This window comes from Alloscardovia macacae (assembly GCF_002259705.1).
Lineage (GTDB): Bacteria > Actinomycetota > Actinomycetes > Actinomycetales > Bifidobacteriaceae > Alloscardovia > Alloscardovia macacae.
In genome coordinates this window covers 229,935-460,620 of record NZ_MWWT01000005.1, presented here as the reverse complement: position 1 = coordinate 460,620, position 230,686 = coordinate 229,935, and the positions used below count along the sequence as shown (strand labels likewise).

Annotated in this window: 188 protein-coding genes, 4 tRNA genes, 1 other RNA gene, 1 pseudogene and 1 riboswitch (1 of these 195 running past the window's edge); of the genes and pseudogenes, 52 read left to right on the top strand and 142 right to left on the bottom strand. The window is 55.9% G+C overall.

Annotated elements, in window-relative coordinates; genetic code table 11:
• The 5 genes from sucC to ALMA_RS04680 form a co-directional block, all read left to right on the top strand.
• Positions 1–851 carry the 3' portion of an ADP-forming succinate--CoA ligase subunit beta gene (sucC, locus tag ALMA_RS04700; RefSeq protein ID WP_094726564.1) on the top strand. It extends 364 nt beyond the left edge of the window, so 851 of the gene's 1,215 nt are visible here — the last part of the coding sequence; the start codon falls outside the window, past its left edge; it ends in the stop codon at positions 849–851.
• Positions 852–952: 101 nt separating this feature from the next.
• Positions 953–1,873, top strand: a complete 921-nt coding sequence (gene sucD, locus ALMA_RS04695; RefSeq protein WP_094726563.1) for a succinate--CoA ligase subunit alpha — start codon at positions 953–955, stop codon at positions 1,871–1,873.
• Positions 1,874–1,876: 3 nt separating this feature from the next.
• On the top strand, positions 1,877–3,499 hold the full coding sequence (locus ALMA_RS04690; protein WP_094726562.1) for a cell division protein PerM: 1,623 nt from the start codon (positions 1,877–1,879) through the stop codon (positions 3,497–3,499).
• On the top strand, positions 3,489–5,087 hold the full coding sequence (gene purH / locus ALMA_RS04685; RefSeq protein WP_094726561.1) for a bifunctional phosphoribosylaminoimidazolecarboxamide formyltransferase/IMP cyclohydrolase: 1,599 nt from the start codon (positions 3,489–3,491) through the stop codon (positions 5,085–5,087). The genes ALMA_RS04690 and purH overlap by 11 nt, the downstream gene beginning before the upstream one ends.
• A 40-nt stretch (positions 5,088–5,127) precedes the next feature.
• A complete protein-coding gene (locus tag ALMA_RS04680) occupies positions 5,128–5,400 on the top strand; it encodes a DUF3017 domain-containing protein (RefSeq protein WP_244568865.1) in 273 nt (90 codons plus the stop codon).
• Positions 5,401–5,465: 65 nt separating this feature from the next.
• Here ALMA_RS04680 and ALMA_RS04675 read toward each other — a convergent pair whose 3' ends face one another.
• On the bottom strand, positions 5,466–6,443 hold the full coding sequence (locus ALMA_RS04675) for an MIP/aquaporin family protein (protein ID WP_094726560.1): 978 nt from the start codon (positions 6,441–6,443) through the stop codon (positions 5,466–5,468).
• Positions 6,444–6,572: 129 nt separating this feature from the next.
• Between ALMA_RS04675 and ALMA_RS04670 the strand changes: the two genes are divergently transcribed.
• From ALMA_RS04670 to ALMA_RS04630, 9 genes are all read left to right on the top strand, one after another.
• Positions 6,573–7,349, top strand: a complete 777-nt coding sequence (locus ALMA_RS04670; RefSeq protein ID WP_086105817.1) for a pseudouridine synthase — start codon at positions 6,573–6,575, stop codon at positions 7,347–7,349.
• Positions 7,346–9,577, top strand: a complete 2,232-nt coding sequence (gene der, locus ALMA_RS04665) for a bifunctional cytidylate kinase/GTPase Der (protein ID WP_094726559.1) — start codon at positions 7,346–7,348, stop codon at positions 9,575–9,577. The genes ALMA_RS04670 and der overlap by 4 nt, the downstream gene beginning before the upstream one ends.
• Before the next feature lie 580 nt (positions 9,578–10,157).
• Positions 10,158–12,110: a helix-turn-helix transcriptional regulator gene (locus ALMA_RS04660; RefSeq protein ID WP_094726558.1), complete on the top strand. Its 1,953-nt coding sequence runs from the start codon at positions 10,158–10,160 to the stop codon at positions 12,108–12,110.
• 58 nt (positions 12,111–12,168) lie between these two features.
• Positions 12,169–12,576, top strand: coding sequence for a hypothetical protein (locus ALMA_RS04655; RefSeq protein ID WP_094726557.1), 408 nt, complete (start codon positions 12,169–12,171; stop codon positions 12,574–12,576).
• Positions 12,530–15,379 (top strand): DEAD/DEAH box helicase, encoded by a 2,850-nt coding sequence (locus tag ALMA_RS04650; RefSeq protein ID WP_169712307.1) that lies wholly within the window; start codon positions 12,530–12,532, stop codon positions 15,377–15,379. Before ALMA_RS04655 ends, ALMA_RS04650 begins: the two co-directional genes overlap by 47 nt.
• 122 nt (positions 15,380–15,501) lie before the next feature.
• Positions 15,502–15,849, top strand: a complete 348-nt coding sequence (locus ALMA_RS04645; RefSeq protein ID WP_086105821.1) for an RNA polymerase-binding protein RbpA — start codon at positions 15,502–15,504, stop codon at positions 15,847–15,849.
• Positions 15,842–16,561 (top strand): HAD hydrolase-like protein, encoded by a 720-nt coding sequence (locus ALMA_RS04640; protein WP_086105822.1) that lies wholly within the window; start codon positions 15,842–15,844, stop codon positions 16,559–16,561. Before ALMA_RS04645 ends, ALMA_RS04640 begins: the two co-directional genes overlap by 8 nt.
• Positions 16,562–16,670: 109 nt before the next feature.
• The gene (locus ALMA_RS04635; RefSeq protein WP_148140257.1) at positions 16,671–17,645 is read left to right on the top strand and encodes a hypothetical protein; all 975 of its coding nucleotides are present in this window, start codon (positions 16,671–16,673) and stop codon (positions 17,643–17,645) included.
• Between the two features lie 124 nt (positions 17,646–17,769).
• Entirely contained in the window at positions 17,770–18,381 is a 612-nt protein-coding gene (locus ALMA_RS04630; protein ID WP_148140256.1) for a hypothetical protein, read from the top strand.
• Between the two features lie 447 nt (positions 18,382–18,828).
• On the opposite strand, the gene ALMA_RS04625 is transcribed toward ALMA_RS04630, so the two are convergent.
• The 28 genes from ALMA_RS04625 to mraZ all read right to left on the bottom strand — a co-directional run bounded on the left by ALMA_RS04625 (position 18,829) and on the right by mraZ (position 45,645).
• A complete protein-coding gene (locus ALMA_RS04625; RefSeq protein ID WP_094726554.1) occupies positions 18,829–19,584 on the bottom strand; it encodes a MerR family transcriptional regulator in 756 nt (251 codons plus the stop codon).
• An 18-nt stretch (positions 19,585–19,602) separates the two neighbouring features.
• Entirely contained in the window at positions 19,603–20,040 is a 438-nt protein-coding gene (locus tag ALMA_RS04620) for an FHA domain-containing protein (protein WP_086105826.1), read from the bottom strand.
• A 5-nt stretch (positions 20,041–20,045) separates the two neighbouring features.
• Complete coding sequence (locus ALMA_RS04615; protein WP_094726553.1) at positions 20,046–20,870, bottom strand: DUF881 domain-containing protein; 825 nt, start codon at positions 20,868–20,870, stop codon at positions 20,046–20,048.
• 12 nt (positions 20,871–20,882) lie between these two features.
• Complete coding sequence (locus ALMA_RS04610; protein ID WP_086105828.1) at positions 20,883–21,215, bottom strand: small basic family protein; 333 nt, start codon at positions 21,213–21,215, stop codon at positions 20,883–20,885.
• Positions 21,215–22,216: a DUF881 domain-containing protein gene (locus tag ALMA_RS04605; RefSeq protein WP_094726552.1), complete on the bottom strand. Its 1,002-nt coding sequence runs from the start codon at positions 22,214–22,216 to the stop codon at positions 21,215–21,217. Before ALMA_RS04605 ends, ALMA_RS04610 begins: the two co-directional genes overlap by 1 nt.
• Complete coding sequence (locus tag ALMA_RS04600; protein ID WP_377867002.1) at positions 22,209–22,847, bottom strand: CDP-alcohol phosphatidyltransferase family protein; 639 nt, start codon at positions 22,845–22,847, stop codon at positions 22,209–22,211. Before ALMA_RS04600 ends, ALMA_RS04605 begins: the two co-directional genes overlap by 8 nt.
• A gap of 235 nt (positions 22,848–23,082) precedes the next feature.
• Complete coding sequence (gene hisG, locus ALMA_RS04595) at positions 23,083–23,934, bottom strand: ATP phosphoribosyltransferase (RefSeq protein ID WP_094726551.1); 852 nt, start codon at positions 23,932–23,934, stop codon at positions 23,083–23,085.
• 144 nt (positions 23,935–24,078) lie between these two features.
• Positions 24,079–24,342, bottom strand: coding sequence for a phosphoribosyl-ATP diphosphatase (locus ALMA_RS04590; RefSeq protein WP_094726550.1), 264 nt, complete (start codon positions 24,340–24,342; stop codon positions 24,079–24,081).
• Complete coding sequence (gene rpe / locus ALMA_RS04585) at positions 24,339–25,004, bottom strand: ribulose-phosphate 3-epimerase (RefSeq protein WP_094726549.1); 666 nt, start codon at positions 25,002–25,004, stop codon at positions 24,339–24,341. The genes ALMA_RS04590 and rpe overlap by 4 nt, the downstream gene beginning before the upstream one ends.
• A gap of 37 nt (positions 25,005–25,041) precedes the next feature.
• A complete protein-coding gene (gene lgt / locus ALMA_RS04580) occupies positions 25,042–26,136 on the bottom strand; it encodes a prolipoprotein diacylglyceryl transferase (RefSeq protein ID WP_094726548.1) in 1,095 nt (364 codons plus the stop codon).
• Positions 26,137–26,171: 35 nt separating this feature from the next.
• Positions 26,172–26,555 carry a phosphoribosyl-AMP cyclohydrolase gene (hisI, locus tag ALMA_RS04575; protein ID WP_094726547.1) on the bottom strand — a complete coding sequence of 128 codons (384 nt, stop codon included), beginning with the start codon at positions 26,553–26,555 and terminating at the stop codon, positions 26,172–26,174.
• Between the two features lie 3 nt (positions 26,556–26,558).
• Positions 26,559–27,335 carry an imidazole glycerol phosphate synthase subunit HisF gene (hisF, locus tag ALMA_RS04570; RefSeq protein ID WP_094726546.1) on the bottom strand — a complete coding sequence of 259 codons (777 nt, stop codon included), beginning with the start codon at positions 27,333–27,335 and terminating at the stop codon, positions 26,559–26,561.
• A 30-nt stretch (positions 27,336–27,365) separates the two neighbouring features.
• Positions 27,366–28,583 carry a dual-specificity RNA methyltransferase RlmN gene (gene rlmN, locus ALMA_RS04565; RefSeq protein ID WP_094726545.1) on the bottom strand — a complete coding sequence of 406 codons (1,218 nt, stop codon included), beginning with the start codon at positions 28,581–28,583 and terminating at the stop codon, positions 27,366–27,368.
• Between the two features lie 51 nt (positions 28,584–28,634).
• Positions 28,635–29,618 (bottom strand): phosphatidate cytidylyltransferase, encoded by a 984-nt coding sequence (locus tag ALMA_RS04560; protein WP_244568864.1) that lies wholly within the window; start codon positions 29,616–29,618, stop codon positions 28,635–28,637.
• Between the two features lie 105 nt (positions 29,619–29,723).
• Complete coding sequence (gene frr / locus ALMA_RS04555; RefSeq protein WP_086105837.1) at positions 29,724–30,278, bottom strand: ribosome recycling factor; 555 nt, start codon at positions 30,276–30,278, stop codon at positions 29,724–29,726.
• 56 nt (positions 30,279–30,334) lie between these two features.
• Positions 30,335–31,051 (bottom strand): UMP kinase, encoded by a 717-nt coding sequence (gene pyrH / locus ALMA_RS04550; protein ID WP_169712306.1) that lies wholly within the window; start codon positions 31,049–31,051, stop codon positions 30,335–30,337.
• A gap of 118 nt (positions 31,052–31,169) precedes the next feature.
• Entirely contained in the window at positions 31,170–32,120 is a 951-nt protein-coding gene (locus ALMA_RS04545) for a cell division protein FtsQ/DivIB (RefSeq protein ID WP_094726543.1), read from the bottom strand.
• A 5-nt stretch (positions 32,121–32,125) separates the two neighbouring features.
• Positions 32,126–33,667 carry a UDP-N-acetylmuramate--L-alanine ligase gene (murC, locus tag ALMA_RS04540; protein WP_094726542.1) on the bottom strand — a complete coding sequence of 514 codons (1,542 nt, stop codon included), beginning with the start codon at positions 33,665–33,667 and terminating at the stop codon, positions 32,126–32,128.
• Between the two features lie 9 nt (positions 33,668–33,676).
• Entirely contained in the window at positions 33,677–34,858 is a 1,182-nt protein-coding gene (gene murG, locus ALMA_RS04535; RefSeq protein WP_094726541.1) for an undecaprenyldiphospho-muramoylpentapeptide beta-N-acetylglucosaminyltransferase, read from the bottom strand.
• A gap of 26 nt (positions 34,859–34,884) precedes the next feature.
• The gene (locus ALMA_RS04530; RefSeq protein ID WP_148140255.1) at positions 34,885–36,354 is read right to left on the bottom strand and encodes an FtsW/RodA/SpoVE family cell cycle protein; all 1,470 of its coding nucleotides are present in this window, start codon (positions 36,352–36,354) and stop codon (positions 34,885–34,887) included.
• Positions 36,344–37,801: a UDP-N-acetylmuramoyl-L-alanine--D-glutamate ligase gene (gene murD, locus ALMA_RS04525; RefSeq protein WP_244568863.1), complete on the bottom strand. Its 1,458-nt coding sequence runs from the start codon at positions 37,799–37,801 to the stop codon at positions 36,344–36,346. Before murD ends, ALMA_RS04530 begins: the two co-directional genes overlap by 11 nt.
• A gap of 66 nt (positions 37,802–37,867) precedes the next feature.
• Entirely contained in the window at positions 37,868–38,962 is a 1,095-nt protein-coding gene (gene mraY / locus ALMA_RS04520) for a phospho-N-acetylmuramoyl-pentapeptide-transferase (RefSeq protein ID WP_094726538.1), read from the bottom strand.
• A gap of 19 nt (positions 38,963–38,981) precedes the next feature.
• Entirely contained in the window at positions 38,982–40,481 is a 1,500-nt protein-coding gene (locus tag ALMA_RS04515) for a UDP-N-acetylmuramoyl-tripeptide--D-alanyl-D-alanine ligase (RefSeq protein WP_094726537.1), read from the bottom strand.
• Between the two features lie 3 nt (positions 40,482–40,484).
• A complete protein-coding gene (locus ALMA_RS04510; RefSeq protein WP_148140254.1) occupies positions 40,485–41,522 on the bottom strand; it encodes a hypothetical protein in 1,038 nt (345 codons plus the stop codon).
• A 21-nt stretch (positions 41,523–41,543) separates the two neighbouring features.
• Complete coding sequence (locus tag ALMA_RS04505; RefSeq protein ID WP_244568862.1) at positions 41,544–43,439, bottom strand: peptidoglycan D,D-transpeptidase FtsI family protein; 1,896 nt, start codon at positions 43,437–43,439, stop codon at positions 41,544–41,546.
• A gap of 142 nt (positions 43,440–43,581) precedes the next feature.
• Positions 43,582–44,070 (bottom strand): hypothetical protein, encoded by a 489-nt coding sequence (locus tag ALMA_RS04500; protein WP_086105848.1) that lies wholly within the window; start codon positions 44,068–44,070, stop codon positions 43,582–43,584.
• Positions 44,057–45,130 carry a 16S rRNA (cytosine(1402)-N(4))-methyltransferase RsmH gene (rsmH, locus tag ALMA_RS04495; protein WP_086105849.1) on the bottom strand — a complete coding sequence of 358 codons (1,074 nt, stop codon included), beginning with the start codon at positions 45,128–45,130 and terminating at the stop codon, positions 44,057–44,059. The genes ALMA_RS04500 and rsmH overlap by 14 nt, the downstream gene beginning before the upstream one ends.
• Entirely contained in the window at positions 45,124–45,645 is a 522-nt protein-coding gene (gene mraZ, locus ALMA_RS04490) for a division/cell wall cluster transcriptional repressor MraZ (RefSeq protein ID WP_094726534.1), read from the bottom strand. Before mraZ ends, rsmH begins: the two co-directional genes overlap by 7 nt.
• Before the next feature lie 244 nt (positions 45,646–45,889).
• On the opposite strand from mraZ, the gene ALMA_RS04485 reads away from it, so the two are divergent.
• The 3 genes from ALMA_RS04485 to ALMA_RS04475 all read left to right on the top strand — a co-directional run bounded on the left by ALMA_RS04485 (position 45,890) and on the right by ALMA_RS04475 (position 50,990).
• Positions 45,890–48,136: a HelD family protein gene (locus ALMA_RS04485; protein WP_094726653.1), complete on the top strand. Its 2,247-nt coding sequence runs from the start codon at positions 45,890–45,892 to the stop codon at positions 48,134–48,136.
• A 66-nt stretch (positions 48,137–48,202) separates the two neighbouring features.
• Positions 48,203–49,504, top strand: a complete 1,302-nt coding sequence (gene serA / locus ALMA_RS04480; RefSeq protein WP_094726533.1) for a phosphoglycerate dehydrogenase — start codon at positions 48,203–48,205, stop codon at positions 49,502–49,504.
• 331 nt (positions 49,505–49,835) lie between these two features.
• Positions 49,836–50,990, top strand: coding sequence for a hypothetical protein (locus ALMA_RS04475; protein WP_148140253.1), 1,155 nt, complete (start codon positions 49,836–49,838; stop codon positions 50,988–50,990).
• A gap of 95 nt (positions 50,991–51,085) precedes the next feature.
• Here the strand turns inward: ALMA_RS04475 and ALMA_RS04470 are convergent, their stop codons facing one another.
• From ALMA_RS04470 to trpB, 11 genes are all read right to left on the bottom strand, one after another.
• Positions 51,086–51,370: a DUF1653 domain-containing protein gene (locus ALMA_RS04470; RefSeq protein WP_244568861.1), complete on the bottom strand. Its 285-nt coding sequence runs from the start codon at positions 51,368–51,370 to the stop codon at positions 51,086–51,088.
• A complete protein-coding gene (locus tag ALMA_RS04465; protein WP_094726531.1) occupies positions 51,367–52,677 on the bottom strand; it encodes an MFS transporter in 1,311 nt (436 codons plus the stop codon). Before ALMA_RS04465 ends, ALMA_RS04470 begins: the two co-directional genes overlap by 4 nt.
• Positions 52,678–52,765: 88 nt before the next feature.
• The gene (locus ALMA_RS04460) at positions 52,766–53,197 is read right to left on the bottom strand and encodes an RDD family protein (protein WP_158520657.1); all 432 of its coding nucleotides are present in this window, start codon (positions 53,195–53,197) and stop codon (positions 52,766–52,768) included.
• Between the two features lie 3 nt (positions 53,198–53,200).
• Positions 53,201–53,893, bottom strand: a complete 693-nt coding sequence (locus ALMA_RS04455; protein WP_094726529.1) for a VanZ family protein — start codon at positions 53,891–53,893, stop codon at positions 53,201–53,203.
• 20 nt (positions 53,894–53,913) lie between these two features.
• Positions 53,914–54,552, bottom strand: a complete 639-nt coding sequence (locus ALMA_RS04450; protein WP_094726528.1) for an NAD(P)H-binding protein — start codon at positions 54,550–54,552, stop codon at positions 53,914–53,916.
• 49 nt (positions 54,553–54,601) lie between these two features.
• Positions 54,602–55,081, bottom strand: coding sequence for a 23S rRNA (pseudouridine(1915)-N(3))-methyltransferase RlmH (rlmH, locus tag ALMA_RS04445; RefSeq protein ID WP_094726527.1), 480 nt, complete (start codon positions 55,079–55,081; stop codon positions 54,602–54,604).
• A 52-nt stretch (positions 55,082–55,133) separates the two neighbouring features.
• Positions 55,134–55,598 (bottom strand): DUF1294 domain-containing protein, encoded by a 465-nt coding sequence (locus tag ALMA_RS04440; protein ID WP_094726526.1) that lies wholly within the window; start codon positions 55,596–55,598, stop codon positions 55,134–55,136.
• 178 nt (positions 55,599–55,776) lie between these two features.
• Positions 55,777–57,399 (bottom strand): Na+/H+ antiporter NhaC family protein, encoded by a 1,623-nt coding sequence (locus ALMA_RS04435; RefSeq protein WP_094726525.1) that lies wholly within the window; start codon positions 57,397–57,399, stop codon positions 55,777–55,779.
• A 3-nt stretch (positions 57,400–57,402) separates the two neighbouring features.
• Positions 57,403–58,635, bottom strand: a complete 1,233-nt coding sequence (locus ALMA_RS04430) for an aldo/keto reductase (protein ID WP_094726524.1) — start codon at positions 58,633–58,635, stop codon at positions 57,403–57,405.
• Positions 58,636–58,641: 6 nt separating this feature from the next.
• Positions 58,642–59,004 (bottom strand): TIGR04076 family protein, encoded by a 363-nt coding sequence (locus ALMA_RS04425; RefSeq protein ID WP_094726523.1) that lies wholly within the window; start codon positions 59,002–59,004, stop codon positions 58,642–58,644.
• Between the two features lie 126 nt (positions 59,005–59,130).
• On the bottom strand, positions 59,131–60,360 hold the full coding sequence (gene trpB / locus ALMA_RS04420; RefSeq protein ID WP_094726522.1) for a tryptophan synthase subunit beta: 1,230 nt from the start codon (positions 60,358–60,360) through the stop codon (positions 59,131–59,133).
• Between the two features lie 490 nt (positions 60,361–60,850).
• On the opposite strand from trpB, the gene ALMA_RS04415 reads away from it, so the two are divergent.
• Entirely contained in the window at positions 60,851–63,211 is a 2,361-nt protein-coding gene (locus ALMA_RS04415; protein WP_094726521.1) for a glycoside hydrolase family 3 N-terminal domain-containing protein, read from the top strand.
• A 168-nt stretch (positions 63,212–63,379) separates the two neighbouring features.
• On the opposite strand, the gene ALMA_RS04410 is transcribed toward ALMA_RS04415, so the two are convergent.
• Both ALMA_RS04410 and recQ read right to left on the bottom strand, forming a co-directional pair.
• Positions 63,380–64,762, bottom strand: a complete 1,383-nt coding sequence (locus ALMA_RS04410; protein WP_244568860.1) for an Nramp family divalent metal transporter — start codon at positions 64,760–64,762, stop codon at positions 63,380–63,382.
• Positions 64,749–66,620 (bottom strand): DNA helicase RecQ, encoded by a 1,872-nt coding sequence (recQ, locus tag ALMA_RS04405; protein WP_158520656.1) that lies wholly within the window; start codon positions 66,618–66,620, stop codon positions 64,749–64,751. Before recQ ends, ALMA_RS04410 begins: the two co-directional genes overlap by 14 nt.
• Positions 66,621–66,701: 81 nt before the next feature.
• Here recQ and ALMA_RS04400 point away from each other — a divergent pair, with 81 nt between their 5' ends.
• On the top strand, positions 66,702–67,238 hold the full coding sequence (locus ALMA_RS04400; protein ID WP_094726519.1) for a 5-formyltetrahydrofolate cyclo-ligase: 537 nt from the start codon (positions 66,702–66,704) through the stop codon (positions 67,236–67,238).
• Here the strand turns inward: ALMA_RS04400 and ALMA_RS04395 are convergent.
• From ALMA_RS04395 to ALMA_RS04380, 4 genes are all read right to left on the bottom strand, one after another.
• Positions 67,175–68,035 (bottom strand): hypothetical protein, encoded by an 861-nt coding sequence (locus ALMA_RS04395; RefSeq protein WP_094726518.1) that lies wholly within the window; start codon positions 68,033–68,035, stop codon positions 67,175–67,177. The two genes, ALMA_RS04400 and ALMA_RS04395, sit on opposite strands and share 64 nt — an antisense overlap.
• An 88-nt stretch (positions 68,036–68,123) precedes the next feature.
• Entirely contained in the window at positions 68,124–68,882 is a 759-nt protein-coding gene (locus ALMA_RS04390; protein ID WP_211278335.1) for a YdcF family protein, read from the bottom strand.
• A gap of 345 nt (positions 68,883–69,227) precedes the next feature.
• Positions 69,228–69,557: a putative quinol monooxygenase gene (locus tag ALMA_RS04385; RefSeq protein ID WP_094726517.1), complete on the bottom strand. Its 330-nt coding sequence runs from the start codon at positions 69,555–69,557 to the stop codon at positions 69,228–69,230.
• A gap of 69 nt (positions 69,558–69,626) precedes the next feature.
• The gene (locus tag ALMA_RS04380) at positions 69,627–70,319 is read right to left on the bottom strand and encodes a DUF421 domain-containing protein (protein ID WP_094726650.1); all 693 of its coding nucleotides are present in this window, start codon (positions 70,317–70,319) and stop codon (positions 69,627–69,629) included.
• A gap of 152 nt (positions 70,320–70,471) precedes the next feature.
• Positions 70,472–70,573: riboswitch (TPP riboswitch) on the top strand.
• Between ALMA_RS04380 and thiM the strand changes: the two genes are divergently transcribed.
• The 5 genes from thiM (at position 70,570) to ALMA_RS04355 (ending at position 74,186) form a co-directional block, all read left to right on the top strand.
• Positions 70,570–71,391, top strand: coding sequence for a hydroxyethylthiazole kinase (thiM, locus tag ALMA_RS04375; protein ID WP_094726516.1), 822 nt, complete (start codon positions 70,570–70,572; stop codon positions 71,389–71,391). Its footprint overlaps the riboswitch before it by 4 nt.
• On the top strand, positions 71,378–72,004 hold the full coding sequence (gene thiE, locus ALMA_RS04370) for a thiamine phosphate synthase (protein ID WP_094726515.1): 627 nt from the start codon (positions 71,378–71,380) through the stop codon (positions 72,002–72,004). Before thiM ends, thiE begins: the two co-directional genes overlap by 14 nt.
• On the top strand, positions 72,001–72,654 hold the full coding sequence (locus ALMA_RS04365; RefSeq protein WP_094726514.1) for an HAD family hydrolase: 654 nt from the start codon (positions 72,001–72,003) through the stop codon (positions 72,652–72,654). The genes thiE and ALMA_RS04365 overlap by 4 nt, the downstream gene beginning before the upstream one ends.
• A complete protein-coding gene (gene thiD / locus ALMA_RS04360; protein WP_094726513.1) occupies positions 72,626–73,432 on the top strand; it encodes a bifunctional hydroxymethylpyrimidine kinase/phosphomethylpyrimidine kinase in 807 nt (268 codons plus the stop codon). Before ALMA_RS04365 ends, thiD begins: the two co-directional genes overlap by 29 nt.
• Before the next feature lie 25 nt (positions 73,433–73,457).
• Positions 73,458–74,186 (top strand): thiaminase II/PqqC family protein, encoded by a 729-nt coding sequence (locus tag ALMA_RS04355; RefSeq protein WP_094726512.1) that lies wholly within the window; start codon positions 73,458–73,460, stop codon positions 74,184–74,186.
• A 93-nt stretch (positions 74,187–74,279) separates the two neighbouring features.
• Here the strand turns inward: ALMA_RS04355 and ALMA_RS08195 are convergent, their stop codons facing one another.
• Genes ALMA_RS08195 through ALMA_RS04335 form a run of 4 tightly spaced genes read right to left on the bottom strand, consistent with a single transcriptional unit; the run spans position 74,280 to position 77,863 of the window.
• A complete protein-coding gene (locus ALMA_RS08195; protein ID WP_211278334.1) occupies positions 74,280–75,083 on the bottom strand; it encodes an IS1096 element passenger TnpR family protein in 804 nt (267 codons plus the stop codon).
• A gap of 31 nt (positions 75,084–75,114) precedes the next feature.
• Positions 75,115–76,236 (bottom strand): IS1096 element passenger TnpR family protein, encoded by a 1,122-nt coding sequence (locus ALMA_RS04345; protein WP_094726511.1) that lies wholly within the window; start codon positions 76,234–76,236, stop codon positions 75,115–75,117.
• Positions 76,237–76,247: 11 nt separating this feature from the next.
• A complete protein-coding gene (locus ALMA_RS04340; RefSeq protein WP_094726510.1) occupies positions 76,248–77,195 on the bottom strand; it encodes a hypothetical protein in 948 nt (315 codons plus the stop codon).
• A gap of 38 nt (positions 77,196–77,233) precedes the next feature.
• A complete protein-coding gene (locus ALMA_RS04335; protein WP_244568859.1) occupies positions 77,234–77,863 on the bottom strand; it encodes a TetR/AcrR family transcriptional regulator in 630 nt (209 codons plus the stop codon).
• A gap of 200 nt (positions 77,864–78,063) precedes the next feature.
• Between ALMA_RS04335 and ALMA_RS04330 the strand changes: the two genes are divergently transcribed.
• The 4 genes from ALMA_RS04330 to ALMA_RS04315 all read left to right on the top strand — a co-directional run bounded on the left by ALMA_RS04330 (position 78,064) and on the right by ALMA_RS04315 (position 83,512).
• Positions 78,064–79,362, top strand: a complete 1,299-nt coding sequence (locus tag ALMA_RS04330; protein ID WP_094726509.1) for an MFS transporter — start codon at positions 78,064–78,066, stop codon at positions 79,360–79,362.
• On the top strand, positions 79,363–81,024 hold the full coding sequence (locus ALMA_RS04325; protein WP_094726508.1) for a CocE/NonD family hydrolase: 1,662 nt from the start codon (positions 79,363–79,365) through the stop codon (positions 81,022–81,024).
• A gap of 18 nt (positions 81,025–81,042) precedes the next feature.
• Positions 81,043–82,047, top strand: coding sequence for an alpha/beta hydrolase (locus ALMA_RS04320; RefSeq protein ID WP_094726507.1), 1,005 nt, complete (start codon positions 81,043–81,045; stop codon positions 82,045–82,047).
• A 232-nt stretch (positions 82,048–82,279) separates the two neighbouring features.
• Positions 82,280–83,512 carry an ATP-binding protein gene (locus ALMA_RS04315; RefSeq protein WP_094726506.1) on the top strand — a complete coding sequence of 411 codons (1,233 nt, stop codon included), beginning with the start codon at positions 82,280–82,282 and terminating at the stop codon, positions 83,510–83,512.
• Positions 83,513–83,834: 322 nt separating this feature from the next.
• Here the strand turns inward: ALMA_RS04315 and ALMA_RS04310 are convergent, their stop codons facing one another.
• From ALMA_RS04310 to ALMA_RS04275, 8 genes are all read right to left on the bottom strand, one after another.
• A complete protein-coding gene (locus ALMA_RS04310; RefSeq protein ID WP_148140252.1) occupies positions 83,835–84,371 on the bottom strand; it encodes a hypothetical protein in 537 nt (178 codons plus the stop codon).
• A gap of 16 nt (positions 84,372–84,387) precedes the next feature.
• Positions 84,388–88,263 (bottom strand): CshA/CshB family fibrillar adhesin-related protein, encoded by a 3,876-nt coding sequence (locus tag ALMA_RS04305; protein WP_094726504.1) that lies wholly within the window; start codon positions 88,261–88,263, stop codon positions 84,388–84,390.
• A gap of 300 nt (positions 88,264–88,563) precedes the next feature.
• Positions 88,564–89,418: a translation elongation factor Ts gene (tsf, locus tag ALMA_RS04300; RefSeq protein ID WP_086105893.1), complete on the bottom strand. Its 855-nt coding sequence runs from the start codon at positions 89,416–89,418 to the stop codon at positions 88,564–88,566.
• A gap of 46 nt (positions 89,419–89,464) precedes the next feature.
• Positions 89,465–90,286: a 30S ribosomal protein S2 gene (rpsB, locus tag ALMA_RS04295; protein WP_086105894.1), complete on the bottom strand. Its 822-nt coding sequence runs from the start codon at positions 90,284–90,286 to the stop codon at positions 89,465–89,467.
• A gap of 263 nt (positions 90,287–90,549) precedes the next feature.
• Entirely contained in the window at positions 90,550–91,032 is a 483-nt protein-coding gene (gene def / locus ALMA_RS04290; protein ID WP_094726503.1) for a peptide deformylase, read from the bottom strand.
• A gap of 3 nt (positions 91,033–91,035) precedes the next feature.
• Positions 91,036–93,051, bottom strand: coding sequence for an AMP-dependent synthetase/ligase (locus tag ALMA_RS04285; protein WP_094726647.1), 2,016 nt, complete (start codon positions 93,049–93,051; stop codon positions 91,036–91,038).
• A 285-nt stretch (positions 93,052–93,336) separates the two neighbouring features.
• Positions 93,337–93,810, bottom strand: a complete 474-nt coding sequence (locus tag ALMA_RS04280; RefSeq protein ID WP_094726502.1) for a hypothetical protein — start codon at positions 93,808–93,810, stop codon at positions 93,337–93,339.
• A gap of 175 nt (positions 93,811–93,985) precedes the next feature.
• Positions 93,986–95,110 (bottom strand): GuaB3 family IMP dehydrogenase-related protein, encoded by a 1,125-nt coding sequence (locus tag ALMA_RS04275; RefSeq protein WP_086105898.1) that lies wholly within the window; start codon positions 95,108–95,110, stop codon positions 93,986–93,988.
• An 86-nt stretch (positions 95,111–95,196) separates the two neighbouring features.
• Here ALMA_RS04275 and ALMA_RS04270 point away from each other — a divergent pair, with 86 nt between their 5' ends.
• On the top strand, positions 95,197–96,810 hold the full coding sequence (locus ALMA_RS04270) for a type 1 periplasmic-binding domain-containing protein (protein WP_094726501.1): 1,614 nt from the start codon (positions 95,197–95,199) through the stop codon (positions 96,808–96,810).
• Between the two features lie 8 nt (positions 96,811–96,818).
• On the opposite strand, the gene ALMA_RS04265 is transcribed toward ALMA_RS04270, so the two are convergent.
• From ALMA_RS04265 to hisS, 19 genes and pseudogenes are all read right to left on the bottom strand, one after another.
• Positions 96,819–97,259, bottom strand: coding sequence for a M23 family metallopeptidase (locus ALMA_RS04265; RefSeq protein WP_169712313.1), 441 nt, complete (start codon positions 97,257–97,259; stop codon positions 96,819–96,821).
• A 337-nt stretch (positions 97,260–97,596) separates the two neighbouring features.
• Positions 97,597–97,669 (bottom strand) — tRNA-Asn (locus ALMA_RS04260).
• A 126-nt stretch (positions 97,670–97,795) separates the two neighbouring features.
• Positions 97,796–97,868: transfer RNA gene (locus ALMA_RS04255), tRNA-Asn, on the bottom strand.
• Positions 97,869–97,970: 102 nt separating this feature from the next.
• The gene (locus ALMA_RS04250) at positions 97,971–98,618 is read right to left on the bottom strand and encodes a nitroreductase (RefSeq protein WP_094726500.1); all 648 of its coding nucleotides are present in this window, start codon (positions 98,616–98,618) and stop codon (positions 97,971–97,973) included.
• Positions 98,619–99,073: 455 nt separating this feature from the next.
• Positions 99,074–100,465 (bottom strand): annotated as a pseudogene (gene clpX / locus ALMA_RS04245) (ATP-dependent Clp protease ATP-binding subunit ClpX); the annotation flags it as partial.
• A 161-nt stretch (positions 100,466–100,626) separates the two neighbouring features.
• A complete protein-coding gene (locus ALMA_RS04240) occupies positions 100,627–101,292 on the bottom strand; it encodes an ATP-dependent Clp protease proteolytic subunit (RefSeq protein WP_094726498.1) in 666 nt (221 codons plus the stop codon).
• Between the two features lie 9 nt (positions 101,293–101,301).
• Positions 101,302–101,877 (bottom strand): ATP-dependent Clp protease proteolytic subunit, encoded by a 576-nt coding sequence (locus ALMA_RS04235; protein WP_377867148.1) that lies wholly within the window; start codon positions 101,875–101,877, stop codon positions 101,302–101,304.
• Between the two features lie 39 nt (positions 101,878–101,916).
• Positions 101,917–103,191, bottom strand: coding sequence for a chloride channel protein (locus tag ALMA_RS04230; protein ID WP_094726497.1), 1,275 nt, complete (start codon positions 103,189–103,191; stop codon positions 101,917–101,919).
• 171 nt (positions 103,192–103,362) lie between these two features.
• On the bottom strand, positions 103,363–104,739 hold the full coding sequence (gene tig, locus ALMA_RS04225) for a trigger factor (protein WP_086105904.1): 1,377 nt from the start codon (positions 104,737–104,739) through the stop codon (positions 103,363–103,365).
• A 90-nt stretch (positions 104,740–104,829) separates the two neighbouring features.
• Entirely contained in the window at positions 104,830–106,128 is a 1,299-nt protein-coding gene (locus ALMA_RS04220) for an HRDC domain-containing protein (RefSeq protein ID WP_446681705.1), read from the bottom strand.
• Positions 106,129–106,340: 212 nt separating this feature from the next.
• A complete protein-coding gene (locus ALMA_RS04215) occupies positions 106,341–106,667 on the bottom strand; it encodes a helix-turn-helix domain-containing protein (RefSeq protein ID WP_094726495.1) in 327 nt (108 codons plus the stop codon).
• A complete protein-coding gene (locus ALMA_RS04210) occupies positions 106,657–106,986 on the bottom strand; it encodes a type II toxin-antitoxin system RelE/ParE family toxin (protein ID WP_275542025.1) in 330 nt (109 codons plus the stop codon). Before ALMA_RS04210 ends, ALMA_RS04215 begins: the two co-directional genes overlap by 11 nt.
• Positions 106,987–107,040: 54 nt before the next feature.
• Positions 107,041–107,913 carry a pyruvate formate-lyase-activating protein gene (pflA, locus tag ALMA_RS04205; RefSeq protein ID WP_094726493.1) on the bottom strand — a complete coding sequence of 291 codons (873 nt, stop codon included), beginning with the start codon at positions 107,911–107,913 and terminating at the stop codon, positions 107,041–107,043.
• Between the two features lie 431 nt (positions 107,914–108,344).
• Complete coding sequence (gene pflB / locus ALMA_RS04200; protein ID WP_094726492.1) at positions 108,345–110,702, bottom strand: formate C-acetyltransferase; 2,358 nt, start codon at positions 110,700–110,702, stop codon at positions 108,345–108,347.
• Between the two features lie 166 nt (positions 110,703–110,868).
• Entirely contained in the window at positions 110,869–112,647 is a 1,779-nt protein-coding gene (locus ALMA_RS04195) for an NAD+ synthase (RefSeq protein ID WP_094726491.1), read from the bottom strand.
• 3 nt (positions 112,648–112,650) lie between these two features.
• Entirely contained in the window at positions 112,651–114,099 is a 1,449-nt protein-coding gene (locus tag ALMA_RS04190) for a replication-associated recombination protein A (protein ID WP_094726490.1), read from the bottom strand.
• Complete coding sequence (locus tag ALMA_RS04185) at positions 114,089–116,659, bottom strand: DEAD/DEAH box helicase (protein ID WP_094726645.1); 2,571 nt, start codon at positions 116,657–116,659, stop codon at positions 114,089–114,091. Before ALMA_RS04185 ends, ALMA_RS04190 begins: the two co-directional genes overlap by 11 nt.
• Positions 116,660–116,904: 245 nt before the next feature.
• Positions 116,905–118,701 (bottom strand): aspartate--tRNA ligase, encoded by a 1,797-nt coding sequence (aspS, locus tag ALMA_RS04180; RefSeq protein WP_094726489.1) that lies wholly within the window; start codon positions 118,699–118,701, stop codon positions 116,905–116,907.
• 132 nt (positions 118,702–118,833) lie between these two features.
• The gene (gene hisS / locus ALMA_RS04175) at positions 118,834–120,231 is read right to left on the bottom strand and encodes a histidine--tRNA ligase (RefSeq protein WP_094726488.1); all 1,398 of its coding nucleotides are present in this window, start codon (positions 120,229–120,231) and stop codon (positions 118,834–118,836) included.
• Between the two features lie 50 nt (positions 120,232–120,281).
• Here hisS and ALMA_RS04170 point away from each other — a divergent pair, with 50 nt between their 5' ends.
• Positions 120,282–121,610, top strand: coding sequence for a DUF349 domain-containing protein (locus ALMA_RS04170; protein ID WP_094726487.1), 1,329 nt, complete (start codon positions 120,282–120,284; stop codon positions 121,608–121,610).
• 217 nt (positions 121,611–121,827) lie between these two features.
• On the opposite strand, the gene ALMA_RS04165 is transcribed toward ALMA_RS04170, so the two are convergent.
• Genes ALMA_RS04165 through ALMA_RS04155 form a run of 3 tightly spaced genes read right to left on the bottom strand, consistent with a single transcriptional unit; the run spans position 121,828 to position 125,095 of the window.
• Positions 121,828–124,287, bottom strand: coding sequence for a RelA/SpoT family protein (locus ALMA_RS04165; protein ID WP_094726486.1), 2,460 nt, complete (start codon positions 124,285–124,287; stop codon positions 121,828–121,830).
• A 35-nt stretch (positions 124,288–124,322) separates the two neighbouring features.
• Positions 124,323–124,802 carry a dUTP diphosphatase gene (gene dut / locus ALMA_RS04160; RefSeq protein ID WP_094726485.1) on the bottom strand — a complete coding sequence of 160 codons (480 nt, stop codon included), beginning with the start codon at positions 124,800–124,802 and terminating at the stop codon, positions 124,323–124,325.
• Entirely contained in the window at positions 124,802–125,095 is a 294-nt protein-coding gene (locus ALMA_RS04155; RefSeq protein WP_086105915.1) for a DUF4193 domain-containing protein, read from the bottom strand. The genes dut and ALMA_RS04155 overlap by 1 nt, the downstream gene beginning before the upstream one ends.
• Before the next feature lie 288 nt (positions 125,096–125,383).
• Between ALMA_RS04155 and sepH the strand changes: the two genes are divergently transcribed.
• The gene (sepH, locus tag ALMA_RS04150) at positions 125,384–126,499 is read left to right on the top strand and encodes a septation protein SepH (RefSeq protein WP_094726484.1); all 1,116 of its coding nucleotides are present in this window, start codon (positions 125,384–125,386) and stop codon (positions 126,497–126,499) included.
• Positions 126,500–126,551: 52 nt separating this feature from the next.
• On the opposite strand, the gene ALMA_RS04145 is transcribed toward sepH, so the two are convergent.
• The 3 genes from ALMA_RS04145 to ALMA_RS04135 all read right to left on the bottom strand — a co-directional run bounded on the left by ALMA_RS04145 (position 126,552) and on the right by ALMA_RS04135 (position 128,435).
• Positions 126,552–126,833: a type II toxin-antitoxin system YafQ family toxin gene (locus ALMA_RS04145; protein ID WP_094726483.1), complete on the bottom strand. Its 282-nt coding sequence runs from the start codon at positions 126,831–126,833 to the stop codon at positions 126,552–126,554.
• A gap of 11 nt (positions 126,834–126,844) precedes the next feature.
• Positions 126,845–127,117: a type II toxin-antitoxin system RelB/DinJ family antitoxin gene (locus tag ALMA_RS04140; protein ID WP_094726482.1), complete on the bottom strand. Its 273-nt coding sequence runs from the start codon at positions 127,115–127,117 to the stop codon at positions 126,845–126,847.
• An 85-nt stretch (positions 127,118–127,202) separates the two neighbouring features.
• The gene (locus ALMA_RS04135; protein WP_169712305.1) at positions 127,203–128,435 is read right to left on the bottom strand and encodes an alkaline phosphatase family protein; all 1,233 of its coding nucleotides are present in this window, start codon (positions 128,433–128,435) and stop codon (positions 127,203–127,205) included.
• A gap of 59 nt (positions 128,436–128,494) precedes the next feature.
• Here ALMA_RS04135 and ALMA_RS04130 point away from each other — a divergent pair, with 59 nt between their 5' ends.
• Positions 128,495–131,278 carry a DNA gyrase/topoisomerase IV subunit A gene (locus ALMA_RS04130; RefSeq protein WP_094726480.1) on the top strand — a complete coding sequence of 928 codons (2,784 nt, stop codon included), beginning with the start codon at positions 128,495–128,497 and terminating at the stop codon, positions 131,276–131,278.
• Between the two features lie 91 nt (positions 131,279–131,369).
• Here ALMA_RS04130 and ALMA_RS04125 read toward each other — a convergent pair whose 3' ends face one another.
• The 13 genes from ALMA_RS04125 to ALMA_RS04065 all read right to left on the bottom strand — a co-directional run bounded on the left by ALMA_RS04125 (position 131,370) and on the right by ALMA_RS04065 (position 146,358).
• Complete coding sequence (locus tag ALMA_RS04125; RefSeq protein WP_148140250.1) at positions 131,370–133,808, bottom strand: right-handed parallel beta-helix repeat-containing protein; 2,439 nt, start codon at positions 133,806–133,808, stop codon at positions 131,370–131,372.
• Positions 133,805–134,419 carry a hypothetical protein gene (locus ALMA_RS04120; protein WP_094726478.1) on the bottom strand — a complete coding sequence of 205 codons (615 nt, stop codon included), beginning with the start codon at positions 134,417–134,419 and terminating at the stop codon, positions 133,805–133,807. The genes ALMA_RS04125 and ALMA_RS04120 overlap by 4 nt, the downstream gene beginning before the upstream one ends.
• A gap of 167 nt (positions 134,420–134,586) precedes the next feature.
• Positions 134,587–135,900: an alpha-L-fucosidase gene (locus tag ALMA_RS04115; protein WP_094726477.1), complete on the bottom strand. Its 1,314-nt coding sequence runs from the start codon at positions 135,898–135,900 to the stop codon at positions 134,587–134,589.
• On the bottom strand, positions 135,900–136,079 hold the full coding sequence (locus tag ALMA_RS04110) for a DUF6903 family protein (RefSeq protein WP_094726476.1): 180 nt from the start codon (positions 136,077–136,079) through the stop codon (positions 135,900–135,902). Before ALMA_RS04110 ends, ALMA_RS04115 begins: the two co-directional genes overlap by 1 nt.
• Positions 136,076–136,996, bottom strand: a complete 921-nt coding sequence (locus ALMA_RS04105; RefSeq protein ID WP_094726475.1) for a carbohydrate ABC transporter permease — start codon at positions 136,994–136,996, stop codon at positions 136,076–136,078. Before ALMA_RS04105 ends, ALMA_RS04110 begins: the two co-directional genes overlap by 4 nt.
• A 14-nt stretch (positions 136,997–137,010) precedes the next feature.
• The gene (locus ALMA_RS04100) at positions 137,011–137,979 is read right to left on the bottom strand and encodes a carbohydrate ABC transporter permease (RefSeq protein WP_094726474.1); all 969 of its coding nucleotides are present in this window, start codon (positions 137,977–137,979) and stop codon (positions 137,011–137,013) included.
• A gap of 114 nt (positions 137,980–138,093) precedes the next feature.
• Positions 138,094–139,437: a carbohydrate ABC transporter substrate-binding protein gene (locus ALMA_RS04095; RefSeq protein ID WP_094726473.1), complete on the bottom strand. Its 1,344-nt coding sequence runs from the start codon at positions 139,435–139,437 to the stop codon at positions 138,094–138,096.
• Positions 139,438–139,583: 146 nt separating this feature from the next.
• The gene (locus ALMA_RS04090) at positions 139,584–142,034 is read right to left on the bottom strand and encodes a glycosyl hydrolase family 95 catalytic domain-containing protein (protein ID WP_094726472.1); all 2,451 of its coding nucleotides are present in this window, start codon (positions 142,032–142,034) and stop codon (positions 139,584–139,586) included.
• Positions 142,031–142,465, bottom strand: coding sequence for an RbsD/FucU family protein (locus ALMA_RS04085; protein ID WP_094726471.1), 435 nt, complete (start codon positions 142,463–142,465; stop codon positions 142,031–142,033). Before ALMA_RS04085 ends, ALMA_RS04090 begins: the two co-directional genes overlap by 4 nt.
• Before the next feature lie 37 nt (positions 142,466–142,502).
• Positions 142,503–143,435 (bottom strand): dihydrodipicolinate synthase family protein, encoded by a 933-nt coding sequence (locus ALMA_RS04080; RefSeq protein ID WP_244568857.1) that lies wholly within the window; start codon positions 143,433–143,435, stop codon positions 142,503–142,505.
• Complete coding sequence (locus ALMA_RS04075) at positions 143,362–144,231, bottom strand: amidohydrolase family protein (protein ID WP_094726469.1); 870 nt, start codon at positions 144,229–144,231, stop codon at positions 143,362–143,364. The genes ALMA_RS04080 and ALMA_RS04075 overlap by 74 nt, the downstream gene beginning before the upstream one ends.
• Entirely contained in the window at positions 144,228–145,019 is a 792-nt protein-coding gene (locus ALMA_RS04070; RefSeq protein WP_094726468.1) for an L-fucose dehydrogenase, read from the bottom strand. The genes ALMA_RS04075 and ALMA_RS04070 overlap by 4 nt, the downstream gene beginning before the upstream one ends.
• A 31-nt stretch (positions 145,020–145,050) precedes the next feature.
• The gene (locus tag ALMA_RS04065; protein WP_094726467.1) at positions 145,051–146,358 is read right to left on the bottom strand and encodes an enolase C-terminal domain-like protein; all 1,308 of its coding nucleotides are present in this window, start codon (positions 146,356–146,358) and stop codon (positions 145,051–145,053) included.
• 158 nt (positions 146,359–146,516) lie between these two features.
• Between ALMA_RS04065 and ALMA_RS04060 the strand changes: the two genes are divergently transcribed.
• Complete coding sequence (locus ALMA_RS04060; protein ID WP_094726466.1) at positions 146,517–147,542, top strand: LacI family DNA-binding transcriptional regulator; 1,026 nt, start codon at positions 146,517–146,519, stop codon at positions 147,540–147,542.
• Between the two features lie 49 nt (positions 147,543–147,591).
• Here ALMA_RS04060 and ALMA_RS04055 read toward each other — a convergent pair whose 3' ends face one another.
• The 4 genes from ALMA_RS04055 to ALMA_RS04040 all read right to left on the bottom strand — a co-directional run bounded on the left by ALMA_RS04055 (position 147,592) and on the right by ALMA_RS04040 (position 153,714).
• Positions 147,592–148,761 carry an MFS transporter gene (locus tag ALMA_RS04055; RefSeq protein WP_094726465.1) on the bottom strand — a complete coding sequence of 390 codons (1,170 nt, stop codon included), beginning with the start codon at positions 148,759–148,761 and terminating at the stop codon, positions 147,592–147,594.
• Positions 148,762–149,039: 278 nt separating this feature from the next.
• Complete coding sequence (locus tag ALMA_RS04050) at positions 149,040–151,355, bottom strand: DNA gyrase/topoisomerase IV subunit B (RefSeq protein ID WP_094726464.1); 2,316 nt, start codon at positions 151,353–151,355, stop codon at positions 149,040–149,042.
• 121 nt (positions 151,356–151,476) lie between these two features.
• Positions 151,477–152,901: an RNA polymerase sigma factor gene (locus ALMA_RS04045; protein WP_094726463.1), complete on the bottom strand. Its 1,425-nt coding sequence runs from the start codon at positions 152,899–152,901 to the stop codon at positions 151,477–151,479.
• Positions 152,902–153,054: 153 nt separating this feature from the next.
• Complete coding sequence (locus ALMA_RS04040; protein ID WP_148140248.1) at positions 153,055–153,714, bottom strand: hypothetical protein; 660 nt, start codon at positions 153,712–153,714, stop codon at positions 153,055–153,057.
• 103 nt (positions 153,715–153,817) lie between these two features.
• Here ALMA_RS04040 and ALMA_RS04035 point away from each other — a divergent pair, with 103 nt between their 5' ends.
• Together ALMA_RS04035 and ALMA_RS04030 are read left to right on the top strand one after the other, a co-directional pair.
• The gene (locus ALMA_RS04035; RefSeq protein WP_158520655.1) at positions 153,818–154,951 is read left to right on the top strand and encodes a polyprenyl synthetase family protein; all 1,134 of its coding nucleotides are present in this window, start codon (positions 153,818–153,820) and stop codon (positions 154,949–154,951) included.
• A gap of 16 nt (positions 154,952–154,967) precedes the next feature.
• Positions 154,968–156,938 (top strand): Stk1 family PASTA domain-containing Ser/Thr kinase, encoded by a 1,971-nt coding sequence (locus ALMA_RS04030; RefSeq protein ID WP_158520654.1) that lies wholly within the window; start codon positions 154,968–154,970, stop codon positions 156,936–156,938.
• 2 nt (positions 156,939–156,940) lie between these two features.
• On the opposite strand, the gene ALMA_RS04025 is transcribed toward ALMA_RS04030, so the two are convergent.
• Complete coding sequence (locus tag ALMA_RS04025) at positions 156,941–157,630, bottom strand: lysophospholipid acyltransferase family protein (protein ID WP_094726459.1); 690 nt, start codon at positions 157,628–157,630, stop codon at positions 156,941–156,943.
• A 49-nt stretch (positions 157,631–157,679) separates the two neighbouring features.
• Between ALMA_RS04025 and ALMA_RS04020 the strand changes: the two genes are divergently transcribed.
• Positions 157,680–158,153, top strand: a complete 474-nt coding sequence (locus ALMA_RS04020) for a MerC domain-containing protein (RefSeq protein ID WP_094726458.1) — start codon at positions 157,680–157,682, stop codon at positions 158,151–158,153.
• Between the two features lie 62 nt (positions 158,154–158,215).
• Here ALMA_RS04020 and ALMA_RS04015 read toward each other — a convergent pair whose 3' ends face one another.
• The 3 genes from ALMA_RS04015 to hpf all read right to left on the bottom strand — a co-directional run bounded on the left by ALMA_RS04015 (position 158,216) and on the right by hpf (position 163,582).
• Positions 158,216–159,187 (bottom strand): ROK family glucokinase, encoded by a 972-nt coding sequence (locus ALMA_RS04015; protein ID WP_086114610.1) that lies wholly within the window; start codon positions 159,185–159,187, stop codon positions 158,216–158,218.
• 476 nt (positions 159,188–159,663) lie between these two features.
• Positions 159,664–162,576: a preprotein translocase subunit SecA gene (secA, locus tag ALMA_RS04010; protein WP_244568878.1), complete on the bottom strand. Its 2,913-nt coding sequence runs from the start codon at positions 162,574–162,576 to the stop codon at positions 159,664–159,666.
• A 349-nt stretch (positions 162,577–162,925) separates the two neighbouring features.
• Entirely contained in the window at positions 162,926–163,582 is a 657-nt protein-coding gene (hpf, locus tag ALMA_RS04005; RefSeq protein WP_086107019.1) for a ribosome hibernation-promoting factor, HPF/YfiA family, read from the bottom strand.
• Between the two features lie 135 nt (positions 163,583–163,717).
• Here hpf and rnpB point away from each other — a divergent pair.
• Positions 163,718–164,126: RNase P RNA component class A (gene rnpB / locus ALMA_RS04000), an RNA gene on the top strand.
• Here the strand turns inward: rnpB and ALMA_RS03995 are convergent.
• From ALMA_RS03995 to miaB, 9 genes are all read right to left on the bottom strand, one after another.
• The gene (locus ALMA_RS03995; RefSeq protein ID WP_094726456.1) at positions 164,120–164,794 is read right to left on the bottom strand and encodes a regulatory protein RecX; all 675 of its coding nucleotides are present in this window, start codon (positions 164,792–164,794) and stop codon (positions 164,120–164,122) included. The two genes, rnpB and ALMA_RS03995, sit on opposite strands and share 7 nt — an antisense overlap.
• Before the next feature lie 20 nt (positions 164,795–164,814).
• Positions 164,815–165,921: a recombinase RecA gene (recA, locus tag ALMA_RS03990; RefSeq protein WP_094726455.1), complete on the bottom strand. Its 1,107-nt coding sequence runs from the start codon at positions 165,919–165,921 to the stop codon at positions 164,815–164,817.
• A gap of 250 nt (positions 165,922–166,171) precedes the next feature.
• Positions 166,172–166,405, bottom strand: coding sequence for a DUF3046 domain-containing protein (locus ALMA_RS03985; protein WP_086107023.1), 234 nt, complete (start codon positions 166,403–166,405; stop codon positions 166,172–166,174).
• A 118-nt stretch (positions 166,406–166,523) separates the two neighbouring features.
• Positions 166,524–167,057 carry a helix-turn-helix domain-containing protein gene (locus tag ALMA_RS03980; RefSeq protein WP_094726454.1) on the bottom strand — a complete coding sequence of 178 codons (534 nt, stop codon included), beginning with the start codon at positions 167,055–167,057 and terminating at the stop codon, positions 166,524–166,526.
• A gap of 85 nt (positions 167,058–167,142) precedes the next feature.
• Positions 167,143–167,652 (bottom strand): CinA family protein, encoded by a 510-nt coding sequence (locus ALMA_RS03975; RefSeq protein ID WP_094726453.1) that lies wholly within the window; start codon positions 167,650–167,652, stop codon positions 167,143–167,145.
• Positions 167,649–168,350, bottom strand: coding sequence for a CDP-diacylglycerol--glycerol-3-phosphate 3-phosphatidyltransferase (gene pgsA, locus ALMA_RS03970; RefSeq protein WP_094726452.1), 702 nt, complete (start codon positions 168,348–168,350; stop codon positions 167,649–167,651). The genes ALMA_RS03975 and pgsA overlap by 4 nt, the downstream gene beginning before the upstream one ends.
• Positions 168,351–168,632: 282 nt before the next feature.
• Complete coding sequence (locus ALMA_RS03965; RefSeq protein ID WP_244568856.1) at positions 168,633–171,653, bottom strand: DNA translocase FtsK; 3,021 nt, start codon at positions 171,651–171,653, stop codon at positions 168,633–168,635.
• Between the two features lie 60 nt (positions 171,654–171,713).
• The gene (miaA, locus tag ALMA_RS03960) at positions 171,714–172,751 is read right to left on the bottom strand and encodes a tRNA (adenosine(37)-N6)-dimethylallyltransferase MiaA (RefSeq protein ID WP_094726451.1); all 1,038 of its coding nucleotides are present in this window, start codon (positions 172,749–172,751) and stop codon (positions 171,714–171,716) included.
• A complete protein-coding gene (gene miaB / locus ALMA_RS03955; protein ID WP_094726643.1) occupies positions 172,735–174,171 on the bottom strand; it encodes a tRNA (N6-isopentenyl adenosine(37)-C2)-methylthiotransferase MiaB in 1,437 nt (478 codons plus the stop codon). Before miaB ends, miaA begins: the two co-directional genes overlap by 17 nt.
• 141 nt (positions 174,172–174,312) lie before the next feature.
• Here miaB and ALMA_RS03950 point away from each other — a divergent pair, with 141 nt between their 5' ends.
• Together ALMA_RS03950 and ALMA_RS03945 are read left to right on the top strand one after the other, a co-directional pair.
• Positions 174,313–175,056: a GTP pyrophosphokinase gene (locus tag ALMA_RS03950; RefSeq protein ID WP_086107013.1), complete on the top strand. Its 744-nt coding sequence runs from the start codon at positions 174,313–174,315 to the stop codon at positions 175,054–175,056.
• A 62-nt stretch (positions 175,057–175,118) separates the two neighbouring features.
• Positions 175,119–175,871 carry a Bax inhibitor-1/YccA family protein gene (locus tag ALMA_RS03945; protein ID WP_244568855.1) on the top strand — a complete coding sequence of 251 codons (753 nt, stop codon included), beginning with the start codon at positions 175,119–175,121 and terminating at the stop codon, positions 175,869–175,871.
• 197 nt (positions 175,872–176,068) lie between these two features.
• Here ALMA_RS03945 and ALMA_RS03940 read toward each other — a convergent pair whose 3' ends face one another.
• From ALMA_RS03940 to guaA, 10 genes are all read right to left on the bottom strand, one after another.
• Positions 176,069–178,591: an HAD-IC family P-type ATPase gene (locus ALMA_RS03940; RefSeq protein WP_094726449.1), complete on the bottom strand. Its 2,523-nt coding sequence runs from the start codon at positions 178,589–178,591 to the stop codon at positions 176,069–176,071.
• A 4-nt stretch (positions 178,592–178,595) separates the two neighbouring features.
• On the bottom strand, positions 178,596–179,216 hold the full coding sequence (locus tag ALMA_RS03935) for a hypothetical protein (RefSeq protein WP_148140247.1): 621 nt from the start codon (positions 179,214–179,216) through the stop codon (positions 178,596–178,598).
• A 19-nt stretch (positions 179,217–179,235) separates the two neighbouring features.
• Positions 179,236–180,771 carry an ABC transporter permease/substrate-binding protein gene (locus ALMA_RS03930; RefSeq protein WP_094726447.1) on the bottom strand — a complete coding sequence of 512 codons (1,536 nt, stop codon included), beginning with the start codon at positions 180,769–180,771 and terminating at the stop codon, positions 179,236–179,238.
• A 3-nt stretch (positions 180,772–180,774) separates the two neighbouring features.
• On the bottom strand, positions 180,775–181,494 hold the full coding sequence (locus ALMA_RS03925) for an ATP-binding cassette domain-containing protein (protein ID WP_094726446.1): 720 nt from the start codon (positions 181,492–181,494) through the stop codon (positions 180,775–180,777).
• Positions 181,491–181,949, bottom strand: a complete 459-nt coding sequence (locus ALMA_RS03920; RefSeq protein ID WP_094726445.1) for a MarR family winged helix-turn-helix transcriptional regulator — start codon at positions 181,947–181,949, stop codon at positions 181,491–181,493. Before ALMA_RS03920 ends, ALMA_RS03925 begins: the two co-directional genes overlap by 4 nt.
• A gap of 295 nt (positions 181,950–182,244) precedes the next feature.
• Positions 182,245–182,871 carry a sugar O-acetyltransferase gene (locus ALMA_RS03915; protein ID WP_094726444.1) on the bottom strand — a complete coding sequence of 209 codons (627 nt, stop codon included), beginning with the start codon at positions 182,869–182,871 and terminating at the stop codon, positions 182,245–182,247.
• Positions 182,868–184,271 (bottom strand): branched-chain amino acid transport system II carrier protein, encoded by a 1,404-nt coding sequence (gene brnQ / locus ALMA_RS03910; protein WP_094726443.1) that lies wholly within the window; start codon positions 184,269–184,271, stop codon positions 182,868–182,870. The genes ALMA_RS03915 and brnQ overlap by 4 nt, the downstream gene beginning before the upstream one ends.
• 87 nt (positions 184,272–184,358) lie before the next feature.
• Complete coding sequence (locus tag ALMA_RS03905) at positions 184,359–184,994, bottom strand: DUF1349 domain-containing protein (protein ID WP_094726442.1); 636 nt, start codon at positions 184,992–184,994, stop codon at positions 184,359–184,361.
• 219 nt (positions 184,995–185,213) lie between these two features.
• Positions 185,214–185,477, bottom strand: coding sequence for a hypothetical protein (locus ALMA_RS03900; RefSeq protein ID WP_094726441.1), 264 nt, complete (start codon positions 185,475–185,477; stop codon positions 185,214–185,216).
• 291 nt (positions 185,478–185,768) lie between these two features.
• Positions 185,769–187,331, bottom strand: coding sequence for a glutamine-hydrolyzing GMP synthase (guaA, locus tag ALMA_RS03895; protein WP_094726440.1), 1,563 nt, complete (start codon positions 187,329–187,331; stop codon positions 185,769–185,771).
• Positions 187,332–187,756: 425 nt separating this feature from the next.
• On the opposite strand from guaA, the gene ALMA_RS03890 reads away from it, so the two are divergent.
• From ALMA_RS03890 to ALMA_RS03875, 4 genes are all read left to right on the top strand, one after another.
• Positions 187,757–190,231: a phosphoketolase gene (locus tag ALMA_RS03890; RefSeq protein WP_094726439.1), complete on the top strand. Its 2,475-nt coding sequence runs from the start codon at positions 187,757–187,759 to the stop codon at positions 190,229–190,231.
• A gap of 254 nt (positions 190,232–190,485) precedes the next feature.
• On the top strand, positions 190,486–192,168 hold the full coding sequence (gene pta / locus ALMA_RS03885) for a phosphate acetyltransferase (protein ID WP_094726438.1): 1,683 nt from the start codon (positions 190,486–190,488) through the stop codon (positions 192,166–192,168).
• Positions 192,169–192,286: 118 nt separating this feature from the next.
• The gene (locus ALMA_RS03880) at positions 192,287–193,516 is read left to right on the top strand and encodes an acetate/propionate family kinase (RefSeq protein WP_086107000.1); all 1,230 of its coding nucleotides are present in this window, start codon (positions 192,287–192,289) and stop codon (positions 193,514–193,516) included.
• Between the two features lie 220 nt (positions 193,517–193,736).
• Positions 193,737–197,840, top strand: a complete 4,104-nt coding sequence (locus ALMA_RS03875) for a DEAD/DEAH box helicase family protein (RefSeq protein WP_094726437.1) — start codon at positions 193,737–193,739, stop codon at positions 197,838–197,840.
• Here ALMA_RS03875 and hisN read toward each other — a convergent pair.
• The 3 genes from hisN to ALMA_RS03860 are packed head-to-tail and all read right to left on the bottom strand — an operon-like array spanning position 197,837 to position 201,222.
• Complete coding sequence (gene hisN, locus ALMA_RS03870; RefSeq protein ID WP_094726436.1) at positions 197,837–198,631, bottom strand: histidinol-phosphatase; 795 nt, start codon at positions 198,629–198,631, stop codon at positions 197,837–197,839. The genes ALMA_RS03875 and hisN overlap by 4 nt on opposite strands.
• A complete protein-coding gene (gene aroA, locus ALMA_RS03865) occupies positions 198,628–199,998 on the bottom strand; it encodes a 3-phosphoshikimate 1-carboxyvinyltransferase (protein ID WP_094726435.1) in 1,371 nt (456 codons plus the stop codon). Before aroA ends, hisN begins: the two co-directional genes overlap by 4 nt.
• 24 nt (positions 199,999–200,022) lie before the next feature.
• The gene (locus ALMA_RS03860) at positions 200,023–201,222 is read right to left on the bottom strand and encodes a hypothetical protein (protein WP_094726434.1); all 1,200 of its coding nucleotides are present in this window, start codon (positions 201,220–201,222) and stop codon (positions 200,023–200,025) included.
• A 189-nt stretch (positions 201,223–201,411) separates the two neighbouring features.
• Between ALMA_RS03860 and ALMA_RS03855 the strand changes: the two genes are divergently transcribed.
• A tRNA-Pro gene (locus tag ALMA_RS03855) sits at positions 201,412–201,485 on the top strand.
• 270 nt (positions 201,486–201,755) lie between these two features.
• Here ALMA_RS03855 and ALMA_RS08340 read toward each other — a convergent pair.
• The 11 genes from ALMA_RS08340 to ALMA_RS03800 all read right to left on the bottom strand — a co-directional run bounded on the left by ALMA_RS08340 (position 201,756) and on the right by ALMA_RS03800 (position 215,130).
• Positions 201,756–201,935, bottom strand: a complete 180-nt coding sequence (locus ALMA_RS08340; protein ID WP_094726433.1) for a hypothetical protein — start codon at positions 201,933–201,935, stop codon at positions 201,756–201,758.
• Positions 201,936–202,113: 178 nt separating this feature from the next.
• Positions 202,114–202,974: a Nif3-like dinuclear metal center hexameric protein gene (locus ALMA_RS03845; RefSeq protein ID WP_094726432.1), complete on the bottom strand. Its 861-nt coding sequence runs from the start codon at positions 202,972–202,974 to the stop codon at positions 202,114–202,116.
• Positions 202,975–203,017: 43 nt separating this feature from the next.
• Positions 203,018–205,786, bottom strand: a complete 2,769-nt coding sequence (gene polA / locus ALMA_RS03840) for a DNA polymerase I (RefSeq protein ID WP_094726431.1) — start codon at positions 205,784–205,786, stop codon at positions 203,018–203,020.
• 122 nt (positions 205,787–205,908) lie between these two features.
• A complete protein-coding gene (locus ALMA_RS03835) occupies positions 205,909–206,571 on the bottom strand; it encodes an ANTAR domain-containing response regulator (RefSeq protein WP_094726430.1) in 663 nt (220 codons plus the stop codon).
• A 128-nt stretch (positions 206,572–206,699) separates the two neighbouring features.
• A tRNA-Leu gene (locus ALMA_RS03830) sits at positions 206,700–206,773 on the bottom strand.
• Positions 206,774–206,917: 144 nt separating this feature from the next.
• Positions 206,918–208,360: a pyruvate kinase gene (pyk, locus tag ALMA_RS03825; RefSeq protein WP_094726429.1), complete on the bottom strand. Its 1,443-nt coding sequence runs from the start codon at positions 208,358–208,360 to the stop codon at positions 206,918–206,920.
• 102 nt (positions 208,361–208,462) lie between these two features.
• Positions 208,463–209,449, bottom strand: a complete 987-nt coding sequence (locus ALMA_RS03820; RefSeq protein WP_094726428.1) for a TerC family protein — start codon at positions 209,447–209,449, stop codon at positions 208,463–208,465.
• A gap of 34 nt (positions 209,450–209,483) precedes the next feature.
• Complete coding sequence (uvrB, locus tag ALMA_RS03815) at positions 209,484–211,664, bottom strand: excinuclease ABC subunit UvrB (protein ID WP_094726427.1); 2,181 nt, start codon at positions 211,662–211,664, stop codon at positions 209,484–209,486.
• A gap of 88 nt (positions 211,665–211,752) precedes the next feature.
• Positions 211,753–212,418: a dephospho-CoA kinase gene (gene coaE / locus ALMA_RS03810; RefSeq protein ID WP_094726426.1), complete on the bottom strand. Its 666-nt coding sequence runs from the start codon at positions 212,416–212,418 to the stop codon at positions 211,753–211,755.
• A 135-nt stretch (positions 212,419–212,553) separates the two neighbouring features.
• Positions 212,554–214,035 carry a 30S ribosomal protein S1 gene (gene rpsA, locus ALMA_RS03805; RefSeq protein ID WP_086106270.1) on the bottom strand — a complete coding sequence of 494 codons (1,482 nt, stop codon included), beginning with the start codon at positions 214,033–214,035 and terminating at the stop codon, positions 212,554–212,556.
• 219 nt (positions 214,036–214,254) lie between these two features.
• Entirely contained in the window at positions 214,255–215,130 is an 876-nt protein-coding gene (locus ALMA_RS03800; protein WP_094726642.1) for a bifunctional methylenetetrahydrofolate dehydrogenase/methenyltetrahydrofolate cyclohydrolase, read from the bottom strand.
• A gap of 225 nt (positions 215,131–215,355) precedes the next feature.
• On the opposite strand from ALMA_RS03800, the gene ALMA_RS03795 reads away from it, so the two are divergent.
• The 3 genes from ALMA_RS03795 (at position 215,356) to ALMA_RS03785 (ending at position 218,148) form a co-directional block, all read left to right on the top strand.
• Positions 215,356–216,342, top strand: a complete 987-nt coding sequence (locus tag ALMA_RS03795; protein WP_094726425.1) for a metal ABC transporter solute-binding protein, Zn/Mn family — start codon at positions 215,356–215,358, stop codon at positions 216,340–216,342.
• A gap of 88 nt (positions 216,343–216,430) precedes the next feature.
• Entirely contained in the window at positions 216,431–217,324 is an 894-nt protein-coding gene (locus ALMA_RS03790) for a metal ABC transporter ATP-binding protein (RefSeq protein ID WP_086106269.1), read from the top strand.
• A gap of 5 nt (positions 217,325–217,329) precedes the next feature.
• The gene (locus ALMA_RS03785) at positions 217,330–218,148 is read left to right on the top strand and encodes a metal ABC transporter permease (RefSeq protein ID WP_094726424.1); all 819 of its coding nucleotides are present in this window, start codon (positions 217,330–217,332) and stop codon (positions 218,146–218,148) included.
• Between the two features lie 316 nt (positions 218,149–218,464).
• Here ALMA_RS03785 and ALMA_RS03780 read toward each other — a convergent pair whose 3' ends face one another.
• Positions 218,465–219,067: a CarD family transcriptional regulator gene (locus ALMA_RS03780; protein ID WP_094726423.1), complete on the bottom strand. Its 603-nt coding sequence runs from the start codon at positions 219,065–219,067 to the stop codon at positions 218,465–218,467.
• A gap of 214 nt (positions 219,068–219,281) precedes the next feature.
• On the opposite strand from ALMA_RS03780, the gene ALMA_RS03775 reads away from it, so the two are divergent.
• The 4 genes from ALMA_RS03775 (at position 219,282) to ALMA_RS03760 (ending at position 223,396) form a co-directional block, all read left to right on the top strand.
• Positions 219,282–220,028: a response regulator transcription factor gene (locus ALMA_RS03775; RefSeq protein ID WP_086106288.1), complete on the top strand. Its 747-nt coding sequence runs from the start codon at positions 219,282–219,284 to the stop codon at positions 220,026–220,028.
• Positions 220,029–220,214: 186 nt separating this feature from the next.
• Positions 220,215–221,540, top strand: coding sequence for a sensor histidine kinase (locus ALMA_RS03770; protein ID WP_338023176.1), 1,326 nt, complete (start codon positions 220,215–220,217; stop codon positions 221,538–221,540).
• A gap of 115 nt (positions 221,541–221,655) precedes the next feature.
• Positions 221,656–222,060 carry a LexA family protein gene (locus ALMA_RS03765; RefSeq protein ID WP_086106266.1) on the top strand — a complete coding sequence of 135 codons (405 nt, stop codon included), beginning with the start codon at positions 221,656–221,658 and terminating at the stop codon, positions 222,058–222,060.
• Between the two features lie 16 nt (positions 222,061–222,076).
• Positions 222,077–223,396, top strand: coding sequence for a Y-family DNA polymerase (locus tag ALMA_RS03760; RefSeq protein WP_094726640.1), 1,320 nt, complete (start codon positions 222,077–222,079; stop codon positions 223,394–223,396).
• Here ALMA_RS03760 and ALMA_RS03755 read toward each other — a convergent pair.
• Both ALMA_RS03755 and ALMA_RS03750 read right to left on the bottom strand, forming a co-directional pair.
• The gene (locus tag ALMA_RS03755) at positions 223,387–224,112 is read right to left on the bottom strand and encodes a ComF family protein (protein WP_148140246.1); all 726 of its coding nucleotides are present in this window, start codon (positions 224,110–224,112) and stop codon (positions 223,387–223,389) included. The two genes, ALMA_RS03760 and ALMA_RS03755, sit on opposite strands and share 10 nt — an antisense overlap.
• 101 nt (positions 224,113–224,213) lie before the next feature.
• Positions 224,214–225,323 (bottom strand): HAD-IIB family hydrolase, encoded by a 1,110-nt coding sequence (locus ALMA_RS03750; protein ID WP_158520653.1) that lies wholly within the window; start codon positions 225,321–225,323, stop codon positions 224,214–224,216.
• 72 nt (positions 225,324–225,395) lie between these two features.
• Here ALMA_RS03750 and ALMA_RS03745 point away from each other — a divergent pair, with 72 nt between their 5' ends.
• Entirely contained in the window at positions 225,396–225,821 is a 426-nt protein-coding gene (locus tag ALMA_RS03745) for a metallopeptidase family protein (protein WP_244568854.1), read from the top strand.
• 35 nt (positions 225,822–225,856) lie between these two features.
• Here the strand turns inward: ALMA_RS03745 and ALMA_RS03740 are convergent, their stop codons facing one another.
• Positions 225,857–227,377, bottom strand: coding sequence for a DUF5719 family protein (locus ALMA_RS03740; RefSeq protein WP_094726420.1), 1,521 nt, complete (start codon positions 227,375–227,377; stop codon positions 225,857–225,859).
• Positions 227,378–230,683 carry a glycosyltransferase family 2 protein gene (locus ALMA_RS03735; RefSeq protein WP_094726419.1) on the bottom strand — a complete coding sequence of 1,102 codons (3,306 nt, stop codon included), beginning with the start codon at positions 230,681–230,683 and terminating at the stop codon, positions 227,378–227,380. It abuts the gene before it with no gap.
• Positions 230,684–230,686: the final 3 nt, after the last annotated feature.

Below are 230,686 nucleotides of genomic sequence, written 5' to 3'. Positions count from 1 at the left end.
GTACTGAGGTCGAAGAGATAGCACGCGAGCATCCAGAATTCGTCAAGCGCCTGCACATAGGGCCGCTGGATAACTTTGATTTTTCTGCTGCGCGAAAGATGGCGCAGAACATAGGATTCCATCACGCAGATAACGACCAGGCTGCTCGGATTCTCCTCGACATGTGGCATGTCTTCCAGAACACAGATGCTACTCTCGTGGAGATAAACCCACTTGCGAAGGTGGGGAACCCGGATGATGAGTCCACGAAGCATCTCGTAGCACTGGATGCAAAGATATCTCTCGATTCGAATGCTGCATTCCGCCATGATAACTGGTCGCGTTTTGATACGCATTTCGAGCAGGATCAGCTCGAATCTCGCGCTCAAGAACATGGCCTCCATTATGTCCATCTCGACGGTCAGGTAGGTGTCATCGGTAACGGTGCAGGACTGGTCATGAGTTCCATCGATGCTGTGGCAGATGCAGGCTCGCTCTACGACACGCCATTGAAGCCTGCGAACTTCCTCGACATCGGCGGAGGCGCGTCCGCAGAGCTTATGGCAGAAAGTCTCAGTGTGGTTATGTCTGACCCACAGGTGGAATCTGTCTTCGTGAACGTATACGGAGGCATTACCTCCTGCCGCCTCGTCGCAGAAGGCATCCTCGAAGCCGTCCACTCCTTAGAATCCGCGAACGAATCCGTCAAGGACATCGTTATCCGCTTCGACGGGTATGAAGCAGAAGAAGGTCTGGCACTCATTTCCCGCGCAGGACATCCACGCATCCATGTGGCTCGCACTATGCAGGAGACTGCAGATAAGGCTGTGGCCATAGCAGCAGAAAATCTCCACATAAAGCACAAAGCATAAAGCATAGGGCGCGACGCACACGCGCGCACAAGCACACGCGCACGCTGCGCACCACAAAAACGCTGACCCAGACACAGACTTAAGCAAGAGGCAGGCATATTATGAGTTTCATCCGACCAAACGCTCCCGTTATAGTCCAGGGCATGACTGGACATCAGGGGATGACCCACACAGCGCGCATGCTGAAAGCTGGCACGAACATCGTCGCTGGCGTAAATCCACGTAAGGGTGGACAGTCTCTTAGCTTTGAAGACCGCGAGGGACAGCGCGATGTGGCCATCTATGCTACGTGTGAAGAAGCACGCACAGCCACGGGAGCAGAAGCATCCGTTATCTTCGTGCCTCCACGTTTCGCGAAAGCAGCCATGGTCGAGGCCATCGAAGCTGAGATTCCCCTCATCGTCGTTATCACAGAAGGCATCCCTGTAGCAGATACCGCATACTGCGTGGCACTGGCTCAGAAGCACGGCGTGCGTATCGTGGGGCCGAACTGCCCAGGTCTGGCCACCTACACGTCCGACGAGGATATGGCCTCTGGCTCCTTCGGTGTAAACCTCGGCATTATCCCAGACACCATAGTGAAGCATGGCCCGCTTGGCCTCGTCTCGAAGTCTGGCACTCTGACCTACCAGATGATGTCTGAATTAGCCGATTACGGATTCGGCGCAGCCATCGGCGTCGGGGGAGACCCTATCGTGGGGACGACCCAGCAGGAAGCCCTCGAGATTTTGAATGAAGATCCAGACATTAAAGCATGTGTTCTCATCGGGGAGATAGGTGGATCCGCCGAGCAGGAGCTTGCACTGTGGGCTAAGGATCACATGACGAAGCCTCTGGTCGCGTACATAGCAGGGTATAGCGCTCCAGAAGGCAAGCAGATGGGTCACGCCGGCGCCATCGTCTCTGGAGGAAGTGGCACTGCTCAGGGTAAGAAAGAAGCTCTCGAATCGTGCGGTATTAAGGTGGGCCGTAACCCGAGCGAGACTGCACAGTTCATGCGTGAGATTATGGAGAACCTCTAAATTATGGCAGAAGGACGCACCGTTTCGTCGACCATCGACTCGAGCTCACAGTCGGCTTCTCACTCTGATTTACGCGAGCGCTTCAGCTCTGAAAAGCGTTCGCGCACGAGTGAGAACTCCACCGCGAGTGAGAACTCCACCGCGAGTTCTCAGAGCTCTGGCATGTCCGGCAGAAGCGCGCGTTCTGTGTCTAGCACCTCGTCTAGTACTTCGTCTAGCACCTCGTCTACCACATCGTCCAGCACACCATCCCAGCACTCCGCCACAGACTCTGGGGAGTACGCCGGCTCGCACTTCCCCCAGCTCAAGCCGAGCCGAGCTATCTGGCGCGGAGTCCTGACGAGTGTCATCGCATTCGGACTGTTCGCCCTCGCCATCTTCCTGTTCGTCTCCCTCTTCCTGCTCATCGCATCCATGGAAGCCGGCACTGATCTCGGGAATGTCACCTCCTCATTCACCGGAGGACTCATCATCCTGTCTCAAGGTCTCGCCATTCATACGACCGAGCTGAAACTCTCCATCATTCCACTCGGCCTGACGTGGCTGAGCATGTCACTTCTGCGCGCTACATTCCAGCGCCGCAGGAACACTCTCCTCGGAGATTTCGCGTCTGTCCTCACCTGGACAGCGCTCACAGCCGGCACGGCATACTTCACCAGAGACATACTTGCTGCCCAGATGTGGCAGGTGGCAGCATATCCCGCACTTATCGCAGCACTCAGCTGGATATGGTCGTGCGCTAGCGACCAGACGTCGCCAGTCTATGCATTCCTCGAACACCGCGTCCTAAAGCGCTATGCGTCAGCCACTCTGCGTACGAATCTCGCTCGCGGGCTGCGCCTTGCTCGCCGTATCCTCATCACGTACCTGCTGCTCGCCTTCGCCACACTTCTGGTCTGGATTATCCTCGGCTGGTCGTCCATGGCGAATGTCTTTACCCTCACACATATGGGCATCGGTTCGCGCATCACCACCACCGTCCTGAGCATCGGCTGGCTCCCGAACTTCCTCATCTGGGCTCTGGCCTGGCTGTTCGGCGCCACCATCAGCATCGGCACGCTCGGAACGTTTAGCCTGTGGCTGGACCAGTCCACGGCTCTTCCTCCGATTCCTGTCCTCGGCATACTTCCGCAGTCCATTCCGTCTGACGGCACGCGTACAGCTCTACTCTTCACCCCGGTCCTGCTCGTCACGCTCCTCGGCATCTGGACGCTCGTAGCACGTCGCGAGTATAAACTTCTCAAGCTGAGGCCCACGCTGCGCGACTTGCTCGACTATCTGTATCCGCTCGGCGCATTCATCGTCAGCATTCTCGTGACCATAACGACGAGTTTCGCGCTCATCCGCGTATCGTCTGGCTCACTGGGAGAGAAGAACCTCGCTTTCCTCGGCATCGACGTTTCGGAAAGTCTAGCCACGTTCGGCAGGCCTATTCAGTGGGGTCTGATGACCGCGTGGCTACTCGTCATCGTTATCGTTCTCGTCCAGCTCGGCGTCATCTACGGTCGCGCTTACCTCGCTTCTCGCTCTGAGGATGTCAATTCTTCCGCTTCTTCCCCTCATCACGAGGCCACGGATTTCCCCCATAACCCGACCCACACCACGGAGGATACCCATGAACACTAGTAGTACCGCGCGCCCAGTGCGTCGCGTTCTCGTCTCCGTCTTCCATAAGGAAGGCCTCGAGACTCTCGCCCAGGCATTCGTCGAATCGGGCACCGAAGTCGTCTCCACAGGATCGACTGCCGCATTCCTGAAGAATTTGGGCGTGAATGTCACTCCTGCGGAAGATGTCACAGGCTTCCCAGAATGTCTAGAAGGCCGTGTGAAGACACTTCATCCTCATATTCATGCGGGCATCCTCGCAGACATGACGAACCCAGATCATGCCGCCCAGCTCGACAAGCTCGAGATTAAGCCTTTTGACGCCGTCGTAGTGAACCTGTATCCCTTCGCAGATACTGTCCGCTCCGGGGCGAGTGAAGCAGACATCATCGAAAAGATAGACATCGGCGGACCATCTATGGTCCGTGGGGCTGCGAAGAATGCTGCCACTGTGGCCGTCATCACCGACCCGCAGGATTACGCACTCCTGGCTGAGCGTATCACGAATGGCTCTGGCTTCACCCTTCCAGAACGCCGCTACCTTGCAGCAAAGGCTTTCGCACATACGAGTGCCTATGATGCCACTATCATCGAATGGGCATCGAAGCACTGGACGAAGCCGGAAACCCTCGATAAGGCTGGCGAGATCACCACGTATACGCGCACATGGGATAAGGAATCCGTTCTGCGCTACGGCGAGAACTCGCACCAGAGCGCGAGCCTGTATGTGGATCCTCTAACCGCCGCTGACTTCGCTCATGCTGAGCAGCTCGGCGGAAAAGCCATGAGCTATAATAACTACGTCGATGCAGATGCCGCATGGCGCAGTGTCTGGGACTTCCCAGAAGACATCGCTGTGGCAGTGGTCAAGCATAATAATCCATGCGGCCTCGCCATAGGCGAAACCGTGGCTGAAGCGCACAGGAAGGCACACGCCTGCGATCCGATGAGTGCCTACGGCGGTGTCATCGCAGCGAATACCACCGTCACTCTCGAGATGGCCCAGAATGTGAAGCCTATCTTCACCGAAGTCATCGTGGCTCCAGACTTCGAGCCAGACGCGCTTGAGCTCCTCCAGACGAAGAAGAACCTGCGCATTCTGAAGGTGCCAGCTCGTCCAGCCGCACACGCCCAGATTCGCCAGATAGATGGAGGACTACTCGTTCAGGATATGGATGTCTTCCAGTCTGAGGGGGATAATCCAGAGAATTGGACTCTCGTGGCTGGCGAAGCCGCAGACGACACGACCTTGAAAGATCTCGCCTTCGCGTGGCGCGCTGTGCGTTCTGTGAAGTCGAATGCTATCCTCATCGCACATGATGGCGCTACCGTGGGCATCGGCATGGGGCAGGTGAATCGTGTGGATTCCTCGCATCTGGCAGTAGACCGCGCGAATACGCTCGCTGATGGCCAGAATCGTACCCAGGGTGCTGTGGCAGCCTCGGATGCGTTCTTCCCGTTTGCTGATGGCATGAAGATTCTCACCGATGCTGGCGTGAAGGCCATCGTTCATCCGGGCGGTTCCATCCGCGATGAGGAGGTCTTCGCCGCTGCTGAGGAAGCGGGCATTACCATGTATGTGACGGGTACACGTCACTTCTTCCACTAAACCGTAGAGACGAGAGACGACGCGAGAAAGGATACGTAGGGTGAAGACGAACACTCCCGATCACATCGAGCCATTATGGCCGAGCCTGACCACCGTAGCAGTGGTGATAGCGGCCGCACTCCTAGGCTGGTGGAATCACGTGGACATCGCCGCGTATCTTTTCTCACTGTATTCGCTCGTTCTCGGCACGTGTCGCCTCGTTCTTCGCGACCGCGCGCCGTGGAAGGTGCGTTCCGTCGGTTTTGACGTCTTCATTAGTTACGCGCTGGCCATCGGACTTGCGGTGACCTGTTTCAGCATAAGTTTGCTCTAAATACAATTTTCCCTCTCCCACAGTGATCACCACGGGAGAGGGAAAATTGTATATACGTAGAAAAACTACTCTTCGGTCGTCTCTACGGTCACCTCAGGAACGTCCGTCTCAGCAGCCTCAGCTTCAGTCTCAGCCTCAGCTTCCGCTTCCTTCTCGGCACGCAGAGCTTCTACAGCAGCAGCCGTCTCCGCACGCTGAGCACGCACGGAATCGCGGATGATGAAGCCGAATGCGACCACAGCAGCAGCCACGAGCGGTGCGACCCAGAAGACCCACAGCTGAGTCAGCGGATTCGTCGCCATGCCGTTCATCGCACCGAAGACCGCGATACCCGTGGCACGAGCTGGATTCAAACCAGCGCCGTCCACGAGGTAGCTGACCATAGCGCCCACACCATACGCAGCAGCGATAGCCATCACGTGATTCTTATGAGGAGCACCATTCGAACGGACAGTGGAGAAGAAGGCAGCCACGACCACGATGGTGAAGATGAGCTCCACCGCGATGGCCGCCTGAATGCCGAAGCTCAAGCCCGCATTCTGACCGAGCAGGGTAGCAGCAGGGTTATTCGAGTCGAAACCGTTCACGACGATGCCGAACCACGTCCTATGCGTGATGGACTGGGACGTAGGAGTCACCAAAAACCATACGCCAGCAGCTGCCAGAGCACCGAGAACCTGCGCGATGATGTACAGCACACCATCCAGCCACTGCGTCACACCCGTAAGGATGCCAGCAAACGTGACTGCAGGATTAAAATGACCGCCAGATGCGCGACCGAAGATAAGGCTCGCAGCAGCGTAGGCGAGTGCTGTGCCGAGTCCCACCAGTGCCAGCACAGAGGTCGAATTAATAATAGTACCCCAGGTGCTCAGCGCATAAATGGCGAACATCACAGCAGCCGAACCAGCAAATTCCGCACCTACGCGGACTACGCGGCTCGGGCTGAGCTCATGATGCGAGCACTTGTGATGATGAGCCTTCGCAGAAGTCTGTGCAGAAGGCTCTGGGGTCTGTGTCGTATATATTAAATTATCTGTCATAATACCTCGCTTTGAGTGAACGTAGTCATTCTATCAAGGCCATGGTCTATAATCAAAAGGAAACACATATTCTTAAGGTATCTCTCATGTTATGCAGGGATATCTTCTCTAGGTCACGTTGGGAGAACGATGCCACATCCATATTCTCGCGCGAAGAAAGCGCATGAAGAAAAAACAGATTCCGGGATACGCCTTCAGAAGGTCCTCGCCCAGGCAGGATTCGGCTCACGCCGCAAGTGCGAAATCCTCATTACGGACGGTCGCGTAGAAGTAGACGGAGAACTCGTCACCGAGCTCGGAACGCGCGTAGACCCTGCCAAGCAGGAGATACGCGTGGACGGTTCACGCGTACGCCTCACGAATAAGCACATCACTCTCGCCTTAAATAAGCCGAAGAAAGTGCTGTCTGCTATGGAAGACAAGCGCGGGCGCTGGACTCTGCGCGACATCATCGGAGACCGCTACGAGCGCGTCTTCCACATGGGGCGCCTCGACTATGATTCTGAAGGCCTCATCCTTATGACGGATGATGGCGAGCTCTCGCAGCACGTCATGCATCCGAAGTACGAAGTAGCGAAGACGTACATCGTCACCGTAGAAGGCCGCGTGGGCGGGGGAGTCGCGCGCCGACTCGTCACCACAGGCGTGCAGCTGGACGACGGCTGGATAAAGCTCGACCAGTGCACCATCCTCGACCAGACGCGCGACTTCACTATGCTGCGCGTGGTCCTGCATTCAGGCCGAAACCGCATCGTGCGCCGTATCTTCGGCTCGCTCGGCTTCGAAGTGGTGCGCCTCGTGCGCACACAGATAGGACCTATCAAGCTCGGCGAGATTAAGCCAGGCTCGTACCGTGTCCTCTCGCAGGCAGAAGTGGACTCTCTGGCGAAGGCGGTGGGACTGTGATCACAGTAGCTATAGACGGACCATCTGGAGTAGGAAAGTCCAGCACTGCACGTGCGCTCGCGAAGCACTTCGGCTACGCGTACCTCGACACGGGGGCGATGTACCGCGCGGCAGCGTGGTGGTGCCTGCAGCATGGGGAGACGCTGGAGGGCGTCGCGAGTGGAGACGCTAGTGCTGAAGAACGCCTGACCCAGCTCGTCGCAGATTTCTTCACGGAAGATCACTTCGAGATTTCTCTCGACCCGGAGCATCCAGGAGTCAGCAGCGATGGGGTAGACCTCAGTGAGGCTATTCGCTCGACTGAAGTCGCCTCGCATGTTTCTGCAGTATCCTCCATTATGTCAGTGCGCCACCTGCTCATCGCCGCTCAGCGCGCTTATATCGCTGGAGAGGAGAATCCTCAGGGCTTCTCGAATGGTGCGGGCATCGTGGTCGAAGGCCGTGATATCACTACAGTCGTGGCTCCAGAAGCTGAAGTGCGCGTGCTGCTAACTGCTCGCGAAGAGGTGCGTCAGGCGCGCCGCGATGCGCAGAACGCTCAGAACGCTCAGAACGCTCAGAACGGGGTGAGTGTGACGACTGAAGCGACTGCGGCAGCTATAAACGCTGCAGCAGCTGCGAGCACTCCACAGCCATCGACCGATGACGTAGCCGCTCGCGACGCTAAGGACGCTCAGGTCACATCGTTCCTCGAAGCAGCCGAAGGCGTCACGACCATCGATAACTCGGACATGAGCTTCGAGGTCACGCTTCAGTGTCTCATCGACATGGTGGATACCGCCATCGACGAGCAGCTCTTCGGAAATTATGTGGACCAGCTCAGCGAGTATGAGCTTGAAGAGGGAGACGAAGCCTACCTCACAGGTGATGATCTTACTGAAGATGACACCGAAGATGAGGTAGATGACACCGTCGGCGTCCTCGCCATCGTGGGTCGCCCGAATGTGGGTAAGTCCACGCTCGTGAACCGCATCCTCGGCCGCCGTGCTGCCATCGTGGAAGACACTCCTGGCGTGACTCGCGACCGGGTCACGTACGAAGCCGAATGGACGGGTACGCGCTTCCAGCTCGTAGATACGGGCGGATGGGAAGCAGACGTAGAGGGCATCGACTCCGCCATCGCATCCCAGGCGCAGATAGCTGTCCAGCTGGCCGACGCAGTCGTGCTCGTCGTGGATGGCTCCGTAGGCCTCACAGCCAGTGACGAGCGTATCGTCTCCATGCTGCGCGCCTCCGGTAAGCCAGTAACTGTCGCAGTGAATAAACTCGACACGCAGATGCTTGAGTATCAGGCTGCAGAATTCTGGAGTCTCGGCCTCGGCGAGCCTTATCCTATCTCGGCTATGCACGGCCGCGGTGTAGGTGACCTGCTCGACGTGGCCCTCGAGATGCTTGTGAAGGCAGAGCGTACCTCCGGTCTGCTCACTCCATCACACCTGCGTCGTGTAGCTCTCGTGGGCCGCCCGAACGTGGGCAAGTCCTCGCTGCTGAACCAGCTGTCTGGCGAGAACCGTGCTGTGGTGAGCGACATCGCAGGAACGACACGTGACCCTGTGGATGAAGTGGTCAGCGTGGGCGGTGAAGACTGGCTCTTCATCGACACCGCAGGCATTAAGCGCCGCCTGCATAAGCAGTCCGGTGCGGATTATTACTCGAGTCTGCGCACGCAGGCTGCCATCGAGCGCTCGGAGCTGGCTCTCGTCCTCTTCGATGTTTCTGTGCCTATCTCGGATCAGGATCTGAAGGTCATGAGCCAGGCTGTAGATGCGGGACGCGCGGTCGTACTCATCTTTAACAAGTGGGATTTGCTGGATGATTTCGGCCGTCAGCGCATCGAGCGCCTGTGGGAGACCGAGTTTAACCGCGTCACCTGGGCGCAGCGCATTAACCTGTCCGCAAAGACCGGCTGGCATACGAACCGCTTGAAGCTGGCCATGGATACGGCTCTCGAGAACTGGGATAAGCGCGTGTCCACGGGCCGCCTGAACTCCTTCCTCGGCCAGATTCAGGCTGCGCACCCGCACCCGCTTCGTGGTGGTAAGCAGCCGCGCATCCTCTTCGCCACGCAGGCATCCACGCGTCCGCCACGTTTCGTCATCTTTACGACAGGCTTCCTGGATCACAGTTACCGCCGCTTCATCGAGCATTCTCTGCGCGATGAGTTCGGCTTCGAAGGCACGCCTATCCAGATTTCCGTGAACGTGCGCGAGAAGAAGAATCGTAAGTAAGCGCTCACTTACTTTTGAAGGCGCCTTCCTTCTGCATGAGGGAGGCGCCTTTCCTATGCCAATTTTCCCTCTATCTGCCTCGCCCCTCCCGTCTCGAGGCCCTCCTGCGAGGTTTTGGGCGGGAATGACTGTCTCAGCAGTCATATACGCCCAAAATCAGCTACTCTCAGGCCGCACATGGTCATTCTCGCCCAAAACAGGCTTAGCGGGTATTCATAGACACAGTTTTGGGCGGAAGTGACCACTACCGTAGTCATTCTCGCCCAAAACCCCACCTCCTCACAGCCCTCATGGTCAGATATGCTCAAAATAGGGCAGGAGCTGGCCGTAAAGAAGACTTTTGGGCACATCTGACCATAAAGGTCAGGATTACCAGCGTCTTTTGAGCACATATGACCACGCCCATGATCACATCCGCCCAAAACCCCCACCCAGCGAGAAAAAAGCCCCGCTCACATCCCACTGTGGCACAGCTCACGGTGTCCACGGGGAGAGGAAATGTCCACACGAAGTGCATTTTTTAAAAAAATAATCTATACTAGTAAAAGGTTAATACGAATTCACATAAACGCGAGGACTGATGGCTGAAGGATCTTCTCACGGAAGGCGACGTTTTTCGGACAAATGGGGAAAGCATGAACTGGACGTACTGGCAGTACTGTCTTCTGCATTTCCACAGTGGCTCACTTCGAGGCAAATAGCGCAGCGCGTGAAGGCATACGCAGATTCATACGGCGAGCTAGCGGATCAGGCTGCGAAGGCAGCCTTTGCGAAGCAGTTCCAGAGGGATCGCGCGAAGCTCACTGCTATGGGCATCGCCATCGAATCTCGCCAGCCTGAGTATTCTTCGAAGTCGGAAGGGCAGGACTTTGCGTCGTACCGTCTTCAGCTCGGGGACGAGCCGAGGACGAGGATGCATTTCGAGGCGGAAGAATTGCCTATACTGGCAGCGGCAAACTATCTCGCACGCTCTCTGGCCATGTCTGCGAAGCCGGCGGAAAAGAAGAACGAGGATAAGCGCGCGCATAAGTCGTCGCGTACTCAGCCGCATGTCGCACAAGCGCCGACACCGGGTCTCGGCCTTGACTCGATAGCGCCGGGCCTGGGCACACAGTCCATCCCGGAGAATCTCATCCGCGTAGTGGATTCGCGCCGCTTTACGGCTACCGTTATGTTCGAGGGCGAGAGCATTAATGTGGCATACACAGACTCGGATGATTTAGCCACCTACGTGCTCGAGCATCCTGGCGCGACCATCGTCAGCCCGCAGGAAGCTGTGGACGCATTCGTGCGCCGTCTGAACGCTGCAGTGTCCTTCCGAGAGGCGGACGTGGCCCCGCAGGATACCACTCAGCTCATAGCTATCTCCGAGCTTGAAGAGCAGCTGGATTCCATTCCGGAAGATCCGGATGCTCCAGAGGCGAAGACAGATCGCAAGGCATCGCCTATCCAGACGGGGTCTGAGGTGGACCGCCGCCTGCGCCTCATGCTGTTCCTTTCTGCGCATCTGGGTGAAGAGTATCTGCTGAGCGAACTGGCAGAGCGCTTTATCGCCGTGCCGAAGACTCCTGAAGAGGAAAAGAAGAATGTGCAGACTATCCGTAAGGACATCGGCACGCTGACCACTGTATCGGATGATGGCGAGCTGGCAGGAAGTCAGTTCTTCGACATCGACTGGTCACTTCTGGAAGCTGAAGGCATCGTTTCTGCTACAAATTCGCTGGGTCTAGAGCGTCTAGCGGGCGTGTCGCCACAGTATCTGAGTTTGCTCACTGCGTCGATAAGCTACCTCGCTCATTCTCCGCTCATGTCCGACGCAGACCGCAAGAGCGCCGACGACCTCTACGACCGTCTCTTGGAGGAAACCTCAGCTCCGAGCGACGCTCCATGGCTGAGCCTGACCGGATATGAGCTAGAGCCTGCGAGCTACCAGGTGGTCAGCGATGCTATATCGCGTGGGAACCTCCTGGATATGGACTACACGGATGGAGCAGGACGCACGCGCCATAAGCTCGTAGCTCCTGCGAAGATATACGTGGACGAGGGCGTGTACTATGCGGCCGTCTGGACGGGAGTGAGCGAAGAGGACCGCAAGGTCCCGAGCTCTCGCGCATATGATGCAGATGTGCCGCGCCACACTCCAGTTCGTAATGCTGAATCTGCCAAGTGGCAGACGCTACGTCTCGCCCGCATAGGCCGCGTGGAAAGCGTGGAGCCGAAGCATGACATAGCTGTGCCGGATGTACCACTGGCAGAGCTTCGCGAATGGAACTTCGAGAATGGGACCCCAGCCGTCTTCGTCACAGATACGAAGAACCTGCCATTCATTTTCTCTCTTCCAGATGCGAAGGTGGAAGACTTCGGTGAGGGACAGAAGATTCACCTCACTGTATCCTCCGACTCTTGGTTTGTAGCCTTCTGCATCGCGCACGCTCGCCATATCAGCGCTGTGGGACCAGCCACTCTGCAGACCATGTGCGTAGCGCGCGCAGAGCATGAGCTGAGTATGAACACACCGACGGCTGAAGACTAGAAACGACGCCGAGTAAGCAAGTAGGTAAGTAAGCGGCTAAGCGATAAGAGTAACGGATATGGTTCCAGTATGGGTATGGGTGCTCCTGTGGATATTCCTCTTCGGAAACTTCGCGTATGGAGTGTATTACGTCTTTCGACACGGTCTGGACGCTGTGGCGAAGGCAGGGCAGACCGGATCTCAGATAGCCGAAGTCCTCGGTCAGCTGAGCGACTCTGAACTCGACACTGCCCGAAAGGCAGCTGACGAAGACCCCACTCCTTTCTTCGCACGCCCACTAACGGATGCTACCGACCGTTACACTCGCACGCGTGAAGCTGTAGAAAAAAGCCACCTGCGTAAGGCAAGTCGTCATGATGATGCGCTGAAAAGGTGGGATGGGTACTCTCAGGAAGAACTTGAAAGCATAGCAGGAAGAATTGAACACACAGCAGAATCCAGCGACGAACGGGCGCACTACGAGTAACCAGACGAGTAACCGAACGAGTAACCAGGCATCCACAGACGAGGAAAACTTGAGCCCAGCCGCGCGCTATGCGGTATTTCGAGCACGTCAGAAAGCGAGCCGAACGCTGACCGCGCAGTTCGCGCAGTCGCTGAGCTTCGAGCTCGACGCATTTCAGAAGGACGCGTGCGAGGCTCTCGAAAACGATCATAACGTACTCGTCGCGGCGCCGACGGGGGCCGGAAAGACCGTCGTCGCGGACTTCGCCATCTTCCTCGCGCAGCACCATAACGTGAAGGCGTTCTACACGACGCCTATCAAAGCGCTGAGTAACCAGAAGTACCACGAGCTGGCGGATGTGTACGGCGCAGAGCGCGTGGGCCTGCTCACGGGGGATATGTCACTGAATGCGGACGCGGACATCCTCGTCATGACCACAGAAGTGCTCAGAAACATGATTTACGAGCGCTCTACGAAGCTGGAAGCACTGCATTACGTCATCCTCGATGAGGTTCATTACCTGGCTGACCGTATGCGCGGGCAGGTCTGGGAGGAAGTAATCATTCACTTACCTCAGTCTGTGCGCATCATCGGACTTTCAGCCACCGTCTCGAACGTGGAGGACTTTACGGCCTGGATTCGCTCTATCCGCGGAGACACGACGCTCGTGATGTCCGAAACGCGCCCGGTTCCACTTCTTCAGCATGTGCTGCTGCAGTCCGAGCCGAGTAAAGAGCCGCAGGTGTTCGACCTGTATGCATCTTCTGAGGGCAATTCTTCTGATACTTCCACTGATCCTTCTTCACGGGACACTTCACGGGAACGGTCACTCCTGAACCCTTCGCTTATTCAAGCTCTCCAGAACCTCGACCAGGCTGCACGCCAGAAAGCGGAGGAAAAAAGACCGTCGTTCAGCGCAAGGAATGGCAGCTCGCGCGGTGGGTATCGCGGTGGGTATAAGGGGCGCAAAGGTCGTCCCGGCCGAGCCGGCCGCATGCCCGGCCCTATCCGCCACTACACCCCGAAGCGCTGGGCTGTGGTGGATGAGCTGGACTTCCTCGGCATGCTGCCAGCCATATATTTTATCTTCTCTCGAACTGGATGTGACCAGGCTCTCGCACAGTGCCTGCAGGCAGACCTCGACCTGACCACGGAAGCAGAGGTACGCGAGATCCGCCGCATAGTAAACGAGATGGTAGATGGCCAGCTCACTCCTGACGAGAAGAAGGCACTGCACTTCCATCAGTTCGTCGCCTCACTCGAGCTCGGCTTCGCGAGTCACCATGCGGGGATGATTACACTCTTCCGCCACATCGTCGAAGCACTCTTCGAGCGCGGTCTCATTAAGATAGTCTTCGCTACGGGTACTCTCGCTCTGGGCATTAACATGCCAGCGCGCAGCGTGGTGGTGGAAAAGCTCGAGAAGTTTAATGGCATGGGACATGTGATGCTCACTCCCGGTGAGTTCACGCAGCTCACTGGCCGTGCTGGGCGCCGTGGTATCGATACCATAGGACACGCAGTAGTGGTGGATCATGCAGACTTTTCGCCGCAAGCCGTAGCGAATCTCGCTTCGAAGCGCGTGTATCCGCTTCATTCGAGTTTTACGCCGACTTTTAATATGGCGGTAAACCTCCTGAACACGCATACGCTCGCTCAGACGCGCAGTACGCTGAATAAGTCCTTCGCACAGTGGGAAGCAAATGAGTCTGCAGATGGCCTGTCCTCTCAGATAGAAGCGGCATATACCACTACACGCCAGTATGAGAAGGCTATGGCATGTGAGATGGGAGACTTCGCGGAGTTTATGCGCATCCGCATGGACCTTTCCGAGCTCGAAAAGCGCGACCGTCGCATACTGAAGGCCACTATTTTCCCTTCGGAAAAAGCTCGAAAGAAAGCATTCGCAGCACTCGATAAGAAGATATCCATCCTGCGTTCGCGTGAAATGCGCCACCCATGCAAAGCCTGCCCAGACTTCGAGCAGCATATCCGCTGGGGACACCGCTGGGCTCGCCAGACGCGCGAACTCGAGCGTCTCGAAGATCGCCTAGAGTGGCGCACACAGTCAGTTTCTCGTCGTTTCGATAAAATCTGTGACATCCTCCATACGCTCAATTACATCGAAGAAGTGGGAGAGAGCAGTAGCGTAGACTGGGATGCTACTGGGCAGGAGCACGAGCTCGATACGATGAACGCCCTCCACGTCAACGAGTCCGACGGGCAAACCACCATATCCGCCACCTCCGCCACATCCTACACGCTTACCGCACGCGGCGAGCTCCTACGTCAGCTTTACAGCGAAAATGACCTTCTGCTCGCACAATGCATACTCGATGGCATCTTCTCCGACATATCTGCAGAAGAATGCGCTGCCTTAGTGAGCGGATTCGTCTACGAGGCGCGCCGCGATGCTGGGTCTGAACCAGCTCACTATCCAGGAGGCGCGCAGGGGACACTCGCCACAAAAGTAGCGCAGATAAAAAGCGAGGATACATCACTGCGATTTGTGTGTGAGTCTTTCGACTACGAGCCGACCGCACAGCTGGACTTCGGCCTCGTAGAGATTATGTTTAACTGGGTTACGGATAAGCCGCTGAGCGAGGTTCTCCGTACGAGTGGCATAGGCAGCGACTCGGAACGCCACAGCCGAGCCGCCCTGACGGCCGGGGACTTCGTCCGCGCATGCAAGCGAGTGTGTGACGTTCTCCAGCAGCTCGCTCACGTGGCGCGAAGCCGCGAAGATACGAGGCTGGCTGAAGTGGCCAGTAGAGCGTATGACCTCGTTAACCATGGCATCGTGGCGCTGAACCCGCTGGACTAACCCGCTGGACTAACCCGCTGGACTTTTAATACACAGGAATACCACCAGACTGAGAAAGTGGGAATATTTCCCTCGTCGGTGAGATTGTGTACGGTAGATACTAACGATATGAAGGAGACATCATGGCAGAACGCAGCCTCAGAGGCATGAGTATAGGCGCGAAGTCGCTCGAATCAGACAGTAATGTCGAGTTCGCTGAGCGTAACGAAGTGGCATACATCTGCCCGCGTGGCCATAAGACCATTCTGCCTTTATCTTCGGAGGCGGAACCACCGAAAGAGTGGGAGTGCCGCTGCGGTCAGACGGCGAAGCTCGCCACCGCTGAAGATGAAGAGCCAGATGAGATAACTAAGCCTACCCGTACGCACTGGGATATGCTCCTGGAGCGTCGTACGGAAGAAGAGCTAAAAGAACTGTTAGATAAGCGCCTGCAGATGAAGCGCGAAGGGTGGTTCCCAGATTATGAGTAATCGTCGCATTATTTTACTCGACCTCGACGGCACGACTGTCGAGTCCGACACCGGCATCCTCGCCTCGGTGCGCCTCACATATGAACACTTCGGTAAGGAGCTTCCGTCCGAGTCTGAGCTGAATAAGTTCATAGGTCCACCGCTGCTGGATTCCTTCTCTGAGCATGGTTTCGAAGAAAATGCGCAGGAGGCTGTGGACTTCTTCCGCGAGTCGTACACGAAGCCATACTTCGATGACCCGCAGAGCCCTGGTCAGATGATTCCTGGCCTGTACCTCAGCCGTATGTACTTCGGCTATCTCGGTCAGCTGCAGAAGCTGCGCGAGGCAGGCTACGTACTTGCTGTAGCTACAGCGAAACCTCAGCGTGAAGCTATCCGCCTCTGTGAGCACATAGGCCTCGAGTACCTCGTGACGGGCATTTATGGCGCTTCTGAGGGGTCGGACACGAGCCGTCTGCATAAGTCTGAGGTCATCACGTATGCGTTTGAAAAGCTGCATTACGATGAGTCTGCTGGAGACCGCGCTGTGATGGTGGGAGACCGCTGGACCGACATCGACGGCGCGCACGAGAACGGCATTCCTGCCATCGGCGCTGGCTGGGGATATGCAGCGGACGGCGAGTTCGAAGAACATAACTGTGATGCTGTGGCTGAGACTGTGGATGATCTGTTCGACACTGTAAACGACGTTTTCGAGAACATCATTCGTTAGTTTTTCGCTCGTTTCGAAACGGCTGAGCAGGGGGAGACCTTCTGTTCAGCCTTTTTGCTACTCTAGTACCGTTTGCGTTTCCTGCGAGAGTATAAAAGAGTATCATATTATGTCCAATTCTTCCGCATCTTTCAGTCATCCTCGCCGTCGAACGATGATTATCACTTCCAGTATATGTGGCATAGCGCTTGTGCTTGCTGGAGGAACTTTTTCTGTTCGTCAGTCGCGTGTGTCGGCGTGTGTGTCGGTGAATGGTGGGTATGAGTCGGCTGTTTCTACGTGGCAGGCGAGTGTGAAGCAGGCTGAAACTATAGGCGAGAAGGTGACGAGCGCGGATAGTGTGGCTGATGTGAGCGTGTTTACGGATTTTAGTAAAGCACGTTCGGTGAAGGTTGCCGAGCAGAAGGCGCTTAATTGTGGTTTGGGTCTCGTGTCTATGTGGGGGTTTGACCCGTCTAGCCGTCAGGTGGAGACTGAGCGTATCGTGAAGGCTACGAGCGCGTTGAAGACGGCTATAGGGCGTGTGGAGAAGTCGTATGAGGTGAAGCAGGTAGAGGTTGCGCGCGCTCAAGCACAGCAGGTTCTCGACACTGCTAACCAAGTCTACCAGTCTACGGATGGTCAGGTAGCGGATAATGCTACACGCGACTCTCTGAAGACACTCATCGACACGTTGCAGAACACGCTGAACGACAAGCAGGCGACCGTAGAAGCCCTCCAGAAAGCAAGCCAGCCTATCCAGTCCGCGAGCGATACGGTCAACCAGAGTGTCGAAGCCAAACGCGTAGCAGACCAGAAAGCACGAGAGCAAGCAGAACAGCAGGCACGCGCACAACAGGCTCAGGCGAACGCTCAGCGCGCACAGCGCAACACCACACGCAATATGGGGCGAAGTGCAAACAGCGCTCCCCGTAATAGTGGCGGTGGAGCAGGCTCAGCACGCGCAAATACTGGGACAAACACACCAACACCAAGCACACAGAAGTATAGCCAATTTGATGGGATGTCACTGGAAGACTTTGAAAAAGCACAAGGCGTGAGTCCGTGTGTTGCGGCTGGGAATTGTAATCTCGCTGTGGGTTAACACGTTTTAGTCTTGCCCCTCATAGTTCTTTAACACTGTGAGGGGCGTATCCATAACAAAAATCTAGTTCAGGAAAGGGAAACAGAAAGGGAAAAGTATGTCTTTATTTGCTCGACATAAACCCGTGAGCACGCGCATACGTCAAAGCCTTCTCAAGGTGGGCGTGGGCGTTCTCACGGTATCGTTAGCACTAGGCGGTCTCGCTTATGCAGACACCACTCCGTCAACCCCGAATAATAATACGGGTGGTGGCGGTTCTACGAACGGTAACCAAGGCTCAGGAAACTACACATCAACCGTTGTGTGGGCAACAAATGATAACTTCGGTCCAGCTAATGACGCTACGGTTCTGAACGTTCTTACGGGCACGCTTGGCGGTAAAGCGTGGAACGATACGAATACGCATATTCATACCGCTACCGAGAACGCGCTTAATGAGTGTGTAAATAACTACGCGACTCGTCATAACGGGGATAGGAACGCGAACTGTCGAGTGTTTGGCGTGGGAGCTGTCAAGAGTAGCGATAACACTATCGCTAATGCTACAGGCGGACACACAGAGCAAACATGGAGAAATGCATGGAATGCAGAAGTAGGAACTAAGACATACGCGCATAACGGGGCTGTTTATAAAACTAATGTTCCGTTGAATGGCGGTGTAGATACTATAAATAGCCTTGCATACCGTGAGACGTCGGGTGGTAACCGTTCCCTCGTGGTTATTGTGTTGGCGTAAGACCAGCCACGCGTGAAAGAACCGCCAAGCCCTCCAGTTAAGCGTATTGAGCAGGGCATTAGCGCTGACCGCATGCGCAACACAACCTTCATCACCACGGGTACAGGAGTCGGTGGAGAAGCCCTCTGGTTCAGCGATACGATAAACCCAAACGGCTTACACTACACAATAACCGACCAGAGTGTCTGGGATACCACTACAGGCGCAAACATCAGCAACCAATTCACCTACAACACGCCAAACGGGCAGACACCAGCAGGAAACCGCGCAACCGCCACATGGAACGCAAACGGACGGAAAGTAGAAAAATTGAGTGAGAACATTATATGTGCAAGCACCCGCATAACATGTCAGAAATGATCCACTAGACATAAAGAAAAAATTGCAAAAACAAACCCGCCCAAATGTCCGATAATGTACGTTATGTCAGAAAACGTAGTTTTTCCTTTACAGCGCTGCTCCCTGCACCCGCGCACGCTTCTGTTTCTCGAGCTTCTCTCGCATACGCTGCTCAGTCAGGTCTGCCACATCACGCACAGAGAACTCCGAACCGAGATCTAACCCATTCGTCTCATCGACCATCTCGGCGCGATGCATCGCTTCAGTAGCATGTGCACGCGTATTATCCGCTTTGCTCACAGATGTTTCTGCTTTCAGTGCGGCTGAAATCTCGTGCCACATGACGCCCACAGACACGCCGAAGACGGCATGCCCATCACGCATGAGATCCAGCATCTCCGTCTCATTCGTGCACTCGTATATGCGCACGCCATCACACATGATGGTCACATTTTCCAGCTGTCCTATGCGGCGCTGCTCAAGGTATGCCAGTGCCGTCGTTACGTTATTCAGGTTCACACCCGCATCGAGCAGCTTTTTCGCCACCGATAGGATAACGATGTCCTTAAAGGAATACAGTCGCCGCGAGCCGGACCCAGACGACGGCGTGACGCTCGGCTCGACGATGTGCTTGCGGGCCCAGTAATCCAGCTGTCGGTATGTGATGCCCGCCACTTTAGATGCGATTACTCCCCGGTATCCGACTTCTTCCTCGTCGGATTCCAGTTCGAAAAGCGCTCCCTGAACAACCCCGCGACTACTCAGGTCTTCACGGTCCGCCAGACGGACGTGCAGGCTCAGCTGCGGCTGCTGGGACTGCTGCGACTGCACGGCATCCTGCGTGAGTTCTGCCTCGTCTACCATCAAAAAATCCGCGTATGCCTACGCCACACTCATGGCCGACTTCATAAAATACACGAAGCGGAAACGACCTATGATAATCTCATCCCCGTTCTTCAGCACGGCGCTATCCACACGCTCACGGTTTACATACGTTCCATTCAGGCTTCCCGCATCCGAGAGCACATACCCCTCAGGAGTTCGCGTAAAGACGGTATGCTCACGCGAGACGGTATTATCATCCAGAATGATGTCACTGGCCGCATCACGCCCTGCACGCACTACATCCGCGTCGAGAAGATAGCGCGAACCTGCGCCACTGCGCGTAGCGATGAGCAGTGCTGCCCCATCCCCGAGGCGCGAAATCGTCTCCACATCTTCTGCAGTGAGCGCCCGCTCACCTGTCGATGTCACCGGCATCGTGATAGCCGGCATACCTATTACTGTCGTTTCACCTGCTGTAGGAATCGATATATCCATAACCTTTATTCTACTGTCTGTGCGTACTTATATTCAAAACTGTGTGCCAAAGCCGTAATGTCTACTTTACTTTTCTGGACCACAGTTACTGTGGAACCATAGTTTACACGAAGTGACGAGCCTACTCCACCACTAATATCTATGGCGTTCTGCAGCGCGGTCTTATCCCCTATGGCTTTTATCACATACGGAGCTTCGAGCAGGACTCCATCCGAAACGAGACCCGTTTTCGTGTCTGTTACGTAGGTGGAGGTTACCACGCGCACGTCCCCTATCTGGATTACTTCTGCGCCCGCATTTCGCAGCTCTTCGATGACGGTAAAGAGGGATGCCGCTGATACGTCTTTCTTCGTACCCTGGGAGATAGTCACCTGAATCCCTGGCCCGTATGCTGCTGTGCTTCCGCTGAGGATGTCGTTCGCATCCTTGTTCTCCTGGGCGATGCGTTCTATCTCCTGCTGCTTGTTATTCGCTGTCTGGATAGAGTCGAGCTGCTGGCTGAGCTGTGTACGCTGCGTTTCGAGCCTCGTTATCTGATTATTCGTTTCGTCGAGCAGTGTGACGAGTTCGGACTCGCTGAGCGCATCGTAGGAGGTGTTCGTAATGCGCTGCTGTGCCATGAACGCATACCCCACGCCCGCTCCGAGCGCTATAAGTATGAGAGAGCTGACGAGGCCACGTGTGTGCCTGTTATGGCGCAGCTCGCGCAGAAACTCGCTCCACGACGATATGGTGGAGCTGGCCGCGCGCGAAAGCTTACGTGGCTTTTCGACCACAGGAAAGACGCCTGTTTGCGTGCTGTCTGCTTCTTTTTCGTTTTCTTCTGCCAATTTTCCCTCTTCCTACGCGCTAAAGATAAAGCGGCGGATAGCAGATACGTTCGAGAAGATGCGGATACCAAGCACCACTATCACTGCAGTGGTCAGCTGCGAGCTCACTCCGAGTAAGCTGCCGATATAGACGAGAAGCACAGCCGTCAGCACATTCGAGAGGAAGGAGATGACGAATACGCGGTCGGAAAAATTGCGCTCAAAAAACGACCGTCCGGCACCTAAAAGCGCGTCCAAAGCCGCGACGACCATAATAGGCAGGTACGGCTGAAGCCATACCGGAACATCCGTGTGCACGAAGATGCCCACGACTACCCCGACGATAATGCCCAGAACTGCTGCCACTACCCTTCTCCTTTCCGTGCATACTCAGTTACTACTGTACTCGCAGCCGGTAACTGAAGTCCACGCGAATGCACTACACTCATGTCTATATTCTGAGAGCGGAACATGCGTGCCGTATTCCCCTCGGCCTGAACCTCAGCCTGCAGGTCAGACGCATCGCCTATAGCACGCACCACATACGGGCTCTGCACGCCGGACACGCCCACGAGGATGGTATCTCCCGCCGCACGGATAGCCGTCTGCGGGCCCAAACGCTGATCATTTACACTAATAGCCTCTGCACCGCCCGCCCACAGGAGCGCGACGACCAGCTGAAGCTGCGCATCAGTCACCCTGCCCTTCGACTGTCCTTCCGTCACACGGCCCTGCGTCGCCTGATTCGACGCATCCATAGGATTCATGAGCGTAACTGTGACTCCATCTCCCCTGACAGCAGTCTGCCCTGTCAGGATATTCACATCCCGAAGCTTCTGCACGGTTCTCAAGTCCGCGCGCGCCTGACGGGTCAGCTGCGCTATCTGAGCCTGCTGCTGCTTAATGTCATTCTCTATACTCTGCGCATGATTCGTAGCACTCGTCACCTGAGCTGCCAGCTCGGTGCGTACCTTCTCTCGAGAATTCCCCTGAAGATTTCGCACTATCTGCGTCCCAGCCACGCCCACGACCACGCACAGGAGAAATGAGATGACCTGCGTGACGATACGCTGAAATGGCGTAATGGTATGCGCGGTGAGGGTAGAATCCTCGAACATGGGGTCGAGAGGATGGCGCATAAGGTCTTCGAGAAGCTGCGATGAACTCTGTCGCTTATGATTCTGAATGGAGCGCACATCGTGCTCGCGCGCCATACTCTCCTCATCGATGCGATGGCGACCGAGTTTTTTCGCATCACTGGAAAATGTGGAGCGCACGCGCACGGGACGCTGCTCAGACTCTGGAGGGATAATGCTCGGGACAGGAGTACTGCCATTCTCGTCGTACAGGCTATCTGAACTAGCCACGATAACAGTCTTTCCGAATGAGCTTCACACCCTGGTACATATAGATGAATCCCCCCACCCAGTACAGGCTAATCCCCCAAATAGCTAAGGCCAGGCCCGCATATTCGAGGATGGAGAAAAGAGTGGACGTGCCCATGCCAGAGATCATGAGTAGCGGGATATCCGCCATAATCATGGCCGTGGCCGTCTTACCCACGAAGTGCACCGGAAGTGGACCATAGTTAAACTGAGCGAGAACAAGCACAAGGATGCTGAGAACCACTTCGCGAGAGCCGACTATGATAATAAACCACCAGGGAATAATGCCCGCAAAGCCGAGCGCCAGGATGGAGCAGAAAATGAGAAGACGGTCTGCTATAGGGTCGAGAATCTGTCCGAGCTTCGTAATCTGATTCAATGAGCGGGCCAGGAACCCATCCAGCCAGTCCGTCAGAGCGGAGATAGCCAGCATAATGAGACCATAAACGAGATGCCCATGGTCGATGAGTATAGCGATGAGCGGAATAGTGAGCAGGCGCAGAAGGCTCACGAAATTAGGCCAGGTAACTATCCTGTTACTCGGCCTGAGGCTCAGCGTCTGCGCATCCTTTTCGCTGGGAATATCTTTCTCATCCTGTCTCATGTCTGTCATCGCTTTTATTCTACTCCATGCGGGCTATGGTGCACGGGCGTGGCGGCTGGCGCGTGTCGGATGGGATGGTTCTGATTCGAAAAAATGCGACTTTTCTAGAAGTTCGTCGATTTTTCGCGGATCACACCGTCTTTTTTTCGATAGACTTCTAGAAAAGTCGCATTTTTTCATCGGGTAGGCTCTACGACGCCCTACGACGCCCTATAACGTCCCCTCCCCGAGAGACCAAAACCCACTACATACGCGAAGCCTGAATGCTCGTAATGATAATGGCGCGCGCCCCTACGTCGTACAGCTGATCCATGAGCGTATTCATCTGCGAGCGTGGAACCATAGCGCGCACAGCTGCCCACTGTGAGTCATGCAGTGGGGACACAGTAGGTGACTCAAATCCTGGCGTAATGGCCACAGCCTGCGCGACCTTCGCCACCGGGATATCGTAATCCATCAGTACATAGCTATGTGCGGTAAGCACACCCTGGATGCGGCGCTGGAACTTAATGAGATCACGGTCAGACGTATCCACGCGAGGTGAGCGTACCACGATGGCTTCTGAAGTGACGATAGGGTCACCAAAGATATGCAGTCCAGCGTTACGCAAAGTGGTCCCTGTGGAGACCACATCGGCGATGGCATCAGCCACACCCAGCTGTACAGAAGACTCTACAGCCCCGTCGAGGTGCACGATCCGCGCATTCAGACCACGACCAGCCAGATAATCCGCCACGACCTTGTCGAAGGACGTGGCTATGCGCTTTCCATCCAGATCTTCTACAGTCCGGATAGAGCTTTCGTTCGGCGCTGCGAAACGGAAGGTAGATGCGCCGAATCCCAGTGCCATGTGCTCTATGGCTTCAGTCTGCGAGTTCAGCAGCATATCGCGCCCCGTAATACCCACATCGATAATGCCACTTCCCACATATACTGCTATGTCAAGAGGACGCAGGTAGAAGAGCTGGATATCATTTTCCTCATCCTCGACGACGAGCTGACGTGGATTCGAGCGCAGCTTATAACCTGCTTCTTTCAGCAGATCCCAGGCTGGCTCGGAGAGCATGCCTTTATTCGGTACAGCTATCTTCAGCATATACAGAGCCTTTCAGAGGAAAACGCGTAAAAACCGCAAGGAGTTCGGGTAAAATATTTTCCACATTCTACCCGAACTCCTCGCGGGGCTTCTGCACAGTCTCACCGAATGAGACGTAGGCGAAGTTTAAAGCACAGACACTGCCTACAGGTTCTTATACAAGTCCTCAAGGCTAATGCCCTTCTGAATCATCATGACCTGCAGATGGTAGATGAGCTGACTCATCTCTTCGGCGGTGCGGGCTGCGCCTTCATACTCGGCCGCTGTCCAGGTCTCCCCTGCTTCTTCGAGGATCTTCTTGCCTATGAAGTGTGTGCCCTTCTTCAGCTCGTCCACAGTCAGTGAGTCTTCAGCCCCAGATGCTGCCTTCGCACTGAGTTCTGCATAGAGGGATTCGAAAGTCTTCATGCACGAAATGCCTTTTCTGCTTCCTCACGGATGGAAGCGATAGCTTCAGCAGGATTTTCTGCACCATATACAGCGGAACCTGCCACGAGCACGTCTGCACCTGCAGCAGCTACGATGTGTGCCGTCGATGGGCTCACACCGCCGTCCACCTGAATCTTCGTGCTCAGGCCTCGACGAGTAATCTCATCGCGCAGGCGACGCACCTTATTCATCTGGTTATCGAGGAACTTCTGCCCGCCGAATCCTGGCTCCACCGTCATGATGAGAATCATGTCGAACTCATCGAGGATGTCGAAGATAGGCTCCACTGGTTCAGCTGGACGCACAGCAAAGCATGCCTTCACGCCCATGTCATGCAGCTGGCGTGCCAAGCGCACTGGAGCGTGTGCAGCTCCCATGTGGAAGGTGACCGATGCAGCTCCTGCCTTCGCGAACTCAGGAGCCCAGCGGTCAGGGTCCTCTATCATAAGGTGTGCATCCACCGGGATAGGGCTTACTTCGCAGATGCGCTTGACGATAGGCTCGCCGAGCGTGAGGTTCGGAACGAAGTGATGATCCATGACGTCCACGTGGACGAGGTCAGCTGTGGAGATGGCCTGCAGCTCGCGCTCGAGGTTCACGAAGTCTGCGGAAAGAATGCTTGGTGCTATTTGTATACTCATAGTTCCTCATTTTAGGGTGTGTAGGAGACGGGCGGCGTTACTTCTCGTCCGACTCGGCCTTCTGATCCTTATGCGCTTTCGCCACGAGAGCCTTCGCTTCCTCGTAGAGATCCTTTTCGCTCTTTTCGTGCGCTTTCTTTTCCTCGCTGAGAGCCTGCTTTTCTTCTCGCTTTTCGCGTGCAGCAGCACGTGCTTCATCCGTGAGCTTATCGCGCAGCTGGCGTGAGGTCAGGACGCCGAGTTCGACCTGCTTTTCGAGGTCTGTGACGTAGTCCAATTCTTCCTTCAGCTCCGCAGTGCTCTTGCCCGAACGCTGGATGAGCACGAAGGCGACCACTGCCAGGACAAAGACGATGAGAGAAACCCACACGTTCACGCGCAAGCCGAGGAACTCGTGGGCACGGTCGATGCGCAGCATCTCTATCCACGTGCGTCCAGCCGTGTACCACATGACGTACAGAGCGAACTGACTTCCAGCCTTAAAGCGCTTGGTAATCTGAGCGCCGAGCCACAGAAGCAGTGCTGCTCCGATAAAGTTCCAGATCATTTCGTAGAGGAAGGTCGGATGGTAGAGCACTCCTGTAGGGCAGGACTGTCCCGTGTAGCAGGACTCGCTCGAGCCGATGGCGTTAGTGGACTCATTCAGCTTCAGACCCCACGGAAGCGTGGTAGGAGAACCGTACAGCTCCTGGTTAAACCAGTTTCCGAGGCGGCCTATGCCCTGTGCGATGAGCAGCCCTGGAGCCACAGCATCCACGAGCATAGCGATGGAATACTTCTTATAGCGTGCCCATGCCCATACGGCGAGCACTCCCAGAAGTACCGCTCCCCAGATACCAAGTCCGCCGTTCCAAATCTTGAAAATATCAGAAAAATTGCCATTAGAGCCGAAATAGAGCTCCGGCGTCGTTATGACGTGGTAGAGCCGCGCGCCTACGATGCCGGACGGAACCGCGACGATGGTGATGTCGAGAATCTGGTCGAACGAGCCACCCAGCGCTATCCAGCGGCGGCTCGTGAGCCAGACAGCCACGACGATGCCCACGAGGATAGCCAGCGCGTAAAAACGGATGGTCAGCGGTCCGAGCGAAAAACTCGATATCGATGGCGACGGAATGTATGCTAAGTTCATCCTGAATCCTCCTTAATTCGTCTACAGTGAGCAGACTATTCCTTCTCCGGGACATGTCCCACGCGTGCAGGAAGCTCGCCGCCCGCATCAAAGCAGGAATACTCGCCCGTGTGGCAGGCTGCCCCCACCTGGTCGACCTGAATGAGCAGAGCATCTCCATCACAGTCGAGCTCCACCTTCTTCACGTACTGCGCGTGCCCGGACGTGTCTCCCTTACGCCAGAACTCCTGGCGAGAGCGCGACCAGAAGGTCACTCGCCCCTCGGTCAGCGTGCGGTGTAGCGCCTCATCATTCATATACCCCACCATGAGCACACGACCAGAGTCATACTGCTGAATGACGGCCGCGACGAGTCCCTGCTCGTCGTGCTTCAGACGTGGAAGGATGTGAGCCATGTCTAGTGTATGCATATCACTCATGTCCTAGCGCACCTCATATCCCGCATTTTTCAGAGTCGTCTTCACGTCTGTCACAGTCATCTCGCCGAAGTGGAAGACAGAAGCAGCCAGAACGGCATCAGCGCCAGCCTCTATGGCCGGAGGGAAGTCCTCGAGTCGCCCTGCTCCTCCGCTAGCAATGAGAGGAATGTCCACGACGCTGCGCACGTCGCGAATCATCGGCAGGTCGAAGCCATTCTTCGTACCGTCCGCGTCCATGGAGTTCAGGAGGATTTCTCCCGCCCCGAGTTCAGCGGCCTTTTCAGCCCATTCCAGAGCATCGATGCCTGTGCGGTGTTTTCCACCTATGGTGGTCACCTCGTAGCCCGATTCTGTCTGATGGTCACTTTCCTCCGTGCAGCGGCGTGCATCGATGGATAGGACGAGGACCTGTGCGCCGAAACGGTCTGCTACTTCGCTGATGAGGTCTGGATTCTGTATAGCTGCAGTATTCACACCCACCTTATCTGCGCCGCAGCGCAGCAGCATGTCGACGTCGTGGGGTGTGCGCACTCCACCTCCTACGGTCAGTGGGATGAAGAGCTCCTCAGCAGTACGGCGTACCATGTCGTACGTGGTCTCGCGACCAGAGCTCGACGCAGTCACATCGAGGAAGGTGAGCTCATCTGCACCCTGCCGGTAGTACTCGCGCGCGAGTTCGACAGGATCTCCTGCATCGCGCAGATTCTCGAAGTTCACGCCCTTGACCACGCGACCGGCGTCCACGTCTAAGCACGGGATAACGCGTACGGCTAATGCCATGTGTGCTCCTTTTCCAGTATCTGTCTCTCGCTACGAGCGACGCACGAGGTCCTGCGCCAGCTCTTTCGCAGCCAGCTGCCCGCATGCCCCATCGATGTCACTTCCACGCGTATCCCTGAGTGTGGCAGAGATGCCTGCCTTGCGCAGGATATCGATGAACTGGGCTTCGTCTTCTGGCTTCGAGGCCGTCCACCGAGATCCCTCTATAGGGTTCAGCGGAATAGGATTCACATGAACCCAGTCATCCCCATAATGATTCAAGCGCTTCGCGAGCAGCTGCGCATGCTCCGCCTGGTCATTAATACCCCGCATGAGAGCGTACTCGATGCTGACTCGACGCTTCGAGCTGAGGTAGTAATCGTGCGCAGCGTCGAGTACCTGTGTCGTATTAAAACGACGGTTCATAGGCACGAGTTCATCGCGCAGCTCATCACTCGGTGCGTGCAGAGATACAGCAAGACGTACAGGAATATGCTCAGTAATGAGCTTTCGAATGCCTGGCACCACGCCGACGGTAGACAGAGTAATATTTCGTGCAGAAATGCCGAATCCTTCTGGAGGAAGCGCACTAATCTGGCGGATAGCCTTCATCATCGCTTTATAGTTTCCGAGGGCTTCACCCATGCCCATGAAAACGATGTTACTCAGGCGCGTCGGTCCACCGGGCAGACGTCCACTCTCACACTGCAGGGCAGCGATGCGTACCTGCTCGAGAATCTCACCCGCAGACATATTTCGCGTAAGCCCTAAGCGTCCTGTCGCGCAGAATGGGCAGTCCATGCCACAGCCCACCTGACTAGATATGCACAGAGTCACGCGCTGCGGGTACTTCATAAGGACGGACTCGATGCGCGAGTCGTCGAAAAGCTTCCACAGAGTTTTAATGGTTTCACCCTTATCTGCTTCTTGCTCGAGGACAGGAGTGATGAGATCCGGGAAGAACGCGTCCTTCGCAGTCTGCGCGAGAGAGGATGGGAAGTCCGAGAATTCCGAGACATTCGTGTCGAAGTGAGCGAAGTAGTGCTGTGCGAGCTGCTTGACACGAAAAGCTGGCATGCCGAGCTCCTTCGCATGCTCCTTGCGTTCTTCGTCGGTCATATCCACGAGGTGGAGAGGCGCCTTTCCTCGACGTGCGTGGTCTTTCGAGAGAACATCGCGAAATGCGCTCTTATCTCCCGCGGTAATGCCGCTGTCGGCGTCTTTCTCGAGCTCACTCGAGATGTGAAGGGAAGAAGGTGAAGTAGTCATGAGAAGAGTCTTTCGTCGGGAGTGGAAGAATTGGCAGAAAAGAAGAGCAGTCTACAGGCCGAACGCCATAACAAACATGCAGATAACCGGAGCGCACATGAGGATAGAATCCACGCGGTCGAGGACGCCGCCATGGCCAGCGAGGATATGCCCCATGTCCTTCAGCCCCATGTCGCGCTTCAGCATAGACGCGCACAGGTCGCCGAAAAGGCCCACGATGCCCACGCACACGCCCATGATGAGCAGAGCGGGCAGATGGCGAACGAGCGTATCCGTGTCATACGTGAAGAAGCCTATACCTACCGCGCCGAGCACAGCGAAAAGAACAGAGCCGATGAGGCCTTCTACACTCTTCTTCGGCGAGATGCGCGGAGAAAGCTTATGCTTACCGAAAGCCGCTCCGAAAGTAAGTCCACCGATATCTCCGAGCGAAGGCAGGAAGAGAATCATAAACTCGAATGCTACGGGATGGTCACGAGTCAGTGGCAAGACGATGAAGCTCGCCAGTACCGTCACGTAAAAGACAGCGAGCAAAGACGCGCCCACGTGGGTCAGGCGGTAGTCATGATGGGAGCAGGACTCGAAGTCCTCCTCCAAAGCACCCATCTTCTTCGCCACAGCACGCTCGACGCGGTAATGATTCTCTCGCTTGATAGTAGCTACGAGAGACACCACGGCCGCAGTCAGCACGCATCCTATGGCTGCTACGACCGTGTGCGAGGAGCGCACAGGGATGTAATAAATGGCGAGGAATGTGCCCACCGTCATAATCCACAGAGCCACGATGGGGATACGAATACCTATGGTCGCAAAGTCGATGCGCAGCTCCCACAGAGCCACACATACGAATGCTATGACCAGCCACAGAAAGATTTGGGCATAAAACACGAGGCTCGCCACGATTAGAGCGATGAGTACGATGCTCGTTCCCACAGCCTGAACCATATTACGGCCAGTACGCTTATTAATAGCATCCATCGTAGAACGTAGCGAGTCCAGCATGCTCTTTTTTTCCTGTCCACTCGTATCTGACATCGCTCTCCTCATAGCCTGAAAAGCACAGGACTCCTACCCCGGCTTTCACGCCCTGGCACGAGTCCTGTTTAGATAACACCTACCCTCGAGAATAACAGCCTGCCGTCAGACGGAAAGAATGTCCTTTTCCTTCGCTGCCAGCATGGCATCGATTTCGTCCGTAATCTTCTTCGTTACGTCGTCGAGGTCCTTCAGCAGGCGCTTGCCCTCGTCTTCACCGTACTCGCCGTCCTTAATGGCAGCGTCGATGCCTTCCTTCGTCTTACGACGAATGTTTCGCACAGCGACCTTACCATCTTCAGCCTTCTGGCGAGCCAGCTTTACGTAATCCTTACGACGCTCTTCAGTCAGCTCTGGCATGGTCACGTGAATGACGTTTCCGTCGCGGCGTGGGTTTACGCCCAAATCCGAGTCGCGGATGGCCTTCTCCACGGCATTCGCCTGGGATACGTCGAATGGAGTGACAGCGAGAGTGCGCGCATCTGGCACACCGATAGTAGCCAGAGCCTTCAGCGGTGTCGGTGCGCCATAATAATCCACGACGATAGGGTTCAGGAATGCTGGGTTTGCACGTCCTGTACGAATGCCAGAGAAGTTCTCCTGCGTGGACTCCACAGTCTTCTTCATCTGGTCGCGAGCTGCATCGATGACACTAGCCATAACGAATCTCCTTTAATGGTTACTACGATTACTCAGATTATTAAACTTACGGACACTTATTCTTCATTCGACACGATAGTGCCGATGTTTTCTCCCAGCAGTGCCGAGGTCACATTCCCCTCGCCTTCGAGGCCGAAGACGCGGATATGCATGTCGTTATCTCGAGCCATGGAAAGTGCGGACGCATCCATCACTGCGAGATTATCCACGAGTGCGCGGTTAAAGGACAGCTGTGGAAGGAACTGCGCATTCACATCCTTTCGTGGATCTGCCGAGTAGACGCCATCCACGCCATTCTTCCCCATGAGCACTTCATCGCATCCTATCTCCAGCGCACGCTGGATGGAGACAGTATCCGTGGAGAAGTATGGCATTCCAGCACCAGCACCGAAGATGACCACACGTCCCTTTTCCATATGGCGGATAGCCTTCAATGGAATGTATGGTTCGGCTACCTGGCCCATGGTAATGGCCGTCTGAACGCGAGTAGGCTGACCTTCCTGTTCGAGGAAGTCCTGCAGTGCGAGGCAGTTCATGACCGTTCCGAGCATACCCATATAGTCTGCACGGCTGCGTTCGAGTCCAGCCTGGCTGAGCTCCGCACCGCGGAAGAAGTTTCCTCCACCCACGACGATGCCCACCTGAACGCCCTGATCTACCGCAGACTTAATCTCGCGCGAGACCCGCTGAACCACGGTGGTATCGATGCCTACGGATCCACCACCGAAAGCTTCACCGGAAAGCTTTAACAAAACGCGACGCTGTGTGCTCACTATGACGTTCCTTTCGTCAGGCTGATAAGTCAGGCTGAATATTCAGGCTGTAAATTGCTTTCAAGTGTACCGTTTCGCCCCTACATTCGAGGCCGTGCTGTGTTCACGTCTGCACTGGTTATTTAATAATAGGCCTCGATGGCGCTGAGACATCGATGGTCCCACTGTTCGTTCCCTCCGCCTGAAGCTGCTGAATAACTTTCGCCACGATAGCACGCTTCGTACTCATAGACGAAGAGTTCCCCCATACGACAGTATATCCAGAGTTCAGTGCGGTCGTAATAGAGTCCTGAGTGCGCGCAGTGGTCTGCGTCACCTGCCCGCGCATCCCAGCATCCATATCCGAAAGTACAGCGATGCTTTCGAGCACTGCCTGATTCTTCAGACCCGAACGCGTCGTCGGCACTGTAATGACAGGGATCCCCGCAGCAGCGTCCTTATACGTGGTAATCTGCTGAGCCTGAGCGTCCACGGCCGTGTACTGTTTCGTATCTTGTGCCAGAAGCTGCGCCGTAGGTGTTTCTTCTGTTATGCGCACGATGAGGCCGTGGGGATAGTCTTTCGTTATGTCCGCACTCGCCACGCCTGGGATAGCATCAAGCTGAGTAGCCAGCTGCGCGTCGGAGACAAGCAGAAGTGAGCGACCCACTTGAGCATTCGTCAGGGCTTGAATTTTTTCTATCCTCGCCCACGTCCCTGCCCCAGATATTCGTATCTGGTCAGACTCTACTTTTAGCCAGGAGGAAAAGAGCAGAGCCCAGACACCGAACGCCAGCACGCCGAGCACGCCGACTAGGATGCTCACACGTTTCGCCCAGTAGAGGCGTCTAGCACTTTTCTGTTCTTTTCTGCGCTTGTCGAAGTCTATGGTCTTCGGGCGCACAGTCACTTTCTCTCGCAGCTGAGCGGCGATGTCCTGAGAAGAAGCATCCTGCTCGTTCTGCTTCACCAGAGTGGATGCGCGCACGACGCGAGACGGCTGCGACGACTGTACTGACCGTGCCGACCGCGCAGTGCGAGATGCGCGCCTGTCCTTACCCCGAGCGTTATCCCCCTGCGTTTGAGACATGAACCTTACTCTCCCTCAGAGAAGCGCTCACGCAGAGCATCCACCATGACATCTGCCATGGCAGTAATGGATCCTGCCCCCACAGTAAAGAGGACATCCCCCGGTTCGGCTGTACGAGCGAGGTATTCGGCCGCCTCGTGCATATCCTCGAAGGCGCGCACTGAGCCTGCGCCTCCTCTAACCGAAGCCACAGAAGAAGCAACGCCAGACCCAGCACCCGAAGCCGCCGCAGGAATAGTCTCTGCACTAATATCCGGCCAGTCTTTCTGGAATTCTCGCGCTGGATAGATGGCGCTCACGAGTGCTTCATCCGCCTTTTCGAGAGCCATAGCGAATTCTCGTGCGAAGAAGTGTGTGCGGGAGAAGAGGTGTGGCTGGAAGAGAACACGAATGCGCGCGTCTGGATAGCGCACACGTGCGGCGTCCATCAGCGCAGATACTTCCGTAGGATGGTGCGCGTAGTCATCCACTACGGTAACCCCGTTTACAAAGCCCTTCACATCGAAGCGACGAGCCGCTCCCCTAAAGTCATCCAGTGCGCGGGCCGCATCCGCAGGATCCATTCCTGCGAGGATGGACGCGATAAGCGCAGCGGCAGCATTTCGCACGTTATGGATGCCTGGTACGCGGATGTGCGCATGCAGTGGTTGCTCGCCGAGACGCTCTGACCACACCACGCTGAAGTCCTGACCACCGTCACCAGTACGTGCAGCCTCAGTATACACTCTCACGACCTGCCCATACGTGACAGACAGGGACGGCGAGGTGGTATACACCACAGCATGCTTACGTTCGTCATCGCTGAGAGACCGTACTACCGACAGTGCTCCCTCATCATCAGCGCAAGCCACCACATGTCCTGTAGCATGCTGAGCATGCTGGATGAACGCCTGCATAAAAGCCTGGCGGTCTCCATAATGGTCGAGGTGGTCGGGTTCTACGTTCGTTATAACGGCTATGTTCGGCGTGTACTTGAGGAAGCTGCCGTCGGATTCATCCGCTTCAGCCACGATGATGCGTCCGCGTCCTGCATGTCCGCCATCGCGCAGACCTTCTGGCGTGTGGATGGATCCACCGATGGCGTAGCTCGGGTCTGCGAGCTCTCCCGTTCCTGCACTGGTAAAGATTTGCGCTATCATGGCGCTCGTCGTGGTTTTCCCATGCGCTCCGGCTACGGTTATAGATGTGCCGTGTGCCAGGAGCGTAGCGAGGATGTCCGAGCGGTGCATGAGGATGCTTCCCTGTTCGGTGGCTCGGATAATCTCCGGATTATCCGGCTTAATGGCCGACGAGTAGACGACTATGGATGCGCCTTCTACATTTTCGGCTTTCTGACCGAGGTAGATGGTGGCGCCGAGCTGGGCGAGATGCTCCGTTTTCGCGTTCGCCTGCGCGTCTGATCCGCTCACCTGCACACCTCGTTCGAGAAGCATGTCCGCCAGCACGCTCATGCCAGATCCGCCTATGCCTATGAAGTGCACGCGCTTCCACGTGCTGATGTCTGCTGCTGCGTAGTCTATCGGCTGGTACGTCGGGTCTAATGTCATGTGCTGTCCTTACTTTCGTGCGAGTCTCGCTATATCGAGGATGGTCTGTGCCATCTTCTGTGCGGCGTCTCGCTTTCCGTAGTTCCACGCTGCCTGGCTCATCGAGTCCAATTCTTCCTTCTTTTCCACCAGTGGCACCACGTGGTCGCGTATCCACTGTGCATTCAGGTCATCGTCATGCACGATGATGCCGCCTCCTGCATCCACCACAGGCTGAGCATTATATATCTGCTCGCCATTTCCTATAGGCAGAGGAACGTAGATAGCTGGCACTCCCAGGGCTGTGAGCTCTGCTACCGTTCCTGCCCCAGAGCGGCAGATGACCACATCCGCTGCTGCCATAATGGCATCCATACCTTCCCAGTATTCAGCGATGTGGTAGTCCCCCTTCGTGAAACTACCGAGGTCTGTGAGGATATCCTCACCAGCCAGCTCAGAGACTGTCTTTCGTACCTCATCTATCTTTCCGCGCCCTGTCACGTGGACTATCTGTGCCATAGTGAGCAGCTCTCGCGAAGCCTGCGCTACAGCACGGTTCAGGCTCAGAGCCCCGAGCGAGCCACCCGTGACGGCTATGATGGGAATATCCGGGTCGAGGCCGAGCTCGAGAGCTGCTTCCCTCTTCGCTTCCGCGCGGTTTACTTCCAGAGCCGCTGCGCGCTGGGATATAGCATCGCGCAGGGGAAGTCCCACGCGCTCTACTCGCGTCGTTTTCCCAGCGTGAATGCCACTGTCCTCATACGTGAGTCCTACGTAGGATGCCCAGCGGGCACCGAGCTTATTCGCCATGCCTGCACGAGCATTCTGCTCATGAATAATGATGGGAATGTGGTGGCGGTGAGCCTGCACATAGGCTGGTGCAGAGGCGTAGCCTCCCACTCCTACGACGACATCTGCATGACGCTTCTCGAATATGTGAGAGACTGAGCGTAGCTGGCGGAGGAATTGACCAGGAAAAGCGACGGTCCGCGCATTCAGGGAACGCGGGAACGGAACCTTCTCGATGGTATCCAGCTCGAAGCCAGCATCCGGCACGAGGCGCGCCTCCAGGCCCTGCGCCGTGCCGATGACGGACAGCTGAGCGTCCGGCTCCATCTGACGAATCTGCTGCGCTATGCTCAGCAGAGGGTTTACATGGCCAGCAGTACCACCGCCAGCCAGAACGATATGTAACGGTTCCATAGTCTCCATACTTCTATTATGCGCGAGGGCTTGTCTCAGCGGCCACGGCTCGCGCGCACATCCTCCTGTTCACGGGCGAAACGCACACACACGCCGGCGCCGGCCAGACACATGACGAGCGAGGATCCTCCCGATGATATAAACGGAAGCGGAAGTCCCATAACAGGAAGAAGTCCCAGCACCACAGCGAGGTTAATGAGCGACTGCGCAGTAAACCAGATGCCGAAGCACATCAGCACCATCTGCATATAGACACTCTGGTGGCGAAGCGACAGATTAATGATGGACCACGCCATCACGGCTATGCACAGAATCACGGCCAGCGCACCGATAAATCCGAGCTCCTCGCCGATGATGGCGAAGATAAAGTCATTATCCTGTGCAGGAAGGTAGGACTTTTCGCGCGAGTTTCCGAGACCTACGCCAGTCAGTCCACCGGTAGCTAAAGCGTAGTCTCCATGCAGGGTCTGGAAGCAGAGCTTATCCGACAGCGCAGCCTGACGCGTGGAGCATCCACCATACGCGGCCATAATGCGGTCCCAGCGGTTCGAGTTCCCTCTCACGAGGACGATGAAGAGTAGACCACCGCCTAGCAGAGCAGCGCTGAGCAGATATGTCACTGGGAAACCAGCGAGGAAAAACGCTCCCACACCGATAAGCACGATGACTATACCGGTACCCAAGTCCTTACCCGCCATAACGAGGCCGAATGCCGCGATGAAAGCCACACCAGGGAGAATGTACGGTTTTAAATTCAGTTTATGCAGGCGATGTTCCTGTGCCTGCTTACGCGCAGCAAGAAGAATATGCGGTAACCAGACGGCCAGAGCGAACTTCATCACCTCTGCAGGCTGAAAACGAAGAGACCCGAAGACCAGCCATCCCGCGTTACCACCAGCACTCGAGCCCAGTGGTGTGAGCGTAAGCGCCTGAAGAAACATAGCAACGAGAAATGCGAGACCGCTTAGCTTTCGGATAGACCGCGCCTTCATGAACTGGAGGCCTATGAATATAGCACATCCGAACAGTGCAAAACGGCCCTGCTGCCACATGATACTGAATATGGAGGCCCTCTCATCGGCTATATCCGCCGTACGACTGGAAAACACCATAACGAGACCGATAAGAGTGAGCACGACCACGCTCGATGTCAGAGCCCAGTAGCTCGCGAGCGGGCTGAACAGGAAACGCCATCCGGAGTAGTCTTCGCGGATGCGCGATGCGCCTGCCCTCTGTGCACTTCCTCGTCCAGAGCGCGCAGTGAACTCACTGGCTCCATGCTCGAAACGCGAACCTCGTGTGAGCCAGGATATGGCATTATCCACGCGGCGGCTGAGGGAACGCGCGAGGCGCGACTGCGTCAGACGGTCATGCAGAGAGTATACTGCACGCACGAAGCCATTCTTCGAAGACGCAGTAGACGAGTTCGCCGAGTTCGCCGAGTTCGCCGAGTTCGCCGAGTTCACAGAACGAGACGAACGCGCACGCGGGTCTCTACTCACCATGTGCAGCCACCCATTCCTGAGCGTAGGTGGCGAACTGGTCGCCACGGTCGGCATACGAGACGAACTGATCCATCGACGCGCAGGCTGGGGCCATAAGAATCACATCCCCCGGCTGAGCATACGCTGCTGCCGCTTCGACGGCCTGGCGCATAATAGGCTCCGCAGCGGAATCGGTCGTTCCCGAATCAGCCGGCTGGATAACAGTACGTGGGAGCTCTGGCGCGTGCGCATCCAGTGCCTCGAGCATAGGACGCTGGTCTACACCTATAATCACGGCTGCCTTCATACGGTTTTTCTGTTCGGCTATAAGGTCGCCGAACTCTGCGCCCTTAGCGAGTCCTCCTGCTATCCAGATAACGCGGCCGGCAGGATAACTACTTAAGGACGCTGCAGCAGCATGCGCATTCGTCGCCTTCGAATCATCCACGAAGCGGATGGCACTCTTCGTCTCAGCTACCGTCTGGATGCGGTGGCCACTCGGCGCGAACTGTGCGAGAGCTTCGATGGCATCCTCAGCAGATACTCCAGCACCACGGCTGAGACAGTATGCACACAGAGCGTCGGCGAGAAGATGTGGGTACACGGTTCCATCTGGCTCCGTGAGATGCGTGAAGCGCGATATAGGTGCGATGCGCTGCTGTACGGCCGACACATCCTCGCTCTGTCCGTCCTGCTGCCCCAGAGACAAAGCACTGCGGTCCACTATCCAGCCATCTTCTACACCTACCTGGCCTTCTTCAGGAGCCCCCAGCGTAAAGCCTACGAATATGGCGCTGGACGCTGCCTGGCCAGCGTCTCGAGCGGCCAAAGCTCGCTCTACTACACGTGCATCATCCGCGTTATAGACCACAGCGCGCTGCACACCGCGATATATCTTCGCTTTATCTGCAGCATAGTTTTCGAAGCCGCCATGCCAGTCGAGGTGATCATCCGCGAGATTCGTTATAGCCGCACAGGTCAGTGCCAGGCTCGACGTATAGTGCAACTGGAAAGAGCTGAGCTCAGCCACGAGAGTGTCCACCTGAGGATCCACACTCGCCGTGGTGATGGCATGCCCTATATTCCCCACTGCTGCAGCCTTACTACCAGCATGCTGCATGATGGAAGTGGTCATCTCGGTGGTCGTGGTCTTTCCATTCGTTCCAGTGATGCCTATCCAGCTCTGCACGTCTGCATGATGCCAGCGCCATGCGAGTTCTACGTCGCTTATCACTTCGACGCCAGCTTCGCGCGCATGGGTCACGAAAGGTGTGGACGGCTTAAAGCCTGGAGAGGTAATAACAGCGTCGAAACGTGTAAAGTCGAAGGATTCTGCATTTATATCAGCCAGAGTGTAATCTGCTGGCTTTTTATCGTCCACGGTCTGGACTGAGTCCCCACGCTCAGTCAGCGCGCTAACGACGCCCTGTCCGGATACTCCGAGTCCTACGACGAGATATGATGCCATAATGTCCTTCATTTCTGAATTACTGGTGAGTTACTACTAAGCTACTTAAGCTACTACTGTTCTTCTTTACAGCCCCGAGCGAATGACCCAGTCGAGGTAGAAGATGACGAGCGCTGCTATAACGCAGACCATCTCGATCATCCAGAAACGCACGACTACTTTATTCTCCGTCCAGCCTTTGAGCTCGTAGTGGTGGTGGATAGGCGCCATCTTAAAGACGCGCTTATGGAAGACTTTAAAGGAGAAGATCTGTATCACGTCCGAAACGGTCTCCCAGACGAAGAGACCGCCGAGTAGGACAGCAAGTACTTCCGTATGAGTGGCTATGGATAGAGCTGCGAAGAGACCTCCCAGGGCTAGAGACCCCGTGTCTCCCATGAAGATGGTGGCTGGGTTCGAGTTATACCACAGGAATCCGAAGCATGCAGCCACTGCACAGAGGGCGATGATGGTCAGGTCCTGAGGGTCCTGCACAGTGTACGCATGCGAGTTCATCTGCGGAATCTGATGGTAGCTCTGCCACATGCCTATGATGGCGAAGCCGAGGAATGCCACCATAGAGCTTCCTGAAGCCAGACCGTCGAGACCGTCAGTGAGGTTCGTCGCATTCGTCCACGCTGCCAGCAGGAAGTTCACCCAGATGACGAAGAGGATGGTGGAGACCACCGCGCCGAAGCTTTCGAAGTTTATGAACGGGCGCTCGATGAAGGTGATGCCCGAATGTGCGCTCACCTTCCCGTCTGGCGCTTGAAGAGTAAGTGAGAGGACGGCATAAATAGTGGCGAAGGCTATCTGGCCGATGAGTTTTCCGTGAATGCTCAGGCCCTCGTTCTGTTTTTTCGCCACTTTCGCGAAGTCATCGATAAAACCGAGTACTCCCATCGACACCATCACGAAGAGGACGAGCATGGCGTTCGCTGAGAATGGAGTGCCGAGAGTTATGTTCCGGTAAAGTGCGGATGCGAGCCAGCCGAGCACTATGGCGAGGTTTATGACTACTCCTCCCATAGTCGGCGTGCCACGCTTCACCTGATGGGACTGTGGGCCGTCCTGGCGGATGTACTGCCCGTAATGCAGCTTCGTGATGACGGACGTGACTACCGGCGTTCCCACGAAGGTGACCACGAGCGCCACGATAAGCCCTATAAGTACCGCTATCATGATGACAGTTCCCCTCCCTTTAGTGTATCCACTCGGATGCGAGTGCGCTCAGTCCGGATGCGTGCGACCCCTTCAGGAGAACCACAGCGTGATGCTGCTGGGCGAGCTTTTCCACGAGAGCGTTCGCCTCGTGAGCGTTCGCGACGAGCTGCGCTTTCTGACCTGCACCGTCTGCGAGGCATGCCGCCAGACGCGTGAGGTTTTCGTCCTCGCTCGAGCCGACGGCTATGACCGCGTCTGCATGCTCAGCTGCATAAAGGCCAATTCTCCTGTGAGCATCCTCTTCTCCACTGCCGAGTTCCAGCATGGCTCCGAGGACCGCGATGCGCAGCAGTCCTTCATCTGCCTTTTTATAGGATGCGAGGGCTTTCAGGCCTGCACGCATAGAGTCCGGGTTCGCGTTAAAGGAATCGTCTATGACGGTGAAGCTGGTCTCTCCTCTCGTCACTTCAGCCACGTGCATGCGGTGAGCACTTATAGTACTCATCTGGGAAAGCACGCTGGCAGCGATGTGCTCAGGGATGTCGAGACTATAGACCACGCTGAGCACAGCTAGTGCGTTAAACACATTATGCTCGCCACGGATGCCCAGGCGCAGGTCGAAGCTCGTTCCATCGGGCAGCTGGACACTGAACTTCGCGCGATTATCCTCATCCACTTGCGTATCCGTACCACGCACGATGACGGAGGAGACCATGCCGGACACCTTCGGCTTCGGCTGCTGCTGCGCATTTTCTCGGCTAAACCAGATGATGCTCGATGCCTTCGTCATATCCGCCATGGTACGCACATAGGAGTCATCCGCATTCAGGATAGCCACGCCAGAGCTGGTCAGCGCGCGCACTATCTCAGACTTCGCGTCACGTATTCCTTCTACGCTACCGAAGCCTCCCAGGTGTGCCACTCCCACCTTCAGCACGATGGAGATGTCTGGACGCGCTATGGTCGTCAAGTATGCTATCTCACCTTTCGCGGATGCTCCCATCTCTGCCACGAAGAAGCGCGTCTTCTCGTCTACCTGGAGGGCAGTCAGTGGAAGACCGATGTCGTTATTAAACGACCCCTGTGGAGCCACTGTCGGTGCCAGGCGCGAGAGTACTGCGTGCAGCATGTCCTTCGTCGTGGTCTTTCCCACGGATCCGGTAATGCCTATGATGGTGAATTCATTCATGCCTCGAGCAGCGAAAGCGCGACGCTTCTGAATATTTAAGCGTGCTATGTCCCCTAGAGCCCGCACAGTATTCTCTACGAGCAGCTGTGGCACTGCAGCACCGACGATGAGGTGGTCCACTACAGCCAGAGCTACATCTTCAGAAAGACCAGTCACGAAGTCATGACCGTCCACTCGCTCCCCTGCTATAGCTACGAAGATGGAGCCTGCCTGAGCCTGACGAGAATCCGTCACGACAGACGTCATCTGAACATCATCTTTTTTCTCTAAAGTCTCTACCCGAGTTCCCTGAATGTACAGGTCTCCCAGCTGAGCGTCGAGAAGTTCGTGTAGCGATGTAGAAATCATGACTTATCTATCTTTCATTTCGTAGGCTAAGCGCAGAGCGCTTTTTATGCTGCTGCGTTTTACTCCTGCAGCGAGGACCATAGTGACTGCGGTGGCGAGCTCCTGCTCGCGTTCGGATGCTTCAGCACCGAGGACTTCATCCACGAGATCTTTCGCATCCTGACTCGTTTCCACACACAGAGTCTGATCAGTTATCTCCGCTCCATATGCCTGGACATCCTGGCGAGCCACTCGTCGCAGCTCGTCGGCATCATCTTTCTGCGCGTGAGAGCGCAGGAAACTAGGACGCTTCGAAGTCGAAGCTGGAGCATCATCCAGGCCGAGAGTCTCCATCATGCCCGAGACATGAGGGCTCAGTTCAGGAACGTTATACGACTCACGCGACGTATTCGTATACACGTCCACGGTCACGCTCGTTAAGGAAAGTGCTTCGAGAACGGAATCATCGATGTGAAGAATAACGGACGTGGCTCCATCCTCAGCCATGACGAACAGCATGCTCTGGATGTCCAGTGGGGACAGTGGTGTGTTCATGTTCAGCTCACGCTCGAGACTGTGCCCTCCTCGCGCATCGATAACGCCGAGAGGATTACCCAAGTAGTGCAGCACACTATACAGAGCAGATACGAGCTTACCGGACCTATCCCCCTGGACGGCGAAGACTGCTAGAGACGCGGAAGGATATCCTGCCATGTCTGCGGCGATGCGCGCACGTTCATCATTATGTAAATTGGCAAACAAAACGGGTATCTCCGCATCTAACGGAAGCGCGGATGTCACCGCGGAATCCTCCACAGACTCGCTGACACTCTCCGCACGCATGAACACGATAGCATACGCGCCACGGCGGGCTGCCGCATGGACTATGCGCGGATCATACTCCCGCGCCGAACTGATGTACAGAGCACCCGGGGTAATGTCCTCCAGCGCGTCGGCCACAGACGTAACCGTCACGGCATCATGATGCGCACCGACAGCGCTAATCCCATACCGCCGCCGAATATCCCCCAAAGTAAGGTGCTCAGAAATAGATTCACTCACGCTAGACATAGTGCTTCAAGCCTACCACGTAATAGGAATAGCGTTCGTGCGCGGCTGCGACTGCGGAATCTGATACTTCTGCATGAGGAACTGCGCGACGTTTTTTACCACAGGACCAGCAGTAGCACCACCATAATATGCCTTCGCGTCCTTCAGGAAGACGGAAATAACGTAGGTAGGATTATCTGCAGGGATCACGGCGATATAATCTCCCACGATGCTCGTAAGGCGCCCATCGCTTCCCGCTACTTCTGCCGTACCGGACTTTCCCGCTATACGGTAGCCTTCCACGCCGGCCGTCTTCGCATACTCCTCACCGATATTCTCCATCATGTTCAGCACAGTACCGGCAGTCTCTTCGGAGACGACACGCTCGGACTTATTCACGGCAGGAGTAGTATCCTTTCCATCCGCATCTGTGGAACTTTCCACGAGCTTCTGGCCCAGGCGCACGCCACCATTCGCTATGGTGGCCACGACATTCGTCATCTGCAGAGCATTCACCGTATAGCCCTGGCCGAACAGAACCGTCTGCTGAGTGCGCGTATCCCACTGGTCGTAGCGACCGAGCAGGCCCGTAGATTCACCCGGGAAGTTTATACCCGTCGGCTGGCCGAGTCCGAAAGCAGTAATGTACTGGTAGCGCTTTTCGAGCGAGTAATTATACGCCGTCATGATGGTACCTGTGTTATACGAGTGGTACAGGATGCCTGCCAGAGTAAGGTGCTCATCGGGATGCGGGAGAGCATCATGGTACGTCTGGCCTTGATATTCCAGGCTGTAAGGCACAGTAAACTGATCGGTCGCCTTATGTAGCCCCTCTTGGATAACACCGGATGCGGTGATGACTTTACCCGTAGAACCAGGGTCGAAGGTGGCCTGCATGGCCAGCGACCCCTTCGTGAGGGCATCTGTAGAGTTCGCAGCATACTGGTTCGAATCCGCTATAGCGAGGATCTTCCCCGTCTTTACTTCCTGAACCACGCCTATGCCCCATGCGGCATTCTGGTCCTGGACGCGCTCTTTAAGCTCTTTATTAAGGAACCACTGCACATCTGCATCTATGGTAAGCTTTACTGTTCCACCTTGCTTCGCCACAGACTCGACTTCTTCCGTGCCAGGAATCTTCGCCGTGCCACGCACAGGATTCATCTGCTGGTAGGTTTCTACACCATCCACACCTTTAAGTGAGCCATCTTCCATGGCTTCTATACCCGTGACGCCCGTGTTCTCATTATTCACACCACCGAGGATGGAACCTATAAGCGTAGGATTCGAGTAGACGCGCTCGCTCATGAGCTCAGCTCCCACCACGCCAGAGAGGTGAAGAGCATCCACCTTACGCTTCAGCTCTGGAGTGACTTTATCTGCCACGACCACGTAGCGGGACTTTCCTGCCAGCTTCGCGCCCAGTTCCTGCACATTCAGGTTCAGCACTGGCGCGAGGATCCTCGCTACTGCAGATGGCCCTTTTCCAGGCACATCTTTTCCATCCACACTGTGACACGTGGTTTTGAGGTCTTGCTTCGCTTTTTCATAGTCCGCATCCGTCATGGAACGCTTGCGCTCAGGAGTGCAGGACACCGGCTTAAAGATTTTCGCTCCCACCTGGTCCACATAAATCTTATACGCTTCTACACTTTGAGCGAGAGTCTCCCCATTCGTATCCACTATGCTTCCACGCATGGCCTGTACGCGAGCGGTGACCGTGCGAGAATTCTGTGCTTCTGTGGCGAGACCACCTGCGCGGATGAGCTGAATATCCACGAGTTTATAGAGGCACCCAGCCAGAACCAGCGCCCACGCGACGATGATGACGAGTGTACGGCGGCGGATGGTATGCGCATGGGCTGCATCATATTTTTTCGGCGCGTGTGGCATTCTCTGTGCTGTCCCCTGGGGCATCCTACGTGGCATAAGTAAGCGCTTCCTCTAGTTCGCGGCGTCTCTATGACTGGTGGCTATGACTGGTCTCTATGACTGGTGGCTAAGGTGATGAGGTAACGTGGGAACCAGTTTCGTCTGGATACGTTCCCCAGTTCCTGAACTCGCCAGTTCCCTAGTTCGCGAGGTCTATGGTCATGGAGCTCGTTCCCTGCTGCATACCCAGCTGAGAAGCACGTTCTGGCAGTGATGTCTGCAGCTCGTTCAGCTTCGCCTTATCCTGCTGCACATCCTGCTTCAGTTTGCTCACGCTGGACTGCGTCTGAGCGATGCTAAAAGCATTTTCCGTCATGAGCGTACGCAGTCCGAGCGCTCCGAGCAAGCTTCCTATCAAACATGTTACAGAAAATACAAATACGACTACAGCCTTACGTCGGTTCTGTGCGAGGCTCTGGACGTGCGTAACGACGAGGGGACGCTGGCGAGCCTGAGCACTCGAAGACGTACGCGTGCTCGGGGATAATTCTAGCTGAGCTTGCGCCGCGCGCCCTGTGCGCTCGGTGCGTACTGTGCGCCCTGTACGCTCTATGCGCTCGGTGCGTACTGGACGTGCCATTCGTACCTCAGGACGGGTGGATATACGTGCTGCTTCAGCGGCGGCCATAATGTGCTCTCCTCGCGTTTTTGCTCATGGTCTTGTTTTTCGCCAGCGTATTCGCCGATTCTTTAAACGCTCTGTCTGGAACTGGCCGCGTCACTTCCACAGCCCTCAGACGCACCGATGCAGAGCGCGAGTTCCTCGCTATCTCAGCCTCGTCCGCCTTCATAGCTCCGTGCGTAATATCCCTGAAGTATGGCTGGGCATCTTCGGGGATGACAGGAAGCCCCGGTGGAACGTCGGCTGTAAGCCCGCGAGCGAAGAACTTCTTCACGCACTTGTCTTCCAGCGAGTGGTAGGACTCCACCACTATGCGCCCACCTGGTCCTAGTGCGCGTAATGCTTGCGGAAGCGTGTCCGCCAGCTTCGCGAGCTCACCGTTTACTTCTATGCGCAGCGCCTGGAAGACACGCTTGGCAGGGTTCCCGGCAGGACGCTTTGCTTTCGGCACGGTCCTGTCCACCAGTTCAGTGAGCTGGAAGGATGTGGAGACCGGTTCGCCAGATTCGCGCATGCGGATTATTTCTCGCGCTATCGGCCCACTAAAACGCTCTTCCCCATACTCTTTAAATATCCGAACAAGGTCGCCGTACTCATACGTGGCGAGGATGTCCTGTGCGGTCAGCGCCTGCGTGGTATCCATGCGCATGTCCAGTGGAGCGTCATGCGAGTAGGAGAATCCACGTTCTGTTTCATCTATCTGCAGGCTCGAGAGTCCGAGGTCCATAAAGACCGCATCCACCTGGTCCACACCAGCACGCTCGAGCACCTGCGTAAACTCGTCAAAGGCAGCATGTGCAGGGATAAAGCGCTCACCATATCCCTGGTCGTTCACACGCTTCGTGGCGAGAGCCAAAGCTTCCGGGTCACGGTCGATGCCGATGACGTGCACATCATCCAGTGTGCTGAGGAATCCACTTGTGTGCCCCGCCAGCCCGAGTGTGCAGTCCACGATCACCGGATACGCGCGTCCTGCACGACGAGCACTCTCACGCGCACTGGCTGTGACGAGCTCCACACAGTCGTCGAAGAGTACTGGCTTATGAATAGTGCTCACATCTACCATGGCATCACACCCATTCCTGCTGCTCCATCTGTGCCTCCACCCATGAGCGGCGCCACCGGCAGAATATCATCGGACATCGTGCTGTAATCCTCTTCTTGATCGTGCAAATACGTCTCCCAATCTTCCCTATTCCACAGCTCCGCGCGCGTGCCCACACCGATAAGCACCACGTCGTCCGCGAGATTCGCATACGAGCGCAGCATCTGCGGGATCATGACGCGCCCCTGCTTATCCGGTTCGAGAACGACAGCGCCAGACAGGAAGACGCGCAGATAGTTCCGCGCAGCGCGATTACTGAGGGAGACCTGCTGAATCTGCTGGGCGATGCGGCGAAATTCATCGTTCGGTAGCAAGTAGACGCACCGCTCCTGCCCGCGCGCCATCACACAGCCCGCGCCGAGCTGCGTACGCATTTTCGCGGGGATGGCCACACGTCCTTTACTGTCGAGTTTCGGCTCGTACGTACCGAGAAGAAGGTCCGGGAGAGGAAGATTTTTCGCCGATTCGTCTGCCATCTTCCCCTCCTTTCTTTTCTGAGGTCAATTTTCCCTCTATCAAACGTATTCACCACTTTACCCCATTTTCCCCCACTTTGCCCCACTATGTCGGAGAAATTTTAAGAAATTTGTTTGTAGAGACCTCGGTGTAGATTTGTATGGCAGTTTTTGGCTGTAGGAGAGATACCGGAAGTACAGGGGAATAAAGCGCGTGACTGAGCATTCGACCGATTATTCAGAGCAGATTCGTCAAGAGCAGTCCATGGTGGACGCCGCCTATGCACGTCTCGACGAAATCCGCGAATTGACGAAAAAACGTCTCGCTGACGTGCGCGGACGCGGGGCGCACGGCTCACCTACGCAGCGTTCCGAGCGCGACTCGTTCGCCACCATGTACGAAGACAGGCTCTATCAGCTGCGCTCGGTGGAAGACCGTCTCGTCTTCGGACGCATCGACACGGATGACGACAAGCAGCATCACATCGGACGTATCGGTCTGCAGAGCGAAAATCACGAATCCATTCTCGTGGACTGGCGCGCTGAAGCCGCACGTCCGTTCTACGAAGCGACCCCACGCCATCGTGGGAACATCTCGATGCGTCGCCATATCACCCTGAAATTCCGCGACGTCGTAGCCATCGAAGACGAAGTTCTCGACGTGGACTCCGAGCACGTGGCCAGCGCTTCCGAATCCGGTACACTCACTGGCGAGGGCGCTCTACTCGCCTCCCTGTCTACGCGCCGTACCGGTAAAATGACAGACATCGTGGCTACCATTCAGGGCGAGCAGGACAGCATTATCCGAAGCCCGCTGACCAGGCCGCTGGTCGTTCAGGGTGGACCAGGCACAGGAAAGACTGCCGTGGCGCTACACCGCGCAGCCTATCTGCTGTACACCCACCGCTCCACACTCCAGAACTCAGGCGTCCTCATCGTGGGGCCATCTCCAGCATTCCTGCACTACATCGACCAGGTACTGCCGTCTCTCGGCGAGACAGGTGTCATCTCGCGGACGCTGGGAGACCTCATTCCTGGCATTCACGCCACAGCCGTAGACGAGCCATTCGCAGCACGTGTCAAGGGAAGCAAGCGCATGGCGAAGGCCATCGCGAATGCTGTGGCCTCGCGCGTGCGCATTCCATCCGAGCTTCCCGTGCTTCCTGTGAACGGTGTGCGTGTTCCTATCACGCGTGCTGACATCGAAGAAGCTCAAGGAAATGCTCGCCGTAGCCGCCAGCCCCATAACCTCGCGCGAAACACCTTCGTCAAGTCCATGATCTCCCTGCTCATGGTTCGTTATCGTGAAGCACTGGACTATGAGCCAGAAGCTACTGAACTCGACGGAGCGCGCAGTACCCTGCAGATGAGCGACACGCTGCGCCGCGTACTGAACACAGCATGGCTACCTATGAATGCGCCATGGCTCGTGAATGACATGCTTTCAAAGCCTCACCGCATACGTCAGTTCGCACCGTGGCTGAAGGATAACGAAGTGTCTGCGCTCACGCGACCATCTGGCTCACCTTTCACTGTGTCCGATGTTCCACTGCTCGATGAAGCTTTCGAGCTTCTCGGCCCGGATCCTCACGAACAGCAGCGTTCATCAGCACGTGACGATGCAGAAAGCGCCGACGAAAGCTATGTGAATGACATGATGGCATCTATGGGACTTTCTGGGTCTGGCGTCTCTGCACGCACTGTGCTCGACCACATGAATGATTCCAGTGACCTGACTCTGTCCGAACGTGCGGGAGCAGACCGCGAATGGACCTACGGGCATGTGGTCGTCGATGAAGCACAGGAACTGACCCAGATGGACTGGCGCATGCTTCTTCGTCGCTGCCCATCGCGCTCCTTTACTATCGTGGGGGATGTGGCGCAGACCACTGCCCTCGGCGGTACCCATTCCTGGAAGACCATGCTGAATCCGTTCTTCGGAGCCGATGGCTGGGACCTGAATGAACTAACCATCGACTACCGTAATCCACAGGAAGTCTCGGACATCGCCGGCCAATTCGCCGCTTCCGAGGGACTGTATATCTCTACAGTCTCCGCAGTGCGCGCTGTGGAGGGGTCTGTGGAGCGTTCCCACGTTTCAGATATGAGCACTGCGGTGGACTCTGCTATACGCCATACCATTAATCTTATGGGAGCGTATGTCTCCTCGGACGGGACGGGGCGCGTGGCACTCATTTGTGACCCTTCCGTGCGCGATAGCATCGATAAGCAGCTACGCCTATCCATGAAGAATTCTGAGGATGTGAGCGACGAAGAGTTCGCACGTCTCACCTCCCAGCCCGCATGGGATGCCCAGGTGGGCGTCTATGTGCCGACGGATGTGAAGGGACTCGAATTTGATGCTGTGGTCCTGTGCGAGCCAGGCCTCATAGCACAAAACAGCGCGTCTCGCCTATCCGCTGCTGCTGACCTCTATGTGGCCATGACGCGCCCGACGCAAAAGCTTGTCATCGTCCAGACTGAAGAGGATAGTGCACGCATCGCGCTGTAATGCAGGTTCAGTATCGCTAGGTGGACACCTGCACGTGGAGGAGTCCCCTCTGAGTAGAATGTGACTATGACTACAGCACTTCTTCTCGAAAATATTCATGCCACGGCAGCAGATTTTCTGCGTAGCCGTGGCATCGACGTTATGACTGCCGCCGGAGCTATGGATGAGGATGAGCTCATCTCAGCAGTCACCGAGCACGACGTGAACCTTCTGGGAATACGCTCGAAGACACAGGTGACCGCGCGCGTCCTCGAAGCGTGCCCGAGCTTAGAGGCCGTGGGCTGCTTCTCCATAGGCACGAATCAGGTGGATCTAGGCTCTGCTGCGCAAAAAGGCGTAGCCGTGTTTAACGCTCCGTATTCGAATACGCGCTCTGTGATGGAATTGGTCATCTCGGATATCATCGCACTCATGCGACGCGTGCCGGAACACACGCTCTCCATCCGCTCACATACGTGGGATAAAACGGCGAAAAAATCGCACGAGGTCCGCGGAAAGACGCTCGGAATCGTGGGATATGGGAACATCGGTTCTCAGGTGTCCATCCTCGCCGAAGCGCTCGGAATGAACGTGGTCTTTTACGATATCGAGGAAAAGCTCGCTCTCGGAAACGCCACCCGCATGAACTCTATGGAGGAGCTGCTGCGCATCTCGGACGCTGTGACGCTGCACATAGACGGGCGTGCGTCGAACGCGGGCATCTTCGGCGAACGGTACTTCAGCATGATGAAGCAGGACGCGGTCTTCATGAACCTCTCACGCGGATTCATCATCGACGTGCAGGCGCTGTATAACCATCTGAAGTCCGGCCATCTGAGTGGAGCAGCCGTGGACGTCTTCCCTACCGAACCGAAAGCGACGGGCGACGAATTCGACACGCCGCTGACCGAAATAGCGAACGTCATCCTCACGCCGCACGTGGGCGGATCCACACTCGAAGCGCAGAAAGCCATCGGAGAATTCGTCTCGCATAAGCTCTACGACTATCTCGTGGACGGAAATACCTCACTGTCGGTGAATATGCCGAATTTGAATGTGAGCGCGGTGGCTGGCTCTGGGGCGGGGGCTGGTGCTGGTAGTGCGGGCGCAGGCGGTGCTGTCGGGGCCGGTGCTATCGGGTCCGGTGCTATCGGGGCGACGGCACACGCTCGACTCGCGCGCATCGCTCACTTGCATACGAATCTTCCGGGCATCCTCGCGAAACTGAATAACGTTTTGTCCGCGAAGAATCTGAACATCGTGGCTCAGTCGCTGGCGACCGAAGGCGACCTCGGCTACGTGATTACAGACGTGGCTGGCGTGCTTTCTGAGGAGGATGTGCAGGCAGTGCAGGATATTCCGGGCACTGTGCGCGTGCATATTTTGTAAGGACGTGTGTGCTTGCTGGGTGCTGGGCTGGCGCTGAGGGGCTAGGCACAGGGCACTGAGGGGCTGGGGATGCTGATGTGGATGCGTCACCAGCCCTTTCTGCGTGCGCCCCATCGAAAGGTTCAGGAGTTGTTTGTAAATCATCTCATCCTTACAGGTATTTACCCGTTTCAACCCCTCCTATAGCCGACGAAATGAGACGATTTACAAACAACTTCATGAAAGCAGTATTCGTCCTCCCAACATGCACGCTCGCGACACGGTTATCCACATCTGCTAACAATTGCTTTTCACGCGTGACATTTTCATCATGAGGCATCACACTGGAAACATGAAACAAGCTATAGACCCACCGCTGATGCAACCAGCCACTCATGCTGAGCGCTGTGCATGGAGCAGATACGCCGCTAAAGGCACTCTTCTCCAGCCTATCCCAGGGTACTACGCTGAGCCTGACGTATGGAATTCGCTGACACCCTATGAGCAGACCTTAGCAAAAACGTATGCCTATGCACGCTCACACCCGAAGTGGCCACTGCGCGGAATGTCTGCCGCGCTCGTACTGGGTGCTGTACCTGAGTATCCGGAGTACTACAAGTACTGCCAAATTACGCATTTTTCCTATAACCGATTATCTTCGAAGAGCGTCCGCAAAACGATGCTTGTGGATTTTCGCCATAATCCCCACCCACTCCCCGATGAACTCGTCACGCAAAGGCTCGGATGGTATGGGAAGAAGGCGGATTATCCTATCTTTCTCCTTCCGGAAAAGCTGGCGTTCAGGTTTAAGGTGATCAATGAAGATTACTGTTTAGTCAGTGGTCTACTCATTACCTGTATCTCACAGATAGTCATAGACATATTCCGTGAAGTTCCTTTCGAGATAGCGCTTCCTGTGTGCGAGTTTCTCGCACGCTTCTACCGCCATAGTGTGGAGGATATTCGGGAGTATCTCCATGCCACGAATCCTTACTGGCGTACAGAGTCGGTGGATTATAAGCTCTCGCTTATGGATCTGAATTCTCCTAGTCACGCAGAGTCATTCGCTCGTGCGCGTCTTCTCGCTGCTGGTTTCCAGGCTCCTCAGCTGCAGACACAGCATGAGAATCTCCTCTACTCACCAGAACGTTCGCGGATTCGTACACTGTATAACGAGAAGAGCATGTATACGGATTTTGAATGGACAAATGTGTTCCCGAATACTCCTCAGCCGCATCTCGTCATGGAAGTGGATGGGCTCATTAAATATACGGATGAAGACATGCTGAAATCCATCCATGTCCAGAATTCTGCAGAGGTAGCTTTGCGAGACCATGACCGCGATGAGGCTCTCCACCTCGTAGGCTGCCGCGTCGTGCACGTTCAATTCATCGAGGCACTCGTCAACGATGGTGCGTCGATGATACGGAAGATGAAGTTAGCTGGGGTCCCTGAGATTCCTGAAGAGGAGAAAATAGAACGCCAAAAACTTCTTAGAACTCAGTGACGTTGTTTGTAAATCATCTCATTTTAGGCTCGTCATTCCTCTCATGAGCTTCATTTGTGAGATGATTTACAAACAACTTAACTTTTCGCCTCAAGCTACAGCTCCACTCGCTCAAACCTCCACTTCTGCGATGCATCCGGATACTTCACGGTATCCACTGGAGAAAGGAACATACGAGCTGGCCGCACCCAGAGACCGCCGTCGCCGTAGAGTTTGCGGTACACCACCATGTCCTCAAGCGTTTCACTATCTGTGGCGAGAGCTTCGACATAGTAATAATGGCCTTTAAAGTGGCGGTAGACGGCATGCACCTCGACGTGCCGTTCTTCCGCGTCTCCACTCATCCGACTCGCCCCACGCGTATCACTCATCTCGCTCATCGCAGCGTCTCCAGTCCGAACTTATTAATACGCACCACATGCCAGGCACACCATGCATTCAGCAGTACCACGAGAGTCATAGCCCACGCGAAGGAGACGCCTGGCATATGCTGGCCACCGTAGACAAAACCATAGAGCAAAGGCCCCGCGGCAGCGATGAGGTAGCCGAACGACTGGGACAGACCGGATAGGTCCGCCGCATCTGCAGATGTGGCCGCCTTCAGCGGATAGAACGTGAGCACCATCACGAAGATGGCCGTAAAGAAGAAGCAGCTCACGCCACCGAAGACATACCAGTAGACTGGTCCCCACAGCGCATCCATCGGGCGCACTGGATACAAAGCCACCACAGCCACTTGCACGAGCGTCACCCACACGACGAACCAGAGGTGATACACGCGCTTGGTCCTCGCCAAAAACATCGGAATAATCAAAGACGCCGGCAGTCCAGCGAGATTAAAAAGCACCATGATTCCCGTGTAGTGCATGCCAGAGATATGTGACGCCCCGAGCATGACAGGAAGCCACGCACTGAGAGTGTAGGAAAGGAAAGCCTGTCCGGCGAACATACCCACGAAAAGCCACGTGCGAATGTCACGCAGGAAGCGCAGCTTTGCGCCGGAACGATTCTCGGTTCGCGACCCCGTTTGCGGCGATGCATCTGCCCCACTTGCCACGCGGATCGGCGGCATCATCATGCTAATCAGCGCTGGAATCAGCGCCATCCCAGCCATCACCCAGATTCCTGCACGCCAGCCGAAAGCAGCAGTGATGAGCGGGTCTATGAAGACGAGCAGCACGGATCCGAAGACGAGGCCCGTCGAGTAACTTGTGGTATACAGACCAGGCTTTTCGGAGAAGACTTCGGTGACGAGAGTAGGCATGCCTATGTTTAGTATGGCTATCCCCGCTCCGATCAGTCCCGTGGCCACAAGCATGGTGTTCCATGTCACAAGCAAACGCATCAGACTCCCCACGACGATGAGCCACATGCCCAGCTGCAGCGTGCGCGTAAGGTTCAGTTTATCGGCCAGCCATGGCACGATGAGCGAGACGAGAACGAACATGAGCAGTGGCAGGCTCGTGAGAATTCCGAAACTGCCCGGGTCGCGTCCCATCTCGCGCGACATCGGTTCGATGTACAGCGGGAGCACCACGATAGGCGCGCGCATAATAAGACCCGCGAGAATAAGAAATGCGGCTATCCAGCCGGTTTTCATTCGCGCGGGTTCGTTCGAGATAACATCCGACGCCTCGTACGCGTCAGCATGGTCGGTTCGGGGTTCGGGGAGGGCGTGCTCTTCCATCCTTCTGCCTTTCCGCTCGCATCACGGTTTTACGCCCTCACTTTAGCAAGAATCTATGCCAATTTTCCCACTGGCGTGGCGCGCCACATCAGGTTCGTGAAACCGCCTGCACAGGAGAATTGACCACACCAGATACGCGGTCGTGGAAGAAGGAGCGCGAACGAATATTCGCGATAAAATTCACCACGAGCAGCAGGTTCACAAGCGCAAAGAACAGCAAGCAGCCCACAAGGACGAGAGCGCTTTCGGAGTTCAGATTCATAGCAGTAGACAGCACGCCGTTGATACCGAGGATGGTGCCGTAGAACACGCCAGCACGTACAGCCAGCGCGCGTAGAGTAGGCGCGCTGCCATCCGCGCTCACGAGGCGTACACGCACCAGCCATTTGCCGAGCGTATATCCGCGTGTCATATACGGAAGAAGCACGAAATACAGCGCGATACCCGCAGCCGTAATAAGCCAGTGCACACCATTCACACGCACGATGCCGTTCACGAAACCTATGCCCAGGTCGAGCACCACTCAGTCGATGAGGAGCGCGACGCACCGACGCAGCACGCCTACTCCGCGCGTCATCACTTCCGAGCGCTTCTTCGTATCCACGCTATCGAGTGACGGAATAAACCACAGAAGCGCAGGAACGAGCGCATACCCGAGCATTCCTCCGAGCGTATTCTGCATAAGATCATCCACGGAGAAGAGACGGTACGGCGCATTATAGATACCGAAAAGACCTGTGAGCTGGCTCGTCTCGAAGAAAAGCGTGAGGCAGAACGTGATAAGGGTAGTGGCGCCGAGTTTCAGTCGGAATAAGTAGCGTAAGAACATGCCGAACGGTACGGTGAGCAGGAGGTTAAAGGCCACCTGAAGGAAAGCGCGCTCACGGAGCAGGTGCAGATACGTACTCGGCCTGCTCGGTACCACCTGCGTCTCGCGGATGATATCCATGATGGACGAGAAGGGGACGAGGTAATAAGTCTGACGGTGCGTGCCGAGCAGCGAGATAATGTCTCGCGTGGGCGGAAGCGTCAGAATCACGAGAAAATACGCGCACATGAGGTACAGCACGAACGCGTAGATGGCAGCCAAGCGCCACATGTTCATGAAACCGAATTTGCGGTACTGGTAGATGTATACGGGCAGCACGAGCACAGCCGCTATGGCTGGAAAGAACAGAAAAGCCGTCTGAATAGGCATAGTATACGCGCTCAGCATACGCAAAAATCTCCTCTCGTTTACTCCTGGACGTCGATGATGGCCACGTTCTCACCGGAAAGCTCATACGGATTCTCCACCACGCGGCACACCACGTCTGCTATGGACTCTCGTGCGACGTCATGCCCGTGAACCAGCCGCCCTTTCGGGATGAGCTGGTAGTGTCCTGGCTCTCCATCTGCACTGTCCTTAAACCAGCCTGGACGCAGAATCGTATAGTCGAGACCTGAGCTTTCGATGATGTCTGCAGCACGCAGATACGGCAGGAGAATGTCTGGGATTCCCGGACTCTCGCTTCCCCGTACGTCTCGGCTTTGCCTACCATCACGCTCATCCGCCACTTCCCCGTAAATCCCGTACGCGCTCACGAAGACGATGCGCCTAGCGCCCACGCGATTCATGGCGGCCACCACCTGGCCTGCCATGAAGGGAAGGTCTCCAGAAAGAGCCACGAAGACCACATCCGCATCGCGCACAGCGTCCTCCAGAGCGCTTGCGTTATCTGTGGACGCGCTCATTCTCGTCACGCGCAGATTAGCTACGAGACTTAAGGCGGTACGGGAAAAGAGCGTCAGATGCGCATCCGTCTTCTTCAGCAGAGCGCGCGTAACTACGCGTCCGAGCGAGCCGGTGGCTCCTATGATGGTGACGTTCGTCATGATTCGTATGCTCTCCTCTCCCTTATGATTCCTCGCGAAGTATGTGCTTTTACTTATGGTACGCCTGATGGTTCATGATGCGGTACGAGCGATAAATCTGCTCACTGAGCACCACGCGCGCCAGCTGGTGCGGCATGGTAATGCGTCCGAAGGAGATGAGTTCATCAGCTCTCTTCTTCACTTCTGGAGCCAGCCCGAGTGAGCCTCCTATCAGGAAGGTCACTTTACTGTGTCCACGCAGCCCGCACTGCTCTATCGTCTGCGCGAGCTGCTCGCTCGTGACGAGTTTCCCCTCGATGGCCAGAGCGATGACGTACTCGTCGGGGCTTATTTTCGCGAGGATGCGCTCGCCTTCCTTCTCGAGAATGAGAGCATCTTCTTTCGCGCTAGCATTATTCGGCGTTTTTTCATCCGCGAGCTCTACTATCTCGAACGTGCAGTATGCGCTCAGCCGCTTGGCATACTCTTCCACGGCTTGCTTCCAGAACTTTTCTTTCAATTTCCCGACGGCGAGTATTTTTATTCTCACTTTTTCTCCTGCTCGTTTTCACACCATTCTACGGCAGGCTCTCGAAAGCATTCTAAAGCCAGCCCGCCGCGCGTGCATACGCGAGGAGCGCCACATGCAGCAGGGAGAAAGCCACCTGTCCCCACACAAAATACCATGTATGCACTTTATGGTGGAAGATAAGCATGCTCAAACTAGCCCCCACTACTCCTCCGAGAAGGGACTCGGCGAGAAGCACTGCTTCGGGAGTACGTCGCCACTCGCGTTTCAGCCGAGAACGCTTTCCATTTCGCACAGCGATGCCCTTATCTATGGCATAGTGGACGAAGGCGAGTGTGCTGAATACTGCCGCATCGTACCCTATATAAAGGAGTATCTGGCGCGAACGCGCATCCAGCTGGCTGAGCGAGGTGAAGCTCAGGCGACTCGCTTCGAGATGGACTGGCCCGTACAGAGCCATAAGTGCGAGCACAGCTGCCACGAGCACGATGAGTCCTAGAAACCAGCCTGCGACGTTCTGTTTATTCACTTTTACCATGAGTCACCTCCTCGCCTTTCTGCTATCCCCGCCCTGTACTGGGACGTTCCATTCTACTCACAGCCCACTACGAACACCTCTCGAAAACACGCGGGCGGATACGGCCATCACGTCTAGCCATATCCGCCCTCAGCCCTCAGTTCACAGCCCTCGGCCCGCAGAAAAGCAGAGAAAATTACTATTCTCCTCTCCCCCGCTCGTATATTCGCCCCCAGCCTGTGAGCACGGAACCGAGAAGCACGAGGAAGAGCAGAGCTGGGTAGACCATGTGGGCGCTGAGCTCTACCACGCTCACTGCTGCTACTCCATTTTCTGCATATCCACTCGTCAAGCTCGACCCGATGAAGACGAAGACGCTGAGGAAAGGAATACACACAGCCAGACCATTCGCGAAGCCGTCGAGCAGGTTTGCGCGGCGGTACGGGTGAAGTCCTGCACGCTGGCCGAGACCGTCACAGACTTTACCGAATGTGGTCATGGACGCTGAGGTCACACCACCGAACAGGAGCGTCGTCACAGTGATTCCCACCATAATGATGAGTTCGGTGCCACGAGCACTCGCCCCGAAACGCGACCTTCCGAGACGAGACAGCAGAGCGTCGAGAAGTCCAGCCGCCTGTAGCACTCCCATGATGCCATAGACAGCGATGACGAGGATCACTGTGCTCATCATAGAATTGACACCCTCGAAAAGGAAGCCAGCAGGAGCGCCGTCCTTCACGGACACGATGTCCTGCACGCCCAGAATGCCGGCGGCGAGCCCCACGCCTGCGCCGCTGAGGATGCCGAGGATGATGCTCAGGTAAAGGTCTTTCGTCAGTACGACGGCACCGAGCATCAGCGCGACCGGAAGGAGCATGAGGAGGGTTTTCGGATCTGCTGCGACCGCGGAATTGGCGAATGCAGCGCCGCCTGTCATTCCATCGCCTCCCGCAGAACCCACAGAACCCGCGACACTCCCGCTCCCGCTTCCGCCGAACAGTGCTAGCAGAAGGAAGGTCGCCGTGCCCGCGACGGCCGAATACTTGAAGCGCGTGCGAACGGCCCCGCCCACGTCGGCCGTAGAGCGGCGATCACCAGAATAATGCTGCGTGGACGCCGAAATAATGGTCGTATCCGAAATCGGCGCGAGATTATCGCCGAAAATAGCGCCGCCCACGATAGCTGCAGCGAGGAACGCTGGATGCGCGCCGAGCAGCACGCCAGCCGGATAGAAAATAGGAAAAGCGGTGAACATCGTGCCCAGCGAGGAACCTGTGGCCGTGGCGATGATGCACACGAACAGAAAGATGAGCGCGCTGAGCAGCCCACCCGAGACACCCACGTGCTGCGCTATCCAGAGGAAACCGCCGGAAAGGTTCGCGGATTTGATGAGCTGGGAAAACATTCCGATGGCCAGTAGCAGGATGACGATAGGCGTGGCTTCGCGCACGCCCGCATAGACCGCGTTCCAGTAGTGTGCGCGGGACGATGCTGCGCCGTCCCGCTTCGCCGCCCTGTCATCTCGCTTCGTCGCGCCGTCCTGCGTCACTGCCCCGTCCTGCTTCGTACCGCCGTCCGTCCGCACGAATAGCGCGGTGACGAGCAGCGCACTCAGCGCGGCCATGGCGAGCACGCCCATGTCGAATGCTTTGAGCACGACGAAGAATTCTATGCAGAATCCGAGGAAAACGGCCAGTGGGAGGAGCGCGACGAGCGGGCCGCCGTAAAAGCGGATGGTCGGTTTCCCGCCTGTCTGCGTGGCCGGCTGGACGGTCGGCTGCGCGTCCGGCTGGACGGTCGCGGTAGTCTGAGTAGTCATAGTTTACTTCCCTTCCTTGCTGTTCTGAGCATCACCATCGGCTTGAGCTTCGCGATCCCCTCCCTCCGCCTCATTCATACGAATGATGGAGCGGAAGATGGAGTGCGGGTCGCGCTCGAGTTCGTACGGTTCGCCCGGAACAGTCGGGTACTGCGCGAGCAGAGCGTCGATGCGTTCCACGTCGTCGGCACTCAGCGAGAGCGTGCCGATGCGCGCGTTCTCCGCCACGTGGCGCGAATTGCGAATGCCTATGATGGTGGCTGCCACGCCAGTTTTTTGCAGAATGTACCGCGTCGCGACCTGGGCTATCTGTACGCCGTGCTCACGCGCGATGTCGTTCAGCAGTTCGAGGATGCGCAGGTATCCGTCCGCTCCGAGGCTTGCGTCGATAATCTGGAGATATTTGACCTGCGAGCGCGTTTCCGGCTGGATGTCCACGAAACTTTCTGTCACGTTTGCGCCCGCACGAAGAATGTCGAGATATTTTTCGCTGAGCAGTCCGCCGGCGAGCGTTCCGTAGCAGATTTGCTGGATGTGCGCGCTCCGTCCGGCGCCGCCCATGTTCCGCCCGGCGCCGCCCTCTCCCTGTCCGGCGCTACCCTCGCCGCGCGCGGCCTCGGAGCTCGTATCCAGGCTCGTCCCGTACTCGACCATCGCCCGCTCCACGCGCCTGTCGAAGACCGAGTACTGGCTTTGGCAGGAGATGACGGGGATGCCGGCGTCCACGAGTGCTGCCAGGTGCGCGGTGTCGAAGTTCGTCACGCCTATGTGTCGGATTTTTCCTTTATCGCGCAGTTTCACGAGGTTCTGCGCGACCTCGATGTAGCGGTCCACCTCGTAATCCCACCAGTGGAACTGAATGAGGTCGATGTAGTCGCGTCCGAGTTTTCTTAGGCTCCGGTCGATGATGCGTTCCGTGTCCGCGAAGCTGACGGTTTTCAGGATGTCGTAATCCGGCACGTATTTTTCGTGAATTTGGATATCGTCGGACGTGAGCGCTCCCTCGCCTTTCGAACCGCGCAGTTCGCGCAGGAACGCTCCGAGCACGTCTTCCGCGCCGAGGTAGATGTCCGCGAGGTCGAAGGTGGTCATGCCGCGTTCGGTCAGCTCGTGGAAGGCGTGCAGGATGTCCGCGGTATCGAGGCGTCCGGAGAGCGTGTGGCCGGGCGAGAGCTGCCATAGGCCGTTCAGGACGCGCGAGATGCTGTATCCGGGTGTCAGTTCTGTTCTCTCCATTTTTCTTTAGTCCAATTCTTCCTCATCCACCCCTGCCACAGGCACGACGGTGGTCTCTTCATGGGTAAAGGTGCGCGAGGTGATGCGCGTTATCTGAAAGGCAGCTCCACAGTGGGGGTCTGGGCACGCGATGATGCTATCTGAAAGCATCCAGTCTGCTTTCTGCAGTGGCCGCTGCTTAGCTGGTAGGAGTGGGAGCAGTGCCGCGAGCGCGTACAGGGAGAAGGAGCGAGTCTGCTCGAAGATGAGATTTTCTCCCTCGACGAGGAAGTAGTCTCCCACGTGGTGGCTGCATACGAAGGGGCGTCCGGTTTCTATGACTTCCACTTTCAGCGTGGACAGTTCGAAGGTATGGAAGGTATGGTTCATGGTGGTTCTCATTCTGGGCATGCATATGCACACCGTCAAAAAATTCGATACACTGAATATATGGCTAGAGTGCGCGCTCTTTCTCTCTATCTCTCGAACGCGCCCCTAGCCCCTTGTGTTCTGACCTTATGCCAGTTCTGGATGCTCCTGAAGGTAATCCTTGATGGATGCCACATCCTTGTCTCCACGACCGGAGACGTTCACGATGATGATCTGGTCTTTTCTCATCGTCGGTGCTCGCTTGATTACTTCTGCGAGCGCGTGCGAGCTTTCTATGGCTGGGATGATGCCCTCGGTCTTCGAGAGCAGGAGCAGTGCTTTGACTGCTTCATCATCTGTGGCTCCCGTGTATTCGGCGCGACCACTGTCCTTGAAGAAGGCGTGCTCTGGGCCTACGCCTGGGTAGTCGAGGCCTGCAGAGATGGAGTATACTTCTGCTACGCTTCCGTCCTCGTTAAACAGGGAGTAGGTCTTCATACCATCGACCACACCGATGCGCCCCTTTTCCATGGTGGCTGCATGCTGGTGAGTATCCAGTCCCTTACCTGTGGCTTCTACGCCGATGAGCTTCACCGACTCGTCGTCCACATACTGAGAAAATGCGCCGATGGCGTTCGACCCTCCACCCACGCAGGCGATGACTGCATCCGGCAGTCGTCCTTCCTTTTCGAGGATCTGACGGCGCGACTCTACAGAGATGACTTTCTGGAATTCATGCACGATGGTCGGGTAAGGATGTGGACCCACTGCAGAACCCAGCACATAGAAGGCGTCGAGGTCATTCATCCATGCGCCGAAGGCTGCATCCACTGCGTTCTTCAGCGTGGCTGTCCCCGTTTCGACGGCGTGGACGGTGGCTCCCATCATCTCCATACGAAAGACGTTCAGCTTCTGGCGCTCCACGTCCACAGCACCCATGTAGATGTCACACTTCATACCGAATCGCGCTGCTGCGGCAGCCGTGGCCACACCGTGCTGACCTGCACCGGTTTCTGCTATGACACGCGTCTTTCCCATGCGCTTGGCGAGCAGAATCTGACCGAGGACGTTATTCAGCTTATGCGAGCCGAGATGATTCAGGTCTTCGCGCTTGAGGTATATCTTCGCTCCACCGAGGTAATTCGTCAGTGATTCAGCGTAGTAGAGCGGGGTCTCGCGTCCTGCATAATCCTTCAGATAGGCGTGATATTCGGCGAGGAATTCGGGATCATCCTTATAGCGGTTAAAAGTTTCTTCGAGTTCGTCGAGCAGCTTCTGGATAGGCTCGGGAACGAAGCTGCCTCCGAACTGTCCGAAGTAGCCGATGGTTTCTGGAGTGGTCTCTGGAGTGGTTTCTGGAGTGGTCTGGTTCGTCATGGTATTTTTTCCTTTATTTTTTGTCTATTTTTCTCGTCACATTTCCTGGGCTACGAGGATGCGCCATCGCTTCATAGGAAGCTCCTTTCTAGTAAATGAGGTATAAAAAAATCCCACCTAGATATCTAGATGAGATTCGGTCGAAAAAAAAGACTTTGTCTCACATAGATACGTTCTGTGATGGATACGTATCTATGTGCTGCACAGACACGCTCTATCCCTGCCAGGTACGCCAAGCGCGCCAGCTACGCCAGCTCGTGAGAACTACTGCGTGGGACAGATGCTGCATGCTGTGCTCCTTTCTGTATCAGCCCGCTTCAGCGGGGAGTAAAGTCTTGAGTGCTACGCTAACACACACTCGCGAATATGCACATCTCGGCGTGTCACATAGTGAGATTCCCACACTCCATCCCACGCCACACCAGGGGTACATCGTTCTACCTCCCGCGCTACCATAGACTCAAAACCCACCCACGCAAGGAGGCTTTCGATGACGAATGAAGCATACTGGGATGCTACTCTGCCCGTAGAGGAACGCGTGCGCGACCTGCTCGGGCGCATGACGCTGAGAGAGAAAATTGGCCAAATGCTGCAGCTGGACGCACGAACGAACCTCGACGACACGGTCCTAAACAAAACCGCGGGCTCTATCCTCCACACCTCACCGGACGACCTCCCGCGCGCGAACGAACTCGTGCAGGCCACGCGGCTGCGCATCCCACTGCTCGTGGGCGACGACCTCATCCACGGCTACTCTTTCTACCCGGGTGCGACCATTTTTCCTGAGCAGCTCGGCATGGCGGTCAGCTGGGACGCAGCGAAGATAGAACGCGCGGCGAAGATTACGGCGCGAGAAGCCGTCACGACGGGCGTCCAGTGGACCTTCTCCCCTGTGCTCGACGCCGCGCGCGACACGCGCTGGGGCCGCGTGGGCGAGACTTTCGGCGAAGACCCGTACCTCATCGGCGAGCTCGCCTCCGCTATGGTGCGCGGATATCAGGGTGGAAGCCTGACGGGCGAGGCGACTCTCGGAAAGAAGAATATCCTCGCCACGGCGAAGCATTTCGCGGGATACTCCGAGACGCAAGGCGGACGCGACGCCTCGGAAGCAGACCTGTCTCGCCGTAAGCTCACCTCGTGGCTTTTGCCGCCGTTCGAGCGCGTGGCGAAGGAAGGCATCGGCACGTTTATGCTCGGCTACGAGTCCATCGAAGGCGTGCCTATTACGCTGAATAAGTGGCTGCTAAACGACGTTTTGCGCGACAAGTGGGGCTACACCGGCACGCTTATCACTGATTGGGCGAATGTGAGCCGTCTCGTCTGGGAGCAGCGCGTGCTGCCGAATCCTGTGCTCGCTGCTGTGGCGGCTGTTCGCGCGGGGAACGACCTCATTATGACCTCGCCGGAGTTCTACGATGCTGCGTACGAGGCTGTGGAACGCGGTCTGCTCACTGAGGACGAGCTCGACGCGCCAGTGTCGCGCATTCTCGCGCTGAAGTTCCGCCTCGGCTTGTTCGAAGATCCGCGTCTGCCTGATGCAGCGGCGGCGAAGAAGGTCATAGGGAATGCCGCGCATTCTGCTGCCAATTTAGACTTGACTCGCGAGTCGGTCGCCCTCCTGAGAAATGATGGCACCCTTCCGCTGCCACATAAAGCGCATAAGGTGGCACTCATCGGACCGCTCATCGATGACGCGCAGACACAGCTGGGAGACTGGGCAGGAAATTCCGGCCAGGTCTCGTGGATGCCAGACGGACATCCACGCTCCACCATCACCACCGTGCAGGATGGTTTCGAGCGTCTCATGCCACACGACTGGACACTGACCACTGCCGAAGGCGCACGCATCGTGGACCTCGTGCCAGACCCTGCTGGCGAGTTCTACCCAGATGGCCAGCCACGTCCATATGTGGGCCAGAGTGCCCCAGTGGACGATGCGCTTATCCGTGAGGCTGTAGCGAAGGCACAGGCTGCAGATGTGGCTGTGGTCGTGGTGGGTGATGTGATTCAGCTCATCGGTGAAGGCTGCTCTACCGCTACTCTCGAGCTGCTCGGCGGACAGAATGCACTGCTGGACGCCGTCATAGCCACCGACACTCCTACCGTCGTGGTCCTCATGTCCAGCAAACCACAGATTCTGCCAGACAGCGTTCTACATGACGCAGCTGCACTGCTCTGGGCGCCAAGCCCAGGCATGAAGGGCGGCCAGGCCATCGCGGAGATCATCATGGGCATGGTCAGCCCATCGGGCCGCCTGCCTATCAGCTTCCCACGCCACGCCGGCCAGCTGCCTGTGTACTATAACCAGATTCGCGGCCAGCATGGAGACCGTTACGCCGACCTCACCCAGGATCCAGCCTTCGCCTTCGGCGAAGGGCTGTCCTACACGACATTCTCCTACGGAGACGTACGCTTCGAGAATGTGACGCGCGAGGTCGAAAGCGTCGAGGATGTGGATACGTCCGTGTGGACCATGGGCTCTGCAGATGCGCAGGACGAATCCGATGCACCGGCAGTCATGATTCCTGCCTATGGTCATGACGACACCGTGCGCGTGAGCATCGACGTGACAAATACTGGTTCGCTCAAGGGTGTGGAAGTGGTTCAGGCCTACATCGGCGACCTCGTCACTTCGGTGAGCTGGACTAACCGTGAGCTGAAGGCATTCCAGCGCGTGGAGCTCGCTGCAGGCGAGACGCGCACAGTCACCTTCGAGATTCCAGTCAGCGCATGCAGCATCGTGGACGCGGAGGCGAACCGCGTGGTGGAGAACGGAGAATTCGAAGTGCTCCTCGGCCATTCGTCACGCCGCCGCGACCTCAAGCGTGCAGTCTTCGCTGTGACGGACTAGGCTGGGCGCCACCGCGAAAACAAAAAATGCGACTTTTCTAGAAGTTCATCGATTTTTCGAGGCCACACAGGCTAAAAAATCCACAGACTTCTAGAAAAGTCGCATTTTTGCGCGCCCGGCAGCTGAGAGCAGCAGTCCAGCCCCGCGCCGAGCAGCCCCGCCCCGCCCCTAAAACACGGTCAGAATCAGCTGCACATTCAGCACGGTGAGCACGCCAGCCACGAGATAGCCCAGCGCCGTATTCCACCGCGCATTCGCATACTTCCCCATAATGGAACGCTTCGACGTAAAGTAAATGAGAGGGAATATGGAGAATGGCAGTGCCAGCGACAGGAACACCTGCGAGTACACGATCATATCATCGAGCGTCTGCTCGTGCCCGTGACTGAGCAGAGCGATGATGACCACTGGCACGAGAGTAATCACACGCGTGCCGAGGCGAATCATCCACTGCGGTACTGAGACGTGCAGGAATCCTTCCAGTACTATCTGCCCCGTGAGCGTGCCCGTAATGGTGGAGTTCTGACCACTGGCCAGCAGCGCCACCGCGAAGAGCGTGGCGAGGAGCTTGCTCGCTATGACGCCCGCGATGGACGGGTCCGCTAGCGCGTTATACATGTCTTTAAAAGCAGTCACATCGCTGGAATGGCCATAGAATATGGCCGCGCCGACCACGAGGAGGAGAGAATTGACCACAAAAGCGATGCTGAGCTGTACGTTCGAATCCCACGTCATAAAGCGCACACCGCGTTCGAGCGAACTCTCGTCAGTCACGTCCACGCGGCGCGTCTGCACGATGGACGAATGCAGATACAGGTTATGCGGCATGACCGTGGCGCCGATGATGCCGAGAGCCAGCGCGAGCATGGTGCGCGCGTCCGTGGCCGAAAGCCCGCTGACCTTATCCGCGCTCGGCACGTAGCCCCACAGCAGAGAGCCCATGTCTGGGCGAGCCAGCAGCACAAGGTAGCCGAAGATGAGCACGATAGTCAGGATGAGGAGCGCCACGATGGCTTCTATCTTACGGAATCCGAGGTGCATCAAGCCGAGGAGTACCACCACGTCCAGCACCGTAATAATGATGCACACGAGCAGTGGAATGCCGAAAAGCAGATGTAGCGCGATGGCCGAGCCGAGCACTTCCGCGAAATCCGTGGCGATGAGCGCCAGCTCGATGATAATAAAGAGAATCCAGCGCGCCCACTTCGGCGCACGGCGAGCGGTATGCTGCGCGAGATCCTGGCGCGTGACCATGCCGAGTTTGCCGCTCATGTGCTGCAGCTGCATGGCCACAAGTGAGGACAGGAGAATGACGCTGAGCAGCGCATATTTATACGTGGCGCCGCCCACCACGCTCGTAATCCAGTTCCCCGGATCCATGTATCCCACCGCCACGAGCGCGCCCGGCCCGAGGAAGGCGAAAAAGTTCCGCCAGAAACTGTCCGTCTGCGGGACGCTGATGCTCTGGTTTACCTCGGACAGGGAGACGCGCTGCGTGCGTTCATCTGTACGTTCGGCCGTACGTTCGCTCATGCTCTTACTCATTCTCATGCTTCCATTCTGCTACGACCGCAGTAAAAGCGGCCGCATACTGCTTCGTCTTCTGCGCTCCCACGCCGTACACCTCGCTAAATTCCGCTTCAGTTAGCGGCTGGCGAGCGGCCATGTCCTGGAGCGTCTTATCCGAGAAGATCATGAACGCCGGGCGTCCCACCTCACGTGCCGCTTCGAGACGTTTCGCGCGCAGGGCGTCGTAGAGGCTTTCTGGATAGTCTGAGGTCAGTTCTTCCGCTCCAGACTTCGCTCGAGCTCCTATCGAGCGCTCCGGACGCTCCCTGTGCTCCCCGCGCGATGCTGCAGCAGCACCGCGTTCCGGCCGCTTGCGTATCTTTATAGGCGCGCGCACGCTAAACTGCTCATATCCGCGCGGTGTCAGCTCCAGGACAGCATACTCGCCGCTGACCTGCAGATACCCCGAGGCCACGAGCACCTGAATGTACTGGCGGATGGTCGCCTCACTCTCCTCACTCATGATGCCATAGGTGGAGACCTCGTCGAAGTGCTTGCTGAGAATATCCGCCGCTGTGCTTCCTTTCAGCACGGCTGCCACCTTTCCCACGCCGACAGAGTATCCGAAACGTTCCTTAATGCGGTACACGCAGGCGAGGATTTTCCGGCTTTCGAGCGAGATGTCGATGCGCTCGCCCTCGTCGAGGCAGTTCGAGCAGTCACCGCAGTCTTCGCGCGTTTCCTCGCCGAAGTATTCGAGGATGCAGCGGCGCAGGCAGCCAGCCGTCTGCGTGTAGCGCAGCATGGCATCGAGTTTGCTGGCAGCGAGAGGGTCGTTCTCCATGGAGATGCGCCGTTTCGCGTCCACCACGTCCGCGCCACTGTAAAAGAGCGTGCACCGGCTTTTCTGGCCGTCTCGCCCCGCGCGCCCCGCCTCCTGATAGTACGCTTCGAGACTGTCCGAGATGCCATAATGGATGACCTGCCTCACGTCCGGCTTATCGATGCCCATACCGAAAGCATTCGTGGCCACCATAACGTCCACCTCCCCGTACTGGAAGGCGTCCTGAATGCGGCTGCGTTCGTCCGGCTCGAGTCCCGCGTGGTAAAAGTCTGCATTATATCCGGCTTTCTGCAGTTTCGCGGCCACGCTTTCGACCGCGCGTCGCGTGCGGCAGTAGATGATGGTCGGCTCGGGGTTCGGCCCGAGAAGCTCTTTTATTCTGGCCAATTTTTCCGCCCCACTACGCGGTTCCTCCACAGCGAAGTAGAGATTTGGACGGTCGAAGCTTAAGACCACTTCCCCATGGTTCGCGCTCATATTCAGCTGCTGGACGATGTCCTTCTGCACTTCTTTCGTGGCTGTCCCCGTAAAGGCGGCTATGCGCGGACGGTAGCCGATGCGAGCGCTGAGGGCCTCGATGAAGCCGAGGATAGAGCGGTACGCTGGGCGGAAATCATGCCCCCAGCTGGAGATACAGTGCGCCTCATCCACAGAGATAAAGCTCACCGGAAAACTGGCGATAAAGTCCAGAAAGTCCGCGTTCGTGAGGCGTTCGGGAGCCACGTAGAGAATGCGGGTAGCCCCTGCGCGAAGGCTCTGGTAAATGGCACGCACCTCATCCTCAGCCAGGGTGCTGTTCAGAAAGCTCGCCTGGATGCCATTTCCGCGCAGCGAATCCACCTGATCTTTCATCAAGGAGATGAGAGGCGAGATGACGAGCGTGATACCAGGAAGCATAAGCGCTGGAATCTGGTAGCACAGAGACTTTCCTGCGGATGTGGGCATGATGGCCAGAACGTCGCGGCCCTCGATAATGGTGTCGATAATCTCTGCCTGTCCCTGGCGAAAGCTCGTGTACCCATACACGTCTTTGAGTATCTGCTCTTTGGCCTGCATACTGCTCTCCATCTCCATCCGCCTATTTCGCCCCTCTATCATAGCGCTGTGGATGACGTCTGTACGAGTACACTAAGCACTATGGAGAAATGCACCATCCGCACCCACGTCCTCACCGCGCTCACAGAACAGGACAGGACGACAAAAGCCCGACTCGACGCTCTCCTCCTGGCCGACCTCACCGCCACGGACGAGTACCAGAGCGCCTGCACTCTCGCCACCTACATGGCTCTGCCACACGAGTTCGACACGAGTCTGGTCATCCGCCGCGCACTCGCCGATGGTAAGCGCGTGCTCATCCCCCGCACGAGAAAAACGGACCGAAGCATGCAGATGTGCGCGTATGATCCTGAGAATCTTACGCGCACATCCTTCGGCCTTCTCGAGCCCTCACTCGATGCTCCGGCCGTCCCACTGAACGAGATAGACCTTATCCACGTCCCCGCAGTAGCAGTAAATACAGGAGGCTACCGCATAGGCTATGGCGCGGGCTACTACGACCGCTTCCTCGCCTCGTATACAGGCTCCACTCTCATCACGGCATACCGAGATATTCAGCTCGTAGAGTTCTCCCCGGAGGACTTCGATGTGCCAGCGATGCGGTTACTGATGCGCTGATCGAAGAATTGACCTACAAAAACGCCGAGAGCACACAGCGCCATGGTCACACACGCCCAGATGAGCGGACCCTCCCAGTACCCAGCCCAGTGCCAGTACTGCGGACCGTGCAGCGCCAGACGCAGATAATCCGTCACCCCCACGTTCAGCAGGAACAGCACGCCCACAGCCGGAACCGCGCACCAGCGGTATCGCTCAGCGAAGCACATACGCCCCACGAGGAATCCCGTCACCGCTCCCAGCGCGGGCAGAGCCGTACTAAAGAAGAGCACGACGAATACGAACGGATCCTGACCGGACGTCCAGTACAGAATCACTCCCAGCACCGAGACCCCGACCCACGGGCCCACCACAGCAGCAGTCCGGTCTTTCACGCGCACCGAGCGCACGGCCAGGCCTATAAGCAGACCCACGGCACCCGCGATGAGCCCTATGAAGAACGTAAAACCGTACTCCGTGGCGGACCATTCGCGATACACGATGTACCAGTATAATTCATGCACAGCAGTGAGAATAAGCGCCATCAGCGCACCCATCACAGCCGGTTCGAGAAGATTCCACACTCCCCAGTAGTTCTCCAAGCCCGTCATCACGCCGTAAATGAGCGCCACACCCGGATAGAGCATGTAGATGATGAGCATGCCGGAACCCAAACCATCCGTCGGCCACACGTACATGGTGATGGCGCCGATCAGCAGAATTCCTATGAAGCTTCCTATAATCCCCATATGCGCGCGGGGAGTCTTCGCCGCAGCCACGTGGCGGCGAATGCGCGGGGCACTTACTGCGTTACCCATGGCAGTCCTTCCTCGATGAAAGAAAATTCGCGCGCCACCCGCTCGAATGCGGCCAGCACGCGAATAACGTGACTATAATTATACTCTTTTACAGGTACGAAATCAAAAGCCCGAGGATAATGATGGCATAGTACACGATAAAGAGCCATTTCCAGCGCACGCACACCGCCACAAACTCGCGGATAAACGCCGACGGAATATAGTAGCGTGCCGTCGTGCAGCCCAGCCCGTCTCCCTTCATACCCACGCTGCGCGCGTAGGCACTCGTACGAAAGACGTGATATCCGTTCGTGACGAACAGAAAGCGCGGGTTTTCCACGAGTTTTTCTCCCAATTCTTTCGAATACAGGAGATTCTCTCGCGTAGTCGTGGACCTCTCTTCCAGAAGAATAGCGTCGTGGGGAATGACCGTGTGCTCATAGAGAAAATTCGCTATAGCACGCGCTTCCGAGACCTTCTCATCCGCACCCTGACCACCGCTGGCTATAATACGCATCCCAGGCCGCCACGCCTGAACAGCCTTCTCGATACGGCGCTGCAGAAGCGGAGTCACGCGCTCGCCGCCGAGCAAGCCGGCGCCATGGATGATGATGAAATCATAGTGCTTGCGCTTCGGAATGAACGCATACAGGATGGAATAGAGCATAAAAGCCAGAAATGCGAAACCGAAGATGAGGTAGGACGAGAACGCGAGAATGGACAGAGAATTCAGCAGCGGACTCTGTGCCACCGCATTCGCCCGACTCGTCATCCGCACGTAGGCGAGCGCGTAGAAGGCGATGATGATGAGGCCGAGCGCACCGGACAGCACGTTTGCTTTTGAGAAGCCTTCGCGGCGCAGCAGCACGATGCCGTTATAGATGAGAAAGAAGCCACTGAGGAAGACGAGGAGCGGGCCACCTATGAAGGCCGCGACGAACAGCGTCGTATACGTGGCCTCAAAACCATTCTCCGAGGCGAGCGAGGCGATGGACAGGTAGCCAAAGAAGACCTACACCATAAAGAGGAGTGGATTCAAGAGGCTGCGGTTATCTCGCCACATGCTGAAGGCGCAGGTGATGATGAGAACGAGGGTGATGGTGTAGAGGGAGACGGCGGAAAACATGGAGGTCCTTACTAGTGGCGCGGTGGAGGTCTAGTGTGGTGGAGGTCGAGCGTGGTCTAGTGTGGGCTAGCGTGATCTATAGCTAATCTAACGGCGCAGGAACTGAGCGTCGTGATCTTCAGGCATGTCCAGAGGCGTAAAACGGTCCACATGCATGTGCAGGTCATACTTCTCGCGAAGCTCAGCCAGCTGAGCCATCATAGGTGAGGCGTGGTGAGCGTCTAGAGACTCCTGGTCGCGCCACTGGTCGATGAGCAGGACGGTTTCTGGGTCGGCGAGAGACTGGTAGTAATCATAGCGTTCATTCCCCTCTTCGGCACGAATAGCTGCGGCGATGCCGGAGGATTCCATCTCCTCGACGAACTTGCGGGCGCTGCCGTTCGAGCCGGTGTACTGGAGGTTTACGGTGAGGGACATGGGGCGGGCCTTTCTGGGGTGAGCGACGAAAAGATATATACCTTCTATACTACAGAAAGGCGTATCCCCCTACCCCCGCCGCCCGCGCCGCATAAACGCGCGAAGGGCGTTCTCCTGCGCGTCCTCCTGCGTAGAATAGCCCACGCAGAAGAGTTCTCCGCTTTCGTATTCCGCGAGGAAGACCTGGCGTGGGCGCTTAAAGCCCTGCGTTTTGAGTTCCGCACGCAGCCACTGCTCGTCACGCCCTATGATGTCGAGGATATCGTGGTGGATCTGCCCGTCCGTAATGACTGGGAAGCGTGGGGTCTGCTCACCACGCCGCACGATGATGAATTCGCCATTCTGCTCCACGATAACGCGACGCACGTCGAGGACCGAGTAAATCTTCTCGGCGCGTAGTCTAAACGACAGCTCATTCGCAGACAGTCCCGCGCGGCGGCAGTTGCGTATGTCTATCTTCCCGTCGCGAATCACGGTCAGCGCTCGACCGTCCACGAGGTGCTTCACGATTACTGAGCGTCGCTTGAGCACGCGCAAGCCTAGCACGAGTGCCAGCCAGATGGCCAGGATGATAATGAAGGCTTCCACATGAATGTCATCGTTATAGATGACGCCACCGATGATGCCACCGAGTACGTAGTTCTGTATCTGGTCACTCGCGGATTTCGGCGCGAGATTCCCCTTACCCGTGACGTTTATCACGATGATGAGTCCTATGAAGCCTACCAGAAGCTTCACGGCCACGAGTGTCATTCCGGTCATGCGCGTACTCCCCTCAGTCATGTGCCCTCTACGGAAGTTCCTCACTAGTATACCGTCACGCGCCGTCAGCGCCGGCTTTCTTCACCGCCTCCGACCGGCCCAGATCCCACGACACGACCCCACCACCCAGACGACCACACCCTCCGCTAGACTCAAAACTACTCGGGAGCCACAGCGTGGCTGAGAGGGAGCACGGAGCTCCGACCGTACTTGATCTGGGTAATGCCAGCGTAAGGAAAGGAAGTAGTATATGCTGGGCGTATATCTTGATACTCTACGTCAGAGGTCAGCGTTAGTTCATAACATCACGAATAATGTCACGGTGAATGACGTGGCGAACATGGTTCTCGCGTGCGGCGCGAGTCCTATCATGTCGGACGGCCCTGAGGACGTTTATGACATCACGTCCATCTGCAGCGGTCTGAATATAAACATCGGTACGCTGAATTCCATCACCGTCGAGGCCATGTCCATCGCGGGCCGCCGTTCGGCTGAGCTCGGCCACCCTACCCTGCTTGACCCGGTGGGCGCGGGTGCGAGCCGGTACCGCGATGAGGTGTGCGCGCGTCTGCTCAGCGAAATTCCGTTCGACGTCATCCGCGGGAACGTTTCGGAGATTAAGTCGCTCGCTGGGACCGGCGGAACGACGAAGGGCGTGGATGCAGATGCCGCGGATGCTGTGACCGATCAGAACCTCGAGTCCATGGTCACGTTCGCGAAGAGTTTTGCGGCCGCGCACAGCTGCGTGGTGGCCATTACGGGCGCCATCGACCTCGTAGCCGACGCGGATACGTGTTACGTCATCCGAAACGGCCGCGCCGAGATGAGCCGCATCACCGGTACGGGCTGTCAGCTGTCCGGCCTGCTGGCATCCTTCATTTCTGCCAATTCTTCCTCTATCTTAGAGGCCACTGCAGCGGCCGTGTGCGCTATGGGAGTAGCTGGTGAGATAGGCTGGACCTTCATGCAGCCGGGTGATGGGAATGCCACCTACCGAAACCGCATCATCGATGCCATGTATCACATGACTGGTGAACAGCTGGACGAATGGGCGAAGTATGAGATTCTCTAAGGAAGATCTGCTGCTCTACGCAGTCACTGACCGGCACTGGCTGAACGGCGCGCGTCTCGAAGACCATGTCCAGCAGGCTCTCGAGGCGGGAGTCACCTGCGTGCAGCTGAGAGAAAAAGACCTCGATGAGGAGAGCTTCGAGAAGGAAGCGCGCATCCTGAAAGATCTGTGCGCTCGCTATGACGTGCCCTTCCTCATCGATGATAACGTCGCGCTCGCGCATAAGGTGGGCGCTGATGGCGTGCACGTGGGTCAGAGTGATATGGAAGCGGGACACGTGCGCGAGATTCTCGGGCCAGAGAAGATTCTGGGCGTATCAGTCCAGACTGTCCAGCAAGCACTGCTGGCTCAGGAGTGCGGTGCAGACTACATCGGCGTGGGAGCAGTCTTCCCTACCGGCTCGAAGGCAGATGCCACGGAGGTGACGCACGAGACTCTCACGGAGATTTGCGCTGCGGTGGATATCCCTGTGGTGGCCATCGGCGGGATTAGCTCGGAGAACGTCGAGCAGCTGAAAGGCTCTGGGATAGCAGGCATAGCTGTCATCAGCGCCATCTTCGCAGCTCCGGACATTCCCGTAGCCACACGCGAGCTCAGAGAAAAACTCTCGTGACCATCCGCGCAGCCATTTTCGACTTCGACGGCACCCTCTTCGACTCGATGCCCATCTGGGAGAACCTGAGTAGCAGCTATCTGCTCTCCCTCGGCATCACGCCACACGCAGACCTTGAGGATGCAGTGGTGACCATGAGTCTCGAGGATGCCGCACGGTACTTCCGCAGTGAGTATGGAGTGACGAAAAGCGTGGACGAGATTCTCGCAGACATCCACGAGCGCATCGACCACGCGTATCGCTGTGAGGTTCTCCCGAAGCCAGGCATCCCTGAGTTTCTCGAGAGCCTCGCCCTCCAGGGTGTGCGCATGGGCATAGCCACAGCCACGGATCGGAAGTTCATCGAGCTCGCTCTCGAGCGCTGCGGTCTCGCCCACTACTTCGCCACTATCGTCACGAGCGCCGATGTGGGGACGAATAAGCGCGAGCCAGACATCTACCGCGAAGCTCTCCGCCGTCTGAACGCCAAAAGAAACGAGACCCTCGTCTTCGAGGATGCTCTCCACGCCGCCCAGACCGCTACGCGAGATGGCTTCACCGTGGTCGGCGTACCAGATACATCCGAGCCGAATCAGGCTGCGCTGAAAGATATCAGCACATATTACGTAGAAGAGAATAGATATGAAGACTGCATTAACCATAGCGGGTAGTGATTCCAGCGGAGGCGCTGGCATTCAGGCAGACATCAAAGCGATGACTATGAATGGTGTCTATGCCATGAGTGCACTCACTGCTCTGACAGCGCAGAACACACTCGGTGTCACAGACATTATGGATGTGACACCTGAGTTCCTCGCAGCCCAGATAGACAGCGTCTTTACAGATATCCGTCCCGATGCTGTGAAGATAGGCATGGTCTCCTCCGAGGAGCTCATAGGAGTGATAGCGGGAAAATTGGCAGAATATGAAGCGCAAAACGTCGTGGTCGATCCCGTCATGGTCGCCACGAGCGGTGCGAAGCTACTCGCGGACGGCGCCATTCACGCGCTGACGAGCCAGCTGCTGCCGCTGGCCAGCGTCATCACGCCGAATATACCGGAAGCGGAAGTCCTCGCGGGGCGCAGCATTCGCACGAGCGAGGAGATGGTGGACGCCGCGCGGAACATCGCCGAAAGGCTCGGCTGCGCGGTCCTGTGCAAAGGCGGACATAGCGTGAACGATGCGAATGACGTCCTCGTCAGCCCAGACGGAACCGTCACGTGGTTCGAGGGCGAGCGCATCGCAAACCCGAACACGCACGGAACGGGCTGCACGCTCTCGAGCGCCATCGCCGCGAATCTCGCGAAAGGCTACAGTCTGACCGAGGCCATCCGTCGCGCCAAAGCATACATCTCCGGAGCCCTGTCCGCCATGCTCGACCTCGGGCACGGTAGCGGGCCGATGAATCACGCATTCGCGCTCACGGGCGAGTACGCGAAAGAAGCATAAACGCACACGACACAAAGGACTACACATGACATTTATGACAGACGTCCACGCGCTGACGGCGGACATATGGGAGGACAGCTCGCGCGTGAGTTTCCTCACGGACATGGGCGAAGGCCGGCTCGACAAGGAGCGCTTCTGCAGCTACATCATCCAGGACAGCCTCTATCTGCGCGATTATGCGCGCGCGTACGCGTACGGGCTCATAGCCAGCGAGACGCTCGCGGATATGCAGATCTTCGGGGCGGGAATCGGTGCGATTAACGACGTGGAGAATACCACTCGACTGGATTATCTCGCTGACTTCGGCCTGACGGATGCGGATGTAGAGAAGCGCGCGAAGCTGCCGGAATGCGCAGCGTATACTGAGTTTTTGCTGGAGGTGGCGTCGGAAGCTGCGTCGGATGCTTCGTCGGATGCTGCGAGCGCGGACGCCTCGGGGGCTGACGCGACGGACGCCTCCACGACCGGAGTGCCGGAAATTCTCGCCGCGGTCATGCCATGCGCGGCCGGCTACTATGCCGTCTTCCAGAAGGTTCTCGAACGCTATCCTGCTGTGCTGGACTCGTACTATGGGCCGCTCGTGGCGGACTATACGTCACAGAAGTATGGGGACATCTGCCGCGTGTGGAGCGAGCTTACCGACCGCGTGTGCGCTGGGCTTCCTGAGGAGCGGCTCGCGCGACTGCGGGAGATTTACCGTCAGGGGTCGCTCCATGAGCTGTACTTCTGGCAGATGGCCAGCCGCGGGGAGTAAGTCCGCGGGATCTCGCGAAAAGAAGGATTTAGCGGGGACACGCACGATGATGTGCTCGTCCCCGCTAAAAATTACTTTTCTGCGTCTCCGCGATCAGTACTCGTCCGGATACTGCTGAGGCGACTGCCCCGTCCACATAATCATCTGCACTTTCGCTGGATCCCCGCTAAAACGCTCCCCGCTTACCTTGCAAGTAAAGCGCCACTCCGCTCCGAAGTCGAAGAGCATGAGGAACGTATCGTTCAGCTGGAGACCTTCGAGACTCACCTCCTGAGTAGCAGGGCCGAGACCCTTCAGCCCTTCCCCGTGCATCGCCTGAGTAAAGTAAGCATTCTTGCTCCATGGCTGACCGTCCATAAAGAAAGCGTGCGCATGGTCATTCTCAAAGTCGTATCCCCACAGAATAATATCGGCGAGCTGCGCGAGACTCGCAGATTTCGGCACGCTGATGAAACGCGTGACCGTCCGCCCCTGCCCCTTCCACATCACGTAAATCTCCCAGCTATTCTTCGGAAGCTGGGATCTCTTCGCGAACTCTACGCCCGCATTCTTCAGACGCGTGATAGTCCCCTGCCCGATGCCCTGGAGATTCAGAAGATCCGTACGCGTGGCCTTCTGAAGATCTTCGAGAGTGCGGAAGCCGTAATCATAGAGCAGTCTCGCTTGAGGTTTCACGAGCGCTGCGAACGCTGGGTAGGTGGCGAGAGTTTGCTCGAAGAGACGCTCGTCTTCTGCTTTCTGAGCAGCCTGAAGATCCATTTCTTCCTTCCTTTTCGCGTTTGCTTTCTTCAGTTCAGCGTGCAATTCTCGCATTTCTTCGGGAGTCATCTCGTCAAACGGAATCTCTTTACCAGTGAGCATATGTTCAGCTAATTCCTCTATAGTCATGCGGGTCATATTCGTACTGTCCTCTTTTACTTATTCCTGATTACTCATTCTCGTCGAACAGCTCGTCGAGGAGAGTGTCATCGTACTCCGGATACTGCACCGGCGCATCCCCCAAAGAGGATATCAGCTCTACGTCTGGTTTCCTTCCCGAGTACTGACTGCGCCGTACCACTACATCAAATATCCACTCATCCTCGAAGTCGAACAGCAGAGTAAACTTCTGCTTCACTCTCAAGGTCTCCAGGGTAATGTCCGCAGAGGTCGGATTAGCTTTCTTCTGTTTTCGCGACTTTTTTCCTGACTTCTTCCTCGCACTCTTGCCCTGCTGAGCAAAGTCCTCCTCGCGCTCGGCATCCTTCGAGTAATACACCGGCCCCTTTTCCGGATCCTCAGTATCCATGAAGAAAGCATGTGGTTGGTCGTCCACAAAGTTAAAAGCAAAGAGAATCTCACTCGCCAGTTCCTCGAGAGTCAAGGACTTCGGGACGCGCAGCACGCGTACAGCACTCGTAGAGGCTGGAGCAGGAGATTTCTGATGCACACGCATAAACTCGCGAATCTCATCCTCCTCGTAGGTCACTTTAATATCCCACGTATTATGCTCGAGACGCGATGTATCCGAGAAGTGTACTCCGGCTTTCTTCAGCTTCTCCACAGTGGTCTTTCCCACTCCATCGAGTGCGAGAACGTCCTGCTCCGTGGCCTTCTCGAAGTCATCTTTCGCGATGAGACCGAACTCATAGAGGATACGCGCTTGCTTGCTTGGGACTGCCTGAAGAAGCGGGCTTTCGGATAGTGCCTGCTCGTACTCAGCATCTTCCGCAGCAAATACATCGTTCAGAATGTCGAGAAGAACGTTAAACTCCTGCCTCAGCACTCCCATCTGAACGAGCTTGAGAGCCATGAGACGATAGAGATCCTCAGCATTCTGCGTATCGACACGTGTATGTGCATGCAGATACCGTATATATTCGTCCTTTTTCATGGAGTATTCATCATCGCGGAGGATACTCATATCCTGCCCAGCTAGTGGCCCTTGCAGCATATCGGGCATATCCGCCATACTGATAGCACTCTCCACGCCGTGCATCATCTCTTCAGGAGTGATACGATCGACAGCATCTGCGATAGCATCCATCTGCTCGAGTGACATGTGCGTCATACTGCTCCTCCTTATAACCTGCTCCCACCAGACCTACCAGGCTCGCCCAGCTCATTGATCGCTACGCCCGGCCCATACCCCGGCCGCCGCGGCATCCAGCCCGATTCATTCGCCACCCAGATCCCCTCCTCGAGGTCAGGAGTACCGAAAGTCTCGCTCTTCACACGGCACCTAAAATGCCATTCGTCTGCGAAATCAAAAACGAGAAGGAACTCCTGCCCTTCTTTCAGCACAGTCAGCGGCGTATCTTCCGTCGTTCCCACACCCGTAAAGCCCTGTTCGCTCAAAATTCCTGGATAGTATGCAGCTGCGGGACTCCATGCCTGTCCATCGAGGAAGAAGGCATGCGGAGCGTTATTTTCATACCCGAGAGACTGGATAGCCGCGTTCGCCAGCTCGAAGAAGTTCAGTTCCTTCGGCGCATGAAGGAGACGCGATGCGCGGTAATGCCGAACATGGCCGTACCGCGCGAGATTCCGAGCAGTCATCGGTGCGGCGAGCTCCGCCTGCTCACGCGCTATCGGCGAGTCGTCGATAAACGAGTCATATGCTACCTCGATGAGCCACGAGTTTTTCTCGAGCGTCGTAACGTCCGCGAACTGAATGCCCGCGTTTTCTACATCCCGCACCGTACTCGCGCCGATTTTCGGCAGCGCGAGCAGGTCCGCTTTCGTTATCTGTCCGAATGCATAGTCCGAGGTCAGTCCGAAGTTATAGAGCATCCGCGCTTTATCCGGACGTATGGCGCTGAGAGCATCGCTCATGCTGATGGCCAGGTCGCGCTTATCCTCGATACTGCGTAGCTTTCTATCCATGAGCTCACGCGCCGCTTCATACGTGCGCTGTGCGACCTCGAGCTGCATGCGCGTCGTCGCGAGAATATGGTGAGCCTGGCGCATGGAGACGTCGTCGAGCGTCATGCCGTCAGGCAGCAGGCCATCTGAAGAGGGGTCGTTCATAAAGGCCAATTCTACCATGCCCTCCGCAGCTCACACACCTACCGGTACCCCTCCCAGTGTGGAAGCGGGAAAAGTATATCCTCATACTTGCCCCAGTACTCGAGGAAGTCTATCCCCTCTTCCCCCAGCCACCTCGACTCGAGACCTTCCATGGCAGAGCCCACCGCCATGGACAGCACTGCCTTGCTCTCTGGCGTCGCATACTCTGGCGGTAGCTTCCAGGGAACGGCGGAGACGAAAGCACGCAGTCGGCGCCCACGCTGCTCGAAGTAGTCATGGGCCGGATGAGACTCGTCCAGTGCTTCAGCACGAAGTACGAGATACGCACGAGTAAAGAACGGATTCTGCGCGTTATACCGCGCTATCTCTCGGTACCACTCAGGAAGTAAAGCTGGGCTTTTTTCGAGTTCCTCCTCGGAAAGCTCGCGCTTTTTCTTCAGGTATCCATTCGCTTGGTTATCACTATCATCCCCGTCATACTGGGCGAGGACGAGCTCGAGCAGATTCTTCTTCGTCTTCACGTGCTTGAGTACGCCAGCCTGGCTCAGACCCACGTTATCTGCTATCTCCTGGATACTCGTGCCATAGTATCCCTTTTTTCCTATCAGCTCGGTCGTCACGCGCACGATGTCATCGATGCGCTCGTCTCGCTGCATCCGCACTGCCACAGGCATACCTCCTCATCGTCCTGCATTTATTCTAGCGCACGCCCCGCTCCGAGCAGGATTTCCCAGTCGCTTCACACCCGGCGTGTCGCGTATTATGATAAGAACCATCCTTAGTAAGTAAGCACTTACTTACTACGAGACAAGGAAAAATTGACGACAGCTGCACAGAACGCAGCGCCGTCACGAACGAGGAGGTTCTCATGACCGCTACCCCAGCGAAACACCCAGCGCAAGCACAAACACAAACCCAGCCGAAAAACTGGAAGCCGTGGCTCGTCTTTCTCGGCTGCTGTATCTTATCCTTCATCGGATTCGCGTTCATCGTAAATACGATGGGCCTGTATTTCGCGCCACTCGGCGAGGAGCTCGGCGCCACCCGCGCACAGGTAGCATCCGCCGCATCGGTGCTCACGCTCGCGTCCATCCCTACCATTCTCGTGGCCGGAAGCATTATGAAGCGCATCGACTCGCGCATCCTCATCTCCGTGTGTATCGCAGCCTGCTCGGCGCTCTTCTTCGCCCAGTCGCTCTTTACCGAGCTGTGGCAGTTTTACGTCTCCTTCGCGCTCATGGGCGTGGCCTTCGTCATCCCTATAGCCCTCGCTCCGAGCGTTCTTCTGGCGAACTGGTTCGAGAAAAAGCTGGGCCTGGCCATGGGCATAGCCCTCGGCATCAGCGGCCTGGGCGGCATGGTGTTTAACCCGGTCGTCTCCTCGTGGATTACCACGTTCGGCTGGCGCATGTCCTACCGCATCACCGCGCTCATCATCCTCGCCTGCATTCTGCCATTCTCCCTGTTCGTCTTTAAGTACCGTCCGCTCGCTGAGAAGGGCGAGTATGCGTACGGCCATGAGGTCGGTGCGTCCGAGACCGTAAAGAAGGATACCGTTGAACCGACCGAGCCAGAAGGCCTGACTTTGCGTCAGGCTGCGCGTACGAAGTCATTCGCACTGCTCATCCTCGTGTCCGTTCTCCTGCAGTCTGTGGCTGCTCTCGTTCAGCACGTCTCGGGTATGGAGCTGGCTCAGGGCCTCACTCTCGAGCAGGGCTCGCTCGTGGTGTCTGGCATCATGTTTGGCGCGGCCGTGGGTAAGGCCACCATCGGCATTCTGCTCGATAAGATGAAGACGCAGGTGGTTATCGCGCTGTATGCTGCTGTGGGTTTGGCTGGCTGGGCGCTCATGGCGCTGACTACCGTTCCGGCTCTCGCTGCCTGCGCGGGCTTCCTCGCTGGCGTGGGTCAGGGTGTCGTGCTCATCTCGCTGCCATGGATGATTCGCCTATTCTTCGGCGTGAAGGATTACGCTATGATTCTGTCCGTCGTATCCGTGGCAGGAAGCGTCGCGAGTGCCGTGGCGAACACGCTGCACGGCATGGTGTTCGACGCGTTCGGCTCCTATCTGCCGTCGCTCGGCGCGAACGTGGCGTTCTACGTTCTCGCCGCCGCGTGCGCCATCGCCGCGTACATGCTGCGTCCGGCTGCTTCGAAGGAGGCTTAAATGTCTGATCTGGATGATTTCGTCGCGCGCTATGTGGCGGGAGTGCGTGCACAGTATGACGCTGCTGTCAATTCTCCCGCTACCTTACCGGCCGGAGAGAAAACGACCCATCACCTCGCGTGTAGCGATGGCGTGCTGCTCACTACCGATGTCTGGAAGCCTGTGACTACTGCTACAGGCCCTGTGCCTACCATCGTGGCCCGATGCCCGTACCCTATCCAGGAAGGATTATGGGATATGCATGGTGAGGAGCTCACTCGCAGGGGCTACGCTCTCGTGGTCCAGTGGTGTCGCGGTACACACACTTCCGAGGGTGTCTGGGAGCCAAATGTGCACGAGCGCTCCGACGGTGCCGACCTTCTCGCTTGGCTTGAAGAGCAGGACTGGGTGGGCGCCGTGGGCTTGTGGGGTACGTCGTACTTGGCGCTGACCTGCTGGGCGGTGGCAGATATCGTGACCCCGAAAGTGAAGTCTATCTGCGCAAACCACTATGGTACAGACCGCTTCTCCTCCGCCTACGAGAAGGGCGCCTTCCGCCCGGATGTACTCACTGGCTGGGCCATGCAGAATGCCGGTAAGCCTGTGGATGCGGATTATCTCGAGTCTGCAGCGTATCGTCCCCAGATGCGCGTGGACGAAGATCTCTGGGGAGTACACCTCGACTGGTATCGCGAGTGGATCAGCCACCCTCAGCGCGAAGACCCCTACTGGGATGAAGGATTCTGGGGTATGCTCGCGAGGATTCCGTCTCGCGTACGCGTGCCCATGCTCATCCACGAAGGCTGGTTCGACCACCATCTCGGAAGCGCTCTGACGAGCTATGCACGCCTTCCCGAAGAGACGAAGGCGCACTCCTGGCTGAAGATAGGCTGCTGGAATCACTTCTTCGCGAATCCCCTCGAAGGACTCGAGCCCGAGCATCTGGACGCGCGTGAACTTCCTGCTGCTCTCGAATGGTTCGACCTTACTCTCCAGCAGGGAAAGACTCCTGAGCGTCGCGTGGACTACTATGCCATCGGCGAGGACACGTGGCATCGCGCTGAGACGTGGCCTCCTACTGAGGGTACGAGCGAGAGCAGCTGGTATCTCACCGAGGAGGGCTCCCTCGAGGCCAGCGCATCCGAGGGTCAGCTTCACTACACGTACGACCCTGAACATCCTGTGCCGACCCACGGTGGAGAAGCGCTGCTGACAAGTATGGAGGAAATTGGCAGTAAAAAGCAGAAGGAAGCCGGATACCGTGCGGACGTGCTGAGCTTCACGAGCGAAACGCTGACGCGCGACCTGCGCGTGCAGGGAGCGGCGCGGCTCGAACTCGAGATCTCTTCCAGCGCCGAAGACAGCGCCTTCACGGCCACGCTCCTGCAGGTGGATGCGGACGGCACCGTGCGCAACTACCGTTCAAGCATCGCCACTCTCGCCCACGACGCGCCGTACACGCCGGGCGAAAAGCGCACGCTCACGCTCGACTTCTGGGACATCTGCTGGACACTGCCCGCCGGAAGCCGCCTGCGCGTGGACGTCAGCTCGTCGAATTTCCCGGCGTACAGCATTCACACGAACACAGCCGGCCTGTGGAGCGAGCAAGCGCACACCGTACTCGCCGAGCAGACCGTCTACACCGGCGCCTCGCGCGTCATTCTGCCTATATCCTGCCTATAACTCAGTAAAGGACACATCATGATCTCACAGAACGCACTCGACCTCTTCGCCGCAAACCGCGCCGCCATGGCAGCCGGCGACGCACCCCATCTCGCCGCGCAAGTCCTGCCCGGGCCAGACGCCGTATCCGTCACGCGCGACGTGGCGTATGTCTCCTCCGCAGAGGGGGCATCTCTGAGCGAGCAGATGCTCGACGTCTACCGTCCCGCTGACGTAGCCGCTGAACACCCCCTGCCCGTCATCCTCGACTTTCACGGCGGCGGCCTGTACTACGGGTCGAAAGAAAATAACGCCTGCCGCGACATGCGTCTGGCAGAAAAGGGCTTCGCCGTGGTGAACGCAAACTACCGCCTCGTGCCGGAGGTGAGCTTCCCCACTCAGCTGCAGGACGCCATGAGCACCCTCGTATGGATCCGCGACCATGCGGACGAATACGGCTTCGACCTCGAGAACGTCTTCGTCACCGGAGACTCGGCGGGCGGTGCTCTCGCACTGTATCTCTGCGCGGCAAATAGTTCCGCCGCGCTCGCCGGGGCGCTCGGACTGGGGACGGTAGGTGGAGTGAGCGGAGCGTCCGAAGCATCCGGCGTATCCGGCGCGTCCAGCGTATCCGGCGTGGATGTGCGCGGACTCGTGGTCACCTCCGGTATGTTCCGCCTGACTGGAGGCGTCCACGCCACAGCCTTGAGCTACTACGGCGAGGGCTACTTCCAGACTCCGCGCGACCACATCCTCATGAAGCCGTACCTCGACCTCGATAAGCTCATCGTGGATGCGGGGGCGAGCTTCCCACCGGTCTTCATGATGACAAGCGTGGAAGATTTCATAGCGGATAATACCTATGAGCTCGCGCGTATCTTCCACGCACGCCACCGCGACCATGCGCTCAAGGTGTGGCCGCGCGGCCGCGAGCGCGCTCTGGGACACGTCTTCCACATCGTGCAGGCGGGAGATCCTTCTGCGCGTGAGGCGAGCGAGGCCATAGAGGATATCGCTCAGTTCTGCCGGGCGTATGTGCGGTAGGCGGTAGCGTGCGGTAGAGCGCGGTAGGCGGACGAAACGTAGAACGGTACGACCTGCATAAAACTGTGAGGGGCGTGCTGCTGGAGGGTTTTCTCTGGCGGCGCGCCCTTAAAGTTTCATGCGTCGTCGCAAGAAAAATTATAATTTTAGAAAGTTTCGTGCTTCGAAAGTGAAAACTTTTTATTTTTACATAGTTTCATGCTATGATAAAAGAAACTTTTAAGGAGCACGAATGTCTAAGATGATTAATCGCCCACAGTATCTGAACCAACTCATAGCACATCAGAACGTAGACCTCGTCAAGATTATTACGGGCATTCGTCGCTGCGGTAAATCCTCGCTCCTCGACCTCTTTCACGAGCACTTGAGCGCGACAGGAGTGGATGATGCCCATATCCTGCATATAAATTTCGAATCCTTACGTTTTCGAGAGATTCAGTCCTACCTCGACCTGTATGATTATGTGAGTGCACGCATTCCTCAGTCTGGCACTACATATCTCCTTTTCGACGAACTCCAGGTAGTAGAGCATTGGGAAAAGGCCATAGAGTCTTTCCGCCTCGATTTCGATGTGGACATCTATATTACAGGATCAAATGCGTACTTACTCTCCACGGAATTCTCTACTCTCCTTTCTGGACGCTTTGTAGAAATCCGTATGCTTCCGTTATCTTTCCGTGAGTTTATCGACTTCTCTCCTTTTGCTGAAGGCACTTCGCTTGACGAAAAATTCCAGAAGTACCTGCAGTTTGGTGGCATGCCTGTACTGCGTGAATATCACTTTGATGAAAACTTAAGCCATCAAGCTCTGGAAGGCATTTACTCTACTGTAGTTCTGCGAGATATCCTGCAAAGAAACCCCACTGCAAACCAGGATATTCTCCAGAAGATATCTCTCTTTCTTGCATCTACCCTAGGAAGTATAACCTCTCCGAATAACATAGGGAACATGCTCGCACACGAAAACTCGTTATCTCACACGAGCTCGCGTTCTACAGGTCCTACAGTCCAGCGCTACATCTCTATGCTGAATAGCGCTTTCATTTTCTACTCAGTGAGCCGCTACGACATTAAAGGAAAAGAGCTGCTCAAGACCCTCGGAAAGAACTATATCTGCGACATGGGTTTCCGTAATATGCTGCTCGGATACCGCGATGCAGACCGCGGTCATATCCTCGAAAACATCGTGTATCTCGAGCTACTTCGCCGAGGATATCGCGTGTATATAGGAAAAATTGGGACTACTGAAGTGGACTTCGTGGCGGAAAAACCGAGCGAAAAGCTGTACATCCAAGTCACGGAAAGCCTGCAGACCCCGGACACTCGAGCGCGCGAGCTGCGGCCTCTTCAGAGCATCCGGGATAATTATGAGAAGATCGTACTGTCTATGGACCGCGACTTCCTCACGTCGTACGACGGCATTCGCACCGTGAATCTCGTGGACTGGTTACTCGGAAAGTTATAGAAATATACTTCTACAATTCGGACTTAATAACGTTTTATAGAAGTATACTTCTACGCCTATTCTCGGTCGAGAGTTTCGCTTCTCTCCACTCTCCCCGCTCTCCCCGCAGGAGTGAGCTTTTCAGGACGTACCCACCCTCTACTCGAAAACTTAACTGGCGTTTTTCTGCGGTTTTCATCTCTGTCCTACTGGTCGACCGACAGTGAAACGTACCGAAAAGCTCACTCCTCCAGAAAAGACGGAGATGGGCACCGCGCTCGCACACGATGCCCACCCATTTTCCTCATTCACTGACGTGGCCTCTTCTCCTCGTCAGCTACCCTTATTTTTCTGACCTCTTCCGCAGGAGGAGGCTCACTGCCCCGCCCGCAGTAGCGAGCGCGGACACGACCAGAATGCTCAGGACTGCAGTACCCGTCTTCGAGAGCTTCTTCGCCGGGGCTTTCTTCAGAGGAATCACGGCTACGACCTTCGCATAATGGTGTGTAATATTCCCGAATTCATCCTTCGTAGTCTTCTTCAGCACGTAGCCTGGGATGTCCTGTGCTGGAACGTCACCCTTCTTACGGTCCACAAGTGGCTTACCCGACTCATCGACGAAGTCCGTGATGATGTACACGCTCGGTACGTACTCAGCACTCGCCACGACTGGAGCCGTAGAACCGTCAGCACCGGTCAGCATGAAGGTGGCCACCACTGCCACGCCCTTCGCTGCGCCCATAAAGCGCGCTTCTGGAGTGAACGTGACCTTCCCTGTGGCTGGATCCAGCTCATAGACGCCTTCACCAGAGACAGACATGCGCACAGATCCATCAGCAAAAGCGAAAATTGGCCGAGAAAGCGTGAGACCATCCGGCACGCTCGGAGCACTAAACTCAGGCGCGCCGCTCTGAGAAGACCCCCTGCGGACCTTCCGAAGACGCAGACGAACCAGAAGCCACCAGCGGCGTCACGCGCGGTGTGTAGGCGGCATCCTCGCTCAGACCGGTCGCCGTAAACGCGCGAACAGTCACATGCGTGGTATTCGATCCGTCGGTAGCCGTCACGTACGCGGCCACAGGTGTGAACGTCACCTCGCCCGTCGCTGGGTCGATGCGATACGTGCCCACGCCGTCGAGCGTCACAGGAGCAGAAGCAGGAACTTCCGTGCCCGTGGACGGGTCGAGCAGAGCGTAGCGCGTAAAGCCTACGACATGACCGTCACCATCCTCAGCGCTGAACTCAGGACGTCCCGTCTGCACAGTCCCCTGTACGCCGCTCGTCTCTTTATCCGTATGCGCGAGCGCCACCGGGATGACGTCCGGCTGATACGTGCCGCGCGCTTCCTCCGCGAGCACCGGTTGTCCGTCCTTATCCTCGCCCACTTTCGCCGTCAGGCTGACACGCGCTGACTGTGGCGTGCCCGCGTACGTGACGTCCGGCTGGAAAATGACGTGTCCCGTGCTCGGCTCTATAGTATACGTACCGATTTTTCGTTCGCCGTCCAGAGCGTCGACGGTCAATTCATCCGTAGCTTCGCTAGTTCGTGGATCCACGAGCTTCGCTGGATACTGCGCCGACGGCGTGATGAGTGAACCATCCTCCGTCGTGAAGGTAACGGTGCGCTCTTGCTTTCTGCCCTGAATGTCCTTCGAGGTCTCGTCACTGCCTTTCAGGCGCGGGAGAAGGACTTTCGGAGTGTATGTGGCGGTAGCCATCAGCGGCGCGGTGGTCTTATCCACAGCCGTGAGCGTGTAAGTGGCTTTTACCGTGACGGGATCTGCCGATCCGACGAATTCTGGTACTGGCTGGAAGGTCACGTCACCCGTCTTCGCATCTAGAGTAAAAGTACCCTGATTGTCCACTGTTTTCTCGGTGGTACCATCTTCGAATGCGTAGACTGGCGTGGCGCTGATGGAGGTACCCTTTGGAGCCTGAGGTGGAGTGAACTTCGGCGTGCCCTTCTGCTTCTCACCCTTCTGCCCCTGAGATATGTCTGGCTCGGAGGTCACCTCGAGAGGAGTGACAGTGGCTTTATACTCTGCCTTTTCGGAAACCACTCCCGTCGAGGTCGTAGCGCGCACGAAAATGCTGCGTGTACCTACGTAGCTGGCCACTGGAGTAAAGGTCACCTCGCCCGTGTCTGGGTTAATAGTATACGTACCTTCATCATTCACTATCACCGGATCCGTGGTGAGCGTATCCGCAGCTGGGTCTACGAGAGAGTAGGTGAGCTTTCCTACGTCTCCGAGCTCATTTACCGGGGTAAACTTCGGCATGCCTGTCTGCACAGCTCCCTGCTGATCCTCAGACACCGCTGGCTCGACCGTAAAGGTGGTTCCCTTCACCTCTGGCTGATAGATGGCTGTAGCTGTGGCCAGGATCGGCTTTCCATCCTTATCCTGACCCACTGGAGCTTCTAACTGGACTGTGGCCGGAAGAGGCTTACCCGTGAAGGTAGGAACTGGCTGGAAAGTGACCTTTCCTGTGGCTGGCTCGATGGTGTAGGTACCTACTGTCTTACCCGTAGCATCCTTCACATCAAGCTGATCCTTCAGCTCCTTTGTCTCAGGGTCCACGAGTTTGGCTGGATACGTGCCACTCGGTGTGAAGAGAGCCTTTACCTCAGGTGCATCTGTATCTGGAGCAAAGGTCACTGTTCCTTCCTGTGGAGCGCCCTGCATGCCTTTCGACTGCGCATCTGTGCCGTGGACACCTACTGGAGTCACTTCTGGAATGAAGGAGCCATCCATGGTATCAAGTGCTGCGCTCGTAGCGAGGAACTCGCCACCTACTATGGCGTTCCCATTTCTCCCCCAGCCAGTGCTCTTTCCATTCGTATCCACGCGGCGTACGCTGATGCCATCCGCTTTTCCTACGAAATCAGGGTCTGGGACAAACTCGACGGAGACGTCCTTCGCGCTCGCAGGTGAAGTAATCTTATACTTACCCTGACCTTTGACGATGTAATACCCGTCTGCGTCCAGATCCGAGTCCTTGACTTCTGTACCATCCTTCGTCAGCATGACTGGCTTCACACTCGTGTCGATGGCTGTGTTCGCAGTCTCGTAGTCTGTCTGCGCATAGGATGTGAAGGCGATCTGTCCAGACTGTGTCACCCCTTGGGCTTCCTTCGTCGTCAGCGTCGAGCCACGCGGTAGCACGGTCTGCTGAATCTGGAAGTCTTCCACTTCACCCGAGAAGGCGAAGCCCGTAGGCTTTTCTATGTCTGCTCGCTTTATAGCAGTACGCACGCGCATGCCGAGCTTTTCGACGCTCGGGTCCACATTCTGTGGAACGTTCGGGAACTTCACTGTTAGCTTCCCTGCCGCCTTCACCTCTTCGATGTCCGACGCTTCATCATCCGCGAACTTTCCGTCATTATTAAAGTCCACCCATGCCCTCACATAGGACGTAGAGTTCCCGTGCGGATCTGCGAGAATCTCGAGCTCATACGTCTTATCATTCGCATGATGCAGCGTATAGTTCTCATTCTTCTTCACAGACTCACCCATGAGCTGGACTGCACCCTCATCTGCTGGCTCGCCTGTCTGATCATCGCGAGTCCAGTCTGGAAGAGTGCTCGCCAGATCCTTCTCATCGATATCTGCTTCCTGCGAACCGATGAATGGCTGCACAGTCTTATTATCAAGACCTGGAGTGATGACGTGTGCTGCAGTACCGTACGATACTGGCGCATCTCCCTCATCGAGGGCGATGACACCGAAGGCGAAGGCCTGCGATCCCGCAGATATAAGATAGGTATCGACCTGTGTAGCACCACGCGTGACGATGATAGGCGTGGAATATCTGTTCTTTTTATTCGCTACAGGCCCGAAGACTTGTGTTCCTAGTCCGTCGGCAGCCATAGTGGAGCGCCCCGGATGGACGACAGACACCGTCTCCGTCGTTATCTTTTTATTCACTATCGCGTTAGACAATTTATCTATTTTATCTGCTACGGTAGCAGGATCATATCCCGCATTTTTATATATATCTGTAGCGAGATTATTATGAATCCAGCCACCATCATTCGCATTAAAACTCTGTGATGTACTCTCCCCCGAAAGCTCCGTTAAGAGCTCCCAGGCTTTGCCATTCGTCTTATAAATCTCGGCTTCTTTTTCACTCGCTTCTTCAGCAGACAGAGCAAAGAACGCGGGCTTTACCGGCTTTCCACGATACGTGGCACTTATCTCATAGGACACTCCCACATTCAGAAGTTCGCCCGAACACTGGTTACATCCGAGATTATTTATCTCTCCTGAGAGAGAGGATAGTCCTGGGAGCTGAAGCCCATATGCTTCAGCTGCAGAATACAGATTATAATCGCCCTTATACGCTAAGACTTTAGAGTTATAGCGCGCATCGGGATTTCCTCCAGCATCTTTGATCTTCGTGTACTTCTCACTACCCGGATTAAGGAGAACACCATTATCCTCTCCTTCAATATTCTTTAGCTTCACTACTTTGACCGTAACGACATAGTCAGGTGCTATTTCCTTTTTCCATGTGGATCCCACAAGGAGCTCAGGTCCGGCATATGAGCCATGCGTGACTACCTCTCCTAGTCCCGTCACGGCGGATGTATCTGACCAGTCTATGAAGTAGAGCTGATTTTTCAAATCATCAAGATTCTTATTCCTCTTCGTATTCGAATCCTGATACTGCGTAAAATGATTCTTCTGCTGGTCTGCAGTAAGTGGTGCTGCGCTCAGCTCTGGAGCTTCTGCCGGTTCTGCTGCTAACGCTTCACCCCCCCTGCTTTCCATGTCATCATGATGCCGGCACTGAGTGCCACCGCTAGTGTACTCGCGAGGAGTACACGCATCCTTCTTCTCGTAAATACCATGTCCACTGCCCTCTCTTTCGACTCATAACTACCGTAGTTATGAAGGAACAAAGTACCCTATCATTATACCTGAAAACCGCATAATTCCGCCACTTTGAGTACTGCAAAGACTCTTTGATGGACTTTCGAAAAAGGCGGAGTGAAAAGAGAGGAAGAATTGGCCTAAGATACGAAAAATGGCGGCTACCTGCGAGAGATAACCGCCATTCTCAGCTCAAGACTACTCAGCGTCTTCGCCCTTACCCACTTCTACGCGAGCAAATGCGAGAGCCTGACCGCCGACCTGCTTGAAGAGGTCGCCGATGGTCTTCGAAGGATCCTTCACGTACGCCTGCTCGAGCAGAACGACTTCCTTATAGAAAGCGTTCATACGACCAGCTACGATCTTAGGAACGATGGCTTCAGGCTTACCCTCAGCCAGCGACTTCTCGGTAGCCACGCGCTCTTCAGAAGCCACGACATCTGCTGGAACTTCTTCACGGGTGAGCCACTTCGGAGCCATAGCAGAAATCTGCAGAGCTACTTCGTGTGCTACCTCAGCACCAGCTTCATCCGTAGCCACCATAGCCACGATGGATGGTGGAAGCTCTACGGACTTGCGGTGAGCGTAGATCTCCACGTGTGGGCCGCTGACGGATGCCACCTGGCCGAGCTTCACGTGCTCGTGGAAGAGCGCGCCTGCCTCGTCGATGGTGTCCTTCACGGTGCCAGCTTCAGTAGCTGCTGCCAGAACTGCATCTGCATTCTGAGCATCTGCTGCTACCACAGCTGCTACGACATTATCTCCGAGCTCGACGAAAGCGTCCGTCTTTGCTACGAAGTCCGTCTCCGAGTTCAGCTCGACTGCATAACCAGTCTGGCCTGCTGCGGTGTCTGCTACGGAAGATGCGATAAGACCTTCCTGAGCCTTACGGCCCTCGCGTGCACCTGCAGCCTTAATGCCGCTCGCGCGGATGATTTCCTTAGCGCGTGCGATGTCGCCTTCAGCCTCAGTCAGAGCCTTCTTCACGTCCATCATGCCAGCGCCGGTCGCGTCGCGGACTTCCTTGATAAGAGCAGCAGTAATCTGTGCCATTATTATCTCCTCTAGTACGAAAAGGTAAATACCCTAGTGGGTTCGCTTACTCTGCTTCTGCAGGAGCTTCAGCAGCTGGAGCCTCTTCAGAAGCTTCAGGAGCGTCAGACTTCAGGAGTTCAGTCTCCCACTCAGCCAGTGGCTGATCTGCAGCAGCTGCAGCGGAAGCACCCTTACCGCCGCGAGCCAGGAGGCCCTCAGCCACTGCATCTGCCATGAGAGCAGTAAGCATCTCGATGGCACGGATAGCGTCATCGTTCGCTGGGATAGGGTAATCCACGAGGTCTGGATCCGTGTTCGTGTCTACGAGAGCCACGACTGGGATGCCGAGCTTGTGAGCTTCTTCTACTGCCAGAGCTTCCTTATTAATGTCCACGACGAACATAGCGGAAGGAGTGCGGTCCATGTTACGGATACCGCCGAGCTGCTTTACCAGCTTTTCCTTTTCGCGCTGGAGAAGGAGGAGTTCCTTCTTCGTCAGGCCGCTCGAGCGTACATCGTCGAAGTCCATCTCTTCGAGTTCCTTCATGCGGACCACGCGCTTCGAGACAGTCTGGAAGTTCGTGAGCATACCGCCGAGCCAGCGCTCAGACACGTATGGCATGTTCACACGGGAAGCCTCAGACGATACTGCTTCTGTAGCCTGCTTCTTCGTACCCACGAAGAGAACAGTGCCGTTATGTGCGACGGTCTGCTTGATGAAGTCATAAGCCTGATCGATGAGGTCCAGGGACTTGAAGAGGTTAATGATGTGAATGCCGTTACGCTCCATAAGAATGTACTGCTTCATCTTAGGATTCCAACGACGGGTCTGATGACCAAAATGTACGCCAGCCTTGAGCATCTGGCTCATGGTAACTTCTGCCATGATATACCTTTCTGTCGGTTCTTGCCTGGCTATGCAGATTCGTATGCAGCATGCCGCGCTCTCCTACTCGAGAACACTGCAGTGCCGACCGACACGAACCGTCGCACACATAGCGCGTTTTCACATATCTGTAGACTATAAAATTTTTTCTCGAGCCTTCGTGCGAACTGGCCCTCGAAAATGCGATATGCGGATTCTAGAATACTAGAACCCGCATACAAGAATTGACAGAAAGCGAAACGCCGAACAGCCTCTTCTCCGCCTTACTGATGCGCACGCATGTAGCGCAAAGCCTCGCGCCGCTCTTCCTTCTCCAAGCGGTCGAGGTAGACGTGCCCGTCGAGGTGGTCGCACTCATGCTGCAGCATACGGCCCATCAGTCCTGAACCTTCCAGCACGACCTTCTTCCCCTCGAGGTCTATACCTTCGACCTTCGCGTAGTCACTACGGCGAGTCTTATACCACAGTCCCGGAACGGACAGACAGCCTTCATCTCCGTACTGCTCGCCAGATGTCTCGACAAGTCTCGGATTAAGGACATAGCCCACCTGCCCGTCGATGTTATAGGAGAACGCACGCAGGCTCACGCCTATCTGGTTCGCAGAAAGACCCGCACGGCCAGGATCATCCACGGTGTCGAGCAGGTCCTGCACGAGGCGCTCCACTGCCGGGGTGATCTCGGTAATCTCGTCACACGGTGTACGCAGAACGGGGTCCGGTACGACGCGAATCTCGCGCAGTGCCATACGCTACTTCTCCTTTACTTCGTTCGCGCTGTCTTTCAGGTCCTTCGCATCCGGCTTCGCAGCAGCCTTCACGCTTTCCATAGCCTTCGTATACATCGGCTCGAGACGTTCGCGCGCCGCTTTAACCGTCGGCTGTACCTGTTTGTTCAATTCTTCCGCCGCCATCATGATCCTCGCCGTCGCCGCATCCGACATAGCGGACGGCTTCGGAGCGTAAAGAATCTCATCGATAACCTGCTTATACTGTGCGATAACGCGAGGACGCACTATCTTCAAGCTCGGGGTGAGAGTACCCGCATCCTGACTGAACTCTGAAGCCAGAACGACAAACTTACGCACGGATTCTGCACGCGAGACTGTAGCGTTCGCACGGTCTATGAACTCCTGAATGTACGCGCGCACAGCTTCATTCTTCGCAGCTTCCAGAGGAGTCATGGACGCATCCAACCCATGACCTTCGAGCCACTGACGCAACATCTCAGGCTCGAGAGTGATGAGAGCAGCTATGAACGGTTTATTATCCCCTACGACTACTGCCGCCGAGACGATAGGGCACGTGGAGATAATATCCTCCAGAGGCGCTGGGGACACATTCTTACCACCCGCCGTGATAATGAGGTCCTTCTTACGTCCTGTAATGTATATGAAGCCGTCATCATCGATGCTGGCGAGATCTCCCGTCTTAAACCAGCCATCATCCATGACTTCTGCTGTCTGCTCAGGATTATTCAGATATCCCTGGAAGACGCTCGGGCCCTTAATCTCCAGCTCATCCTCATCCGTCAGACGCACAGAGAATCCTGGCGCGATGCGACCTACCGAACCCACGCGGTTCATCTTTTCGAAGTTCACCACACATGGAGCAGCAGTTTCTGTAAGGCCATATCCCTGGATAAAAGTAATACCGTCTATGCCGTTAAAGAAGTGCGCGAGGTCATCATTCATAGGCGCACCGCCGCAAGCCATAAACTGCATGCCATTACCCATGGCAGAGTTTATGGACGAGCCTACCGCACTCATATAGAGGCTGTGACGCAGCTTTTCTGCAAAACTATGCCCCTTTCCATCCTGCTCATCCTTACTCCACTGGACGAAGTGCTTAAAGGCCGCATGAAAAATATGCCCCTTTACACCATTTCCAGCCTTCTGGGAGGCAGCGTTATAAATCTTTTCATACACACGTGGCACGGCCAGCATATACGATGGCTTAAATCCACGCACATCTGCCAGCAGATGCTTCGTATCCGAAAGGTAGCCGATAACTCCATGTGCTCCTGCAGCTGCATACTGAATGTAGCGTGCGAAGGCGTGAGCCAGCGGGAGGAACATGAGCAAGCGCGTAGGGTTTCCACCGAGCATAGTAGGCAGAACTTCCCAGCCATTCTTCGCCGTATGCGTAAAGTTCCGATGAGACAGGATAGCACCCTTCGGCTTTCCTGTAGAGCCAGACGTGAAGATAATGGTCAGTGGATCATCTGCCTTTACACGAGATATGGCATCATTCAGCTTCTCGTCGGAGACATCCTTACCCCAGTCTGCAGCAGCCTTCAGACCATTCGACTGGATGTTAAAGCTGTACTGCACCGAGGTATCATCCGCCTGACGCAGCTCCTCAAGCACGAGAGCACGCTCATCCCCTCCGGCGAAAGCGACCACTGGAGATGTGGAAGCGACTATCTGCGCTACCTGCTTCGGAGAATCCGTATCATATACAGGCACAGAGATGGCGCCGATAGCCGCGCAAGCGAAGTCCACGACTCCCCACTCATAGGATGTAGGAGCATAGATGAGGACAGTATCCTCCTTCTGAATGCCCATAGCGAGCAGACCCTTCGCCACCTTACGCACGGAGGCCATCATCTCCTGCGCAGTAATGTCCACCCACTGGCGACGCGGACCGCGCAGTGCCTGCGCTATGACGCTCTGTGGCTCACGAGCGACACGATCGCTGAGTAGCTTAAAGACGGTGTCCTCATCCGTGGTCGTGTAAATGATATCCGTGGAATATTCGCGTAACATACCCTCCATTATAGGCGTTAGGCCTAACATCTAAACTTTCTTTTCTCATTCGGGTGTTTTGCGGAGGTACTAGCATATTTTTTAGAGGTTTCCTACAAAACAAGTCCGCGAACTGCATGCACACACTGCACACGCTGTGCCTGTAGAAAACTGTTCGCCTTATGCCCTGTCGAAAACCTCAGAACAGACTCGAGGCGAACAGATTCATACAGACCAGTTCAGGATTCGCACTTCACACGTAGCACTTCACACTTCACACGTCACACACGATGACTCCTCGGTTTTCTACCAGAAATCACAGTGCATGCACATCCACTTACGCCCATTCGAACGAAACACGACATATGCCCAGCAAGGCTGGCCACCTACCGTCAGCCCTATATTTGCCGTGAAGTGCGTGGGAGAAATAACGAATCCATTCAGCGTACGCAGAATGAGCAGATGATGTTTGCGCGTCCCGTCCGCCCATGGAATCACGAAAGTGGAAGGCTGAAGGTCGAGGAGCTCTATGAGATTTTCTAGATATCCTATGACTGTGGGATGCACGAGTGCGTTCAGCATATTCACTCCGAGCCTGCCGCGCACGATATCGATAGCGAGACACGCGACATTACAGGAGTTATATGCAAGCTTGACACAGGTATCGCGGTCTATGTCTCCACTGACACACTGCGCGATATGGAATCGTATAGTTTCATTACTCGTTCCGACACGGTAATACGTGTCGAAGATTAAGTCATCACTGTCTGTATCATTCATCCTCGAATCTCTCTTCCAGTATTCCCTCGATGTTTAGCGCATGGGGAGGCGCCTAACATCTGCTCGTTTCTATAGCTCGTTTCTACAGAAAAACTCGCAGTACATATCAGTATATACTGCGAGTTTTTAGCGACACTCGCCTGCTGACGAGTTACATTCGTGTTATTTACGAGCTTTAACGGTGCTCATAGGGAGTAGCTACCACTGGGCAGCTCTGGAAACGACGAAGATCCGTGTATCCTGTAGAGGACATGGCGCGCTTCAAAGCACCGATGTAATTCATCGACCCATCTGCACGATGGCTCGGCCCCGTAAGAATCTCCTCCATAGTTCCTACCGGCTCTAGCTCTACACGGCGACCACGTGGGAGACTATGATGCGTAGCCTCACGTCCCCAGTGCATCCCCTGTCCTGGAGCGGAGGTGGAACGTGCCAGAGCGCTGCCCATCATGACAGCATCCGCACCAAGGGCGAATGCCTTCACGAAGTTACCGGATGTGCCCAGGCCGCCATCAGCGATGACCTGCACATAGCGTCCGTCAGATTCTTCCATATAATCCTTACGTGCTGCCGCTATGTCTGCTATAGCCGTAGCCATAGGCACGTGCATGCCGAGGATGGAACGTGAGGAGGATACCGCAGATCCACCATTTCCTACGAGCACACCAGCTGCACCCGTACGCATGAGATGCATGGCAGCGCGGTATGTGCCTGCTCCTCCTACGATTACTGGCACGTCGAGTTCGTAAATAAACTTCTTCAAGTTCAGTGGCTCGTGGGACTCAGAGATATGCTCTGCAGAAACTGCCGTACCGCGGATAACAAAAAGATCTACACCAGCTTCCACGACTGTGGAGTAGAATTCCTGAGTGCGCTGAGGTGTAAGCGCTCCAGCCACCGTTACTCCAGATTCACGAATCTGCTGGATACGCGCAGTGATGAGCTCTGGCTTTATAGGCTCTGCATAGACCTCCTGCAGAACACGCGTAGCATCTTCTTCGCTCGCCTGAGCTATCTTCTTCAGCTGCGATTCTGGATCTTCATAGCGCGTCCAGACGCCTTCGAGGTCGAGCACACCGAGACCTCCGAGCTTACCGAGCTCGATAATGGTCTCTGGGCTCATGGACGAGTCCATAGGAGCACCCACTACTGGGATATCGAACTGATACGCGTCCACCTGCCACGATGTGTCCACATCCTGAGGGTCGCGCGTACGCCTCGATGGCACTATGGCCACATCGTCCAGCGCATAGCACATACGACCCGACTTACCCATACCTATTTCTATTTCCTGAGTCATATCTCTAGAGTAGCCTGCGCGCGTGACGTAAGGACATAGACCCAGTGAGGTAAAATTGGCAGGAAAAGGAAGCCTAAGGAGAACGCATGTCGAGAAGCAAGACAAGCCCAGCACATACCCTCAGCAGCATACGAGTGAAACTCGGCCGTAACGCGCGACCTGAACTCGTCGCACTGCTCACCGCGCTGCTCGTCGTCGCCCTTCTCCTTTCTGTCCTTTCTGCATGTGCTCCACGCGTGGCCTCCAGCACGTCGTCAAGCTCCTCACTGACAGGGACAGTGGACATCCTCACACCGACGGGAAGTAATAAATTCGACTCAAATACTCCACTGAACACGTGGACGGACATGTCTGACGCGCTCTACGGAAGTCTGAGGACTCAGGGCTTCGCAGACACACAGATTACACGCTCGAGCGCCAGCACTCTCAGCAGCCAGATAGACCAGATATCGCGACTCATTACTACTTACTCAGGCCAGACAGACCGCCACTCGCACGTGCTTCTTCTCGCTCCTGTACGCGCGGTAGATACGGATGAATCACGCGCGATAGTCCAGCGTTACGGGGACCTCGTTACTCAGCCTGACATGACGGAAGACTCCGTGGAATATAAGAACATGAGCACGAGTGACCAGAATCAGTATACTGAGCTGACAGAAAAACTCGCATCCACTCTCAGTAAAGCCCAGAAAATGGGCATGACCGTAGTCCTCATGGCGCAGAAGGTCCCCGGTTTTACGGAGAACTATTACGTATCCTTCTCCACCGCGCAGTCCATAGCGCGCATCCAGACGGATAATCTCGTCAAGAAGCTCCAGCTGGATAAAGCGACGACGCGCGACCGCGTAGCCATAGAGATGATTCTGCCTATGAACACCGGGTCCGAGTTTACACGCACGCTTTTCTCCACCGCTTGGAAGATTCTTCAGCCGTACTTCACCACTGGAGTGGCATATAGCCCGTCTGGACTACTGAATGAAGATACGACAGATGAGGACTGGCGTGACGTGACTATAGCGCGCGATAACGCAGAAAGTGTCACCGCAGCTCTTGAATCACGTCTCATAGGAAAGACATCCGACGGTAACGCTTCTGACATGCTCGAGTCCCTGCAGTCTCCTTCTGGAACATCGTCAGGAACGTTCCTTAACGTAAACGGCATCCTCGCATTTAACGACTTCAGCGCTCAAAGCGTGGTCAGCGCTCTCAGCAGCATCGGCTTTACTGGTACGAGCGCGTCCGTGAATCCGAACATTACGCTCGAAAGCATCGTAAAGACGCTTACCGATAATGCCGACGTGCGCAAAGCTCGCGTCCCTGCACCTGCTGACAGCGCTTTTTCCGCCAATTCTTCCTCTTCTTCGCACTCCTCTTCGCATAGCGCAGCTACTTCGACGTCATCGGCCCTGTCCTGGCCTGTCGTAACTGGCTACGGGGCTGCTATTCACACTATTCCAGACATAGTGAACGGAAAGATATGGATTACGACCATGGAAGACCGTAACGCATCTGCACGCGCCGCTTCTGCACTCGTAAAAGCTATCTGCAAGGGAGAGACCACCACTACACAGCTGGCGAAGAGCGTGCCGGATCTTACTGATACGACCATAACCGTGTCCCTCGTGGCAGTGAATGCAGATAACTTAAAGAAGAACCTGCTCGATACAGGGTATATCAGCGCAGCAGATGCTGGACTCTAATCTCTCGCTCATAGGGAAGCTCGTTTGACTACTATGCGTTTTAGCCTGGTGAGCTTCTGCGGATTCAGATACGTCGGATGACGGCCACTGCCAGAAGGGCTGGGGACTTTTACTCCCCACTGCACACACACATCCGTGCAGTGGTCGCTTTCCCCATAGGAACGCGTGGCAAAGACTTCGCCTCTGCGTACACGCTGCCCCCTGCGAAGAGTCGTGGTAGCAGGCTCGAATGTACTGCGCCACCCTTGAGGATGAGTAATGACCACGACATCTTTATGCCCTACTGTACCCGCGAAGGAAATTACTCCTGTGGCCGGCGCTATAAGTTCTGTCCCTGGAGACGCTCGTAAATCCACCCCTCTGTGCCCGGAAAGCCACGGCTGAGCAGGCGCATCATAGGGCTGGACTATATCTTCAGCAGGATTCACGCCCCGCAATGGCCACTCCATAAGGCTCATGCAGGTGTCTTTACCCTCCACTCGTAACATACCTGTACTCGACACAGAGAGTTCCGGTTCCGCTGTATCCATCAGCATGCTGAAAACACTGACGATAGCACACAGAGCCGCTATAATCCGCGTCGAGATAAGCGGAAGAAAGTAAGTGCAGTATGTCATACTTCTATACTCACTAGTCTCAGCACAGAAGGCAAGCGCGAGAAGCACATGTGACCAGATGTGAATAAGCGTGTCGAACCATGGTGAATAACCTATTTTAGACACGCTCAGAATGGGGATAACTGTACGTGCGACACGAAAAAGCCGAGGTGGAAACCTCGGCTATCTGCTCCCCGTGCTGGACTTGAACCAGCGACATTCTGATTAACAGTCAGACGCTCTGCCAACTGAGCTAACGGGGAATGTCAGCTACTGTATAGTACCTGCGTGCTGTGCACAAGACATATATAGTAGCGCATTATGCTCGTACATGCAAACCGACACGCCTACGTATACGAAAAAGCCGAGGTCGAAACCTCGGCTATCTGCTCCCCGTGCTGGACTTGAACCAGCGACATTCTGATTAACAGTCAGACGCTCTGCCAACTGAGCTAACGGGGAATGTCAGCTACTGTATAGTACCTGCGTGCTGTGCACAAGACATATATAGTAGCGAACTATGCCCAGATGTGCAAACCTCGGCGTGTCTTACTCTTTTTACAGTTATTCCACGAAAGTGACCACCTCATCAGTAGAGATACGCGAAGGAACGAAAGAATTGAGCGGATTCTCACTCGCATATCCGAGCGCTATCCCCACTGCGAGCATCTCGCTGTCTGGAATTCCAGCAGCCGCACGCACCTCATCCGGATACAGGACGGTGGAATATGCGATGATGGAATCCACGCCGCGGTCGTACGCTGCCAGCATGAGGGCGTGCGCGAACGCTCCAGCGTCAAGCAGAGCCCAGTCAAAGATACCGCGCGGAACGGTGAGGAACGCAAAAGCAGGAGCACGGAACAGCTGAGCCTGAGCCTGATTAAAATGCACCTGCCCCGGCTCAAAAGTCTTCTTAAACTCGACGGTCCACTGCCTCATAATCTCCTGATAGCGCTCAGGCCAGTCAGCCCGAGCCATAGGTGCTATCTCTGCGCGAGCCGGCTCCCCTTCCTGCACGCGCTTCTCGTGCTCCTGGCGCAAACGAACAGCAGCCTGTCCCGAGACTACATACACACGCACAGGCTGCGCGTTCGCCCAGGACGGCGTGTGCTGTGCCAGCTGCACTATCTCACGCAGAACCTCTCGCTCTACAGGACGGCTCGAAAACTCGCGCACCGAATGACGCTGCGTGAGAACCTCAGTAAACTCCATCGTTTCCTCCTCAGGACTATAGTGTGAAATGTGGTAGGACTGTAACTCTGGACAGCAGAACTCTCCAGAAAATTTTATCGCGTATGCTCTGCACTTTCTATATTTTCTGCACTTTCTGTACTTTCTATACTTTCTGCTCTTTCTGCACGTGCGGCCGCTTCACGAGCTTCTCCCGCTTCTCGCTCTTCACGAGCTTCTCGCGCTTCCTGCGCCTCTCGAGCTTCCTGCGCCTCGAGCTCTTCGAGGGGTGTAAGAACATCAGAGAGGATAATCTCACTCAGTGGCATCTCTCCTGTGATAACACTATCTTCTTCACTCTCACCGCGTCTGACGAGACCTTCGTCACGCCCTTCGTCACGCCCCTCATCACGACCTTCATCTCGCCCTTCATCACGCTCCTCGCCGCTCTCACCAGTTTCACCAGCTTCGCCAGCTTCACCCGCCGCGCCGCGCAGAACCATCCGAGCAGACTGCACCCCACGCACCACGTCCGCATCGATGATCACGCGCTCCACGTCGTCACGATCCGGGATCACATACATGGATTCCTCGAGCGCATGCTCGAGGATAGTGCGCAGACCTCGCGCGCCCGTTCCTCGCTCGATAGCGAGTTCTGCTACCGCGCTGAGTGCATCATCAGTGAAGATGAGCTCCACCCCTTCTGCAGCAAACAGCTTCTGGTACTGCTTCACGAGGGCGTTCTGCGGGCGTGTAAGAATGGCACTGAGGTCTGCCGCTTCGAGAGGACGCAGAGCGGTGACCACCGGCATACGCCCTACGAATTCTGGCAGGAGTCCGAAGTCTGCGAGGTCTGCCGGGGAGACGTGCGCCATAAGGTCAGCCGCGCTCATATCTGCTGGGCTCATATCTGCTGAACTCATGCCCACTGACCTCACACCAGTCTGGCTCACACTTCCAGCATTCTCCAGGCTGGCATGAAACCCCACAGCTCCCCCGCGCCGTGCCAGACGTGTACGAATAATGTCCTCCAGCCCTACGAACGCTCCACCACAGATGAAGAGGATGCCCTGCGTGTTCATCCGCACCTGCTCTTGGTCCTCCTGCTTACGCGCCCCACGCACTGGGACGGTAGCCACGGTCCCCTCGATGAGCTTGAGTAGAGCCTGCTGGACGCCTTCCCCGCTCACATCGCGCGTCAGAGACGTATTTTCTCCCATTTTTCGCGCTATCTTATCTATTTCATCAAGGTAGACTATGCCTCGTTCAGCGCGCACTACATCCCCGTCTGCAGCATTCAACAGGCGCTGGAGCACTGTCTCCACATCGTCGCCCACATACCCCGCTTCTGTGAGCGTGGTGGCGTCCGCTATGGTGAAAGGTACATTCATCATGCGTGCGAGAGTTTGCGCGAGATACGTTTTTCCCGTTCCTGTAGGTCCGAGCAGAAGCACGTTCGATTTCGCTATCTCCACGCCGCCTGCTCCGCCCAGAACTGTGCTGTGAGAGTTCGCGCTCATGCCCTGATCCCCGTCAGACCCCTCCAGTGCGTCGAGTCGCTGCACGTCCGCGTACGCTTGGTCGATGAGCTGCAAGTTTACGCGCTTGTAGTGGTTATACACGGCTACAGCAAGAGTGCGTTTCGCCTCGTTCTGGCCGACGATGTAACGATCAAGGAAGGCGACCATCCGGCTCGGCGAGACAAGCTGTACCGCCTCGCTTTCGGACTGTGCGAGCTTATCCTCGGAGAGGATATCCACGCAGAGGGCTATACATTCGTCGCAGATGGCCACGTTTGCGCCCGTGACGAGCTTGTGCACCTGGTCTTCCGTCTTCTGGCAGAAGCTGCAGTGCGGTACGTCCTCGTAGTAGCTGATAACGTCGCTCATAGTCCTCCTCGCTTGTGAAAGGCCAATTCTTCTCATCTTTTCACTCGGTCACCATCGCGCGCGGATGGTCCGAGCAGATACAGAAAAACGCGCCCCACCTGCTTCACGTACATCTTAGTGTAGCAGGAGGAGGCGCGTTTCGTTAGCGCACGAAAGCGTTTTTACGCCCGCTTTCCGAGGACAGCATCCACCATGCCGTACTCGAGAGCCTGGTCAGCAGTGAGAATGGTATCAGTCTCGATATCCTTATGGATGCGAGCGATATCCTGTCCCGTATGCTCGGCCAGAGTAGTCTCCAGCCAGGTGCGCATGCGCTCGAGCTCACGAGCCTGGATTTCTATCTCGGTAGCCTTACCGAAGTCCTGACCCATAGCTGGCTGGTGAATGAGTACGCGTGCGTTCGGCAGCATGAGACGCTTGCCCTTCGCACCTGCAGCCAGCAGGATAGCAGCTGCCGATGCAGCCTGCCCCAGGCACACGGTCTGCACGTCTGGCTTAATGTACTGCATAGTGTCATACACAGCCGTCATAGCAGTCATAGAGCCACCAGGCGAGTTAATGTACATCATGACGTCACGGTTCGGGTCCTGGCTTTCGAGGACCAGAAGCTGTGCCATGATGTCATCTGCCGACGCGTCATCCACCTGCACGCCCATGAAGATGATGCGATCTTCGAAAAGCTTGCTGTACGGATCCGAGCGCTTAAAGCCGTAGGCTGTGCGCTCTTCAAACTGAGGCATGACATAGCGAGCCTGTGGGGCTGCCAGTCCTGCAGGACCAGCGAGGCGCTCAGCGCGCGATACAAATAATGCTTCTTCCGAGGCCATAGTCCCCTCCTAGTTCATGCTTCCTGGCTTATCCACGATCTTATCGATGAAGCCATACTCGAGTGCCTGCTGTGCGGTAAACCAGTGATCATACTCGTTATCACGGTAAATCTCTTCCACCGTGTGACCAGTCTGCTCAGCAGTCAGCTCCGCCAGCGTCTTCTTCATGTCCATGATGAGCTCAGCGTTAATGCGCACTTCGCTCGCAGTACCGCCCACACCGCCGGATGGCTGATGCATGAGCACGCGTGCGTGCTTGGTGATGTAGCGCTTTCCTGGAGTTCCGCTCGAGAGCAGGAACTGGCCCATGGATGCTGCCATGCCCACGGCCACAGTGGCCACGTCAGGCTTGATCAGCTGCATGGTGTCGTAGATAGCCATACCCGCGGTGATCGATCCGCCAGGCGAGTTAATGTACAGCCAGATGTCCTTATCCGGATCCTCAGCGGCGAGCATGAGCATCTGCGCGCAGATGACGTTCGCGTTCGAGTCCTTGACTTCTTCACCGAGCCAAATGATACGGTCCTTCAGCAGACGCGAGTAGATAGGGTCGCCGCCCGCCATGGCCGCGTCAGAGTCTGCCATAACTGGCATCTGAGGCGTAGAAAGTGCCATTATGTCTCCTTACTTTCGTATTACCTTAGAGATTACCGTGTTTATACGACTGGTTTCTAATTTTTCCGCTACCAGCACAGATAGCGCCACAGCGATGCCGGCCACGACCAGCGCGTTTACTGGACTATGGCTGAGCTCTATCATAAGACAGGCTGCCATAAGCGGAGCTTTCTGGCTCGTGGCCAGGAATGCTGCTGAGGCGATGAGTGCGACCACGCCCACATTCAGCCCGAGGCTGGCGGGAAGCAGGATAGCTATGACCGCTCCCAGCGCTCCACCCACCGCTATGGCCGGCGTGAGCACACCGCCCGACGCGCCCGAGCGTACCGTCAGCATCGTGATAATCGCTTTCGCGGCTGCCAGAGCCAGCAGCGGCGCGATGGCGCTGACGTCTGTAGCGTTATAGGATAGCTGCGCCAGCGCGCGCCCATTGCCCATAATGGCCGGGCTCACGAATGCTACAGCGGCCGTGAGCGCGCCAGCGAGGGGAAGCTGCCAGAGAATCTTCTGATCCGTGGTCTGGTGCTTCGATGCCCAGGAGGTTCCACGGCGGAAGATGTATGCCACCGCGCCCATCACGGGTCCGAGAATGATACATGCGAGCAGAAGCCCCGGAGTCACCTCCACAGGAGCGATAGTATAGAACGCATGATGCCCCTTAATAAGCCCTGCAGTATACGCCGCCACAGCACTCGTACCGAAAGCCAGCCCCACTGTACGGATACTCACATCCGCCAGCAGCATCTCCACAGCAAAGAACATGCCAGCCAGCGGAGCATCATACACGCCAGCGAATCCAGCACCAGCAGCCACCGCCACGATGGTGGTCATATCCTGTTTCGTCAGCTTTAGAGCCGTGCTGAGCCTCTGCCCGAAGAGCGCACCGAGCTCACGCGGCGCAGTCTCTCGGCCTATGGACAGTCCCGATCCGACGATGACTATCTGCAGCACCACATGCACACAGGTAGCTATGAACGGCATCTTTTCACCCTTCACCGCTTTGCCCACAGAAGGGACGTGCGTATGCCTGCGCATCACGAACCAGATGGCAGAAGCGATGATGCTGGCCACGAGGATGGAGATGACGCGACGCACTGGCTCACTCGTTCCCGCTGGATTCTGAACGCTTTCCGAGCCTCCGAGCATAAAATCCTGAATGACGTCGAGAAGCAGGTACAGTGCTGCAGCAGCCAAGCCCACCGCCGCACCAAGCACAGCTATAATCAGGAGCATGACCGGCAGAGTGAGACGAGTCTCACCGCCATCGTCGCGTACATCGTTCATACCGTTTCTATCCTCTCCTCATCTCGTCGCGGTCATATGCGACTACAAACTCGCAAAAATTGAGAAAAAATCTGTAGTGCGCGAACCGCTCCCCCGCGCTCCCCCGCGCGCTTACACGCAAAGAGGGCCCGAGACTCGCACCCCAGGCCCTCTCTTAGAACGTATAAACGCTTACTCAGCGTCCGCCGAAGCCACTTCGTCTGCCACAGCTGCAGCAGCCGATGCAGCTGCTACGCTCTGATCCTCATCCGAAGCCTCATCCTCGTCAGAACCGAGGAAGCGGGACAAATCTACGACGTTACCCTCAGTATCCTTGAAGGTCACTGCACGCATAGCGGTGAGCAGACCCTTCGAGCGAGCCACTTCCTGCACTGCAGAAGGCAGCTGACCGCCCTGGATGATGGAGTTAATGAAGTTATTCGGATCCATGCCGTACTGCTGTGCCACGGATGCGAGGAAGTTCATCACGTCAGACTGAGAGACCTGAACGTCCATCTTCTCGGCGAGCGTGTCGAGCAGAATCTGGTCGCGCATTTCCTTCTCAGCAGACTCAGAAGCTTCCTTCTTCTCCTCTGCAGTCGCGTTATCCACGGTCTTACCCATGTTACGCAGGTGCTCTTCAGTGTGCTCAGCGAGCAGACCCTTAGGCACTGGAATCTCGAGGCCTTCGACGACCTTCTCGAGGAATGCGTCGCGAGCAGCGTTAGCCTGACGACCTTCAGACTCGCTTTCGAGCTGCTTCGTGATGTCTGCCTTCAGCTCGTCGAGAGTGTCGAACTCGGAAGCATCCTGAGCGAAGTCATCGTTCAGCTCTGGAAGCTCCATGGTCTTTACAGAGTTCAGGGTGACCTTCACTTCTGCTTCTTCACCCTCGTGCTCACCTGCTGCGAGCTTCGCGGTGAAGGTGGTCTTTTCGCCAGCGGACAGGCCGGTGAGAGCCTCGTCGATGCCGTCGAGCATGTTACCCGCACCGAGCTCATAGCTGATGCCATCCTGGGAGTCTACGGTCTCGCCGTTAATGACTGCTTCGAGGTTAATGTTCGCATAGTCACCCTCAGCTGCTGGGCGATCCACACCCACGAGGGTGCCGAAGCGCTGCTGCAGAGCTGCGAGGCGTGCATCCACGTCCTCAGCCTTTACTTCTGGCTTTTCCACTTCCACGGTCATGCCCTCGAGCTCTGGTAGCTCGAAGGATGGGCGGATTTCTACCTCAGCGGTGAACTTCAGCTTTACGCCGTCATTCTTCTCAGCTGGAACGTCCTTGAGGTCGAGAACTGGCTGAGCCATAGGGCGCAGGTTCTTCTCTTCGATGGCGTTATTATAAAACTCTGGTACAGCTTCGTTTACAGCTTCGCCGACGACTGCTGCATAGCCGACGCGCTGATCTACGATCTTTCCTGGTACGTGACCCTTACGGAAACCAGGCACGTTTATCTGGTTCGCGATGGACTTACGAGCGTCGTTCAGGTGTGGTTCGAGCTCTTCCTGATCTACGGTGATGGTGAGCCTTACCTTCGTAGGCTCGAGGTTCCTCACGCTAATCTTCACGTGGCACTCCCATTCATACTAGTCATACTCAGCCATGCTGTACGTGCACTCCACTTTCGCGCGCACACATACTGCATATAATGGCAACCTTTATATAATAACCTTACTTAAGGACGGCGCCAGCAGGCTCACCTGCCAGTTTCGCGCCCCCTGTTCGGCCAGAAACTCTTCTATCCCGCTCACCGAGTAGTCCGCATCTGCCTGCCAGCACAGATTTCGGATGTACTGCGGCTTCATGAGCACCTCGACCGGCGTGTGCGTGTCCTGACTAACCTGCCCGATGAGCTCTCGCGCTTTTGTGAGCCGCGCGTAGCGTTCCGGATGGTGTTCTTTCCACTGCTTCATGGACCTGGGCGAACTGCCCTGCTGCCTTTTCTCACCGCCCACGAGTTCCACTTCGCTCGCTACCTGTGCCATCGGCATAGCGAGCGCTCGGTCTATGGCTTCTTTCCACGCTTTCGGCTTCACGTTTCGCTGCACGCTCGCGTAGCGTTCATACATTTTATTCCGCTCGTCGTCCGAGGTCTGCACGCGTACGCGCTCGTTCAGCCGTCGGATGGCACGGAACTGCCGCGCATTCCGGGGCTTTCTTTTCGCTGCTTCTATAATGGAGGCGTCTTCGAGCAGAAGAGTCGGCGCTATGTCGAGTTCTTCTGCCAATTTTTCCCTCGTCTCCCACAGCTCTTTCACGACCGCAAGCGCTCTCGGGTCTGCGTTTACCTCCGTAATGTGGGACACGCGGCGCCACGGCTGAGGATGGGGGTCTGCTACGGCCGTGCCTTTTTCGAGGAGATGCTCAAACTCTTCGAGAGCCCAGTCCCACTTCCCTGCTTTTTTCAGCTCGGTTATGAGAATCGAGCGCAGTTCGATGAGCACTTCGACGTCGAGTGCTGCGTAATTCCGCATATCGCGGTTCAGAGGCCTGTACGACCAGTCTGAACCCGAATGTTCTTTCGCGAGAGTAACACCGAGATATTTTTCCGTAACAGACGATAAACCGAAGCGCGTAGCTCCGAGCAAGCGTGCTGCCATCTCCGTATCAAAAAGAGAATCCACCTTCAGACCGATGTCCGTAAATCCAGGAAGATCCTGCAGGCTGTCATGAATAATCCATGGCTCCCCCGTCACGAGCCGGTTAAACGCGTTCCAATCCACACGCTCATCTTTGAGTGCTTCGATGTCGAGGAGTGCTATGGGAGCACCCTCGCGCTTGAGCTGCACGAGAAAGTCTCGGTGCCCATAGCGATATCCCGACGCACGCTCTGCATCTGCAGCCACGGGGCCATCACTGGCCTCATAATGGTGAATAAATGTATCAAACTGCTGCCGGGTCTCCACGACGTCTGGAACTCCCCCAGCTGGTTCAGCCAGTAAACGGATGTCTGCGATACTCTCACTCATAGCACCCAAAAGTCTAGCAGGATGGGCGGAAGTGGTAGACTAGTGATGTAAGAGAGGAGAATCCCATGACTACCACGCCACTACCATCCGACGAACTCGAAGTACTTTTCGATGCAGATGAGGATGTGCTCCAGTACTTTGATACCGAGCATCCTATTATCGAGGAGCATGCACCCCTACATTAAAACCCGCATCTTTAGCTATAGAAGTTCTACGTTATGACCGTTTGGTAACGATGCTATCACGCTTAGCTTTCCACCAATGGCTTCCAGATACCGCTTTAATGTGTTTATCTCCACGCGTTCAATATCCCCCGATTCAAGGACACTGACACGCTTCTGGCTCACGCCCATATTCTGAGCAAGTTCTTTCTGAGTAAGCTTGCTCTCTTTTCGTGCCTCTCTTAACTCATACAGTCGAATATATTCAAGCATTTCTGCTTCAGCCTGATCCACCTCTTCTGTAGTCAGACCACTATCCTTCATAAACTGCTCGGGCGAATAATGCGTGAATCTCTTATTCTCCATACTCTTCTTCCAACCACCAATCATAACGGACTTCGGCTTCTGGAATAGCTTTTTTGTACCAGCTTTTCCACCTATTTTGTTTATCTCCTGCTACGAGAAGAATGGCCTTGCGCTTCGGATCGAAAGCAAACAGTATCCTTATCTCGCTTCGTCCAGCTGAACCTGGCCTTAATTCCTTTAGAGAAGGAATACGCTGCGAACCATCAATCTTACCAGCCAGAGGTCGTTTAAGCTGTGGGCCTTCACGCTCTAAAATTCGTATAGCGGCAAGTACTTGAGAACGAGAGTTCGTATCCAAAGTAAGTAGCCATTCTTTTATGGGGCCGAGTTCTACTGTCCATATTCTATTTATACCTCATACGGTATTTTTTGTCTAGTACACCGTAAACCCGTGACGGGTGAATTGGTCAGAAACGCGCTGCCGCAGAGCCGCGGACGGCCCTTTCGCGTCTTCCAGAGGATACGGAATGCGCATCTCGTGCCACTTCGGACGGCCCAGCTGATGGAAGCCGAGCACGTCGATATGCTCTACAGCGTCTCCGAACTGCTCGCAAATCTCAGCCACCTGCTCGACGTTCTCTTCCGAATCCGTCAGTCCCGGAACGAGGACGAAGCGCACCCAGATCTTCTTCTTATGCTCAGCCAAGCGCTTTCCGAACTCGATAGTCGGCGCGAGAGTACCACCCGTCACCTTCTTATAGGTCTCTTCGTTACCCGACTTCACGTCCAGCAAGCACAGGTCGATGTCTTCTATCTGCTCATCCGAGTAGTTCCGTCCGAGAAAGCCCGAGGTATCCAGACACGTGTGCACGCCCATCTCCTTCGCCGCACGGAAAACGCGGGACACGAAGGCTGGCTGCATCATGGACTCACCACCGGAGAACGTAATGCCGCCACCCGTCGCTTTAAAGAGATCCTTATACCTATCCACTTTCTTAATCATGGCGTCGAGATACACCGGCTGACCATCACGCATCTTCCACGTATCTGGATTCTGGCAGTACTGGCAGCGCAGTGGGCACCCACTCATGAAGACGGTCATGCGTGTGCCCGGACCATCCACAGAAGTATTAATATCCCAGGAGTGTACGAAACCGATGTCTCCAGACTTCAGAGCCTGCAGACGGTCTCTACGGTCCAGACCTATAGGAGACTCAAAGCCAGAGAGACCACCCATGAGGGTCTGACTCGCGTAATCCTTCGATTCACGAAGCATATGTGCTGTAGTACTACGAAAAGCTGCCATCTGTGTCTCCTTTGACTCTGGGTGAGGCGCTGTCCACTTCATGCATATAAGCGGAGCGCCGCCGGCGAGAGTATCATTCTTCTGCCCTCTAGTATAGCCGTTTGCGTGGCGTTATGTGTGCGCTGTGAGTGCCGTCACATCTGAGAAGTGATTAGACACATGCACATGTGCACAGACTACATCCTCTCCTCATGTTGTTTGTAAATCATCTCATATTAGTGGCTCTATACATCGTTTTCGAGTGAAAAATGAGACTATCTACAAACAACTCTCTCCTGGCGAGATGCAGCTTCTTTATTTTTACCACTCCTCCTCACGCCCCACACAAAGAGAGGCCCAGCACCATCCCCTTCCACCTTAGGCGGAGAAGACTCGTGCTGGGCCTCACCTGTCTAGCTACCTACAGCTAGACCTTGCAGACCTAGTAAAGACTAGTCAGATACTGCACCTGCATGGAAGGTACGAGAGATGACATCGAGCTGCTGTTCCTTCGTGAGCTTCACGAAGTTCACAGCGTAACCGGAGACGCGTACCGTCAGGTGTGGATACTTGTCTGGGTTCTCTACTGCATCCTCGAGCTGTTCCTTACGCAGAACGTTAATGTTCGCGTGGTACAGACCGTGGCCGTTACCGGCATCCAGGATACCGACGAGGTTATTAATGCGCTCGGAGTCATCGCGGCCGAGACCATCAGGAGTGATGGTGTTCGTCAGCGAGATGCCGTCGAGAGCATCGTTATAATCCAGCTTACCGACCGAGAACATGGATGGAAGCATACCGTGGGAGTCCATACCATTCTCTGGGTTTGCACCTGGGGAGAATGGGGTGCCCTTCTTGTGTCCAGATGGGAAGGAACCAGTGTTCTTACCATACTCGACGTTCGAGGTGATGGTCAGCACGGACTGGGTAGGTACTGCACCGCGGTAGACTGGCAGGCGACGAACCTGACCCATAACGGTGGACACGACCCACTTCGCGAGATCATCTGCACGGTCATCATCGTTACCGTAGACAGGGAATGCACCCTCGGTACGGAAGTTCACGATGAGGTCTTCGCGTGCACCCTCGACGTACTCTGGAGTACCTTCAGCATCCTTGTTATAGATAGGGAATACCTTTGCGTACTTCACAGCAGCCAGGGAGTCTGCAGCGATGGACAGGCCAGACATACCGCAGCCGAGGGTACGGTAGACTTCCTTATCATGCAGAGCCATCTCGATGGACTCGTATGCATACTTATCGTGCATGTAGTGGATGATGTTCAGAGCTTCGACGTAGGTCTCGGACAGCCATTCGAGAGCCTTCTCGTAGTTCGCCTGGACGGACTCGAAGTTCAGGGAGCCATCCTCGTTAAACTTCACTGGCTCGATGACACCGGAGTCGATGACGCGCTCACCGGTCATCTCGTCGCAGCCGTCGTTCAGAGCGTACAGGAATGCCTTAGCGGTGTTCACGCGAGCTGCGAAGAACTGCATCTGCTTACCTACGCGCATAGGAGACACGCAGCATGCGATAGCTGCATCGTCACCCCAGTGGGAGCGAATCTCCTTATCCGACTCATACTGGATAGCAGAAGTGTCGATGGAAATCTTTGCGCAGAAGCGCTTGTAGCCTTCAGGAAGCTTAGGATCCCAGAAGATGGTGATGTTTGGCTCTGGTCCTGGTCCGAGGTGCTCGAGAGTCAGGGTGTTCAGCAGACGGAAGGAGGTCTTCGTCACGAGAGTACGGCCATCATCACCGAAGCCTGCATCCGACCAGGTAGCCCAGTATGGGTCACCGGAGAAGATGTTATCGTAATCCTTCGTACGCAGGAAGCGCACGATGCGCAGCTTCATAACGATGTTATCGATAATCTCCTGAGCATCCGTCTCGGTGAGCACGCCACGAGCGAAGTCACGCTCGAAGTATGCATCGAAGAATGCGGACAGGCGACCGATGGACATAGCAGCGCCATCCTGGCTCTTTACAGAAGCGAGGTAACCCATGTAGGTCCACTGTACTGCTTCCTGAGCGTTCATAGCTGGGCGGGACAGGTCCAGACCGTATTCCTTACCCAGAACGATGAGCTTCTTCAGAGCCTTGATCTGCTCGTCGTGCTCTTCGCGGAAGCGAATCCAGTGCTCGATCTCGGTCTCCGTGAAGTCGTTACGGTAAGGGATGGAATCCTTATCACGCTTCTTAAACTCGATGAGGGTGTTCACACCATAGAGTGCCACACGGCGGTAGTCACCGATGATGCGGCCACGGCCGTATGCATCTGGAAGACCGGTGAGAATCTTCGCGTGACGTGCACGCTTGATGCGAGGGGTGTATACGCCGAAGACGCCGTCGTTATGGGTCTTGCGGTACTTGGTGAAGATCTTCTTTACTTCTGGGTCTGGCTCCTTACCTGCTTCGATAAGAGCCTGCTCGACCATGCGCCAGCCACCGTTAGGCATCATAGCGCGCTTGCATGGAACGTCTGTCTGAAGACCGACGACCACGTCATCCTGATTATCGATGTATCCTGCTGGGAAAGCATCGATGTCTGCTGGAGTGTGGGTGTCTACGTCATAGACGCGCTGCTTACGCTCTACTGCGAGGTACTCGTCATCCAGCTTCTTCCAGAGGTGCTTGGTCTTATCGGTAGCATCCGCGAGGAAGGATTCGTCGCCTTCGTATGGGGTGTAGTTCTTCTGGATGAAGTCACGAACATCGATGTCAGACTTCCAGTTACCGTCTACAAAGCCTTCCCAAGCCTGAGCCTGGAGCTCTTCTACGGAAACAGCGCTTGTTTCTACAGCTGCCATTTTTACTCCTTAGTGGGTTGCATCACCGGCGAAGCGTCTGCGTTCTACGCCGAACACTTTCTAGTGTAGTCCCCCACTAAGGGTAAAAATGACCAAAAATTCGTGATGTCGCTCACAGAAAAAGGCGGGAAAATTGCCATTCTGTGAGCGCCGTCACAAAATAAAACTACTCGCGGAACGCGTTCGTCACCGGAAGACGGCGGTCGCGGCCGAATGCCAGCGCCGTCACTTTCGGACCGAGCGGATACTGGCGGCGCTTCCACTCGGCGCGGTCCACGAGGCGCATCACCGTATCCACGGTCGCCTCGTCGAAGCCGTCAGCGAGCAAATCCGCGCGGCCATGCGCCTTCTCGATGTACGCCTCGAGCACCGCGTCGAGCAGCGCGTACTCTGGAAGCGAGTCCGAATCCTTCTGCCCCGGCCGCAGCTCAGCACTCGGCGCCTTCGTAATGGAGTTCTCAGGAATCGGCGGAACGGAACTCACCGGACGCCCCAGAAGCTCACCGCCCAGCCCAGCACGCGCGTTCCTCCAGCGCGCCAACTGCCACACGCGCGTCTTCAGCAGATCCTTAATCGGCGCGTATCCACCCACAGCATCACCGTAAATGGTGGAATATCCGCAGGCGAGCTCAGACTTATTCCCCGTGGCCACGGCCAGCAGACCGTGCGCGTTCGAGTATGCCATAACGATGACGCCACGCATACGCGCCTGCAGGTTCTCCTCAGCCACGCCGGTCAGGGCCAGCTGATTCTGGAACGCAGCAAACAGCGGCTCGATAGGTTGGATATCATAGTGCGCACCGAGGCGTTCGGCCAGGTCAGACGCGTCATCCTTCGAACCGTCCGACGAGTACATGCTCGGCATAGACACACCCCAGACGTTCTCACCACCCACAGCATCCGCCGCCATGGCCGCCACGAGAGCGGAGTCGATACCGCCAGACAGACCGAGGACCACGCCCTTAAAGCCGTTCTTGCGCATGTAGTCCTTCAGTCCCAGCACGCAGGCGGTGTACACTTTTTCGTCCGCGTCGAGGACCGGTGCGAGCGGATCCGAGGCTAGGACGAATGCTCCGTCTGAGCCGTCTGAGCCGTCCGCGCTCGACCGCACCGTAGCGCCCACCGTAGCCCCATCCGCGCCGAGCGTCCACACGCGCAGGTCTTCCTCGAAAGCCTTCAGCCGTGCCACGACCTCGCCGGAGGCATCCACCACGAAGCTGGACCCATCGAAGACGAGATCATCCTGACCACCCACCTGGTTCACGTAGATAACCGGCGCGCCGACCTCGCTCGCGCGGCGCTGGCACAGCTGCTCGCGTACGCTTTCCTTTCCCTCCTCGAACGGAGAGCCGTTGATAGTCACGAGCACGTCGAGGTCTGCGCTGGCGAGCTGGGCCGCAGGGCCATCATCCTGCCAGATGTCCTCGCAGATGGCGAAGCCGAGGCGGTATCCGTCCACTTCCATGGTGAGCGTATCGTGACCAGGCGTGAAGATGCGGAATTCGTCGAAGACGCCGTAGTTCGGGAGGAATTGCTTATCATACGTGTGCAGAATCTGCCCTTCGTGCAGCACGAGCAGCGTATTCGTAGGGCGGTCGTCATGCGCTCCGCCCTCCTCGACGCGCTCCATGTGTGCGGTTCCCACGGTACCGAGGACTACGAAGAGGTCTCCGCAGCCTTCCTCCTGCAGCGAGCGCGCGATGTCTTCTGCCGCTTGTTCTGCAGCTGTGCGGAAGGTAGCGCGGAAGGCGAGATCCTCGATAGGATATCCCGACAGCGTCATCTCTGGGAAGACGACCACGCGCGCTCCCCTGTCGTGTGCACGGCGCGCGAAGCTGAGGATAGTCTGCTTGTTCTGCTCGATGGCGCCCACGTTCGTGTTCATCTGAGCGAGCGCGAAGCTCAGGTGCGCAGCTTTGCTGTTCTGCTGTGTCGAAGTACTCATGCGTTATTCTCCTGATTCCTGCTGTGCTTGTGTGCCGTTCTGCGAAGGCTGGGGTGCGTTCTGGGGCGCGTTCTGGGGTGTGTTCTCGCCGCGTCCCGCGTGGAGTATGGCGCGAATGCGTTCCATGCGCGGCCCCACTTCGCGTTCATATCCGCGGTCTGTAGGCTGGTAGTAGATGCGGTCGCGCAGCTCTTCGGGAAGGTATTCCTGCGTGGCTACGGCCCCCGGCACGTCATGGGCGTAAATATACCCCTCGTGGTTCCCGAATTCTTCCATCAGCTTCGTCGGCGCGTTCCTGAGATGCAGCGGAACTTCGCCCACGTTCCCCGCCTGCACGTCGGCGAGCGCGGCGTTTATGGCGTTATAGCTCGCGTTTGACTTCGGCGCTGTGGCCACGGCCACGACTGCCTCGGCGAGGATGATGCGCGCTTCAGGCATGCCCACGAGAGCGACGGCTTGCGCTGCTGCCACGGTGACGGGCAGAATCTGCGGTGCTGCCATCCCCACGTCTTCTGCCGCGGAGATCATGATGCGCCGGGCTATGAAGCGCGGGTCTTCGCCTGCATGCAGCATACGCGCGAGGTAGTGGACGGCTGCGTCCGGATCCGAGCCGCGCATCGACTTGATGAAGGCGCTGGCGACGTCGTAGTGGTTATCGCCGCTTTTATCGTAGTTCAACTGTGCCACGTCGAGCACAGAGCTGACGGTGCTCGGGTCCACGACAGGCCTGCGCTCGCCCTTCTTTCTCTGCCGTTCGACGGCCACAGATCCGGCGGCTGCCTCGAGAATGGTGAGAGATTTGCGCGCGTCGCCGCCTGCGAGCCGCGCTATGTCCGCGATGGCGTCATCCGTGACGCGGATATCATCATTCAGTCCGTTTTTCGCATGGATGGCGCGACGGATGACGTTCTGGATGTCCTCGTTCGTCAGGAAGTTCAATTTTACCACCACTGACCTAGAGATCAGCGGAGAGATGATGGAAAAGCTCGGATTCTCCGTGGTGGCTGCGATGAAGGTGATATCGCGGTTCTCTACGCTCGGCAGGAGCGCATCCTGCTGAGACTTCGAGAAACGGTGCACTTCATCCACGAACAGGACTGTCTCCTGACCTGTGGTCACCAGCCTCGTGCGGGCGCGCGTGAGGACATCGCGGATATCTTTCACTCCCGAGGTAACAGCAGATAGTTCTTCGAAGGCACGTCCTGACTGCTTCGCCACGATGTACGCGAGAGTGGTCTTCCCCACTCCCGGAGGTCCGAAGAGGATGATGGACGTGGGTGCCGTGCGTACCTGTCCTGTCAGCTGCTGAGCCACACGCCTCAGTGGCGAGCCCTCCACCAGAGCATGATCCTGACCTATGACCTCGTCCAGTGTGGTGGGGCGCATGCGCACCGCCAGAGGACGTACGAGGACGTCCTCGACAGAGGCTGTGGAGAAAAGATCATCGACCATCGGCCACTCCTTCACCCCAGGCTGGAAGCTCTTCGATAACGTTCACATCATAGCTTTCGAAGACCACGTCTCCCTCTTCATTCGTGGAGTCGAGGTCCACGACGCCGTCGATGGCCCAGTCATAGTCTCCTTCGAGGTCACACAGGATCTGGCGCACATGCCAGCGGTGATGCGTCTTCTCTCGCGAGTCATCGATCCTAAAGTACGTGGCCGAACGCGCCTCAGTATTCGTGAGCAGCCCCTCGTGGTCTTCGTAGAAGTCATCGAGAGCATCTTCCCACTCGTGCACAGGCATCCCCCATGCCGAGTCGAGACGCCCGAGTTCTTCTGGCTCGTCGAGGTCCATGAGCTGGACACGCTTAAAGAGGGCGTTGCGTACCAGAGTGGTGAGCCCTGCTTTATGCGCGAGGATCTCGTCGATGACTGGTGGTGCCGGCTGAGAGTCGAGGGAGAATTGGCCTATCTCACCACGCTCAGCAGCCTCCCACTCGTCTACCAGCGAGGAATCCACGGTCCGCACGACCACGTCCAGCCAGTCTATGATGGACTCGAGCTGCTCATTCTTCTTCGCATCCGGAACCGTACGGCTCAGCGCGCGGTACGCGTCCGAAAGATAGCGCAGAAGCGTCCCCTCCGCACGCGCGATGCCGAGGCTCGTCACATACTGAGTAAAGGAACTCGCAGTCTGAACCATGTCGCGCACGACGGATTTACACTGCAGCTCATAGTCAGCAGCCCACGGCACATCCGTGCTGTACTGCTCAAAAGCAGGCAGAAGCAGATCCTCGAGCGGCTTCGGATATGTAATGTACTGCAGACGATCCATACGCTCGTCATAGTCCATGCCGTCATCCTTCATGTCGAGACGCGCCTTATCGCGCGCACGGCGCTGCTGAGCGCGCAGAACAGCAAACAGATTCTCGAGGGTAGCCTCCACGGCAGAAATGACGTCGAGCGCGTACGAGTCCGACTCCGGGTCCAGCAGCTCGAGAGCGGCGATGAGGAACGGGCTCAGAGGCTGGTCGAGGGCGAGATCATCCGGCATGTCGATGGTCAGCGTGTAATCCATGGTGCCGTCCTCCAGCTCCCACTTTTCCACGATGTGCGCATCCATCAGCGTCTGGAAGATGCCCGCTGCGCGCTCCCTCAGCTGCTCCTGCTGCTGCGCTGGCACCTGCGAGGCATCGATGAGCTCACGCGTACGCTTCCAGGCATCTCCTCCCTGCGAGACTTCGCTCAGCACCATGGAATGCGTAATCTGCATATGCGGTGTGAGCGTCTCTGGAGCGGAGTTAATGAGCTTCGTGAGCGTGTCCTCACTCCAGTTCACGAAGCCTTCCGGAGCTTTCTTCCGCTTGATCTTCTTCAGCTTCTTCGGGTCATCTCCCGCTTTCGCCAGAGCCTTCGCATTTTCTATCTCATGCTCCGGGGCGAGCGCTATAACCAGGCCCTCGGAGTCGAAGCCACTGCGGCCAGCACGGCCTGCTATCTGGTGGAACTCACGCGCCCTGAGGCGGCGCTGCTTAAAGCCGTCGTACTTCGTCAGGGCCGTGAAAACCACAGTATGGATAGGCACGTTTATGCCCACGCCGAGGGTATCCGTACCGCAGATGACTGGCAGGAGTCCTTCCTGCGCGAGGTGCTCGACGAGGCGGCGGTAGCGTGGAAGCATGCCGGCGTGATGGACTCCCACACCAGTAAGAAGAAGCCTTTTCAGAGTCTTTCCGAAGTACGAGGTAAAGCGCGTTCCTTCGAGCGCCTTCTTAATGGCCTGGCGCTGTTCAGGTGTGGTGACGCCGAGATTTGCGAGGTCCTGTGCCGTCTCCACAGCTGCTTCCTGCGCGAAGTGAACCACATAGATGGGCGCGTTCCCGTGGGAGACCTGCTCGTGAATGACCGAATGCAGGTCTTTGAGCGTGTACTGGTAGGTCAGCGGAACAGGACGCTGGGCTGAGGCGACCACGCTCACCGCTCGGCCACTCGTCTTCTCTAGGGATTCAGCGATGGAGTCCGTGTCCCCCAGCGTGGCACTCATGAGAACGAACTGGGTCTGCGGAAGGGTGATGAGTGGCACCTGCCAGGCCCAGCCACGGTGGGGATCTGCATAGAAGTGGAATTCGTCTACAGCCACAGCACTCACATCTGCGCGTGAACCTTCACGAAGTGCTTGGTTCGCCAGGATTTCTGCCGTACAGCAGATGATGAGCGCGTGCGGATTAATCTGCGAGTCGCCCGTGATCATCCCCACGTTCGCTGCACCGAAGACGGAGACGAGCTCGAAGAATTTTTCGGAGACGAGAGCCTTCAGAGGAGCCGTATAGTACGAGCGCTGCGAGCGGCTCAGAGCCATAAAATGCATGCCGAGAGCGATGAGAGACTTCCCCGACCCCGTCGGCGTGTTCACGATGGTATGGTCGCCGGACAGAATGGTGAGGATAGCCTCTTCCTGGTGTGGCCAGAGGTCTATACCGCGCGTGGCCTTCACCCACTGGGCGAAGACATCGAAAAGTTCGGACTCGTCGAACGAGCCACCCTCAGTGTCCGCCTCACCAGATTCCACAGTCTCGCGCTGAAAGACACCCGCAGCGTAGCCCAAGCTCGCCGGGCGCTGCTCCCACCCGTCGTAGAAGCCCTCAGCAAAACCTTCGCTGGTGTCCAGCTCGTCGTACTCAGTCAAATGGACCAATCCTCTCCTAATACACCCTATACACCCTATACAAGCAGGGTGTGCAAAGCTTCAGCCGCCTCACACACCCTGCATACGCACACGCTCTTTCTGCGCTCTACAGCGCGAACGTCACGATACTACTCGTCATCCTCATCTGGGTCGTAATCCACGCCCGTCTCCGCACGCTGCTCATCCGAGATAGGAGCAGGAGCACCCGTCAGCGGATCCGTACCGCCGCCAGCCTTCGGGAAGGCGATGACGTCGCGGATGGAATCTTCGCCCGCGAGGATAGATGCGCAGCGGTCCCAGCCGAACGCGATACCAGCGTGAGGTGGAGCGCCGAACTTAAAGGCGTCGAGCAGGAAGCCGAACTTATCCTTCGCCTCTTCCTCACCGATGCCCAGAACGTCCAGAACGCGGTCCTGAATGTCATCGCGGTGGATACGCACCGAACCGCCGCCTATCTCGTTACCGTTACAGACGATGTCGTACGAATCCGACATAGCGTGGCCTGGATCCTTATCAAAGCTATCCAGCCACTCAGCGCTCGGCATAGTGAATGGGTGATGCACGGAGGTCCACTTCGAGTGACCCACAGCTACGTCATCATCATCTGCTTCGAGAGTCTTAAACAGTGGGAAGTCCACGACCCACGTAAAGGCGAACTCATCCTTCTTCAGAATGCCTTCGCGCTTCGCTATCTCCACGCGCGCCGCACCCAGCAGAGTCTGGGAGGCCTCACGAGCGCCTGCTGCGAAGAAGACAGCGTCGCCATCCTGAGCGCCGGTAGCAGCCTTCAGGCCTTCGCGCTCAGCGTCGGACAGGTTCTTCGCCACAGGCCCCTTCAGCTCACCGTCAGTGCCGAACTGTACGTATGCCAGTCCCTTCGCGCCGCGCTGGCGAGCCCAGTCCTGCCAGCCATCAAACTGGCGACGTGGAAGATCTGCAGCACCGGAGTACACCACAGCACCCACATAATCCGCCTGGAAGACGCGGAATGGAGTGTCCTTAAAGTACTCGGTCAGCTCCACTATCTCGTTACCGAAGCGCAGGTCTGGCTTATCCGAGCCATACTTATCCATAGCATCCTTATAGGTGATGCGCTGGAATGGAATCTGAATCTCATAGCCTGCAGATGCCCACACGTCCTTCAGCACACGCTCTGCCATGGCGATGACGTCTTCCTGGCCCACGAATGCCATCTCCATGTCCAGCTGCGTGAACTCTGGCTGACGGTCTGCGCGGAAGTCCTCATCACGATAGCAGCGCGCCAGCTGGTAGTAGCGCTCGATGCCCGACACCATGAGCAGCTGCTTGAGCAGCTGAGGCGACTGTGGCAGTGCATACCACGAGCCTGGGTTCAGGCGCGATGGAACGAGGAAGTCGCGTGCGCCTTCTGGCGTGGACTTAATGAAGGTAGGGGTCTCTACCTCGGTGAAGCCCATCTCATCCAGAGCCTTGCGTGCGGCCTTCGACATGGCTGAACGCATGAGCAGGTTCTTATGCATCTGTGGGCGGCGCAGGTCCAGATAACGGTACTTCAAGCGCACATCATCGCTAGGAAGCTGCGTCTCGGACTCGTTCTCCAGAGACGTGGACACCTGGAATGGCAGGGCGGCAGACTTCGCGAGGATGTCTATCTTTTCTGCCACGACCTCGACGGTACCAGTGGCCAGATGGGTGTTCTCGTTCCCCTCTGGGCGCTGGCGAACCAGGCCGGTCACCTCGATGACGAATTCGCTACGCAGCGGACGCGCCATCTCTTCGTCATTAATGACCACCTGGACGAGACCCGATGCGTCGCGCAGGTCCACGAAGGCCACACCACCGTGGTCACGGCGGCGGTCTACCCAGCCGGACAGAGTCACGGTGGAGCCGATGAGTTCTTCAGTCACATCGTTAGCATGATGAGTTCGATAAGCTGTCTGAGACACTTTTTCCTCGTTTGATACGTTTGATATCAGTAATGTATAGGCGCTAGAATACCACGCTCGCTCTACACGCGTTTTGCGCGCAGCACGAGCGCGGCTATACGCCGGGCACGACAGACGGAGCGCGCCGTAGGCTTACTGCCCTACGACCACGCGACGCTCGGCGTACTCGCTCGCTGGCGTCCACGTGTCTGCAGATGCTGCCACCTGCTCGCCCGTGATGATGTTCTTTACTTCTTCAGCGCTCTGCTCGCCATTTTCGTCGGTGGTGGACGGAATCCACACGTACGGGATGCCGAGCTTATCCGCATACTTTATCTGCTTGCCGAGCTTTGCCGCGGTAGGTGCCACGTCTGCTGCTATGCCGCGAGAGCGCAGAGTTCGGGCGATGGCATTCGACCCCGCGCGATGCTCCTCATCCCAGACCGCCACGAGGACAGCTGCTGGAGAGACGCGCGACGCGGTGGCATGCGCGGAGTGCAGCATGTAGGAGACGAGACGAGACAGGCCTATGGACAGGCCCACGCCCGGATACTTCTTCTTTCCCTGGGTGGCGAGGTTATCGTAGCGTCCGCCCGAGCAGATGGAGCCGAGCGATGCAGCGCCGTCGAGGAAGGTTTCGTAGACCGAGCCCGTGTAGTAATCCAGTCCGCGCGCTATCTTCAGATCCGCGATGACTGCTCCTGGGCGGATCTGCGCCGCTTCGTCCACGATCATGGCGAGCGTCTCGAGTCCTTCTATGGCCAGCGCGTATGCCTCGCCGTCCTTATCCACGCCGCGACGAGCGCATAATGCGTCGAACTTTTCGCGCAGCCGCGTTCCATTTTCCGCGCTCAACTGTGCGAGCTCGAGGCATGCATCTGCCTGCTCAGCGCTCGCACCGCATTCGCTCGTCAGGAGCTGAGCGACTTCATCTGGGCCGATTTTATCGATTTTATCGATTTCGCGCAGGACGCCTTCGATGTCCGTCAGACCCACGCCGCGATAGAAGCCTTCGGACAGCTTGCGGTTATTCGCATGGACGGTCGCTTTCGGCAGTCCCAATTCTCGCAGCTCTTCGAGAGCCTCCACCATAACCAGAGGCACGTCTACTTCATAGTGGCTAGGAAGCTCGCCGTTACCCACGACGTCGATGTCTGCCTGAACGAACTCGCGGAAGCGACCTTCCTGCGGGCGCTCACCGCGCCACACCTTCTGAATCTGCCAGCGCTTGAATGGGAAGGTTACCGCTCCCGAATTCTCTACCACATAGCGAGACAGTGGCACGGTAAGGTCGAAATGCAGGCCGAGCATATCCTCTACCGGCGTGTCGGCTTCATTTCCGTGATCCTGCAGACGAGACAGCAAGTAGATTTCTTTACTCGTCTCACCCTTTTTCAGCAAACTCGAGCCCTGCTCCACTGCTCTCGTCTCTATACCGAGGAAGCCGTGAAGCTCAAATAACGACCGCAGAGTGTCCATCACGCGCTGTTCGACCACGCGTTCTTCTGGAAGCCACTCTGGAAAACCTGATAATGATGCACCTTTAGCCATAATTCCCTATAATAGGTTACGTTACGGAAATTTCTTACAGAGGAGTGCTTATGTCTCAGGACCGCACCACGATAAACCCAGCCTTACTCGCGAAGGCTCCCACCCCTGCTACCGTCACTGTGCACTCCACAGCAGACATCCAGGCTGCGAAGGCATTCGGCCGTGTCGCAGACGACGGCACTGTCTTCGTGAAGGATGGTGACACGGAGCGCGAAGTGGGTCAGTTTGCGAGCGCAGACGAGAAGGAGGCTCTCACCTTCTACGCACGTCGCTACGCAGAGCTGAAGGGAAAAATAGATCTCGTGCGTTCCCGCCTGAACGCTGGTACTCTCCAGCCTCGCGAGATGGACGAAGCCGTTACCTCTCTGCGCGATGAGGTGAAAGAGCCAGCTGTCGTGGGTGACATTCCAGCTCTACGTCAGGCAGTGGAGGAATTGGCCTCGCTGGCAGACGCCGCTAAGAAGGCTCTCGCTCAGGCACGCGAAGAAGCGCGCGAACAGTCCATCGCTGCACGCACGGCCATCGCTGAAGAAGCCGAAAAACTCGCCGCCAGCATCACCAAGCGGACGAATTGGCATGATATGGGCGAGCAGTTCCAGAAGCTTTTCGAGCAGTGGAAGGCCACGCAGCGTCAGACCGCGCGTCTCGACCAGAAGACTTCAGACGCGCTGTGGGAGCGTTTCGCTGCGGCACGCCGGACGTTTAACCATGAACGCAGCGCGTGGATAGATTCGCGCGAACAGGCACGTGCTGCATCTCGCGCGGTAAAGCAGGCGCTCGTCAAGAAGGCGCAGGAACTTCAGAACTCTACTCAATGGCGCGAAACCGCAGATAAGTATGCCGAAATCATGGCCGAATGGAAGAAGGCCGGAAATGCCGGACGCGAGGCAGAAGACGCACTGTGGACTCAGCTGCGCGCCGCCGTGGACACCTTCTATGCCGCACGAAACGCCTCCCGGGACGAATTCTTCGGAACCCTGCACGCGAATCTCGAGGCGAAGGAAGCTCTCGTGGCACGCGCAGAGGCTCTGCTCCCAGTAGCCGACGTGGCAGCAGCGAAGTCCGCGCGTGCTGCACTGAACGCCATTCAGGACGAGTGGGATACCATCGGCGACGTACCATTCGCGGATGCTGACCGCATCGAAGCGCGTATGGATGCTGTGGACAAGCAGATTAAGGCAGTAGAAGATTCCGAGTGGTCGCAGAGCGATCCTGAGGCGGATGCGCGCAAGTCGTCCTTCACTCTGCAGCTCGAAGCGCAGCTAGCCGAGCTCGATGAGAAGATAGCTGCTGCACAGGCTGCGGGTTCTGATGCTGAAGCTGCGCGCCTGCAGGCCGAGCGCGACGCGAAGGCGCAGTGGCTGGATGCCGTGAAGTAGTCGGCTGGGGACGGCTGGGGACGGCTGGGGCTTCTGGGGCTTCTGGGTCTTCTGGGGGGGGCACGCACCTCGTCTGAAATCTTAAAAAATGCGACTTTTCTAGAAGTTCGTCGAAAAAATAAGGCTAGAGAGCTTAAAAATCGATGAACTTCTAGAAAAGTCGCATTTTTTGCATTCGAGAACGTGCCGCTGACGCTTATGCAGAGAACGAGCCCCGCTACCCCAGCCGGCGCATGCGCAGCTTCGCGTCATCCTTCGTACCGGTCAGACGGTACACGTCGAAAACGCCTTCTATCTTACGAATAGATGCCAGAAGCTGGTTCAGGTGGTTCAGGTCTGCCATCTCGAAGCTGTACTGACTCGTGGCCACGCGGTCGTCGCCCGTAGCGATGGTGCCGGAGATGATATTCACTCCAGCATCCGAGAGCACGCGCGCGATGTCCGAAAGCAGGCGCCCGCGGTCGAGCGCTTCGACCTGAATCTTCACGAGGAAGACACCCTGCGAGCTCGTCCAGTCCACCTGAACCACACGCTCTGGCTGGCGTTCGCGCAGATTCTCCACATTCACACAGTCCACGCGATGCACAGATACACCCGCCCCGCGCGTAATGAAGCCGATGATGTCATCTCCCGGCACTGGCGTGCAGCACTTCGCGAGCTTCACCCAGACATTATCCACGCCCTTGACGGAGACGCCCACGGACTTCGCGCGTCGGCCCGAGCTGCCCGCACCTGCTGCCCGCGCACCCCGTGCAGATCCCGAACCCTGCGAGCCAGCACCGCCGCGCGGCCCCCGCACAGATCCAGACCCCGCGCCGGACTTTCCGCGCAGCAGGATGACCTCATCCGCCACACTCGAGCCGACGCCACCGGCCTCCTCAGCCTCATCCTCGCCGAGAATGCGCACCATATGGGCGATGACATTCTGCGTGGACACCTGCCCCTCGCCGATGGCGGCATAGAGCGACTCCACCTCGGAGTAGCCCAGCTCCGTAGCCACAGCCACGAGCAGCTCGAGGCGCGTATAGCTGCGCATAGGAAGGTTCCGCTTACGCAGTGCACGCGCAAGCTCATCCTTCCCCTCGTCGATGTTCTCTGTGCGGCGTTCCTTCGTAAACCACTGGCGGATCTTATTCCGCGCTTTCGGAGACTTCACGAAGTTCAGCCAATCATGCGACGGACCGCCGTTATCTCCCTTCGAGGTGATAATCTCCACGGTGTCGCCATTTTCCAGCTGGGTATCCAGAGGCATGAGGCGCCCGTTAATGCGCGCACCCATCGTGTGGTGCCCCACTTCCGTGTGCACCGCATACGCGAAGTCCACAGGAGTGCCACCCTGCGGCACATCGACTATCTTTCCTTGCGGCGTAAAGACGTAAACCTGGCTGGCTCCGAGGTCATCTTTCAGAGAGCCGAGGAACTCGTCCGAGTCTGGTACCTCGCTCTGCCAGTCTGCCAGCTGCTTAATCCAGTGGAGATTATCTGCCTGAGAGAGTTCGGCTACCTCCGCGGACTCAGCGCCGCCGAGCTTCTGCTCGCGTGCAGTATCCGTCTTATCCGGCTTCGACAGCGCGCGACCGGCCTGTCCGTTCGCCTTATACTTCCAGTGCGCAGCGATGCCGTATTCGGCGCGACGATGCATGTCCCACGTGCGGATCTGGATTTCTACTGGCTTGCCGCCCGGACCTATGACCGTCGTGTGCAGCGACTGGTACATGTTCAGCTTCGGCATGGCGATGTAGTCTTTAAAGCGTCCTGGCACCGGACTCCAGCGCGCGTGAACGGCGCCGAGCACCGCGTAGCAGTCGCGGATAGAGTCCACGATGACGCGGACGCCCATGAGGTCGTAGATGTCCTCGAAATCGTGCCCGCGCACGATCATCTTCTGGTAGATGCTGTAATAGTCTTTCGGCCTGCCCTTAACGCTGGCGGCTATCTGCTGCTCGTCGAGATCCTCGTGAATGGCTGCGAGAATCTGCTGCAGATAGACTTCGCGCTGGCCGGCGCGGTGCTGCACGAGTTCGACTATCTCGTTATAAATCTTCGGGTGCAGCGTCTTAAAGCTGAGTTCTTCGAGTTCCGTTTTGATGGCGTTCATACCGAGACGGTTCGCCAGTGGCGCGTAGACGTCTATCGTTTCCTGAGCTTTTTTCTGCGCGCTCGTCGTTTTCACGTAGCGCCAGGTTCGCGCGTTATGCACGCGGTCTGCCAATTTTATCACTAGCACGCGCACGTCTCGGCTCATCGCGACGATCATCTTACGGATAGTCTCCGCCTGAGCAGAGTCCCCCACGTCCATCTTCGTCAGCTTCGTCACGCCATCGACGAGACCGGCTATGGTATCTCCGAATTCTTCACGGCACTGTTCGAGGGAAAAGTCCGTATCCTCCACTGTGTCATGCAGAAGGCCTGCCGCCACGACGGTAGAGCTCATGCCGAGGTCGGCGAGAATTTGCGCGACGGCTATGGGATGAATAATGTACGGCTCACCCGAGCGTCGGCGCTGCGCAGAATGCAAGCCTACCGCACGCTCGTACGCGCGCTGAAGCAGGTCGAGGTCCGCATCCGGATGATGAAAAGCGCACACCTGGCAGATGGGAAGCAACGGGTTCAGAGGGTCGGCACTTATCTCGCCTCCCAGAATGCGCGAAAATTCGTTATTCGTACTCTCTGCCATCGCACGCCTCCCCGTCTTCACGTGAAATTACTATTCTAGTCCGAAATGCCGGTCGAACCAAACCCTCGCTCAGAGCGATCAGAATCCGGCAGTTTCTCAGCTTCCACGAACCGCGCCTCGACATAGCGCTGAATGACCAGCTGTGCGATGCGGTCTCCCGGCTCGAAATGCCGCGTCTCGTGCGCATCGAGGTTAATCAGCGGAACTTTAATTTCCCCGCGATATCCTGCGTCGATAGTCCCCGGCGCATTCACCACGGTCACGCCCTGCTTAATGGACAGACCGGAGCGCGGATGCACGAGTCCCACGTAGCCTGCAGGAAGCGCGAGGGCTATACCCGTAGGAGCGAGGTGACGCTCAAACGGAGCGAGGTCGAACGCTTCGGTGGTACGCAGGTCCACGCCTGCATCTCCAGCATGCGCATAATACAAGCCAGAAGCCCGAACATCCTCATTCAGGAACTTCACGAGGACTTCGAGGCTTTCTGGCTCGTTATACATCTCATCGAATGCCACTATGCAGCACACTCCTTACACACTGGACCTTCGTCCGTCGTGTAGGCGAGCTGAGAGCGATGCTTGACGAGGAAGCACTCCACGCAGACGAACTCGTCTCCCTGCATAGGGATGACGGTGACGCTCGCATCTTCGTTACTCAAGTCGCTGCCTGGGAGTTCATAGCCTTCAGCCAGAGCGTTCTCGTCATCATCTAAGTCGACGCTCTGATTCTGGCGAGAGCTATTCCCTAGCGCCTCGATGGATTCTTCATCCTCGTCCTTCGAGCGAGGAGAATCATAGTCCTGAGCCATGGCCCACTCCTTTCTGTGTGTGATTTCGCTAAATCCGGTGGAATTCCGCGGCGTGCCGCCGAAATTCGCGGAAAACGCGAAATGTCCTTATGCGTTTGCATAATACTACAAATTTTCTGTGTGACAAATCCGCGGCGAGTGAAATGTCGCGATGTGGGTAAAATCACGTGTTTTGAGCCCGCTTTCGGCCGTGGAAGTGGCATGTGCGTACCTCACCCTACTATAGTGAGCAGAAGTATGATTTCTTCTCTCTTTTCGTGGAGAGAGAGTGGGCGTGAGGGGCATAAGATGGCTGGAAATGCGAATACTGCGAACATTATGGTGACTTTTATGCGTGTGGATGACAGGGGAAATCTCATCCTGCGCGACCCTCTGACGCGAGACACCTTTATCCTCGAGGTCACCGATGAGCTCGAGCAGGGAATTCTCGCCGCGAAGCAGACACGGCGAGACCACCAGGGCAGCCCGAAACCGCAGACAGAGAAAGCACTTCCTCTCTCTGCCATTCAGACTCTTATTCGCTCAGGACACTCCTATGACGACATCGCGCGTGACTACGCTGTGGCTCCTGCTCTCGTACGGCGCTTCGCTGCTCCTGTAGAAAAGGAGAAGCAGTTTATCGTGGGGAAATTCCTCGATACTGTGCTCACCGACCGTGCCACGAGCTCGCGCGTGCGCGACGTCATCATCTCCACAGTCGCTTCTCTCGGATCCGATTTCTCGGAGATATCCTGGACTGCCACACGCGAAGGCCACTCGCCATGGCGAGTGAAGGCTACCTATACCTCTGGATACAGCTCACAGAGCACGAGCGAGACAGCTGAATGGATGTATAACCCACGTGACCGCTCCGTAGTCTGCGTGAACATGCCCGCGAAGCGTCTGCTCGGCGAAGTCTCTTCTGCTGCTTCTCCTGTAGATAAGGAGCTGTTCAGCACGGATGCTGTACCTATTATTACGGCTGATCCTACCGGAGCTTCTGGTGCTCGCACTGCTTCGTCGGGCGCAGTGTCCATGCGGACAGGATCCTTCGAAAGTGTGAGCATGAAGTCCATGCGCGAAGACACGCATATGAGCACGGGCGCCTTCCGAAAAATAGTGTCTGCACCTGTGAAGACTCCTGTGAAGACTGATGGAAAGAAGAGTACTGACGCCCAGAAGGCGCCCCGAGACTCTCAGAAAACACAGGGAACCGCCGATGCTCCTGCATTCACGCCAGAGGCGGGTTCCTCTGCTGGCAGCGCGAGCGCGCATGCGAGTGCGGCGGGAATGAGTGAGACGGACACTTCATCTACGTCTACTGCGTCGACGTCATCAGCGCCATCGACTCCATCGACCCCACGTAAGCGTTCCGCCATCCCAGCGTGGGATGATATCCTCTTCGGGCCGAAGGGACAGGAGTAACAGAAATCTTTCCCTTATGATGTGAGTATATGCCATCTCAGGTGCCGTATACTCACATCTTAAAAAGATCCGAATGAGACCCTGTATCTACACAGGTGAGAGTAAGAATATCATCTTCGATGTAGTACATAAGGAGCCAGTTCGGCCGTACGTGACATTCACGAAATCCAGCAAAATTCCCTCCTAAGGCATGGTCTCTATACCGTGCATCAAGAGCTTCTCCAGCGGCAAGCTTACCTATAATAGTATCAAGTAGCTCCACATCGAGACCACGCCTTTTTATGCGTTTATATGATTTTTTAAACGTCGATGAGAACTTTACTTTATAACGCATGTCACAACCAACTACTCTTCTAATGCTCTCTTGAGATCTTCCATAGTCGTATATGCAGGAACGGAATCATCTCTGGAGATACGTCGAGCTTCTTCCATAGCTGCTAGGGTGCTCTTCTTATATGCCGGCTTTTCCACAGAGAAAGGAAGCCCATCATGAAGCAAGCACTGGCGAAGAAAAATGTTCACTGCACTCGACATATCTAAACCAAGCTCATTAAAAAGCACCGTGGCATTTTTCTTTACAGTCTCATCGATACGTATCTGTACTGGAGAAGTAGCCATGTCTTTTCCTTCCTTAAAAACATTACTTGTGTATACATTGTACACCATAATAATGTTTTTGTAAACGAAAAGCTTCCCCTATCCCCTACAGCACATCCATAAACAGCGGAATGTCCACTTCTGCTTTCGTCAGTGACCCATGCACTGAGGGAAGGCGCGTGGCCATGTCTGTCTGGACGCGCGAGTCCACGATGGTCACGTCTCCCGTGGCGAGGACGAGGATGTCTCCGAGGTAGGCGCGCACATCCTCGCGCATAAGCTCACCAGGCCCATACAGTCCTGCGCGTATAGCCTCGTCCTTCGTGTAGACGAGTGCGCGCGAGCCGAGGAAGTCGCGCCAGCGCTCAGCCAGCGCGTTCACCTCATCTGTAGAAGCTCCCTCACGCGCATACAGCGCCACCGCACGTGGCTCGCCACCGACCACATCCACGCCCTCACGAAGTTCGGCATGTTCCGCGATGTCGATGCGTGTGTCCGGATTCGAGCTAATCATACCGTGATCTGCTGTAATGATGAGCAGAGTACCACGCGCCGCGCGTGAGACTACAGTGCGCAGCTGCTCGTCTACTGTCTCGAAAGCACTCACCCAGTGTTCATCGCGCCAGCCATACTGGTGCCCCATCTTATCCGCATCACGGATGTAGAGGTACGTGAGCCCAGGCGTGTGCGTGGCTTTCGCGGCCGCGAGCGCGTTCGCTTCAGCATTTGGCCCAGAGATATACTTCGGACCACGCAGAGCTGCCTGAGTAAGCGCAGAGTTTTTAAACTGGTAGAGTCCTGCCGTCGTCACGCGCACCCCAGCATTCGCAAGCTGCTCGAAGACGGTCGGCTGCGTCTGCACAGCGAGAGGGTCGAGCCCCCCGGTGAATTTAATCATCTGGGACAGCTCTCGCGTAGCAGGATTTATCTGCGAGTAGCCGGTCATGCCCGTCAGCCCCGGGCAGGTGCCCGTCCCGAAGACGCTCAGCGCCGTCGCAGTGGTCGTGGGAAAAGATGAAGAAATTGGCCGAGAATTCGCGGAATCAGACAGCAGCGAGCGCAGAAACGGTGCGTGGCCTTTACGCTCCACGACGTTCCAGAAGCCGAGGCCATCCACGAGCACGACGAGGACAGAGCGCGCAGACGGTATGCCGAGCGCGGTCTGAAGGCCAGCCGCATCCGCATGCACACGCGTGCTCACCGGAGCGCCGAGAGCCGCAGAAACAGCGGGCAGGACGGCACTTAAGTGACGCGCTCCCCCGCGCCCCTGCGCGTTCGGTGCGTCATACGTGACGATGTCCTGCATCTGTAAAAGATCTGAATCTGCGTAAAACCCCATACTGTCATTCAATCACACGCCCGGCATATAATAGGTACGTTAAGGCTTAAAGGAGATTCATGGCACGCACACGCACACACGCCGCTACATATGACCCACGCACAGTGAAGGAAAACATCGTCGATACGCCGCTGAACGAGGAGATGAGCACGTCCTTCCTCGAGTATGCGTATTCGGTCATCTATGCACGCGCACTTCCGGATGCGCGCGACGGCATGAAGCCTGTGCAGCGGCGCATCGTCTACCAGATGGGTGAGATGGGCCTGACTCCGCAGAAGCCGTACATGAAGTCCGCGCGCGTGGTGGGCGAAGTGATGGGTAAGCTGCACCCGCATGGAGATTCAGCCATTTACGAAGCTATGGTCCGCCTCGCGCAGCCGTTTGCTATGCGCCTGCCGCTCGTGGACGGTCATGGTAATTTCGGTTCGCTCGACGACGGTCCTGCTGCCTCGCGCTATACAGAAGCGCGTCTGGCACCGTCTGCGTTCGGCATGATCGATTCCATCGGCGAAGAGACGGTAGATTTTACACCGAATTATGATAATAAGCTCGAAGAACCGGCAGTACTTCCGGCAGAGTTTCCGAACTTGCTAGTAAACGGCGCGTCGGGCATCGCCGTGGGTATGGCCACGAATATGGCCACGCATAACCTGCGCGAAGTAGTGGAAGGCGCGCAGTACCTCATGCGCCACCCGGATGCTAGCGTGGATGATCTCATGCGCTACATCCCAGGCCCTGATCTGCCAGGCGGTGGCATCATCATGGGACGCTCCGGCATTCGCGACGCATACGAGACAGGACGTGGCACTTTCACCACGCGCTCGACCACGCACATCGAGAATGTGACAGCGCGAAAAAAGGCTATCATCGTCACCGAGCTGCCGTTTATGGTGGGGCCAGAAAAGGTCCTCGAGCGCATATCGGATGGCGTGAAGAATAAGAAGCTCGACGGCATCTCGGGCGCCATCGACCTCACCGACCGCCATAATGGCACGCGTCTGGTCATCGAGATTAAGACGGGATTCGACCCGCAGGCCGTGCTCACCCAGCTGTTCAAATACACGCCGCTGGAAGATAACTTCACCATAAATAACGTGGCTCTCGTAGATGGACGCCCGCACACTATGGGACTGAAAGAGCTGCTCGAAGTGTGGATAGCGCACCGCCGTGACGTCATCCGCAAGCGCTCCGCGTATCGGAAGCGTAAGGCCGAAGAGCGCCTCCACCTCGTGGAGGGCCTGCTACTGGCTTTGCTCGACATCGACGAGGTCATCGAGGTCATTCGCTCGTCGGATGACGCCGACGCTGCGAAGAACCGACTCATGACAGTCTTCGACCTGGACGACATTCAGGCGCAGTACATTCTGGATTTGCGTCTGCGCCGCTTAACGCGTATGAGCCGCATCGAGCTCGAGACGGAGCGCGATGACCTGCGCCGCCGCATCGAGGAGCTCACGGAGATACTGTCGTCTGCGGAAAAGCTGGATGCTGTGGTGGTGGATTCCATGAATGAAGCTGTGGCGCAGTGGGCAGATGCGCGCCGCACTGTCCTGCTCGACGAGGGCGAGGATGGCACGTTTAGTGTGGTCCCGGCGGCTGAGAGTGCGTCTGGGACTTCCGGCGAGGCTCAGGCGGACACGGGCATGAACGGCGCGGGCGCGGGCGCGAACGGCTCGGGTGCGAACGGCTCGAATGCGAGCGCGGGCGCTGCAAGCATGCCGAACGCCGCTCAGTCCGCCAGCTCCGCCCTCGCTTCGGTGAACCGTCAGATGGAAGCACAGTCCGCGCTGGGAAGCTCGCGCGGTGCTATCTCGGGTGAAGCGCTGGAGCTGGAGGATACGCCATGCGTCATCGCGCTGAGTGCGTCTGGCCTCGTGGCGCGTCTTCCTGAGGCTGCATGGGATGCATACTTCGCGCGTACGCGTGAAACTCAGCGCACCGCCGAGGATACGTTCGTCAGCTTTATTCGCTCGTCCACGCGCGCCACGTATGGTCTGATTACCTCGCAGGGTCGTCTCGTGACCGCGCATACCTCGGATCTGCCGAGCGTACACTTTACGCCGGGAGATCCGTCTGCCGCGCTCAGCGTCGCAGGCGGTGTTCGCGCGGACGAGCTGCTTGCTGGCACAGAAAGCACAGAGCCAATTCCAGGTGAGCATACGGTCAGCGTCATCGCGCTCGGCGAGGCTCAGGACGGCACCGAGAGCCCCGTTCCGCTCGCGCTCGGCACGCGTCTGGGCGTCGTCAAGCGCTGGAACCGCGAGTCGCCGACGACTATGGATTCGTGGAGCGTCATGGACGTGAAGGATGGCGACGAGATCCTCTTCGCCGCGGACGCTGCGGATGACGCACGCCTCGTCTTCGTCTCCTCGGACTCCTCTCTGCTGACGTACGCCGCTTCTGCTGTCCGCGCTCAGGGGCGCAATTCTGCCGGTATGGCCGGCATCAAACTCGCCGACGACCAGCAGGTCCTCAGCTTTAGCGTGATTCCGGCTGAGCGTCTGTCCTGGACGGCCGGAGATGAGGAGGCTGAAGTATCCGCATCTGGCGCCGTGGTCCTCACTGTGGCCGGAGATAAGGATGCCCTGCCTGGTACCGATATGGGATCAGCAAAGATAACCCCTCTCGAACTCTACCCTACGAAGGGCCGAGCCACGGGCGGCGTGCGCTCTCAGCGCTTCCTGCGCGGACAGAACACGCTCATAGCCGCTACCGTCACCTCCTGGCCGCCACTGGCCACGAGCGACAGCGGCCACCCTGTGGCACTGCCAGACGTGGACATGCGTCGCGACGGCTCGGGCACCGAGCTGAGCAGTGCGGTGACGGATGTGTCGCGGGTGTAGGGCACAGACTAGGAAGCGAGTAGGACTTGAGAAACTAGACAGCGAAGGGCTGTGATGTGGTGAGTACCATCATCACAGCCCTTCTTTTCCCCTATTCTATATTCATGGATACAGTTATCTCCGAGATAGTCGGTGGACTTGGATGCCCGCGATAGGTATCTCGTCCCGAGTAGACGGACTCTACATGAATACGTAGCTGAGTGGAAGACTGCGGGCTAAATACAGCTGCAGAACGTGCACCTGTGTCGGCTGTATAAAACTTTACCCAGTCATGTGACGCGTCATTCCAGCGCCACAGAGAGTACCTCTGAATGCGCTCATGCGTGTCCCACTCAGGATGGCGTTTATTCCCGAACACCTTTACATACTCGTCTATCTTCACCGTGTTATACATCACTTCCCGTCCGAAGTGGATGTCTATGTCGAGAGGATACTGAGCATCATCATGCGCTGCCCACCGTGTAGCACCATTCCCATCGGTAAGATTCGTCGCTCTCAGCTCAGAGGAAGGATGCTGAGAGCTCACTACTACACGTGCGGACTGTGCGAGATTTTCCCGAGCATGCTCCACATCGACAGCGAGAAATGGCTTCGCATTCTTCTCCCCTTTATCCACTTCTACTATGCCTATGTCCGAAGCAGTGCCATACTGTATGGCATGTCCGAGGATATCACTCGTTCCCTGCGATGCTGTAGTAAGACCGGTATCGATGAGAGGTGACCCTGCTGCTGGAGTAAATGCCTGTGCCACAGCACGAATAGCGCTACGCGTATCCTTTGCTCCAGAATACGAGGTATTCGAGAAGGTAGCCAGGCGCGGAATGCTCGCTTCTCCTGCATACCCCACGAAGTGCGGATCTTCATGGCTTCCTCCCTCATTACGCGGCTCATTTTTATGCTTTCCTGACGCCTCGAAGAAAACGTTATGGTAGAAGATAGCATTATCGATGTTTTCTTCACCACGCTCAGAGTTCCTCCAGCGCGTCTGTGTACTCGCATCGTAATTATAGAAGACATTATTCACGAAGTAGAGTGGGCTCTTGAATGATTTATTATGGAACTCAGCCTGTGTTTTCCCCTGACCCCGCGCGCCTCCTTTATACACGATGACATTATTCGTAAAGTAAGTCGGCGAATAGTTTCCACTCATAAACTCACGAATCATGGTTCCATTATCATTCACAGAGAGGTTATAACGAGCCACAGCTTTATCTGTATTACCCATATAAGCAAACCATCCAGCACCATTATCATGGGAGTAGTTATGCTCATAGACCACATTAAAGTCGTTATACTCGAAATCCCATGGTGTCCCGTCATACGTCGTTGCAGCACCATCAAAAACTTCGTTATAGCGTATAAGTACATCGGCACTCGCATATGCATAGATAGCACAGGACTGTGCTCGGTATCTTTTCAGATATCCATTCACAGTGTTATATTCCATCAGCACATTTTTCGAGTCTCCTACCTGAATAGCACCTTGACCTATGCTGTGCATGGAGTTATTACCTATGTACAGCTGTGTCGTGTACTGGTTATGCGTACGTACCCAGAGATGCTCCCAGCCATCATGCCATTTCCCACTGGAGTCTTTTTCACCAGCACCGTCACCGAACCAGTTAAAGCCCGCTTGTATGGCGTTCAGATCCACTGTATCGAAGGTATTCTTTTCTATGCGGATATCATCGAAGTGGTATCCTCCAGGAGCATACTCGTATGATTCGTGGTTCTTCGACCCGAAAACCTGGAAGTTTACTCCAGCTGTATATATCTTCTGCCATGTATCTGGAGAGTCGAGATGGTGCACATCGACGTGATCTACACGAAAATGCTTCATTACTGTGCGCTCAGGATGTGCCTTCAGCTGCTCGACGCCCTGCTGCTTTTCCAGTATATCTGCATTAATCGATATGGATATTCCATCCCAGACTGTACCATCCCGCGCTGTTTTATCTACGCTAAAGTCATCATCATTAGATAGACTCAGCTCGCGTATCTCCCAGTGATGCTGGTTTCTCAGCACTACCGCACCCGTCGTTCCCACTTTCTGTGGATCTTTGAGCGGGTTCCCCGTGCCTTTGCCTCGCGTAAAGGGGATGTCCACTTTTCCATTCGTGGCTATATATGGCTTTGCAGCATTACTATCTCCATACGCTGCTATGGTAATGGGCTTATCCTCTGCACCAGAACCCTGAGGCCATAACTGCTGGTCATTCCACACAGACCCAGCTTTTAACAGTATCCTATCTCCCGGCTGGAATGTAACTGTGTGTACGCGGGTGAGATTCTTCCACGGTGTCTGCGCGCTCGTGCCCGTAGACGCATCCTCACCACTGCGGCTGTCCACGAAGTAATCCTGACCGCCATAAGGATTCGGAGTGTTACCCGACCATGTTTGTGTATCGAAAAGAGCTTCTGACGCGAGAGCGGTACACGGCAGTGCCCCCACACTCAAAAGCATTCCTACGCATGCACCGAGTACTGCGAGTTTTCTCGCAAGCGTCCGGTGGTGTATATGAGTCATCATCGACTCCTTTCTTCTCTTTCCAGTAACGCTTCCAGCTTGCATCGGCGCGCACTCTCACGTACTGTATCCTTTATATCTTCAAGTTCCGGAACGGCTTCAGAGCTACTATCCGAAAGAAGTATTCTCCACAGCTTTCGTCCGCCATCCTCGACTCGCATTTCTGTCTGCTTCCTCAGCTGAAGGAAGACATCAGCTCTGTCCTGTGCGTGAGCAGAAGCTCCGCGTTCATCCTCTTCATGGATAATTTTCCAGCTCAAATCCGGATAGCGCTGGCGGATACGTTCTGCTTTTTCCGGAATACCAATTCTTTCATCTTCTACGATATTCCGTATGCTCTTCGCCATATCCTCCGAGAAGTAATTCCCGTCTTCTACCTCTATGTACGCACGGTGCCCCTGAGCCGCACTGGCACTCCCGTGCTGTTCGTAAAATGTGCGGAGCTCATCATCACTGAGCTCCAGCTCAGGAGCGTGAGAGCGAAGGAGAAAATGCTTCGCATCTGTAACCACATAGTCACAGAAAAAGTCTAGACTTTTCTCCTGTACTCCATACTGCACACCATCGTCTCTGAATTTCGCATACTCACGAAGAAAGGCCTCCCATGTGGTCAAATCTGTATATCCTTCACGATATGCCCACTGGAAAAGTTTCTCATGCCGCGTATACGAGGAAGGTACTGCCGTCTTTTCGCTAGTACGAAGCGTACAAGCTGCGCACAGGCACAGCGCTACCATGAGTACTATCCCTGCACGCATAACTCTATAGAAGTCTCGGATTATCATGGCGAAGCCACCACGATAGAGCAGGATTTAAGATGTACTTCCCCTCGCGCTTGCTCTATATCCACGCGCACACGAGATAGTCTCCTCGCAGGAATACGCCATATTCTTCTATTTCCCACGCTCTGGCAGGAGGCGAGAGGCTCCTTTGCTTCATCAGCATAAATCTTTACTGATTCGATACGCTGCCCGAAGCGTATATCTTCTCTGAGAATCACTGCTTCTATGAGCTGAGGAATCTCGAAGGTGACATCTAGAGCATCAAGTATCACTTCTCGCCTGTAAAAATCTCGTATCTTTGTACCGAGCTCAGCGAGAACTTCTTTATCCGATACTGCTATGCGTCCATGAGAATCCGGAGGAACATTCAGAAGGAAGCTCGCATTCCCTCCTACTGACGCGCACCAGATGTCGAAAAGCTCATTAGCACTGCGTACGCACGTATCTTCTTCTGCATGGTAAAACCACCCAGGGCGGATAGATGTATTCACCTCTGCAGGATACCAGACTAGCGCACCACTATACTCGTCGAGAGCTTTCCTCGAGCCTAAATCATCTTCACTCGAAGCTATATAGCGAGAGAAGGTCCCATCATCTACCTTCTGGGAACGCTCTGCTGTCGTCTCAGCTCGCCGCACTATCTCTGGCACTACGCTCCATTCATCCGCACGAGTATGTCCAGCTTCATTTCCACACCAGCGTACATCTGGTCCACAGACGCTGATCACAGCCCGAGGCTGAAGCTCGCGCACGGTGGCATAGATACGCTCCCAGTCATACACTTGTCGTTTCCCATTCGCCCCTTCGCCACAGGCTCCATCGAGCCACACGCTAAAGACTTCACCATAACCAGTCAGCAGTTCGGTCAGCTGGTGAATGTAAAAGTCATTATATGCTTCTGTACCATAGCTCTCTTCTGTTCTATCCCAGGGAGAAAGGTACACTCCGAACTTCAGGCCGTGCTCCCGAGCAGCATCGCTCACCTCACGTACGAGGTCCCCCTTCCCACCCTTCCAGGGAGACGATGCGACACTATGCGACGTATATGCAGATGGCCACAAACAGAATCCGTCGTGATGCTTACAGGTAAGTATCACTCCTGTCATCCCTGCCGAGACGAGAGCCTCCATCCACTGCTGCACATCGAGAGAATCAGGATGGAAAAGCGCAGGGTCTTCATGTCCCATGCCCCACTCTCGGTCTGTCATCGTATTCATACCAAAATGGATGAAGGCATACATGTCTAAATCCTGCCATACGAGCTGGCGCGGGGAAGGACGCACACAGGTCAGGTCTTCATCTGTACGTTTCATTACCTGTTTCTCCAGTTATAGAACCAGATAATGGATATAATACCGAGAAGTCCCACAAACTCGAGCCCGAGATATACCCATCCTGTATGTGCTGCACCAAAGATAGTGAGCACTATACACGCTATATACAGCACACACTGAAAGCCTATGCTCAAAGCTGCTCGTATCTTTTCACTCATTTCACGCCTCCCATATTTGACGCCTCGAGGAGTTTCTTCTGAACGATGGCGTAGAAGATAAGTACCGGTATCATGACTATGACCATGCCTGCATACAAACGTCCGTAATTCGTAGCGGCCTTCTGAGTCTGCATGAGATTCAGCAGCCCCACCTGCACCGTACGGTTATCTCCTGTCATCAGGGTCATGGATATGATGTAGTCGTTCCAGTAGCACAGGAAATTAAAGAGCATGGACATGGATATGGCAGGCATAGCCATAGGGAAGAATATGCGAACCATAATAGTAGTCTGCGAAGCACCATCTATCATAGCCGCCTCTTCGTATGCCTTCGGTATGGTCGCGAAGTAATCTTGAAGTAGGAATACCGTAAACGGAAGCGAAGTCGCAGCATAAACGAGCGAAAGAACGAAGATGTTATCGATGAAGAAGCCCGCATCGAAAAATTGAAGCAGCCATTTATCAGCGTCTACCAGCATCAGGAAGATAGGCACGATAATGTAGTTCACGTTTATGAAAAGCCCTGCTTGGATGGCCAGCTGAAGCAAACGCTTACCCGGGAAAGAGAAGCGTGCCAGCACGTAAGCGCACGGCAGAGCGATGACGAGCACGAGAATCATGGACAGCGTGGTCACTATCACAGATGTGCCGAAGTACAGACCCAAGTGAGCATCTGTAAAAGCATCGACGTAATTCTGCCAGTGAACGCCCTCAGGAAGAGTCCACGGACTCCCATAAAACTCTCCTTTATCCTTAAATGATGCGATGATAATCCATATCGTAGGTATGGCTATGCTCAGAGCGACGAGAGTAAGCACTATCTGACCGATGGTACGGCCAGCAGTCCATGCATGCTCAGTCCCCTTCTTATTTACTATGCGCTGAGCACGTGGTACTTTATGAGTGAGCGTGTTCATATCCTCCTCCTTTCCTAGAACTCGACCACGTCACGCTTCGTGGCACGACTGACCACGAGCGACATAATGAAGCTATAGAGGAAGATAACTACGCCTATAGCCATGCCATATCCATACGACGAGTTCGTATACGCTTGCTGATACATGTATCCAAGGAGTACCTGAGATGCATTATCCGGACCACCATTCGTCAGCGCGGTGACCAGTACGAAGCTTAAGTTTACAGAGCTAATGATAAAGAACGTGAGCGTAGTGCGGATATTCTGCCACATAAGTGGAATAGTCAAACTAAAAAGCTGACGCGTCTTACTCGCCCCATCTATCTGAGAAGCTTCGTACAGGCTTGGATCTATACCTGCCATCGATGCCATATACATAACCATGTAGTATCCCACAGACTGCCAGAGCATGGAGAATGCTATCGCATAGATGACTATCTTCTGATTTCCGAGCCACACCTGGCGAAGCCCCTCGAGATGAAGGAACTGTAAGGAGCCGTTAATCAGTCCATTATTCTGGTCATAAATAGCGGAGAAGATAGCAGCCACTATTACTATGGACAGAACTGAAGGAATATAGAGGATAAAACGTATAAGAGAACCACCTATAATCCTATTTTGCATAAGTATGGCCGCAAAAATGACTGCCAGAGGAAGAGTCACACTCGTTACCACGACGAGAAGCAGAACAGTATTCTGGAAAGCATGAACGAAGTTCATGTCATCAAAGAGCTTACGGAAGTTCTCAAAGCCCACAAATATCTGATCATCCGAGTATCCACTCCACTTATACACGGACATCCTAAAAATGTTAAACGTGGGAATAAGGATGAAGATGAGGATAAGTAATCCCGTAGGTAACGCGCAGAAGAACCCGAACCTCGCGCGCTTTCTTTCCAGATCTGTCTTATGCGTGCGCGTATACGCATATACATGTCCGCTAGGATGCGTAGCACCTCCGTGATCTGTATGCATCGTCGCCATAATCACTCCTCCTTGAGCAAAGACTTTCCCACACCTATCTCAGTACACCAAGGGCATGGATACCCTGGCGAGTACCCATGCCCCTTGTGCTAAGGAGGGAAATTACGTATTCAGTTATTTCGAAGCTGCAGCGTTCAGAGCATTACTGGTTTCATTCAGCTTATCCTGCCACTGCTGAAGGCTCAGCTGCCCAGAGGCCACAGAATCCACTGCTTCATACAGATCCTGCTTAATGTTCTTTCCTTCGACAGTCGCCGTCGTAGAGAACGAACCCGCTATAGCCTTCACATCCTTCTGGTTATAGACCTCGTAGAAGGTACGAATGGTGGAGTCTACCTTATCAGTGACGCCCTTGATAGGCTGCACAGCACCCGTCTTTACAAAGATATCCGCGGCCTTATCCGAGTAAAGGTACGCCATGAATTTCTTCGCTTCTTCCTTATGCTTCGCCTTCGATGGTATCCACACAGCTTCCAGAGCGGTGCTCACATAGTGCGTCTTGCCTGCTTCGAGAGTAGGTACTGGAGCAAACCCCCACTCGAAGCCGTCCGAACGTGGAGCATCCTTCATCTCGTTTACTATCCACGTGCCGTTAGGCATGAAGATAGACTTATCGCTCAGGATAGACTGCTGATTCTTCGTGAAGTCCTGACCGTTCGCATAGCCCACAGTATCCGGATTCAAGTAGTCCTTGACAAGCTTCGAGGTCGTCTCGAGAGCCTTCGTAGCATCCGAAGACTTCCAGATATCCTTCTTATAGGTCATGATGTCTTCGTAGAACTGCTCTCCACCGACATCAGCGAGGAATGCATTAAAGAATGCATCGAAGTACCCTGCTGTAGGATAGGTGAAGAGGGATATGCCCTTCGCCTTCGCAGCATCTCCCAGCTTAAACATCTCATCCCATGTGCTCGGCACTTCCCAGCCATTCTGCTTCAGAAGGGTCTTATTATAGACGAGACCCGTCGGCGAGTAGTACATAGGCATAAGATACGTATCGCTACCACCGTATGGATTCGTGTAGAGACCTATGACGCCATCCACGAGCTTCTCTTTTACAGTCTTACTTTCACCTGGTACCTGAATGTCGAGAACATCATTCAGCTTTTCGAGTGCTTTATCCTTCAAAAGGGTTTCCGTAAGTCCAGACTTCGTACCCTGACCAAGCTCGACTATATCTGGATACTTTCCTGCCTTCATACCAGGCATAATCTCATCTTCTATCTTCTTCGAGATAGTGAGATTAATCTTTACGTTAGGATTTTCCTTTTCATAAGCAGCGACGACATCCTTGTACATCTGGGCACCATAGCCACCTTCGAAGGCTGCGAATTCGAGAGTCACTTTTCCTCCGCTGCTTCCGCCGGACTTACCAGCGCCGCATGCCGCCATACCTATAATCATAGACCCCGCGCTCACTAGAGCCAGAATCCTCTTTATCTGAGTAGAGTTCATCATCTCCTCATCCTTCTCTTCACGGTATCAGACTGCTGCTTCGCCGTCTGGCACCTATGTGGGTGTACTGCTACGTACAATTGTTAGTATACACTACATTTTCAAGAATGCGAAATTAATTTACGAAATATTCTTTATTTTTTACGAAATTATCGTTTGAATCGAAGGGTGGTGCCTCGTACACACTCCTCATACGTAATCCACATCTCTTCCTCAGCATATCGCACAGATACACGTTCGCCTTTTTCGCTCAGTACTCGTAGACTCTGAGCCTCCTCCTGCGTATACGTCCGTATAGAGCACACCACTTCTTTCGAGTCCCAGTGCACGTCCACCGTCAGCCCCGTACGGGTTCCTGCCCCACATACGCTTCCCCGGGACCATAGACTGGACTCATATCCACCTCCACATGGCCACGCAGGGAGGATACGTATACTGTTCGGCGTGCTATCCACGAGCATCTGCATACATGCAGCGCTAAAGCCTAAGTTTCCATCTATCTGAAATGGCGGATGCGCACACAGACCACTACCATACACTCCTCCCCCATGAATACTCGGTTCAGTCTCCGCATCTACTCGGCGAAGAAAGAGCCTCATACAGTTCAGTACGTGCTGCGAGTCCCGGAGTCTCGACCACAGAAGCATCCTCCAGACTATACTCCAGCCAGATCCATCATCCCCGCGCTGTTCGAGCGTTACTCGAGCTGCCTTCTCGAGACGCTCATCGCTTCCACGACCAGGATATACCTCATACAAATGCGAAAGATGCCTGTGCTGAGGATCTACTTCTTTATACTGACTGTCCCATTCCTGCACAGCGCCATCATCGCGAATGCGAGGTGGAACAAGGCGAGGAAGTGTACCTCGTGCGCGAGTCACAAATGCTTTTCCATCCACTTTCGCGCAGGTATCTGAATCCTCACTGACACACGTATCTTTTCCAGCAGAGCACAAATGTTCATACGCCTCACACAGATTTCTACAGGCTTCACGTGTCAGCGCGAGCGCGTGTTCTGTATAACTCGCCACCGATGCCACCGCCCCGGTATCATCTACATAAAACTGATTTTCTGGAGAGATAGCACCACACGGTGCCAGATATCCATCGTCCTTCTCCACCAGCGCGTCCATACAGAACTGCGCGGTAGCACACATCGAAGGCCAAATTCTTTCTAGGTACTCCGCATCTCGCGTATAGAGATATGTATCATAGAGCGTGGCACATATCCACGCGTGCGCATACGGATAAAGTGCCCAGAGAGCATCACCGTGTGCTGGAGTACTTTTTCTCCATATGTCCACGTTATGACAGACTGCAGATCCGCCACATCCGAAGACATCTCGGGCAGTTTTCCTTCCTGGACATATCAGCTGTTCGCTCATCACCTCTAACGGTTCTATAACATCCCCCAGCTGACATGGGCCCACAAGCCAGTAATTCATCTCTGTATTAATATTCGTCGTGTAATCACTAAACCACGGCGGCACTTTTTGATTATTCCACAGCCCCTGAAGTGTCATCGCTTGCGCACCGAGGCGAGATCCCGAAAGAGCCAAGTATTTTCCGAAAGAAAAGAGCATCTGCACACACCGCGCAAGCGCATCCTCACTCCCTTGCGCTACACTCTCGAGAAGCCTCGCGACATCATACTCATACGCACTCTCTTCCTCATCTGCTGTACCGAGACAGATACGCGTACGCCGAAAAAGTGTGTCATACTCATCCTTCGCGTCACGTTCAGCGTCACGTTCAGCATTACCTACAGCATCCCCTACGGCATGCTCCTCTTTCCACACGGTAAGAAGCTCCGTGAGTATTTGTGCACTATCTGTACAGATAGACACATTATGTCCTCGATATCCCGTACGCATACGCACACGGAGGGTAAGATGCTGGATATCGGAGAAAGCTATGGAGTTTCCCCTATCTTGCACCTGCCCTTCAGCCACTTCATAGCGTATAACTGCTGCATACCCCATCCCTTCACCGATGACATTCTCTGGATTCCAGAGAGTATCATCAGCATTTTCGAGAGTGCGGCGGTGTAGACCTGGCGCTTGACCGCGTATACAGAGCTTCTCTCTCTGCGCATCTACGTGTGTTATAAACCCACCGTCTGCACTCAGTGTACAGTTCAGCAGACCTGTTGCATCTACCTTCACGATGAGCTCATCAGTTTTCCGCGAGCACCACGCTTCTACTTTTACAGCGGTGTCATCTAGGCTAAAACACTCTCTCATCGTCGCATCATCAAGGTCGAGACTGCGCTGCACATCTGTACGTGCAGCTTCGAAGCGTAGATGCATATCTCCGAGAGGAAGATAAACCTGCACATCATGCGCATGAGAGAGCTTACTATTAATAAGCTCATTTGCTTCACTCACCAGTCCATCACGAAGCAGCTTGCGCGCATCTTCCATATCGCGAGCGTTCAGAGGCGAGACATCCTCATTCGGATATCCAGACCAGAGAGTGTCCTCATTCAGCGCGAAAGTAATCTGCTCGTCCGCGCCATACACCATGGCACCCATACGACCACTTCCTAGCGGTATGCCATCATTCCAGTGCTGTGCTGCACCATGCCAGAGCATTTTCATACGCGTACTACTCCTTTACGCAGGATAATGTTCGCATACTGCTGAGTTTCTCCCGTAGCCACTATGCAGTATGCGCTACGAGCACGGTCATAAAACTCATAGCGCTCGCACCACTGCATATGTGCTCCCTGAAGAATACTTCCATACTCATCCCAGATGGGAGCGGCACACCTACCTCCTTCTATATCTCCTTCTACCACTTTCATCAGAGTCACAGGAGCGTCATCATACCGGTCGAGGGGGAAGAGGGTAAGCACTGCAGTAAGAAGTTCAGGAATGCGCACTCCATCATAGCGCACGACGCAGGCGCGCTCACTGACGCTTTGAGCAGGAAAATGCGCATCTGCGAAGACTATAGTATCTCCATGTCCCATCTCACACAGTACTTTCAGTAACTGCGGTGAGAGTATAGCCGGTATTCCTTTCAGCATGGCCTTACTCCTTCGTATGACTGTACTGTTCTCTAGTTTACTCGAGAATCTGTGCTATACATGCGCGCTGCTGCACAGTGAGTCGCAGGTCTTCCACACTGATGTCGAGTCCTTTTACTCGTACCGCTTCTTTTATAGCAGGGATAAAGAACTCAGCCACATCATAGACTGCCATGAGATGCTGTATGCGCGCGCTCGCCTCCAGGAGCTCCCGCATATTTTTATCCTTCCACGCCTTGTCCGCTCGAGAGAAAGTCTCTGGTTCCACATTCGTAAGGCCGCTGATAACGCCATTACCACCAGCTACTCTATTTGCTCCATAGTATTCGTCATACCCAGACAGCACACAGAAGTCTGGTCGCACAGGACGTACACTCTGGATTATCTTTCGCGTATGACTGAGTGTATCCACGGTGTCTTTTATCCCCACGATATTTTCATACTCGCATGCCAGCACTGACACTGTCTCTGGATCAAGATCACTGCCCGTGCGAGCTGGGAAGTTATAAAGAATAACCGGTAAAGATGTACTGCATGCCAGCCGCGAGAAGTATGCACGAGCTTCGCGAGGGCTTGGACCGAAATAATACGGCGAGAGAGCTAGGATACCATCCACTTCCTCTCGCTCACAAGCACGGATAAGCTCAAGTACGTTTCGCACATCCGTATCTGCCACACCCACGAAGACCTGCATTCTGTGCTGTATATACTGAACGAGATGATGGATCATCTGCGCCTTTTCCTGCACACTGAACGTATAGAACTCGCCGATACTTCCGAAAAGGATTATGCCCTGCACACCCGCATGGATAAGATGGTCACAGTGTGCATACCAGTGCTCATAGTCTGCAGTGCCATCCTCTCTTAGGAACGTCAGGGATGGACAGTACACTCCATCACAGAGAAACATGCTCATCATCTCCTCCATATACTCGTCGTGCATTTGCGTAGAAGAAATTATCGTCACCATTCCAGTACTTCATCACGATTTGAAGATGCTCAGCAAGCCCACCATAAAGCTGAATCACTGGCCAGTTTGAAGCATACAGGAGACGTTCTGGAGAGAAGATAGACTTCATGCACGCACATATACTGTCAGCGAATACTACGTCAGCAGTGGGATACCCAGACACTTTCACATAGACATTCTCCAGAGTAGCAAGCCGCTCAAAAGCGGGAAGTGCGCTCTCGAGCTGAGCGCTATTAGTCACATTCCCCACGTGATCGAGCACTACAGTAGCTTGCGGAATACGCTCGCATGCCCGTACGAGATCATCGAGTTCTTCGGTACGTACACACGCATCGAATGCGATATGGCGGTCTGCGAGTAGACGCAGTCCGTCTAAAAATTCTCGCTCGAGACAGCGACCCTCCCGAGCAGATGTCGTGTGCAGTACTTCACGTACAGCCCGTGCACAGAGAGGCACACGCATATGCGTGCTGAGACGCGCCTGTAAGCACATAGCAAATCCCGCACTTTCCTGAAGCTGCGCCGCTCGTATATCTTCATCCGCCCAGTCTGGCGTATCCACTTCTACATACACTCCTGAGACGAGCTGAACCTGCGGCACTGTCCGAGCAGAGTCATACGCGCATACGAGATCATCGAGCGTATACGTCCTCTGAAGTACCTTCATATCCCGGGTAACCCAAGGAAGGTTCTGTTTCTGCCAGTTCCAGAGATGCACATGCGAGTCGAGCACTTTCTGCACTGGCGTAAGCTCACTACCCTGCTCATCGTGAGCTTTTGTCAGCGCCCCCATCATGTCAGCGCCCTATCGAGGTGCACATAACCACCATCTGGATATATCCACTGTCCTGTCGTGTGCGACGAACGGTCAGAAAGGAGAAAAACCACAGTATCTGCTATCTCCTCAGTACTCGTCATACGGTGGCCAAGCGGTATGGATCGCGTTATCTTTTCAAGCTGAGCCTTCTGTGCCTCTTCATCTCCGAAGCTCCGGATCCACTGTGCGTAGAGAGGAGTCCAGGATTCTGCTATAACGACGGCATTCGCACGCACATTATCAGCAGCCAGCGCAGCAGCCCACTCGCGAGTAAGAGCGAGGATAGCACCTTTCGCAGCAGCATATGCGCTTGTCTTACCTTGTCCAGTTACTGCCGTCTTCGAGCCCACGTTTACTATAGATCCTTGCGACTCTTTCAGTGCACCGACGCACTGGTGTACGAGTTCATAGTAATGCGTAAGATTTCCATGCAGTGAGGCCTCGAAGTCCCTCCAGCTGGTCGTCTCCAGGGAGAGACCATCATTTCTACCCGCATTATTCACCACGCCATCGATATGCCCATACTTTCTGAGCACATCCTGAACGAGAGGTCCTATCTCATCGGCGTTATTCAAGTCTATGAGATACACATCATACGTAGTAGTTATCTCTTCCATGGCTTGACGAAAGTCTTCTTCTGCCCCATCACTCCTGTTCAGAACGACAGGTATAGCCCCTTCTTCAGCTAGCCTCAACGCTATAGCTCTGCCTATCCCCTTAAATCCTCCCGTCACGAGGATTACCTTTCCTGAGAGATGTAAGTCCACTGCAGTCCCTTTCTCTAGTACCCTTTATATATCACTCATCATCAGCACTGGTGCGTATACGCGGCTGAGCATACATATACTGCTCGCACAGAGCGAGGTTCATCTGAATCCCACTTCCTGGATTCAGTGGAGTCTGGTAACGCCCATGACATATTCGAGAAGGCTCGAGGAAGTATTCGTGCTGATTATCCACGTACTCCACCATGCGGTCTTCCATCTGCCCCGAGATGGACACATAGTCCAGCATGGCATACTGCACCACAGCTTCACACAGCCCCACACCACCTGCATGAGGGCATACTCGTACGCCATACTTATGCGCGAGCAGATACTCGAGGATAATCTCCTGAGGGCCTGCTACACGCGTCGCATCTATCTGCATCACTTGGAATGCTCCCGCCTGCAGATACTGCTTATAAAGGATACGGCTTTGCATCTGCTCTCCCGTCGCCACAGCAAGCGGATGAATAGCTTTTTGTATGGCCGCGTGGCCGAGTACATCATCTGGACTAGTTGGCTCCTCTACCCACGCGAGGTCATACTTTTCGAGATGTTTTATCCAGGCGATGGCTTGCGGTACGTCCCAGACCTGGTTCGCATCTACCGCTATACGTATATCTGGCCCCGCTTCCTGCCGGGCGAGGCTTAGACGCCGGATATCATCCTGCAGGTTCTGCCCCACTTTCAGCTTTATCTGCTGAAATCCTTTCTCCCTCGTCTCACTTCGGATAAGGCTGAGCATTTTTTCGTCGCTATATCCGAGCCATCCCGCTGCTGTAGAGTATCCTGGATATCCACGCTGGATAAGATCGTGCGCTCGCGCATCGGCACTCGCTTTTTTATCCGCAAGTATGTCTACTGCTTCTTCAGGCGTCAGAGCATCTGTAAGATAGCGAAAGTCGAGCGTAGAGACCAATTCTTCCGGCTCCATACTGCTCAGAAGCTTCCATAACGGCATCCGCGACCTTCGTGCTTTCAGATCCCATAATGCCGAAAGCAGCGCACCACATGCCATATGGACCACGCCCTTTTCTGGACCCAGCCAGCGCAGCTGCGAGTCATGAATGCACTCATCCCATGCGAGCCGCATCTGATCCAGATATGTTTCTACTCGTTTTCCTATAAATTTTCGCGCTATGGTATCGATAGCGGTAACGACCACATCATTACCCCTACCTATAGTAAAGACGAAACCATATCCACAGTCTCCATCACTCGTCTCGAGTACTACATACGCACTCGAGTAGTCTGGGTCTGGATTCATAGCATCCGAACCCGATAAGGTCTGAGACGTAGGGAATCTCAGGTCATATGTCGTTACTTTCGCTATAGTACTCATCTCGCCTCTTTGCTTCCTTTGCTTCGCACATCCCTGTAACCGTGATTTTATTCTATCATATAAATTACGAAAGTTTATATATATTTATGGAAATTTTCTTATCTCATTTTCTCTTTTCTGCTGTATACTAGAGAAAAAGGACGGATAGAGGTGATGTGATGCCATCTGAGAAAGTAAGCCTAGCTACGATAGCATACGAGGCACAGGTATCTCAGGCTACAGTGTCTAAGGTACTCAACGGACGTTCTGGCGTATCTGAAATTACCCGAAAAAGAGTGGAGTCCCTTCTCACTGAGTACGGGTATAAAAAGCCTCTGGCTACCACAAAAACCTCGCAAACCATAGAACTCATCATGACGGAAGTGTCGAATAACGGCACTATGGCTATGATTCAAGAAACCACCGCATATGCGAAAAACTTTAGTATAGGTATTACGTGTTCGTGCGTAGGAAGCAGTGCAGATGACCGCTATGCTGAAGCTGTGAGTAGCTGCTTGCGTGGAGCCATAGACAGGAATCCACTAGGAGTCATCCTTCTTCTTCATCATCTGTCTGCTGAGGATAAAGCTCTCCTGAACTCCCGAGACATTCCCTATGTCATCATAGACCCCATAGGACAAGTGGACGAGGACACCCTCGGAGTGGGTATAGATAACTGGACGAGTGGTCTCGTGGTAGCAGAATACCTTCTCTCTTTAGGACATACCCGCATCGGCATCATTACAGGACCAGATGATGCGCAGTCCTCTCAGGCACGTCTGAGCGGATATATGAGCGCACTACGCACACACGGTGTTTCTGTAAAACCTGACCTGATCAAGCCTGGAGATTACCTTCCGGATAAAGCCTTCCATGCAGCCTGTGAGCTTCTCGACCTTCCTGAAGATGAGCGCCCCACAGCCATCTTCGCATTTAATGACCTCAGCGCGGTGAGCGTTTACCGCGCTGCGCGAGCACGGCATATTCTTCTCCCCGATGAACTGTCTGTCGTAGGGTTTGATAACGTCTACCCATCGTCATACGTCTACCCTGCACTCACCACAGTCACACAGCCTTTCGACCGTATGGCGCAGCGTGCCATAGACCTCATTCTCGATGCGCGCGCAGACCGCAGTATGCAGCACTACTCCATCCTTCCCACTCAGCTGGAGATACGCCAGTCCTGCGCTGCGCCACGCGCATAAGATACACACAGTAGGGGTGTTCCTAGAGAACGCCTACTTCACGTGCACTTTATCGCTTCTTCTGAATAAACTCGTGCATCCCCACCATGAGCAGGAAGAAGACGAGAATGTATGCCGGCATCCACAGTGCAGATATCTGCCGAGCTATCAGCCCGAAGACTGGCACGACCACGAGATAGCCCACATACGCGCTCGCCATCTGCACGCCGATGATAGCTTGCGACTTATCCTCGCCGAATAGCTCCGGAGTCGCATGAATGATGCTCGGATAGATAGGGGCACAGCCCACGCCGATGAGGATGAGTCCGAGCATAGTCAGCACGGTGTAGGGCGTAGGGTTCACAGTCAGTAGTATACCCGCGAAAAGCACAGCAGAGCCGAGGCGTATCATGAAGGTATCGCTGAATTTATCTGCTATGAACCCTGCCGCTATACGTCCACCGGTGATTCCGAGGAAGAAGTAGCTCGCCCACACTGCTGCCTGGTCGGCACTAATCCCCCGTGACTGCACAGCATAGGTACTCGCCCACAGGCCCACTGTGCCCTCGAGGCCGCAGTAGCACAGGAACATAAGCATCACTTCCTTCGCCAGTGGTAAGCGCAGAGTAGCCATGAGCCCGAGAGGCTTCGCCGATGCTTTCTGCTCCGAGGAGGATTCTACGGTGGCACGACCTCTCTTCGCCCACAGCGGCAGTGACAGTGCCACGAGTACCGTAATACCTATCTGAATAAAGCTCACATACCGGTATCCGAGCTGCCACTGGTGCTGTTCGATGAGTGCATAGGACATAATGCTCGGGCTGACGACGGTCCCCACTCCCCACATGGCATGCAGCCAGCTCATGTGCCGGCTGCTGTAGTGCAGAGCCACATAATTATTCAGTGCCGCATCGATAGCTCCCGCTCCGAGACCATACGGGATAGCACACAGGCACAGAATCCAGAATGTCGGTGAGAAGGAGAATCCGAGCAGCGCCACAGCAGTAAGACCCACGGATACAGTGACGACTTTCCCCGCACCGAGCTTAAACGTCAGCCTGTCACTGAGAAGAGACGAGATAATAGTCCCCGCTGTGATGATGATCTGTACCAGTCCCGCATACGAGACAGGCACATGATACTGAGGATACATGGTCGGCCATGCTGACCCCATGAGAGAGTCTGGAAGCCCTAGAGAGATAAAAGCCAAGTATATGACTGCCAGCAGTACGTTCGCCATCGTTCATGCTCCTGCATACGTTTTCATTTCATTCCTGCACCTCAGAGTACAGGACTCATCCGACGAGAGTCGAAATTTCGACACGCGTGATGGAAATGTGAAGAATGGAGATTTGTAGTCACGAATGACCGCCGTTTTAACGATATAAAGCCGTTTATGAGTTTATGTCGTAAACTCAACGGTCATTCGTGACTACAAACACCCCGAAAACGGGAAAATTGTCCTATTACGCGAGAAGACGCTCCGAGCGTACTCTCCCGAGCCGCGCACACGCCGTCTTACGCGTCTATCTTCGAGCGGTCGAAATCATCCGCATTATCGATGATAAACTGCTTACGCGGCGGCACCTCATCGCCCATGAGCAGGCTGAAGATCTCCGACGCCTCAGCCGCATCCTCGAGTCGAATCCTACGCAGCATACGCGTGCGCGGATCCATAGTCGTATCCGCCAGCTGATCCGCATCCATCTCGCCCAGACCCTTATAGCGCTGAATGTCCTCGTTATACGCGATGCCCTGGTCGCGCAGCTTCGCCAGCCGCACGCCGAGCTCCTCCTCCGAGTACGTGTAGATATACTCCCCCTTGCGCTTCCCAACCAGTGCGATGCGATGCAGCGGCGGAACCGCAGCATACACGTGCCCTTCCGCGATGAGCGGACGCATGTACCGGTAGAACAGCGTCAGCAGCAGCGTGCGGATGTGCGCGCCATCCACGTCCGCATCGGTCATCATGACCACCTTGTTATAGCGCGCCTGCTTCACGTCGAAGGTAGACCCCGAACCCGCTCCCACCACCTGGATGATGGACGAGCATTCCTTATTCGCCAGAATCTGCGCCGTGGACGCCTTCTGCACGTTCAGGATCTTACCGCGGATAGGCAGAAGAGCTTGGAACATGGAGTTACGCGCAGCCTTCGCGGTGCCGAGAGCGGAGTCACCCTCCACGATGAACAGCTCAGCGATATCATCATTACCCGGCTGGCAGTCTGAAAGTTTCGACGGCATAGAAGCCGACTCGAGCGCGTTCTTACGGCGCGTGACTTCTTTCGCCTTGCGTGACTGGATGCGCGCATGCATCTCGCCCACGATTTTTTCGAGTACGCGCGCGGACTGCTCTTTAAAGCCACGCTTCGAGCCGGAGATCATCTCCCCGAACTGCGCGTCACTCATCTTCGTGACGATAGGCTTCACCGGAGCAGTTCCGAGCACGTCTTTCGTCTGCCCCTGGAACTGCGGCTCGGCGATGCGTACCGTGACTACGGCCACGAGTCCCGACGTCACGTCGTCGCGCTCCACCTTCATGGACGAGTCTTTCGCGCTGATCTTATACTTGCGCGCGGAAGCTTCCACGTTTTTGCGCACCTGCTTCGTAATGGAGTTCAGGAAACCGTCCACGTGCATGCCGCCGCCCGGCGTCTCCACCACGTTCACGAAACTGCGGATGGTCGTCTCATAGTCGTTCACCCAGCGCAGCGCGATGTCCACGTCACACGTGCGTTCTATCATACGCGCTTCGAGGTCGCCGCTGGCCGTCACGACCTGCGTTTCCTCCTCGTACGTGTCCTGGCCGGTGATATGCCAGATATCGCAGATATCCTCGCCTTTCGAGAGGAAGTCCACGTAGTCCACGATGCCGCCCTCGTGCAGGAAGACCTGTTCGCGCGGATGGCTCTGCCGGCGCTTCGCCTCCTGAGCGGCGTTCTGCGCGGCTATACGGCGCTGCGTTTCCTCTGCAGCCGTGCTTTCTTCCTCGTCTTCCGCTGCTTCAGTGTCGTCTTCCGAGGTCAATTCTTCCGCCGGCTCATCTGCCACTTCGGCGAGCTCGGCCTCTGGCTGCGCTACAGCCTGCATCTCAGCCTCAGGCTCGTCGCTCACCTTCTCATCGACCACGTGAATCTCGAGTCCTGGCACGAGGAAGGAGGTCTGACGAACACGCTCGACAAGCTGCTCATAGCTGAACACTGCCGTCGCGTTAAAGATCTCAGGGTCTAGCCAGTAGCGGATACGCGTACCCGTGTGACCGTCATCATACGTGCCTACCACGCGCAGCTCGGTAGCGCGACGCTTCGGAGTCTTCTTAAAAGGCGACTTCGGCGAAGGCTCGCTCGCATCCGCATCCGTATAAACACCAGGATGCCCCTGATGAAACTCCATGCGGTACGTCTGCCCATCACGGTCCACTTCTACATCAAGGCGTTCACTCAGAGCATTCACCACAGAGGAACCCACGCCGTGCAGGCCACCCACAGCGTTATACGATGCATTACCGAACTTCGCACCCGCATGGAGCTTCGTGAGAACAACTTCCACGCCAGACAGGCCTGTCTTCGGCTCTTTATCGATAGGAATACCGCGGCCATTATCCTCCACAGTGATGGAGCCATCTGTATGCAGAGTCACCGTAATCTTCGTGCAGGCTCCTGCCAGAGCCTCATCCACAGAGTTATCGATGATCTCCCACAAGCAGTGCATCAAGCCCTGTGAGTCCGTGGTTCCTATGTACATGCCCGGACGCTTGCGGACAGCATCCAGCCCTTCTAGGACAGACAGGCTGTCTGCATTATAGTCTTCTTGTGCTGTTTTCTTCGCAGCCATGAAAGGTATGCCTCATTTTCTATGCATTTCGGTTCGCCACCACTGCTTTCCTGCTGGCGAGCAGAAAAAACTCGGAGACGAACCGAAAGGATATGCGTACTACTCCTGCGTTACTCCTGGACTATTCCTGGTCGAGGAAGTCACGCAAGGTCTGCGAGCGCGATGGGTGGCGCAGCTTCGCCATGGTCTTCGACTCTATCTGGCGGATGCGCTCACGCGTCACGCCATACACGTGGCCGATGTCATCCAGAGTCTTCGGCTGACCGTCTTCGAGGCCGTAGCGCATCTTAATAACGCCTGCTTCTCGTGGGCTGAGAGTCTCCAGCACCTGACGGAACTGATCCTGCAGCAGGGAGAAGGCCACGGACTCGGATGGCGCGATAGCATCCGAATCCTCGATGAGATCACCAAACTCCGAGTCTCCATCTTCACCCAGTGGCGTGTGCAGGGAGATAGGCTCGCGGCCATACTTCTGGACTTCCTGCACCTTCTCCACAGGCATGTCCAGCTCGCGGGCCAGCTCGTCGAGTGTAGGCTCACGGCCGAGGTCCTGCAGCATCTGACGCTGAACGCGCGAGAGCTTATTAATCACTTCCACCATGTGCACTGGCACGCGAATGGTACGCGCCTGGTCTGCCATAGCGCGGGTGATGGCCTGACGAATCCACCACGTAGCATACGTGGAGAACTTAAAGCCCTTCTTCCAGTCAAACTTTTCCACTGCGCGGATAAGGCCGAGGTTACCTTCCTGAATGAGGTCGAGGAAGAGCATACCGCGTCCCGTGTAGCGCTTCGCCAGCGAGACCACCAGACGCAGGTTTGCTTCCAGCAGATGGTCCTTCGCCTTCTTACCGTCGCTGGCAGCCCACTTCAGCTCACGCTTCTGCTTAAAGGTCATGTCATCGATGTTCTCAGTGTCCAGAATATGCTGGGCATACAGGCCTGCTTCGATGCGCTCAGAAAGATCCACTTCCTGGTCTGCGGTCAGCAGGTTCACGCGGCCTATCTGCTTGAGGTAATCCTTCACAGGGTCTGCAGTAGCACCCGTGGCTATGACGCGACGCTTCGGATTCCCCGAAGGAGTGAGATTCTCATCATCATCCTTCGAGCTGTTCAGTACGAAGGCACCTTCCTTCTGAGGCTCTTCGTCCTGTTCCTCTGCATCGTCATCATCAGACTCCGGCTCAGGATCATCCATGGTTTCCTCGCCGAGATCATCCTCATCCTCGACTATAGGGTCGCCATTCTCATCCAGCTCTACAGAGTCGTCCAGTTCTGGAGTCTTATCTGCATCACCATCCAGCTCATCAGCATCCGCGTCGAGAGTACCCATATCTTCTGGAGCATCTTGATCTGCATCATTCTCATCTGGTGCGAAGAGCAGATCATCCTTCCCATCATCCGTCTGTGCAGTAGTCTTTTTCGCTGTCTTCTTCGCAGCGCTCGTCTTCTTCGCTGCTGTCTTTCGTGTAGCCTTCGTCGCTTCCTTCTGCTCAGTAGCGGTATCCTCGTCTGTTACTGCTGCAGTCTTTTTCGCTGTGGCCAACTTTCCTCCTTAACTCCTTTTACGCACTACCCGTAAAAGAGCGCACTTATGGCAAGTGCAAGTATTCGTGTATACAAGCTAACCACACGAAGCAGACATTTATTCCGTCATATCCTCTTCCTTTCTCTCGCTTTTTGCTGTAAACTTAATCTTTTATCGCACCTCTTCTCCCTCCTGTCCTGCATGTTCTATAATCTGCCTTCTCAGCCATGCTGGCACGAGGCCTCTCGTATAGGTATTCCTCATAATGCGGGCGAGCGGGTAGTCCTCACTCAGCTGTATCGCTTTCTCATTCGCAGCTTCAGATTCGGTAAGCCTTCCCATCCACCAGCACAAGTACGCTTCCATGCTGTAGAATCCTACGCTCGGACTCTCGGATATAGCGCTAGATGCTGTACGAATAATGCTCACTGCGAAGGCTGTTCTGTCTAAGTCCGGCATACAGTATGGATTATTCAGGTATTCCCATGTGCGCGTCACTGTTATCTCAGCTGCTCGCTCAGAGAAAGGATGAGTCACAGCTTCTTCCATATCCTCTAAAGACATGGTATCCAGTGCAGATAAGACGAGAGCATCTCGAAAAGGAAGGTGCTCATCCACCGCGAGGATAAACCTGTCGAACTGGTCTTCCGTCCAGCGCGGATCATCACGCGCATCCAGTGCTTCGAGCCATCCCGAGCACAAGTCCCCGAACCACTTTTCGAAAACGTGGTCTACGTCTGCGCGCGCCAGCGCACGCTCCCTCCTGAACTGGTCTGTCATCCGGGCGAGATGGGAGGAATCTCGCCGCGTAAACTGTGTTATCGTATCCATACTTCTATAGTGCTCCACGTTCCTCGAAAAGACTAGCTCATCGAGTACATGTGGACAGATGTGGAAACACGCCCGGTATATCTCGTTTACTAAAATTATTCCTGTGGATAACCTAACGTCGCCAGCAGCATATGCACATAGTGAGCAGGCTCTCACAGCCTCTGCCGTAAACGCGCGCCTCGAAGACATCATTCGAAGCGCGTGGGAGAAGAATGCCCAGCATTTCCCCCATGTTCAGGCTAGTGATGTCCTCTCTCTCATCTCACACGTAGGTGAGCAAGGTGTAGCCTCCAGCCACGGGGGAAAGCGCCTTCGTGCATTGCTGCTCGACCAAACTGCCCGCACATTCACAAAGCCAGAGCAGCGCGCAGACCTCGATACGGCAGCACTACGAGACCTCGCATGTGCCATAGAGATATTCCAGACAGCTGCTCTTATCCATGATGACATTATGGATGCCGCTGATACGCGCCGAGGCGCTCCCTCTGCCCATAAAGCACTCGAAGCGCTGACGAAGAATCCCCAGCAGGCGCAGGGACTCGCTCTCATGCTCGGAGACTTGCTGGCCACACTCAGCATCCGCACAGCGCACAGCGCAAGCGCGAACCTACCTCACGGCGACGCGATATTTCAGGCTTTCCTCGACATGCACGACCAGGTGGAGCTCGGCCAGATTATGGACGTATCCATGGAGTCCCTCGACCTGAGCTCGCACGCAGACACTGAAAAATTCGAAGACTCCATCACTGCCACATATCTGAATAAGACGGCCAGCTATACGACGGTGGCCCCTATGCTGATGGGAGGATTGGCAGCAGGAAGCCTCCTCACGTCACGTTTAGCGCACGACGTCGGCAGTACGCTCGGTCTCGCCTTCCAGATTCACGACGACCTGCTCGACCTCGTCTCCACCCAGCAGAAAACGGGTAAACCTCTCTACGGGGACATCCGGGAAGGAAAGCGCACATACATACTCGCGCAAGCGCTGAAACGCGCGAATGACGCAGACCGAGCCTTCCTCGTCCAGCAGTTTATGCGAGATGAGCGCACACCTCAGGCCACACAGCAGATTCGCGCGATCTTCCTCAGCACCGGGGCCATAGACGCGGCTGTAGAAAAGCTCGACGAACTATGGACTCAGGCAGCACACGAGGTCCTCGCAGCCTGCATGAGCCAGGACGTGAACCCAGAAGATGCCCAGCAGTACATCAGCTTCTGCCAGCGATTCGTGGCATAACGAGCAAGGAATCCGCATGTCTACACCATTTACCGGATATATCCACCAGGTTCTGGATAACCGCTACCTCATCGTGCGTAAGATAGCCGAAGGTGGCATGGCCAGCGTCTTCGAAGCGACCGACCAGCGTCTGAACAAACGCGTGGCGGTAAAAATCATGCACACGGCCCTAGCCTACTCAGACCATAGCGAGCAGTATGTGGAGCGCTTTCACCGCGAGGCACTGTCCGCCGCGGCTATAGATAATCCTCACATCGTCCACGTGTTCGACGCTGGAAGCGTGGAAAATGTGGGGTACATCGTTATGGAATACGTGGACGGGCAGACTCTACGCGACCTTATGCGCGCACAGAGCACCTTCAGTGTAGGCCAGATGCTCACCATCCTCGACCAGATTCTCGACGGGCTCGCTGCCGCTCACTCGCTCGACATCATTCACCGCGATATGAAGCCGGAAAACATTATGCTGAATGCTCGCGGCGAGGTGCAGATAGCAGATTTCGGTCTGGCGAAGCAGACTGATAATGCCACCGTCGCCCCCACCGGCATGTTCGTGGGAACGTCCACATACGTAGCTCCGGAGACCGCCTCGGCGAATGAGTCTCTGCCCGCTTCAGATCTCTATGCCGTAGGCCTCATGGCGTGGGAGATGCTTCTGGGGCGCCCTCCGTTCACTGGCGCAAGCCCTGTGACGGTGGTCTATAAGCATGTGAATGAGGACGTGCCGCCTCTGACGTCTCTCGCCCCCTCCGTGCCGCGCTCGGTGAGTGAGTTCGTAACATCCCTGTGTGCGCGCTCAGCATCTGCGCGGCCTCAGAATGCTCAGCTCGCACTGCAGGCACTGCGCAGCGTGCGTGCCCACCTGGCATCTGAGCAGCTGCGCGTGCGCGTTCTGAGCGATGGGACGCTCGCCTCTCCAGCACCGCGCGTGGCGAAGAGCGGGACGCCTGCTGGACCTGCTTCTGCTGTCCCGCGCCCGCCTGCGGTACGAGTCCGCGCCCGGGGTCTGCACTGGCTTCGCGCGCATCCCACGACGTCTGCTGTGAGCGCCGTTTTACTGTCAATTCTCCTTATCGCAGGCTTCGTCTCCTGGTGGAACACATTCGGACCAGGAAGCTACGTGCTCCTTCCCGCACCTACAGACGTGACATGCACGAGTTCCTCCTGCACTCTGCAGGGAGCGAACGCTTCCTCGTATGAGAAGCTGCTGAAGGACCAGAGCATCTCCTATACAGTACAGCGCGCTGCGAGTGATAGCGTGGAGTCAGGGAAGATCATCTCCTCTACCCCAGAGCATATAGGAGACCATATAGCAAAGTCTGGCGGAAGCGTCACCCTCACCGTATCCACAGGAATCCAGCAGCTGACCATCCCGTCAGACATCCTCGACTCGTCCAGCGCGAATGGAAAAGATCCGCTGAAAACTCTTAAAAGTTTAGGTTTTACGAAAGTGCAGCACTCCACAGATGCGGACCAGTATTCTCTCACTGTTCCTTCCGGAGCAGCGCTGGACATTACGCCCAAGCCAGGAGCGCGGATAAATCATAATGCTGAGATCACCGTGGTTCTGTCCCGAGGACTCAAGACCGTCACGATGCCAGACGTAACTGGCCTGTCGCGTGGAGATGCCCTCGCTGCTCTGAATGAACTACGCCTAACCACGACTGTGAAGGAAACCTACTCGTCGGAGGTGGAAACTGGAAAAGTAATCTCCCAGTCTGCCTCTGCGGGCGATAAGCTCAAGTGGAATGATAAAGTAACCATAACCGTCTCAAAGGGCGCACAAACAGTGACCATTCCAGATGTGCGCGGGATGAGCACTGCCCGAGCCCGAACCACATTAGAGGACCTGGGGCTGAAAGTAACGGTAAAGTCCCAGGGTGGGGACAGTATAGCGCGCCAGTCACTTTCCCCAGGGGACACTGTCTCTGTGACCGACGGGAAGGGTAATGCGCGGGGCATTACCCTGACGACCACAGAAAAGTAGCATTATTCAGCTGCGCGTGCAGCCAGTAGCTTCTTCGCTTCCTGAGCGTACATATCCACGTATTCCTGGCCGGTGAGCTTCTGAATGCGTTCCATCAGCTCATCTGCCAGCGCACGGATATCCTCGCGCGTTATCTCCTCTTCAGGCTTCTTTTCCACCTGGATAGGAGCATCATAGACCACGGTTACAGTGCCCTTACCTGGCATGACCTGACCTGGCTTCTGGATTTCGCGCGTGCCGATGAGAGCCGTAGGAATAATAGGGCAGCCCGTTTCGAGAGCTAAACGTGCGAACCCCGTATGCGCACGGTAGAGGCGACCATCTGGGCTTCGAGTACCTTCGGGATGAATGCCGAAGAGCTCGCCAGACTCGAGGATTTCCCGCGCAGTAGCCATAGCTCCCGCTGCTTTATCTCCACCAGCGCGGTCTACAGGGAATACTCCCACAGAGGTAAACCACCACTTTTTAAACCAGCCTTTAAAGCCCTTTCCAGTGAAGTAATCCGACTTTCCCATGAAGTGGACCATGCGTGGGCACGTTATAGGAATCACTGCATCATCGATGACAGCGAGGTGATTCGCTGCGATGATAGCTCCACCCTGCTTCGGAATATTATCTGTTCCGATAACCACGGGATGGAACCTGTGACGAGCCAGACCACCTAAGCCCTTAACGAAAAACCAGTATAACACCGCGCGTTCCTTCCCACTAGGATAGACAGAGTCGCGTAGAATAGTACGTATGACTCATGATGATAATGACTACCCTAGCACAGACACCTCGAACGATGCAGCATGGGCTGAGTTTGTGAACGGTCACAGCGAGGAGCTGAGTGACGTAGCAGACTCTCGTACAGCGAAGAAGTTCGAAAAGAAGGCAGCACGCGAAGAGAAAAAAGCTGCTCGCGTAAAAATGCAGATGAAAGACTTTAACTCCGACGTCTTCATCTCGGCTCCTGCCACACCTCGTGGTTACTCGACCTCATGGCTGGATGCTGATGATGCGGATAACCACTTCACTCCTGCGAATCCTGCATGGTCCTCCATTCATGGTTCGGCAGTAACCGCCGCAGTTCTCCTCGTCCTCGGCTTCGCCAGCGTGTTCGCTGCGCTCGCCCTACCAGACTGGCGCACGCTGCTCGGATCTGTAGGAGGAGTTCTGCTCATTCTCGGCTTCGCCATCTTCGTAGCATCGCCGAAGAATAAGAAAGATTAACCTCGATAAAAAGCGGGCGGACACCCTACACAAGAGTGTCCGCCCGAAAAGTATACACGCGCTTACTTCGTATACTCGTTCTTATAGAAACGCAAAGCGAGGTTCGCCGCGCCTATCAGACCAGCATCCTGGCCAGCAGTAGCTGCCACGATAGGAGGATGAGGACGGTAAGCGCTCGCCTGCAGGAAGCGCGAATAGTTATAGCGAGCAGGGTCGATGAGGATGTCCCCTACAGCTACCACACCGCCACCGATGACGTAAATGTCTGGATCAAGCACTGCCGAGATAGCCGCCATGGTACGCCCCAGCCACTCGCCTATCTTATTAAACGCATACAGGCTGATAGCGTCGCCTTCTTCAGCAGCCTTCGAGACCATCTTTCCACGCAGCTCGTCGATATCTCCACCGCAAGCCTCCAGCAGACGCGCAGCATCCTGAGGACGACGGCGGATAGCAGAACGCGCGAAACGCTCCAGCGCATTACCCGAGGTATAACGCTCAGCGCAACCACGCAGACCGCAACCACACGTGTCTCCATCCGAGACCATAGGAAGGTGACCAAGCTCAGCGGCCATGCCATATGAGCCACGGAAGAGCTCACCATCGATAACGATAGCGCCGCCTAGACCTGTCCCGACGGTCAGGGCCACCATATTCTTATGACCCTTACCAGCACCATGCACAAACTCGCCCCAGCCCGCGCAGTTTGCGTCATTCTCCACGACGACAGGAGCCTTATGGTCGATGAGCGCTTCGATGCGGTCTGCCAGAGGATAGTTCACCCAGCCGCTGATATTCGCCGCAAAGCTGATAGTACGGCGGTCTTCCTTCACATTACCCGCTGCGGAAATGCCGATGGCTACGATATCATCAAACGACTTCGACGCTTCCTTAAACAGGTTCGCGATATGCTCGTCGATGAGCTCGGCTTCCGCAGGCGTAGGAACAGTCCACTGGCGTACGATGACGTCATCATCGTCGCACACGCCTACAGCGATCTTCGTTCCGCCGATGTCTACTGCTAAAGAATGCATTATTCCTCCAAAATTATGGGCTCTCCACCATATAGTTTCGACTCTAGCATGAATACTAGGCAAGAACGCTCGTCATTTCGACTCATTTTTCACCAGTGGTGCGTGTTCTTGCATGAGGAGTCACGCTGGTTTATGCAAACGTATGCAATGATATATCGTAGGGGCGACGTGTCGGGTGTGCTCAGAGTGCTTGCGCCCTTTCGTTTCTCACACTCTCGTAAAAAATGCGAAAAGGAGGCTTTTGTAGTCACAAATGACCGTTTTTCTCGAACGCGTTCGAATTAGAGAATGGCGTAATTCTGGGGTTTTCCTTCCTCTACTCCCAGCATCCTCTGGTCATTCGTGACTACAAGATGCGAAAATTGGCCAGAAAAAGCAGAGTGCTCGAAACGTCGCGTTCACGCAGAAGGCCGCCTGACGTCCCGCGCATAAAACGCGGAAAACGCCAGACGGCCTGTCTTCAGCCGAGCGAAAACTTACTCTTCGTTCTTTCCGTGGCACATCTTATACTTACGCCCTGAACCGCATGGGCACGGCGCATTCTTCGGTGTACCAGGGAAGGTACGACCATCCGACCACGGGCTATGCAGCTCTTCGCTCTTCGGACGCTTGCTGACAGGAACCTTACCCTCTGCATGGCTGATAGGCGCAGCACCCGTCACATGGCCCTCATACGAATGCGAAGCAGGCTGTTCTTCAGAGGCACCTTCAGGCGCATCTTCAGCCTCATCTTCGGACGTTTCTGTAGATTCGGACAAAACTTCAGCATCATCAGACGTCTCATCCGCGTCCGCGTCCTCTTCAGAAGCCTCATCAGAAGCCTCATCCTCAGACGGAGCGGAATACGTCACCGCTGCAGTCTCAGGTTCAGCTTCAGCCTCGCCCTGAGCAGCACGTGTCTCTTCGACGTCACGTGCCACCTGCTGCAGGTCGATGTTAAAGAGTAGCTGGATGACCTCTTCCTTAATGGAATCTACCATCGAGTTATACATCTGGTAGCCTTCACGCTGGTACTCGACCAGAGGGTCACGCTGACCCATACCGCGCAGGCCGATGCCGTCCTTCAGGTAGTCCATCTCATAGAGGTGCTCACGCCACTTACGATCCATCACAGCCAGAACCACACGACGCTCGATGGAACGCATGGACTCGGCGCCCACGATGGCTTCATTCTCAGCATAAAGGTCGCTCAGCTGCTTCGTAATCTGCTCGACGAGCTTCGTGCGAGCCTTATCCCCCTTCAGCTTTCCGAGCTCTTCGAGAAGCGCTTTCTCGTCGAAGTCGATGGTCACGATGGAGCCCAGAGCCTTCCACAGATCCTTCAGATCCCACTTAGACGGATGATCCACGCCCTTCGTGGCACCCTGCACGTAGGAGTCCACCACATCATGAATGAACTTCTGAACGTCGGCGGAGATGTCCGCACCCTTCAGCACAGCCTGACGCTCAGCATACACGACAGTACGCTGCTTATTCATAACGTCATCATACTTCAGAACGTTCTTACGGGTCTCGAAGTTACGGGACTCGACAGACTTCTGAGCCGTGCGTACGCCATTCGAGACGCTCTTCGCCTCGATAGGCTCGCCTTCCGGCATACCGGTAGCCATAACACGAGCGACGAGCTGCGTGTTAAACAGGCGCATGAGGTTATCTTCGAGGGACAGGTAGAAGCGAGACTCACCTGGGTCACCCTGACGGCCGGAACGACCGCGCAGCTGATTATCGATACGGCGAGATTCGTGACGCTCCGTGCCGAGCACATACAGGCCACCGAGCTCCTTCACCTCTTCATGCTCATCCTTCGCCTGCTGCTTCATCTCGTCGAGAGCAGCTGGCCAGAGGCGCTCATAGTCTTCAGGCGTGTCTTCTGGGGAGTACCCCTGAGCCTTCAGCTTTTGGTCTGCGAGGAACTCGACGTTACCACCGAGCATGATATCCGTACCACGACCAGCCATGTTCGTAGCCACGGTCACAGCACCCTTACGGCCTGCCACAGCCACCACTGCAGCTTCCGCTTCATTATGCTTTGCATTCAGCACGCGGTGAGGGATGTTCACCTGATCAAGCAGAGTAGAGACGAGCTCAGAAGATTCCACGGAGGAGGTACCCAGCAGGACTGGCTGGCCCTTCTCATGACGCGCAGCCACATCCTTCACGATGGCGACGAGCTTTTCCTTCTGCGTGCGGAAGATGAGGTCATCCTGGTCCTTACGAATCATAGGGCGATTCGTAGGAATAGGGATAACGCCCAGCTTATACGTGTTCATGAACTCAGCTGCTTCGGTCTCTGCAGTACCGGTCATGCCCGCGAGCTTATCATACATGCGGAAGTAGTTCTGCAGGGTGATGGTAGCGAAAGTCTGGTTTTCTGCCTGAACTTCCACGCCTTCCTTCGCTTCGATGGCCTGGTGCAGACCTTCGTTATAGCGACGTCCGTGCAGCATACGACCTGTGTGTTCATCTACGATGAGAACTTCGCCGCCCTGAACCACGTAGTCCTTATCACGCACGAAGAGTTCCTTCGCGCGGATAGCATTATTCAGGTAACCGATGAGAGCCGTGTTTGCTGGCTCGTACAGGTTATCGATGCCGAGGAAGTCTTCTATCTTCGCGATACCCGAGTCCAGGATACCGATGACTTTCTTCTTTTCATTGACATCGTAATCCTCGTCACGGTTCAGCTTCAGGACGAGCTTCGCGAACTCGCGATACCAGCGAGTAACATCGCCTTCTGCTGGACCGGAGATGATAAGAGGAGTACGCGCTTCATCGATGAGAATGGAGTCCACCTCATCGACGATGGCGAAGTTATGTTCGCGCTGCACGAGATCCGCCTTATTCCACGCCATATTATCGCGCAGATAGTCGAAGCCGAACTCGTTATTCGTGCCATACGTGATGTCCGCGTTATACTGCTTGCGGCGTTCTGCTGGGCTCTGGTCTGTCAGAATGCAGCCGACCTTCATATCGAGTGCGCGGAAGACGCGGCCCATGAGTTCGGACTGGTAGTTCGCCAGGTAGTCATTCACCGTGACGACGTGTACGCCCTTTCCTGTCAATGCATTCAGATAGCTCGGCAGGGTCGCTACCAGAGTCTTACCCTCACCTGTACGCATTTCCGCGATGTTTCCCCAGTGCAGTGCTGCACCGCCCATAAGCTGGACATCGAAGTGACGCTGTCCCAGAACGCGCTTCGCTGCTTCGCGAACCGTCGCGAAGGCTTCTGGCATGAGGCCATCGAGGCTCTCTCCATCTGCGAGGCGAGCCTTAAACTTCGCAGTCTGCTGCTTGAGTTCTGCGTCGGTCAGTGCACTGATCTCCCCTTCAAGATCATTCACCTTATCCGCCACAGACTTCAGCTTCCTCAGCTGTGCGCCTTCACCCATACGCAGAGCTTTTTCAAGAATTGCCACCGTGTTTCTCCTCGTACTATCCACCCGGGCTTCCGAATGGTTACGTTACAAACTTTTCCCATATTACGACAATGCACCGATAACGCGCCAATCGTGCACTCTCCTATGCCTAGTGCAGTGCCGCATACCTCTCGCGTGGCGGCCCGAGTATGGAGGAATGGCCATGGCCGCCACATAAATGTGGGGACGCTGGCATACACCTGGTATACAAGCGTCCCCACTCCTTTTTCCCTATGGAGGTGTAGAGAAAGGTATTATTCCTCTGTCCCCACTCGACGATTCCTCGTCTTTTCTTTACCTACGTATAGGTTCCGTATAGGTTCTACAGGTTCTTCGCGCTGTCTATCTCGAAGACACCATAGCTCCAGCCGTGACGGCGGTAGACCACCGATGGGCGGTGAGTCTCGCTATTCACGAACAGGAAGAAGTCATGACCGATGAGCTCCATCTCATAAAGCGCTTCGTCGATGGTCATAGGCTCTGCTATGTGAAGCTTACGGCGAATAACTATAGGCGAATCACCGACCTGCACTTCGACAGATTCACCAGGGCCGAGATCTCCTGCTACTGCCTGCGCAGCCGTCTGAGGAGAGTACTCTTCTTCTACTTCTGGCTCTGCTACCGGCGGCTCTACCACACCCATGTCTACAGGCTGAACAGCTTCATATCCACGACGGTGATCCTTACGGCGGTCACGCGTGCGGCGCAGGCGCAAAGTGAGCTTATCTAGAGCCAAGTCCAGCGCGCTCAGATCATCGATGCTCGATGCCTCTGCCCTCACCACTGTCTTTCCAGCGATAGCTGTAAGCTCCACGCGCATGGCTGTATCGGCGAGACGTGGGTTCCCTTCATGGGAAACTACGACCTGTACACGCTGTGCATCCGGCGCTATAGCAGTAACCCGATTCATTTTGCTTTCTACTACGTCACGGAACTTTTGCTTAATCTGTGTATGACGACCAGTTACCACGATCTCCATGGTGACCTCCTTCAAATGAATCGAACGGGCGTTAACTTCACTGCTAACGTGGTTTAATCATAACTCATTTTCTGAGGAAATGCACCGCATTTTGCTGTAGATTTCCTGAAAAAAATGTGGTACTATCAAAGTTTGTGAGACCTCTGGGTGGCCGCGGCTACACTTTCTCTACTCATCAGGAAAGGATAGCTGAGGAACTTCCGGGCTCCATAGAGCACGATGGCGGATAACGTCCGCCCAGGGTAACCTGAGAGATAGCGCAGCAGAAAGTAAACCGCCTTCCTTCCCTCATAGAGGAATGTATGAACGGATAGGAATGGTAAGGGTGAAACGGCGGTGTAAGAGACCACCGGGCTGCTGGTAACAGTATGCCGCATGGCAAGCCTCATCGGGAGCAAGGCCAAGTAGGAATGCACTGAAGCTGCTCGCTTAAGCATTCGGGTAGGCTGCTAGAGCGTCATAGTAATATGGCGTCGAGATGGATGGTCACCTCCCCACTCTTTCGAGAGGGGAACAGAACCCGGGGTACATGAGGTCTCACATTTCTTCTTCAGAGTCGAAGACATCATAGACAGCTTGACGAATAAGGTCTGGAGAGTGTCCCTTTCTCCCTGCGGCGGACCAGAGACGGCGTAAACGTACCTGCTTATCGAGTCCACGCGTACGCTTCGCGACATACTCGGCAAGAGCATACGCAGACTCGACAAAAGCGCCTTCTTCGCGTGCATCCGCTACAGCATGGCTGGCAGTATACGCATCCACACCTTTGCGTTTAAGCTCTCGCAGAGTACCCATCTCACCCATGTTTCGTGAGATACAGTAGCGCACAGCCATGCGCGCATACTCCTCATCGTTCACGAGTCCTAGTTCTATAAGACGCGCGATGACCTGCTCTATGACTTCTTCCGAGAACTCTTTCTGAACGAGCCGATCATGTAACGCTCCAGATGGACGCTGCGCAGCGTCAAGCAGACGCAGAGCTGCTTCCTGGCACTTGTCTCGCTGAGCATCTCTCTCGAAGAGGTCTGTTAAAGGAGTATCATGGCTCTGCGTAGCTGCTTGAGCTATATTCTTCAGAACTGAGATATCTCTATCTACGGAATCCTCCTCCTGTATCACATCCTTATCCTCACTCGCAGATTCTTCGAATACTGCAGGACTTTCGGAGAGCACAGGAGGCTGACGCCGTAAAAATTCTTCAGCTGAGATCACACTATCGCCTTCGCATTATATTACTGCGCAGAAGGGGAAGCAGCGCCAGATGCATCCACAGTATCTGCTGATGCTTCACTCTGCTGAGCTTCGTCTCCCGTAGGCTTCGGGATAAGACCGAACTCCATCTTTATCTTCGTCTCAAGCTCGTCACACAAAGCAGGGTCATCTATGAGATTCTGACGAACCTTCTCCCGCCCCTGTCCCAGCTGGTTCCCTTCATAGGTAAACCACGAGCCAGACTTTTTAATGACTCCTACCTGCAGGCCCATGTCGATGACGGAGCCTTCGCGAGAGACGCCCTGGCCGTAGAGGATGTCGAACTCAGCAGACTTAAAAGGCGGCGCCATCTTATTCTTTACCACCTTAACCTTCGTACGGTTACCTACTGCTTCTTCCCCGTTCTTCAGTGTCTGAATGCGGCGGATATCCATACGTACGGATGCGTAGAACTTCAGTGCTTTACCACCAGTGGTCGTCTCCGGACTACCGAAGAAGACACCTATCTTCTCACGTAGCTGGTTAATGAAGATGGCTGTGGTATTCGCCTGGTTCAGCGCGCCGGTCATCTTACGGAGAGCCTGACTCATAAGGCGCGCCTGAAGGCCCACATGGCTATCCCCCATGTCTCCTTCTATCTCAGCCTTAGGTACAAGTGCTGCCACGGAGTCGATAACGATGATGTCCAGAGCGCCAGAACGAATAAGCATATCTGCTATCTCGAGAGCCTGCTCACCATTATCCGGCTGGGAAACGATGAGCGAATCCGTATCTACCCCGAGGTGACGCGCATACTCAGGGTCGAGTGCATGCTCTGCATCGATAAATGCCGCTACACCACCCCTCCTCTGGGCGCTCGCTACTGCCTGCAGGGCGATAGTGGTCTTACCAGAGGATTCTGGACCATATATCTCTACTATACGGCCACGCGGCAGTCCACCTATGCCGAGAGCAAGGTCGAGCGCGAGAGATCCCGTAGGAATAACCTCCACATTCTGTATAGGCTTATCCCCGAGCCTCATAGCTGAACCCTTACCAAAGTTCTTCTCTACCTGAGCCAGCGCGGTATCTAAGGCTTCCTGACGCTTATCCTTAGTCGCGGCTGCGTCTTTTTTAGCTGTCGCCATAACTTCTCCTTCGTCGTGAAGATAACTCCACTTTATGAACTCTCGCCCTGGCTTTCAAGCTGTAGCGTTCACTGTTATCAGATGTGCATAAGTCTACCATAGAAGTCGAACATATGTTCGACTTCTATGGAGTTATTCACCACATTTTCGCCATTTTTCAGTGCATCACCCGCGTGTCTTTCTCCACATGTCAGCACGACCAGCACATCCAGCACCCTCTACAGAGTTATCTACAGAGTTATCTGAAATCTTACTGCGCTGGCATAGGCGGTGCATTATGATCATGACCCCAGCGCTGAGGATCCGGTATCTCCATATGATCACAGAGGACATTCCACACCACGCGCGGTTCTTCACCATCCGTGAGCGCTTCCTCCACAGTGCGTCCACCGAGCTTATCTAACGCTTGGTCGTGCGCGAGCGAGCGCCCATATGTGCGCCCGAAGACCTCTTCGAGAAGCTGCCAGAATTCGCGTTCTCTCATACCCATCCCGCCTTGTTTACCGTAAACTTAACTCACCATCATACAGACATAAAAACCTCACTTATACACGCCATAACGTCTATAAGTGAGGTATCGGAAATCTCTATAAACTAATAGCTTAGCGAGCTCCAGCTTCTTCATACTCGCGAACACGGTCAGCCACGAGGACGAGCATGTCCGAAAGCTTTACATCCAGTGCTTCCGTAATGGATGCGAGAAGCTCGGAACTTGCCTCCTTCTGTCCACGCTCTACTTCAGAAAGATATCCGAGGGATACACCTGCACGCTGGCTCACCTCACGCAGTGTCTTATGGTCACGCGTACGCAGTCCACGCAGTACGCTTCCCTGTACCTTGCGTAGAGAGAAGGTATCCACATCTGTCGCCTCACGCTGATGTGATGCTGATGGAGCAGGCTTCTGAACAGTCTCATCGAGTTCCGAGTTCGCCCACATGCGCGAGCGAGCTGCTTCACGTTCATTCTTCGCAGCGCGTGCCTGCTGCGCACGCAGCACCTGCTGCTGTGCTATGGCTACAGCACGAAGCTGAGCAGAAGTAAGGTTTCGCACCATGGCATTCTTACTCGCAGCGCGCTTCATTTCTTCCACTGTAGGGGTGGTCTGCTGAGTCATCTGTACAGCCGTAGAAATCATAGTGCCTCTTTTCCGTGTCGTACTAGGGATAACTGTGCCTTTCCGTTCTTTATTCCCGATTTTTTCTTTTGTGATACAGCTCACATCACGAGCGTGCTTCTCGAAGTGCTGATAGACCCAGATCGAGCGCCGCTTCTACGGCCTTCCTCCTTACCTCAGCACGACCTCCTGAAAAGTGACACTCCCGCGTCTGAACACTACCATCACTGAGCGCACATCCGAGGAATACCGTTCCTGCTGGGATGTCCCCATCTGGCCCAGGGCCTGCCACTCCGGTCGTGGAGAGGGCTATGCCAGACTGCTCTTCATTCAGCCCCTCACCGTCACATCCGAAAAGACGGAGCGCTCCGAGAGCCATAGATTCGGCAGTGAAAGAATTGACCGGACCATGAGCAGCCAGCCATTCTGAAGACACGCCGAGGATAGATACTTTCGAATCTACGGCATACGTGTTCACGCTACCGCGGTACGTGTCTGACGCTCCCGGCACACTCACGAACGCATCAGCAAGTAAACCGCCCGTGAGCGACTCTGCACAGCATATCTTCATCGCGCGCGCTCTACACAGGTCGAGCAGGTCTTCCGCCGCACTCATCTCTCACCAGCCTCGACAGCGCCATCAGAAGCCTCGACAGAATGTGCAGCCTCAGCCAGCGTCTCGACATGCTCCGCCTCTTCCTGCGGACGACCGAACGTATTCACGAGATACTCCCCACCCGAATACAGGCAGAAGAAGAGTGCGAGGAGGATAACGACCGTGCTGACTGCCACGTATATCCCCCATGCCTGAGAGTTCACGCCCCCCATAACCGTCCAGAGAGGCAGAAGAATCATCCCCAGACCTATGCACTGAGTGAGAGTCTTCAGCTTTCCCGCATTCGAGGCAGCGATGACCTTTCCGCCAGCATCGATAACGAAGAAACGCATAATGGTAATGCCCACCTCACGAATGAGGAAAAGAATAGTCACCAGCCACCACACTTCACCATTCAGGGACAGAACTACGAGCCCACCGCAGATGAGGAGCTTATCGGCTATAGGGTCCATAAGCTTTCCCAGTTCTGTCACCTGGTTATATGTACGAGCGAGGTAGCCATCGAGCTTATCTGTGGAGGCAGCCACGATGAAGAGTACTGCTGCTATCCAGCGGCTCGTCACGTTCTGGATGCCGAAGTATCCCCCATCCACAGTGAAGTAGAGGAAGGCGAACATCATGACTATGCGCACGTACGTCACGATGTTCGGCGCGCTGTTCCAGCCGTCTAGGAGAGATGGTTTTCGTGAGTCGTTCATTATAGTCTTCTTTCGTATGCAGCTTTCTCGGTGTGTGCACGTTTGCGCGATTTTCGCTTCACGGCGTTCACTGAGAATGCAGCTCGTCATTTCGTCGTAATCTAACCCTAACAGCGCTGTAGAGACACGGCCCAAGCGCCTATATAACTCTTCTCGTGCCTCTAGTATACCGTGCTGGGCATACTGAAGAGCCGCTGAAGACGGCTCGCGCCACACGGTGGGCACGCGTGCCCCCCCCACGCGCCCCCACGTGCTCGCACTTCCCTAAGCGAGCGAGCAGGATTAGCCAGCCACCTCAGTATCCGCTCCCCGCGGATTCACGTCAGCACCCGGCCCCGTACCGAAGCTCTCACTCGCGCCCGAGACCGCGCCCGGGACTGTGCCCGCACCACCAGCAGCACCCGCACCAGCACCACCCGCGCCACCACCAGCAGCACTCTCCATACTCGCCACATCTCCGCGGATAAAGGCGAGCACATCCGCCAGCTGCTCTGGCTGTACGAGCACTTCACGCGCCTTCGAGCCTTCCGATGGTCCTACGACTCCACGCGACTCGAGCAGGTCCATGAGACGTCCAGCCTTCGCGAAGCCTATGCGCAGCTTGCGCTGAAGCATGGATGTGGATCCGAACTGTGCTCCCACGACGAGTTCTGCCGCCTGGAGCAGCTCATCCATGTCGTCACCTATCTCCTCATCGATGGCTTGCTTCGTATCCTGCTGCGCTGCCATCTGCTCGATGTCCTGGCGGTACTGTGGCTTGCGCTGGGTCTTCACGAAGTCCACAGCCGCACGAATCTCGGATTCCGAGACCCACGCTCCCTGGACGCGGATAGGCTTCGGCTTACCCATAGGCAGGAAGAGTGCATCACCCTGACCGATGAGCGCTTCAGCACCCACCGAGTCGAGAATAACGCGGGAGTCTGTAGCCGAGGACGTAGCGAAAGCCAGGCGCGACGGCACGTTCGACTTAATCAGACCCGTGACCACGTCCACGGATGGTCTCTGCGTGGCCAGCACGAGGTGTATACCTGCAGCTCGTGCCAGCTGCGTAATGCGCTGGATAGAGCTCTCCACATCATTCTTCGCCACCATCATGAGGTCAGCCATCTCGTCCACGACCACGAGCAGATAAGGATATGGAGCCACTTTTCGGTTCGACCCGGCAGGAGCATGCACCTTTCCGGCGCGTACGGCCTCGTTAAAGTCTTTCACATGACGGAAGCCGAAGTACTGGAGGTCATCGTAGCGCGCGTCCATCTCCTTCACGACCCATTCGAGAGCCTGTGCGGCGCGCTTCGGGTCGGTGATGATAGGCGTGAGAAGATGCGGAATTCCGGCGTATGCGGTCAGTTCCACGCGCTTCGGGTCCACCATAATCATGCGGACTTGCTCTGGGGTGGCGCGCATGACTATGGACGTGAGCATGGAGTTTATAAAGCTGGACTTACCGGAGCCCGTCGCGCCTGCCACGAGAAGGTGTGGCATGGCGGTGAGATTCGCCGTGACGAAGTTCCCCTCCACGTCTTTTCCGAGGCCCACGGTCATCGGGTTCGTATCGTTTCGCGCTTCGTCGGAACGCAGTACGTCGCCCAGATGCACGATTTCACGGTCGATGTTCGGGATTTCTATACCGATGGCGCTCTTTCCTGGAATAGGCGAGAGTATGCGTACGTCCGAGCTCGCCACCGCGTAGGCGATGTTCTTCTGCAAGTTTGTGACTTTCTCCACCTTCACGCCCGGCCCGAGCTCCACCTCGTACTGCGTGACCGACGGCCCTCGCAGGAAGCCCACCACGTCTGCATCCACACCGAATTCCTGGAACGTCGCGCGCAGTGCCTGGATAACACGTTCGTTTGCTTCTGTACGGACCGCGTGCGGCTTTCCCTTCACGAGAACGTCGAGGCTCGGCATCTGGTAGGCATCTGTACTGGAGGTCAATTCTCCCTCTACCTCAGGGGTCGCATCTGCAGGAGCGGCCTGTGCCTGTGCCGGAGGTACTGGGGGTACTGATGCTCCCCCTTCAGCTGCACCGTTCTTCCCCACAGCCACTGTAGGGCTGACAGACAGTGCTGCTGTAGGGAGCGATGGTACAGCCATGGTAGCCGCCTCACTGGCTGCCTGCGCTCCGGCAGCCCCCACGGCTCCAGCAGCGTCCAGAGCATGGCTCGCCACACCTGCAGCATCGCTGACTATCTGGCGACCAGCCGGCGAACTGCCGGCGCCCATGACGCGCGTATCCCCTATCTCGTCTTCAAAGCGTGGACGCGCAGTGGACTGACGGTTCGCGTGGGAATCATCCTGGACGCGTACACCATTCGCGAACGCGTTATCGCCCTCGTATTCCTCGAGGCTCGTGTCCGTATCCTCGTGACGCACACGGTTAAAGAGCTTTTTCCACCACGGTAGACGGACTGGTTCCTCGTCTTCATCCGTACCATCATGATGTGGTACGCCTGCTGCGAAGCGCAGTTCACCGCCTGTCACGTCTCCGTCGAACTCTGCCTCCTGCTCAACGTCAGACTCACCATCATCCTTACGACTCAAGCCCAGAATGCGAGGAATCTCCGCTATATGTACCTGCGTAATCATGAGCAGAGCGAAGATAGCGATGAACACGAAGATGACCACCGCAAACGGCGCAGACAGTCCCCATGCCAGTGGCGAGCCTAAGGCATGGCCGAAGAGACCACCCGCCGCACGAATCGTAGCCCAGTCGAACTTCGGCTTTCCCGAAGCGAGGAGAACATCCATGATAGAGCTCACTGACCAGAGCAGCAGCACCCATCCCGAGACGACGCGCGTGTTCTCCGCCTCAAAGTTAGAATTGCGAATCAAACGGAACGCGACGAACAGCAGAACGACCGGAAGCAGCACGCTCATCATGCCGAAAGCTCCACCTGCCAGCATATGCAGGAACTGTCCTATGAAGCCATTTACGCGGAACCACTCAGAAGCTATGAGCAGGACACTGAGGATGATGAGCACGAAGCACCACGCATCGAGCCGCGTATCCGCGTCCTCGCTGTCCACACCCGAAATGTCACGCACGAGACGTGCGAAGACGCGTGGGATAAAGAGCAGTACCTTCACCCACCATACTTCCGGCTCGCGCTCAGATACATTCGCCGTCGTCGGCGCCTTTCGCCTGCCTGAACCGGAGCCCGAGGACCCGGAAGAACTTGAACGTGACGACGAGCGCGCAGACTGCGAGCCGCGCGCCGAAGAACGAGCAGATGAGCGCTCTGAGGAGCGTTCCGTGTCCTCATCTCGAGGACTGCGTGAAGATGAAGTAGTACGTGCCATAACACCATCTAGCTTAGCGAAAAACGCTGACCTCGCGGCACGCTCGAGAAAACCGCGAAACTACTCCACATTCCCCAGGTGATGCTGCACATACTCGTCCGCAGCCGCGTCGAAAGCATCATAGTCACCGCGGTCCGCCGCGGCCACCACCTCGAGCGCTTGCGAGACGAGGTCGTCGGCCGTCGCATTCAGCCAGTGCACGCGCGGGTCGCGCCCGAACCAGCCCATTTGCTTACGCGCTAGGCGCTTGGTCTTCTGCGCGATGTCTGCATACGCCTCGTCAGCACTCATCTGGCCGTCGAGCAGAGCCATGATTTGCGGATAGCCGAGCGCGCGACTGGCTGTCGTGGACAGGTGCCCTCGTAGCGCACGCACTTCATCCTCGAATCCCGCCTTACGCATGAGCTCCGTACGTAGGTCTATCTTCTCGTCGAGCACATCACGCGGTAGGTCCAGACCTATCTGCACGGTGGGAATCACGTAAGAATAGCGCGGCAGGCTCGCGGAGAATGGCCGGCCTGTGAGCTCGATGACTTCGAGAGCTCGGATAGTACGGCGGACATTACGAGCATCCATACGCGCTGCTGCCTCCGGGTCTTTCTCCGCGAGCTCTGCGAAAAGCGCCTGCTCACCGATGCGCTCAGCGCGTTCTTCCACCCGAGCACGCACGTCCGGATCCGTGCCTGGGAACTCGATGGCATCGATGGCCGCTCGGGCGTAGAGTCCCGACCCTCCCACGAGGATGGGCCGCACTCCCCTTTCCTGCAGCCGTCCTATGCAGTCACGTGCCAGCTGCTGGAAGCGCGCCACAGACATATCCTCGCTCGGCTCGATGATGTCCAGAAGATGGTGTGGTACACGCGCCTGCTCTTCGGCGCTCGCTTTTGCTGTACCGATGTCCATGTGGCGGTACATCTGGTAGGCGTCGGCGTTCACTATCTCGCAGGGCTGGCTTCCCGCTGCCCCAGCTACCCCGGCTTCCCCTGCTGCCCCAGCTGCTCTCGACGACCCCAGTGCCTCTGCGAGCGCGATGGCCAGAGCCGTCTTTCCCGAAGCCGTGGGACCGATGATGGAGATGACTTTAGTGTCGGACGGCATACGTGTCCCCCGCCTGTACATTCGCATCACTGATAAGGTAGTGTCCGTGACTCTCGGTGACCGTACAGGTCACGAAATCTCCCACTCCCGGCGTCTCACATCCTTCCGGCACACGCACGTGCACGAGATTCCCTCCGCGGTCTCGCCCAGAGATGCGATGCGTAGCCGCGTCCTTAAATCCACGCGCTTCGGTAATCATCACCTCCACGTCGCGACCCACCATGGAGGCCATAATCTCCTCCGAGATACTCTCCTGCAGGGCGTGCAGCCTCTCGAAGCGCTCGTGTGCCACATGCGGTGGCACTTGCTCCATAGTGGCTGCAGGAGTGCCAGGACGTGGCGAGTACTCGAAGATAAAGGCGGAGGTAAAGCGCGCACGACGCACGGCATCCATCGTGGCCTGGAAGTCTTCCTCAGTCTCACCCGGGAATCCCACGATGATGTCGGTGGTGATGTGCGCATCCGGCATGGCAGCGCGCACGGAGTCGAGGATGCCCATGAATTTACTCATGCGGTAGCTGCGGCGCATAGCACGCAGCACTTTATCCGAGCCGGACTGCAGTGGCATGTGCAGCTGTGGCATGACGTTCGGCGTGCTGGCCATCGCCTCGATGACGTCTGGCGTGAATGCGGCCGGATGTGGCGAGGTAAAACGCACCCGCTCGAGACCCTCTATCTGACCGCACGCGCGCAGAAGTTTACTGAAGGCGTAGCGGTCACCGGTGGAATAGCCGAAAGAATTGACATTCTGGCCGAGCAGCGTAATCTCTTTCATCCCGCGCGCCACGCAGCGCTCTATCTCAGCGAGGATATCTCCCGGACGGCGGTCACGCTCTTTACCGCGCACGGCCGGCACGATGCAGAAGGTGCACGTATTATTACAGCCCACCGAGATGGACACCCAGCCGCTGACGCGCGATCCGCGAACCGTCGGCAGCTCGCTCGGAAAGCTCGTCAGCTCCGTGGCCACCTGAACTTGCGGCTCGCTCGTGCGGCGCGCTTCGTGGAGGAGCGCGGTCAGGTCGCCGATGTTCTTCGTTCCGAAGACCGCGTCCACCCACGGCGCCTGCTCGGTAATGCGCTGACGGTCCTTCTGCGCCATGCAGCCGCCCACCGCTATCTGCATGCCCGGACGGTTGCGCTTGAGCTGGGCGTACTGGCCGAGCGTTCCGTACATGCGCGACGTCGCGTTCTCGCGCACGGCACACGTGTTCAGCACGATGAGGTCCACATTCTGTGCGTCCACCTCGCTCGGCGTAGCCTTGCGGTATCCGTCCGCTTCGAGCACGCCGGCTATGCGCTCGGAGTCGTGCGCGTTCATCTGACAGCCGAGCGTATGCACGTAGTATGCGGGCCGTGCGTCTGCTTTTTCGGCCAATTCTCCCTCGCGCTCACTGGCCGTCATCATGTCTTCATTCATACAGACGATATTAGCGAAATTTCGCCAGTCGCATGCTCCGAGTGTCTGCGGGTGCTCCGCGGTATGCATGCGCTATACTAGGTGAGGTTTAAAAAGACTTAAACATACGCTTAAGCACTTAAGCATTATAGAAGGTGGACTATGATACTCGACAGGCAGACTCCGCTGAGCCTCGCGGACATCACGCAGGCTCTGCTCATGCTGCGCGACTCCGTACCTCAGATAGACACTCCGCGCAGCGAAGAAGACGTGGTGCAGTTTAGCCGCGACTTCGAGAACCTCATGCAGGGATACCGTGGGGCCATGCACGAGATCAGCACGAAACTCGAGATCCTCGACGACGAATACCAGACGCGCTATAGCCATAATCCTATCCACCATATGGAAAGGCGTATGAAGTCGGTGAAGTCCATCGCTGGGAAACTCGCCGCACATCATCACGCGCTGACTATAGCGGACATCGAGGCGAATGTCTTCGACGTGGCCGGTATCCGCGTCATGTGTAATTACATCGATGACGTCTATGCCATAGCCAGCATGCTCAGCCGTCAGAGCGATATCCGCATTCTCGAAGTGAAGGATTATATCAAGCATCCGAAGGAGTCGGGATATCGCAGTCTCCACGTCATCTACAGCGTGCCCGTCTTCCTGACCACGGGAGCGAAGGATATTCCTGTGGAAGTGCAGTTCCGCACTATTTCTATGGATTACTGGGCGAGCCTCGAACACCGTTTGCGCTATAAAAGCTCCTCTGACCCTGAGCGTGTGGCACGTCACGCGCAGACGTTGCAGGATGCTGCGCGCGACCTCTACGACATCGATGTGAAGCTGCAGAATGTGCACCGCGACCTCGTGTCGGCGCCGCGCGCAGCTGAGCTGGAGTAGGGGTACCTTTTCTCAGACTCATCCAGTATGATGGAGCACACAAACGACAAAGGATGGATATTATGGCAGATTACACTTCGACGCCACAGCCTATGGATCAGACTCAGTACCAGCAGCCGTACATAGACGCCACGTCCACCGTGGAGTACGAGCGCGCTGAACGCTCCTCCATAGCCCGCATTTATGGAGAAATGACTCTCGGCCTGCTCGTCACAGCAGTAGCCGCATATGGCTCTTTCGCCTCGGGTCTGTACTACTCCTTCCTCGCGTCCACGGGTCGCTTCGGCCTCATCGCTCTGGTGGTGGGTCAGATAGCAGTGGTCATCGCCCTGTCCGCGCGCGCACTGAAGATGAATCCTACCACCGCACGCCTGTGCTTCTATCTCTATGCAGCGCTCATGGGCTTCACGCTGAGTAACATCTTCGCTGTGTATTCCTTCGGGAACATCGTGACCGCGCTCGTCTTTACTGCTCTCTTCTTCCTGGCGCTGACTATGTTCGCACTGACTACGAAGATGAACCTCTTAAAAATGGGACCTATCCTCACTGTGGCTCTCATCGTGCTCATCGTGGCTGAAGTCATCATGCTGTTCATGGGCATGAGCACGAGCACCATGCTGCTGTCGGCTATCACGCTCATCATCTTCGCCGGCTTCACCGCGTATGACGCTCAGGTGGCTCGCGCGCTCTTCTCCCAGTATGCGCAGGACACCGTTATGATGAAGCGCGTATCCATTCTGTGCGCACTGAGCCTGTACCTCGACTTCATTAACTTCTTCCTCTCGCTGCTGAACATTATGTCGAGCCGCGACTAGGATTCGTTTTTCGGGGGCGTGCCTGCGCGTGCGGGTGTGCCCTTTTTTTATGTCAATTTTCCCGGGTCCCTTCGACTCCTCACTTCTCGAGCACGTTGTGTGTAAATCGTCTCACTCAAGCCGTCTTTTTAGCTCTTTTTCAGCGTGATTTTCGTAGAAAGTGAGACGATTTACACACAACGTGGCCGCGAGAGTACCTAGCGCGCTTCCTCCTGCGGCCAGAACCTGTCCACGACCATGCGGATGACGAGCCACACGAGCACCGACACCACACTCACGCCGAGCGTGACCCACGCACTCGAGCCTGACGGAATGTGCAGCTGGAAGAATTGGGCTACGAACGGTATGAACGCTCCAGCCACGCCCGCGCAGGCGAAGAACGCCACGAGCCAGCCGCGCCACGAACGCAGCGGACGGGCGATGGACGCCAGCATAACGATGCCGAGAACGAACAGGACAGTCACGTTTATGGTCCGCAGCTCAGTCAGATGCGCACTCACGTCGCCCCAGCCCATCAGAGCAGGAACCGCAAGCGTGGATGCCAGCACGCTCAGACCAGTAGCGAGACCCGCCGGAACAGCCACATGGATGACGCGTCGTAAGAAACCCGGAATATAGCGGCGCGTATTCGGAGCGAGAGCCAGCAGGAAGGCCGGCGTACCGATGGTAAACCAGCCGATGTAGGTCATGTGGCGCGGCAGATACGGGAAGTTCAGACCGAGCAGAACCACACCGAGCGAAATGACCACAGAATACGTAGTCTTCACGAGGAAGAGGCTCGCCACACGCTCCATATTCGCCATGACCTGGCGACCGCGGGCCACCACGTCCGGCAAGTGCGAGAAGAGCGAATCCACGAGAACCACCTGCGCCACAGCCTTCGTAGCCGGAGCAGCATTACCCATAGCGATGCCGAGGTCAGCTTCCTTCAAAGCCAAAGCGTCATTCACACCATCACCGGTCATAGCCACGGTATGTCCCTGCGTGTGCAGCGCCTGAACGATGAGCTTCTTCTGGTTCGGCAGGACACGTCCTACCACATCCACATTCTCGAGCACCTTCGCCACCTCTTCAGGAGTGTCCGGGAGCTCACGCGCATCCAGGAAGCGCGGCGCGCTATCCCCTGTCAGCTTCACCTTGTGTGCGATGGCGGCTACAGTGCGTGGATTATCTCCTGAAATGACGCGAGCGCGCACGCCCTGCTCACGGAACCATGCGAGAGTCTTTTCGGCATCCTCACGGACGGATTCAGAACAGACGATGAGTGCGCGAACGCGAGCACGTGGATCGATGTGTGGTGTCTCCTCCTCAGACACGCTGCCAGCGTCCGTCACGTCCACAGACATATCTACAGACGCCAGCACGAGTACGCGCGCGCCCGTGGCAGCTCGCTCCTGAACCAGCTCCAGTACACGAGTCGAGTCCTCATCCAGTGCCGAGGTAACTATCTCCGGAGCGCCGAAGTACCAGCGTGTCACACGCGCCTCACCGCTGTCGGACTGCTCGGCGCGCAGCACCACCGAGCTCCATTTGCGAGCAGACGAGAACGGAACGCGGGTGAGTACCTGCACACCAGCGAAAGTCGTACTCGCCGAGACGCCTTCACGCGCAAGACCTTCACGCGCAAGACCTTCCTGCGCGAGACCTTCCTGCACAGCTGTGGCCGTAGGATTCGGGGTTTCTTCGTTCGTCACATGCCAGAGTGCGCGCTTCACCTCAGCGTCTGCTCGACCGCCCGCGCGACCGTCACCCAGCACCACCACATCATCCAGCGCGATGCCGCCATCGGTGAGTGTCCCCGTCTTATCGAGGTTCAGCGCATCCACGCGAGCCAGCGTCTCCACAGCATCGAGCTCCTGGACGAGAGTGTTCTTCCGAGATAAGCGTAAGGCCGCGAGTGCGAAGTTCAGCGAGGTGAGCAGCACGAGACCTTCCGGAATGAGCCCCACGATGCCGGCCACAGCCTGCACTACGGCCTGCCTCCACGCGCCCGAGGCCAGCGCCACCGAAAATCCGCCCGCCAGCCGCATCTGCGACCAGATGAGCAGCGCGCACAGCGGCACCACGATGACGATCATGAAGCGCAGGATCTTATTTATCCCCTCGTTAATATCCGAGCGCGTCTTCGTAAAGACTTTCGCCTCGGCGGTCAGTTTCGCCGCATAAGAGTCCTCTCCCACAGCCGAAACGCGCACGAGCGCCGAGCCGGAGACCACAGTCGCCCCCGAGTACACCGTGTCTCCCGGCTTTTTCGTCACTGTGCGTGACTCGCCAGTGAGCATGGATTCGTCGAGCTCTACGCCATAGTCTTCGAGAACGATACCATCCGCTGGCACTTGCTCGCCGGACTTCACCCACAGCACGTCGTCGAGGACTATCTCGTCATGGCTGACCTGCACATCGGCACCGTCGCGCCGTACGGTATGCTGCGCTGCGATGAGAATGGAGAGCTTGTCGAGCGCCAGTTTCGACTTCACTTCTGTGGCCACGCCTATGGCGGTATTAATGATGATGACCACGCCGAAGACCGCATCTTTCCAGTCTCCCGTGATGAGCACGAGCAGCATGGCAGCGAAGATAATGCCGTTAAAAAGAGTAAAAATGTTCGCGCGGATGATCTCGCCGATGGAGCGCGAGGTTTTCGACGAGACGCGGTTTGCCTGCCCGCGCGCGACGCGTGCCTCCACTTCAGCGCGTGTGAGTCCAGAGATATCGCTCATAGTATTACTCCTCTTCTTCTATCCGCGTGGAGATGACGTCCGCGTGCGGCCGGTCTTCCACCACGCTCATGATGGCCTCGTACGCGCTCGTCCTGCCGTCTGCGTTCAGGTTCCAGTATGCGGCTTCATACAGGCTGTCAATTCCCCCGCTTCTTTCAGCGCTCGCATTCTCGCAGTAAATGATGACGGGAATGACGCGACTGCGCGCATTTTTCAGGATGGACATCCAGCTGTCTGCGCCACCATCCGCCAGTGCTGAGCATGGGAGCAGGAGCACGCGCGAGAAAGTATCCAGTGCGCTTCGAGCATGTGCGAGCTGCTCAGCGCGCGTGGCGGACGTCCAGTACTGAACGCTTAAGCCCACGGAGGCATTCCCCACACCATTCTGGATGAGCTCTGCCGCGCGGCGCGCAGCGCGCACAGCCTCCGTCTCACTGGTCAGGGGAGCTATCATATCCACGCGGATATCCTGAGGGTCTCCATCATCATCACGCGGTACGTACTGGCCTGCCGTCTGAGGGGTATAGCTATGCCCCACTGCCGTATGCGACGCGAGCGCACAGCCAGAAAGCCCCACGAGAAGGGTGCCCACTAGCAGTGCGCTCGTCATCAGTCGTGTATCCATCCACCTCATGGATACTAGTTTACAAAATCCCCTGTTCCGTCAGGAAGGTCTTCGCCACATCTGCTGGTTTCTTCCCCTGAACATTCACCTCGTAGTTCATATGGCTCATTTGTTCTTCGGTGATCTTCCCGGCGAGCTTATCGAGGATGCCTTCGAGCTGAGGATACTTCTTCAGAGTCTCTTCGCGCATAAGAGGAGCGCCCTGGTACGGTGGGAAGAGATGTTTATCATCCTTGAGGATAGTGAGGTTATACTGTGCTATCTGGCTGTCTGTGGAGTACGCATCCACCACCTGGACGTCCCCATTCTCTATGGCCTGGTAGCGCAAGGCTGGCTCCATGGTGGCCACGTTCAGATTCAGGCCGTACACGCTCGCCAGTCCCTTTCCACCGTCCTCGCGGTCGTTAAACTCCAGCGAGAATCCAGCACGCGCCGAATCCTGGACCTTCGCGAGGTCGGAGATGCTCGTGAGGCCATTCGCCTGGGCATAGTCAGTCTTTACTGCGAGAGCATACGTGTTCTGATACTGCATAGGCTTAAGCAGGGCGAGATTATCCTGAGCGAGGATGCCGTCACGCGCAGCCTTATACACAGCTTCCGAGTCCGTGCCCGCATTCGGCACCTTTTTCAGCAGCGACGAGGTGACCGTTCCTGTAAATTCTGGATAAATGTCTATCTTTCCTGCCTTCAGTGCGTTATACACGAAGGTGGTTTTTCCGAAGTTCGGCTTTACTTCTACAGTGATGGAGCTATTCTTCTCGATGAGCTGCTTATACATGTTCATGAGAATCTCCGGCTCCGAGCCGAGCTTTCCCGCCACCACGAGATGCCCGCTCGCGCCGGCACCAGACGACGGCATCATGCGCGCCGCAGCAGGAACAGCATAGGATGCTCCGAGCGCCACAGCGAGAGCCACGAAGGTAGCAGCCACACGCCGCGCGGAAAGCCGGCTCATCCACGCGATGCCGTAATGCGCGAGCACGGCCAGTACAGCAGAGGACAGTGCACCGATGAGGATGAGCGCCGTATCATTCCGGTCTATGCCCAGCAGAATGAAGGAACCGAGACCACCCGCACCGATGAGCGCTGCGAGTGTGGCTGTACCGATGATCATCACTGCAGACAGGCGCACACCCGCCATAATCACCGGCATAGCCAGCGCCACGCGGTAGGTGCGCAGCTTTTCCCATTCCGTCATACCGAATGCCTCTCCCGCCTCTTCGAGCTGCGGATCGATCTGACGAAGACCAGTGAGTGTATTCTGAAGAATTGGAAAAATGGCATAAATAACCAGAGCCGTCACCGCCGGAACTGTGCCGATACCCATAAACGGAATAAACAGCCCCAGCAAAGCCATGGACGGAATAGTCTGGAAGATGGCCGCTACCTGCACGAACGCATCCGAAACGCGCGACCAGCGCTGAATGAGCAGAGCCAGAGGCAGAGCGATAATGATGGACAGCATGAGCGCCAGCAGCGAGATCTGCACGTGCTGGCCGAGCGCCACGAGCCAGTCGCCACGCCTGTCCATAAAAGTAGTGATGATATCCTGCATTCTTTACTCCCCCTCGAAAAGCTCGCTCACGAAGCCCGTCGCCGCGTGATTCTTCACCTCATCCGGCGTTCCTATCTGCTCGATGACGCCATTATGCACCACGCACACGCGGTCGGCGAGCTTCAGCGCCTCACTCATGTCATGTGTGACGAAGACCACCGTCACGTGAAAATCCTCATGCAGCATCTTCACGAGATCCTGGAGCTGCGTGCGGCTCAGCGGGTCGAGTGCAGAGAACGGCTCATCCATGAGGATGACATCTGGACGCGTGATGAGCGCACGCAGAATGCCCACGCGCTGCGCCTCACCGCCAGACAGATCTGCCGGCATACGCTGGGCATACTGATCATATGGCAGTCCCACGCGGTCTAAGAGCTCACGCGCCTGCTCCTCGATGCGCGACTCGTCCCACTTTTTCATCTTCGCGATGAGAGCGATGTTCTGTAGTACCGTCAGATTCGGGAACAGACTGCCCGTCTGCAGCACGTATCCTGTGTTCAATCGCAGCTCGCGCAGATCCGTATCCGCCACGCGCCGTCCGTTTATGCGCACGTCCCCGTCCGTCGGCGCTTCGAGACCGTTAATCATGCGCAGCATGGTGGTCTTTCCCGAACCGGACGGTCCCACGAGCACGAAAAACTCGCCGTCCTCGATAGTAAAATTCGCACCACTGAGGACATTCTTTCCGTCGTAGCTTTTCCCGACGTTCTGGAATTCTATCATTTCTCTCCCTCGTTCAGGTGATCTGTTAAGTTCTGCACTATCCGTTCGAGCATGTTTTCGAACGTTTTCTGCTCGTCCGCGCTCATGCCGCGATAGAAAATCTCGCCGAGCTGCTCGCTGGCTGTGTCCGAGAGACGGCTTTGCTCGCGACCCGCATCCGTGAGAATGTAGTACTTTTTTCTCCCGTCGTTCGGGCAGGTGCGCTGCTCGATAAATCCGGCCACTTCGAGCTTTTTCAGCATGACGGAGAGCGTGTTTTTCGCGTTTCCTGTGGCAAGCGATAGATCGGTGGTCGTCATTTCGTCATGTCTGGCGAGCTGCCAGATGACTTTGCTCTGTTCGCTCGTGATGCGCACACCGTCCTGCCGCGCGAACAGCCGCGCGAAGAGCTGTCCGTTCAGCGCCCGCGCTTTAGCGAGCAGGCTACCCGCGTGTGCGTAGTCTTTCTGGGCCAATTTTCCCTCACCTTCTCAGTTAGTTCTAATTAGAACTATATTCCCGTGCGTAGACGAGTGCTCTGGGGAGAATGCCCGAGATAGATCCACGTATCCTTCAGAAGTATCCCTTTATTCAAAAATCTATCTATGAGCGACCTGACTGCTTGCGAGGCTGAACTGTGTCGTACGGGGAATGCCGAGCTTAAGGCCCTCGACTCGCCGTGGACTTCTACGGCGCAGGCACATCCTCTTCGTCGCGGATGCCGGGGATCTAGTAGACGCACAAGGGGCTGCATATGCAGCCCCTTGTCTTTTACTTATAATCCTCCACGTCAAACTTCCGGTCTTTAAAGTAATAATCCCGGTCTTCCTCCGTAATCTTCCGAATCACGCGAGCCGGATTACCCACGGCCACGCTCCACGCCGGAATATCCTTCGTCACCACAGATCCACCGCCGATGACCACGTTATCTCCTATGGTCACGCCGGGCATGATGCTCACGCTTCCACCTATCCACACGTTATTCCCTATGGTTACTGGAATGCCATACTCATAGCCAGAGTTACGGCTGTCCGGGTGTAGTGGGTGCCCGGCGGTATAGATGGACACATTCGGAGCACACAGCACATTATCGCCTATGACCACCTCGCCAGGGTCGAGAATGGTGAGGTTATAGTTCGCGAAGAACCCCTTCCCTACCTTAATATTCGTACCGTAGTCACAGTGGAACGGGGCTTCTATCCACGCAGTCTTCCCACCCTCACCGAGGATAGCATCCAGCAGCTCTGGAATGCGGTCCATGTGGTCAGGATGAAGATGATTAAACTCATACAGCTTTTTCTTACATTCCAGACGTTCTTCATCCAGCCCATCCATGTCTGCCACATACGGCAGCGCTGCGAGCATACGCTCTTTCTGGTTCTGATCATGCCGGTTCATACGCGGTCCTTTCTCACACATACTCCTATCACTATACCCACGATCGCAGGAGCGACCCACCCCATGCCGAGATCCGCGAGGGGAAGATGGGTAGCGACGATGGTGAACGGGAAGGCTAGAGGAGGAATTGGACTCAGGACAGAAGACAGAAGCTGAACCCCAGCAGCCAGAACGGTAAAGCCCATCCCCCACGCGAAAACGCTAGGACGATACGCGAACGTACGGCCGGCCGCGCACAGCACCATGAGAACGATGGTCAGCGGATAGAGGAACAGGAGCACCGGAATGGAGAACGCGATAATGGCATCCAAGCCCGCGTTCGCGATGACGAACGAGACCGCCGTAAACGTGAGCGCGTAAAAACGGTAGCTCAGCGGCCGCGCATTCTCGCCACGCCCCATCCGAGGGAAAAGCTCACTAAACGTACTGCCCAGCGAGGTAATAAGCCCCACAGATGTCTTCAAGCACGCCACCGTAATAATCACGCCCAGCAGCACGCCGCCAGCCGTTCCATAATAGTGCTCGGCGATGGCGAAAAGCGCCGTACCGCCATCCGCACTCACGCCGAGCAGCGCCGCAGACTGCGCGCCCACGACGGTGAGCAGAACGTAAATGATAACCATGGCAGCTGAAGCGAAAAATCCCGAACGCATGGCAGAACTCGCGGTATGCTCGGCCTTTTTCACGCCAAGTCCGCGGATGGCGTCCACGAGGATAACGCCGAAGGCCAGCGACGCGAGCGCGTCCATCGTATTATATCCTTCGAGGAAGCCTGTAAAGAAGGACTGCGTACCGCTCGCGTAAGCAGGAGTCTGCGGAGCCACGGCAGCGAGCGAGCCCATAGGTCGCACGAGCGCCGTGATCAGGAGAATGGCGAGAACGCTGAGGAAGAGCGGGTTAAGGATACGTCCCACCCAGTCGAGAATGCGACTCGGCCTCAAGCTAAAGAACAGAACGAGCGCGAAGAAGGCGAGAGAGAACACCGCGAGCGCGACCGTCTGCGCAGTACCGTCCGCTATGCCGGCCTGCCTGAGCAGGGGCACGACACCTACCTGAAAGGAGACGGTGGCCGTACGCGGCACGGCAAACAGCGGCCCGATGGTCAGATACAGCGCCACCGTGAAGAAGTACGCGAAGCCTTTTCCTACGCGCAGGCACATGTCGAACAAGCTCGCACTTTCCGAGATGGCGAAGGCTACGATGCCGAGCAGTGGCAGACCCACGCCCGTAATACAGAATCCGAGCGCCGCCTGCCAGCTGAGCGCGCCGGCATTCTGCCCCATACTGACCGGGAAGATAAGATTTCCCGCGCCGAAGAACAGCCCGAACAGCATGGACGCGACGACGAGCGTCTGCCGCGCGCTCAGACGTGAGACTTCTGTGCGTTCTGGATGTGTCATATTCTCTCTTCTCTCGTTTGTAGCTTTAGGCCAAATAGCGAGGCCAATTTTCGCACTCCTGCGTATAGCACTCCTGCGTGTGCCTCTTTAGTACTGCGCAGCCTGGCCGTCATGAGCTGCCCACTGGCACGGGCCAAGCTCGAAGTCCGTAAAGGTGGCAGTAAAACTCGACTCCTCGGGACTGCAGGCATACACGCCGAAAGTCACGGGAGCGTCTGGATTCTGCTGGACGGCCGTAAGATGGCAGATGCGCATCTGATCGAACCTCTGGCCATCATCCGAGCATTCGATGCAGAAATCATCCTCGCGACGGCTGAGGCGGTACCACATGGAGGACGTCGTGGCACTCACTTCCGTCGTGGCCCAGTCCGAGTATCCCCGATTCGTTACGACACTGCCGAGATGCTGGAAGGAGTCATTCTCATACTCGATGGAGCCTTTGAGCCAGTTTTCGCTGTCGAGGTAGAGAACGATGCCGCACTGATCAAAGCGGTGCTTTATCTCTCCTGGCTGTCCAGCAAAATCCGTGCGGACAGTAAAGGAAAAGAACTTTTCTGCCGTGCTCATCTGGAAGACAGGCGCACTGTCATTCCGGAAATGATAATACGTCCGCTGCCACAAGTCAGTATGCGGGGCTGTGGTGATGGTCAGCTCCATATTATTTTTTATCTCATAGGAACGTGGTTCACGCGTCCACTGCCAGTTCGAGAAGTCGATGCTCATGCCTTCAGTATACGGGGCCTTCAGTATACGGGCACGTCGAGAGAGTCTCCAGTAGGACAGGTCTTCTCCTTCTCATACGTGAACGACGCACTTGATGATGAAGAAAAGAATGGTTACTCTTCGGGGTAAAGTTTCAGCTTCGCGTGCGACCGACACGGCCGAGTGCACAGCACCCAGCTGAGCGCCCAGCCGAGCGCCTAGCCGAGCACACAGCCTGCCTTACAGCATATGATGCTTCCTCATGCGCTGCTCGAAGATTCCGTTAATCAGCACTCTCATCTGCTCCACCACATCCGACGGAAGTCCCGCCTCGACACCCGAAGCACTACCGTCAGCCTCAAAGGCCGCATACAGGTCTGGGTGCTCCTTTTCTATCAGCCGGCAGCTGTTCCCCGTGGCGTGGCCGCGGATAAAAGCGGGAATCTTCTTCATATATTCTGGTTTTACGAGCGCTAGTATACGCTCATCTGCTTCTTTAGACATGGCCTCTATGCTACCTCAGTCTCTGAATTCTCTGACATGCGGAGAAGCACATGTTCCGACTTCTGCACATCTCCAGCCGTGTGCAGAGCCTCCCCCGGGCTCGCTGATACCCTATTCGTGCGCGATCATGCTCTCGATACCTTCGCGACGGCGTGCGGAGCGCGTGTCGTGTCGAAGCATACGGAATGTCAATTTCTGCTTCTCTTCTCAGCTGTCGCCTTCTTACGCGAAGGGGCTCAGGATGCCTGCCATCCTGAGCCCCGCTCGACCTATAAGACGCTTACTGCCGCCTTACTCCCATTCGATGGTCGCAGGTGGCTTCGAAGTCACATCCAGAACGACTCGGTTTATCTCACGGCATTCGTTTGTAATGCGCGTGGAGATCTTCGCGAGCACGTCATACGGGACGCGAGACCAGTCTGCCGTCATAGCATCCTCCGAGCTGACTGGACGCAGAACGATAGGCGAACCGTAGGTACGTTCATCACCCTGGACACCTACCGAATGCACGTCTGCCAGCAGGACAACTGGGCACTGCCAGATATCACGGTCCAGACCTGCCTTCGATAGCTCTTCACGAGCGATGGCGTCTGCTTCACGCAGTACTGCGAGGCGCTCGCGGGTAATCTCACCCACGATGCGGATACCAAGGCCTGGGCCCGGGAATGGCTGACGCCACACCATCTCTTCTGGAAGACCGAGCTCGGTTCCTACAGCGCGTACCTCATCCTTAAAGAGAGTGCGCAGTGGCTCCACGAGCTCGAACTGGAGGTCATCTGGCAGACCGCCCACATTATGGTGGCTTTTAATATTCGCAGCGCCGTCACCGCCGCCAGACTCGACCACATCTGGGTAGAGCGTGCCCTGCACGAGGAACTTAATCTCTCCGCCTTCTTCAGCAGCGTCTGCCACGATCTGGCGTGTAGCCTTTTCGAAGGTGCGAATGAACTTTTCGCCGATAATCTTACGCTTACGCTCTGGCTCCGAAACGCCTTCGAGAGCTGTGAGGAACTCCTCCGAAGCATCTACCGTCACGAGCTTAATGCCAGTAGCCTCGACGAAGTCATGCTTCACCTGCTCGACCTCGCCCTTACGCAGCAGACCGTGATCCACGAAGACGCAGGTGAGCTGGTCTCCCACTGCCTTATGGACGAGAGCTGCAGCTACAGCAGAATCCACGCCGCCAGACAGTCCACAGATAACACGGGCATCTCCTACCTGCTGACGAATCTTTTCTACCTGGTCTTCGATGATGGAGGACGAATCCCACTCGTTTCCAAGTCCTGCTTCCTTATGGAGGAAGTTCTCGATGACATCCTGACCCAGTGGCGTGTGCTTCACTTCTGGGTGCCACTGCACACCGAACAGACCTCGCTTCTCATCTGCCATAGCAGCCACAGGAGCACCCTCGGTATGAGCAAGTACAGAGAAGCCTTCTGGAGCTTCCTTTACAGCCACACCGTGGCTCATCCACGTGGACTGCTCTGCTGGAGAACCGCTGAGAATCCCCTCAGTCTCATCGATAATGGCTTCAGTCTTACCATACTCACCGAGAGCTGCCTTATCCACGACTCCGCCCAGCTGATGTGCCATGACCTGGAAGCCATAGCAGATGCCGAGAATAGGCACATCCAGCTCGAAAATCTTCGGGTCGAGAAGCGGAGCACCCTCGACGTAGACAGACGCTGGACCACCCGAGAGAATGATGGCCTTCGGATCCTTTTCGAGGATCTGCTCAGCAGTGATGGAATGAGGAACGATCTCAGAATATACATGAGCTTCGCGCACACGGCGTGCTATCAGCTGAGCATACTGAGCGCCAAAGTCGATAACAAGTACAGGACCTGTGGCCATTATGCCTCCAGAAAATCGAGGTTTATATACCATATAAGTCCCCCTATTATGCCTGTCGTTTAAGACATTTTCTGGGATTTCTCTGAATGAGTTTTCTGTACGGAAAAGCGCGACACGCTCAAAGAAAAAATTGACAGAAAAAATATGAACGAAAATCCTCACATGAGTCACAGAAACCTAACATCGACACAAACGCTGCTATTCCGAGGAAAAGCGGAAATATTACAGAAACTCGACGTGACTTACTGAAACATTAATGAACATTTAACGGGTAAATACGTAACATTTACAGCCAAAACCTACCACGTCCACACAGGCAGTCTTGTTTTAGTCATGCCCCTCGCATAAAATTATAGGTGTTCGAGAACGGCACATGCCCGACTCACTATAGTAAATATGCACCTAATTGTAGGAGGCAAGGACATATGACTAGTCCTGTAATCGGTACTCCATGGAAGAAGCTGGACGCTCCAGTTTCCGAGGAGGCTCTGGAAGGCGTAGATAAGTACTGGCGTGCTTCTAACTACCTTTCCATCGGTCAGATCTACCTTCGCAGCAACCCTTTGATGAAGGAACCATTCACCCGTGAAGACGTGAAGCATCGTCTCGTGGGTCACTGGGGTACCACTCCAGGCCTGAACTTCCTCATCGGTCACATTAACCGTCTCATCGCAGATCACGGTCAGAACACCGTTATCATCATGGGACCTGGTCACGGTGGCCCAGCAGGTACTGCACAGTCTTACCTCGACGGCACCTACACCGAGTACTTCCCAGAGATCACGAAGGACGAAGCAGGTCTGCAGAAGTTCTTCCGTCAGTTCTCTTACCCAGGTGGTATCCCATCGCACTATGCACCAGAGACCCCAGGTTCCATCCACGAGGGTGGTGAGCTCGGTTACGCTCTGTCCCACGCATACGGCGCTGTGATGAATAACCCTAGCCTGTTCGTTCCAGCCATCGTCGGTGACGGTGAAGCTGAGACTGGTCCTCTGGCGACCGGTTGGCAGTCGAACAAGCTCGTGAACCCACGCACCGATGGTATCGTTCTTCCTATCCTTCACCTGAACGGATACAAGATCGCTAACCCTACCATCCTGGCTCGCATCTCCGACGAAGAGCTCCACGAGTTCTTCCACGGTATGGGTTACGAACCATACGAGTTCGTCGCTGGCTTCGATGACGAAGATGCTATGAGCATCCACCGTCGCTTCGCTGACCTCTTCGAGACTGTCTTCGACGAGATTTGCGACATCAAGGCTACCGCTCAGACGAATGACGTAGACCGTCCATTCTACCCTATGATCATCTTCCGCACTCCTAAGGGCTGGACCTGCCCTAAGTTCATCGACGGTAAGAAGACCGAGGGTTCCTGGCGTTCCCACCAGGTGCCACTGGCATCTGCACGCGACACCGAAGAGCACTTCGAAGTTCTGAAGAACTGGCTCGAGTCCTACAAGCCAGAAGAGCTCTTCACTGAGGATGGCGCAGTACGTCCAGAAGTTACCGCTTTCATGCCTGAAGGTGACCTGCGTATCGGTGAGAACCCTAACGCAAACGGTGGCCGCATCCGCGAAGAGCTGGATCTGCCAGCTATCGAGGACTACGAGGTTAAGGAAGTTAAGGAGTTCGGTCACGGTTGGGGCCAGCTCGAAGCTACCCGTAAGCTCGGTGAGTACACCCGTGACATCATCAAGCGTAACCCAGATAGCTTCCGCATCTTCGGACCAGATGAGACCGCTTCGAACCGTCTCCAGGCTGCTTACGAAGTAACGAAGAAGCAGTGGGATAACGGCTACCTCTCTGAGCTCGTGGACGAGAACATGGCTGTGACCGGTCAGGTCACCGAGCAGCTCTCCGAGCACCAGATGGAAGGCTTCCTCGAGGCTTACCTGCTCACCGGTCGCCACGGTATCTGGAGCTCTTACGAGTCCTTCGTTCACGTGATCGACTCCATGCTGAACCAGCACGCTAAGTGGCTGGAGGCTACGGTTCGTGAGATCCCATGGCGTAAGCCTATCTCCTCCATGAACCTGCTCGTCTCCTCGCACGTATGGCGTCAGGATCATAACGGCTTCAGCCACCAGGATCCAGGTGTGATCGACATCCTGCTGAACAAGAACTTCAACAACGATCACGTGGTCGGCATCTACTTCCCAGTGGATTCGAACATGCTCCTGGCAGTATCCGAGAAGGCATACAAGTCCACGAACAAGATTAACGCCATCATCGCTGGTAAGCAGCCAGCTGCTACCTGGCTCACCCTCGACGAAGCTAAGGCTGAACTCGAAAAGGGTGCTGCTGAGTGGAAGTGGGCATCGAATGCTGAGGGTGACGACGTACAGATCGTCCTCGCATCCATCGGTGACGTTCCTACCCAGGAACTCATGGCTGCTGCTGATAAGCTCAAGGGCTACGGCATCAAGTACAAGTTCGTGAACGTCGTGGATCTCCTCGCCATCCAGAACGCGTCTGAGAACGACGAAGCTCTGTCTGACGAAGAGTTCACCGAGCTCTTCACTGCAGATAAGCCAGTCCTCATGGCTTACCATGCATACGCTCGCGAGGTACGCTCCCTCATCTGGGATCGTCCAAACCATGACAACTTCAACGTTCATGGCTACGAAGAGCAGGGTTCCACCACCACGCCATTCGACATGGTGCGTGTGAATAACATCGACCGTTACGAGCTGACTGCTGAAGCACTCCGTGCAGTAGATGCAGACAAGTTCGCAGCTGAGATCGAAAAGCTCGAAGCATTCCGTACCGAAGCCTTCCAGTTCGCTGTGGATAACGGTTACGATCACCCAGACTACACTGACTGGGTATGGTCCGGTGTCCAGACTGAGAAGCCAGGTGCTGTGTCTGCTACCGCTGCTACCGCTGGTGATAACGAGTAGTCGTGACTCTCGTTCTTCACTCGCTCTCGTAGCGTAGAGCTGTAACGCTCTTAAGGAGGCTCTCCTGCCGTAAGGTGGGAGAGCCTCCTGCGTTTCTGCATGGCCCTACGCATCATCCCCACCCCTCCCCGTGTCGCTTCTTCTAGCACCTCGCTTAGAATAAATACTGTTTGTGTGGAAGCTCGACGCAAAGCCGCCGAAAGCTGGAAAAATGAAGACAAGAACAGACTGTAAAGACTAAGGAGTACCGCACAGTGAAAAAAGTATTCATCGCGAGCCCAGAAGGCCAGAACGGACGTAACGTCGTGACAGCAGGAGTCACCGCTGCCCTCGCCACCGCATATAAGACAGCCACCTTCCGCCCTATCGTCTGCCATAAAGACACCTTCTCGCAGCACCTCATCGACCTCGGTTCCACAGCGCAGACCTTCGAGGAATCGCGCGTCGTATGCCCGAACCATGCAGTACGCGACCACGAAGGCGTCCGCGGAGATATCTCCCGCGCGTGGGAAAGCTTCGTTCCTCAGCACGAGCCAGAAGCCGTGGTCATCACGGGTAAGGATGGTCGTCCAGTCTTCGACCCTGAGTTCTTCGTCCAGGATCTGCAGATAGCGGCGGACCTTCAGGCTCCTGTTTTCCTGGCCATCTGCTGTATCCCGCGTAATGCCGTCGAGCTTCGCCGCACCATCGACGCCTGCATAGAAAAGACGCTGAAGACGGGCTGCTCCGTAGCCGGAGTCTTCGTCACGGGCCTCGACACCGAGAACGTGGAGAAGGCCGAGCAGATTCGGGAAGAAATTGCCACTCTCGCCTACCCTCACTGGGTCATTCCAGCGCACGACTGCCGTGAAGCAGACGACATCGCGCCATCCGTCGCACTCTTCGAGCAGGCCGCGCCGACGTCTGAAGTTCTCGCCGCACTCGAGCGCGCAGACTTCGCTAAGCCAGTGACGCCTTACGCATTCCAGGCGCAGCTACTCACGAAGGCAGCCGCGAAAAAGCAGACCATCGTGCTGCCTGAAGGCGAGGAAGACCGCATCATCCGCGCGGCAGACTACCTGCTCGCCCGTGACATCGTGGACCTCATCATCGTGGGCGAAAAAGACGCCATCCTCGCGCGTGCAGCCGAGCTGAACCTCGAGCACCTGAGTAAAGCGCGCTTCCAGTCCATGACGGACGAGGCCATCCTCGCGCCTATGGTCGCCAAGCTCGTCGAGCTACGCGGACACAAGGGCATGACCGAGGAAAAGGCTCGTAAGACGCTCACGGATGCATCCTACTTCGGCACCATGCTCGTGGTCCTCGGCCAGGCAGACGGTCTCGTCTCTGGTTCGGTAAATTCCACGGCGAATACCGTACGTCCAGCTCTGCAGGCCATTAAGACGAAGCCTGGCCAGTCGCTCGTTTCGGGCGCATTCCTCATGTGCTTTGAGGATCACGTGGCCGTCTTCGCGGACTGCGCTATTAACTTGAATCCGAATGCCGAGCAGCTCGCGCAGATCGCTCTGCAGTCGGCTGAGACGGCGCGTTCCTTCGGTCTCGAGCCACGCGTGGGTATGCTCTCGTACTCGACGCTCGGCTCGGGTTCTGGCCCAGACGTGGACCTCGTTACGGAGGCGACGGCGAAGGTTCAGGAGCTCGACCCAGATCTGAAGGTCGTGGGGCCTATTCAGTTCGACGCAGCATGGTCTGAGGATGTGGCGCGCACGAAGGCGAAGGGCAGCGACGTGGCCGGTCATGTGAACGTCTTCGTCTTCCCGAGCCTGTCCGCGGGGAACATCGCGTATAAGGCCGTGCAGCGTTCGTCTGGAGCCCTCGCCATCGGACCTGTGCTGCAGGGCCTGAATAAGCCGGTGAATGATCTGTCGCGCGGTGCTCTCGTGGAGGACATCATTAATACCATCGCGCTGACGGCTGTGTACGCGCAGGAAGAGTAGTTTCGCGCTTTTTTCTGTCAATTTTTCCGTGCCGCCTACCCGCCTCACCGGCGAAAAGTAGCCGGCACGGAGTAATCTCACTAGTGGATATATATCTATCGCGATAGGAGGACGAGCAGTGGCTAAGACTGTACTCGTTATTAATTCTGGTTCCAGCTCCATTAAGTACCAGCTGGTGGACTTGGAAAGTGGCGAAGGCCTCGCCTCTGGTCTCGTCGAGAAGATCGGTGAGCCAGTAAAGGGCATCTACACCCATAAGTATAACGGTGAAAAGCACCAGTTCGAAGATGAAATCATTAAGGACCACGAGCAGGGTCTCAAGCGCGTTCTCGCATTCTTCGACGAATACGGTCCTAACCTGAAGGAATATGACCTCGTAGCCGTAGGTCACCGCGTGGTGCAGGGCGGCTCGGTCTTCCCTACCCCAGCTCTGGTCACTCCAGAGAACATCGCTAAGGTGAAGGAACTGGCAGTGCTCGCTCCACTGCATAACGGCCCAGAAGCTGTGGGCGCAGAGGTGATGACTCGCCTGCTGCCAGACGTGCCACAGGGCTTCGTCTTCGACAGCTCCTTCTTCTTCCAGCTTCCAGAAGCATCTGCTACCTATGCTCTGAATAAGGAAGTGGCAGATAAGTATCAGGTACGCCGCTATGGTGCTCATGGTACGTCTCACGAGTTCATCGGCCAGGTCGCTCCAGAAGTGGCTGGTAAGGATCCTGAAGGCCTCAAGCAGATCGTCCTGCACATCGGTAACGGTGCATCCGTCTCTGCACAGATTTCTGGTAAGCCAGTAGAGACCTCCATGGGCCTGACCCCACTCGAAGGTCTCATGATGGGCTCGCGTACCGGTGACATCGACCCAGCAGTGGTCTTCCACCTCATCCGTAACGCTGGCATGAACGTGGACGAGCTGGACGCTCTCTTTAATAAGAAGTCTGGTCTCATGGGCATGACTGGTCACGGTGACATGCGCGAAGTGCTCGGCCTACGCGACGCTGGAGATGAGAATGCGAAGCTCGCCATCGACGTGTACGTGCACCGCATCGTGGGCTACATCGGGAACTACACTGCTCAGATGGGTGGCTTGGATGTCATCACCTTCACCGCTGGTGTGGGTGAGAACTCTGATCCTATCCGCGCTCTGGTCTGCGAGAAGCTCGCACCATTCGGCGTGAAGATCGATGCAGAAAAGAATGCGACCCGTTCCTCCGAGCCACGCATCATCTCCACTCCAGACAGCTCGGTGACCGTCTGCGTCATTCCTACGAATGAAGAGCTGGCCATCGCACAGAAGGTAGCGAAGATAGCTGCTGAAGGCGATGCGTATGGGAACACGTTTGCTGCATAAGTACGCATAAGCGAAAGCCCTTTCACGAACCGGAGCTGATGTCCTCACTGAGGATGTCAGCTCCGATTTTATCTCGTGCGAAACGCTCACATTCCCCTCGTAGACACGCTGTACTAGACTGAGAGATATATCACATATCAGCGGGGATTCTGACTCAGTGCATGGCTGCACTTCGCTTCCTCACTGGTATGCCGAGCGAAGAAGCGAAGAAGGTGACACGGTGAGCACGGCACAGTCCGCGAGCGAGCAGCAGCGGCATATTCTCTCTCAGGCCTCGAGCCTGTATTCTTTCGTGCGTGACGTGAGCCAGACTGTGTCCTCAGTCCTCGACGAGACTGCTGTCCTGCACTCTTACGTGCTGTCCACACTGCCTGAAGACTGCGAGCACATCGAGTGTTCTGCTCCTGGACAGCCATTTCGCCTCAGTGTCAGTAAAACACATTTTTCCAGCCCTCCAGCCCCCGACCCACGCTTTGTCCCGTGGCTCGTGGATCCTGTCCCTCCGTATGGGGATGGGTCGGTTCAGCCTACGCTCGTGACGGGCGAGCGAGCACTGTTCGAAGACTTTCAGGATGACCCTGAACGTGTCACCGCGTACCGCATGTGGCGACGCGCTTATGGAAAATGGCATCTCGAGACGGAGCGCTATAAGCGCGTACAGAAGCTCTTCGACACTCTGTATACTATGCTTCTTACTCTTCGTCGCAGTGAAGATGAGCTCGAGCTCGTTCTCGCTGATGGTTTCGTCCGGCTCACGTCTGCACCGCAGATGGTATATGGGCCACTCGTTACACATCGGCTTAGCCTTCGCCATGACGTGAGTATTAATGCTTTTATCCTCGAGGATGCTCACCAGGGCCTGCAGTTCTCGCCCGTATCCGTGCCTTCTGCCCATCTCTCCCCCCGTGAGAGTCCGTCTCTTTTCTCCGAGCACACATGTGCGTGGGCGAGGACCACTCTGCGCACTCCTGAACTGAGCTCCTGGAATGATGCTGCGCTGACGGATTTCTTCGAGCTTCTCACCAGGCATATGCCGCAGAATGTTCAGTTCCTCCGGTCTGCAGAGGATTCTGCTCATTCGTCACAGAGAGATTACTCAGTGTATAGAAAGCCTCAGCTTCTTCTGCGCAAAGCGACGCACACGTGGGACATGCGCCGCAAGCACGCGCAGACAGCACTCGAGAACATCCAGAGGACAGCGAGCATACAGCCCGCTCTCGCTGCCCTTCTGGCGTCTCCCGCTATGCTCGACACTCCTCAGAGTGAAAGCACGCCCCCGCCTCTGATGAATCCTACCGCAGAAGTTCTTCTCAGCGCTATGGACTCTCCTGTCCACCTCGTCGAGACCTGTCCAGGATCGACACGAGACCAGCTTATCGGCCAGATGCTCGTCCGGCTTATGGCTGAAGGAAAAAGAGTACTTGTGACGTCTGCGCGTCAGAAGACTCTACGCACACTGGCCGCACAGATACCCCAGCCTCTGCAGCCACTCGTGGCCTGTGAGCATGTCCTGCCGGATGTGAACGCATCGCCACATGGCTCCTCCACCACTGTGCCAGATGCGAGAAGCTGCATATCTGCCCTTCAGAAATACGCGCGCGAGCATACGCTCAGTGAACTGTCCGACACCGTCCAGGCTCTCCAGGAGAAGCAGACTCATCTCCTCGACGAGCTTGAAGGACGCTCATCCTCGTCGTCAGCCACTGCACAGCAGGTCATCATCGTACAGAATACGCGTGTGCGCGTCAGCGATGCGCAGGACTTTCTACGCCGTCACCCCGAGCGTGCCGGATTTTTCGGTGGGCCCGTACCTCCTGAGGCACGCCTCCCCCTGTCTGCTCGTGAGCTTCACGACCTCTATGCTCTGCAGGAGCACCTCAGTTCCACAGACATAGCCGACGCACGAGCACAGATCCCTGCCCCGAGTACGCTCTCTTCCCCTGCGCAGATGAACGAGCACTGTGCCCATCTCCAGCACGCTCAGGCACTCCTCACCCACACGTACCAGACACACGCGTGGTTAGCCGCCCTCGAGGACCAGACCTCCCAGACCTCACTCATCTCCTTCAGCGACTACCAGATCGATGCTATCCGAGACTTCCTCACCCATGCGGATACACTCTTCGCGTCCAGATGGGCTTTCCTCTGCATTCAGAGCTCCACGAATCCACGCGAGCACGTCCTGTGGGAGGAACTCGCCACACTCCTCCACGATACCCCTGCTGTCATCGCGCCTGACGAGAATGTCCCGTCCGTCACGGACGCTCATATCGCCGCTCTGGACACTCTGGAGAACTACTGCGCCACACATGGGAGTATCACGCGCCTCACGCTTCTGACGCATCCGGCACTGCGCGCAGCATATCATACCTTGTCTGCATACACACTGCACACACCGCTCACACGCGCAGCCTGTGCGCACCTGAGGCACACTCTCGAGGACATTCAGCGCGCCCAGCGTATCCGTACCCTCACTGATCAGCTCCACATCGACGTCACCACAGAAAACGACGACGAAGACAGCACACACGACCTGACCACTCAGCATATCCGCACGCTGCTCCACTGGCGCCAGGAGAGCTTCCAGCCACTACTCACCCAGCTTCAGCTGACTGAAGACATCCTCGCCCTCCTCAGCGATGACGTTCAGAATGCCCTCGATGAAGTTCTGCCTACGCTCTGCGACATTAGTGAGATTCGAGGAAGAATTGACAAGGAGACAGCAGCCCTCGCACAGAACGCCCAGCTGTTTCAGAACGCAGCCGAAAACGGCTCTCCGACATGCGCTCAGCTCGTCGAGGCATGTCAGAGCGCAGACCCACAGCTTTACGCGCGCGCATACGCTCAGCTGGACAGCGCATATAGGAGAATGGACCTCATGCAGCGGCGCGATGCCTATCTCGCGCGTATCCGAGCTGTCTGCCCGAGCTGGGCAGATGCACTCGAGCAGCGCGCGGGCGTCCACGGCGCGCACAGCGTTCCGGAGCATCTTCAGCAAGCGTGGACGTACGCGCAGTACGAAAGCGCGCTCGCAGCACTCGACAGCACTCCACCCGCACGCGCACGCACCAGCGCGAGTACGAGCGCATCCACACATCCACCGTCTGACCAGCACGCCGCCTCGCTACGCCGCGAGCTGCTGTCCACGCGCTACGCGCTCGCCGTAGCAGCGACGCATTATCGTACTCTTCAGCGTTTTCAGCAGCTCGGGCCGGATGCCTCGCGCGCTCAGGTTAAGAGCGCCATCCCTGCGTGGATTATGCCGGAAAATGCGGTCTATGCATACGGCGCGCGTCATACAGACGCGGCTACTAGTCCGTTCGACGTCCTCATTATCGCGGACGCGCATCTGCTCGACGTTTCTGCACTCGGCCTTCTCGCGCAGGCACAGACGGTGGTCCTTTTCGGAGACCCGCATCTGGTCGGCGTGCGCGATGGTCTGCTCGCACGCTCGGATGTGCTCAGCGATGCCGTCGAGCGTTTCCGTACTGAGCATCTCGAGGGGAAGGTCGCGTTCAGCGCGTCGTGTGCATCGCGCTGTTCGCTCTATGATATAGTAGCGAGCGCGCTCGGCACAGGTGCACACACCCGTTTGACGCTCAGCACACGCCCTGCTGAGCTGCTCACCTATGCGAATACGCAGGCATATCACGGTCAGATTCACGCTGCGCGGGCGGCTTCTGCGCGCGCGACTTCTGTACGCGACGCTTCAGCACAGGAAAAGTCCGCTTCCATGGTCTCCTACCGCGTTCCGGATACGGCGCGCGAGGAGAATGCTGTGACCGCACTCATTCACGCCTGCATGGAGAGCGGCGCGTATGACGGAAAGACGTTCGGCATCGTGAGTTTGGGCGATGGCGCGTACACCGCGCGTCTGCGTGAGACTCTGCGCGCGCATTTCGACCCGGCCACGTATACCGATCAGCAGCTTCTATGCGGCCCTGCCCACATGTTCCAGAGCCAGACGCGCGACGTTCTCATTCTCAGCTGTGGTCAGGATGCGCGCGCGGTTCGCCGGCGCAGTGTGCGTAGTTCGCTCGCGCTGCGTGAGCTCGCCACGGCCACGTGCAGCGCCACCGAGCAGCTCTGGGTGGTTCATGCGTTCGACCCGCGCCGTGACCTCGCTTTCGATGACGTGCGCGTGCCGTTATTCCGCATGCTTTCTGCCAATTCTTCCGCCTCCCCATCAGCCCTCTCCACGAGCATCCGTGCGCGCGTCACACAAATACTTGAGCCACGCACATCTGCCCGCCACGAAGGACAGCATTCAGCTGGCGTGAGTATAGAGGATATAGCGGACTCTCTCGGAGATATGCTGCTCTAGTGGAGGCGCTGGAGAACCTCGTCGTGGAGCAGACCATTCGTGGCTAGGCCACATCCACCCCACGGCCCAGCATGCCCGTCGAGATCAGTAAAGCGTCCTCCTGCTTCAGTAATGATGGGCACGAGGGCTGCCATGTCATAGAGGTCGAGTTCTGGTTCGGCAGCGATGTCCACTGCCCCTTGTGCCACGAGCATGTACTGCCAGAAGTCTCCATAGCCACGAAGACGCCATACGTCGTCTGTCAGGGCGATGACAGCATCCCGGTTTCCTCGCTCTTTCCAGCCAGACAGAGACGATAAAGACAGGGACGCGTCCGCGAGCGCGCTCACATTCGAGACATGGATGCGCTGGGCATCCTCCACACTCTTTCCCATCCAGGCTCCCTGGCCGGTCAGAGCAAACCAGCGGAATCCGAGAGCTGGCGCTGAGACCACGGAAGCGACGATATCCTCGCCCACTTGCAGGCCGATGAGTGTGGCCCAGACGGGCACTCCTCGCACGAAGTTTTTCGTCCCGTCTATAGGGTCGATAATCCAGCGACGTCCGCTGCTCTCGTCCCGTCCCAGCTCTTCCCCGTAGACAGTGTCCCTCGGGTATGCCACTGCCACTTCGTCGCGAATGGCACGCTCTACGGCTTTATCTGCATCAGTGACGGGAGTATGGTCAGGCTTCGTATCCACGTGGAGGTCGAGGGCTCCGAAGCGTGCCATGCTGATGGCATCTGCCTGCTCGGCGCAGCGCAGCAGACACTCCAGTTCCTCATAATACGGGGCGTGAGTATCTATGCTCATGCTTCGTTCTCCTGTCCGAGCATGGCTGTCCACATGCCCACAAAGTCTGGAATGGTTTTTTTCGTCGTGGCTACGTTCACCACGTCGATGCCGGGAATGACGAGGCCGAGAAGGGCCGCGAAGGTGGCCATACGGTGGTCAGCATACGTCTCCATGACTGCACCGTGGAGCTGATCGCGCGACACAGCATGGAAGTGAAGACCGTCAGCTGTCTCCTCCACCGACCCGCCGATGCGCCGAATCTCGGTGCTCAGGGCAGCGAGGCGGTCCGTTTCATGGCCGCGAAGGTGCGCTATGCCAGTAAATGTACTGTCTGAGTCTGCCAGTGTGGCCAGGGCTGCGAGAGTGGGCGCTATCTCTCCTGCAGGGCCGAGATCCAGCTGTCCCACTCCACGAATATGACCTGTCCCCTGCACTGTGAGGATATGCGTGTCCTCGTCGAGAGATACCTCAGCACCGAAAGCACGCAGGTAGTCTGGAAGGAGCGCTCCCGGCTGTGTGGACGTACTCGGCCAGAGTGGAATGCGTACCGTTCCTCCGGCGATGAGTGCTGCGCAGGCGAACGGAGCCGCATTCGAGAGGTCTGGTTCCACGAGCACATGGCTCGGAAGCTGAACGAATGAGCTCGGCACACTCCACGTGGCCGGCTGACCTGTATCCCCTGTCATGTCCAGATCCACCTGCCCGCCAGCACTCTGGATATCCGCCATGGTCATGCGAATGTGCGGCATACTCGGCAGAGTCTCGCCCGTATGAGTCAGCCGCAGGAGGTGAGACCATCTCGATGCTGCGAGTAATAAGCCTGAGATGAATTGGGAAGAGGAGGACGCATCCACGCGCACGTGCCGCTCTCCGCTCAGCTCATCAGGCTCAGGCGGCGTAAGCACAAACGGAAGAAAACCCTCCTCGCCGAGCCAGTCCACCCGCGCGCCGAGCTGCACGAGGCCGTCCAGCAGCGGCGCCATGGGACGATGGTACGCCTGCGCGTCCCCGTCGAACGTCACCGGACCATCCGCATACAGGGCGAGTGCCGGGACGAAACGCATCACCGTCCCCGCAAGCCCGCAGTCCACGCGCACGTTCCCCGTAAAGCGCCCCGATTCAGGAGGCGTCACCGTCACCGTCGTCTCCTCGCGCGCGTCTACCTCACAGCGCACGCCCAGCGTACGCAAAGCAGCCATCATCAGTTCCGTGTCACGCGAACGCAGAAGCCCCTCAAGCACGACGCTCTGAGAGCCGAGCGCGGCGAGGATAAGGTAGCGGTTCGAAAGCGACTTACTGCCCGGAATACTCACGAGAGCATCGAGCGGGCCACGAGAAGTGGAGGCCAGAGGAGCTGGCCAAGGATCGGAAAGTGCTGTAGTCATAGCACCATCCTAGCGTATAGACGCCTACCGGTCCTGGTCGAGGCGCGAATGTCCCACTTTCTGAACTACGTCACGCGGAAGCTCACTGAGCGCCACGAATCGATCCGCCTCGAGCGCTGCTATATGCCGCGAAAAGAGAATGAACCAGCTCATAAAGAGGATGACAGCCAAAGCCTCCACGTTCGTCAGCGACGTATTCCCCTGGAACCAGTAGATATACGAGATGGCGATGATAACGAGGATAAAGTCCGACACGAAGTAAAAGGCCACGGACAAACGCCTCACGAGCCATGGCATGCCGAGCATGAGCAGAATCATAGGTCCCGCGATGCCGCGCGCGAACAGATTATGGAGGAATGGATGCGGTGTATAGCGGAAGATGCCTATGCACGCGAACATGACCGAAGCCGACGCGAGGAGAAGCGCGAGAATGGCGCGGCGGATCTGGAAAGCGCGGGAAAGGGCGCGTGATGGGGTGTGCGATGCGGCACGTGATGGAACAGGGTCGTGCTCTGTCGCGCCGTCCTCCTCGCTGTCATCCACGCCGTTCCCATCGCTGTCGAACAGACGCTCCTGGGTCGTGAGCTCAGAGAGTGCGAAGTAGCTGATGATGAGCATGGTCACACCGGCGAGAACGACGGTAAAGTTAAAGACATTCGCGCCGAAGGTCGTGCGGTCCCCCAGCTGCGAGAAGTTATTCTTCCACCAGTTCGGGTCGTCGCTCATCATGCCAGCCAGTGTCACACCGGAGATGACGAAGACAGGCAGCAGCGTGGCTATGGTACGCGAGTTTATCAGTGCCGCCTGCACGTACACGATGTATCCGATGACACCGCCGAGGCACATGACCACCGCGAGCTGATACTGCGTGAACGAGCGCCCGAAAATCTGCGCGATAAACATCTGGATAGCGCCGGATATGAGGCCGATGGAGACGAAGTACACGACGGCGAGAGCGATGGTTTCCGCTGTGCGCCGTACCAGACGGCTCACCGTCTTCTTTTCTGCGCCGAACCCGCTGCGCGTGTAGCCGAGGATAAAGACGACGGCTGCGCTACCGGCCAGGAAGCTCGAGGTGATGATAATGCGCCGCGCGGTGACGAGCCAGATGGCCGGCGCGCTCGTCGTATACGCGTACGTCGCGTAGGCGACGGCGAGGACCGTGCCGAGAGACGTAAAGATTCCGACGTTTTCTGCCCGCTGGTAGCGGCCCATATGGTGCATTTTCGCTCTCCCCCTATATATCTGGAAGTTCAATTATTCCGCGCCCTTACGACACTGACCGCGTCGTCGTGCTCACCGTCGTGCTCACCGTCGCACTCGCCCGGTAGCGTCGAGTGCGACACGCCGAGTGGCGCTCGACGACGATTCGCGCTATAGTTATCTCTCGTTGAGCAAAGCTTAGCAAACACTCGGGCTGTAGCGCAGCTTGGTAGCGCGCTTGTTTTGGGTACAAGATGTCGTGGGTTCAAATCCCGCCAGCCCGACAAATGAACATAAAACCTCACAGAAATGTGAGGTTTTATGTTATCTTCTTCTTTTTCTCTCGCCTTCCCCCGCGGCGGCTTATAGGACATATTGTGTGTGTTTGCGGGGCCCCTGTTTTTAGAGGTTTATGCTCATCACGTCGTGGTGTTTATGTGTAGCGACTGGTATGGAAATCTTCCTTCATAAAAAAGAAGTGACTATTACTGACCGAGATCAGTAATAGTCACCCAACGTGAGATATTCGACTAATGACTTGAACCAAACAAAATTCAATCACTCCTTCGTCGGACGGCCTTAAACGATATCACTGTGACACCAATAACAAAAGAGGTAAAACCAACTCTAATAGCAAGTGTGCCATCCCACATTAAGGCAACCAGTATCGCGATTAAGGCAACCGTCAAGCCGAATGTCGCCACTTCACAGCAAAAACGAATGAGCTTGTTCAATTATCCTTAACCTCTTTCTCGGCGTATTTCTTTAGCAAATCTGCCACCTTATTCCAAGCTTTTTCGTAAATATATTTACCTAGTTTATTGTAATCAATCTGGAATGGAGAGTATGTGCGTGTGATCCTTGAGGAAGGAACGTGTCACGAAACGCGGAACCAAAACCAGACCACATCACCTACAGTCGCATATCCCACGGATCCGTGTTCAGCTCAGTTATCTCGAAGCGCACAGCACTCCCCTCCTGCCCGAAGCGCTCAGTCAGCGCAGCAGAGACATCCTCCACAAGGATCGGGAAAACGAGCTTTTCTATGGCCGCATGCGGAGTCTGGATGAATGCCATCCCCGTCTCCTGGCGTGCGTCCAGCACAGGATGATGACGCAAATCACTGGTCACATACACATCCGCTCCAGCAGCGTGTGCAGTAGCTATCTCCGAATCCCCTGAGCCCGGGAGCACTGCCACACGATGCACTACGCGCTCCGGCTCACCGCTGACGAGCACTCCGGATACGGTGGCAGGAAGAATGCAGGAGACAGCGCGCGCGAAGTCTTTCAGAGTCACCTCGTCGTCGTTTTCTGCAGCCGAAACGAGCGATAGCATACGCCCCAGGCCACATCCCTCAAGAGTAGAGCTCGGCACCAGCGGCCCTTCGTCCACCACGTCCAGCCCCCACTGGCGCAGTGCATGGACGAAGGCAAACCCCTGGCCACGCACGGCCGAATCCACATTCGTATGCCCCACCCACAGCGCGCAGTGATTCTCTATAAGGGTCGTCACCATGGCTCCACGGAAGGTCGATCCTGCTACCGTGTGCGTAGCACGAAAGTAGAGCGGATGGTGTGTGATGAGCAGGTCCGCCCCAGCATCCACAGCAGCCTGCACAGTCTCCTCCGTAGGATCCACGGCACAGTACACCTTCCGTACCGGCCAGCTCGGGTCTCCCACGATGAGTCCCGGCTCATCCCAGCTTTCTGCGAGTTCGAGCGGATAGAGCGTCTCGAGCACCTCCACCATCTCACCGAGAGTCACTGCCATACCACATTCTCCTTCCCATACACCTCATCTGAGCACGCACGCTTTAGTGTGCGGCCTGCTGCCAGTCTGCTCCGAGCCCTGTGGACACGTCCAGAGGAACAGCCAGCTCCACAGCATGCTCCATGGCATTCTTCACGAGTGCAGACACGACATCCTCTTCACCAGCTGCCACATCCACCACAAGTTCATCATGAATCTGCAGGATAATGCGCGAACGCACGCCTTCTGCGCGCAGCGCAGCATCCGCCTTCAGCATGGCTATCTTCATAATGTCTGCCGCCGACCCCTGTATAGGCGCGTTCAGCGCACCACGCTCTGCAGCATCACGCACTTGACGATTCGACGAGCGCAACCCTGGGAAGTAGCGCCGACGACCGAACATGGTCTCGGTATACCCCTTACGCTTCGCCTCCGCCACGAGAGACTCGAGGTAGTCATGCACCTTTCCGAAGGTGTCGAAGTATTTATTCTTCAAAATATCGCTTTCGGCCGGTGAGATCTTCAACTGCTGCGAGAGCCCATACGTGCTCAGCCCGTACGCGAGACCATAGCTCATCGCCTTAATGTGCGAACGCTGATCTGGCGTAATATCCTCCACCGGCACCCCGTAGACGAGCGATGCTACGTAGCGATGCAGATCCGTACCCGACTTAAAGGCCTCGATAAGCGCCTCATCTCCGGACAGATGCGCCATGAGACGCAGCTCCACCTGAGAATAATCTGCCGAGAGCAGCGCCACGTTCCCTTCGGATGGGACGAAAGCGCTGCGTATCTCGCGTCCGAGCGCATTACGGTTCGGGATATTCTGCAAATTCGGTTCGGTCGAGCTCAAGCGTCCCGTCGCAGCCACTGTCTGCTCGAAAGTCGTGTGAATGCGCCCGTCCGCGCGGACAGCATCCGAAAGCGTTTGCACGATCTGCTTGAGTTTGTTTATCTCACGGTGTCTGAGCAGCGCGCCGAGGAAGGTATTCGCCCGCTCGTTTCCCGCAGACCGCAGGTAGAGCTCCTGTAGAGCGGCCGCGTTCGTCGTGTAGCCGCCGGACTTCGTTTTCTTCGTCGGTGGCAGACCCATGTCGTCGAACAGCACCGTCTGCAGCTGCTTCGGACTCTGGAGATTAATCTCCTGCCCCGCCTGCTGCCACGCTATAGTCTGCGCCTGCTCGGCATCCGCGCTGAACGTAGCGAGCATCTGGCTCAGACGCTGAGTATCGACCGCTGCTCCCAATTTTTCCGTCTCGTACAGAACCCTCGACATAGGGATTTCGACATCATGGAGAAGTCTGAGCTCGCCACGGTCTTTCAGCGTGGCCATATACACATCCGAGAGGATGAGCACTGCCATGGCTCTCTTCGCATCCTCGAGGTCAGCATCTAAGTCCGCTGCATCAGCATCGAAATCGAAGTCCAGTTCCCCCTGGACGCTCGTCTCCGCTGAATCCTGCTCCTCCATCTGCACATGTGCATCTTCAGCGAGAAGATCCTCGAGAATATACTCATCCTTATCTGGTTTGAGCAGATACGCTGCCAGCTGCGTGTCCATGACTGGGTCAGGAAGCTCTACGCCGCTCGAGGTTACGCTATGCAGGAGAGACTTCAGCCCGTGAACGGTGAATTGACCGTCGTGAGAACGCACAAAATCCTGAACCGACGCATCCAGTGCATCCGCACTCACACACACAGCCAGTCCACTGCGCGCGGCAAACGTCACGCGGCCGCCATGCGCGTAGACGGTCCACATGCTCTCGCCCACGCTCGCAGCCCACTCAGCAAAGCTCGGCGCGAGCTGCACGTTCTGCAGCAGCGCCTCAGCGTCGAAATCCAGGCTTTCGGTCATATCCTCCGCATCTTCAGCCGCGCCACTCGAGGTCGATCCGCGCTTCGCCGAGCTGAACTGCGCCTTCTGCACATCCTCTTCAGACGCCCCCGCGCACAGCGAGAGTGCCGTATACACGCGGCGCTTTAAGTTCGCACCAAACTCGAAAGCAGCCAAAGCAGCATCTACCTTCGCAGAATCTGGCTGCAGAATGGTGAAATCACTCAGCTGGACATCCAGCTCCACATCTCGCACGAGAGCATTCACGCGGCGGTTCAGCTTCACCTGATCGAGGTTCTCGCGCAGAGCATCCCCCTTCTTCCCCTTAATCTCGTCCGCGTGTGCGAGGATGCCGTCGAGACCACCATACTGGTCTATCCACTTCGCAGCAAAACCATCCCCCACGCCGGGAACACCCGGAATATTATCCGCGGTCTCCCCACGCAGCGCTGCGAGGTCTGGATACTGAGATGGCCAGACCTTATACTTTGCAAACACAGCATCCGGAGTCATGTGCTTCAAGTCTTTAAAGTGCTGACCTGGATACAGCACTGTAATCGTCTCATCGATAAGCTGGAAGGCATCGCGGTCTCCCGAAACCACGTAGACACTGTCGAATCCCTCATCGCGCCCGCGCGTGGCGAGCGTAGCGATGACGTCATCGCCTTCATACCCCTGCTTTTCCACGTACGAGATGTTCAGCGAGTCCAGCAGGTCATGGAGCAGCGGAATCTGGCTGAGGAGGTCTTCTGGAACGGCGCTGCGCGTACCCTTATACTCAGGCAGCATCTCGTTACGGAAGGTACCGCCCTTCACGTCGAAGGCCACAGCGATGTGCGTAGGCTGAATATCTGTAATCACCTGTGTGAGCATGGTAGTAAAACCATACAGCGCATTCGTGGCCTGGCCTGCAGACGTGGAAAAGCCGTCCGCTGGCAGAGCGAAATACGCGCGGAACGCGAGCGAGTGACCATCGATAACTAAAAGACGTGAAACCATGCTTCTATGGTACGGGTCGGGCGGTACGACGCGACCGGTCTCTTCAGATACGTGAATGGGGCAGGAAATCTACTCTCCTGCCCCATTCTGTACACAGCTGTAGCGCCCCCTCAGCGTGTCGCTTACTCGCCTTCTATCTGGGCGATGACAGCGTCTGCCACTTCGAGCATGGTCAGACGGCGATCCATGGATGTCTTCTGAATCCAGCGGAATGCTTCCTGCTCAGACAGGCCCATGTTCTCCATAAGCAGACCCTTCGCACGGTCCACATGCTTACGGGACTCGAGACGATTCTTCAGGTCTTCCACCTGCTCACGTAGTGCTGCTATCTCATCTTCTGCAGCTGCGGACGTCCCCTCAGCAGAGCCTTCGCCCATACGTTCGCGCAGCTTCTCCATCTGCTCGAAGCGACCAAAGGCGACTTCGAGAGCTGGGAAGAGACGGTCTGGAACGAATGGCTTGACCACGTATGCCATCACACCGGCGTCGATAGCTTCAGCCACGAGATCCTTCTGCGAGAATGCAGTGAGCATGACCACAGGAGCGAGGAACTCTTCATTAATCTCGCGAGCAGCCGTGATGCCATCCTTCACTGGCATCTTTACGTCCATGACGACGATGTCTGGATGCTTCTCGCGGACGATGTCCACTGCTTCCTGACCATTTGCTGCTTCGCCGACAACCTCATATCCACCATCGTTCAGAGACTCGATGATGTCCAGGCGGTTAAGCGCTTCATCTTCCGCTACGACTACGGTACGCTTGGTGTTTTGTGTAGTTGCCATGATAGTTACACCCTCCTAGTCACATGTCCATGACTGCACCAGTTTGTCTTTATTCAGTTTATTCAGTAGTTATAAACGTGATCTCATGGAGGAGTCTTCTGAGAACTCCCCTTTGAGACCTCATTCAGTGCCCCGGGTGGGACTCGAACCCACACTGCACAGATTTTGAGGCTGTTTCCTCTACCAATTGGGATACCGGGGCAGTACCTGAATTAGCTTACACAGATATTTGCTTCTGAGCAAGTAGCGCGTGTTCGCTTTCAGGCACACCACTGGGGTGTAGTTCTGTTCATGCATAGCATCTACAGAACTACACCCCAGCAGAACGCTTCAGTATGTCTGAATACTAGTCGCGTGCGCCGACGGTGTGAACGTACACAGAGTCGGTGGAGCCAGCTTCGCTAGCAGATGGAGCAGAAGCGATGAGAACGATGGTGTCGCCATCTTCTACGCTACCGTTCGCCTTCAGCGTGCTGTCTGCCAGAGCCATGAGCTCGTTACGGGACAGACCATGGTACTCGGTGTCTACCTTTACACCTTCAGTACCCCAGGACAGGCCGAGCCAGCACTTGGTGTGCTCGTCGGTGGTCAGACCGAAGATAGGAGCCTGTGGACGCTCTGCGGATACGCGGTGTACGGTTTCGCCGGACTTGGTGAAGGCCACGATAGCCTTAGCCTGTGCCTTATCAGCGAGCTGTACTGCTGCGTGAGCCACTGCTGCGGTGGTGGAGAACTCTTCATCCTTAATAGCTGGGATGCGGTCGTAACCGTGCTCAGTAGCGTAGTTAGACAGGCGAGCCATGGTGTTCACGACGATAACTGGGTAGTCGCCTACAGCAGTTTCGTTCGAGGTCATGGTAGCATCTGCACCGTCGAGTACTGCGTTTGCGCAGTCAGATGCTTCTGCACGGGATGGTACTGGTACCTTCACCATAGAGCCGAGTACTTCGGTAGCCACGATGACTGGCTTACCATATGCACGAGCGAGCTCGATGCAGCGCTTCGTGATCAGTGGAACCTGCTCGAATGGCATTTCTACAGCCATGTCGCCACGAGCCACCATGATGCCATCGAAGGCCTTCACGATGTCTACGAGGTTCTCTACAGCCTGTGGCTTTTCGATCTTAGCGACCACTGGGATGCGGCGGCCTTCTTCGTCCATGATCTCGTGAGCGCGCTCGATGTCCGATCCGTAACGCACGAAGGACATAGCGATGATGTCAGCACCGGTGCGGATACCCCAGCGCAGATCCTCTTCGTCCTTCTCAGACAGAGCTGGTACGGATACTGCTACGCCTGGCAGGTTCAGACCCTTATGGGAGGATACTGGGCCAGCTACGACGACCTTCGTGTGTACCTCGTTACCCTCGACCTTAACGACCTCGAGCTGTACCTTACCATCATCGATGAGGATAGGATCTCCTGGGTGGCAGTCTCCTGGCAGACCCTTGAAGGTGGTGGACACGCGTTCCTTATTACCCACTACTTCATCAGTCGTAATGACGAAGTCCTGGCCCTGCTCGAGCCATACCTTATCATCACCATTAGCATCTTCTTCGACCCAGCCACAACGAATCTTAGGACCCTGCAGATCAACGAGTACTGCGACGTTCTTACCAGTTTCCTTAGCAGCCTGGCGAACGTTATTATAAACGTTCATATGCTCTTCGAAAGTACCGTGGGAACGGTTAATGCGAGCCACGTTCATACCAGCGCCGACCATCTCCTTGAGAGTCTCAAGAGCGGAGGAAGCTGGACCGATAGTATCGACAATCTTTGCCTTGCGCATGAATGCCTACCTGTTTCTTTCTAGACGGAATGGGCTATGCCCATATTTCACATAATACAGTTTACTGGGGCGAGCGTACTTTTAGACACGAGTCCACTTTCCTCAGCGTTTCGAGCTCTTTTCGAGCTTTTTCATCTTCCAGATACTGGCCGCCGAGGCCGTCCCCAAAGACACGATGATGACCACGAGAGACAGCCACGTAGGAATCTCTGGAACCACATGAATGTCCTGTCCTCCATTAATAAACGGAAGCGTGTTCGCATGCATGGCTTCGAGGACGAGCTTGATACCTATGAATCCAAGCACGACAGACAGGCCCAGCGGCAGGTACACGAGCTTATCGAGGAGAGCTCCGAGCAAGAAGTAAAGCTGCTGAAGACCCAGAAGCGCGAAGACGTTCGAGGTGAAGACGATGAAGGGATCCTTTGTTAAGCCAAAGATAGCTGGAATAGAGTCAAAGGCGAACATGACATCCGTGGTACCGATAGCCACGAAGAGCACAAGCATAGGTGTGAAGTACTTCACTCCATCCACAGAAGTGCGTAGCTTTTCTCCGTCATAGTAATCCACCATCTTCACTACTTTGCGCATGAGAGTGATGAGAGCATTCTCTTTATACTCGTCGTCATCATCCTCCCCCAGAGCCAGCTTAACTGCTGTATAGATGAGGAAGACTCCGAAGATGTAGAACACCCACGTAAAGCGCTCCAGGATGGCTGCGCCTGCGAGGATGAAGATACCGCGCAGGATGAGAGCCAAAGCTATACCCACCGAGAGCACGTACTTCTGAATCGTCTTCGGAACAGAAAAATTGGCCATAATGATAACGAAGACGAACAGATTATCCACACTCAGCGAATACTCAGTCAGCCAGCCGGAATAAAACTCGACAGCCGGACGCGCGCCGGACACAGCCCAGATGAGAGCGCCGAAAACGAGCGCTGCACACACGAAAAAGGCGATGTGCTGCACGCATTCTTTCGTACTCGGGATGTGCGGACGGCGGCCTATGAGCACGAGGTCCACGACGAAAAATACAGCCAGGACCACGAGCGTAATAGCCATAAACCAGACGGGAGTTTCACTCATACTCTACATTCTCTTTCTTCTCGGTTGCACCCTATTATGCCTGAGTCATCTGACGAAGTTCCTTCTTCAAGTCTCGGATCTCGTCGCGAAGACGCGCAGCCAGTTCGAACTGCAGCTGCTCAGCAGCCGTATGCATCTGTTCGGACAGCTCGCGAATGAGGTTCGCCAGGTCCTGAGCTGGCAGAGAGCCGTCGGCTATCTGCTGCTGAAGCTCCTGAGCTGCAGCGTCGTCGAGAAGCGCTATGCGGCCAGCACCAGTCTTCGTAGAGCTGGCAGCCCCGGCCTTCCCTGCCTTGCCAGCACGGCCACGACCATCAGCAGACGGCTCGGAGCGGTAGCCACTATCCAGCAGCTCAGCCGTATCCACATCTTCCTTCGCCAGCATGTCGTTCACATCGCTGATCTTCTTACGCAGCGGCTGCGGGTCGATGCCATGCTCCTGGTTATATGCCATCTGAATCTCGCGGCGACGGTTCGTCTCCTCGATGGCCTTATCCATGGCATCCGTGACCTTATCCGCATACATGATAACGGTGCCGGCCACATTTCGCGCCGCGCGGCCGATGGTCTGGATGAGCGAGCGGTAGGAGCGCAGGAAGCCTTCCTTATCCGCATCGAGGATGGCCACGAGGGACACTTCTGGAAGATCGAGGCCCTCACGCAGCAAGTTAATACCCACGATGACGTCTATCTTCCCTTCGCGCAGCTCACGCAGCAGCTCCACACGACGCAGCGTATCCACATCTGAGTGCAGATACTCCACTTTAATGGAGCGTTCGAGAAGGTAATCGGTCAGGTCTTCGGCCATTTTCTTCGTCAGCGTGGTCACGAGCACACGCTCGTCGCGCGCGATGCGGTCCTTAATCTCAGCCAGCAGGTCATCGATCTGACCGTCCACTGGACGCACCTGCACTTCAGGGTCGAGCAGGCCCGTCGGGCGGATAATCTGCTCGACGACGCCGTTCGAGAGGTTCATCTCGTAGTCCCCCGGCGTAGCGGACAGATACACCGTCTGCCCGATATGCTCGAGAAACTCCGGGAACTTGAGCGGCCTGTTATCCATGGCCGACGGCAGACGGAATCCATGCTCCACGAGCGTGCGCTTGCGGCTCGCGTCGCCTTCATACATGGCACCTATCTGCGGGATAGTCACGTGGGATTCATCCACGACGAGCAGGAAATCATCCGGGAAGAAGTCCAGCAGTGTGTGCGGCGGCGTGCCGGCCGCGCGGTTATCGAAATGCCGCGAGTAGTTCTCCACGCCCGAGCACGTGCCTATCTGCTCCAGTGACTCGATGTCATAACGCGTGCGCTGCTCGAGGCGCTGCGCTTCGAGTAGCTTATTCTCCTTCTTCAGCTGCCCCAGACGCCAGTCCAGCTCCTCTTCGATAGTGCCGATGGCGTGCGCGAGACGCTCCGGCCCCGCTGAGTAATGCGTCGCCGGGAAGATGTGAATGGAGTCCTCCTCCGCTATCTCATCTCCGGTAATAGGGTGGAGCGTGGAGATGCGGTCTATCTCGTCTCCGAAGAACTCGATGCGGATGGCGAGCTCCTCATACACGGGGATGATCTCCACGGTGTCGCCGCGCACGCGGAAGGTACCGCGCGCGAACTCGATGTCGTTACGCTTATACTGCATGTTCACGAAAGTGCGCAGCAGGTCGTCGCGCTCGATGATCTGCCCGCGATTCAGGAAGAGCATCTGCCGCGCATATTCTTCTGGCGTGCCGAGGCCGTAGATGCAGGAGACCGTGGCCACGACCACGCAGTCTCGGCGTGTCAGCAGGCTCGCCGTCGTGGCGTGACGCAGGCGTTCCACGTCATCGTTAATGCTCGAATCCTTTTCGATGAAAGTATCCGTCTGCGGGATGTACGCTTCCGGCTGGTAGTAGTCATAGTAGGAGACGAAGTAGTTCACCGCGTTATCCGGCATGAGTTCGCGAAATTCTGCGGCGAGCTGTGCGGCGAGAGTTTTATTCGGTTCGAGGATGAGCGTGGGGCGCTGCAGACGCTCGATCATCCAGGCTGTCGTAGCCGTCTTACCCGTGCCTGTGGCGCCCATGAGTACCACGTCCGTCTCGCCGTTTTCTATGCGGTCTGCCAGCTCGCGTATAGCTTTCGGCTGGTCGCCGGACGGCGTATACGGAGACTTCACCTCGAAGGGCTTATCTATGCGTTCGATGCCGAAGGTGTCTGTAAGGCTCTGGGTGCTCATGTCTGTCTTTCTGCTGAGTGTGTTTATGCGCGTGTGTTCGTGCGCGTGGCGCGAGGTCAATTCGTCCGCTTCCTGCGGCGTGTCATTTTCACGTTTTGTCGAGGGTATCTTTCAGAGCCGCATCGACAGCCGCATCGACGTCGAGGAGCATCTGTTTCATCGGGCGTGTCGAGTCGATGCATATGTCCGCTGCTGCTTTTCGCTCTTCGCTGGGTAGCTGCGCGGCGATGCGTGATGCAGCCTGCTGAGCGGTCATCCCCCGCGCGTCTACCATGCGCTGGATGCGCGTGGCATCATCTGCTTCTACGGTGAGAATGAGGTCATACGGCGTGTCGTTTTTCGTCCGTGACCATGCTGGACCGAGGATACGCAGTGCCGTCTCTCGCGTTTCGACGAGAAGAGGAATGTCATGAATAACGACGTTCTGCCCCTCTTTTCGCACAGCTTTTTCTTTCTGAGCTGCGAGCGCATAGACTGCCGGATGCACGAGCGCATTCAGCGTGTCGCGCTGGTGAGAGTCTGTGAAGACGTGCTCTGCCATCCACTCACGGTTCAGCGTGCCGTCTGGAGCGATGGACTCTGGACCGAATTCCTGCTCTATCTGGGTAAGAAGTGCACTGCCCGGTTCTATAACCTCGCGGGCCAGCACGTCATAGTCGATGACAGGATATCCTTGTGCGTGCAGATGCGCACTGACCGTGGACTTTCCCGCGGCTATGCCGCCCGTGATGCCTATGCGAAGAAAATGAGTCATGATATCTCTCATTCTAGAGAAAAGACTATAAAAAGAGGACACACACGGTACCGGAATACCGTGCATGTCCCCTTTTTCGCTTAAGCAATAAAACTTTTTTACAGTTTTAAAACCTGACTAAACGTGTGAAGGCGCTTAGTTGTTTTCGCTGAGCAGCTGTTCGCGCAGAGCGGCGAGCTGATCATCAGCTGCGAGGGTGCCCTCAGAAGCTGGAGCAGAGCTGTAGTTCGATACTTCTTCTACCTCTGCTGGTGCTTCTTCCGTTACACCGTCAGCCTCAGCGGAAGCTGCTGCAAGTTCAGCCTGCTTCGCTGCGAAGACCTTATGCTCTTCCCACAGGTCATGAGCTGCTGCGTACTGAGCTTCCCACTCTTCACGCTGCTGCTCGAAGCCTTCGATCCATTCGTTCGTCTCTGGGTCGAAGCCTTCTGGGTACTTGTAGTTTCCGTTCTCGTCATACTCTGCTGGCATGCCATACAGAGCTGGGTCGAAGTCCTCAGAAGCTGGATCCACGGAATCCGTAGCCTGCTTCAGAGACAGGGAGATACGACGACGGTCGAGGTCCACGTCGATCACCTTAACGAATACTTCATCACCAGGCTTGACCACGGTCTCTGGGTTCTCTACGTGGCGGTTAGCCAGCTCAGAGATGTGTACGAGACCTTCGATGCCATCATCCACAGAGATGAATGCACCGAACTGTACGATCTTGGTGACCTTGCCCTTCACGATCTGTCCAGGAACATGGGTGCGTGCGAAACGCTGCCATGGGTCTTCCTGGGTGGACTTCAGGGACAGGGAGATGCGCTCGCGATCGAGATCCACGTCGAGAACCTCGACGGTGACCTTATCGCCGACCTTCACTACCTCGGATGGGTGGTCGATATGCTTCCATGACAGCTCAGAAACATGAATCAGACCATCGACACCGCCGAGATCGACGAATGCACCGAAGTTAACGATGGAGCTAATAACGCCCTCACGAATCTGGCCCTTCTTAAGCTGCGAGAGGAAGGTCTCGCGCACTTCAGACTGGGTCTCTTCGAGGTACTGACGACGAGACAGAACCACGTTATTACGGTTCTTATCCAGCTCCAGAATCTTAGCCTGAATGGTCTGGCCGATGTATGGAGCCAAGTCGCGAACACGACGCATTTCGACCAGGGATGCTGGCAGGAAGCCACGCAGACCGATGTCTACGATCAGACCACCCTTAACAGCTTCGATGACGGTACCTTCGACCACGCCATCAGCTTCCTTAATCTTCTCCACGTCGCCCCAAGCGCGCTCGTACTGTGCACGCTTCTTCGAAAGAATGAGACGGCCTTCCTTGTCTTCCTTCGTGATGACAAGTGCCTCGACGGTGTCGCCTACTTCGACGACATCATCTGGATCCACGTCCTTCTTAATAGAAAGCTCGCGGGAAGGAATCACACCTTCAGTCTTGTAGCCGATGTCGAGAAGAACCTCGTCGTGATCGATCTTAACTACGGTACCTTCTACGAGATCACCATCATCAAAGTTCTTGATGGTGGAGTCGACTGCCTTGATGAAATCCTCTTCGGTGCCGATGTCGTTAATGGCGACCTTCTGGATTTCGTTTGTGTTATCTGTCATTAAAATAATTTTCTTTGACTTAACGGATAGATATCGTTCTTCAGTTTTCCGTTTCTTTATACCGTACTCCCAAAGGAGCACAGTATCCAGCGACGGGCACATGACCTGTGTCACCCACGAGCCATATACGCTTTTAAGGATACGCTATCCGCTAGCCAAATCCGCCACATCATCCGGGCGTGTCGCATAGAGCGAAAATTGGCCATAGATACAGGAAAACTATGCACGCGCCGAACGCTGCGCCATCTCCACGACGTTCTTCAGCAGCATAGCGCGCGTCATCGGACCCACGCCACCCGGATTCGGCGTGTACGCACTCACCTTCGCATAGCAGGCAGGATCCACGTCTCCGCGAATCCTCCAGCGCTCTTCAGCCTCCACGTACACGCGCGACACGCCCACATCTACCGTCACCGCACCATCCTTCAGCATATCCGGCTTCACGAAATGTGCCGATCCCATAGCCGCTACGACGATGTCCGTGCGGCGTATCTTCTCAGCGATATCGCGCGTATGGGAATGACACGTGGTCACTGTGGCATTCTTCCCCTTCAGACTCAGCATCAGACCGATAGTGCGGCCTATGGTAATCCCCCGACCCAGGACACACACGTCTTTCCCCTCAAAGTCGATGCCCGCGCTCTCCACGAGCTCGATAACCCCACGAGGCGTACACGGAAGCGGCGTGGCGGGAAGCTGCTGGGTGTGCAGAACGAGCTTGCCGAGATTCATAGGATGCATGCCGTCCGCATCTTTCGCCGGGTCGATGTGCTCGAGGACCTTCAGCGTGTCGATACCCTCCGGAAGCGGAAGCTGGACGATGAAGCCAGTGCAGCGCGGGTCTGCATTCAGCTTTTCTATCGCCGCGATAATCTCCTCCTGCGAGGCAGTCTGTGGAAGCGACACGCGGATGGACTCGATGCCCACTTCTGCACAGTCCTTATGTTTTCCTTCTACATACTTGAGTGACCCCGGATCCTCGCCTACGAGGATGGTACCGAGCCCGCACGCGACACCCCGAGCATTCAGCTCTGCGACACGCTCGGCGAGTTCCGCCTTAATGTGATGTGCGAGGGCTGTGCCACTGATGCGCAGCGGCGTGTCGCTGCCGGGAGTCTCTCTGGAATCTGGCGTATCCGCAATCTCAGGCGCATTCGGCGCATCTGTACGGCTCGCCGACGCGGCATCTATCCTCAAGTCCTTGTTCACTCTCAGCACTCCTCACTGTCCTTCCTCATACCCGTCTCATGCTACTATGTCATAGTACACATGAAAAGGTCACGTGTATAACACTTTTAAGGTAGAAAGAGTCAAGTGAAGATGAACACACATCCAAACTTCGACACCATTACTCTCATCCGCCGTTCTCTCGCTGCAGTCGTAGCAAGCGCGGCCTTGATAGCTCTGGGCGCATGCGGCGCGCAGAGCGCTTCTTCTCACACTTCAGACACGAAGTCCTCCACCTCCACCTCGGATACTGCGAAAGCCACAGATCCACTTACCGTGGTCGCTTCTGTAAACCAGTGGGGCTCCCTCGCCCAGGAAATCGGTGGGGACCACGTAAAGGTCACGTCCATCATTAATAGTTCGACTGTGGAAGCTCATGATTACGAGCCATCCACCTCGGAAGTCTCCCAGCTCACCTCGGCTCAGGTAGCCGTCGTGAATGGCGGACATTATGACGAGTGGGCCACGAAGGCTGTATCCTCAGAAAAGTCCGTCACCACGGTGAACGCCGCATCCATCGTGGGTGCCAGCGAGTCGGATAATCCACACCTGTGGTTCTCGAAGGATGCGCGTAAAGCCGTCGCAGACTCTCTGCGTAAGACGTACGCTCAGCTTCTTCCTGCTTCGAAGGATTACTTCCAGAAGCAGTATGATGTCTGGCTGAAGTCCGAGACAGAACTCGACCAGAAGATAGACGCCTTTAAGTCTGCCCATAAGGACGTGAAGTACGCAGCCACCGAGTCCGTGGCATACTACCTCTACTCGGATCTCGGCCTCACGGATGCCACGCCGGAAGGCTACGCGAACGCGAGCGCGAACGAGTCGGAGCCTACTGCGGCAGACCTGCAGCAGTTCCAGACTGCCATCGAGAATCATGACATCTCCTTCCTCGTGAATAATCCTCAGGAGAGCTCGGATGCCACGAATATGCTGACGAAGACGGCCGGCGCTTCTGACGTGCCTGTGGTGGACGTCACCGAGCAGATTCCGTCGGAGTACTCCACTCTCGCGCAGTGGATTACCGCTATGATTCAGGATGTGACCACGGCTGTCGAGTCCAGCTCGGCGAGCGCGCAGTAAGCGTCCTGCTTCCTCGGGTGCTGAGCGAGTCATTTCGCTCAGCACCCTCTTTTTATCTTTCCTCACTTCTGCACAGAAGGTGTACGTTATGACTGATGCTCCTGTCCTCGAGTTCGTGGATGCTTCTGTGAAGCGCTCGAACCGCGTTATCTGGTCGAAGGGCAATTTTTCTATTCCTCGTGGTTCCGTCACCGCCATCGTGGGAACGAATGGCACGGGAAAGACCACCATGCTCTCCGCGGAGCTGGGCATTCTTCCTCTTTCCTCTGGCTCGCTGAGTGTGCTCGGAGCACCTGCGGGACGCAATAACGCGCGCATAGGCTACGTTCCACAGAACTATACAGAGGTAAGCGAAAGTAACATCACTGTCTTCGACTTCGTTCTGCTCGGTATCACGGGATCGCGCTGGGGTTTCCTTCCTGCGAGCGCCACGGAGCGCCAGGCCACGCGGGACATTCTCGACTTTGTGGGGCTCAGTGAGCAGTCTCGTTTGCGCATCCGCGAGCTGTCCGGTGGACAGCGCCAGCGCGCTGCCATAGCCCAGGCTCTCGTGAATAAGCCAGAGCTTCTCATCCTCGATGAGCCACTGGCTAACCTCGACATCACGAGCCAGCATTCCATCGTCTCCTTGCTGTCTGCACTGAATAAAGATATGGGCATGACCATCCAGGTGGTCGCGCATGACCTGAACGTGCTCCTGCCCATTCTCACTGGCGCTGTCTATCTCCTCGACGGCCACCCGCACTACTCCTCCATGGATAACATGCTGGATTCTCAGCTTCTCACCCATCTGTATGGAACGACAGTGGAAGTGATTACGACCCCTCAGGGAGACATGTTCGTCACCCATAACTCTGCCATGGAACCTGCCACGCGCACTGTGCATGATGAGCACCCTACTTCGGATGCAGCCCAGTGGCACTCTGCTCATAGTGGCGATGCACCAGATACTCCATCAGACTGCGATACGAAAGAAGACTAATTCTTATGTCCTATAATCCACTCTGGCTTACTGTCCTTCAGGCTCCTTTCGTTCAGCGCGCATTCATCGCTGGAATTCTTATCTCTGTAGCTGCAGGACTCGTGGGATACTTCGTCATCACCCGCAAGTCTGCTTTCGCCGCTCACGCACTGGCGCACATAGGACTTCCGGGCGCGACGGGCGCAGTGCTCCTCGGCATTCCTGTGCTCTGGGGTATGGGCCTGTTTTCCATAGGCGGAGCTCTCGTCATAGGAGCTCTCGGAAAGCGTGCTTCTGACCGTGAGGTGGCCACGGGATCCGTCCTCGCCTTCGCTACTGCTCTCGGTCTCTACTTCTCAAATCTATCCTCTGGAGCAGCCAAGCAGATGCAGTCCATCCTCTTCGGCTCCGTTCTGACCATTACTGACGAGCAGCTTTTCACCTTTGCTGCATTCGACATCATTCTGCTCGCTGTGCTCCTTCTCATCTTCCGTCCACTTCTTTTCAGCTCGCTCGATGAGAATGTGGCGCGCGCGAAGGGACTTCCTGTCACACTACTGGGCATCATCTTCATGATTATGATGGGAAGTGTCATCACCGTAGCTGTGCCTGCAGTGGGCACGCTACTCATCTTCGCTCTGGTCATCACGCCAGCAGACACGGCTATGATGATCACTCGCTCTCCGCTGCGTGCCATCGTCATGACTATAGTCCTCTGCCTCATCGCTATGTGGGGAGGACTAGTTCTGTCCACTATCTTCGACATGCCTCCGAGCTTCGTCATCGTCAGCCTGAGTGTGGTCATCTGGCTCGTAGTGAAGGGCCTAGTCGCACTGAAGCGGTAACGAGCCTCTTACAGGCTCGATATTCTGGGGCCTGAGGGCTCCTAAGCCGGGCGGGATATGTATCTGTGCCCGGCTTTTGCATTTCTGCCCATCCGGGTCCGAGCACCCACGAGCACGCCCAGACCCGACTGGCGTAATTCCGTACGTCGCACTGGACGCCTTCCCGACGCCATGGGCAGAAATGCAAAAGCCCTCCCCTGAAGGCCTCTGCCACCTCGTCTGGCCGCCCCACCCACATACACACTGGGGGCCAGTGCTCTGCTGAACACCAGCCCCCAGTAAGGAAGAATTGAACTCAAAAAGCAGAAGGAAAGCCTTACTTCTTCTTTTTCGAAGCTTTCGCAGCCTCTTCTTCTACGCGCGCCAGCGTACGACTCGCGGCCTCTTCCGGCGCCATAGCATGATGCTTCTCATCCCCAGGCTGTGGCTTCTCGTACCCTAAGTTCACGTCGAGCAGACGCTGTGCTTCATCTTCCTCGAGCTTCTCGCTGAGCGCTATCTCCGATGTCAGAACGGAGCGAGCGCGCGAAAGCATGCGCTTCTCTCCAGCAGACAGACCATGCTCGTCGTCATCACGCTGAGCGAGGTCACGCACGACCTCTGCTATCTTATTCACATCCCCCGAAGCTATCTTCTCCTGATTCAGCTTATAACGACGCGACCAGTTCGTCTTCTCCTCGACGATAGGCGTGCGCAAAATCTCGAATACTTTCGCCACGGCTACAGTGTCCACGATGTCTCGAACACCCAGCTGCTTAACAGTATCCGCAGGCACATTAATAACCAAACCGTCAGATGAGAGAACAGACAGCTTCAGGTACGTTTTCACTACGCCACGTAGCTCACGCTCCGATATCTCCTCCACGCGAGCAGCTCCATGACGCGGATAAACGACTGTGTCTCCGACCTGATAATCCATAAAAAATAAGTCCTCCAGAGAAAAATACAATGTATCAATTCTGCCATACGGTTCGGACACGTACGCCCTTCTCGTTCTCCCTCCCGTCCTTCGCATCTGCTCGATATCTTCATTACCTTCAGCATCTTCACATGGTAGCTGCCTGTATTTAGCCGCGCGATGCGCTATGATAAGACAAGAGTGTAATTTTCGACAAGAAAGCTACGATATGATTATGCCTACGTCACCTTCTGTACAGTCCCCTGCACAGTCTACCCGACAGCACACCATCCTCGTGGTGGAAGACGAGCCGTCGCTCGCGACGTCCATCGCACAGCGCCTGGCCTCAGAAGGCTGGAATGCGCGCGTCGTAGGTGATGGAGCTACTGCAGTACAGGCAGCACTTCAGATTAATCCTGACCTCATTATTATGGACATCATGCTTCCCGTGATGGATGGCCTCGAAGCCACCAAGCGCATCGTCACAGCGCGCGCCGTGCCTATCCTCATGCTCACTGCACGCGACGACGAAGTAGATAAAGTCATAGGTCTCGGTGCTGGCGCGGATGATTACATGACCAAGCCATTCTCCATGCGTGAGCTCATAGCCCGCTGTAAAGCTTTACTGCGCCGCGTAGAACGTGCGAAAGTCATAGCGAAGAACTACGAGAACGAGAAGGTTCTGTCCTTCGGCACGCTCGTTATAGACCCTGCGCAGCGCGTGGTCACTATGAATGACGAGGTTATTCACCTCACCCCTACCGAGTTTGACCTCCTGTCCACACTGGCACGCAAGCCGAAGAGCGTTCTCACGCGAGAAAAGCTTCTCGAAGAAGTGTGGGACTGGGTGGATGCGTCCGGCACCCGTACTGTGGACTCGCATGTGAAAGCTCTGCGCCATAAGCTCGGTGCAGATATGATTCGCACGGTGCATGGCGTAGGATATGCGTTCGAACCACCTGCTGAAGGCACTGCACAGTAGGACGAGCGCCCATAGGACGAGCACCATAGGACGAAATGAGTGCGCAGTATGGTGATCTCCATCGTATAGGCGTATGCCCTATCCCATGAGAACGCTTATTTTTTAGTGCCGTGACGACTTCATCCTCTTCACCGTCACGGCACTACTTTGTGTTTTATCCGATACATTCTCCACATCGAGTGAATTATGAACTCATCTTCCCCAGACACTATGCCAGCAGAGACTACACCGGCAGAGACTACGCCAGCAGACACATCCGAAATCACAAAGCATACTGAGCATACAGAGTATGCTGAAAATGCTCAGCATACTGACGTTCCTGGGTCTGAATCCTGCGCATCTGCTGAATCCTGCGCGCCTTCCGCACCTTCCGCGCTCTTTACATCGCCTTCCGTACATCGCGAGAAAATCCCACCTGAACAGCGTATAAAAAACCGTAGCAGCCATCTCTTTACCCGCGAGCATTTTCAGCACTACCACTTTAACCGCTACCGCCCTCTAGGCATTATCTCCTCGCTAAAGATAGAGCTCAGCGTGCTCATCGGTTTAGCCACCTTCTTCGCTTTCGTAGCTGCATGGGGCCTCTTAAAGATAGGCCTGTCCGGATGGGTAGCTCTGCCCATTACCATAGCACTCGCACTCGCACTCACGTACTTCTTCGCGCAGGGCCTCACCGCACCTCTGCGCGAAATCCGCGATGCTGCAGAAGCCCTCACTCAGGGCGACTACACAAAACGCGTCTCTATGGCCTTAGACAGTAATGACGAAGTGGGCCAGCTGTCCCGCTCGTTTAATGTGATGGCCGATGAGCTCGAGCATGCCGATCAGATGCGCCGTGACCTCATAGCGAATGTGAGCCACGAGCTGCGCACTCCCGTTTCCGCCCTTCAGGCTCTCGTGGAGAATATGGCCGATGGCGTCGTAGACCCGACTCCTGCGAACCTCGAAAGCATCGTCGGGCAGACTCAGCGCCTAGGTGACCTCATCGCTTTCCTGCTCGACCTGAGCCGCATGGAGGCAGGAGCTGCAAGTCTGGAGATTTCGAAGTTTAACGTCCACGAGTTTCTCGACGATGTCATCGCTCCACTCGAGATAGCAGATGCGAGCCATAACCATACCATCGCCCTGAATGCGCCTGCAGACATCTGGATGGAGGGCGATGAGGACCGTCTACGTCAGCTCTTTACGAACATCATCGCGAATGCTTTGAAGCATTCGGCAGATAACACGTCCATTAGTGTGGATGCACGTGAGGATACGATGCATGGGACCGTCATCATTAACGTCGTGAATTTCGGCTCGCAGATAGCTCCGGAAGACCGCTCAGACATTTTCCGCCGTTATGTAAAAGGCCACCGGAACCGTCCGGGCACCGTTTCTGGCGGCACTGGCCTGGGCCTGTCTATCGCGCGCTGGGCTGCCGAGCTGCATCAGGGCACCGTTCAGGTCGTAGACGACAGCCGCGGCGTGAACTTCGAGACAGTTCTGCCGAAATGGCACGTCTCTGCTTAGTTTTTCTGCCAATTCTCCCTCTTCTTTCACGAGCCACGCTTCGGCGTGGCTTTCTCATCCGTAGGTCCATACTCTATGACAAAATATTCGAACAGTTGTTCGAAAGGTGGCTATTATGGGTATTCCTACCGCTCTCGAATCCGTCCACGCTGGATTCCCTTCTGTGGCACAGGATTACTTTTCTGGGGACTTCTCCTTCGACACGAACGTCATCGTGCATCCAGACACGTCGTTCGTGGTACGCGTAGCCGGATCGTCCATGGAAGGCGCGGGGATATACGACGGCGACTTGCTCATCATCGACCGTTCCTTAACTCCCCAGCAGGGGGATGTGGTCATAGCTGCCCTCGACGGGGACCTTACTGTAAAGCGCCTTCTGTCGGATACTCAGGGGAATCCCGTTCTTCACGCTGAGAATCCCGCATATCCAGATATCCAGCTGTATTTCGACGAATCCGTTACTCTGTGGGGCGTCGTTATAGGGAACTATCACCCGCAGTGTGCTCGCGTATACGCATAGTAAAAGGATGCGCACCATGAACACCTCTCCACGCCAGATTATTCTCGCAGATGCAGATAGTTTCTTCGCCTCCTGCGAGCGCGTCTTCCACCCACAGCTCGCTCACACTCCCCTCGTGGTCCTGTCGAATAATGACGGATGCGTCGTCGCGCGTAGTGCTGAAGTGAAGAAGATGGGCATTCCTGAAGGCATCGCATGGTTTAAGATTCGCGAGCAGGCACAGCGCGACGGCATCGTAGCGCGAAGCTCGAACTACGAGCTATACGCGAGCTTGTCCTCGCGCATGATGAACGTGATGAGCACATTTTTTCCTCATCAAACAGTGTATTCCATCGATGAGTGTTTCTTCGACGTACAGGCAGATACCGTTACGCTCGTAGAAACAAGTACACGCATGCGAGAGGCAGTCTGGCAGGGGCTCGACCTTCCCATATCTATAGGCATAGCTCCTACGCATACTCTCGCGAAAGTGGTGAGCCACTGGTCAAAGCATTATCGTGGAGTGCGAGGGATTATGACCTGGGACGAAGCCGTGTCTACCGACTCTCACTTTCTGGCGCACGTTCCCGTAGGAGACGTGTGGGGCGTGGGACGCCGCCTCGCTCCAAAACTCATGGCCATGGGTATTCTTACTGCACAGGATCTACGGGATAGCGATGCTGTACTTCTGCGCAAGAAATTCGGCGTGCATATCCAGCAGACCATCTTCGAGCTTCGAGGCATATCCTGCATTCGCATCGACGATGAGGATAATGCTCTCCACGGTCGGCGCACCACACAGATTATGTGCTCGCGCATGTTCTCTCACCCTATCTATAGCGCGAGCGAGCTTCGCCAGGCAGTAAGCGTCTACACGCAGAAGGCGCTCCATCGCCTCACTGCCCAGGAAAGCCTCTGCTCGTACGTATCTGTCTTTTGTTCGACGAGCCGCTTTAAGGAGCAGGAACTGGCATCCCATATTCACGGTACTGTAGCTCTGAACGAGCCGACGAATGATCCTCTTGCGCTCACTCAGGCTGCCTGTCGCTGTATCGATGGACAGTTTACTGTGGGAGCAGCCTATGTACGCGCGGGAGTTATCCTCCATGGGCTTATCGACGAAGCAGACTACCAGCCTCTCGATGTATTCTCCGCTCACACAGATACCGCACTGTCTGATGTTCTCGAGACAGCACGTCAGCGTTTCGGGGACTTTCGCATAGGCGTAGGCTACGGAGGAATTCGCGGACAGGGACGCATGGATCAGGATACGGGAGCTCACTGGTCCATGAAACGCGAGCATCTGTCTGCACGCGCCACAACCCGCTGGTCAGAGATGGCTACCGTTCATGCATAGTAGGCATTATCAGGAGTGTGCCTGTCTGCATCGCTGAGAGTAAACGCAGCCAGAACATGTTCTCCCCGAGAGCGCAGTAAGCGCACACATGCGCGCAGAGTGGCTCCACTGGTTACTATATCGTCGAGAATGATAGTACACCGCTTACTCCCCTCAGCATCGCCAGCGTGCTGTGGCTCATAGAGGAGGCCCTTACTCAGGCGCTCCGCACGTTCCTTACGGTGAGATGCGGTAACGGATTTACGTATTTTCGCGTCGATGTGAAGACACGGACACATATGCGCACGGCAGTTACTCCCCTGCTCCTGCGTATACGCGTTTATCTGCTGAACTATACGTATGGATAAGATATTCATATGGGCTCGGCCACGAGACTGCACAGATTTCGGCGATGATGGTGCAGGAACGACGCACACCTGCACATCTGTGGAGAGAATATTCTTCAGCACACAGATAATGCGCTCAGCTAGGAGGCCAGCAAAGAGAACATCGAGCTCTTCATCTCCATGGTCTTTCCACGCCAGAACAGCGTTACGCACAGCACGCGTATACTGCCCGCAGGAAAAGACTGTAAATGAGTGCGCTATACTACGCTCCCGCCATCGAAGAAAAAGCTGAGAGCAGGCATCACAGAGCACACTATCGCGTGCTCCACAGCCTGCACAAGACCTCGGGAAGAGGACCATGCTCGCCATCTGGAGGATATCTACCGTCATATCAGAGAGCATATATCGAAAAATCCAGAAAAGTAAAACCTCTTGAGGATATGTGACCCGATGTGAATAACCGTGTCGCGACACTCCGTAGAAGAGAATTCCTATCCGGCATGCACGAAGCGGTATCCTCCGCCACGTACTGTGAGAATGCGCTGCGGCATGCGAGGATTATCCTCGATAATGGAACGCAGACGTGCTATAGATACACTGAGAAGTCGAGTATCTCCGGAGTCTGCATATCCCCATGCATCGCTGAGTAGCTGCTGTCTGCTCATTACCCGCCCACCCGAGTGAAGAAGAGCACACAGAAGAGAAAATTCCGTAGGAGAGATATCCACGAGATCCCCATGCACCCACAGCTCCTGAGTGCGCACATTCATACGCAGTCCTCGTGTATAGCTCTCCATAAACTCCTGCATAAATACTTCCGTATCTCGCGGAGAATCCACACGTAGCGCGCGCACACCTGCCTGTGCAGCGGGATAATCATTTCCCCCCGGTGTCATACGGTCGCCCACGAACACGATATCCTGTACACGTATATGATGAAGTTCTGCGAGCTTTTCCACCGCATATGCTTTATCTACACCACGCGAGTACACATCTATGCTCGTTCCACCAGCGACGCGCACAGTCAGTTCTGGCAGAAGTTCCTGGGCACGGGCCGCCAGTGGAGCCCTGCGAGACCCGTCGGGGTCCCATACTTCTTTACGGTCCGCGCGAGCATGAGCACCTAAGGCAGAAAACGTAATCTGTGACCCACGGTCCTCTATATGGCCACCTTCTGCAGGCTCCTGCCACAAGCCATACTTTTTCGCATACTTTTCGAGGACACAGCAGGCTCGTTTGCGCTGATCAGCAGTCAGCTCTACAGCATATTCACGCGTAAAAGCATGACCATTCCACGTATAGTAAGAGGTTCCTGTAGTCGGCAGCAAAGCCAGATGTGGGAGGTATGCATTCTGCTGGACCGCATCGAGAACCTGAGATTCGATAAGTTCGAAACGACCTCCCGTCACTATAGCGACAGGAAGGATATGGGTGAGAGATGCGAAAAGATCTGCCGTATGTTCGAGCATAGGCATCTTCGAACGTGCCAGAGTATTATCGAGGTCGAACGCTATGAGCCCTGTTCCCGCAGCGTAGAGCGATACATCTACTGTACCCGCATGAGGGACTTCACCGCCCCCCTTCACATACATACTGCTCATATCGCCTCCTTGTTTCATTATGCCCCATTCTATCAAGTGGCATGGTATGCGTGAACTGGTATGCTCGCTAGTATGGTTTTGCCTTGGGAACAGCACACATATAGGAATCCTCATGGACGTGGCATTCGCCGTCCTGTCTTCGGTACTCATATTCCTCAGTACCGCACATCTGCAGGCTACTTTGATGATCAGGTGCTTTCTCAGGTGACCCGGCTCAAGAGAGCATGGCCAGAGCTCTTCACCCGTGTCGAATGCGCTGTGGAGGATGTCCCACCATCAGATCCCCTCGCATGGGAAGAATTCCGCGTGAAGCTTTCACAAAGTTTCCCCGCTGAGCACGGGGTCCCTGCGCGCATCGCGCTCTATCGACGCCCCATCGAGTCGAGGGCCAGAGACCGCATAGACCTTCAGCTCCTTATTCGTATGGAGATAGTCCGCCAGCTCGCATCCCTCTACGGCATGAATCCCGAAAACATAGACCCGAACTGGCAGGGCTAGCTCGGGTCACTATGCAGTGTAGAACGCGAGAAAAGCTAGTTCAGTAGGGTCTTTCTCTGCGTCACAGCATACTGTGCAGTAGACAGTTCCATAGATGGGACTGTGAGTGTAGAACGCTGTGCTACGGATGCATCCGTCAGAGATGACTGGGTGAGCAGCTGACCGACGACGAGAGCTCCTGCGCCCTGCTCTACCTGAGTAATATGGATAGACGTTCCTCGCTGCGCTATATCCGAGAGCGAGAAACTATCCGTAGACTGAGCATTCAGCTCGATGTCGCGCTGACCGACCTGATTTCCCGCATCATCGTAGGCGACCACACGTGCAGTATGCTTCTGAGGTGAGGCATTCGTCACTTCTATACGCGAAGATACCGAGTCAGGAGAGGTGAGCGCGTACGCTGTATGGGCAGATTCTGCTGAGGAGACAGCGAAATCGCTCTGCCCACGGTCTGCTTCTGCAGAAGTAGTAAGTACCGATGCACGCACAGGAGTCGTAGACTCGATGAGGAGAGAACGTGTTCCTGCTGGAAGAGAGCTCAGAGTCTGAGTAAATACCTGATGGGCAGTATAGTCGAGGCTTCGCGTTCCGAGCTTTCCAGAATCCCCCATAAACGTCAGCTGCGCTCTTCCACTTTCGCCTGCATATAGTCCCATCTGTACTGTGGCAGCATCACTGAGCGCAGGGATAACCTGACTTCGCGATGCTAGAGCGAGCGGCTGTATGTAATCCGAGCCTTGAGGAGTCAGGCCATTCATGTGGACTGCACGCACCACAGCTGCCACGGGTGCAGCATCACTGGACACCGTCACGAAACTCATATCCGAGGACGCGAACGCAGCTGCGAGGTCCACCACTGTTTCCGCATGCGCTGCGACAGTAGCTGTAGCATGGGTTTCGAGAGATACTTCGTCAGAAGACTTCGTCGAATGAACATGAAGAGTGACTGTCGTGGCTTTATCCGAAGAATTCACCAGAATCAGCTGCTGCGACCATCCCGTACTCGTGGGAGGAACGAGGAAGGACTGCGTGGTTTCGAAGCCTACGCATGATGAGGCAGAAATGCCCCGCAGATCCCCCTGGCTTGCCCAGGACGCTACGACACCACGAGCTCCTGTAAAAGAACGTGCTTGGAGAGTACGCGTATGGAGGATATGCGAGTTTGAAGCTTCCTGGACACTCGAACGCACTGCCCCATCTGCCAGGGCCCCATCCCCGATGAGTGATGTCGGCGAGACCCCATCTATGCCAGAGACGTCTGCCTGGTAGAGTGCCCCCATCATGGACACACGCATACCAGCTGTGAGGTTCCCCTCACTAGCCTGAAAAGCTGCATCTCCATAGTCTTCTGCATCCGCCAGCTGCATGCGCGCTGGGCAGTACAGAGACGAATTCAGCTGCGCCACCTCATGCGTCGACGTCGTAGAACGTTCTGAATCAACAGGAAGAGATGGCAGCGGTAACGCGCCAGAAAGCGCCACTCCTCCAGCAGCGATGAGCACTGCAGCGCTCACCACAGCGCCCGTAATACGGAATACTCGACGTGCGAAACTCATTTACTTGTCTCCTCGAATAAACATGCGTGGCAGTGCTAGCGCAAGGTAGATAACGGCACAGGCGAGCATGGCACTAATCCACACGACGCGCCACACGCTGTGTACAGCAGCATCAAATCCCTGAAGAGATACACCCTGCTCGCTAGTGGCTTTCACCGAAATGCGTATATACGCGCCACGCTCGTTATTCACCACAGTCTGCGTATTATTTGATGCAGAAGCATTCGCTACGAAGGAACTGAATGCACTATCCTGTGTCTGTGATGTATACAGAACATACACTCCACCTATTCCCGCATCACTCAGAGCAGTAATAGCATCATCATCATTACTTTCTGCCAGAGATGCTATGGCCTGTCCCACGTTCATCTCTGCAGTACTGAACTGTGTATGTACCACGCGTGAAGCGTCCAGAGCTGCCGAGGAAAAAATGATGTCCCCATGTGCGCTTGGCAGAATGGAATAGCTCAGATGCTGATCTGCCTGCATCTGTACCACTGCTACACGCCGTCCCGGCTCTGCCTGCACATACTCACGTGCCACTATAGGTAGCGTAGCAGAGCTCGAAACGAGAGCATTCTCCTGAGACGAGCGCGTATTCGCCACGGATCCCACTGTCCATACGCCTACCATAAGAACACACAGCGCGACGATGAGTCCTCGACTTATTCCGAACAGTATGCGTCCCTTCGAGCTTTCCTTTTCTGAGACGCCTTCGAGGTGTCCAGCAAACTGACGTTTATCTTTCGCCAGGATAGGGATGAATTGGGCTCGAGCAGGACCGCTCAGGATAGCCGCGCACGTAAGAATGCACAGCAGCATGACGAGCCCAGCCGGCAGAACGGATGCATACAGAACACCTGAATCTCCGAGCGCCACCGCCACACTCGGAGCGAAAGCAGCTAGGAAAGCAGCACACGCCAGAGTAAGCCACAGAGTGCGCGACGTGCCGAGCGCAGACGGTACAGCCAGCGCCATGACGGAAAGAACGAGCAGAGCAGCACCCGCGACACAGGCCACAAGAACCACAGCAGATGCCACGCCTGAAGGCATACCCAGCGATATCAGCGAGGTATTCGCCGGGAGGAACACGCCAAGCAGAGAGCGAAGCGGATCACTTCCGCGTACCGTACCCAGTCCCGACACACCGGTGGTCACATCTGCGAACAGCTGTCCGAATGTCTGGGGCGCACGCACTACACTCACGAACGTAGGCAGGAGAACCAGCACGGATGGTAGCAGAAGCGAAACAAGCATAATGACGTGCCGACGCCAGACCAGCACAGAAACGATGCCTACGACTACGAGCAGAAGGATATATGCTGGCTCACACACACACACGATAGCGTAGCACAGCGCAGACCACGCTGCAGCCTGCACAGAGGGCTCAGACTCGATAGGATCTTCCGTCTGGTAGACACCCACAGCCTTCGCAGTAAACGCCACGGCCGCTGGCAGTACAGCATAGACGACCATAAGCGGAAGATTCCCGTTCAGGAAGATTCCTGTACCATATCCCGACGCTACCCAAGTCATAGCCAGAGTAATGCGTGCGAGATTCGAACGCGTAAAGACTCCAGCCAGTGCCCACATGCTCATCAAGGCTGCAGGAACACTGACCACGAGTATAAGCGCACTCGTAGCATACGCGTGTCCGAATGTGAACAGTGATGCCAGCGCATAAAGAAGCAAGAATGGCGAGGATGGCAGTGGCGTGCCCGATATATCCCCGAAACTATAGACCGTCGTAGCAGCCTCAAAGAGCTCCCGCGTGGTCGAAGCCGTGGACACGAGCGTCGATGAAGCGAGGTGGCTTCCCGCTACTATCCCGCGCAGTGCTGTAAAATGGACAGCCACATTCGCCACGAAGGTGACGAGAGCAGCTCCAGCGAGCCAGGCATAGCGTCGACGAGCCAGATTACGCACGTGTTTGCGCACCATAGGGCTCATAATGCTGCGGCTTTGCTGGGACGTCAGGTCTGCTTCATGATCACGAAGAACGCGCAGCTGGTCCGCAGTAGCAACTACCTGACCAGACTGGCTCAGCTGGGACACCGTCGTCTTCTGAACACTAGCGAGCATACGCCGCTGAGTCAGAGCAGCACCGAGGTGAGTGAGCATATACCACGGAAGAAGAAGCTCACAGAGTGCCTCATACGGCTGCTTGTGGATAAAACCGCTGACTGCACGTACGAGAGAAAGAAGGATACTCAGAGGCCATATATAGATCCAGCGCAGCATACTCATATCCGAGTAGTAGAAGGTGTCGCGCGCGGCTTTCTGTGCTAATGCGGTATTTTTAAAGGTGCGCAAATCCTCATGCTGGACAGGGTGCACTGTTCCGCGATTCGTGCGCACTCCTTCCAGACGGGCACGACGATGCCCTATGCGCGCTCGCGGTTCGACGATGACACGCCCACCTGAGCGCGAGACACGCCGTCCGAAATCACGCGACACGCCGTACGTGCCAGCCACGGCATGAGCACCGTGTGTTCCGCGAGTTCCTCGCGTACGGCGCTGTCCTGTGTGTGGTTGCGCCGCAGACGTGAATCCGCCGAGGCGCATCCAGTCCGCTCGGCGCACGAAAGCTCCGGTAAGTGATGCTGCGTACACATCCTGATGCGAGTCGTACTGATCTTGATCCGGCTCGCCATCCACGACGAGAGTAGTGAGCCTGTGTCCTGAGCGTGCGAAGTATCCTACGTTCTGGAGCACTTCCCCGTCCCAGCTCAGCTGCTTGGAGCTGATGAAGGATGCTGTGGAGTTATTATGCCGTACCTCGTTGAGAAGGTCTACATAATTATCCTGAAGTGGACGCGAGTCATCATGCAGGAACCAGAGGAACTCCACTGAGTTCGAGATCATGCCGCGTTCTGCAGCCTCGTTTACGCCGGCTGTGACGGCACCCGCCCAGGAATGCGCGGATTCGAGCGTCACGACGTGCACGGCAGTAGGAGCGGATTCGAGCGCAGTGGTGAGCATGAGCTGCTCAGACTGCGCATCCTTCTGCAGTGCTTCTGCCCCCGTACACTGCACGAGGATGACGCTTCCTGGCAGCACCGTCTGGCGCAGCACCGCCGTCAGCGTCTGCGCGAGGTAGCGCGTGTCTTTTTCTACAGTAACGACTGCTGCAAGAGTAGGGTCAATTGACCTCTCAGAAGCGCGCAACTGAGCCGTCCGCGCATCTAAAACCGGACGCGACGTCTCTACGCTCTGAACGGCCTGCAGGACAGCGCGCGCGACGCTCACCGTCTCACGCGTATCGGCAGCGCGGATAACCTCCGTACTGTGATGTAATCTTTTCACGCC

Bases quoted from the DNA above. Each gene is read 5' to 3' on its own strand.
- sucD (WP_094726563.1), top strand. From the start codon at position 953: ATGAGTTTCATCCGACCAAACGCTCCCGTTATAGTCCAGGGCATGACT.
- ALMA_RS04690 (WP_094726562.1), top strand. From the start codon at position 1,877: ATGGCAGAAGGACGCACCGTTTCGTCGACCATCGACTCGAGCTCACAG.
- purH (WP_094726561.1), top strand. From the start codon at position 3,489: ATGAACACTAGTAGTACCGCGCGCCCAGTGCGTCGCGTTCTCGTCTCC.
- ALMA_RS04675 (WP_094726560.1), bottom strand. From the start codon at position 6,443: ATGACAGATAATTTAATATATACGACACAGACCCCAGAGCCTTCTGCA.
- ALMA_RS04670 (WP_086105817.1), top strand. From the start codon at position 6,573: ATGCCACATCCATATTCTCGCGCGAAGAAAGCGCATGAAGAAAAAACA.
- ALMA_RS04660 (WP_094726558.1), top strand. From the start codon at position 10,158: ATGGCTGAAGGATCTTCTCACGGAAGGCGACGTTTTTCGGACAAATGG.
- ALMA_RS04655 (WP_094726557.1), top strand. From the start codon at position 12,169: ATGGTTCCAGTATGGGTATGGGTGCTCCTGTGGATATTCCTCTTCGGA.
- ALMA_RS04645 (WP_086105821.1), top strand. From the start codon at position 15,502: ATGGCAGAACGCAGCCTCAGAGGCATGAGTATAGGCGCGAAGTCGCTC.
- ALMA_RS04640 (WP_086105822.1), top strand. From the start codon at position 15,842: ATGAGTAATCGTCGCATTATTTTACTCGACCTCGACGGCACGACTGTC.
- ALMA_RS04635 (WP_148140257.1), top strand. From the start codon at position 16,671: ATGTCCAATTCTTCCGCATCTTTCAGTCATCCTCGCCGTCGAACGATG.
- ALMA_RS04625 (WP_094726554.1), bottom strand. From the start codon at position 19,584: ATGGTAGACGAGGCAGAACTCACGCAGGATGCCGTGCAGTCGCAGCAG.
- ALMA_RS04620 (WP_086105826.1), bottom strand. From the start codon at position 20,040: ATGGATATATCGATTCCTACAGCAGGTGAAACGACAGTAATAGGTATG.
- ALMA_RS04600 (WP_377867002.1), bottom strand. From the start codon at position 22,847: ATGACAGACATGAGACAGGATGAGAAAGATATTCCCAGCGAAAAGGAT.
- hisG (WP_094726551.1), bottom strand. From the start codon at position 23,934: ATGCTGAAGATAGCTGTACCGAATAAAGGCATGCTCTCCGAGCCAGCC.
- ALMA_RS04590 (WP_094726550.1), bottom strand. From the start codon at position 24,342: ATGAAGACTTTCGAATCCCTCTATGCAGAACTCAGTGCGAAGGCAGCA.
- rpe (WP_094726549.1), bottom strand. From the start codon at position 25,004: ATGAGTATACAAATAGCACCAAGCATTCTTTCCGCAGACTTCGTGAAC.
- lgt (WP_094726548.1), bottom strand. From the start codon at position 26,136: ATGAACTTAGCATACATTCCGTCGCCATCGATATCGAGTTTTTCGCTC.
- hisI (WP_094726547.1), bottom strand. From the start codon at position 26,555: ATGAGTGATATGCATACACTAGACATGGCTCACATCCTTCCACGTCTG.
- hisF (WP_094726546.1), bottom strand. From the start codon at position 27,335: ATGGCATTAGCCGTACGCGTTATCCCGTGCTTAGACGTGGACGCCGGT.
- rlmN (WP_094726545.1), bottom strand. From the start codon at position 28,583: ATGACTACTTCACCTTCTTCCCTTCACATCTCGAGTGAGCTCGAGAAA.
- ALMA_RS04560 (WP_244568864.1), bottom strand. From the start codon at position 29,618: ATGTCAGATACGAGTGGACAGGAAAAAAAGAGCATGCTGGACTCGCTA.
- frr (WP_086105837.1), bottom strand. From the start codon at position 30,278: ATGGCTAGTGTCATCGATGCAGCTCGCGACCAGATGAAGAAGACTGTG.
- ALMA_RS04545 (WP_094726543.1), bottom strand. From the start codon at position 32,120: ATGTCTCAAACGCAGGGGGATAACGCTCGGGGTAAGGACAGGCGCGCA.
- murC (WP_094726542.1), bottom strand. From the start codon at position 33,667: ATGACATTAGACCCGACGTACCAGCCGATAGACTACGCAGCAGCAGAC.
- murG (WP_094726541.1), bottom strand. From the start codon at position 34,858: ATGGAGACTATGGAACCGTTACATATCGTTCTGGCTGGCGGTGGTACT.
- ALMA_RS04530 (WP_148140255.1), bottom strand. From the start codon at position 36,354: ATGGTGAGTAGAGACCCGCGTGCGCGTTCGTCTCGTTCTGTGAACTCG.
- murD (WP_244568863.1), bottom strand. From the start codon at position 37,801: ATGGCATCATATCTCGTCGTAGGACTCGGAGTATCCGGACAGGGCGTC.
- mraY (WP_094726538.1), bottom strand. From the start codon at position 38,962: ATGATAGCGGTACTTATAGGGCTTATCGTGGCGCTCGTGGTCACCTTC.
- ALMA_RS04515 (WP_094726537.1), bottom strand. From the start codon at position 40,481: ATGATTTCTACATCGCTACACGAACTTCTCGACGCTCAGCTGGGAGAC.
- ALMA_RS04505 (WP_244568862.1), bottom strand. From the start codon at position 43,439: ATGCCACGTAGGATGCCCCAGGGGACAGCACAGAGAATGCCACACGCG.
- ALMA_RS04500 (WP_086105848.1), bottom strand. From the start codon at position 44,070: ATGGCCGCCGCTGAAGCAGCACGTATATCCACCCGTCCTGAGGTACGA.
- rsmH (WP_086105849.1), bottom strand. From the start codon at position 45,130: ATGGTAGATGTGAGCACTATTCATAAGCCAGTACTCTTCGACGACTGT.
- mraZ (WP_094726534.1), bottom strand. From the start codon at position 45,645: ATGGCAGACGAATCGGCGAAAAATCTTCCTCTCCCGGACCTTCTTCTC.
- ALMA_RS04485 (WP_094726653.1), top strand. From the start codon at position 45,890: ATGGTGGACGCCGCCTATGCACGTCTCGACGAAATCCGCGAATTGACG.
- serA (WP_094726533.1), top strand. From the start codon at position 48,203: ATGACTACAGCACTTCTTCTCGAAAATATTCATGCCACGGCAGCAGAT.
- ALMA_RS04475 (WP_148140253.1), top strand. From the start codon at position 49,836: ATGAAACAAGCTATAGACCCACCGCTGATGCAACCAGCCACTCATGCT.
- ALMA_RS04470 (WP_244568861.1), bottom strand. From the start codon at position 51,370: ATGAGCGAGATGAGTGATACGCGTGGGGCGAGTCGGATGAGTGGAGAC.
- ALMA_RS04465 (WP_094726531.1), bottom strand. From the start codon at position 52,677: ATGGAAGAGCACGCCCTCCCCGAACCCCGAACCGACCATGCTGACGCG.
- ALMA_RS04455 (WP_094726529.1), bottom strand. From the start codon at position 53,893: ATGCTGAGCGCGTATACTATGCCTATTCAGACGGCTTTTCTGTTCTTT.
- ALMA_RS04450 (WP_094726528.1), bottom strand. From the start codon at position 54,552: ATGACGAACGTCACCATCATAGGAGCCACCGGCTCGCTCGGACGCGTA.
- ALMA_RS04440 (WP_094726526.1), bottom strand. From the start codon at position 55,598: ATGGTAAAAGTGAATAAACAGAACGTCGCAGGCTGGTTTCTAGGACTC.
- ALMA_RS04435 (WP_094726525.1), bottom strand. From the start codon at position 57,399: ATGACTACTCAGACTACCGCGACCGTCCAGCCGGACGCGCAGCCGACC.
- ALMA_RS04430 (WP_094726524.1), bottom strand. From the start codon at position 58,635: ATGGAGAGAACAGAACTGACACCCGGATACAGCATCTCGCGCGTCCTG.
- ALMA_RS04425 (WP_094726523.1), bottom strand. From the start codon at position 59,004: ATGAACCATACCTTCCATACCTTCGAACTGTCCACGCTGAAAGTGGAA.
- trpB (WP_094726522.1), bottom strand. From the start codon at position 60,360: ATGACGAACCAGACCACTCCAGAAACCACTCCAGAGACCACTCCAGAA.
- ALMA_RS04415 (WP_094726521.1), top strand. From the start codon at position 60,851: ATGACGAATGAAGCATACTGGGATGCTACTCTGCCCGTAGAGGAACGC.
- ALMA_RS04410 (WP_244568860.1), bottom strand. From the start codon at position 64,762: ATGAGAATGAGTAAGAGCATGAGCGAACGTACGGCCGAACGTACAGAT.
- recQ (WP_158520656.1), bottom strand. From the start codon at position 66,620: ATGCAGGCCAAAGAGCAGATACTCAAAGACGTGTATGGGTACACGAGC.
- ALMA_RS04400 (WP_094726519.1), top strand. From the start codon at position 66,702: ATGGAGAAATGCACCATCCGCACCCACGTCCTCACCGCGCTCACAGAA.
- ALMA_RS04395 (WP_094726518.1), bottom strand. From the start codon at position 68,035: ATGGGTAACGCAGTAAGTGCCCCGCGCATTCGCCGCCACGTGGCTGCG.
- ALMA_RS04385 (WP_094726517.1), bottom strand. From the start codon at position 69,557: ATGTCCCTCACCGTAAACCTCCAGTACACCGGCTCGAACGGCAGCGCC.
- ALMA_RS04380 (WP_094726650.1), bottom strand. From the start codon at position 70,319: ATGACCGGAATGACACTCGTGGCCGTGAAGCTTCTGGTAGGCTTCATA.
- thiM (WP_094726516.1), top strand. From the start codon at position 70,570: ATGCTGGGCGTATATCTTGATACTCTACGTCAGAGGTCAGCGTTAGTT.
- thiE (WP_094726515.1), top strand. From the start codon at position 71,378: ATGAGATTCTCTAAGGAAGATCTGCTGCTCTACGCAGTCACTGACCGG.
- thiD (WP_094726513.1), top strand. From the start codon at position 72,626: ATGAAGACTGCATTAACCATAGCGGGTAGTGATTCCAGCGGAGGCGCT.
- ALMA_RS04355 (WP_094726512.1), top strand. From the start codon at position 73,458: ATGACATTTATGACAGACGTCCACGCGCTGACGGCGGACATATGGGAG.
- ALMA_RS08195 (WP_211278334.1), bottom strand. From the start codon at position 75,083: ATGACCCGCATGACTATAGAGGAATTAGCTGAACATATGCTCACTGGT.
- ALMA_RS04345 (WP_094726511.1), bottom strand. From the start codon at position 76,236: ATGACGCACATGTCACTCGAGCAGATGGATGCTATCGCAGATGCTGTC.
- ALMA_RS04340 (WP_094726510.1), bottom strand. From the start codon at position 77,195: ATGAACGACCCCTCTTCAGATGGCCTGCTGCCTGACGGCATGACGCTC.
- ALMA_RS04330 (WP_094726509.1), top strand. From the start codon at position 78,064: ATGACCGCTACCCCAGCGAAACACCCAGCGCAAGCACAAACACAAACC.
- ALMA_RS04325 (WP_094726508.1), top strand. From the start codon at position 79,363: ATGTCTGATCTGGATGATTTCGTCGCGCGCTATGTGGCGGGAGTGCGT.
- ALMA_RS04320 (WP_094726507.1), top strand. From the start codon at position 81,043: ATGATCTCACAGAACGCACTCGACCTCTTCGCCGCAAACCGCGCCGCC.
- ALMA_RS04315 (WP_094726506.1), top strand. From the start codon at position 82,280: ATGTCTAAGATGATTAATCGCCCACAGTATCTGAACCAACTCATAGCA.
- ALMA_RS04305 (WP_094726504.1), bottom strand. From the start codon at position 88,263: ATGGAAAGCAGGGGGGGTGAAGCGTTAGCAGCAGAACCGGCAGAAGCT.
- tsf (WP_086105893.1), bottom strand. From the start codon at position 89,418: ATGGCACAGATTACTGCTGCTCTTATCAAGGAAGTCCGCGACGCGACC.
- rpsB (WP_086105894.1), bottom strand. From the start codon at position 90,286: ATGGCAGAAGTTACCATGAGCCAGATGCTCAAGGCTGGCGTACATTTT.
- def (WP_094726503.1), bottom strand. From the start codon at position 91,032: ATGGCACTGCGCGAGATTCGCGTCGTACCGGACCCCGTTCTGCGTACA.
- ALMA_RS04285 (WP_094726647.1), bottom strand. From the start codon at position 93,051: ATGTTACGCGAATATTCCACGGATATCATTTACACGACCACGGATGAG.
- ALMA_RS04280 (WP_094726502.1), bottom strand. From the start codon at position 93,810: ATGAATGATACAGACAGTGATGACTTAATCTTCGACACGTATTACCGT.
- ALMA_RS04275 (WP_086105898.1), bottom strand. From the start codon at position 95,110: ATGACTCAGGAAATAGAAATAGGTATGGGTAAGTCGGGTCGTATGTGC.
- ALMA_RS04270 (WP_094726501.1), top strand. From the start codon at position 95,197: ATGTCGAGAAGCAAGACAAGCCCAGCACATACCCTCAGCAGCATACGA.
- ALMA_RS04265 (WP_169712313.1), bottom strand. From the start codon at position 97,259: ATGGAGTGGCCATTGCGGGGCGTGAATCCTGCTGAAGATATAGTCCAG.
- ALMA_RS04250 (WP_094726500.1), bottom strand. From the start codon at position 98,618: ATGGAGTTTACTGAGGTTCTCACGCAGCGTCATTCGGTGCGCGAGTTT.
- ALMA_RS04240 (WP_094726498.1), bottom strand. From the start codon at position 101,292: ATGGCCTCGGAAGAAGCATTATTTGTATCGCGCGCTGAGCGCCTCGCT.
- ALMA_RS04235 (WP_377867148.1), bottom strand. From the start codon at position 101,877: ATGGCAGACTCTGACGCGGCCATGGCGGGCGGCGACCCTATCTACTCG.
- ALMA_RS04230 (WP_094726497.1), bottom strand. From the start codon at position 103,191: ATGAACGATGTACGCGACGATGGCGGTGAGACTCGTCTCACTCTGCCG.
- ALMA_RS04215 (WP_094726495.1), bottom strand. From the start codon at position 106,667: ATGGAGAATAAGAGATTCACGCATTATTCGCCCGAGCAGTTTATGAAG.
- pflA (WP_094726493.1), bottom strand. From the start codon at position 107,913: ATGGCAGCTTTTCGTAGTACTACAGCACATATGCTTCGTGAATCGAAG.
- pflB (WP_094726492.1), bottom strand. From the start codon at position 110,702: ATGGCAGCTGTAGAAACAAGCGCTGTTTCCGTAGAAGAGCTCCAGGCT.
- ALMA_RS04195 (WP_094726491.1), bottom strand. From the start codon at position 112,647: ATGAGTACTTCGACACAGCAGAACAGCAAAGCTGCGCACCTGAGCTTC.
- ALMA_RS04190 (WP_094726490.1), bottom strand. From the start codon at position 114,099: ATGGTCGATGATCTTTTCTCCACAGCCTCTGTCGAGGACGTCCTCGTA.
- hisS (WP_094726488.1), bottom strand. From the start codon at position 120,231: ATGGCTAAAGGTGCATCATTATCAGGTTTTCCAGAGTGGCTTCCAGAA.
- ALMA_RS04170 (WP_094726487.1), top strand. From the start codon at position 120,282: ATGTCTCAGGACCGCACCACGATAAACCCAGCCTTACTCGCGAAGGCT.
- ALMA_RS04165 (WP_094726486.1), bottom strand. From the start codon at position 124,287: ATGGCAGAGAGTACGAATAACGAATTTTCGCGCATTCTGGGAGGCGAG.
- ALMA_RS04155 (WP_086105915.1), bottom strand. From the start codon at position 125,095: ATGGCTCAGGACTATGATTCTCCTCGCTCGAAGGACGAGGATGAAGAA.
- sepH (WP_094726484.1), top strand. From the start codon at position 125,384: ATGGCTGGAAATGCGAATACTGCGAACATTATGGTGACTTTTATGCGT.
- ALMA_RS04145 (WP_094726483.1), bottom strand. From the start codon at position 126,833: ATGCGTTATAAAGTAAAGTTCTCATCGACGTTTAAAAAATCATATAAA.
- ALMA_RS04140 (WP_094726482.1), bottom strand. From the start codon at position 127,117: ATGGCTACTTCTCCAGTACAGATACGTATCGATGAGACTGTAAAGAAA.
- ALMA_RS04135 (WP_169712305.1), bottom strand. From the start codon at position 128,435: ATGGGGTTTTACGCAGATTCAGATCTTTTACAGATGCAGGACATCGTC.
- ALMA_RS04130 (WP_094726480.1), top strand. From the start codon at position 128,495: ATGGCACGCACACGCACACACGCCGCTACATATGACCCACGCACAGTG.
- ALMA_RS04125 (WP_148140250.1), bottom strand. From the start codon at position 133,808: ATGATGACTCATATACACCACCGGACGCTTGCGAGAAAACTCGCAGTA.
- ALMA_RS04115 (WP_094726477.1), bottom strand. From the start codon at position 135,900: ATGAAACGTACAGATGAAGACCTGACCTGTGTGCGTCCTTCCCCGCGC.
- ALMA_RS04110 (WP_094726476.1), bottom strand. From the start codon at position 136,079: ATGAGTGAAAAGATACGAGCAGCTTTGAGCATAGGCTTTCAGTGTGTG.
- ALMA_RS04105 (WP_094726475.1), bottom strand. From the start codon at position 136,996: ATGAACACGCTCACTCATAAAGTACCACGTGCTCAGCGCATAGTAAAT.
- ALMA_RS04100 (WP_094726474.1), bottom strand. From the start codon at position 137,979: ATGGCGACGATGCATACAGATCACGGAGGTGCTACGCATCCTAGCGGA.
- ALMA_RS04095 (WP_094726473.1), bottom strand. From the start codon at position 139,437: ATGATGAACTCTACTCAGATAAAGAGGATTCTGGCTCTAGTGAGCGCG.
- ALMA_RS04090 (WP_094726472.1), bottom strand. From the start codon at position 142,034: ATGAAAATGCTCTGGCATGGTGCAGCACAGCACTGGAATGATGGCATA.
- ALMA_RS04085 (WP_094726471.1), bottom strand. From the start codon at position 142,465: ATGCTGAAAGGAATACCGGCTATACTCTCACCGCAGTTACTGAAAGTA.
- ALMA_RS04080 (WP_244568857.1), bottom strand. From the start codon at position 143,435: ATGGTGACGATAATTTCTTCTACGCAAATGCACGACGAGTATATGGAG.
- ALMA_RS04075 (WP_094726469.1), bottom strand. From the start codon at position 144,231: ATGATGGGGGCGCTGACAAAAGCTCACGATGAGCAGGGTAGTGAGCTT.
- ALMA_RS04065 (WP_094726467.1), bottom strand. From the start codon at position 146,358: ATGAGTACTATAGCGAAAGTAACGACATATGACCTGAGATTCCCTACG.
- ALMA_RS04060 (WP_094726466.1), top strand. From the start codon at position 146,517: ATGCCATCTGAGAAAGTAAGCCTAGCTACGATAGCATACGAGGCACAG.
- ALMA_RS04055 (WP_094726465.1), bottom strand. From the start codon at position 148,761: ATGGCGAACGTACTGCTGGCAGTCATATACTTGGCTTTTATCTCTCTA.
- ALMA_RS04050 (WP_094726464.1), bottom strand. From the start codon at position 151,355: ATGGCTGCGAAGAAAACAGCACAAGAAGACTATAATGCAGACAGCCTG.
- ALMA_RS04040 (WP_148140248.1), bottom strand. From the start codon at position 153,714: ATGGATACGATAACACAGTTTACGCGGCGAGATTCCTCCCATCTCGCC.
- ALMA_RS04030 (WP_158520654.1), top strand. From the start codon at position 154,968: ATGTCTACACCATTTACCGGATATATCCACCAGGTTCTGGATAACCGC.
- ALMA_RS04020 (WP_094726458.1), top strand. From the start codon at position 157,680: ATGACTCATGATGATAATGACTACCCTAGCACAGACACCTCGAACGAT.
- ALMA_RS04015 (WP_086114610.1), bottom strand. From the start codon at position 159,187: ATGCATTCTTTAGCAGTAGACATCGGCGGAACGAAGATCGCTGTAGGC.
- secA (WP_244568878.1), bottom strand. From the start codon at position 162,576: ATGGGTGAAGGCGCACAGCTGAGGAAGCTGAAGTCTGTGGCGGATAAG.
- hpf (WP_086107019.1), bottom strand. From the start codon at position 163,582: ATGGAGATCGTGGTAACTGGTCGTCATACACAGATTAAGCAAAAGTTC.
- recA (WP_094726455.1), bottom strand. From the start codon at position 165,921: ATGGCGACAGCTAAAAAAGACGCAGCCGCGACTAAGGATAAGCGTCAG.
- ALMA_RS03985 (WP_086107023.1), bottom strand. From the start codon at position 166,405: ATGAGAGAACGCGAATTCTGGCAGCTTCTCGAAGAGGTCTTCGGGCGC.
- ALMA_RS03980 (WP_094726454.1), bottom strand. From the start codon at position 167,057: ATGATTTCTACGGCTGTACAGATGACTCAGCAGACCACCCCTACAGTG.
- ALMA_RS03975 (WP_094726453.1), bottom strand. From the start codon at position 167,652: ATGAGTGCGGCGGAAGACCTGCTCGACCTGTGTAGAGCGCGCGCGATG.
- pgsA (WP_094726452.1), bottom strand. From the start codon at position 168,350: ATGAACGACTCACGAAAACCATCTCTCCTAGACGGCTGGAACAGCGCG.
- ALMA_RS03965 (WP_244568856.1), bottom strand. From the start codon at position 171,653: ATGGCACGTACTACTTCATCTTCACGCAGTCCTCGAGATGAGGACACG.
- miaA (WP_094726451.1), bottom strand. From the start codon at position 172,751: ATGCCGTCCGACACTAAAGTCATCTCCATCATCGGTCCCACGGCTTCG.
- miaB (WP_094726643.1), bottom strand. From the start codon at position 174,171: ATGAATGAAGACATGATGACGGCCAGTGAGCGCGAGGGAGAATTGGCC.
- ALMA_RS03950 (WP_086107013.1), top strand. From the start codon at position 174,313: ATGATACTCGACAGGCAGACTCCGCTGAGCCTCGCGGACATCACGCAG.
- ALMA_RS03945 (WP_244568855.1), top strand. From the start codon at position 175,119: ATGGCAGATTACACTTCGACGCCACAGCCTATGGATCAGACTCAGTAC.
- ALMA_RS03940 (WP_094726449.1), bottom strand. From the start codon at position 178,591: ATGAGCGATATCTCTGGACTCACACGCGCTGAAGTGGAGGCACGCGTC.
- ALMA_RS03935 (WP_148140247.1), bottom strand. From the start codon at position 179,216: ATGGATACACGACTGATGACGAGCGCACTGCTAGTGGGCACCCTTCTC.
- ALMA_RS03930 (WP_094726447.1), bottom strand. From the start codon at position 180,771: ATGCAGGATATCATCACTACTTTTATGGACAGGCGTGGCGACTGGCTC.
- ALMA_RS03925 (WP_094726446.1), bottom strand. From the start codon at position 181,494: ATGATAGAATTCCAGAACGTCGGGAAAAGCTACGACGGAAAGAATGTC.
- ALMA_RS03915 (WP_094726444.1), bottom strand. From the start codon at position 182,871: ATGAACCGGCATGATCAGAACCAGAAAGAGCGTATGCTCGCAGCGCTG.
- brnQ (WP_094726443.1), bottom strand. From the start codon at position 184,271: ATGACACATCCAGAACGCACAGAAGTCTCACGTCTGAGCGCGCGGCAG.
- ALMA_RS03905 (WP_094726442.1), bottom strand. From the start codon at position 184,994: ATGAGCATCGACTTCTCGAACTGGCAGTGGACGCGTGAACCACGTTCC.
- ALMA_RS03900 (WP_094726441.1), bottom strand. From the start codon at position 185,477: ATGTCTAAAGAAGCAGATGAGCGTATACTAGCGCTCGTAAAACCAGAA.
- guaA (WP_094726440.1), bottom strand. From the start codon at position 187,331: ATGGCCACAGGTCCTGTACTTGTTATCGACTTTGGCGCTCAGTATGCT.
- ALMA_RS03890 (WP_094726439.1), top strand. From the start codon at position 187,757: ATGACTAGTCCTGTAATCGGTACTCCATGGAAGAAGCTGGACGCTCCA.
- hisN (WP_094726436.1), bottom strand. From the start codon at position 198,631: ATGAGCATAGATACTCACGCCCCGTATTATGAGGAACTGGAGTGTCTG.
- aroA (WP_094726435.1), bottom strand. From the start codon at position 199,998: ATGACTACAGCACTTTCCGATCCTTGGCCAGCTCCTCTGGCCTCCACT.
- ALMA_RS03860 (WP_094726434.1), bottom strand. From the start codon at position 201,222: ATGCACCATATGGGCCGCTACCAGCGGGCAGAAAACGTCGGAATCTTT.
- ALMA_RS03845 (WP_094726432.1), bottom strand. From the start codon at position 202,974: ATGGCAGTGACTCTCGGTGAGATGGTGGAGGTGCTCGAGACGCTCTAT.
- polA (WP_094726431.1), bottom strand. From the start codon at position 205,786: ATGGTTTCACGTCTTTTAGTTATCGATGGTCACTCGCTCGCGTTCCGC.
- ALMA_RS03835 (WP_094726430.1), bottom strand. From the start codon at position 206,571: ATGGCAACTACACAAAACACCAAGCGTACCGTAGTCGTAGCGGAAGAT.
- pyk (WP_094726429.1), bottom strand. From the start codon at position 208,360: ATGCGCAAGGCAAAGATTGTCGATACTATCGGTCCAGCTTCCTCCGCT.
- ALMA_RS03820 (WP_094726428.1), bottom strand. From the start codon at position 209,449: ATGAGTGAAACTCCCGTCTGGTTTATGGCTATTACGCTCGTGGTCCTG.
- uvrB (WP_094726427.1), bottom strand. From the start codon at position 211,664: ATGAGCACCCAGAGCCTTACAGACACCTTCGGCATCGAACGCATAGAT.
- coaE (WP_094726426.1), bottom strand. From the start codon at position 212,418: ATGACTCATTTTCTTCGCATAGGCATCACGGGCGGCATAGCCGCGGGA.
- rpsA (WP_086106270.1), bottom strand. From the start codon at position 214,035: ATGACAGATAACACAAACGAAATCCAGAAGGTCGCCATTAACGACATC.
- ALMA_RS03795 (WP_094726425.1), top strand. From the start codon at position 215,356: ATGAACACACATCCAAACTTCGACACCATTACTCTCATCCGCCGTTCT.
- ALMA_RS03790 (WP_086106269.1), top strand. From the start codon at position 216,431: ATGACTGATGCTCCTGTCCTCGAGTTCGTGGATGCTTCTGTGAAGCGC.
- ALMA_RS03785 (WP_094726424.1), top strand. From the start codon at position 217,330: ATGTCCTATAATCCACTCTGGCTTACTGTCCTTCAGGCTCCTTTCGTT.
- ALMA_RS03780 (WP_094726423.1), bottom strand. From the start codon at position 219,067: ATGGATTATCAGGTCGGAGACACAGTCGTTTATCCGCGTCATGGAGCT.
- ALMA_RS03775 (WP_086106288.1), top strand. From the start codon at position 219,282: ATGCCTACGTCACCTTCTGTACAGTCCCCTGCACAGTCTACCCGACAG.
- ALMA_RS03770 (WP_338023176.1), top strand. From the start codon at position 220,215: ATGAACTCATCTTCCCCAGACACTATGCCAGCAGAGACTACACCGGCA.
- ALMA_RS03765 (WP_086106266.1), top strand. From the start codon at position 221,656: ATGGGTATTCCTACCGCTCTCGAATCCGTCCACGCTGGATTCCCTTCT.
- ALMA_RS03760 (WP_094726640.1), top strand. From the start codon at position 222,077: ATGAACACCTCTCCACGCCAGATTATTCTCGCAGATGCAGATAGTTTC.
- ALMA_RS03755 (WP_148140246.1), bottom strand. From the start codon at position 224,112: ATGACGGTAGATATCCTCCAGATGGCGAGCATGGTCCTCTTCCCGAGG.
- ALMA_RS03750 (WP_158520653.1), bottom strand. From the start codon at position 225,323: ATGAGCAGTATGTATGTGAAGGGGGGCGGTGAAGTCCCTCATGCGGGT.
- ALMA_RS03745 (WP_244568854.1), top strand. From the start codon at position 225,396: ATGGTTTTGCCTTGGGAACAGCACACATATAGGAATCCTCATGGACGT.
- ALMA_RS03740 (WP_094726420.1), bottom strand. From the start codon at position 227,377: ATGAGTTTCGCACGTCGAGTATTCCGTATTACGGGCGCTGTGGTGAGC.